This window comes from Paenibacillus eucommiae (assembly GCF_017874215.1).
GTDB lineage: Bacteria > Bacillota > Bacilli > Paenibacillales > NBRC-103111 > Paenibacillus_AI > Paenibacillus_AI eucommiae.
Genome location: NZ_JAGGLB010000023.1, coordinates 1 through 180,051, shown reverse-complemented (window position 1 = coordinate 180,051; position 180,051 = coordinate 1). Strand labels below are relative to the sequence as shown.

145 protein-coding genes, 9 tRNA genes, 1 other RNA gene and 2 pseudogenes are annotated in these 180,051 nt (G+C 46.5%); 130 read left to right on the top strand and 27 right to left on the bottom strand.

The annotated features are described in order from the left end of the window. Positions 1 to 175: 175 nt before the first annotated feature. The 8 genes from J2Z66_RS28020 (at position 176) to J2Z66_RS27985 (ending at position 1,007) form a co-directional block, all read left to right on the top strand. Positions 176 to 267, top strand: a tRNA-Ser gene (locus J2Z66_RS28020). A gap of 28 nt (positions 268 to 295) precedes the next feature. Next, positions 296 to 372, top strand: a tRNA-Met gene (locus tag J2Z66_RS28015). 25 nt (positions 373 to 397) lie between these two features. Next, positions 398 to 470: transfer RNA gene (locus tag J2Z66_RS28010), tRNA-Val, on the top strand. Between the two features lie 45 nt (positions 471 to 515). After that, positions 516 to 591 (top strand) — tRNA-Thr (locus tag J2Z66_RS28005). 18 nt (positions 592 to 609) lie between these two features. Next, a tRNA-Asp gene (locus tag J2Z66_RS28000) sits at positions 610 to 686 on the top strand. A 38-nt stretch (positions 687 to 724) separates the two neighbouring features. Further along, positions 725 to 797: transfer RNA gene (locus tag J2Z66_RS27995), tRNA-Phe, on the top strand. Between the two features lie 43 nt (positions 798 to 840). Continuing rightward, positions 841 to 925 (top strand) — tRNA-Tyr (locus tag J2Z66_RS27990). A gap of 9 nt (positions 926 to 934) precedes the next feature. After that, a tRNA-Lys gene (locus J2Z66_RS27985) sits at positions 935 to 1,007 on the top strand. Between the two features lie 99 nt (positions 1,008 to 1,106). Here the strand turns inward: J2Z66_RS27985 and J2Z66_RS27980 are convergent. Beyond that, entirely contained in the window at positions 1,107 to 1,427 is a 321-nt protein-coding gene (locus tag J2Z66_RS27980; RefSeq protein WP_209976040.1) for an MTH1187 family thiamine-binding protein, read from the bottom strand. A 326-nt stretch (positions 1,428 to 1,753) separates the two neighbouring features. Here J2Z66_RS27980 and J2Z66_RS27975 point away from each other — a divergent pair, with 326 nt between their 5' ends. From J2Z66_RS27975 to lgt, 11 genes are all read left to right on the top strand, one after another. Beyond that, positions 1,754 to 2,725: a sugar-binding transcriptional regulator gene (locus J2Z66_RS27975; protein ID WP_209976039.1), complete on the top strand. Its 972-nt coding sequence runs from the start codon at positions 1,754 to 1,756 to the stop codon at positions 2,723 to 2,725. 58 nt (positions 2,726 to 2,783) lie between these two features. Continuing rightward, positions 2,784 to 3,722 carry a sugar ABC transporter substrate-binding protein gene (locus tag J2Z66_RS27970; protein WP_209976038.1) on the top strand — a complete coding sequence of 313 codons (939 nt, stop codon included), beginning with the start codon at positions 2,784 to 2,786 and terminating at the stop codon, positions 3,720 to 3,722. Between the two features lie 69 nt (positions 3,723 to 3,791). After that, positions 3,792 to 5,315, top strand: coding sequence for a sugar ABC transporter ATP-binding protein (locus J2Z66_RS27965; RefSeq protein WP_209976037.1), 1,524 nt, complete (start codon positions 3,792 to 3,794; stop codon positions 5,313 to 5,315). After that, complete coding sequence (locus tag J2Z66_RS27960; protein WP_312894806.1) at positions 5,296 to 6,273, top strand: ABC transporter permease; 978 nt, start codon at positions 5,296 to 5,298, stop codon at positions 6,271 to 6,273. The genes J2Z66_RS27965 and J2Z66_RS27960 overlap by 20 nt, the downstream gene beginning before the upstream one ends. Beyond that, positions 6,270 to 7,082 carry a tryptophan synthase subunit alpha gene (gene trpA, locus J2Z66_RS27955; protein WP_209976036.1) on the top strand — a complete coding sequence of 271 codons (813 nt, stop codon included), beginning with the start codon at positions 6,270 to 6,272 and terminating at the stop codon, positions 7,080 to 7,082. Before J2Z66_RS27960 ends, trpA begins: the two co-directional genes overlap by 4 nt. A gap of 6 nt (positions 7,083 to 7,088) precedes the next feature. Further along, positions 7,089 to 8,603 (top strand): xylulokinase, encoded by a 1,515-nt coding sequence (locus tag J2Z66_RS27950; RefSeq protein WP_209976035.1) that lies wholly within the window; start codon positions 7,089 to 7,091, stop codon positions 8,601 to 8,603. A gap of 1,453 nt (positions 8,604 to 10,056) precedes the next feature. Further along, positions 10,057 to 11,007: an MraY family glycosyltransferase gene (locus J2Z66_RS27945; protein WP_312894805.1), complete on the top strand. Its 951-nt coding sequence runs from the start codon at positions 10,057 to 10,059 to the stop codon at positions 11,005 to 11,007. Between the two features lie 92 nt (positions 11,008 to 11,099). Continuing rightward, positions 11,100 to 12,215, top strand: coding sequence for a PucR family transcriptional regulator (locus J2Z66_RS27940; protein WP_209976034.1), 1,116 nt, complete (start codon positions 11,100 to 11,102; stop codon positions 12,213 to 12,215). A gap of 88 nt (positions 12,216 to 12,303) precedes the next feature. Beyond that, positions 12,304 to 13,428, top strand: coding sequence for an ABC transporter ATP-binding protein (locus J2Z66_RS27935; protein WP_209976033.1), 1,125 nt, complete (start codon positions 12,304 to 12,306; stop codon positions 13,426 to 13,428). A 653-nt stretch (positions 13,429 to 14,081) separates the two neighbouring features. Then, on the top strand, positions 14,082 to 15,023 hold the full coding sequence (hprK, locus tag J2Z66_RS27930; RefSeq protein ID WP_209976032.1) for an HPr(Ser) kinase/phosphatase: 942 nt from the start codon (positions 14,082 to 14,084) through the stop codon (positions 15,021 to 15,023). Positions 15,024 to 15,049: 26 nt separating this feature from the next. Beyond that, positions 15,050 to 15,952, top strand: a complete 903-nt coding sequence (gene lgt, locus J2Z66_RS27925) for a prolipoprotein diacylglyceryl transferase (RefSeq protein ID WP_209976031.1) — start codon at positions 15,050 to 15,052, stop codon at positions 15,950 to 15,952. 481 nt (positions 15,953 to 16,433) lie between these two features. Here the strand turns inward: lgt and pstA are convergent, their stop codons facing one another. From pstA to J2Z66_RS27905, 4 genes are all read right to left on the bottom strand, one after another. Next, complete coding sequence (pstA, locus tag J2Z66_RS27920) at positions 16,434 to 17,315, bottom strand: phosphate ABC transporter permease PstA (RefSeq protein WP_209976030.1); 882 nt, start codon at positions 17,313 to 17,315, stop codon at positions 16,434 to 16,436. Next, entirely contained in the window at positions 17,312 to 18,229 is a 918-nt protein-coding gene (gene pstC / locus J2Z66_RS27915; protein WP_209976048.1) for a phosphate ABC transporter permease subunit PstC, read from the bottom strand. The genes pstA and pstC overlap by 4 nt, the downstream gene beginning before the upstream one ends. 119 nt (positions 18,230 to 18,348) lie before the next feature. Continuing rightward, positions 18,349 to 19,203 carry a phosphate ABC transporter substrate-binding protein gene (locus J2Z66_RS27910; protein WP_209976029.1) on the bottom strand — a complete coding sequence of 285 codons (855 nt, stop codon included), beginning with the start codon at positions 19,201 to 19,203 and terminating at the stop codon, positions 18,349 to 18,351. Between the two features lie 24 nt (positions 19,204 to 19,227). Further along, positions 19,228 to 20,631, bottom strand: a complete 1,404-nt coding sequence (locus J2Z66_RS27905; RefSeq protein WP_209976028.1) for a stalk domain-containing protein — start codon at positions 20,629 to 20,631, stop codon at positions 19,228 to 19,230. A gap of 430 nt (positions 20,632 to 21,061) precedes the next feature. Here J2Z66_RS27905 and J2Z66_RS27900 point away from each other — a divergent pair, with 430 nt between their 5' ends. The 19 genes from J2Z66_RS27900 (at position 21,062) to J2Z66_RS27810 (ending at position 40,671) form a co-directional block, all read left to right on the top strand. Beyond that, positions 21,062 to 21,547: an acyltransferase gene (locus J2Z66_RS27900; protein WP_209976027.1), complete on the top strand. Its 486-nt coding sequence runs from the start codon at positions 21,062 to 21,064 to the stop codon at positions 21,545 to 21,547. Positions 21,548 to 21,815: 268 nt separating this feature from the next. Continuing rightward, complete coding sequence (locus J2Z66_RS27895; RefSeq protein WP_209976026.1) at positions 21,816 to 22,547, top strand: ZIP family metal transporter; 732 nt, start codon at positions 21,816 to 21,818, stop codon at positions 22,545 to 22,547. Between the two features lie 1,007 nt (positions 22,548 to 23,554). Further along, positions 23,555 to 24,796 (top strand): ATP phosphoribosyltransferase regulatory subunit, encoded by a 1,242-nt coding sequence (locus J2Z66_RS27890; protein WP_209976025.1) that lies wholly within the window; start codon positions 23,555 to 23,557, stop codon positions 24,794 to 24,796. A gap of 24 nt (positions 24,797 to 24,820) precedes the next feature. Beyond that, positions 24,821 to 25,459 carry an ATP phosphoribosyltransferase gene (gene hisG / locus J2Z66_RS27885; protein ID WP_209976024.1) on the top strand — a complete coding sequence of 213 codons (639 nt, stop codon included), beginning with the start codon at positions 24,821 to 24,823 and terminating at the stop codon, positions 25,457 to 25,459. A gap of 20 nt (positions 25,460 to 25,479) precedes the next feature. Next, positions 25,480 to 26,769 carry a histidinol dehydrogenase gene (gene hisD / locus J2Z66_RS27880; protein WP_209976023.1) on the top strand — a complete coding sequence of 430 codons (1,290 nt, stop codon included), beginning with the start codon at positions 25,480 to 25,482 and terminating at the stop codon, positions 26,767 to 26,769. After that, the gene (gene hisB, locus J2Z66_RS27875) at positions 26,762 to 27,373 is read left to right on the top strand and encodes an imidazoleglycerol-phosphate dehydratase HisB (RefSeq protein WP_209976022.1); all 612 of its coding nucleotides are present in this window, start codon (positions 26,762 to 26,764) and stop codon (positions 27,371 to 27,373) included. Before hisD ends, hisB begins: the two co-directional genes overlap by 8 nt. A 3-nt stretch (positions 27,374 to 27,376) precedes the next feature. After that, positions 27,377 to 27,994, top strand: coding sequence for an imidazole glycerol phosphate synthase subunit HisH (gene hisH / locus J2Z66_RS27870; RefSeq protein ID WP_209976021.1), 618 nt, complete (start codon positions 27,377 to 27,379; stop codon positions 27,992 to 27,994). 58 nt (positions 27,995 to 28,052) lie between these two features. Further along, on the top strand, positions 28,053 to 28,811 hold the full coding sequence (gene hisF, locus J2Z66_RS27865; RefSeq protein WP_209976020.1) for an imidazole glycerol phosphate synthase subunit HisF: 759 nt from the start codon (positions 28,053 to 28,055) through the stop codon (positions 28,809 to 28,811). Further along, on the top strand, positions 28,808 to 29,476 hold the full coding sequence (gene hisIE, locus J2Z66_RS27860) for a bifunctional phosphoribosyl-AMP cyclohydrolase/phosphoribosyl-ATP diphosphatase HisIE (protein WP_209976019.1): 669 nt from the start codon (positions 28,808 to 28,810) through the stop codon (positions 29,474 to 29,476). The genes hisF and hisIE overlap by 4 nt, the downstream gene beginning before the upstream one ends. A gap of 23 nt (positions 29,477 to 29,499) precedes the next feature. Beyond that, the gene (gene hisJ / locus J2Z66_RS27855) at positions 29,500 to 30,306 is read left to right on the top strand and encodes a histidinol-phosphatase HisJ (protein ID WP_209976018.1); all 807 of its coding nucleotides are present in this window, start codon (positions 29,500 to 29,502) and stop codon (positions 30,304 to 30,306) included. Positions 30,307 to 30,405: 99 nt separating this feature from the next. Continuing rightward, positions 30,406 to 31,356: a ribose-phosphate diphosphokinase gene (locus tag J2Z66_RS27850; protein ID WP_209976017.1), complete on the top strand. Its 951-nt coding sequence runs from the start codon at positions 30,406 to 30,408 to the stop codon at positions 31,354 to 31,356. 102 nt (positions 31,357 to 31,458) lie between these two features. Continuing rightward, positions 31,459 to 33,198 carry a tetratricopeptide repeat protein gene (locus tag J2Z66_RS27845; RefSeq protein WP_209976016.1) on the top strand — a complete coding sequence of 580 codons (1,740 nt, stop codon included), beginning with the start codon at positions 31,459 to 31,461 and terminating at the stop codon, positions 33,196 to 33,198. A gap of 69 nt (positions 33,199 to 33,267) precedes the next feature. Further along, the gene (trxB, locus tag J2Z66_RS27840; RefSeq protein ID WP_209976015.1) at positions 33,268 to 34,215 is read left to right on the top strand and encodes a thioredoxin-disulfide reductase; all 948 of its coding nucleotides are present in this window, start codon (positions 33,268 to 33,270) and stop codon (positions 34,213 to 34,215) included. A gap of 208 nt (positions 34,216 to 34,423) precedes the next feature. Next, positions 34,424 to 35,374, top strand: a complete 951-nt coding sequence (locus J2Z66_RS27835) for an ROK family glucokinase (RefSeq protein WP_209976014.1) — start codon at positions 34,424 to 34,426, stop codon at positions 35,372 to 35,374. A gap of 73 nt (positions 35,375 to 35,447) precedes the next feature. Next, positions 35,448 to 36,335: an RNase adapter RapZ gene (gene rapZ / locus J2Z66_RS27830; protein ID WP_209976013.1), complete on the top strand. Its 888-nt coding sequence runs from the start codon at positions 35,448 to 35,450 to the stop codon at positions 36,333 to 36,335. A 15-nt stretch (positions 36,336 to 36,350) separates the two neighbouring features. Then, the gene (gene mgfK / locus J2Z66_RS27825; protein ID WP_209976012.1) at positions 36,351 to 37,334 is read left to right on the top strand and encodes a gluconeogenesis morphogenetic factor MgfK; all 984 of its coding nucleotides are present in this window, start codon (positions 36,351 to 36,353) and stop codon (positions 37,332 to 37,334) included. A gap of 5 nt (positions 37,335 to 37,339) precedes the next feature. After that, on the top strand, positions 37,340 to 38,269 hold the full coding sequence (gene whiA / locus J2Z66_RS27820; RefSeq protein ID WP_209976011.1) for a DNA-binding protein WhiA: 930 nt from the start codon (positions 37,340 to 37,342) through the stop codon (positions 38,267 to 38,269). Between the two features lie 148 nt (positions 38,270 to 38,417). Next, positions 38,418 to 38,687, top strand: coding sequence for an HPr family phosphocarrier protein (locus J2Z66_RS27815; RefSeq protein WP_209976010.1), 270 nt, complete (start codon positions 38,418 to 38,420; stop codon positions 38,685 to 38,687). A 226-nt stretch (positions 38,688 to 38,913) separates the two neighbouring features. Then, entirely contained in the window at positions 38,914 to 40,671 is a 1,758-nt protein-coding gene (locus tag J2Z66_RS27810) for a copper amine oxidase N-terminal domain-containing protein (RefSeq protein ID WP_209976009.1), read from the top strand. Between the two features lie 49 nt (positions 40,672 to 40,720). On the opposite strand, the gene clpP is transcribed toward J2Z66_RS27810, so the two are convergent. Both clpP and J2Z66_RS27800 read right to left on the bottom strand, forming a co-directional pair. Further along, positions 40,721 to 41,302 (bottom strand): ATP-dependent Clp endopeptidase proteolytic subunit ClpP, encoded by a 582-nt coding sequence (clpP, locus tag J2Z66_RS27805; protein ID WP_209976008.1) that lies wholly within the window; start codon positions 41,300 to 41,302, stop codon positions 40,721 to 40,723. Positions 41,303 to 41,432: 130 nt separating this feature from the next. Continuing rightward, positions 41,433 to 41,507 (bottom strand) — tRNA-Arg (locus J2Z66_RS27800). Positions 41,508 to 41,603: 96 nt separating this feature from the next. Between J2Z66_RS27800 and J2Z66_RS27795 the strand changes: the two genes are divergently transcribed. The 14 genes from J2Z66_RS27795 to J2Z66_RS27730 all read left to right on the top strand — a co-directional run bounded on the left by J2Z66_RS27795 (position 41,604) and on the right by J2Z66_RS27730 (position 56,659). Continuing rightward, entirely contained in the window at positions 41,604 to 41,774 is a 171-nt protein-coding gene (locus J2Z66_RS27795) for a hypothetical protein (RefSeq protein ID WP_209976007.1), read from the top strand. 1,117 nt (positions 41,775 to 42,891) lie between these two features. After that, positions 42,892 to 43,941 (top strand): sugar-binding transcriptional regulator, encoded by a 1,050-nt coding sequence (locus tag J2Z66_RS27790; RefSeq protein WP_209976006.1) that lies wholly within the window; start codon positions 42,892 to 42,894, stop codon positions 43,939 to 43,941. Between the two features lie 36 nt (positions 43,942 to 43,977). Beyond that, positions 43,978 to 44,982 (top strand): type I glyceraldehyde-3-phosphate dehydrogenase, encoded by a 1,005-nt coding sequence (gene gap / locus J2Z66_RS27785; protein WP_209976005.1) that lies wholly within the window; start codon positions 43,978 to 43,980, stop codon positions 44,980 to 44,982. Between the two features lie 107 nt (positions 44,983 to 45,089). Beyond that, the gene (locus tag J2Z66_RS27780; RefSeq protein WP_209976004.1) at positions 45,090 to 46,271 is read left to right on the top strand and encodes a phosphoglycerate kinase; all 1,182 of its coding nucleotides are present in this window, start codon (positions 45,090 to 45,092) and stop codon (positions 46,269 to 46,271) included. Positions 46,272 to 46,293: 22 nt separating this feature from the next. Next, the gene (gene tpiA / locus J2Z66_RS27775; protein ID WP_209976003.1) at positions 46,294 to 47,046 is read left to right on the top strand and encodes a triose-phosphate isomerase; all 753 of its coding nucleotides are present in this window, start codon (positions 46,294 to 46,296) and stop codon (positions 47,044 to 47,046) included. A gap of 1 nt (position 47,047) precedes the next feature. After that, a complete protein-coding gene (gpmI, locus tag J2Z66_RS27770) occupies positions 47,048 to 48,598 on the top strand; it encodes a 2,3-bisphosphoglycerate-independent phosphoglycerate mutase (RefSeq protein WP_209976002.1) in 1,551 nt (516 codons plus the stop codon). Between the two features lie 111 nt (positions 48,599 to 48,709). Further along, on the top strand, positions 48,710 to 50,002 hold the full coding sequence (gene eno / locus J2Z66_RS27765; protein WP_209976001.1) for a phosphopyruvate hydratase: 1,293 nt from the start codon (positions 48,710 to 48,712) through the stop codon (positions 50,000 to 50,002). A gap of 37 nt (positions 50,003 to 50,039) precedes the next feature. Continuing rightward, positions 50,040 to 50,747: a M50 family metallopeptidase gene (locus J2Z66_RS27760; protein ID WP_209976000.1), complete on the top strand. Its 708-nt coding sequence runs from the start codon at positions 50,040 to 50,042 to the stop codon at positions 50,745 to 50,747. Between the two features lie 308 nt (positions 50,748 to 51,055). Continuing rightward, positions 51,056 to 51,292: a preprotein translocase subunit SecG gene (secG, locus tag J2Z66_RS27755; RefSeq protein ID WP_209975999.1), complete on the top strand. Its 237-nt coding sequence runs from the start codon at positions 51,056 to 51,058 to the stop codon at positions 51,290 to 51,292. Between the two features lie 299 nt (positions 51,293 to 51,591). After that, complete coding sequence (rnr, locus tag J2Z66_RS27750; protein WP_209975998.1) at positions 51,592 to 54,138, top strand: ribonuclease R; 2,547 nt, start codon at positions 51,592 to 51,594, stop codon at positions 54,136 to 54,138. A gap of 516 nt (positions 54,139 to 54,654) precedes the next feature. After that, positions 54,655 to 55,137: an SsrA-binding protein SmpB gene (gene smpB / locus J2Z66_RS27745; protein WP_209975997.1), complete on the top strand. Its 483-nt coding sequence runs from the start codon at positions 54,655 to 54,657 to the stop codon at positions 55,135 to 55,137. Positions 55,138 to 55,383: 246 nt separating this feature from the next. Then, positions 55,384 to 55,749: a transfer-messenger RNA gene (ssrA, locus tag J2Z66_RS27740) on the top strand. A 266-nt stretch (positions 55,750 to 56,015) separates the two neighbouring features. Next, positions 56,016 to 56,195, top strand: a complete 180-nt coding sequence (locus J2Z66_RS27735; protein ID WP_209975996.1) for a hypothetical protein — start codon at positions 56,016 to 56,018, stop codon at positions 56,193 to 56,195. Between the two features lie 152 nt (positions 56,196 to 56,347). After that, entirely contained in the window at positions 56,348 to 56,659 is a 312-nt protein-coding gene (locus J2Z66_RS27730; protein WP_245375883.1) for a radical SAM protein, read from the top strand. A gap of 147 nt (positions 56,660 to 56,806) precedes the next feature. Here J2Z66_RS27730 and J2Z66_RS27725 read toward each other — a convergent pair whose 3' ends face one another. Further along, positions 56,807 to 57,181: a PH domain-containing protein gene (locus J2Z66_RS27725; RefSeq protein WP_209975995.1), complete on the bottom strand. Its 375-nt coding sequence runs from the start codon at positions 57,179 to 57,181 to the stop codon at positions 56,807 to 56,809. Between the two features lie 250 nt (positions 57,182 to 57,431). Between J2Z66_RS27725 and J2Z66_RS27720 the strand changes: the two genes are divergently transcribed. Beyond that, on the top strand, positions 57,432 to 57,854 hold the full coding sequence (locus tag J2Z66_RS27720; RefSeq protein ID WP_209975994.1) for a helix-turn-helix domain-containing protein: 423 nt from the start codon (positions 57,432 to 57,434) through the stop codon (positions 57,852 to 57,854). Positions 57,855 to 58,140: 286 nt separating this feature from the next. Here J2Z66_RS27720 and J2Z66_RS27715 read toward each other — a convergent pair whose 3' ends face one another. Together J2Z66_RS27715 and J2Z66_RS27710 are read right to left on the bottom strand one after the other, a co-directional pair. Further along, the gene (locus J2Z66_RS27715; RefSeq protein ID WP_209976047.1) at positions 58,141 to 58,611 is read right to left on the bottom strand and encodes a DinB family protein; all 471 of its coding nucleotides are present in this window, start codon (positions 58,609 to 58,611) and stop codon (positions 58,141 to 58,143) included. A gap of 22 nt (positions 58,612 to 58,633) precedes the next feature. Further along, a complete protein-coding gene (locus tag J2Z66_RS27710; protein ID WP_209975993.1) occupies positions 58,634 to 59,101 on the bottom strand; it encodes an ion transporter in 468 nt (155 codons plus the stop codon). Between the two features lie 622 nt (positions 59,102 to 59,723). Between J2Z66_RS27710 and J2Z66_RS27705 the strand changes: the two genes are divergently transcribed. The 3 genes from J2Z66_RS27705 (at position 59,724) to J2Z66_RS27695 (ending at position 61,607) form a co-directional block, all read left to right on the top strand. Further along, positions 59,724 to 60,728, top strand: coding sequence for a DUF3231 family protein (locus J2Z66_RS27705; RefSeq protein WP_209975992.1), 1,005 nt, complete (start codon positions 59,724 to 59,726; stop codon positions 60,726 to 60,728). Positions 60,729 to 60,745: 17 nt separating this feature from the next. Beyond that, positions 60,746 to 61,192 (top strand): hypothetical protein, encoded by a 447-nt coding sequence (locus J2Z66_RS27700; RefSeq protein WP_209975991.1) that lies wholly within the window; start codon positions 60,746 to 60,748, stop codon positions 61,190 to 61,192. Between the two features lie 127 nt (positions 61,193 to 61,319). Further along, positions 61,320 to 61,607 (top strand): helix-turn-helix domain-containing protein, encoded by a 288-nt coding sequence (locus tag J2Z66_RS27695; RefSeq protein WP_209975990.1) that lies wholly within the window; start codon positions 61,320 to 61,322, stop codon positions 61,605 to 61,607. Here the strand turns inward: J2Z66_RS27695 and J2Z66_RS27690 are convergent. Both J2Z66_RS27690 and J2Z66_RS27685 read right to left on the bottom strand, forming a co-directional pair. Further along, positions 61,596 to 62,792, bottom strand: coding sequence for an MFS transporter (locus J2Z66_RS27690; protein WP_209975989.1), 1,197 nt, complete (start codon positions 62,790 to 62,792; stop codon positions 61,596 to 61,598). The two genes, J2Z66_RS27695 and J2Z66_RS27690, sit on opposite strands and share 12 nt — an antisense overlap. A gap of 71 nt (positions 62,793 to 62,863) precedes the next feature. After that, a complete protein-coding gene (locus tag J2Z66_RS27685; protein ID WP_209975988.1) occupies positions 62,864 to 63,145 on the bottom strand; it encodes an ArsR/SmtB family transcription factor in 282 nt (93 codons plus the stop codon). Between the two features lie 276 nt (positions 63,146 to 63,421). On the opposite strand from J2Z66_RS27685, the gene J2Z66_RS27680 reads away from it, so the two are divergent. The 12 genes and pseudogenes from J2Z66_RS27680 (at position 63,422) to J2Z66_RS27625 (ending at position 76,679) form a co-directional block, all read left to right on the top strand. Then, a complete protein-coding gene (locus J2Z66_RS27680; RefSeq protein ID WP_209975987.1) occupies positions 63,422 to 65,371 on the top strand; it encodes an AraC family transcriptional regulator in 1,950 nt (649 codons plus the stop codon). A 61-nt stretch (positions 65,372 to 65,432) separates the two neighbouring features. Further along, complete coding sequence (locus tag J2Z66_RS27675; RefSeq protein WP_209975986.1) at positions 65,433 to 66,488, top strand: NAD(P)/FAD-dependent oxidoreductase; 1,056 nt, start codon at positions 65,433 to 65,435, stop codon at positions 66,486 to 66,488. 211 nt (positions 66,489 to 66,699) lie between these two features. Further along, a complete protein-coding gene (locus J2Z66_RS27670) occupies positions 66,700 to 68,178 on the top strand; it encodes a serine hydrolase domain-containing protein (RefSeq protein WP_209975985.1) in 1,479 nt (492 codons plus the stop codon). Positions 68,179 to 68,193: 15 nt separating this feature from the next. After that, positions 68,194 to 68,346: pseudogene (locus tag J2Z66_RS27665) on the top strand (glycerate kinase); the annotation flags it as partial. 188 nt (positions 68,347 to 68,534) lie between these two features. Beyond that, entirely contained in the window at positions 68,535 to 70,229 is a 1,695-nt protein-coding gene (locus J2Z66_RS27660) for an SWIM zinc finger family protein (RefSeq protein ID WP_209975983.1), read from the top strand. Between the two features lie 237 nt (positions 70,230 to 70,466). Then, on the top strand, positions 70,467 to 70,988 hold the full coding sequence (locus tag J2Z66_RS27655; protein WP_209975982.1) for a hypothetical protein: 522 nt from the start codon (positions 70,467 to 70,469) through the stop codon (positions 70,986 to 70,988). A gap of 158 nt (positions 70,989 to 71,146) precedes the next feature. Continuing rightward, positions 71,147 to 71,881, top strand: coding sequence for a PspA/IM30 family protein (locus J2Z66_RS27650; protein WP_209975981.1), 735 nt, complete (start codon positions 71,147 to 71,149; stop codon positions 71,879 to 71,881). 43 nt (positions 71,882 to 71,924) lie between these two features. Beyond that, complete coding sequence (locus J2Z66_RS27645; RefSeq protein ID WP_209975980.1) at positions 71,925 to 72,956, top strand: TFIIB-type zinc ribbon-containing protein; 1,032 nt, start codon at positions 71,925 to 71,927, stop codon at positions 72,954 to 72,956. After that, complete coding sequence (locus tag J2Z66_RS27640) at positions 72,953 to 73,747, top strand: TPM domain-containing protein (RefSeq protein WP_209975979.1); 795 nt, start codon at positions 72,953 to 72,955, stop codon at positions 73,745 to 73,747. The genes J2Z66_RS27645 and J2Z66_RS27640 overlap by 4 nt, the downstream gene beginning before the upstream one ends. A gap of 19 nt (positions 73,748 to 73,766) precedes the next feature. Beyond that, positions 73,767 to 74,768, top strand: a complete 1,002-nt coding sequence (locus J2Z66_RS27635) for an SPFH domain-containing protein (RefSeq protein ID WP_209975978.1) — start codon at positions 73,767 to 73,769, stop codon at positions 74,766 to 74,768. A gap of 193 nt (positions 74,769 to 74,961) precedes the next feature. Further along, positions 74,962 to 75,450, top strand: coding sequence for an RNA polymerase sigma factor (locus J2Z66_RS27630; protein WP_209975977.1), 489 nt, complete (start codon positions 74,962 to 74,964; stop codon positions 75,448 to 75,450). Next, a complete protein-coding gene (locus J2Z66_RS27625; protein ID WP_209975976.1) occupies positions 75,447 to 76,679 on the top strand; it encodes a hypothetical protein in 1,233 nt (410 codons plus the stop codon). The genes J2Z66_RS27630 and J2Z66_RS27625 overlap by 4 nt, the downstream gene beginning before the upstream one ends. A gap of 130 nt (positions 76,680 to 76,809) precedes the next feature. Here J2Z66_RS27625 and J2Z66_RS27620 read toward each other — a convergent pair whose 3' ends face one another. Then, the gene (locus J2Z66_RS27620) at positions 76,810 to 77,454 is read right to left on the bottom strand and encodes an SGNH/GDSL hydrolase family protein (protein WP_209975975.1); all 645 of its coding nucleotides are present in this window, start codon (positions 77,452 to 77,454) and stop codon (positions 76,810 to 76,812) included. A gap of 650 nt (positions 77,455 to 78,104) precedes the next feature. On the opposite strand from J2Z66_RS27620, the gene J2Z66_RS27615 reads away from it, so the two are divergent. The 16 genes from J2Z66_RS27615 to J2Z66_RS27540 all read left to right on the top strand — a co-directional run bounded on the left by J2Z66_RS27615 (position 78,105) and on the right by J2Z66_RS27540 (position 101,386). Further along, a complete protein-coding gene (locus tag J2Z66_RS27615) occupies positions 78,105 to 79,859 on the top strand; it encodes a sensor histidine kinase (RefSeq protein WP_209975974.1) in 1,755 nt (584 codons plus the stop codon). A gap of 1 nt (position 79,860) precedes the next feature. Continuing rightward, positions 79,861 to 81,249 (top strand): response regulator transcription factor, encoded by a 1,389-nt coding sequence (locus tag J2Z66_RS27610; RefSeq protein WP_209975973.1) that lies wholly within the window; start codon positions 79,861 to 79,863, stop codon positions 81,247 to 81,249. Between the two features lie 62 nt (positions 81,250 to 81,311). After that, a complete protein-coding gene (locus tag J2Z66_RS27605; protein ID WP_209975972.1) occupies positions 81,312 to 83,000 on the top strand; it encodes an extracellular solute-binding protein in 1,689 nt (562 codons plus the stop codon). Positions 83,001 to 83,087: 87 nt separating this feature from the next. Beyond that, on the top strand, positions 83,088 to 84,125 hold the full coding sequence (locus tag J2Z66_RS27600; RefSeq protein WP_245375892.1) for a phosphotriesterase family protein: 1,038 nt from the start codon (positions 83,088 to 83,090) through the stop codon (positions 84,123 to 84,125). Between the two features lie 64 nt (positions 84,126 to 84,189). Continuing rightward, positions 84,190 to 84,975 (top strand): amidohydrolase family protein, encoded by a 786-nt coding sequence (locus J2Z66_RS27595; protein WP_209975970.1) that lies wholly within the window; start codon positions 84,190 to 84,192, stop codon positions 84,973 to 84,975. Continuing rightward, positions 84,972 to 85,793, top strand: a complete 822-nt coding sequence (locus J2Z66_RS27590) for an amidohydrolase family protein (RefSeq protein WP_209975969.1) — start codon at positions 84,972 to 84,974, stop codon at positions 85,791 to 85,793. Before J2Z66_RS27595 ends, J2Z66_RS27590 begins: the two co-directional genes overlap by 4 nt. A gap of 29 nt (positions 85,794 to 85,822) precedes the next feature. Beyond that, positions 85,823 to 87,307: a hypothetical protein gene (locus J2Z66_RS27585; protein WP_209975968.1), complete on the top strand. Its 1,485-nt coding sequence runs from the start codon at positions 85,823 to 85,825 to the stop codon at positions 87,305 to 87,307. A gap of 54 nt (positions 87,308 to 87,361) precedes the next feature. Next, positions 87,362 to 88,567 carry a M24 family metallopeptidase gene (locus J2Z66_RS27580; RefSeq protein ID WP_209975967.1) on the top strand — a complete coding sequence of 402 codons (1,206 nt, stop codon included), beginning with the start codon at positions 87,362 to 87,364 and terminating at the stop codon, positions 88,565 to 88,567. Between the two features lies 1 nt (position 88,568). After that, on the top strand, positions 88,569 to 88,961 hold the full coding sequence (locus J2Z66_RS27575) for a sensory rhodopsin transducer (RefSeq protein ID WP_209975966.1): 393 nt from the start codon (positions 88,569 to 88,571) through the stop codon (positions 88,959 to 88,961). Then, positions 88,958 to 89,857, top strand: a complete 900-nt coding sequence (locus J2Z66_RS27570; protein ID WP_209975965.1) for an ABC transporter permease — start codon at positions 88,958 to 88,960, stop codon at positions 89,855 to 89,857. The genes J2Z66_RS27575 and J2Z66_RS27570 overlap by 4 nt, the downstream gene beginning before the upstream one ends. 17 nt (positions 89,858 to 89,874) lie before the next feature. Further along, positions 89,875 to 90,759, top strand: a complete 885-nt coding sequence (locus J2Z66_RS27565; protein WP_209975964.1) for a carbohydrate ABC transporter permease — start codon at positions 89,875 to 89,877, stop codon at positions 90,757 to 90,759. A gap of 58 nt (positions 90,760 to 90,817) precedes the next feature. Next, complete coding sequence (locus J2Z66_RS27560) at positions 90,818 to 92,878, top strand: hypothetical protein (protein WP_209975963.1); 2,061 nt, start codon at positions 90,818 to 90,820, stop codon at positions 92,876 to 92,878. Between the two features lie 100 nt (positions 92,879 to 92,978). Next, positions 92,979 to 98,318 (top strand): DUF4838 domain-containing protein, encoded by a 5,340-nt coding sequence (locus J2Z66_RS27555; protein ID WP_209975962.1) that lies wholly within the window; start codon positions 92,979 to 92,981, stop codon positions 98,316 to 98,318. 394 nt (positions 98,319 to 98,712) lie between these two features. Then, positions 98,713 to 99,558: a beta-keto acid cleavage family enzyme gene (locus J2Z66_RS27550; RefSeq protein ID WP_209975961.1), complete on the top strand. Its 846-nt coding sequence runs from the start codon at positions 98,713 to 98,715 to the stop codon at positions 99,556 to 99,558. Then, positions 99,555 to 100,499 carry a 3-hydroxyacyl-CoA dehydrogenase family protein gene (locus J2Z66_RS27545; RefSeq protein ID WP_209975960.1) on the top strand — a complete coding sequence of 315 codons (945 nt, stop codon included), beginning with the start codon at positions 99,555 to 99,557 and terminating at the stop codon, positions 100,497 to 100,499. The genes J2Z66_RS27550 and J2Z66_RS27545 overlap by 4 nt, the downstream gene beginning before the upstream one ends. Positions 100,500 to 100,522: 23 nt before the next feature. Beyond that, positions 100,523 to 101,386, top strand: a complete 864-nt coding sequence (locus J2Z66_RS27540) for a 3-hydroxybutyryl-CoA dehydrogenase (protein ID WP_209976046.1) — start codon at positions 100,523 to 100,525, stop codon at positions 101,384 to 101,386. 20 nt (positions 101,387 to 101,406) lie between these two features. On the opposite strand, the pseudogene J2Z66_RS42995 reads toward J2Z66_RS27540, so the two are convergent. Then, a pseudogene (locus J2Z66_RS42995) lies at positions 101,407 to 101,553 on the bottom strand (hypothetical protein); the annotation flags it as partial. Between the two features lie 205 nt (positions 101,554 to 101,758). On the opposite strand from J2Z66_RS42995, the gene J2Z66_RS27530 reads away from it, so the two are divergent. After that, on the top strand, positions 101,759 to 102,397 hold the full coding sequence (locus tag J2Z66_RS27530; protein WP_209975959.1) for an HD domain-containing protein: 639 nt from the start codon (positions 101,759 to 101,761) through the stop codon (positions 102,395 to 102,397). A gap of 26 nt (positions 102,398 to 102,423) precedes the next feature. After that, complete coding sequence (locus J2Z66_RS27525) at positions 102,424 to 103,314, top strand: LysR family transcriptional regulator (RefSeq protein ID WP_209975958.1); 891 nt, start codon at positions 102,424 to 102,426, stop codon at positions 103,312 to 103,314. A gap of 691 nt (positions 103,315 to 104,005) precedes the next feature. Here J2Z66_RS27525 and J2Z66_RS27520 read toward each other — a convergent pair. Then, a complete protein-coding gene (locus J2Z66_RS27520; protein ID WP_209975957.1) occupies positions 104,006 to 105,148 on the bottom strand; it encodes a Fic family protein in 1,143 nt (380 codons plus the stop codon). Positions 105,149 to 105,399: 251 nt separating this feature from the next. Here J2Z66_RS27520 and J2Z66_RS27515 point away from each other — a divergent pair, with 251 nt between their 5' ends. The 4 genes from J2Z66_RS27515 to J2Z66_RS27500 all read left to right on the top strand — a co-directional run bounded on the left by J2Z66_RS27515 (position 105,400) and on the right by J2Z66_RS27500 (position 107,313). After that, positions 105,400 to 105,840 carry a GNAT family N-acetyltransferase gene (locus tag J2Z66_RS27515; RefSeq protein WP_209975956.1) on the top strand — a complete coding sequence of 147 codons (441 nt, stop codon included), beginning with the start codon at positions 105,400 to 105,402 and terminating at the stop codon, positions 105,838 to 105,840. 37 nt (positions 105,841 to 105,877) lie between these two features. Beyond that, on the top strand, positions 105,878 to 106,720 hold the full coding sequence (locus J2Z66_RS27510) for a nucleotidyltransferase domain-containing protein (RefSeq protein WP_209975955.1): 843 nt from the start codon (positions 105,878 to 105,880) through the stop codon (positions 106,718 to 106,720). Further along, positions 106,713 to 107,054, top strand: coding sequence for a low molecular weight protein tyrosine phosphatase family protein (locus J2Z66_RS27505; RefSeq protein WP_312894802.1), 342 nt, complete (start codon positions 106,713 to 106,715; stop codon positions 107,052 to 107,054). The genes J2Z66_RS27510 and J2Z66_RS27505 overlap by 8 nt, the downstream gene beginning before the upstream one ends. 82 nt (positions 107,055 to 107,136) lie before the next feature. Then, positions 107,137 to 107,313: a hypothetical protein gene (locus J2Z66_RS27500; RefSeq protein WP_209976051.1), complete on the top strand. Its 177-nt coding sequence runs from the start codon at positions 107,137 to 107,139 to the stop codon at positions 107,311 to 107,313. Between the two features lie 158 nt (positions 107,314 to 107,471). On the opposite strand, the gene J2Z66_RS27495 is transcribed toward J2Z66_RS27500, so the two are convergent. Next, positions 107,472 to 107,789, bottom strand: a complete 318-nt coding sequence (locus J2Z66_RS27495; protein ID WP_209975953.1) for an MGMT family protein — start codon at positions 107,787 to 107,789, stop codon at positions 107,472 to 107,474. A gap of 223 nt (positions 107,790 to 108,012) precedes the next feature. Between J2Z66_RS27495 and J2Z66_RS27490 the strand changes: the two genes are divergently transcribed. From J2Z66_RS27490 to J2Z66_RS27455, 8 genes are all read left to right on the top strand, one after another. Next, positions 108,013 to 108,387 carry a GNAT family N-acetyltransferase gene (locus tag J2Z66_RS27490; protein ID WP_209975952.1) on the top strand — a complete coding sequence of 125 codons (375 nt, stop codon included), beginning with the start codon at positions 108,013 to 108,015 and terminating at the stop codon, positions 108,385 to 108,387. Between the two features lie 356 nt (positions 108,388 to 108,743). Continuing rightward, the gene (locus J2Z66_RS27485; protein WP_209975951.1) at positions 108,744 to 109,178 is read left to right on the top strand and encodes a helical membrane plugin domain-containing protein; all 435 of its coding nucleotides are present in this window, start codon (positions 108,744 to 108,746) and stop codon (positions 109,176 to 109,178) included. A 39-nt stretch (positions 109,179 to 109,217) separates the two neighbouring features. Next, the gene (locus tag J2Z66_RS27480) at positions 109,218 to 110,396 is read left to right on the top strand and encodes an NAD(P)/FAD-dependent oxidoreductase (protein WP_209975950.1); all 1,179 of its coding nucleotides are present in this window, start codon (positions 109,218 to 109,220) and stop codon (positions 110,394 to 110,396) included. 291 nt (positions 110,397 to 110,687) lie between these two features. Then, complete coding sequence (locus tag J2Z66_RS44150) at positions 110,688 to 110,975, top strand: heterocycloanthracin/sonorensin family bacteriocin (RefSeq protein WP_376774487.1); 288 nt, start codon at positions 110,688 to 110,690, stop codon at positions 110,973 to 110,975. Positions 110,976 to 111,178: 203 nt separating this feature from the next. Further along, on the top strand, positions 111,179 to 111,322 hold the full coding sequence (locus J2Z66_RS27470) for a hypothetical protein (RefSeq protein ID WP_209975948.1): 144 nt from the start codon (positions 111,179 to 111,181) through the stop codon (positions 111,320 to 111,322). Between the two features lie 303 nt (positions 111,323 to 111,625). Beyond that, entirely contained in the window at positions 111,626 to 113,698 is a 2,073-nt protein-coding gene (locus J2Z66_RS27465) for a putative thiazole-containing bacteriocin maturation protein (protein WP_209975947.1), read from the top strand. Beyond that, positions 113,695 to 115,668: a TOMM precursor leader peptide-binding protein gene (locus J2Z66_RS27460; RefSeq protein ID WP_209975946.1), complete on the top strand. Its 1,974-nt coding sequence runs from the start codon at positions 113,695 to 113,697 to the stop codon at positions 115,666 to 115,668. Before J2Z66_RS27465 ends, J2Z66_RS27460 begins: the two co-directional genes overlap by 4 nt. Positions 115,669 to 115,735: 67 nt before the next feature. Next, the gene (locus J2Z66_RS27455; RefSeq protein WP_209975945.1) at positions 115,736 to 117,358 is read left to right on the top strand and encodes a SagB family peptide dehydrogenase; all 1,623 of its coding nucleotides are present in this window, start codon (positions 115,736 to 115,738) and stop codon (positions 117,356 to 117,358) included. Positions 117,359 to 117,428: 70 nt separating this feature from the next. Here J2Z66_RS27455 and J2Z66_RS27450 read toward each other — a convergent pair whose 3' ends face one another. After that, positions 117,429 to 118,271, bottom strand: a complete 843-nt coding sequence (locus J2Z66_RS27450; RefSeq protein ID WP_209975944.1) for a helix-turn-helix transcriptional regulator — start codon at positions 118,269 to 118,271, stop codon at positions 117,429 to 117,431. A 137-nt stretch (positions 118,272 to 118,408) separates the two neighbouring features. On the opposite strand from J2Z66_RS27450, the gene J2Z66_RS27445 reads away from it, so the two are divergent. The 10 genes from J2Z66_RS27445 to J2Z66_RS27400 all read left to right on the top strand — a co-directional run bounded on the left by J2Z66_RS27445 (position 118,409) and on the right by J2Z66_RS27400 (position 130,739). Beyond that, positions 118,409 to 119,260, top strand: a complete 852-nt coding sequence (locus J2Z66_RS27445; protein ID WP_209975943.1) for a phytanoyl-CoA dioxygenase family protein — start codon at positions 118,409 to 118,411, stop codon at positions 119,258 to 119,260. A gap of 273 nt (positions 119,261 to 119,533) precedes the next feature. Beyond that, on the top strand, positions 119,534 to 119,905 hold the full coding sequence (locus J2Z66_RS27440) for a hypothetical protein (protein ID WP_209975942.1): 372 nt from the start codon (positions 119,534 to 119,536) through the stop codon (positions 119,903 to 119,905). A gap of 88 nt (positions 119,906 to 119,993) precedes the next feature. Beyond that, positions 119,994 to 121,790 (top strand): sensor histidine kinase, encoded by a 1,797-nt coding sequence (locus J2Z66_RS27435; RefSeq protein WP_245375881.1) that lies wholly within the window; start codon positions 119,994 to 119,996, stop codon positions 121,788 to 121,790. Further along, positions 121,787 to 123,382: a response regulator gene (locus J2Z66_RS27430; RefSeq protein ID WP_209975941.1), complete on the top strand. Its 1,596-nt coding sequence runs from the start codon at positions 121,787 to 121,789 to the stop codon at positions 123,380 to 123,382. Before J2Z66_RS27435 ends, J2Z66_RS27430 begins: the two co-directional genes overlap by 4 nt. Before the next feature lie 151 nt (positions 123,383 to 123,533). Then, positions 123,534 to 124,874 (top strand): ABC transporter substrate-binding protein, encoded by a 1,341-nt coding sequence (locus J2Z66_RS27425; protein WP_209975940.1) that lies wholly within the window; start codon positions 123,534 to 123,536, stop codon positions 124,872 to 124,874. Between the two features lie 101 nt (positions 124,875 to 124,975). Continuing rightward, positions 124,976 to 125,857 (top strand): carbohydrate ABC transporter permease, encoded by an 882-nt coding sequence (locus J2Z66_RS27420; protein WP_209975939.1) that lies wholly within the window; start codon positions 124,976 to 124,978, stop codon positions 125,855 to 125,857. Positions 125,858 to 126,052: 195 nt separating this feature from the next. Continuing rightward, a complete protein-coding gene (locus J2Z66_RS27415; protein WP_209975938.1) occupies positions 126,053 to 126,712 on the top strand; it encodes a carbohydrate ABC transporter permease in 660 nt (219 codons plus the stop codon). Between the two features lie 44 nt (positions 126,713 to 126,756). Beyond that, on the top strand, positions 126,757 to 128,745 hold the full coding sequence (locus tag J2Z66_RS27410) for an alpha-amylase family protein (protein ID WP_209975937.1): 1,989 nt from the start codon (positions 126,757 to 126,759) through the stop codon (positions 128,743 to 128,745). 5 nt (positions 128,746 to 128,750) lie between these two features. Beyond that, entirely contained in the window at positions 128,751 to 129,761 is a 1,011-nt protein-coding gene (locus J2Z66_RS27405; RefSeq protein WP_209975936.1) for an asparaginase, read from the top strand. Positions 129,762 to 129,917: 156 nt separating this feature from the next. Continuing rightward, positions 129,918 to 130,739: a copper homeostasis protein CutC gene (locus J2Z66_RS27400; protein WP_209975935.1), complete on the top strand. Its 822-nt coding sequence runs from the start codon at positions 129,918 to 129,920 to the stop codon at positions 130,737 to 130,739. A gap of 203 nt (positions 130,740 to 130,942) precedes the next feature. On the opposite strand, the gene J2Z66_RS27395 is transcribed toward J2Z66_RS27400, so the two are convergent. Continuing rightward, complete coding sequence (locus tag J2Z66_RS27395; protein ID WP_209975934.1) at positions 130,943 to 131,176, bottom strand: hypothetical protein; 234 nt, start codon at positions 131,174 to 131,176, stop codon at positions 130,943 to 130,945. 166 nt (positions 131,177 to 131,342) lie between these two features. Continuing rightward, positions 131,343 to 132,959: a catalase gene (locus J2Z66_RS27390; protein WP_245375880.1), complete on the bottom strand. Its 1,617-nt coding sequence runs from the start codon at positions 132,957 to 132,959 to the stop codon at positions 131,343 to 131,345. 220 nt (positions 132,960 to 133,179) lie between these two features. Between J2Z66_RS27390 and J2Z66_RS27385 the strand changes: the two genes are divergently transcribed. After that, a complete protein-coding gene (locus J2Z66_RS27385; protein ID WP_209975932.1) occupies positions 133,180 to 134,190 on the top strand; it encodes a zinc-dependent alcohol dehydrogenase family protein in 1,011 nt (336 codons plus the stop codon). A 1,580-nt stretch (positions 134,191 to 135,770) separates the two neighbouring features. Continuing rightward, positions 135,771 to 136,343 carry a beta-class carbonic anhydrase gene (locus tag J2Z66_RS27380; protein WP_209976044.1) on the top strand — a complete coding sequence of 191 codons (573 nt, stop codon included), beginning with the start codon at positions 135,771 to 135,773 and terminating at the stop codon, positions 136,341 to 136,343. Positions 136,344 to 136,642: 299 nt separating this feature from the next. On the opposite strand, the gene J2Z66_RS27375 is transcribed toward J2Z66_RS27380, so the two are convergent. From J2Z66_RS27375 to J2Z66_RS27365, 3 genes are all read right to left on the bottom strand, one after another. Next, positions 136,643 to 137,422 (bottom strand): Cof-type HAD-IIB family hydrolase, encoded by a 780-nt coding sequence (locus J2Z66_RS27375; protein ID WP_209975931.1) that lies wholly within the window; start codon positions 137,420 to 137,422, stop codon positions 136,643 to 136,645. Then, complete coding sequence (locus tag J2Z66_RS27370; protein WP_209975930.1) at positions 137,419 to 138,108, bottom strand: HAD family hydrolase; 690 nt, start codon at positions 138,106 to 138,108, stop codon at positions 137,419 to 137,421. Before J2Z66_RS27370 ends, J2Z66_RS27375 begins: the two co-directional genes overlap by 4 nt. Before the next feature lie 91 nt (positions 138,109 to 138,199). Then, entirely contained in the window at positions 138,200 to 138,727 is a 528-nt protein-coding gene (locus tag J2Z66_RS27365; protein ID WP_209976043.1) for a DUF6141 family protein, read from the bottom strand. Positions 138,728 to 138,986: 259 nt separating this feature from the next. Between J2Z66_RS27365 and J2Z66_RS27360 the strand changes: the two genes are divergently transcribed. Further along, positions 138,987 to 140,132: a PdaC/SigV domain-containing protein gene (locus tag J2Z66_RS27360; RefSeq protein ID WP_209975929.1), complete on the top strand. Its 1,146-nt coding sequence runs from the start codon at positions 138,987 to 138,989 to the stop codon at positions 140,130 to 140,132. Positions 140,133 to 140,364: 232 nt separating this feature from the next. Continuing rightward, positions 140,365 to 140,850 carry an HPP family protein gene (locus J2Z66_RS27355; RefSeq protein WP_209975928.1) on the top strand — a complete coding sequence of 162 codons (486 nt, stop codon included), beginning with the start codon at positions 140,365 to 140,367 and terminating at the stop codon, positions 140,848 to 140,850. A gap of 379 nt (positions 140,851 to 141,229) precedes the next feature. Here J2Z66_RS27355 and J2Z66_RS27350 read toward each other — a convergent pair whose 3' ends face one another. Continuing rightward, positions 141,230 to 142,888, bottom strand: coding sequence for a sialidase family protein (locus J2Z66_RS27350; protein ID WP_209975927.1), 1,659 nt, complete (start codon positions 142,886 to 142,888; stop codon positions 141,230 to 141,232). A 485-nt stretch (positions 142,889 to 143,373) separates the two neighbouring features. On the opposite strand from J2Z66_RS27350, the gene J2Z66_RS27345 reads away from it, so the two are divergent. The 8 genes from J2Z66_RS27345 (at position 143,374) to J2Z66_RS27310 (ending at position 160,404) form a co-directional block, all read left to right on the top strand. Next, on the top strand, positions 143,374 to 145,743 hold the full coding sequence (locus tag J2Z66_RS27345) for a helix-turn-helix domain-containing protein (RefSeq protein ID WP_209975926.1): 2,370 nt from the start codon (positions 143,374 to 143,376) through the stop codon (positions 145,741 to 145,743). A gap of 103 nt (positions 145,744 to 145,846) precedes the next feature. Continuing rightward, the gene (locus tag J2Z66_RS27340) at positions 145,847 to 147,421 is read left to right on the top strand and encodes an extracellular solute-binding protein (RefSeq protein WP_209975925.1); all 1,575 of its coding nucleotides are present in this window, start codon (positions 145,847 to 145,849) and stop codon (positions 147,419 to 147,421) included. 7 nt (positions 147,422 to 147,428) lie between these two features. After that, on the top strand, positions 147,429 to 148,346 hold the full coding sequence (locus J2Z66_RS27335; RefSeq protein ID WP_245375879.1) for an ABC transporter permease: 918 nt from the start codon (positions 147,429 to 147,431) through the stop codon (positions 148,344 to 148,346). Between the two features lie 10 nt (positions 148,347 to 148,356). Then, positions 148,357 to 149,238: a carbohydrate ABC transporter permease gene (locus J2Z66_RS27330; protein WP_209975924.1), complete on the top strand. Its 882-nt coding sequence runs from the start codon at positions 148,357 to 148,359 to the stop codon at positions 149,236 to 149,238. Positions 149,239 to 149,285: 47 nt separating this feature from the next. Further along, positions 149,286 to 155,072 carry a DUF4838 domain-containing protein gene (locus J2Z66_RS27325; protein WP_209975923.1) on the top strand — a complete coding sequence of 1,929 codons (5,787 nt, stop codon included), beginning with the start codon at positions 149,286 to 149,288 and terminating at the stop codon, positions 155,070 to 155,072. A 1,427-nt stretch (positions 155,073 to 156,499) separates the two neighbouring features. Beyond that, the gene (locus J2Z66_RS27320; protein WP_209975922.1) at positions 156,500 to 157,387 is read left to right on the top strand and encodes a helix-turn-helix transcriptional regulator; all 888 of its coding nucleotides are present in this window, start codon (positions 156,500 to 156,502) and stop codon (positions 157,385 to 157,387) included. Positions 157,388 to 157,507: 120 nt separating this feature from the next. Next, the gene (locus J2Z66_RS27315) at positions 157,508 to 158,080 is read left to right on the top strand and encodes a TetR/AcrR family transcriptional regulator (RefSeq protein WP_209975921.1); all 573 of its coding nucleotides are present in this window, start codon (positions 157,508 to 157,510) and stop codon (positions 158,078 to 158,080) included. An 89-nt stretch (positions 158,081 to 158,169) separates the two neighbouring features. Next, the gene (locus tag J2Z66_RS27310) at positions 158,170 to 160,404 is read left to right on the top strand and encodes a YhgE/Pip domain-containing protein (protein ID WP_209975920.1); all 2,235 of its coding nucleotides are present in this window, start codon (positions 158,170 to 158,172) and stop codon (positions 160,402 to 160,404) included. Between the two features lie 120 nt (positions 160,405 to 160,524). Here J2Z66_RS27310 and J2Z66_RS27305 read toward each other — a convergent pair whose 3' ends face one another. Then, positions 160,525 to 161,976 (bottom strand): esterase-like activity of phytase family protein, encoded by a 1,452-nt coding sequence (locus J2Z66_RS27305; protein WP_209975919.1) that lies wholly within the window; start codon positions 161,974 to 161,976, stop codon positions 160,525 to 160,527. 188 nt (positions 161,977 to 162,164) lie between these two features. Between J2Z66_RS27305 and J2Z66_RS27300 the strand changes: the two genes are divergently transcribed. Then, the gene (locus tag J2Z66_RS27300; protein ID WP_209975918.1) at positions 162,165 to 162,518 is read left to right on the top strand and encodes a TFIIB-type zinc ribbon-containing protein; all 354 of its coding nucleotides are present in this window, start codon (positions 162,165 to 162,167) and stop codon (positions 162,516 to 162,518) included. A 403-nt stretch (positions 162,519 to 162,921) separates the two neighbouring features. Here the strand turns inward: J2Z66_RS27300 and J2Z66_RS27295 are convergent, their stop codons facing one another. Next, the gene (locus J2Z66_RS27295; RefSeq protein ID WP_209975917.1) at positions 162,922 to 163,533 is read right to left on the bottom strand and encodes a hypothetical protein; all 612 of its coding nucleotides are present in this window, start codon (positions 163,531 to 163,533) and stop codon (positions 162,922 to 162,924) included. A gap of 221 nt (positions 163,534 to 163,754) precedes the next feature. Then, a complete protein-coding gene (locus J2Z66_RS27290) occupies positions 163,755 to 164,561 on the bottom strand; it encodes a hypothetical protein (protein WP_209975916.1) in 807 nt (268 codons plus the stop codon). Between the two features lie 396 nt (positions 164,562 to 164,957). Between J2Z66_RS27290 and J2Z66_RS27285 the strand changes: the two genes are divergently transcribed. Continuing rightward, entirely contained in the window at positions 164,958 to 165,824 is an 867-nt protein-coding gene (locus tag J2Z66_RS27285) for a sugar phosphate isomerase/epimerase family protein (protein WP_209975915.1), read from the top strand. Positions 165,825 to 167,000: 1,176 nt separating this feature from the next. On the opposite strand, the gene J2Z66_RS27280 is transcribed toward J2Z66_RS27285, so the two are convergent. Further along, the gene (locus J2Z66_RS27280; protein ID WP_209975914.1) at positions 167,001 to 173,120 is read right to left on the bottom strand and encodes a DUF4838 domain-containing protein; all 6,120 of its coding nucleotides are present in this window, start codon (positions 173,118 to 173,120) and stop codon (positions 167,001 to 167,003) included. A 294-nt stretch (positions 173,121 to 173,414) separates the two neighbouring features. Between J2Z66_RS27280 and J2Z66_RS27275 the strand changes: the two genes are divergently transcribed. The 8 genes from J2Z66_RS27275 (at position 173,415) to J2Z66_RS27240 (ending at position 179,729) form a co-directional block, all read left to right on the top strand. Further along, a complete protein-coding gene (locus J2Z66_RS27275) occupies positions 173,415 to 173,678 on the top strand; it encodes an AbrB/MazE/SpoVT family DNA-binding domain-containing protein (RefSeq protein ID WP_209976041.1) in 264 nt (87 codons plus the stop codon). Then, positions 173,675 to 173,995, top strand: a complete 321-nt coding sequence (locus J2Z66_RS27270; protein WP_209975913.1) for a type II toxin-antitoxin system PemK/MazF family toxin — start codon at positions 173,675 to 173,677, stop codon at positions 173,993 to 173,995. Before J2Z66_RS27275 ends, J2Z66_RS27270 begins: the two co-directional genes overlap by 4 nt. A 403-nt stretch (positions 173,996 to 174,398) precedes the next feature. Further along, entirely contained in the window at positions 174,399 to 175,202 is an 804-nt protein-coding gene (locus tag J2Z66_RS27265; protein WP_209975912.1) for a M55 family metallopeptidase, read from the top strand. A 21-nt stretch (positions 175,203 to 175,223) separates the two neighbouring features. Next, positions 175,224 to 176,534, top strand: a complete 1,311-nt coding sequence (locus J2Z66_RS27260) for a neutral/alkaline non-lysosomal ceramidase N-terminal domain-containing protein (protein WP_209975911.1) — start codon at positions 175,224 to 175,226, stop codon at positions 176,532 to 176,534. Next, positions 176,531 to 177,388, top strand: a complete 858-nt coding sequence (locus tag J2Z66_RS27255; protein WP_209975910.1) for an amidohydrolase family protein — start codon at positions 176,531 to 176,533, stop codon at positions 177,386 to 177,388. The genes J2Z66_RS27260 and J2Z66_RS27255 overlap by 4 nt, the downstream gene beginning before the upstream one ends. A 19-nt stretch (positions 177,389 to 177,407) precedes the next feature. Next, a complete protein-coding gene (locus tag J2Z66_RS27250) occupies positions 177,408 to 177,566 on the top strand; it encodes a hypothetical protein (protein WP_209975909.1) in 159 nt (52 codons plus the stop codon). Then, positions 177,538 to 178,584 (top strand): aliphatic amidase, encoded by a 1,047-nt coding sequence (locus J2Z66_RS27245; protein ID WP_209975908.1) that lies wholly within the window; start codon positions 177,538 to 177,540, stop codon positions 178,582 to 178,584. The genes J2Z66_RS27250 and J2Z66_RS27245 overlap by 29 nt, the downstream gene beginning before the upstream one ends. Before the next feature lie 32 nt (positions 178,585 to 178,616). Next, positions 178,617 to 179,729: an AAA family ATPase gene (locus J2Z66_RS27240; protein WP_245375877.1), complete on the top strand. Its 1,113-nt coding sequence runs from the start codon at positions 178,617 to 178,619 to the stop codon at positions 179,727 to 179,729. Positions 179,730 to 180,051 lie beyond the last annotated feature (322 nt).

Here is a 180,051-nt window from a genome sequence, read left to right as displayed (position 1 = left end):
ATAGGTTCGAGGTGGAAGTGCAGCAATGCATGCAGCTGACGAATACTAATCGGTCGAGGGCTTAACCACACATGTAAGACCAAGGCTGCCATGTAGATGGTATGCCGGGTTTCCATCGCAATCGTTCGTTTCGCTGCTAGTTTTCAGGGAATAACATTTCCTGTATGTATAGCTTGGAGAGATACCCAAGTGGCTATAAGGGGACCCTCTGCTAAGGGGTTAGACTGCGTAAGTGGTGCGAGGGTTCGAATCCCTCTCTCTCCGCCAGTTTTACTACAGTAAGATATAAAAAGATGGCGGCGTAGCTCAGCTGGCTAGAGCGTACGGTTCATACCCGTGAGGTCGGGGGTTCGAGCCCCTTCGCCGCTACCATTCTTCTTAACAACAAAGTCCAGACGGAGGCTTAGCTCAGCTGGGAGAGCATCTGCCTTACAAGCAGAGGGTCGGCGGTTCGATCCCGTCAGCCTCCATACTCGTCAGACATGTCGAGGAAGAATGCCAAAGTATTTGAATGTGCCGTTGTAGCTCAATTGGTAGAGCAACTGACTTGTAATCAGTAGGTTGGGGGTTCAAGTCCTCTCGACGGCACCATTTTTTTCATTTTAATATGGAGCTGTGGTGTAGTGGCCTAACATGCCTGCCTGTCACGCAGGAGACCGCGGGTTCGAATCCCGTCAGCTCCGCCATTATTTTTTTTTGTTTTTTAGGGTAATCTAATCAATAAGGCTCGGTAGCTCAGTCGGTAGAGCAGAGGACTGAAAATCCTCGTGTCGGCGGTTCGATTCCGTCCCGAGCCATATATACTGCAGAAGGTTTTTCATTTGCAGTGTATGCATACCTGGAGGATTAGTGAAGTGGCTAAACACGGCAGACTGTAAATCTGCTCTCTCTGAGTTCGGTGGTTCGAATCCATCATCCTCCACCATTTTATCCTGAGTCATTAGCTCAGTTGGTAGAGCACCTGACTTTTAATCAGGGTGTCGTAGGTTCGAATCCTACATGACTCACTTTTTTTATATGAATGAAATCATGGAACTAATCCATATTAAAAAAGACCCTAACTAGGGTCTTTTTTTGTTGTGAAAATACACTACAGCACTACAGCATTACATTAGCACGTCTGGCTGAGTAAGCTTTTCGGTTACTGACCTCATTTTTTGCACGATGGATCCTTCCTTATCCCTTCTGTCATCAATTTTGATGGACGTGGAGACACGTTCTGCGCCTTGGAGGAAAGGTACTTCGTGGAGAACGCGAATGACCTCCAGCAAGCGCTCAAGCGGTCCTTCAATGATGGTGCTCATGGAGGTCATTTCAAATTGAATGCCACTCTGAAGCTCCAGGGCTCTATGGATGTCGGCAACATAGCTGCTAAGGCTTGTAGAGCCTGTTCCAATGGGTACAATTGTTATTTCGGCTAAGGCCATTGTGAATTTCACCTCGTTACGAAAATTCTTGAAAGCCCGATAACTTAACTTTTATGTGCTTTACCTTCTATACCTGTCCTTTTCATTGTAGCTGAGCTGCACAATAACGTCAAAACGCATTTTTAGTTGATACTTGGGGGAATAAATTCTCTTGAGAAAGATGGCCTTATATTGCCAGCTGTGGCCTTCTGGAATGGGTTGCGTGATACGTAATTATTGGCAATCAGGAATGAGTTATTATGGATTGCAAAATGACATGGAATGTTATATACTCAATTTGAACATAATTTCCGAAAAGAACATATGTTCAAAAGGGAGTTGAATTTATGGCAGATATTACTCAAGAAAAAATGCGTCTTTTGGTGAAAGTGGGCACTCTATACTATGTGGATGGCCTGAATCAACAAGAAATCGCGGAAAGGCTAGGCATCTCACGCCCGCAAATCAGCCGGATGCTAGCTTATGCTAAGGCGGAAGGCATTGTGCAGATTACAATCAAGAATCCGTTCTCGGAAGAACAGACGTATGAACGGGCTATTGCTGAGACTTTCGGCATCCATGATGTCATCGTTGTCCATGTGCCAGGAGCTGATCAGCAGCTGATTGATTTGCAATTAGCCAGAGCAGGTGCGGCATTGCTGGAGAATGTGTTCAAGGATCGGGATATCGTAGGAGTTATGGCAGGGCAAACGATAGCTTCGATCGGAAATGAGATTAATTATTTTACTCGCAAAAATATGCAGTTCGTTCCGTTGGTTGGTGGTTGGGGATCTGCAGGCGCCTATTGGCATGCTAATTCGAACACAAGAGTGCTGGCAGAGAAGCTCAAGTCAAAGTACTGGCTATTAAATGCTCCTGCTATTGTGGCATCAAGCCAGGCGAGGGATATTCTTGTCGAGGAGAATGAAATTCAAACTGTACTGAAGCTGGCTAGACAAGCTAATGTAGCTTTAGTCGGGATCGGACAAGTATCAGAGCAAGCTACGATTGTAAGATCGGGGTATTTTGATAAGAAGGATATTGATGAAGTGCTTTCGTTAGGGGCTGTTGCTAATATTTGTACTTCCTTCATCAATGAGCGTGGAGAGAGCATCCCTTATCATGCTGATTCCAGAATGATCGGATTAAATGCGGACGAGCTTCGCAAAGCACCTAATGTTATTGCTATTGCCAGTGGTGAAGAGAAAGTTGCTGCCATAACGGCTGCACTAAGAGGTCAATGGGTAGATGTATTAGTTATCGATATGAAGACTGCAAAGAGTGTCCTTGAATGGCATCGTTTGCATCCGGTCCAATAATTTTTGGATCGGAGAGCAACCCAGAAAAATTGCAAACACAACTAAGGGAGGCATAACAATGAAAAAGGGTTTAATCGTTTTGGTAGCGTTTTTATTAGTAGTAAGCTTGGCGGCATGTGGGAAGAGTGAATCGGGCGGTTCCGGCAAATCGGAAAAAACGGTCGCGATCATGACTCCATTTCTCTCCTCGGTAACGACGAATGAAATGGTGGAAGCATTGAAGAAGCAAGCTGCTGATAAAGGCTGGAAGTCCAATGTTGTCGATACAAAAGGTGACGTAGGTCAGCTCGCAAGCCGTATGGAAGATGTAATCTCAACAAAAGCTGATGCTATTATTATTGTGAGCACGGATCCAAACCAAGTAAAATCTCAAATTCAAAAAGCAGCTGAAAAGAAGATTCCTGTATTTGGTTGCGATTCCGGTTATATCGAGGGTATGACGATGAACGCTACTAGCGACAATAAAGCCATGTCCAAGTTGGTAACTGATTATTTATTTGAATCCCTTGGTAAAAAAGGGAACATAGTGGCATTGACCTACCGCGCACACCCAGGTGTTCTGGCTAGAACGCTTCAATTTGATGAAATGCTTAAAGAAAATACCGGCATTAAATTGACTACAGAACAGCAAGTACAAGTTCCAGGGCCTATTGAAAATTCCAGAAAACAAATGGAAAGCCTGTTGTTAGCCAATAAAGCCGAAGGCTCTATCAATGCCGTATGGGCGGGCTGGGATGAGCCGGCTATCGGTGCTGCTCAAGCTATCGAAGCTGCTGGCAGGAAGAACATTGTCGTTATTGGTATTGACGGTAACAGTCAAGCCGTAGAAATGATTGCCAAGGGTTCGCCATTAATCGCCACGGTTAAACAAAACTTTGTGGGAATGGCAGAAATCGTAGCTAAGCAAATCGATCTTGTGTTTCAAGGTAGTGCTGTAGAAGGCACAGAACTGTATGCACCTGCTTCATTAATTACTAAAGAAAATGCCGGTAAATAGGCATATAACTATGGAAGGCGGCTGAGAAGCCGCTTTCTCCCCACTAGTACAGAATAAGGGGTGACATTCATGTCCTTACTGAAGGTTAAAGAGGTAGATAAAAAATTCGGCTCTCATTACGCTCTTTCCAAGATCTCACTCGATATACAGCCTGGAGAAGTTCATGCATTGGTAGGAGAAAATGGGGCAGGCAAGTCTACACTGATCAAAATTTTGACCGGTGTTTATCCTCTGGATGGCGGAGAAATAGATTGGAAAGGCAAACGGGTGACGATTACCGATCCTAACTCGGCAAGAAGGCTTGGGATTAACGTTGTGCATCAGGATCGGCATCTTATTCCTTCTTTTTCAGGATATGAGAATTTGTATCTGGGCCTCGATTATCCCAAAAATCGTGTGGGTTTCGGTGTAGATTGGAAATCTTTAAAGCAGCGAACGGAACAATTAAAAGAAAGTCTGGGCATAGATCTGGATTTGAAAAAAACGGCAACAGAGATGTCACCGCCAGAAAGAACCACATTAGAGATTTTGCGGGCTATGATGCTGGATTGTCAGCTGTTGATCCTGGATGAGCCAACGGCTTCACTAACCGACCAAGAGTCGGAGATGCTGTTTCAGCTTATTCATAAGCTGACCGCCAATGGTACAGCTATTCTGTATGTTTCACACCGGATGGATGAAATTTTCCGTCTTTCAGACCGAATTACGGTATTCCGTAATGGCCAGCTGGCTGGTACTTTGCAAAAAGCGGGTACGGATAAAGAAGCTTTGATCCGATTAATGACGAATGCTGAAGTAAAGAAGTCGACCTTTCAGAAAAGGTTCGTGGACGATACGGTTCCTTCCGTACTTACAGTAAGCCATGCGGCTACTATGGATGGAAAAGTTAAAGATGTGAGCCTAACTGTAAGACAAGGAGAAATTGTCGGGCTATTCGGCTTGGCAGGCTCTGGACGAACTGAGCTTTTGGAAGCCATTTATGGCTCCAGGCCTTTGAAACGCGGTGAGGTTAACATAGAAAATAACCGCTTGCGGGCTTTTACACCTAGGGATGCATTAAATCGAAGAGTCGTGCTGATCCCTGAGGATCGAAGAGGGGATGCGCTCATTATGGGCATGACGATCCGTGAAAATATGACATTACCTGTACTGCACCAATATTCCAATGGAATTAAGGTTACGGAATCAAAGGAAAAAACAGAAGTGAAGAGCTGGATGGACTTCATGAAGGTGAAAGCGACTGGTTCTGAGCAATCCGTTCAGGAATTGAGCGGTGGAAACCAACAAAAGGTCGTTTTTGCCAAAGCGCTGCTTTCGAAGCCTGTTCTTTTTTTATGCGATGAACCGACACAAGCTGTCGATGTGATGACCAGAGATGAGATTCACCGTTTGCTAAGAGAACAGACCAATCAGGAAAGTGCCGTTCTATTTGTATCATCTGATTTACAGGAAGTACTGGACATTGCGGACCGGATTTACGTACAGCATGATGGTGTAACTTTGGCCGAGCTTGTAAATGACGGTATTACGCCGGAAGAAATTTTAAACATCTGTTATCAGCAGGGGAAGGACAGTGAAGTCACTCATGGATAAAAGCATATCAAATCCCGCAGCGCAGCTAACACGTATACTCAGATCGTATGGAACTGTAATGGCGGGTTTGTTGATCATCATATGTTTCAGCCTGCTTAGCACCGATTCCTTCGCGACGCTGGGCAACTTTATTAATATTAGCAGACAAATCTCCTTTCTAGTTATTATCGCATTAGGTGCAACTTTAGTTATGGCTATTGGCGAATTTGATCTTTCTATTGGCGCGATTGCCAGTTTCGGAGGTGTTCTTGCCGCTAAGCTTGCCGTTTCCGGTGTGCCGATTGGCTTAGTGTTTGCTATTACCTTAATTATTGCTTTGGTTATTGGTTTTATAAATGGCTGGATTGTAACACGTTTTCGTGTATTATCCTTTATTACAACAATGGCTATGGGTACGGTACTGGGTGGAATCACGTTCTGGTTAACGGGTGGAGCTACGGTATTTGAGAATATTCCCGATTCCTTCCGTTATTTAGGCCAGACTGAATGGGCGAGCATACCGGTATTATCGTTTATTATGATTCTTTTAACCATTTTGTTCTGGTATATCATGTCGCAAACCGCTTATGGCCGCAGGCTGTATGCGATTGGAGGCAACGAATCAGCTTCCAGAATCGCAGGCGTAAATGTGGTATGGAATAAAAATACGGCATTTGCTTTATGTGCTATGCTTGCTGCTTTAACAGGAATTTTGATGGCTTCAAGGCTCGGCTCGGCTCAGCCAACAAGTGGTAATGGTTTATTTTTGCCTGCTTATGCAGCAGCTTTCTTGGGGATGACTTCGTTCAAGGAAGGCGTGCCTAACATATGGGGGACCTTTGTTGGAGCCGCTATTATCGGAATTTTGGCTAATGGCTTGACCATTCTGGAAGTGCCTACTTTTATGCAGGATGTAATTACAGGGCTGATCGTGATCGCTGCTGTGATTCTGCAAAGACTAGGGCGTGGATCCAGGTGACAAAAGCATTTTACAGCAAGAAAAACCAAGATGCCTGGAATTCTGCCTATAAGAAAAATGAAGCTTTATTGATCGGTTATTTAATTGCTGAGGATCCGACGGCATCCAAGTCACTAGAGATGTTAAAAGAATCCGTTGTTGCCGGGATAGATATTATTGAAATGGGGATTCCCAGCGGGAATCCGTATATGGACGGGGCAATTATTAAGCGCGGGCATCAACGGGTCACGAGTAATGAGCACTATTCGGAAGAAAGCTTGATTGCGTATTGGACCCTGGTGCGTCAGCAAATTGAAATTCCAATATGGGCCATGGGATACAAAGCGGATCTGGTTGATACGGGGCTCTGTATGAGGCTGGCTCAGCTTGGATTGATTGATGGCTTAGTACTTCCAGATTGTTCACTCGCTGAATCGGATGAGATCGATGTTTCTATGCGTGAGTATGGCGTAGATGTGGTACGCTTCGCTTCTACGGGTATGACGGATGATGAGCTGATGGAGATGTCCAAGGAAGCAAAAATTGTATACGCTCAGTCTTACAGTGGTGCCACTGGTAATCCGCTCGCACAATTAGGCGATTTATCGGAATTGTATCACCGCATCCGGAAATACACCTCAGCACTGACGATATCGGGGTTTGGCTTAAGAACACCTGAAAAAGTGCGGCTGGCTATCGAAAGCGGGTTTGAGGGTGCTGTTGTAGGCTCTGTGCTTGTGGCGAGATGCGAAAATGGGGAACAGGATTATCTCTATCGTTTAATTGCGGATATGAAGATACAAACGGATCTTGGGATCGGAAAGGAGTAACGGGTTATGCCTTATATTGCTTCTTTTGATATCGGAACTACGAACGCCAAAGGTGTATTAGTTACTCATGAGGCTAAGTCGATTCTGGAAAAAAGTGTGCCTATTACCACTATACAAACGGAACATACAGCAGAACAAAATCCGGATCAATGGCTGGATGCTGTACTCAAGATTACGAAAGAGTGGCTGTCAGTTGGTATCCGTGCTAAAGATATTGCAGCCATAACATTTAGTGGTCAAATGCAGGACTGCATCCCTGTTACGGCAGAGGGGGAGCCTGTGAGACCTGCTATTTTGTACTCGGATGCCAGGGCCGGGAAACAGGCTGAGCGGATTAAAGACGAGCTGGGAACTGCTCTGATTCGCGAAAAGACCGGGAACCATATGGACGGGACACTCACATTTCCCAAAATCATCTGGCTTCAAGAGCAAGAACCAGTGACTTATGAACAAACGGCATCTTTCCTGATTAGTGCTAAGGACTATGTCATCGGAAAGCTGACAGGCCGTCTGGTGACAGATCCAACCTCAGCAGCAACTACCGGAGTGATGAATTTAGAAAAAAGAACCTGGCAGACAGATTGGCTGGAGCGTTATGGAATAGCTGCAGATAAAATGCCGGAAATATGCCCTGCGGATGAGGTAGTTGGCCAAGTAACCGAGCAAGCAGCTAAAAAGACGGGCTTCGCACCAGGAACCCCTGTGTTATGCGGGATTGGAGATGCCGGTGCAGCTACAATTGGGGCTGGCGTTTCTCAGCAAGGAGAAATGTATGCCTACATTGGAACAACAGGCTGGATCGCAATTCCCACGAAAGAAGTAACATATGCCGGAGAGGGTGTCTTCCATCTGACTCATCCAGAGCCGGGAATGCATATCGCGATTGCCCCGCTTATGAATGCTGGAAATGCTTATAAGTGGGCAATGTCCGTATTCGGAACGAATACCAAGATGAGTGACAAGTTTGCCTTTCAGGAAATGGAAGAGCAGATGCAGGCCAGCGATCGGCGAACAAGCAACCTGCTATTCCTGCCGTACTTAAACGGTGAAAGATGTCCTGTGCAAAATCCGGATGCGACTGCATGTTTCATCGGCATCAAAGCAACAACAAAGCGAGAAGAAATGTGCATAGCTGTGTTGGAAGGCGTTGCGATGGGTATGAAACAGGTTATGGAGCTGATTTCCGATGCCTCCGATTACAAACGAATTACGCTTATCGGCGGGGGCAGTAAAAGCAAAGTGTGGAACCAAATCATCGCCGACATGCTTGGCTTAGAGGTGCTTGTTCCTGAAGAATCACAATATTTGCCTTCAATGGGTGCCGCGGCCTTGGGCTTTATTAATCTTGGATGGGATTCAGACTATCAGGCATTCTCTCAGAGGCTGACTGCAGCTCAAACATTTGAACGCTATATTCCCGATCCAGCAATGTCTGAACATTATGAGCACAAATATCGCAGATACATCAAGCTGTATCCTGCTCTTGAGCCTCTTTTCGAAACTTCGCTTGATAGTGAATAAAATGGAATTTGGAATTTGGAGCTTGAAGCTTGGAGCAAAGTAGTGCTTCACTTCAAATTGAATTGAAATAAAGTGAATCTGAAATTAAATGTGAAATCACATTGCTTTAAAGCGATAAATCGGCATAGTGGTACAGCGTTGATGTGCTCTGAAAATGGTCAGTTGAGAGTCTCAGAATTTTCATCTGTTCACTATCCCTAAGACTCAGAAAGAAACAAAAGTTATGTAACTCATGTCCATGTCCATGAAACCAACATCAACATCAACATCAACATCAACATGAACATGAACATCAATATGAACATGTAATGAATAGGAAATCAAAAGACGCCGCAAGGCGTTTTTTGATTATTTAGGTAAATATGACTTTTGCCTGTTGTGGATAAGTTGTGTGTAAAGTTGGGGATAAGTATTCTGGTTTGAATCATCCGCAGGATGACTTTGTTCTGTTGTTTACTGGATAGTGAGGGTTTTTGGTGGGAATCTGGAGCGATCTTTTGCTGAGGTTTGTTTGAGAAATCTACTTAAGGGAACCTATCTATACAGTGGCTGGAGCCATAGAGTTTCCGTTTGCAACGCACCCAAATTACAAACATGCAGCTCAAAGGATGTCGAAAGGCATTATTCTTAACAGATACGAAAGTTGAAGTGATTACAATACTAAAGGCAATTCCGAAACAGCTCTAAAGCAGCTCCGAAGTAGCTGTTCTCCGCCTCGACCTCCGCTTCCGTCTGCCCATCCCATCTGTTTTCCTCTCCGCCTCCCCCAAAATGGAACGAAGATGAGCGTTTGCTTGCTTTAACGATGTTTTTCATCGTTAAAGCAGTGTTTGCAGGTCAATCCGTCACTTTAATGATGATTTTCATCGCTAAAAGAGGACGAATGGCCTTCCTGGGCGGTAAAAAGGGGTTTTAACGATGTTTTTCATTGTTAAAGTAAGATGTGCAGAGGACCTGGTGCTTTTAACGATAAAAAACATCGCTAAGTAGCAGATCCATTCCAGTCTCCCGATCCAGCGTTTGTCCACTGGGAAATCTCCTCCAACCAAGAGAAAAAAACTTGCTAGATATCCGTTTGAGCTTGGTGTTCGTGCAATTGTAGCTGGAGCGGGAAAGGAAGAGGAAGAGGAAAAGGGAAAGGGAAAGGGAATGGGCGGACGTGGGCGTGGGCAGCATGAGCAAAGGTGGAAAAGCGATAGCATCCGCATTTAAAGATTTGTTCCAACCTCCAAGCTATTCCATTCCAAGGGAACGAATCTTTAACAGCGGCTGGAGCCCAAAGCCATTCCCTCCCGAAACGCTCTCAACTTTCGAACACGCTCATCAAAGGACGCCGCAAAGCATTTTTCTTATGTATGAGGATTTTCAGGAAGGGTTAACCTATGCATGTATACTTTCGTGGGAGAAGGACTAAACAAGGTCTCCCCAAGATAGTGAAAAGGGGGAAGCCCAGATGATGCAGTATTTATTTCCACTCATAGTCAGCTTCATGATAGTGATCCTCATTGTGCCCATTGTGAAAAATTTTGCGTCGCAGATCGGTTTTGTAGATCAGCCCTCGCAGCGGAAAATCCATGCGGCTCCTATTCCTTTAATGGGCGGTGTAGCTATCTACATCGGGTGTGTAGTCTCGATACTCATTTTTAACCAGTTGTCGCCCCTATCGCTTGCCGTTATTACTGGTGGAACGATTCTTCTTGCCGTTGGACTGCTGGACGATTGGTTTAAGACTAAGGGGATTGAGTTTCCCGTATGGCCAAGATTAATTACTTATATTTTTGTCTCGGCGGTTCCTTTGTTTTATGGGCTGGAGATTGTGGGAATTAGCAATATACAAACTCAAGGTATGCTTTTTTTTCCTGCCTGGCTTGTCTGGGTGTCTACGATGGCATGGGTGTTTGGTATTACGAATATGATTAATTTTATGGACGGTGTAGACGGGCTTGCGTCAGGTATCGTTACGATTTCCTCGTCTACTTTGCTGGTGACTGCGATCTGGAAGCATGAAGCGGGCTCGGCTATGATGGCAGCCATTTTGGTGGGGGCATGTCTGGCGTTTCTGACGTTTAATTTTCATCCGGCTAAAATATTTATGGGTGATGCGGGTGCTATATTTATCGGGTATACGCTGGCTGTTATCGCTATCGATGGGGCTTTTAAAAGTGCTACCTTTGTTTCTATACTGGTTCCTTTTCTGGCTATCGCTGTGCCCATTCTGGATACAGTTATTGTGTTCTCACGCCGCTTTATAGAGAAGAAAGGGCTTCATCGGGCTGATAAGCTTCATACGCATCATAGCTTGATGAAATGGGGGCTGTCGCAGACTCAAACCGTGTCTTTTTTATATCTCATAGGAGCCCTGTTTTCTTTAATATCGATTATCGTGGTCATTACTGCAAGCTGAAAGCTCCATTCACATCCCCTCCCATACATATGCTACAATAGAGAAATAGACAACTGTTAATTCAATCAACTTGGAGTTGGGAGTTAGGCCAAATGGATTGGGAACGAATGAAAGAGCGGCTTGAAGGGGTGCTCAGAGCACCTATGCAGATCGAATTGATTCCAGAACAGGAATGGAACAAGTTAGTACTTGCACAGCAAACGCAGGAAGAAAGCACAGGGAAAAGTGTAGTTCGTCATCTTGATATTTTGTTTTTTTTGGCCAGAGAGAATGGGGAAATTCGGGTTTTGCAGGCTCCAGAGCTGCTGCTTACCCCGGCGGAACGCCTGTTGGTAGAGCTTATGGTAGAGTCCAAGCATTCTGAGGAACGCAAGCAATGGGTCTCTTATTTGACCGAAGACGAGCGAAAGGCGAACATTCTCCGGGAATGGCTCTTGCAGCAAATTGATCAAGCACACAGCAGCGTCGAGCTGCCGGATTCTATAGTTTCGCAATCTTCTTTATATACGACTAAAATTCCGCTGCTGCTTTATTGTGATTACTCACAAAATCAGCGGGTTTCCTATGGTGAATTGAAAAAGCTGCTGGAATCTTTTTTTGAAGCGGAGATCATCCTTGTTCCCCTTATGGAGAGAGAGTGGCTGATTCTTGGCTCGGAGGGTTTGTTAACCAGCGGAAGTGAAGAGCGGGAAGGCGATGTGGAGGAGAGTGCAGAGCAGGTACTGGATGCAATTGGCTCCGGGCTTTACGAAATGCTGGCGAATGAATGGGTCGGTGAGTGCCATTTGGCTATTCATTATCCGATCAAGCCTGCCAAGTCACTGCTGTCTACTATTCTTCAGCTGCGTGAGACCATTATGCTTGGCAGGACGTTTCATGTGGGCAGTTTTATCCATCTGCCATGGAACCTTCATCTGGAGAAATTGCTGCATTTGGTAGAGGAAGAGGAGAAAAATAAATTTCTGGAGCAGGTTCTCCGCGGTACTGACCATGTGCTGGATTCGGAAACTCTGATGACGCTTGAGCAGTTTTTTGCCCTGGATTGCAACGTTAGCGAAACAGCCAAAAAGCTCTATATTCATAGGAATACACTACTCTACAGACTGGACAAGTTTAAGAATGAGACGGGCCTTGACGTGCGGACCTTTAATCATGCTGTACTAGTTAGGCTTGCTTTACTATTGTACAAAGTAACGAAAAGGAAGTGATTTTTTTGTGAACATTGTGCATAGTCAGTAAAGCATAGGTAGGGTAAGATGAGTATAGATTAAGAACATTAAGCAGGGGGAATGAACCATGGCTGGCGTACGTTTAAATCACATTGTGAAGAAATACTCAGGTAATGATGAAGCAACAGTGAAGGATTTCCATCTGGATATTGCAGATAAGGAGTTTCTGGTACTGGTTGGAGCATCCGGTTGCGGTAAATCCACAACACTTCGGATGATCGCAGGACTGGAGGAAATTTCTGAAGGAGAATTGTATATCGGGGATCGTCTGGTGAACGATGTAGCACCTAAGGATCGCGATATTGCGATGGTTTTCCAATCCTACGCTTTGTATCCACATATGAACGTGTACCAGAATATGGCATTCGGCTTAAAACTTCGTAAATTTAAAAAAGCAGATATAGAAGCTCGTGTACGTGATGCTGCTAAAATTCTTGATATTGAGCATTTGCTGGACCGTAAACCAAAAGCACTTTCTGGTGGACAGCGTCAACGTGTTGCCTTGGGCCGTGCGATTGTTCGTGAGCCGCAAGTATTCTTAATGGATGAGCCGCTTTCCAACTTGGATGCTAAGCTTCGTGTACAGATGCGCGCAGAGATCAGCAAGCTGCACAAGCGTCTTGAAACTACAATCATCTATGTAACGCATGACCAGATTGAAGCTATGACGATGGGAAGCCGTATCGTTGTTATGGATAAAGGGATTATTCAACAAGCGGATACTCCGGAAGAAATCTACAACAACCCTGTAAATATGTTCGTAGCTGGCTTTATCGGATCTCCTTCGATGAACTTTATCACTGGAACTTTTGCTCAAGAGGGCAATTCGGTGTACTTTAAAACTGTTGGGGTTAGTGTTGAGCTTCCTCCAGGCAAATCACAAATTCTTCGTGAGAAAAACTACCTGGGCAAAGAAGTTATTCTAGGCATTCGTCCTGAGGATATCCACGATGAGCCTGTATTCCTGGATGCTTCTCCGAACACTGCTGTTAATGCACACATCGAGGTTTCTGAAAACCTTGGTCATGAAATGTATTTATACATCAATGGTGTGGGTCCAACTACGTTGATCGCACGTGTTGACGGACGTTCCGGGCTTAAAGAAGGTACTAACGTGAAGCTTGCACTCGATATGAATAAAGCTCACTTCTTCGATAAAGAAACAAGTCTTTCGATTTTTGCTAATCACTAATTTTTTCATAAAGAAGGGCCAGTCGGTACAAATCGGCTGGCCTTCTTTGTTAGTATAGAAGCGTATAAGTGCTTAAACAGTGATAAAGTATAAAAGAGGGGATACCTTTTTGTTAAAGTAAGGATGAGGAGAGGGCCTTATGCTTTTAACGATCAAAATCATCGTTAAAAGCATAAGGTCCTTCTCAGCTGCGCGTTCTTCTTCCCCAGCGCCTGCGCCCGCTAGGAAATCTCTACTAACCAAAAGAAAAAGCCTTGCTGGCTGTCCGTTTGAGCTTGGTGTTCGTGTGATTCGTGCGATTGTAGCTAAAGAAAGGGAATGGAATGACTGTGGGAGGAAGAGCGGTAGCGTCCGCCTTTAAAGATTTGTTCCTACCTCTTCACCGATACCACTTAAGGGAACAAATCTTTAACAGCGGCTGGAGCCCACAGCCATTCCCTTCGCAACGCACCCAAGTCACGAACAAGCACCTCAAAGGACGCCACAAGGCGATTTTCTTAAGAGGACTCAAGTATTTTCAAATAAGTTATTGTATAATGACTAATATAGCACTGTAAGAATGATGAAGGCATATGGGCCCAATAGTGAAAGTTGATTTCAAATAAGGTTTCCATTACGATGAGATTATTGGAATGACAAAGGGGATAAACTGGATGGCGAAAAAAGTAAAGGTTTCCGAATTGGTGAAGCAATTTCACATGGAAGTCATCACAGGCGTGGCCGGACTGAGCCGTCCGATTACGGTTGCCGATCTATATCGCCCGGGTTTGGAGATGGCAGGCTATTTCAACTACCATCCACAGGAACGGGTTCAAATGCTTGGAAAGACGGAAATATCTTTTCTGGAGATGCTGACTGATGATGTACGTCAAAACCGTGCTGAGCAGCTGTGTTCGCCGGAGGAGACCCCTTGTATTATTGTGACCAGAGGGTTGGAAATGCCGGAGGAAATCATCAGCGAAGCTACCAAGCGGGAATTGCCGATTCTGAGAAGTCAAGTGGCGACAACGATTCTGGCTAGCCGTATAACAGGATTTCTGGAAAGCAAGCTGGCACCCACTACAACTATTCATGGGGTGCTTGTAGACGTATATGGAATAGGTATGCTAATTACTGGGTCGAGCGGAATCGGCAAGAGTGAGACCGCACTGGAGCTCGTTAAAAGGGGGCATCGCCTGATTGCCGACGATGCTGTTGAAATTCGTCAAACGGCGGACAACGTACTAACAGGCAATGCACCGGAGCTGATACGCCACTTGCTGGAAATCCGCGGCGTAGGGATTATCAATGTAATGACGCTGTTTGGCGCTGGGGCTGTACGCAATGTGAAGAAGATCTCTGTGATTGCCAAGCTTGAGAGCTGGCAGCAGGACAAACAGTACGACCGTCTCGGTCTTGATGAGGAGACGACCCGCATTATCGATACCGACATCCCGATGGTTACGATCCCGGTTAAACCCGGCAGAAACCTGGCTGTTATCGTCGAGGTTGCGGCAATGAATTACCGGTTGAAACGAATGGGCTATAACGCAGCCTTGCAATTTACTCATAAGCTAACAGAAACGTTGTCGGAAGAGTATGAGGATTTTGATTGATTTGATTAGGGAGGCAAGGATTAAGGATGATCAATCCGATTGCGCTTGATTTGGGGTTCATTACAGTAACCTGGTACGGGATTATTCTTGGAACAGCGGCGCTAGTCGGACTGCTGCTGGCCATTCAGGAAGGCAAACGCTTCGGCATGAAGCCGGATTTTTTCATGGATTTAACGCTGATTGGCGTGCCTTCAGCAATTGTGGGAGCGCGTATTTATTACGTCGCTTTTCAATGGGATGATTATAAAAATAACCTGGCGGAAATTTTTATGATTTGGCATGGAGGCATTGCAATTTATGGTGCATTGATAGGTGCGCTTATCGGGGGCTTCTTTTACATCCGGGCGAAGGGATACAGCTTCTGGAGAATCGTAGACATCTGTGCACCAGGTCTAATAGTTGGTCAGCTCATTGGCCGTTGGGGCAATTTCATGAATCAAGAGGCGCATGGCGGGCCTGTATCAGAGTCTTTTCTACGCAGCACGCTGCATCTTCCTGATTTCATTGTTAACCAAATGAATATCAATGGAGTTTTTTATCACCCAACCTTCCTGTATGAATCTCTGTGGAACCTGGTAGGTCTGCTGGTTTTATTATTGCTTCGCCGCAGAGCGTTTCTTAGAGCGGGAGAATTATTTTTTAGCTATTTCATCTGGTATTCGATCGGCAGGTTTTTTATCGAAGGCTTACGTACGGACAGCTTGGATTTCGTAGGTCCGTCATGGCTGGCTTCTTTGATGAACGGCTTGTGGGCTCCTATGAAGCTTGTGTTTGAAGCGGGTGATATGACTTATGGGGGCAATGTCCGGGTATCACAGCTGTTGTCGATTTTGATTATTATTGTTGCAGTAATCTTCATTACAGTAAGGCGGATGAAAGGGTATGCGGGTGAGCGTTACTCAGATCCTATCACATCCACAAAGTCATAATACAGTCCAAAACTAATAAACAATTTTAAACATTAGTAACAAACGTAACCGGAGTAGCCAGCTTATCAAGTTTTATGGATAGGTTGGTTATTTTTTATGGCATTGCTTTATAATAGTAATGCGTTGTAGTATTAATGTGATGTAGTATTCTCGCGTTGCAGTGTTGGTTTCTTGGAATGAGAGGTTATGTGAAGTCTTGGATTTTTCATATGTGCACTATCCCTTTGCCTCAGGAGGGGGAAAAACCCTTGGGGCTGTCCGTTTGAGCTTGGTGTTCGTGCGATTGTAGCTAAAGAGAGGGAGTGGCTGTGGGAGGAAGACCGATAGCGTCCGCCTTTAAGGATTGGTTCCAACCTCTACATCCATTCTATTCAAGGGAAGAAATCTTTAACAGCGGCTGGAGCCCACAGCCATTCCCTCCGCAACGCACCTAAGTCACGAACACGCACATCAAAGGACGCCGCAAGGCGTTTATTTATTCTCACTTTTTTAATTTGCGTTCTTTCAGCCAGAGAGGGAAGCGGAAAAGCAGGTTGATAATAAGTACAAAAAGCACCAGTACCGCCGCAGATTTATCAGCGATTTCCCGAGCATCGGGCACTATTGCTTCAGATTGTACATACCAAAGATGAACGGCCAATGTCGCTCCGGGGTCGAACAGGTTGAAATTTAGTAACTCACCTGATGTACTTAGACCCGCGGTTAGAATGATGACTGCTGATTCCCCGAAAGCACGACCCGACACAAGGCAGACTCCCGTTACGATACCGTGCAGAGCTGCTGGCAGAACCGCAGTGCGGATGCACTGAAATTTGGAGGCACCCAGGGCGAAGGAGGCTTCGCGTATTTCACGCGGCACGGCACGAACTGCTTCCTCGGTCACCCTCGTCAAAACTGGAAGATTGAGCAGAGCCAAGCTGATGGAGCCTCCAAGAATAGTGAGACCGATGTGAAAAAATTCGACGAAAATGGCCAAGCCCAGAAGCCCGAAAATAATTGAAGGCACGGAGGCCAATCCTTCTACACAAATTCTTAATCCTTCTGTAAATTTATTTGCTGGAGCATATTCGGCCATATAAATCCCAGCGCCAATGCCGATTGGCAGCGAAAATATTAGGGAAAGGACAAGCACATACAGAGAATTAAACAGTACGGGGCCAATTCCTCCCCCAGCCTCCATTTCATCAGGCAATTTGGTGAGGAAATCCAGGTTGATTTTGAAAATTCCGTTTTTCAAGATGGTGAAAAGCAGCCAAACGATGACAAGCATCAGCAGCATGGAAAGCAGCCAAAATCCAAAAGTGGCAAGACGGTCAATTCTGCTGGACAATTTACTGTGCCTGGTACCAAAGGTCCCGTTCATGAGTGCTTCTCCTTTTTAAGCCGTATAATCCTGATTGAAATAATCAATAGGAGAGAAATGATCAGCAATAAAAATGCCATCATATAGAGCGCATAGTTCCATGTGGATTCGAACTCAACATTGGAAACCTGCATGACAATATTGCTGGTTAACACAGCAGTAGGAGCAATTAAGCTTTTGACCAGCTGGGGTGTATTGCCGATTACCATGACCACGGCCATAGTTTCTCCGATTGCCCGTGCCATGCCGAGAATGATGGCGGACATAATGCCGCGTCCAGCTGAGGGCAGCACGACAAGTCTAATCATTTGAAAACGTGTCGATCCTAAGGCGTAAGCCGCTTCACGAAAGCTTTCTGGCACTGCCACAATCGCATCATCGCTGATTCTGCTTACAGTTGGCAAAATCATCAGTGTCAGTACTAAGGATGCTGCCAGCAAGCCGTCTCCCAGGTTTTCTCCGGAATATTGCCTGATGATCGGGATTAATACAGTTAATCCTATATATCCATATACAACGGAAGGAATACCGACCAGCATGTCAAGAACAGGACGAATGATACGCTTCAAGCTTTGCGGAGCAATCTCGGCAATAAATATGGCGATGCCAACGGATGCAGGGACAGCGAACAGCAAGGTCAAGCCTGTCAGCAGCAGGGTGTTGATGATTAAGGAGGCAGCACCGAACTGGTCTTCTTCTGGAGTCCAATTGAAGGATAGGAAAAACTCCAATGGAGAAATATGTTGAAAGGTCATTAAACCAGTCTGGCCGACTAAGAATATGACCAAACCCAGAACAAAGCAAAGCGTTAAAATGCAAACTAAAAAATAATATTTAAAAATGAAATTGGTGATTCTGATCCGGCTCTGGCGATTAAACGAAAATCGCTTCCCTGGGTGTACGCTCGGCTGCATGGACTGCGTACGTTTCTCCAAAGCTCCCTTGTCCAAAGTGTTGACCTCCATAAAGCAGCCAGCCCCGCAATTCGTAGGGAGGCTGGCTGTATTGTTAAGATAAGTACAGTGTATAAATATTATTTATCCATAGCTGAGATTGGAATGAACTTCATTTTTTTCAGAGAGCTGTCTTGAAACTGTTTGCTTTGAACATATTCAATAAACGCTTTTGTAGCACCTGTAGGCTGTCCTTTGGTCATATAATAGCCGTAAGACCAGACTTTGTAAGAACCGTTGATAACGTTGTCTGTTGTAGGCTCAACATTGTTAATTTTGACTGCTTTTAAATCGCTGCTGACATAAACCAAATCAATGTACCCGATGGCATTAGGAGTGCTAGAAACATTGGTTTTCATATCCCCGCTGGAACCTACTTCTTTGTAATTGCTCTCTTTTTTGACCGTTTCTACGCCATCCATGGCTTTCATTTGAAAGTTAACACGAGTACCTGATCCAAAAGACCGGTTAATTACAACGATATCCGCGTCAGCTCCGCCAACTTCTTTCCAATTCGTAATTTTACCTGTAAAAATACCTTTGATTTGTGCTGTAGTCAGATTATCGACCTTCACATTTTTGTTCACGACAGCGGCAAAAGGGATTACAGCCACCTTATTGGCTACCTGCCCATCGAACTTTTTGAAACCCGGTACATCGACGCTCGCGTCCCAGTCACATGCGCCGATATCCGCGATTCCTTTTTTTACAGCTTGAGGGCCTGTGACGGAGCCTTTACCGGAAGCGGCGATAGAAACGCCGGGGTGCAGCTTTTTAAATTCCTTAGTTGCTTGCAGAGTGAGCGGGAGTAGGGCTGTGGAGCCATTAATGGTGATTTTGCCTTTTAAGGTGGACTTCGCTTCGGTTGCCGCAGCTCCGCCAAATAACAATACGGCTGATAAGGCTAGGACTGAAAACTTATTTAACAATTTCATGAGTAGTTAGTCTCCTTTTGGCTTCTATTTAGTTAGCTCGGCCATGCTGTCATTGTGAATGAAGACGACTTTCCCGTCTGCAATGCCGACTATTTTAGTGCCATCTCCTGATACGATAATTTCAGAAATGTCTTCTTTAGTTTTGAAAATAGGAGTTTTTGTACCAGTAGTACTAACGATAGATACAACGGTATCATCACTTGAATCTTTTCCTGACACTACGATTTGGCCGGAATTCGTCAACGCACTGAAGTCTACATCCAAATCGGAAACCAAGTTTGTGGCTGCAAGGTCAGCTCCGATCATTTTTAAAGAGCCGCTCTGATTTAAACCTTCGGTCTCGAAGCTTACATAAATCGCCTGGCCGCTGCTCAATATATTCACATACAGCTTGTTGTCACTGCCAGCAGCCAATTTTTTTGGCTTGGCATCTTTAACTGTGGTGTCAAACTCAAATAGTTGTGTACCCGCGCCGGAAAAATCAATGGATAGTGATTCTTCTGTGCTGTTGCTGTCGTTTTTAGCTGCACCCGTTACATTTACAATGTAAAGCAGCTTTTTTTCATCAGAGGACACGCGCAGCTCGGATTTGTAATTCACTTTATCTTCCAAAAGCTTGATGATTTCTTTGGTTTGGATATTCAGATAGGCGATTTTGTCTTGATTATCCCCTTGAATGAAATAAATTTTCTTGCTGTCTGCGGACCAGACTAAGTCGGTTTTCAAGGATGTATCTTTGCTGGGCTTATAAGCAGCGCCGTTTTCCAAATTCATTAATACTAGCTCGGCTTTGTCGTTTGTATAAGCTCCATAAACACCATCTGGAGATACGATTAGCCCTGCAGCGTTGGGATCGTTGGAGAGAAGCTCGCTTTTTAAAGTCTTCGGATTAATTTTATAAAGATTATTTTCGCTGTCTTCCTTAACAGCTATGATGCTGTCTTCGCCGACCCAACGAGGGTTGCTGAAAGTACCGCTGAGCAGCTGCAATGTGTTGATCGTTTTTACTCCCGAATCGTCGGTAATTACGCTGCCTCCGATTGCTTCGATCGTTTTCTCGAGCTCAACAAAGACGGAGCCATCTACATTCTGGGGAACGCTCGAATAAGTAAATTCCTTGGTATTTACTGTGTATGTGGGGGAGTCCGCCCATAGTTCTACACGATTATCTGCCGTCAGTTCGATGGTGCGGGTAGCATCTGAATATTGGACTGAAGCCCCCATGACTGCCGCCAGATCGCGGACGGAATAAAGCGTTGCATTGTGGTTATGTACAGTTCTAACGTTAAAAGGCTTGCCTTCTTTGCTCAGGGTTGTTACAGTGATCGGCTCTTTCGCTGCCTCTGTACCTGCTGCGCCAGCCGCGCCAATAGAAATCGCAGATGCCACACTTAAAACTAGAAAGCTGTTCAATAATTTACTTTTCATGGTTCACCCGTCCTGATCTTTGTTTTAATGTGAAACGGACAATCATCACTGCTGCTTTGTATCCCTCCCCAAAACCAAACAATTGCTGTCTTACTCACATAATCCCATACTTTTGTTAACGGAATAGCCGCTTTATGTTAAGGAAATATTTAATATTTCAAGCTTTATAGCCGCTTTGATTTGTGCGTGATAAACAGGATGTACAGTCCAGGAAGAGTCGGAAATTCATTGACGCTCCAAGTGTTACATGCTAAAATAATCATAAGTTCTTTAATTTGGTAGCATGGTATCGCACTAAAGTGAATGAGTGTTAAATGAATGTAAATGAATATTAACTATTAATGGATCAGTTTGGATCAGTTCCAAGAATGGATCAATTACAATATAAGGGGCCAAATATGAACAGGACGATTCGAATGGATTATAAGGGATGAGAAGAACGGATAAATATCCTGTTGAAGGATCGAATGCACTATGGCAGATTTATCACACTGTTAGCAGGTGGAAGGGTTTTCGGAACTTTATTTGGATTCAAATTAGCCGCTATTCACCTTCGCTGCGCTTCAAAAATTGGATATACCGCCGAATGCTCGGCATGAAGGTTGGGGACAATACCGCATTTGCGCTGATGGTGATGGTAGATGTGTTTTTTCCGGAAAAAATTCACATCGGAAGCAATACGATTATCGGATACAATACGACCATTCTGGCACATGAGTATTTGATCCAAGAGTATCGCTTAGGCGAGGTTCATATAGGCTCTCATGTCATGATTGGGGCGAATACGACGATTTTGCCAGGGGTAACAATTGGTGATTATGCCATTATTGGCGCTGGTTCTGTGGTTCATAAGGATGTAGCGGCCCATAGCTTCGTAGCGGGGAATCCTCTTCAGGTGATCAGGGAAGGAAAGTAAAACCGGACGTCTAAACAGGACACCAAAGCAGGAGACCTAGGCAGGAGACATAAGCAGGAGATCTAGGCAGGAGACATGAGCAGGAGATCTAGGCAGGAGACCTAAGCAAGAGATCTAAACAGGAGATCTAAACAGCATATCTAAGCAGCCATATCTAACCAGGAATTTTGGTTGACAAGGAATAATCTTTGCGGGACAAGGCATAGTTATTATAGAATGGACAAACGTACCGTATAGAGACTTGCTGATATTCAGAGGGGTAATCAAGATGGAGACAGCTATAATTGGAAGCTTTATTTCTGCGATGGCAACTATGCTGGGAGCGATTCCTCTACTGTTCGTAAAGCGTCTTTCCGAAAAATGGAAGGATATTCTAATTGCGTTTACGGCGGGAATCATGGTTTCCGCTTCAACCTTCGGGCTAATGCCCCAGGCTATAAAAGAATCCGGCATTATGGCGCTGACGATCGGCTTTATTATTGGAATTGCTGTCCTGGATCTGATAGAAAAGAACATTTCACATATTGATGTTGAGAATGACTCTGGAATCAGCTCCTTTGATGCTAAGTCCTTGCTTGTCATTATCGCATTGTTTATTCACAATATTCCTGAAGGCCTGAGTACGGGGTTTAGCTATGCCAGCCAAAATGATGCCTTAGGGCCAATGGTAGCAATTGCCATCGGTGCCCAGAACATGCCGGAGGGTTTAATATTAGCGGTTTTTCTTTTAAACTCAAGAGTCAGTAAGCTGAAAATGTTTCTTATCGTTGCCCTTACCGGCCTGGTGGAAGTAGTATCGGCTATCATTGGATTTTTTGCCGCGAGCTACATAGAAGCATTAATTGGATACGGGCTTGCCTTTGCCTCAGGTGCGATGATATTTATCGTGTATAAAGAATTGATTCCGGAAAGTCATGCGCATGGACACGAGAGGCCTTCTACGTATTCTTTTATTTTCGGGATGCTTATCATGGTTTATATCAGTTATATTTTTGGATAATAAGCGCATGGTTTCCTCAGGGAACGGTGTGCTTTATTTGTGGTTTTTTTAGAAAGTATAGGTCTTTGGGGGATGCCTGGAGTAAAAGCGACTATCGTGTAGTGCAGCTTTGCAGTGATAAAGTAACCGGAATTTCCATTTAATCTCCAAGGGATCAGAAAGGAAGCATAGATTTTCCCTATCGCCACTATCCCCTTCCCTCAGAATGCAACCTCCGTTGGCATCTGCTGGATTCTGCTGGATTTGTTAGCAGTCCGTTTGAGTGTGGCAGGTTCGGTAATTTGAAGCTGGGAGTGAAGGGATGTTGTCTCCTGAATGGAACGTGTGCTGCACTTAACGATGAAAATCATCGTTAAAGTTAGTGTTTCCAGGTCGATCGGTCACGTTAATGATGTTTTTCATCGTTAAAACAGGCCTGATGGGCTTTCTGGGTGGATAAAAGGGATTTTAACGATGTTTTTCATCGTTAAAGAAGGATGTGGAGAGAAGCTGGTGCTTTTAGTGATGAAAAACATCGTTAAGTAGGAGATCCTCTCTGTTGTGCGCGCTGATGGGGCCGTTCTTCAGTCCCAGCGGCTTGGCCCGCGGGGAAATCCCCTCCAATCAAGAGAAAGACCCTTGTTGGCAGTCCGTTTGAGCTTGGTGTTCGTGTAATTCGTGTGATTGTAGCAAAAGAGAGGGAAGGGCTGTGAGTGGAAGAGCGATAGCGTCCGCCTTTAAAGATTTGTTCCTACCTCCTCATTTATACCATTCAAGGGAACAAATTTTTAACAGCGGCTGGAGCCCACAGCCCTTCCCTCCCGTAACGCACCTACGTCACGAACTCGTACTTCAAAGGACTCCGCAAGGTGTTTTTCTTGTGTGAGAGACAGGAATTCGCTAGAAATTCGTTGACGCTCCATAGGTTACATGTTAAAATTACCGTACATTCTTTATTTTGGTAGTATGGTATCGCGCTAAAGCGAATGGAAAATAACTTGAAGAATATAGGTTCGGAGTGATACGTTTTGTCAAAACCTAAAGTTTTTGAAAAGCCGATTGGTGTTAAGGATTATTTGCCGGAGGCTGTTGCGAAGCTGCGCAATATTGAGCATAGTGTGCTCACATGTATGGAACGCTGGGGATATAACCAAATCATTACGCCTACCTTGGAGTTTTATGATACGGTAGGGGCCGCCAGCTCCACAGAAGATAAGAAGTTGTTTAAACTATTGGATCGTAAAGGGACGACGCTTGTATTGCGTTCAGAAATGACGGCGCCGATTGCCCGTGTCGTGTCTTCGCTGCTCAAGGAGCATAAATTTCCGCTGCGCTTATCTTATCATTCGAATGTTTTCCGTGCGATTGAAGAAGAAGCAGGACGTGATGCCGAGTTTTTCCAGACAGGTGTTGAACTGGTTGGTGACGGTTCGTCAGAAGCGGATGCTGAGGTTATAGCGTTAGCTATCGCTTCGCTGCAGGCAGCTGGTGTTAACAAGTTTAAGATTGCGCTCGGTCATGTCGGTTTCTTGAATGGATTGTTTCGCGAGACGCTTGGCGGTAATGTGGAAGCACAGAAGCTGCTCAAGGATTGTCTGTTGAACCGTGATTATGTCGGGTATAGAGATGCCATCCAGTCTTTGGAGCTCCCGCCGCATGTCCAGAAGGAGCTGTTAGGCTTCCTGCGGTTGCGCGGAGGGGAAGAAATTTGCGAGCAAGCCCGCATGGTAACTCAGGATCCAATTGCTCAGGAAGCTATCCGCCATATGTGCGAAGTGTGGAATGTGCTGAAGGCGTATGGGGTTAGCGAGCAGGTAGTCATCGATTTGACGATGATCGGCGATTTTTCCTATTATACGGGGATGACATTTGAAGGCTTTTCATCCGATTTAGGATTTCCTGTTTGCAGCGGTGGCAGGTACGACAATTTGCTGGGACAGTTTGGCCGACCGGCTCCAGCTACAGGCTTTGCGTTAAAGACGACCCGCATCCTGGAGGTTATTAGCCAAGAAGCGATAGAAGCTGCACTTCCCACGTTAATCGTATATACTGCGGAGTGCAGACAGGAAGCTTTACAGAAGGCCCAGGGGCTACGCTCCGAGGATGGCATCCAGGTAGTGACGTGCCTGTCAGGGCTCGATGCTGGCTTGTTAAATGGCCTGAAGCGCCTGCCAAACGGGCAGGTTCAGGTGGAAGGCAATCTGTACAGCGATGTGCTTGCGTTTGGACTTGCTTTGCCGGCGCTGGACGCTGTTCTTGACCGGGAGTAGAAAGCAAGTATAGGAGGCAGGACAATGGACGATATATTAAAAGTAGCGATGCCCAAGGGGCGAATTTATAAACAGGCTGCAAAGCTGTTCCGCGACGCCGGGCTGCCGATTTCGGAGGATTTCGAGGACTCGCGCAGGCTGATTATTCCGGTTCCGGCTGCACGGATGGAGTTTATTCTGGCAAAGCCGGTGGATGTTCCGACTTATGTGGAGTACGGCGTGGCCGATATAGGCGTTGTGGGCAAGGATGTGCTGCTTGAGGATCACCGCAATGTCTACGAGCTGCTGGACCTCGGGATTGCCCGCTGCCGGATGTCGGTAATTGGGCTGCCTGATTGGAAGCCGGTGCTCAATCCGCGGGTTGCGACGAAGTATCCGAATGTGGCTTCGCAATATTTTCGCGAGCAGGGTCAGCAGGTGGAGGTCATTAAGCTGAATGGCTCCATTGAGCTTGCGCCGCTGATCGGCCTCGCCGACCGGATTGTAGATATGGTGGAGACAGGGCAAACCTTGTATGAGAACGGGCTTGTGGAGCAGGAGGAAATTTTCCAGATTACCAGCCGTTTAATCGCTAACAGGGTAAGCTATCGGATGAAGAATGAAGCGATCCAGCATTTATGCGATCAGCTGCAGAAGGTTATACCTGAGCTTAAATTTGTATGATTTGGGAAGGAAGATGAGAGATGCGGATTATACCTGCCGGCGAATTTGCATTAAACCGCGAGGTCGAATACGGCTCAGCCGAGCAAAATGAAAGCACACGCCGCATCATCGAAGCTGTGCGGCAGGAGGGCGACGCTGCGCTGCGCCGCTTCGCGCAGCAGTTCGACCGTGTAAGCGTCGGTGAGCTGCGCGTCACCGACGAGGAAGTGCAGGCGGCGTACGCGCAGGTGGACGCCGCTTTTGTGGCGGCGCTGCGTGCAGCCGCCGTGAACATCCGTGCGTTCCATGAGCGGCAGAAACGCACGTCCTGGATGGACCTGCAGGCCGACGGCAGCCTGCTGGGACAAGTCATCCGGCCGCTGAAGCGGGTCGGCTTGTACGTGCCCGGAGGGAAGGCGGCATACCCTTCCTCCGTATTGATGAACGCCATCCCTGCGCAGGTGGCGGGCGTGCCGGAGATCGTCATGGTGACGCCTCCGGCTACCAATGGGCAGGATGGCATCAACCCGCACATCCTGGTTGCGGCCGCAGAGGCGGGCGTGCGGGAGATCTACCGCGTCGGCGGCGCGCAGGCTGTAGCAGCGCTCGCCTACGGCACAGAGTCGATCCCGCCGGTCGATAAGATCGTGGGGCCGGGCAACATCTATGTGGCGCTGGCGAAGCGCAGCGTGTTCGGCGTCGTCGATATCGACAGCATCGCCGGCCCAAGCGAGATCGCCGTCATCGCTGACGAGACGGCTGATGCGGCCTATGCGGCCGCAGACCTGCTCTCGCAAGCGGAGCATGACGAGATGGCATCGGCCATCCTGATTACACCGTCGAGGAAGCTCGCCGAGCAGGTGCAGGCCGAGGTGGAGCGTCAGCTGGCGCTGCTGCCGCGCAAGGACATAGCCGCTCAATCGATTCGCGATTATGGAGCGATCCTGCTGGTCGATAGCTTGGATGAAGCGATCAGCGTGGTGAACCGGCTGGCTCCAGAGCATCTGGAGCTGCTGGTTGCGGAGCCATTTACTTACCTGCCGCGCATAGAAAATGCGGGAGCGATATTCCTGGGGCCATACAGCTCCGAGCCGGTTGGCGATTATTTCGCCGGTCCGAACCATGTGCTGCCAACGAACGGCACCGCCCGCTTTTCATCTCCGCTGAGCGTGGACGATTTTATCAAAAAATCCAGTGTAATTCACTATAGCAAGGAAGCCCTGCTGGCAAACGGACAGCAAATTATGACGTTAGCCCGCAATGAAGGCTTGGAAGGACATGCCAGAGCAATTCAAGTTCGTTTAGAGAAAGAAGGAAATAATCATGGCTGATCAGCAGATTGAACGTTCAGAACGTATAGCAAGTATCTCCCGCAAAACGAATGAAACCGACATTCAGCTCACCTTCCAGGTGGATGGACTGGGGATTTCCAAGTTAGAGACCGATGTTCCCTTTTTGAACCATATGCTCGACTTGTTTACCAAGCACGGTCATTTTGATTTGACAGTTGCCGCTAATGGGGATATTGATATTGATGATCATCATACGGTAGAGGATATCGGAATTTGTCTGGGTCATACGCTCCGTGAGGCTTTGGGTGATAAAAGAGGAATCAAACGCTATGCTAGCGTGTTCGTGCCCATGGATGAAGCGTTAGCGCAAGTTATCATTGATATTAGCAACCGTCCGCATTTCGAATATCGCGCTGAATACCCTTCGGCTACAGTAGGCAGCTTTACTACGGAGCTGGTTCATGAGTTTCTGTGGAAGTTTGCACTTGAAGCACGTATTACGCTGCATGTCATTGTTCACTACGGACAGAACACGCATCATATGATTGAAGCAATTTTCAAAGCATTGGGCCGGGCTCTGGACGAAGCGACTTCCATCGATCCCCGTGTACTGGGGGTACCTTCTACGAAGGGGGTGCTGTAACTTATGATAGCTATTATCGATTATGGAATGGGCAATCTGCACAGCGTTAGCAAAGCGGTTGAACGGCTTGGTTACGAAGCGCTGGTCACCTCTGATCCCGAGGAGATTATGGCTGCGGATGGAGCGATTCTTCCAGGTGTCGGCGCTTTCGGAGATGCTATGGAGCATCTGCGCGAAGCGAACCTGCATGATGTAGTGATCAGCTATGCGCAATCAGGCAAGCCGCTGCTTGGCATTTGTTTAGGGATGCAGCTGCTGTTCACTACAAGTGAAGAGCACGGCAGCCATGAGGGCTTAAACTTGCTGCCAGGCAAAGTGGTGCGCTTCCGTGGAGATTACAAAGTTCCTCATATGGGATGGAACCGGCTGAATTTCGTGCGCAGCAGCCCGCTGCTTAGCGGACTTGAGGAAGGGTACGTTTACTTCGTTCACTCTTATCATGTGCTGCCGGAGAGCGAAGCGGACCTGATCGCTGTTACCGACTATAATCAGCCTGTAACGGCTGTTGTTGGCAGAAACAATATTTATGGTATGCAGTTCCACCCGGAGAAAAGTGGTGCGGTCGGCATGCAGCTGTTGAACAACTTTCTTGATTTATGCAGTAATGTGGTCCATAACTAGATGGTTCAAAACTAGAGGATAACTAAAGAATAACTAAAGCACGTGGGGAGGAACGCTTATGTTAGCCAAAAGAATCATTCCCTGCCTGGATGTGAAGGACGGACGGGTAGTAAAGGGTGTGAATTTCGTTAACCTCCGCGATGCGGGAGATCCGGTTGAGCTGGCTGCAATCTATGATCGTGAGGGCGCAGACGAGCTCGTGTTTCTCGATATTTCGGCTTCTTACGAAGGCAGAGCTACGATGGTTGAGGTTGTTCGTAAAACGGCTGGTGAAATTACGATTCCATTTACTGTTGGCGGAGGCATTGCCAGTGTGGATGACATGAAGCGTCTGCTGCGCGCAGGTGCTGATAAGATCGGCATCAATACAGCGGCGGTGACCAATCCTCAGCTTGTCTCTGATGGGGCAAGACGCTTTGGCTCGCAGTGTATTGTAGTTGCCGTAGATGCGAAGTTCAATGAGCAGTGGGGCGAGTGGGAAGTATTCACACACGGAGGCCGTAAAGCAACTGGCATCAAAGCGCTGGAATGGGTAAAGCGTATCGAGGAGCTTGGAGCCGGCGAAATTTTGTTGACGAGCATGGATGCTGACGGTACGAAGGATGGCTTCGACCTTAAGCTAACAAGGGCAGTCTCCGAGACGGTAGCCATTCCTGTCATTGCCTCCGGCGGAGCGGGAAATATAGATCATTTCTATGATGTATTTACAGAGGGCAAAGCGGATGCGGGACTCGCGGCGACGATTTTTCATTATAAAGAATTGACGATTCAACAAGTTAAAGATGATCTTAGGGGTAAGGGAGTGGAAATTCGTTGACACAGCTATCATGGGAACAAATTGCGGATTCGATAGTTTTCGACGAGCAGGGGCTTGTTCCTGCTATCGTACAGGATGCATTAAGCAAAGACGTGCTAATGCTGGCTTATATGAATCGTGAGTCTATACAACGTACCGTACAGAGCGGACAAACGTGGTTTTGGAGCCGCTCGCGTCAAGAGTTCTGGAACAAAGGGGCTACTTCGGGACATACACAGCAAGTGAAAGCACTGCGTTATGATTGCGACGCGGATACATTGCTAGTTCTGGTTGAACAGCAGGGCGCAGCTTGTCATACAGGCACATACACCTGCTTCACCAATTCAGTGCAGCTGGAATCGGAGCAGCAGTCAAGTGATGCACCGGCTGCAGGAGACAGATTTGCCATTCTTTCCTCCCTGGAATCCGTTATTGCTTCAAGGTATGCAGAGCGGCCGGAGGGTGCTTATACAACCTATTTATTCGAGAAGGGCGTCGACAAGATCCTTAAGAAGGTCGGCGAGGAAACTGCGGAAGTCATTATAGCGGCAAAAAATAAAGATCATGACGAGCTTCGCTATGAAGTGAGTGACCTTATTTTTCACCTGATGGTCCTGCTGCGTGATTCCAAGCTTCCACTTGATGATGTGCTGATGGAGCTTGAGCGCAGGCATCTGAAAAAATAGAGGACCGGAGGATTGATCCAGCAATGCTGATTGATTATCATACCCATCATGTGCGCTGCGGTCACGCTTCGGGCGAGCTGGAAGAGTACGTCAGACGTGGCATAGAGCTCGGGCTTGCGCAATTGGGGCTGTCCGACCATATGCCGCTTCTGCATGTGGATCCGGCCACCTATTTGCCCGGCATGGCGATGTCCAAGGAAGAGCTGCCCCGCTATGTGGAGGAATGTATTCTGCTGAAGGAAAAGTATAAGGAGCAGATCGACATCCGCATCGGTCTTGAAGGAGACTATATAGAAGGCTATGAAACGGAAATCGAGAGCATAATACAGGCTTACCCTTGGGATTATGTGATTGGCTCGGTGCATTTCCTGGGCGAATGGGATATCTCCGACCACCGGCAGCTGGCAGGCTGGGAGAGGCGCGATATCTATGAGGTTTACGAGCAATATTACGATGCCGTCTCCAAAGCCGCGCGCACGGGCTTTTACGACTTCATCGGCCATATCGATGTGATTAAGCGCTTTGGCTACAAGCCGGATCGCGATCCATGGAAGCTGGAGAAGGCGGCGCTAGACACGGTAAAGGAGCAGGGGCTGGCCATTGAGCTGAACGCGTCAGGCCTGCGAATGCCATGTGAGGAAATGTTTCCCAGCAGGAGACTGCTGGAATATTGCTATGCGCAGGGGATTCCGCTGACCATCGGTTCCGATTGCCACCAGCCTGAGCGGCTGGCTCAATATCTGGATTTGGCCGCAGAGCAGTTAAAAGAAATAGGATTTAACGAAATAGCCACATTTTCAGCCAGAAAGCGTACTCTTGTTGCTTTTTAAATTTACTGTCTATCATGTATAATGATAAAGGGAACAAGAAGCTAGACTTTCCTTGATATTTATTTTTTTATTAACGAACCTTCGGAGGTAACCGTAACCATGTATAGCGACAATCTAAAAATCTTTTCCGGATCTTCGAATCCGAAGCTCGCGGAACGCATTTGCAACGAGCTTGGCTTACCGCTAGGACAGATCAAATTATCCAGATTCAAGAGCGGAGAAATTTACTGCTTGTATGAGGAAAGCGTCCGTAATTGCGATGTGTTTCTGGTTCAGACCTTGTCCCATCCAATCAATGAGCATTTAATGGAGCTGCTAGTTATGATGGATGCGGCCAAACGGGCTTCTGCCAAAACGATCAATCTTGTCCTCCCTTACTATGGTTACTCCCGTCAAGAACGCAAAGCGGCTCCACGTGAACCGATTTCAGCCAAGCTGGTAGCCGATTTATTCAGCGCTGCAGGCGCCGATCGTGTTGTTACGATTGATCTGCATGCTCCGGCGATTCAAGGCTTCTTCGATATTCCAGTGGATCATCTAACTGCGCTTGATGTCATCACCGATTATGTTCGCAAGAAAAATCTGGTGGATCCCATTATCGTATCTCCTGATGCGGGACGTGCTACTACAGCTGAGAAAATGGCCAATATTCTCGATGCTCCTTTTGCCATGATGATCAAGAAACGGCCGGCACATAATGAGTCGGTTATTACGCATGTCATTGGTGAGGTTGCTGGCCGGACTCCAATTATTATTGAAGATTTGATCGATACAGGAACGACAATCGTCAATGTTGTGGAAGGCTTGAAGGAAAGAGGCGCCAATGATGTTTATATTTGTGCCACCCATCCAGTTTTCTCTGGTCCTGCCCTACAGCGCTTGGATCATCCTAACATCAAAGAGGTCATTATTACGGACTCGATCGCGATTCCAGAGAACCATTCCGAGAAGTTCCACGTGCTAACCATTGCGCCACTTCTTTCCAATTCCATTCGGATTATTGTTGAGGGCGGTTCGATTTCTTCCTTATTTAAATACGGCGGCGTATAGACTCCTAGTAATTAACTTGGATAAGTTTGGATAAAGGTTTTTGGCTTCCCCGCTAACTGTGGTATAATTTGAAGTAATTCAAGATACCGGAGGTGCCTAGCTATGGAAAAGAAAAAGCGTGTGTCCAAAGCGCTGAAGCCTAAAGTCATATCGATTCACATGGATGCCGCATTCTTTTTCGAGAGAGCGGTTCAATCATTGGATCGGTTTCATTATGATAAGGCGCTTAAGTATTTTCGCCGAGCAGTTGAATACGAGCCGGAAAACCCGGTGAATCACTGCAACCTGGCTGGCGTTCTTTCCGAGATGGGGAACTACGAAGAATCTAACCGCATTTTGCAGCAGATTATCGATAAGGTCGATCCTGCTATGACCGAGTGCTATTTTTATATGGCTAATAACTATGCCAACATGGAAAGCTTCGAACAGGCGGAGGCATCAATTGTCCGGTATTTGGAGGACGATGCGATGGGCCAATTTCTGGAAGAGTCGGAAGAGATGATGGAGCTTTTAAGCTATGAGCTGGACCGGCCGACACCGTTAACTACGATCAAGAGCCGTCAGGGCTTGTTCGAACACGATAAAGCAAGAGCGCTTCTGGAAGAAGGCAAGTTCTCGGAGGCGGTGCGACAGCTTGAGAAGCTGATCAAGAAGCATCCTGATTTTCTAGCGGCACGCAACAATTTGGCGCTTGCTTATTATTATATGGGTCAATTTGGCAAAGCAATGGAAACGATCCATGAGGTGCTTGAGATCGATGCGGGCAACCTTCATGCTCTTTGTAACCTGGCTATTTTTCATCAGCATTTCGGCAACAAAGCTCAGCTGGCTGAGCTGGCATCGCTGCTGCGCAAGACGTCACCCTATCAGCAGGACCATGTGTTCAAGCTGGCTACCACAATGGGAATTCTTGGCGAGCATGAGAAGGCCTATCATCTGTTCAAACGTCTGTTGAAGACGGGAGAAGGGGATCTTGATCCTTGTCTTTATCACTATACGGCTGTTGCTGCCTGCAATATAGGGAGATATATCGAAGCCCAGCGTTACTGGCGGCAGGTTGAGAAGCTGGATCCTGGGACGGAGATACCTAAATTCTATCTCGACCAAATTCAGCAAATGCAGGATGACGGTAAGAGAGTTGTTGTTAGCTACCATTATCATTTACCCTTTGAGGAGCAGTTTCGCGTGCTGGAGAAGTTCGAGCAGGGCATTCCTGATCAGCTTAAGAAAGATCCTCTAGTGCGGTCTTCATTCTTCTGGGCATTGCGCCATGGAGATATGGATACGAAGCTGCAGGTCATTCAGGCTTTTGGTCTGATTGCCGACAGTGAAGTGAAGGACGCTCTCAAAGAATTTATTATAGAGCCTGGTGAAGATGATTATTTGAAAAAGGTAGCCATTTTTGTACTGCGAAGCATAGGTGTCAAAGATGCGCTTCCCGCCTATCTGGATAACAAGCCGATCGAGATCCAGGCATCGCCGTTTACACCGAACCTGCCGGTATGGGAAACCAAATGGCAGGAAGTGCTGGAAATCGCACTGCGGGGGATGTACAAACGGTATGATATGATCCAGCAGCATGACCTGGAGATCCTATGGGTTGAATATTTGACCCGTATGTATCCGAGCATACCGAGAATTACGAAGTCGGAAGGCTGGGCGGCTGCGCTCGAATATTTGATCGCCAAGATGCACCGCCGCGCTATATCTTATAACGAGGTATCGGCCAGATATGGGGTTACCGTTTCAACCGTAAGCAAGAATGTCAAGCTGATTGATGAGGCATGTGGGCTTAAGGAAAAGATGGAAGCCATCTTTCCTAAGTTTTTAAATATAGATTAACGAGGGAAAGCTACACCAATAAGGAGTCTGCCGTACAGACTTCGCAGAGCGAATAGGAGGAAAAGCTATATGTATAAATCAGTTGTAATAGGAACAGGACCCTCAGGCTTGACGGCTGCTATTTATTTGGCCAGAGCTAACCTTAAACCGCTAGTTATTGAAGGCCCGGAGCCGGGCGGACAGCTTACCACAACTACAGAAGTTGAGAATTTCCCTGGATTTCCGGAAGGTATTATGGGTCCGGAATTGATGGATAATATGCGCAAGCAAGCTGAGCGGTTCGGTGCTGAGTTCAAGACCGGCTGGGTGAATTCAGCAGAGCTTGGCAAGAGCCCGTTTAAGCTTAACGTAGAAGGGCTGGGTGTGATCGAGGCAGAAACCTTGATTATTTCCACCGGAGCGTCTGCTAAATTGCTAGGTATCAAGAACGAGAAGGAAAGCATGGGCAGAGGTGTCAGTACCTGTGCAACCTGTGACGGCTTTTTCTTCCGCGGCAAAAAGATTATTGTTGTGGGCGGCGGAGACTCCGCCATGGAAGAAGCTAACTTCCTTACCCGCTTTGCTTCCGAAGTACGACTGGTGCATCGCCGCGGGGAGCTGAGAGCTTCCAAAATCATGCAGGACCGTGCACGCGCCAACGAAAAAATTAAATGGTCTCTCAATAATACACCGATCGAAGTTATTTCTGGCGACAAAGGCGTAACAGGCCTGAAAGTCATCAACAACGAAACCGGTGAAGAAGAAGTGCTGGAAACGGATGGCATATTCGTAGCTATTGGCCATACGCCAAATACGGGCTTCCTGGCCGGACAGATTACAACGGATGAGCTTGGCTATATTCTTGTAACGCCAGGCACTACAGAAACGAATATCCCGGGCGTATTCGCTTGCGGAGACGTACAGGATCAGAAATACCGTCAGGCTATTACGGCTGCAGGCAGTGGTTGTGCGGCTGCCCTGGACTCTGAAAAGTTCCTTGAAGGCCATATGGTCCATGACTGGAGTCAATCGCTATAAAATTTCGTGAATACTTGTGAATCATTGCAAGCCGCCGATGGTAAAACTTGGGCAGCGGGCAGTTGAAAACGTGGAAGGGGAGTCCTTTCCACGTTTTTTCAAAAATTCAGAACAGACGGAACAATCTTGACCAACCTAGCGGGTTGACTTATAGTTGGAACAGGAGCTTAGGCCCCAAATATTACGATCATTCGTTGAGGTGACTCGCATGGCAAATCAGATTTATATTGGTGTTGATTTAGGCGGTACTAACATTAAAGTTGGTATCTGTGATGAAAATGGCCAGCTTCTGCATACTTATGAAGGTCCTACCAAGGTAGAGGATGGGGCAGAGGCTGTTCTGGGACGAATAGCTGATTATGTGAGGAAAATAGTTGACGATTCGGATTTTACTTGGGATCAGGTTGCCGGTATTGGTGCGGGTCTGGCCGGTTTCTTGGACATTCCGGAGGGAATCGTTAAGTTCTCACCGAATTTAGGCTGGAACAACGTTCAGGCGAAGAAAATATTAGAAGAGAAATTGGGCAAAACTGTAAAGATAGACAACGATGCTAATGTGGCTGCTCTTGGAGAAGCCTGGAGCGGAGCAGGTGCAGGAATTAAGAATGTAGTCTGCTATACGCTCGGTACAGGCGTTGGCGGGGGTATTATCATCGATTCGCATATTTATCAAGGCTCAGGCGGTATGGCTGGCGAGCTTGGCCATATGTCGATAGTGCCTGATATCGAAGCTATCAATTGCGGCTGCGGCCAAGTCGGGTGCCTGGAGACGGTGTCATCGGCGACGGGTATTGTGCGGATGGCTAACGATGCTGTTGAACGCAGTGAGCACACATCACTGGCTCTGCTCGAAAAAATAGCAGCCAAGGACGTATTTGATGCCGCTAAGCAGGGAGACGACGTAGCTTTGCGTATCGTTCACCGCGCAGCCCATTATATAGGGAAATCTATGGCCAGCATAGCCGTTGTCCTTAATCCGCAGCGCTTCATTATTGGTGGAGGCGTCTCCAAAGCTGGGGAAATATTGTTTACGCCTATCCGCGAAACCTTTCTTAAATTCACGCCGGAGCAGGCTCGTGAAGGTGTGGATATCGTTCCTGCCACATTAGGCAACGACGCAGGTGTTGTGGGTGCCGCGGGGTTGAATCTAAATCATTAAGTAATGGAGTGCGTAACAGGCAGCTTTTCACCGAAAGAGCCGGTTAACGTTCTTCACAAGGAAGGTGCAGCCTATGGAAGATACCCATGCATTAGCAAAACTGGTCATCATTACAGGAATGTCGGGAGCGGGAAAAACGATTGCCGTTCAAAGCCTCGAAGATATCGGATTTTTCTGCGTAGATAATCTTCCCCCTGTGCTGATCCCGAAATTTGCCGAATTGATTGAACAGTCGAAGGGGAAGATCGGCAAGGTCGCGCTGGTAATCGATTTGCGCGGACGTGAATTTTTCACGGCGCTTCAGGAATCACTTCGTTCTATTCAAGAGAACTACACGTTAACCTATGAAATCCTCTTTCTTGATTCTACAGATGCAACACTCGTACAGCGTTATAAAGAGAGCCGAAGGAGACATCCTCTTGCTCCCCAAAGCCCGCCTTTGGAGGGTATTGGGCTAGAACGCAAGCTGTTGGAGGAGCTCAAGGGACTGGCTACACAGGTGATTGATACCAGTGTGCTGAAACCTGCACAGCTCAAAGAAAGAATTATTTCCAGATTTACTAATCTGGAGACGAATCGTATATCTATTAATGTAGTTTCCTTTGGCTTTAAGTATGGAATTCCGATTGATGCGGACTTGATTTTTGACGTCAGGTTTTTGCCGAATCCCCATTATGTAGAGCAGCTGCGGCCTCAAACAGGCCAGGACCCTGACGTCTACGATTATGTGATGAAATGGTCGGAAACCCAGGAGTTCTTGATCAAGCTGCTCGATATGCTGCACTTCCTGATGCCGCAATACAAGAAGGAAGGCAAAAGCCAGGTGGTCGTCGGCATTGGTTGTACAGGAGGAAAGCACAGGTCTGTGGCTATTGCTGAATATCTGGGCAGGGTCATAGACAATAGTGAAACCGAGATAGTCAGAATAAGTCATAGAGATGCGGATCGTGACCGCCTATAAGAGGGTGAAGGTTGAATGAAAAAAGACGATCCTCGGGGTATTCCACGAATCGTAGTCATTGGCGGGGGAACGGGTCTTTCTGTAATGCTCAGGGGACTAAAGGAGAAGCCGGTCGATATTACGGCAATTGTAACTGTTGCGGATGATGGCGGCAGCTCCGGGATACTTCGTTCTGAAATGCACATGCCTCCGCCAGGAGATATTCGCAACGTGCTGACAGCGCTCGCTGATGTAGAGCCTTTGCTCTCACAGATTCTGGAATATCGTTTCCAGACAGGTACAGGACTTGCCGGTCACAGTCTGGGAAACTTAATTTTGGCGGCCCTTACTGATATTACCGGTGACTTTGTCACTGGCGTTCAGGAAATGAATCGTGTATTTGCTGTACGGGGAAGAGTTCTCCCGGCTTCCAGAGAAGCGATCAGCTTGAGAGCGGTTATGGAAGACGGAACAACTATTGAGGGAGAATCCAAAATCCCGAAGGCATTAGGAAAAATCAAACGGCTTTATATTGAGCCTAAGGATGTAGCCCCTCTGGAGGAAGCTCTTCAGGCGATTCGTGAAGCAGATGCTATCCTATGCGGGCCTGGAAGCTTGTATACGAGCGTGCTGCCGAACTTGCTTGTTCCCCAAATTGTTGAGGAAATTCTTCGCTCTGACGCAGTCAGGATGTTCATTTGCAACGTTATGACTCAACCAGGCGAAACGGATGGTTATTCGGTTAGTGACCATTTGGATGCGATTCATGATCATGTCGGGCATCATCTGTTTGATTATGTTATTGTTAATAATGGTGAGATTCCTCCCCAGGTGCAGGCCAAATATGCGGAGCAGGGAGCTAAGGCCGTTCATCTGGACCTAGAGGAAGTGGCGAAGAAGGGGTACCGCGTCATTGCGGACCGTCTGGTTCTATTTCGGACCTATCTCAGGCATGATGCGGAAAAGCTTAGCGATCATATTTATCAGCTCGTTGAAAGCTGGATGTTAAGGAAGAGGTGAGACCTTTGTCCTTTGCGGCACAAACCAAGAAAGAACTAACACTTGTAGAAGCGGATGCATGCTGCGAGAAAGCGGAGCTATCCGCCTTGATCCGGATGAACGGGTCGGTTCAGCTTTCGAATCAGCGGGTCATTCTGGATATTTCTACTGAGAATGCCGCTATCGCAAGGAGAATCTACGTCCTTCTCAAAAAGATGTTTCGTTTGCATACCGAGCTGTTGGTAAGAAAGAAAATGCGTCTGAAGAAAAATAATGTGTACATTGTTCGTGTCCCCCAGCAGGTGCAAGAGCTGCTGTCAGAGCTCCGTATCGTCTCGGAGGGCTTTGTATTCGCACCAGGCATTGAGAAGGATATTATCCGCAATAACTGCTGCAAACGGGCTTACTTACGCGGCGCCTTCTTAGCTGGAGGCTCTGTGAATAATCCTGAGGGATCCTCTTACCATCTGGAGATAGCTTCTATCTATGAGGAGCACTGCAAGTCGCTTTGCCGCCTGGCAAACCGCTTCGAGCTGAATGCACGTTGTATTGAGCGCAAGAAGGGCTTTGTGTTCTATATGAAGGAAGGCGAGAAAATTATCGAATTCCTTAATATTATTGGAGCGCATCAGGCATTATTGCGTTTTGAGGATGTCAGGATCATGAAGGATATGCGCAATTCCGTAAACCGGATTGTGAATTGTGAGACTGCCAACTTGAATAAGACGATAGGTGCAGCCGTCAGGCAGATCGATAATATCCGCCTTTTGCAAAGAGAGGTCGGTCTGGAGAATCTTCCTGAGAAGCTGAGGGAGGTCGCCACGATCCGTCTTCAGCACCCGGATATGAATCTTAAAGAGGTTGGAGATATGCTAAAGGGCAGCGTAAGCAAATCAGGCGTGAACCACCGCCTTCGAAAAATCGACGAATTAGCCGATAAGCTGCGAAATTCTTAGCTCAATCCCATGAAATCGTTAAAAAATGAAGTTTTTCGTATTTGTTCTAGTGTACTTGGTGGAAAAATGGTATAATGGTCTATAAACATGAGCAGCACCGTTTACGAAAGTAATTCATATAAAGTTTAAAGTAGGGGGAATTGGTTCCATGTCCAGACGGCCAGTCGTTGTGAAATTGAAAACCGGCCTTCATGCCAGACCTGCGGCATTGTTCGTTCAAGAGGCGAATAAGTTTTCATCGGAAATCTTCGTAGAGAAGGATGAAAAGAAGGTAAATGCGAAGAGCATAATGGGAATCATGAGTCTTGCAATAAGCACAGGGACTGAAGTCTTCATTAGTGCGGAAGGTTCGGATGCCGAACAGGCTGTAAACGCTCTAGTCACTTTGGTAAGCAAGGAAGAATTGGAGAACCAATAATTCGTCGAAGGCTTCCTCCGAAGGAAGCTTTTTCACGCTTAGGAGCGAATATCCAAACAAAGTATGGCAAATTTGTTACATCGAGAAATCGAATGAAACCTTTTCCTATACAATGGTGTCTAAGTAGACATGACCATTTATGGAAAGGGGTATTTGCCGTTCCGCCAGGAGGAGACTCCTGACGACATACTTTCTGTAGAAAATTCGCATACATGAGGAGTTAAACATGAAATCGCAAAAGAAACAAATCGCACTTTTTACGGCACTGCTGGTTTTACTGGCAAGTTTCTTAGCCGGTCCCCCCGCTCAGGCCATCTCTACAAGCACTTCCACTATCGTGCTTTATGTAGATCAGAAGGGTGCATTCATTGATGACAAGCAAATTCAATTGGAAGTGCCGGCCACAATTATTAAAGATAAGATGTTCGTTCCCGCCAAATTTCTGGGAGATGCGCTGGGCTTCGAAGTGAATTGGAATGATGCTTCACGCAACATTGAAATGAAACCGCCGGGCTATAATATTGTACTTAATTCGGATAAGAAGAAGGCGACCATTAACGGCATTGACACTCCTTTTGATTCCGTTGCGGCTATAGTGAAGGGCAAGCTGCTGGTCAAGCTGACGTGGGTAGCTGATTATATGGGTGCTGAGTATACTTATGACGATAAGCTTAGAAGCGTAAATATTGTTTATACAGCAAACCCGGAAAGCATTTATGTTGAGCAGGATGGTAACTCCAACCCCGTTGCCAGATTTACCACAGCTAAGCCAACGTACCGGATCGGTGAGCCGATTAACTATGTAGATTTGAGCTATGATCCTGATGCTGAGGGCGTGCACTATGAATGGTTTGGCAAGCAGGAGGCGTTCTTTGCGGCTGGCAAATATCCGGTTTCGCTTCAGGTGACGGACTTCCATGGTCATAAAAGCCAGTTGTTTGCTTCGTATGTAACTGTTGTGGATGTGCCATATTTGACGGAGGCCGAATACCCTTTCTACACGAAGCCCGTGGGAGGCTCGATCCGGACAACCAATTGGGGTCTGCCGTGGTCAAGATTTGATGAGCTGCCGCGGCTGCCCAAGGCTGTGACTCCAGGTACGGACAGAAAGCTGCTGCTTAGCAACAGTCCGGAGGAATTCACGCAAGCAGGCGTGCTGTACCAGGATCAAGTTAGCGGTAAAGCCAGGCTGTATGCTAATCACATTAATGGCTCTAATCAAAAGATGACGATGGCCATTCTAGTTGTCAACAGTTCGAATGAGCCGATTACGCTTCGTACAACAAGCAAAGGGACTGTAACATCCTCGGTGTATACGAACATTATTGGAAATAATGCTGCAATCGATTTATTGCTCCAGGATAGCTACGACGAGGAGCTTATTGTTCCGCCTAACCGGACGTTAGTGTATGCGCAGCTGCCAAATTTCTATCCGGGAGAGGCTGCAAATTTATTTTATGACATTGAAACCGATGGCGCATTGAAATTTGCTTTTGTCGCTGCCCCGGAGATTTCCCTGGATACGTTGTTAGACTTGCCTCAGCTTGCTAACACAGGGGATACGAGAGGGACCTTTCCAGTAACAGAGCTGGATTGGAAAATCGATGCTTCATCCTTTTCCAAAGCCTCTATCGTGACTATTGGCGACAACAAGACGGATCCCTATACAAAGGGCAACGATGCCACGACCATGCAAATAACGGAAAACAAAGGCAATCAGGGTGTAATCTACAAAATTCATGCGGATAAACCGCGTAAGATGGCCATTATGGTTCTGGCCCGCGGCGGCGTATTCAGCGGATCATTTAAAATTAATGGTAAGTTCGTGAAGGCGCCAGCTTCCGGAGTGATGACATCATTTGATGGCATGCAGATACTGGCCCGGACAACTGGGAAAGAGGAAGCTCTGGAAATAGAATTTACCCCACCGGGAGGCTCGGTGTTTCCAATCGACCTGGTCTTCTACCCGCTGGATGATAAATAAGCATAAAAAAAGGAACAGGCTGATTAGCCTGTTCCTTTTTTTGCGTGTTTTATACCTTTTCAATAACTTTATCGATCAGCCCATAAGCTTGAGCTTCTGCAGCACTCATAAAGTAATCGCGGTCGGTATCCTTCTCGAGGCGCTCTATCGGTTGTCCGCTGCGCTCGGCAAGGATTTTGTTGAGGTTGTCGCGCATTTTGAGAATTCGCTTAGCCCGGATAGCAATATCCGAAGCTTGCCCTTCAGCGCCTCCGAGAGGCTGATGAATCATAACTTCGCTGTTAGGCAGCGCATAACGCTTGCCGATTGCTCCAGCTGTCAGGAGGAAGGCTCCCATGGATGCCGCCATACCGACACAAATCGTCGACACATCAGGCTTGATGAATTGCATGGTATCATAGATGGCCATTCCCGCAGTAATGGAGCCTCCGGGACTGTTGATGTAAATGCTGATATCCTTATCAGGATCTTGAGCCGCCAAGAAAAGAAGCTGAGCGATGATGGAATTGGCTACGACATCGTTCACTCCAGTTCCAAGGAAAATGATGCGATCTTTCAGAAGACGCGAGTAAATATCGTAACCTCTCTCGCCTCTTGCGTCTTGCTCTACGACCATAGGAATAAAGCTCATTCGAATTGCCTCCTTCTAGTGGGTTCTACAAACATGATACAGAAAAATCAAACAAAGGTCAAGAAAGGTCAAACCGTTATAATAAAAAAATCAGTTTTTCAACTGATGGCTGCTTGTCATGATGTTTAAATGGCGCGCCCGCAAGGAATCGAACCTTGATCTCAGGCTTCGGAGGCCTACGTCATATCCATTGGACCACGGGCGCATACAAAATGATTTCACGACTAAATGACAAGCAAGGGTAATTATACGGTAGACGCAGGAAAAAATCAAGGAGAAAGATGAGAAAGGTGAGAAAGATGTGAAAGACATGAAAGATGAGAAAGACGGGAAAGAAAAGAAAGACGAGAAAGACGGGAAAGAAAAGAAAGACGAGAAAGACGAGAAAGACAAGAAAGACAAGAACATGAGGGGCAGGAACGATAAGAATGATGGGAGAACGCGTTATTACAATAAAGTAATAACGCGTTAATGATTTAATCAGATCAAGAAAATTGAATTGTATGATAGTTTCGTATTTTTTATATGTGCACTATCCCTTAGGCTCAGAAGGTGGAATCCAGGTTTAGAAAGGATCAGAATGGACAAATGGATCAGTAAGTACTAGAAGAGGGTGGAGAAAGCCGGAGTGAGAATGGGAAGGATGCGCAAGGGGGGCGAGAAAGTGTTCAGAGAGCCAAGGAGCGTCACAAGAGCCAGGGCAAACTTCTAATGTAGTCAAATAAGACCGGCCAAATGGCGCGATTCTCCGCATACATTCCGCCGCTTCGGATTGGGGATGGGACCTACCTTTTAGTCGCTCGCGAGTGTGAGTTTCACTTAAAGCACTTAACGATGTTTTTTCATCGTTAAAGTAAGTTTTCTAAGTCAATCAGTCACGTTAGTGATGATTTTTCATCGTTAAAAGAGGACGGATGGCCTCTCTGGGTGGTGAAACGGGATTTTAACGATGTTTTTCATCGTTAAAGCAAGGATGTGGAGACGGCCCCGTGCTTTTAGCGATGAAAAACATCGTTAAAGCAGCAGATTCTTTCAATTTATCATCCCCCGCTTTGTCCGCTAAGAAATCTCAAGAAAAAAACTTGTTTGCTGTCCTTGAGCTTGATGTTTGAACGTGGTGCTCGGGCGCGATTGTAGCTGGAATAGGGAAGGAGCAGGGAAGGGCTGTGGGTGGAAGAGCGGTAGCATCAGCATTTAATGAGTTGTTCCAACCCCCACATCCATTCCATTAAAGGGAGCAAATTTTATTTTTACAGCGGCTGGAGCCAGCAGCAAGTCCCTTTGGAACGAATCAACGTAATGGGCTCCAGTAACGAATCCAGTAACGAACTCCGTAATGGGCTTAAGTAACGAGCTCCCATAACGAACTCCAGTAAAGAACTCCGCAACGAACTCCGTAACGAACAAGCTTTTCAAAGGGCGCCAAATGGCCCATTTCTTAAAGGTTTGTAAAGGGTGGTTGAAACATTCGGTGAAATTGAGTATACTAAAGGAGCAGGAAATATTTTTTTTGGCCTAGGTGGGACTTAAAATGCATGGCCGGGACGTAAATCGTCCATGATTAGAATCAGGGGAGTAGGCAACACGCTATGAGAGAAATCCTCAATATTCAGAAACAGCTATTGCCCGATTTATTGGACATAATGAAGAAAAGATACTCCATTTTGCGGCATATTCAGGTGACTGGGGTTGTAGGACGAAGGACACTGGCCAGCTCTTTGAATATGACGGAACGGATTCTGCGTGCTGAGGTAGAGTACCTCAAGGAGCAGGGACTGCTGGAGATTGAAACATCGGGTATGAAGATAAGTGAATCCGGCCGCAAGCTGCTAGAGGATATGGAGCCTTTGGTGAAGGAAGCGTTTGGGCTTACGGATTTGGAAGAGCAGATTCGCAGCTTTTTTGGCGTTAGTCAAGTCGTTATTGTTCCCGGGGATTCGGACACCTCCGCATTTACCAGAAAGGAACTGGGGCGTGCTGGAGCAGCGGTTCTGCGGAAATATGCGGCGAATGAGGATGTTATTGCTGTAACGGGCGGTTCCACTATGGCTGAAGTTGCCAACCACCTTACTACGTCAGCCTCCATGAAAAAAAATCTATTCTTGCCTGCCCGCGGCGGCCTTGGCGAAAGCGTAGAGCTGCAGGCGAACACGATTGCCTCGACGATGGCCAAGAAAACGGGCGGCAAATACCGGTTGCTTCATGTGCCCGACCATATGGGAGAAGAAGCTTACCAGTCTCTGATTCAGGATCCGCAAATCAAAGAGATTGTGGACACGGTGCGGAAAAGCCGAATCGTCGTTCATGGAATCGGAGATGCTATGGTGATGGCACGCAGGCGTAAAGCAAGCGCAGAGGCGACGCAGAATTTACAGGAAGTAGGCGCGCTCGCGGAGGCGTTCGGTTACTATTTTGACAGGCAGGGTAATGTAGTTCATAGGATGCCTACCGTTGGCCTAAGGCTGGAAGATCTTCAGCAGGCCGAGGTTGTTATCGGCGTAGGCGGTGGCAAGAGCAAGGGAGAAGCGATCGCTTCGGTACTTTTGTACGGTCAAGAAGATGTGCTGGTTACTGACGAAGCTGCTGCTCATGAAATTATTAAACGTAGTCATCATGACGTGTCTATCAGGCCGTCTTGAAATAAATGTAGAACTATATTTTAGGAGGAATTTAATATGGTAAAAGTTGGGATTAATGGTTTCGGACGTATCGGTCGTAATGTGTTCCGCGCTGCTCTAAACAATGAGGAAGTACAAATTGTCGCGGTTAATGATTTAACAGACGTTAAAACGCTGGCTCACTTGCTGAAATATGACACAACTCATGGTAAAATTAATGCAACGGTTGAAGCTGGCGAAGGCGAGCTGATCGTAAACGGTAAGCCGATTAAAGTATTTGCTGAGCGTGATCCTGGGAACCTTCCTTGGGGAGAATATGGTGTTGAAATCGTAGTAGAATCCACGGGAATTTTCACATCCAAAGAAAAAGCTTCCCTGCATTTAAAGGGCGGAGCCAAAAAGGTTATTATCTCAGCACCTGCTACTGACGAAGATATTACGATCGTGCTTGGTGTTAATGAAGATAAATATGATGCTTCCCAGCACACTATTATTTCGAATGCATCTTGTACTACGAACTGTCTGGCTCCTTTCGCTAAGGTTATCAATGATAACTTTGGTATCGTCAAAGGGATGATGACTACTATTCACTCCTACACAAACGATCAATCCGTGCTTGATCTGCCGCATAAAGACCTGCGCCGCGCACGTGCTGCTGCAGAGAACATCATTCCTTCCACAACTGGAGCTGCCAAGGCAGTATCGCTGGTGCTTCCTGAGCTTAAGGGTAAACTGAATGGTATGGCTATGCGTGTTCCTACACCGAATGTTTCGGTAACGGATCTTGTTGTAGAGCTGAGCCAAAATGTAACAGTCGACGACATCAACGGAGCGCTGAAGGCTGCTGCTGAAGGCCCGCTGAAAGGCATCTTGAACTACTCGGCTGAGCCGCTTGTGTCCAGTGATTACAACGGTGACCCTGCTTCTTCCACAATCGACGCTTTATCCACTATGGTGGTTGGCGATAATATGGTTAAAATTGTTTCCTGGTACGACAACGAGTGGGGCTACTCCAGCCGTGTTGTTGATCTTGCCGCTTTCATCGCTGCTAAAGGCCTATAATTGCATTTTTCACAGAATTGTACTACAACAGAGGAGAAGAGATTCTCCTCTTTCGGTATGATTGTGAGAGAAATGTTGAATTCCAAGCAAATCAGGAGGCTAGTGAAATGAGTAAAAAGAGTGTTCGGGATGTAGAAGTAGCAGGTAAAAAAGTTTTCGTTCGCGTTGATTTCAATGTGCCTCTGGAGAACGGACAAATTACAGACGATACGCGCATTAAAGAAACGCTGCCTACCATTAAATATTTGGTGGACAAAGGGGCTAGGGTTATTTTGGCCAGCCATTTGGGACGTCCCAAAGGCCAGGTGGCCGAGGAGCTGCGGCTGACGCCGGTGGCGGCAAGATTGTCTGAGCTGCTTGGCAAGCCGGTAGCTAAAGCGGACGAAGCGATTGGTGAAGCTGTACAAGCTAAGGCTGCTGAGCTAAAAGACGGCGACGTGCTGCTGCTGGAAAATGTCCGCTTTTATGCAGGCGAGGAAAAGAACGATCCTGAGCTGGCCAGAGCCTGGGCAGAGCTGGCGGATCTTTATGTTAATGATGCCTTCGGCGCGGCGCATCGTGCGCATGCTTCAACGGAAGGGATTGCCCACCATTTGCCGGCTGTATCCGGTCTGCTTATGGAAAGGGAGCTGGAGGTTCTCGGTAAAGCGCTAAGCCATCCGGAACGTCCGTTCACAGCAATTATCGGGGGAGCCAAAGTAAAGGACAAAATTGACGTCATTGATAACCTGCTGAATCTTGCGGATACCGTAATTATTGGCGGTGGACTGGCCTATACATTCCTCAAAGCACAAGGACATGAGATCGGCAAATCACTTGTAGATAACGACAAGCTTGAGCTTGCGTTCAGCTTTATAAATAAAGCAAAAGAAAAAGGTGTTAACTTCCTGCTGCCTGTTGATATTGTAATCGCTGATGCTTTCAGCGCCGATGCAAATACGCAAGTTGTGGGCGTCGATGCAATTCCGGCCGATTGGGAAGGTCTTGACATTGGACCAGAAACCCGCAAAATTTATGCGGAAGCCATTGCTGCATCGAAGCTGGTCGTATGGAACGGGCCTATGGGTGTTTTTGAGATCGAGCCTTTTTCACATGGTACACAGGAGATAGCCCAGGCTTGCGCTGCAACATCAGGGTATACAGTAATTGGCGGCGGGGATTCTGCTGCTGCTGCGGAGAAATTTCATCTTGCGGATAAAATGGATCATATCTCAACAGGCGGCGGAGCCTCCTTGGAGTTCATGGAAGGCAAGGCTTTACCGGGCGTCGTAGCATTAAACGATAAATAATGGATAGAGGAGTGAGTCACGGATGAGAAAACCGATTATTGCAGGCAACTGGAAAATGTTCAAAACCGTCTCTGAAGCAGTCAGCTTCGTCAATGAAGTCAAGGGACAAGTAGAAATTCAAGAGGTGGAAAGCGTCATTTGCGCACCTTATACCAACCTTCCGGCACTTGTGGAAGCTGCCAAGGGAACATCGCTTCATATCGGGGCGCAAAATTTACACTTTGAAGACAATGGAGCATTCACAGGTGAAATCAGCGGCGTTATGCTGAAGGAGCTAGGTGTGGAGTATGTCATTATTGGACATTCGGAGCGCAGAGCTTATTTTGCTGAAACAGACGAAATTGTCAATAAAAAAGTGGCTGCTGCCTTCAAACATGGCTTAACACCAATCGTTTGTGTGGGCGAGAAGCTGGAGGAAAGAGAAGCCGGGCAAACGAAGGAAGTATGCAAGGTGCAAACCGAAGCTGCTTTCCAAAACATCAGTGCTGAGCAGGCTGCAAAAGTCGTTATTGCCTACGAGCCTATCTGGGCTATTGGAACCGGTAAATCCTCAACAGCTGAAGATGCTCAAGATGTCATCGGCTATATCCGTCAGCTGGTTAGCGGACTTTACGGGACTGAGACTGCTGAAGCGGTGCGCATTCAATACGGTGGCAGCGTTAAGCCAGCTAATATTGCAGAATACATGGCTCAAACGGATATCGACGGAGCGCTTGTAGGGGGAGCCAGCCTGGAGCCTTCTTCCTACATTCAGCTTGTGGAAGGGGCGAAGTAGGATGTCCAGACCGAAACCGGTAGCATTGATTATTCTTGACGGCTTCGGGCTTCGCTCGGAGGTGCAAGGGAATGCGGTAGCCTTTGCTAACAAGCCAAACTATGATCGTTATTGGTCGACTTTTCCCCATACGACGTTAACGGCTTGCGGAGAAGCGGTCGGACTGCCCGAAGGACAGATGGGAAATTCCGAGGTCGGGCATTTAAATATTGGTGCGGGCCGTATTGTATATCAGGATTTGACGCGTATTTCGAAGTCGATTCGTGACGGGGATTTCTATGATAATGAAACACTGATTGGCGCCGTAAGGCATGCCAAGACAAACGGCAAAAAGCTGCATTTATACGGGCTGCTCTCAGATGGCGGAGTTCACAGCCATATTGACCATTTGTTTGCGCTGCTTGATCTGGCGAAGAAGGAAGAGCTGGAGGATGTCTACATCCATGCCTTCCTGGACGGTCGTGACGTAGCGCCAGATTCCGCGAGAGGCTATGTGGAACGTCTGATAAAGAAAATTTCTGAGGTTGGCGTGGGTCAAATAGCAACGATTCAAGGCCGTTATTATGCGATGGACCGTGATAAGCGTTGGGAGCGTACGGAGAAATCCTACCGCGCGATGGTGTATGGCGATGGCCCGCATTATACAGATCCGCTGAGAGCTGTCGTTGAATCTTACGAGAAATCTGTTTTTGATGAGTTTGTGATGCCGACGGTTATTGTAGATGCCTTCGATAAACCGGTAGGCTTGGTAGAGAGCGAAGATGCAGTAGTTTTCTTTAACTTTCGTCCGGATCGGGCGATCCAGCTTTCCCAAGTGTTTACGAATGAAGATTTCCGCGGGTTTGACCGCGGAGCTCATCCGCCGAAAAATTTGTACTACGTGTGCCTGACACTGTTCAGCGAAACGGTCGGGGGCTACGTTGCTTACAAGTCGCGAAATCTTGACAATACGCTTGGTGAAGTGCTGGTGCAGAACGATCTGAGGCAGCTGCGTGCAGCTGAGACGGAGAAATATCCGCATGTCACGTTCTTTTTCAACGGTGGACGCGATGAGCCGTTCCCTGGGGAGACGCGTATTCTTATTCCTTCACCAAAAGTGGCAACCTACGACCTCAAGCCAGAGATGAGTGCCTATGAGCTTGCCGATGCGGTAGTTCAGGAGATCGAAGCTGAGCGTCAGGACGTGATCATTATGAACTTCGCCAATCCGGATATGGTAGGGCATTCCGGGCTGCTGGAGCCTACCGTGAAAGCAATCGAAGCTACGGATGTTTGTCTGGGCCGGGTGGTTGAAGCGATTCTTGCCAAAGGTGGAGTGGCTTGCATTACGGCTGACCACGGCAATGCAGACGTTGTGACGAATCCCGATGGCAGCCGGAACACGGCACATACTACCAATCCCGTTCCTTTCATTGTTACAGCCAATCATGTTACACTAAGAGATGGCGGTATTTTGGCTGACATTGCTCCAACTATGCTGGATCTGCTTGAGCTTGGAGTTCCTGCGGAAATTACTGGAACAACCATTATAAAGAGATTGCAGGCAAATTAACTATTGTTAGTACTTACAAACTTAACAAACAGCTAAAAAGTTATTATAAGCATGCATTTAACACGCATCTTAGTAAAAAATTTCGAATAATAATGAAGGGGTGTATATGCAATGAGTACAATTTCTGATGTTTACGCACGCGAGGTTCTGGATTCCCGGGGGAATCCGACGGTTGAGGTAGAGGTTTATTTAGAATCAGGAGCGATGGGTCGTGCTATCGTGCCTTCTGGAGCCTCCACAGGCGCTTATGAGGCCGTAGAACTTCGTGATGGAGATAAGAGTCGTTATTTAGGTAAAGGCGTCCTGAAGGCCGTTGAGAACGTCAACGAAATCATTGCTCCTGAGATCATCGGTCTGGATGCACTGGATCAAGTCGGCATCGACCAAAAAATGATCGAGCTGGACGGAACTCCAAACAAAGCCAAGCTGGGCGCTAATGCAATTCTGGCTGTATCCATGGCAGTTGCACGTGCTGCAGCTGATGCTCTGGATGTACCTTTGTATGTATACTTAGGCGGATTCAACGCCAAAACGCTTCCTGTGCCGATGATGAACATCGTAAACGGCGGCGCGCATGCGGACAATAACGTGGATGTTCAAGAATTCATGGTACTGCCAGTTGGTGCTCCTAACTTCAAAGAAGCGCTGCGCATCGGTACTGAGATTTTCCATAGCTTGAAAGCTGTACTTAAAGAACAAGGCCTTAACACAGCGGTAGGCGATGAGGGCGGATTCGCTCCAAACCTTAGCTCCAACGAAGAAGCAATCAAAACGATCATTGTTGCCATTGAACGTGCAGGCTACAAGCCGGGCGAAGATGTATTCCTTGGTATGGACGTCGCTTCTACGGAATTCTACAAAGACGGTAAATACCATCTGGAAGGCGAAGGCAAATCATACACTTCTGCTGAATTCGTGGATTTACTTGCTGAGTGGGCCGATAAATATCCGATTATCACCATTGAAGATGGCTGCTCCGAAGACGACTGGGATGGCTGGAAGCTGCTGACCGAGAAGCTTGGCGGCAAGGTTCAACTGGTAGGAGACGATCTGTTCGTAACGAACACAGAGCGTTTGTCCACGGGTATCGAGCAAGGCATCGGCAACTCCATCTTGGTAAAAGTGAATCAAATCGGAACGTTGACTGAAACCTTTGATGCTATTGAAATGGCTAAACGCGCAGGCTACACAGCTGTTATCTCCCATCGTTCCGGCGAGAGCGAAGACAGCACGATTGCTGACATCGCCGTAGCTACCAATGCAGGACAAATCAAGACAGGTGCACCTTCCCGTACGGACCGCGTTGCGAAATACAACCAATTGCTTCGTATTGAAGATGAACTGTCCAGTGTTTCCAAGTATGCGGGCAAGTCAGCATTTTATAATCTTAAATCATTTAAATAATCTTTAATTAATCTTTCTTCGAGAGGGGGGATGAGGTTTGGGCAATTGGGTGAAAACTATCTTGTTTTTGATAGGCTCCGCTTTGCTGACACACCTGGTCCCCTCTTCTTTTTTTCGCAATTTGGATACGATGGTCCATGAATTCGGCCATGCCATCATTACTTTGGCGCTCTCTGGAAATGTAATGTTTATTGAGCTCTACGCCGATCATAGCGGAGTTACTTATTCCACTATTACGAAGTCATGGTCCATTTTTCCGATTGCGCTTTCCGGGTATATGACCGCCTCGCTGTTCACCTGGTACTTGTTTGCCGCGTATGCCAAAGGTCGGCAGCGGCAGGGACTGATAGTAATCACACTGCTGGCAATAGTATCCTTGGTGCTATTCGTAAGGAATTCGTATGGTGTGACCTTTTTAGGCGGATTTATTGCTTTGAACGTAATTGTGATGCTGCTTACCAAGGCCCAGTGGATCCGAAATTTTTATTATTTGCTGCTTGCCTTTCTTTGTTTGGAGGAGTCCGTTTTTGGCCCGTTTTCTTTGATGGTCTATGCCTGGTCTGATCCTAACAAAGCGGGTGACGCTTCAATTCTCAGCAATTACACGGGATTGCCCGCGATACTGTGGGCTGGTTTGTTCACTCTATTTGCCCTTTGGTGTGCCAAGCAAGCGGTCCAAGCCTTTCTTGGCCGGCATAAAAGCAAGAGGGCCTACAGGGCCCCGGTTCCTTCTTATCGGGAGTGATTGGGAAGCATGCATGAAACTAAAGTGGATTGTTCACATAATTTCTGACAGGGCTAGTTTGCTTGAGTGGGGCTATATTGGGGACAATGTTGAGGCCATGTTTTCAGGAGTGTGTAATTAATTTGCATATGAAATGCAGCGTAATGCAGTGATGGTGCAGATCAGATGTAAACGAAAAACATGGGAATGCAGGCTGAATGCCAGCTGAATACAAGCTGGATACAGGCTCATCCTTGTAAATTTAAGCGTTGTATGGTAAAATACTCATGCTGATTCATTCGGCAAGTACAGGCAATTGGGGTGCTCACATGGAAATAGCGACGAAGATTTTATTAATTATAGCTTCTATTGGAATGATTGCTGTTGTTCTTCTTCAAAAAGGTAAAAGCGCAGGGTTGTCGGGGGCGATTTCCGGTGGTGCTGAGCATCTGTTCGGTAAACAGAAGGCTCGTGGATTGGACCTATTCTTATCAAGGCTTACGATGGGACTTGCAACGGCGTTTTTCATTCTCTCGATTGTTGCAGCTTACGTAGTTAAACAGTAGCACATAAAACTATGACAGCAGGGAAATCCTATTCCTGCTGTTTTTATTTTTATTTAGTTATAACTGTGTGTAGAATTTGGCGATAATGATTAATAAGATATATGGATTGAAGCGAATGGACGGGTTGGTATGGGCATGTGTGGAGCGCCTGTATAGCTGGCCTCGCATTCTTTTGACCTGAGTCATCAGATTTACCTGTGCGTATATCAAGGCGCCTATCCGTAATGAGTGAGGAAACAAACAAACCGGGGAAAGCCCGGAAAACAAACACGAGAAACAAACAAGAAGGTGGAAAAATTATGGTAACTAAATCTGAGGTTTTATCTTTTATCAGGGATACCGCTTATAAGCCGATGACTTATCAGGAGCTGGAAAAGCATTTTGCAATTGAAGGTGCCTCTGAATTTAAAGCATTTCTAAAAATATTAAATGAGCTTGAGCAGGAAGGGCATGTTCTTAGAACACGCAATGATCGCTATGGAGTTCCGGAGAGAATGAATTTGATCCGCGGTAAACTGCAGGCGCATGCCAAGGGCTTTGGTTTTCTGATTCCTGAGGATCGGGAGCATCCGGACGTTTACGTCCATGCTAACGACATGAACACAGCAATGAACAACGATATTGTTCTGGTTCGTATCACTGTTAAAAGTCAGGCTGGAGGCAGGCTTGAAGGGGAAATTGTGCGTGTAGTGACGCGTGCGAATACGAAGCTGGTGGGTCTTTTTCAGAATCAGGACAGCTATGGCTTTGTAGTGCCTGATGACAAGCGTATTGGCAGAGATATTTTTATCCCTAAGGAAGCTTTTCATGGTGCTGCGGATGGGCAGAAAGTAGTTGTGAATATTGTCCATTATCCGGAGGGCCGCGCTGCTGCAGAGGGTGAAGTTGTCGAGATTCTCGGTCACAAGGACGACCCAGGTGTGGATATTCTTGCTATTATCCGTAAATTCCAGCTTCCCGAAGCTTTTCAAGATGAAGTGGTTGCTGAAGCAGAAGCTGCGCCCGATGCGATAACGGAGGAAGAAATAAAAGGCCGCAAGGATTTACGCAATAAGCGAATCGTTACGATCGATGGTGAGGATGCCAAGGATCTGGATGATGCCGTGAACGTGGAAAGGCTGCCTAATGGGAACTATTTGCTGGGCGTGCATATTGCGGACGTGGGCTACTATGTAAAGGAAGATTCGGCACTAGACCGGGAAGCATATCATCGCGGCTGCTCCGTGTATTTGGTGGACCGTGTGATTCCCATGCTGCCGCATCGTTTGTCCAATGGCATATGCTCCCTTCACCCAAAAGTGGACAGGCTGACTTTATCCTGTGAGATGGAGCTTGATGCGCAGGCAAATGTGGTTCGGCATGATATTTTTACAAGTGTGATTCGTACAAGTGAACGCATGACATACACGAATGTGCGTAAGCTGGTGTCTGATGAAGAGCTGGAGCCGGATCCAGAGCTTTTTGAACGGTATGATTATTTACTTGAAGATTTTCGTACTATGAAGGAACTTGCGCTGCTGCTGCGTGGAAGACGGATGAAGCGTGGGGCTATTGATTTTGATTTTGATGAGTCTAAAATTTTGGTGGATCCTGACGGGAAGCCGACTGAGATTATTAAAAGAGAGCGTTCCATCGCGGAAATGATGATTGAGGAGTTTATGCTTGCTGCCAATGAGACGGTTGCTGAGCATTTTCACTTCCTTAAGGTGCCTTTCCTGTACCGGATCCATGAAGATCCTGATCCAGAAAAGCTGATTCATTTCATGGAATTTATTACGAATTTTGGCTATGTGGTGCGCGGCAAGGGTAACACTGTACATCCACGGGCTTTGCAAACTTTGCTTGAAGAGATCAAAGGCAAGCCGGAGGAGCCAGTTATTAGTAAGGTGATGCTGCGTTCTATGAAGCAGGCGCGTTATGATGCTTTGAGCTTGGGTCACTTTGGGCTTTCAGCGGAGTTTTATTCCCACTTCACTTCTCCAATTCGCCGGTATCCCGATCTTATTATTCATAGGGTAATCCGTGAAATTATTGAGAATGGCATTATGTCCGATAAGCGCCATGACTACCTGGCTTCGAGGATGGATGATATTGCCCGTCAATCGTCTGAACGTGAGCGTGTCGCTGTTGAAGCGGAGCGGGAGACAGACGCACTTAAGAAGGCAGAGTTTATGCTCGATAAAATCGGGGAGGAATTCGAAGGCATTATCTCCGGTGTGACCAATTTCGGTATTTTCGTCGAGCTCGACAATTCCGTTGAGGGCCTGATCCGTCTTAGCGATTTGACAGACGATTATTATCATTATCATGAGATGCAACATGCTCTCATTGGCGAGCGCACCTCCAAGGTTTTCCGGATCGGCGATGAAGCCAAGGTGCGCGTAGCGCGAGTGAATGTAGCTGAACGTACGATCGACTTCGATATGGTCGGAATGAAATCGCGCAGCCATAAGGTCAGCTTCGTCGGCGGTGGCCGTTCTTCTGGAGCAGGCGGCCGTGCTGGCGGTAAGCCGTCCGGCGTTGGTTTTGCCGGGGCCGGAGGCAAGAAGAAGCCTGGCAAAGGGGCGATGGTTGCGCCGAAGGCCAAGGCTCAAGGCGGCAAAAAGAAGAGCCGCCGGGGTGCTATTTCGCTGGGAAGCGCAGCTCCAGCGGCTGGTTCAGGCACCGCAGGCGCGAAGCGCGGCAGCGGTGGTGGCGGAGCGCCCGCACCTGCGGCAGCGGGCGGGCTGGATTGGGCGAGCAGCGTGAACGCGCTCGCTAAGGGTGGCCGCCGCCGCGGGCAGGGCGGTGGTGTTGGCGCCGGCGGAGCCGGGGCTGGGGCTGCGCCGAAGAAGCGGCGGAAGTAGGCGGCGCTGCCGCCGTTAGTGCGGTGGGCGCTGGCCCGCCCGCTGGGGCGGGGGCGACGCCGCTGGGCGGCCGGACGCGAGGAGGCAAGCCACGCGTGAGCGGAGGGTGGTGACACCGCCGTTTGCGTGGTGTTGCGGCTAGGCTACACACGTTCTGTAGCTCTATTCCCTTCGGGCGCTATCTAAAGTGGTGCTCAGAAAGGTTGAACAATCGAACTGTACTTGCTGGCTTTGATGCGTTGCATTGATTTGCATTTCAGGCGTGCCAGTGGCTGTTGGCTGGCATGGAGACGGCAGTTTGGTGTCTCGTTGGTCTTTATGTAGTGCTGTCTCTTGCTGCTGTTAGTTTGCTATATCTCACCTTTTTGCCGCTATCTTTTCTCCTATCTTAGAAACTTCAAATAAACTCCAGACAGTGACTATGGGTAAATTGTGAGCGAACAAAGGGAGCTGCCTTGATTTCTTGCCTTGAAGTTGGTACAATAACTTCACTTAGGCGGGAAGGGGTGTTCTCACGTGGCAACCAAGAAAGCAGATGGTAAAGTGCTGGCCCAGAACAAGAAAGCCTCGCATGATTACTTTATCGAAGATACATTCGAATGCGGTCTAGTGCTAACTGGCACGGAGATCAAGTCCTTGCGGTCGGGTAAAGCGAACCTATCCGATAGCTTTTCGACGATTCGGAATGGAGAGGCTTTTGTACACAATATGCATATTAGTCCATTTGAGCAAGGCAACCGCAGTAATCCTACCGATCCTACTCGGGCACGCAAGCTGCTGCTCAAAAAGGTCGAGATCAGGAAGCTGCTCGGTCTTGCTAAGCAAGAAGGTTATACCTTGGTTCCACTCAAGGTGTACATCAAGAATGGATATGCGAAGCTGTTAATAGGTGTGGGTAGAGGGAAGAAGCAATTCGATAAGCGAGAAACCGCAGCTAAAAAGGATGCACAGCGCGATATCCAGCGTGCTCTCCGTGAGAAGCAAAAGGTCGCTCGGTAAGAATTGGACAGCTTTAGAAGGTGCAAGCTGGCTGAGTATGGATTAGCTGAAAAGCATATGGTATGGAAAACCTGAGCTTCCAGTAATGAATGTGTTCTATATGCAGTGATTTGTGTTATACTTAATTAGTAGCAACAGTAACAAGTGGCAATCTTGACGATCTATTCGGCTCGAGTAGTAGTCCGTTACACTCAACTTCGTAAATAGTAAGTTTACGAAGCTTTACTTTCTATCGGAAAGTATCCTGGGGGCGTTTATGGATTCGACGGGGATAGTTTGGGCATGGGTTGCGGGTAGTGGGGACGCGTCCGCTTTATCAACGCTAAAGCCTATTAAATGGCAAAACACAAAACAACTACGCTTTAGCAGCCTAAGAAACTGTTGGCGTGCTCCTACCTAGCATCGCCCATGTGACTGGGATAGGGGCTCAACTATAGTGGGATACGCCGTTTGGTCTCCGCCTGGGGTCGAACGGAGGAAGACAATCAGGCTGACCCAACGAGTAGTCGGTTACAGGACGACTCTCGGGTGACATCAAAACTGTAACTACACCCGTAGATGTCTGTGTTGCGATATTTTCGGACAGGGGTTCGACTCCCCTCGCCTCCATTAGTATCATTAAAAAGAGCACCTTATAAGGTGCTCTTTTTGCGTTCTAATTCATCAAAGAAGAATACACATCTCAAGGTAAGTAGTTGATACATGCTTTCTTTTAAAACGAATGCACCAGAATGTTGACGCAAGTTTTTATATATGTGAATAGTGCTTTTTAATACATTGTGTGTAATTTTAGACCTTGACAGAGAACAGGGGATTAACGTAATTTTAAAGATAATTTCAAGGAATGGCTAGTTAGGTCAGAGGAGGATGAAATTGAAGTGGCAGCTAATTGGTGGTTGGCTCTCATTATTATGGTTGTGCTAAACGGAATTTTGGTTTGGAATTTTTTAGTAGGGCTTGAACCCATAAGCCGCAGGGCCAAAAAGTGGTTTTTTATTGTTGTGAATGTTATTGGGCTCGTTCTGGCTGTCTCTCAATTTTTCTGGATGGATTTCTAGACTTTAGAATTTCTGATCCACGATTCGCCTCATAAATAACAGAAGGGCCTCAGCATTGAGCTGAGACCCTAAAAAGGACTTTCCGTAATGGTATTTACAGGTACCTGCTTGAAAAGCTGCAAAGTTCGAAAAACCAAGATTATCTTGACTTATTGGCAATTACTGACCTGCTCATTGATGGGCCTTTCCAGAAAGAGCGTTTGAATACAAGCCGTCCTTGGGTGGGTTCGTCCAATCAGCGCTATCATTTTCTAACAGAGCGGTATCTTCATCTTAAAGAACGATTAACAGATATACCAAATAGGTTAGAGGTACGTCTTACCCCTGATGGTAGAGTTATGGTTAACGGCTTAGCAGAAGTTGGGGACTTGGAGGATCTATTTGGAGGGCTGCTTGGAGGTATTTCGCTTGTTTGTAACCTGATGGCTATCACAGAACTACCATTTGGAAGCCCGACTGGCTAAAAAGAATGTGATGCAAGAATCCATGGATAAGGCAAATTAGAAATAGCTGACTAGTTGTGGAAAAGTCAACAGAGCCATCAGCCAGTAATCTGGTTGGCGGCTCTCTAATTTATGATAATAACGTAGTTATTAAACAGGTCATTTGGTTCACAGTACACTTTCCGAAATGAAACGGCATATCTCGGAAACATTGGCGTTGCCTACGAACTCAAACTTCACTTTGCCTAATCCTGAAAACCATAATTCCAGTTCGCTGTCCAGATCTAGTGTGCCGGCAGTCTCCACCGAATAGGCTTGAATCTTGGAATAGGGCAAAGAAGTGAAATCCTTCTTTTTCCCGGTAATCCCCTGTACATTAATCGCAATAATTCGCTTATCCGTGAATACCACCCCGTCCCTGATGCTCTGGTAGGTTTCTAGGATTTTTTCTCCTGTAATTAATAATTGGTTAATATGCGTGGAAAAAGCATTATTATCGACTAAGCGAAGCTTGATGAAGGATGCATTCTTGAAATCGATCACGTTTACACTCCTTTACGGTGGGATGGCTGATTATATCATAAAATTTGGAAGTTGTATATGATGGCGCAGCCAATCTTTTCATTGCGTGAATCGTGGGTTGGAAATATAATAATTTTTAATAGTTTAATAGGGGAAATATGGAAGTGGTTAATGGGGTTTGAGATTTATGTATACGACCGGGCCCGTTCGTCCGTCCGCTGAGTTTCAAGAGCATTTATAGGGACTGGATTTGATAATCAGGGAGGGAAGAATGACAATGGTGGGAGGAAGCGCTTACATAACGATCTATATGGTAAGGCATGCTGAATCACCTTTTGTTTTTGGACAAGAACGAGCACGCGGTCTTTCGGCAAAAGGTCTTCTTGATGCCAGGCGAGTGGCAGAGAGGGCCAACCTCAGCACAGAATGGTTCATTCAGCTGTTCAAGCGTGAAACCGGTTTGACGCCAAAGCAATATGCCGGAGTCATTCGTTTCCAGCGGGCGGTAGACCATCTTCGCTGCAAGCCTGAGGGTGACGGTCAGGAGACGGAATTGACTTGCGGGTACTATGACCAATCGCATTTTATTCGGGATTTTCGCTTGCGTACCGGCATGACCCCTACGGAAATGCTGCGTCGCGACGATATTGTATTTAATCACGTTCCCGTTAAAACAGATCAGTCTCCCATCTAAACATTTCATGAATCTATTGTTAGTCCATGGACAAATTTGGCGCGTTTTAGGCCGCTTTCGGCGGCTTCGATCGTGCTCCATCGATAGCATAGTTTTGCGGTATCCGTTTGGCCAAGGAAGGGAAATGAAAGCCGTAACCTAGAGTTGACATTTTGTCATACCATATCGTTTGTCATTTTGAAGAACGCGAGCGTCCATTCGATGACAATACAAATAGTCACTGAGTACCGGCGGTCATGCCAGTGCCCTGCGACTGTTTGGTGCGTATTGAATCAAGCAACTTAGTTCATTGGGTTTCCTCGTCGGCAGAGGGACCGTAGAAGCCCGGCACAGGAATATCGAGAAGCCGCAAGTACACTCCGAGCTGGGCCCGGTGGTGGATCATGTGGCTTAATCCGAAGGTGCGGAACGCAATTGCCCGCGGCTGGCGGAGGATGATGTGGTCACCGTGGCGCAGCGTCCATTCCTCTCCGAGCGTTTTCTCATCACATTCGGTGATCAGCTTTTCCAGCTTGTCGACGTTTGCGTCGAACTCTTCAAGAACGCGTCTTTCCAAAGCGTCCCGCCGCTGCGGCTCGGTAGAAAGATCGAACTCAGGGTACTGAAAAATCGCGATTTGCCAGTTCAGCAGGTTGATCAGGTGCGTTGCCAGCCCGCCAACCGTCATTGATTTCTCGTGCGGCTTCCATGCCATATGCTCCTCGGGCAAGCGTTCCAGAATGGGCCATCTATCCCTTGATCGTCGTAGAAAAAGTATGAATTTCTTGTAGCCGCGCCTGCTAAAGAGATTCTTTTTCCAGCATCTCCATTTCTTTCACTGCTTTCGAAGCTTTTTTGCCAATTTTGTACGATTTGGCTGCCTTGACGCTTTTGGTGGCTTTAAACAATTTTATGGATTTGAGTGATTTTAATGTTTTCAAGGATTTCAATCCTTTTAGAGCTTTAACCCCGGTTAATGAACCAATTCCGACAACTGCCTCCATAAACTGTGTGATGGAAAACGATGTCCCCACAGCTAATATACTTAACCATTGTTCCTTGAAAAACGTTCGGATATCTTTGGCCGCAAAGAACAGCACAACTAACTCAATAATGAAAAACCATAGGATATAGTGTGCCACGGCTTCGAACGGCGCTTTGATTTCTTTGGAAACAGAAGTGAAGCCTAGAATGGTGACAAGGACGAGATATAAAGAGAGTATAAAAGATACAATCAGATACCACTTTTTATAATAACTGCGTTCCATCGCTGTTCCTCCCGTATAAAATCAGAATTAGTGTAGCATGTCCAGGGGAGATTAACCAGTATACTTGTGGCAGATAGGGTCCAGAAGTGCGGAAAGCATTCTATGATTTTTGAAGTTGAAGAAAACAGAGGAAATTGAGCTTTGTGCCGCGAGAGGATGGATGGATGTGAATAGATCGTGGACGCGGATCTCCGGGATTTCTTTGGGACGGTCCACCACGAACCGTTGATCGATAGGATTGCGGGAAAACTGCACGATCCGTTTGAACGAGCGGACGGAGGAAGGCTCAAGCCGACCTCCTTCGACTCTACACGGAAGTACGGGACACTGGAAACCGGAAAGGCCAAACAAAAGGAGAGTGGGAACCGGTGCGTTCGTATGAAGAGCAGAGACAGCAGAAAATCTCACAAGAGAGCTTGCGGTAAAAAGAAACGGTGAAGCCGTCAGGGTATGCCGGAGCGCCGAGTTCTTCGTCGGCACAAGTCACCCCTCCCGCTCGCGATGACTAGTACGACCCTACTCGATCAAAAGATCATAATAATGGAATGCATAATGTATGTATAACGTTCGAGTTATACATACTATATAAGTGATAAAAACATTAAAAAATGGAGGATATATAGTGGAAAACACAGCTGAAATTAGATTAACCTCTACAGAAACGTCTCACCTTTGGAGCGGTTACTTGTTTGAATCTTTAGTACACCATATGTGTATTTGTTTTGTTAATCACATTCAAGATGATGATATAAAAGAGTTTTATGAAATTTGCCTTACAATATCCAAAGATCATGTCAATGGAATCACGTCAATTTTAAAACAAGAAAACTTCCCGATCCCACGTGGTATTACTTCTGAGGATATAAATCCCAATGTGCCACGATTATTTTCGGATGTATACATGTTAAACTACGTTAAAAATATGGCGAAGTTTGCTTTAACAATAATTGTAATTGCTTATGGAGAATCCAGTCGAGACGATGTTAGGAAGTTATTAAAAAAACATCTAGATGACTTGGAAATGGTTGATCAAAAGGCAACAGAATTACTACTTGCTAAAGGTATTTATTCTTATCCACCGTTCATACCAGTACCTAAACAAGTGGATTTTGTAAAAAAACAAAATTTTCTAACTGGATTCTTTGGTAACAAAAGACCTTTATCAGCTATTGAAATTAGGCAGCTTTTTCATACTGCGCTACAAAATGCGCTCGGAAAAGCAATGTTAATGGGATTTAGTCAAGTTGCAAAATCTAAAGATATTCGTAATTATTTTGAAAAAGGCAAGGAAATTTCCAACAAGTTTTACAAAGAGGTTACTGATGTTTTAAATGATGAAGACATTTCTATTCCTTCTACATTTGATGGGGAAGTATTTGATACAACCGAGCCTCCTTTTTCGGATCGATTAATGTTACTTCATGTACTGATATTAGGTTCTTATGGAATTGGCAATTATGGAATGGGGTTAGGAACCATTCATAGACGAGATTTGGCAGCCCTGTTTGCTCGCATGATGGCTGAATCAAGTTTATATTCGGAAGACGGAGCAAATATTATGATTGAAAATGGTTGGTTAGAACAACCTCCTCTGGCGCCAAACAGAGAAGCTCTGGCAAATATTTAGGGAGGACATGACATGGAATGGAAAAACTTTTATGGAGCATCGCCCTTCCTGGATTTGGCCAAATACTCAATGGGAAGTATTTCAAAGGGATTTTGTTTATTGCGGTGGAACTTTTAATCAATGTGCAATCAAACTTTAACCAAGTGATTCTTTTAAGTTTTAACGGAGATATTCAAACGGCAGTTCATCGTGCAAATTACCAGTGGTTAATGTTTTATCCTTGTCTTTACTTCTTTGCTATGTGGGATGCCTATAAAGATGCGGGAGGAGAAAAATCACCGTATTCATTTCTCCCTTTTGTCTGTACAGCTTATTTTGTGACAGTTGGATTAATCTACTCATCAAGTTTTAAACTTTACGGCATTTTATTGGGTCCTATTTGGTTACCTATTTTATTTGTACCAATAGGTATAGGGGTTGGTTTGCTAACCAAGTATGTCGTCCTTAAGTTAAAAAGTTGTTGACATAGGACAGACGGTTTGAGATTGAACTTATAATTTCAGACCATAATCCCCCAAATAAATTGGGGGAATTGTTCGCATTAAAATTTTTTTATTATGAGCTTTACGGTATCATCATAACTGGATTGGGATGCTGGAGCCTGACTATTCCGGAACAAATATTCGTTATATCGAGCAGAATTACAGTCTTGGCGAGCTATCTCTTGACAAGCCAAAGCTGACATTGATCTATATGGCAGAGCAGCTCGGTTTATCGCCTTATATGATTTCCAAACATATACATATAGATTTACAGGATTTCATAAATAGAAAAAGAATCGACCATGTGATTAAGTTGTTAGCCGAACCAGCGTATTCCGTAAGCCAAATAGCAGTGATACTGGGTTTTTCTTTAAACTTGTTAGGTTTACGCGCTTGACTTAGCTAAGCTGCTTTTCACTTCTTCTCTGTGAGAGCGCATGTGGGATATGCCGAAGAAGGTGGCGGCTGTCGTGGCAGCAAGGATAACGCCAGTTGCTCCGATCCAACTGATGGAGGTAAGCGATGCTTGCTGAACAACGATACCGCCAAGTCCGGCACCGGCTGCCATACCCAGTTGAAGCACAGAGCTGTTCAGACTAAGCATAATGCCGGAAGCCTCCGGAGCCAGTGTCATTAAATGATATTGCTGAGTAGGGCCGGATGACCAAGCTGTGAATGCCCAAAACATAAGTAGTGGGAACACGAGGAAAGGCGTGTGCCCTGCTAGTGAAAGCAGTACAAGTGCAATCGTATGGAACAGCATCCCGCCAACTAACGTACGAGGTGCTCCCCATTTATCGGTGCTGTAGCCCCCGAACTTCGAGCCGAACAAGCTGGCGATACCAAAGGCGAAGAGAGCGATGCTCACACCCTGCTCGCTTAACTTGGTTACAGTCAGCAGGTATGGTGAAATATAGGTGTAGACGATGGAGTAACCGCCGATCCACATGAAGGTAACTGCTAACGCGATCACAATTTTTGGCTGCTTGAATAGAGCGAGCTGCTTGCTAATGGGTACAGGCTCCTCACCATCTGATCGGGGAATAGTCATTAAAATGATGAATATAGCGAATAGACCAAGAAGGCCAATCCCCCCGAAAATTAGCTTCCAGTCATAAGCAGAAGCTGCAAGCCTGCCGAGAGGCACGCCAATGATCAAGGAAGTACTAAAGCCCATAACGAGCGTTGCAATCGCACTTCCTTGTTTGCCTGGAGCAGCAAGCTTTGCAGCCACTGTCAATGCGGTAACGACGAATACGCCAGTGCTAAGTGCTAGAACGACCCGTGACACTAATAAAAACGCAAAGCCTGGCAAGGCGACGGCAATCAAATTGCCTACCGCAAAAACACCAAGTGCATAGAGCAGCAGCTGTCGTCTCTCCATACGTGCCGTGACAGCCATGAGGATCGGGGTACCGAATGCATAAGCCAGCGAAAACACGGTAATCAATTGACCCGCGGCTGATAACGAGACGCCTACGTCTGCAGCCACCTTATCTAAAATGCCCGCAATAATAAACTCGGACGTCCCAACTAAAAAGCTGATTATTGCCAGCATATAAATTTTCCAAACGTTCGACATACCAGTAAAGCTCCTCTCTCAAATCCGATGTTTTTATATTTCTAAATATATAGAAATAAAGGTGAAAAAAATTACTCCAACAAATAAGGCGCGTACTTTTGCGCCATTTCGCGGTTTACACTGTAGTAGATATACGTGCCGTCCTTGCGGAGATTAAGCAATCCGCACTCCGTCAATTGCTTCAAGTGGTGAGAAAGCGTTGAACCAGCCACGGATTCCAGCTTAGCTCCAATATCGGAGCAGCACAAATTTTTCTCCTCCGTAAGAAGAAGAGCAATTTTGATTCGAGTGGGCTCCCCTAGCGCTTTGTATACTTTAACAGCTTGATTTACGTCCGCAATCTCTTCTAGCATAGTAAATTCACCTTTTTCCAATCACGTTATTTCTATATGTGTAGAAATAAGATATCATGTCTGTTTTAAAAAGTAAATAGGTAGGATTCGGAATATTTATATTTCAGATACTTGAAGTTGGTCATCGTTACATTGAGGAAGTAAGGAGGTCGTTGACATAATTGCAAACGAGAATGATTATCATATATAATGTTGGTGGAGCCGATTAGATAACTCGTCTGTTTTGCCAAATAATCGATAGACGTTGCTACCAATAGTAAAGGTTGCGTGAGTCCAATGAATCAGAATGACCATTTGCGATTATGGAAAACTGCCTCCATCCGAGTGTTAGATATACGTTATACCCTGATGAATAAAGGGGAAGAGCTTCGTTCCTACCGCTTGCCGGCAAGCAGTTTTCTCTATTCGGTTCGAGGCAAAGCGCGTGTAATATTGGACGGCAAGATGCATGAACTGGAGCGTTATCATGTGTTACATAGCGGAAGAGGCGGATGTATCGACATCAACCGTGTAGGGGATGAGTTCGAATATTATTTAATTCTCTATAAAGCGAAGATGTCTTTGCCCATTCGTCATACCCTGTTGGAGTTGATGGAAACGAGCAATCCATTTCAAATGCAGTACGTTTTTGCACCATCCTATCCTATCAACTTGCTGGACAAGGTTCAAAAGATGTGCCAGGAATGGAATAAACAGGGGGAACTTGAACACTTCCATGTCAAAGGATTGTTTTATCAATTCGTATACGAGCTTTTGCGACAACAACAGGATTGGGAAATTCGTCACTACAAGCCCGACCTGGTGGACCAAGCCGTTTACTACATAGAGGAGAATTATAACTACCCTATTACATTGCATTCAGTTGCAGAAAAGTTCAATTACAGCATTTCTTATTTGGGTAAGCAGTTTAAGCGAAAGACCGGAAAGAGCCTGATCGACTACGTAATTCAAATAAGAATTCAAAAAGCGCAGAGCATGCTGTTAACGATAGATGCAACGCTGCAAGAGATTGCGGTAAGGGTAGGGTATGAAGATGTATCCTATTTCGTTCGTCTCTTCAAAAAATATAACGGCACCACCCCCAGCCAGTTCAAAATTCAGTATCAGAACAAAAGGCAGGTAGCAGATTATCCTATGATGAGGAGCAAATACTCTAATGATTGGGAATGGTTTTGGTGCTATATTGATAATGAATTTCATTATCATAATAAGAAAGAAGGAGACTTATCGATGGTTAAAGTAACAAAGCCCTCTATGCTAGCGACTCTATGCTTGTGTTTTGCTTTATTGCTTAGCGCTTGTTCAGGAGGGGCGGCAACGACGAATACGGGGGCGACAGAGCAGAGCGGGGCAAGTCAAGTGGTGGCAACGAATCCAATTAGCAACGCTTCCGAGACAAGAATATTTGTGGACGATTTGGGTAGCGAGGTTGAAGTTCCTGCGAATCCTAAACGAGTTGTTGTTGCGACATGGCACTACCCGGGTCACTTTCTGAGTTTAGGGATTACGCCGATTGGCGTTTTTGAGAATGCGAAGGAAAGCAAGTTTATAGGGGATCAAGTTAAGGATGCTGAATTACTGACACAAGAAAGCATTGAGCAAACTTTGGCGCTCAATCCGGATCTCATTGTTACGGATTCGACTAATCCGAATATTGACAAGCTGAAAGAAATTGCACCTACCGTTGTTTTCGATTTAACGAAGCGCACCAATCGCCTTGAAACACTTATCGACATCGGAAAGATTGTAGGCAAGGTTGACGAAGCGAATAAGCAAGTCGAGAATTGGGAGAAACGGCTTGCTAGCACAAAGAAAAGATTTGAAGAATTCGATTCCTCTCAAACCGTGAGTGTCATTGGTGATTACACAAAGGAATTGTATATTTACGGACCGAATTTCGGCCGTGGAACGGAAGTGTTGTATACGTCGCTCGGTTTGAAATACCCGAAAATATTAGAAGATCAGTTGAGTAAAACCGATGTGAGATACGTACAGCTTTCTGAGGAGCTGTTGCCCGATTATCTAGGAGATTACGTATTTATCTCGGGCCCAACAGAGGAAAGAAAGACGATTTTGGACGATCCGCTATATGCAACGTTACCTATCGTTAAGAATAAACGTGTTTATTATATTCATGAACCCTCGTTTTATTTCAGCGATCCAATTTCATTAAATGGGCAACTTGACTTTTTTGAGCGCATTTTGTTAGATGGCGCGAAGGAATAGTGCCTCCAAACCGAAGACATAGCGCCATGCATGGCTATTTTGATCAGGAGGAGGATTCGAGATGCATACGGAATTGTATGATGTAACGATTATCGGTGGTGGCCCGGCGGGACTTTTTTCTGCTTTCTATAGCGGTTTAAGAGGAATGAAGACCAAAATCATCGAGTTTCAGCCTTATTTGGGCGGAAAGGTCAACGTATATCCGGAGAAAATGATTTGGGATGTCGGGGGGCTGATGCCGATTCCCGGGGCTGCGTTGATTGAGCAGATGGTTCAACAAGGGGTGACGTTTGATCCAGATGTCGTATTGGGGGAAAAGGTCACATCGATCAATAAAAATGATGACGGTTTATTTGTCATTCGAACGGCAATGAGTCAAGCCCATTTTTCGAAAACAGTGATTTTAGCGATTGGCGGTGGTATTATAAAGCCGATTAAATTGGAACTGGAAGGTGCGGAGCGATTTGAAGTTGGCAATTTGCATTATGTCGTCAAATCTCTCGAACGTTTTAAGGAAAGAAACGTATTGATTTCCGGCGGTGGGAACTCCGCTGTTGACTGGGCCAACGAATTGGAGCCGATTGCGAAAAAAGTATACTTAACGTACCGGAAAGACATGCTGAAGGGACATGAAGCAGATGTCGCCCGTCTATTCGACAGTTCCGTTGACTGCCTGCTTAATACAACGATTGACAAACTGATTGCCGGGGAGAATCATGATAGCATCGAGAAGGTTGAGTTGGTCAATAACGAAGACGGCACTCGAATTGTGCTTAATGTGGATGATGTGATCATTAACCACGGTTATGAACGGGATAAAGAGCTGACATCAAAAAATAATCTAAATATTAAAATGAAGGACGAGTACTTTATTGACGGCAACCCGATGAGTGAAACATCGGTTCCCGGCCTGTTTGCAGCGGGGGATATTTTACATCATGAAGGAAAGCTTCACTTAATCGCAGGAGCGTTCCAGGACGCGGCCAATGCAGTCAACAAAGCCAAGCAATATATCGAGCCGGGGGCGGAGGAGACAGGAAGAGTTTCTTCTCATAATGAAATATTTAAAGAGAGAAATCAAAAACTGGTTAAACATTTGTATGAACAGCGAACCTAATGGTTGGAATCCATACTTAAGCTCTATCTGTGACCTTCGAGTTCGCTGGAAATTATGGACTAATTAGATGATCAGATCGTTGACTAACATCATCTGGTTGTCTCTTTATGATTTGCTGTTGAAGTGTTTCTCTGCGATCATTATTTTCTTGAAAGCGTTTCAGCCCAGTAGTACAATCATAATAATCCAATTTTGAAAGGAGCCTTATTCGATGACAAATTTGTTTACACCTGTGTCCTTCCCTGAAAACGCTGGCATTCCTTCCTCGGCGGTTCTTCGGTTTCTGGAGAGGATCGACCGGGAGCAGACATGTATGCATGGTTTTCTAGTGTTGCGGGGCGGGCAGATGGCCGCGGAAGGGTACTGGGCGCCGTTCACAGCGGATCGGAAGCACCGTATGTACTCTGTCAGTAAAAGCGTCGTCTCTCTTGCCGTTGGATTACTGATCGATGAAGGGAAGCTGCATTTGGAAGACCGGGCGACAACCTTTTTCAAGGACAAGCTTCCTGAACAGATTCATCCGTACCTTGCACAGACGACGATTCGAGACCTTCTCATGATGTCCACACCTCACAGCTCGAACTCGTATACGCGATATGACCCGGATTGGGCGGCAACCTTTTTCCAGAAGGAACCTTCCCATCCGCCGGGAACGATCTTTGCTTACGACACGGCGGCGACGGTCGTCCTCAACACGGTTGTGGAGCGGATCAGCGGAGTCCCGTTCCTTGAGTATATGCGTCCGCGACTGCTGGACCCCATTGGTTTCTCCCAAGATGCATGGTGCATTCAGACGCCGGAGGGCACGTCTTGGGGCGGGTCGGGGGTTATCTGCACCCTGCGGGATATGGCAAAGCTGGCGAATGTTTGTTTGAACGGCGGACGCTGGGATGGACAGCAGCTGATTTCCGAGACGTATATCCGGGAAGCGACGTCGAAACAAATCGACAACTCGATTAACGACAATAGAGGCTATGGATACCAGATCTGGATGGAGAGGGACGGCGGCTTCTCCTTCCGCGGGATGGGCTCGCAGTTTGCCTTCTGTTATCCGGAGAAAGATTTCATCTTCGCCTGCATTGCGGACACGCAGGGGGGTGGACCGACCGGTACCGGTATTGTCGATGCATTTCATGAGGAGCTGTATCCTTATATCGCGAATGCATCTTTACCGGAAGATCCGGAGACGAGCCGCCGGCTTCAGGAGAAGATTCGCCATCTCCGAGTATTGCCGCAGCGGGGAGCAGTAGACTCTTCCTATGCAAAGGAAATCAGCGGAAAATGGTACCGGATGAATGATAATCAGATGGGAATTTCGCGGATGCGGCTGGTATTCGAAGGGGACGAGGGCATCTGGGAATATGTGAATGCAACGGGGGAGCACAGGCTCCGGTTCGGCATTGGCAAGCTGGCAGAAGAGGCGTTCCCGGAGACGCATTATTTCGGGGAGCGGATCGGCACCCCGGTTGGGAGAGGGTACCAATGCCTGACTTCTGCGGCTTGGGTGGAAGAGCATAAACTGAATTTGCTCGTCTATATCACGGATGACTATTTCGGCACGATGAAGGCGACGTTTACCTTCAAGGGCGGTGATATTTCTGTATTTATGACGAAGGTGGCGGAATTTTTCCTGGACGAGTATGAGGGGTTTGCGGGCGGAACCGCCGAGATAACGGAAACGATTGTCTAAACAGGACTTGATCCGCGCATTATGGATACGGACATTGTCGTCATGAGCGATGTTACGAATCCCCTCTGTGGTGAAAGAGGAGCAGCTGTCGTCTACGGACCTCAGAAAGGTGCCGATTTCGAGATGATCGAACGTCTAGATCGGGGTATGGCTCACTTCGCGGACTGAATATAATAGACGCGGTGGTAAACCCGGTGCATCTTTAGACTGTTGAGAATGAAATGTCTCAGCAGTCTTTTTTTTAATTCCATTATTTCATTTTATGCCCATTTTAGGATTATTACAGGGTTGCGGCTATGGTATAATTGTTTAACATTCACGATCTCAAAATATCAACTGAATGGATGTGATGAGAGTTGAATTTAAACAATCTAAGAAAATATGTGGATCCAGTTATTCTGGACAGAGGACGGGATTATCTAAAGGGCGGCCACGTGCTTTCTATAGAGGAGATAGAAGATTTGGTGTACCGTGCTGAGGTGGAAGGAAGCGAGATTTATGAGGTACACATAGAGCTTGATGAAGAGGGCGAAGTTACATCATCCGAATGTGATTGTCCCTTTGATTTTGGACCTGTCTGCAAGCATCAAGTTGCCGTCCTGCTCAAGCTTCGGGATCATACAGCAGCGCTATCAGAATCTGAAACGAATGAACTGGACACGAATCCGAAAAAAAGCTTGAAGCAGCTGCTGGAAGTTGAGAGTAAAGAGAGCTTAGTTGCCTTACTGCTTTCACTCGCGGCTGATTCCGATGCTGTGGAACATCGAATCAAGCTTTTTACATCGAAAGTCGGTGGGGCCAAAGAGCTGGGAGCATGCAGAAGGCTGATTCGCTCGTACATCAATACTTATGCTGACCATCATGGTTTTGTTAGTTGGAGAAATGTTGACCAGGCAGTCCTAGGAGCAGAAATGGTAGCCAAAAAAGCCATAGAAACAGCAGAGAACGCAGAATGGGTTCGAGCTGTCGAGATTAACTTTTGTGTATTGGAGGAAATGGTAGATTTTCTTCAGGAAACAGATGACTCTAGTGGGACTGTTGGGAGTATCATTAAAGAAAGTCTGGCGCGTGTGGAAGAGATCACCTTGGAAATGGATCAAATATCTCAAATGGACAGGGAAAAGTTGTTCCAACTTCTTCTGCATGAATTGCGACAATCCCGTTATGTCGGATGGCCAGACTGGCAGCTAACCATGCTCGCTAGTGCCTCACACTTGGCGGTAACAGCTGATTTGCGCAAAGAATGGGAGCAGCATGTTTCCCGGATGGTCTCCGAACAAGCAGTAGGAGGTAGCATCAGTGGAGCATACTTTGCTGATCAGATAGCCGCGATGAGGTATGGATTGATTCTAATCCATGAAGATGAGGTGCGGGCCAGTGATTTTCTGAACAGTCATTTGCATATTTCTGGTTTCCGGGAAAAGGCTATTTCAGATGCGTTTCATAACGTTCGTTTTGAAGAGGTTATTCGTCTTTCTGAAGAAGGAGAAGCTCAGGATCGAGCTAAAGGCTTAGCAGGTCTGGTTAAACAATGGAAGAAGCATCGCTACGAAGCGTATTGTCGTTCTGGACAATTGGCATTGCAGCGCAAGCTGGGTGTAGAGCTTGTGCTGGACGGGGAGTACTCGTATTACAACCTGCTAAAGGACACCTATCCGAATAGCGAGTGGCGACCTGTTTATCTGGACATGCTGCAGAAGCTGGAGAAAGATATATGGCCTCGGAGTATACACACACGAATCCTTGTGGAGGAGCAGGAATATTCGCGGCTCTTGGCATATGTCAAGAAGCAGCCTTCGAGAATCGAAGAATTCTACTCCTATTTGAATCGGGATTTTCCTATGGATGTAAAAGAACTGTTCAATATCCATATTGAAACGGAGGCTGACAGATCCACATCAAGGAAACATTATGAAAATGTTTGCAGAATTATCTTGCTTCTTCAACAAGCCGGAGGTAAAGAGGAAGCGTTCCTAATCACTCAGCAGCTACTTGCTAAATATCCTAGAAGGCCGGCTTTTCGGGATGAGTTAATGAAGCTGAAGCATTGAAGCAGCTGATTATCCTGATTTCTAGGTACCGAGTCCTCACTTGCAGCATTTTATGGCGAGATTAGAGGTTGTTGCTTGGGACAGCTCTTTAACTTTGTTATTGAGTAAGGGTAAGGGTTAAGATGACCGCGCTAACGGACATGAGGAGCGTTATTTGTAAGTTGTAGGGTCATTTTTGAATCGTAATGGACATGTGGTACACACTTAAATAGAAATAAAGGGAGATGACAAGTTCCGATGAGCGAATTTAGCGATAGCTTTCATTTAAAGACTTCTAATCAGAATGATGTAATTAGGCTTCTGCAAAGCGCAAAAGTTAAAGGATATATGTACGAGGAAAAGAATGGATGGGTAACGTTCGTTGTTGCTGAGCGCAGCGGAAATATTGAAGATGCTCTGCGTGAAAGTAACCCTGGTGTCCTTATTCATTACATTTATATGGAAGACCATATGTGGGAGTTGAAAATTTTTAACAATGATGAGCTTGTGTTTGATTATGTAGCGGAATGGACGGATGAGCTAGTTATTGAAAAGAATATTTTCGATCTGGATATGCTTGGAGAGCTTATTAGGCAGCAGGGCAATTCAGTTGAGGATTTGGAGCTGCTATTTGACTTGAAGGATGGGAATCTTAACTATGAGGAACCACCTGCCTATGTAATTGCTCAAAAGTTGGGGCTGACATACTTCGAATGGGTTTCTGCGGATAGTATGGAAGATGATGATCTGGAAGACGGCATAATTATGGTGAATAATTAGGAGCGTAGATCTGTGTGTTACTGGCGTAAACATGGATTGCCATGAAGGAACGCATAGATAATACCCTTGAGAAATGTTCAGGAAATGAAACCTTTTCCCCAAAATGATTGTATTGTATTATATGATGGAACATATTCTTTTTAAGGGGGGAGCTCGTTATGGGAGTATTGTCAAGGTTTAGGGATATTATGGCTAGTAACGTTAACGCCCTATTGGATAGAGCTGAGGATCCGGCTAAAACAATTGATGCATATATGCGGAACGTGAACAGTGATCTGGGCAAGGTTAAAGCAGAGACGGCTGCGGTGTTGGCGGACGAAAGCAGAGCGAAGCGGGTACTGGATGAATGCAAAGCTGAGATCGAGAAGCTGCAGCGATATGCCGAGAAGGCAGTGGAGGCCGGTAATGAGGAAGATGCCAGAATGTTTCTGGATAAAAAGGCAGCGGCGGCGGATAAAAAAAGCCAATTGCAAGCCGCTTATGAAACAGCCTCTTCAAACGCTGCAAATATGAAACAAATGCAGGATAAGCTTGTATCAGATATTAGCCAGTTGGAAGCACGGCGTGTCAATCTGAAAGCGAAAATGGCGGCTGTTAAAACACAGCAAAACCTGAACGCCAAAAGCTCTTCTGTAGGCTTCGATGATTCTGTTTTCGATAACATGGAAGAGAAGGCTAATATGGCTTATAATGAAGCAATGGCGATTGCCGAGCTTAGAGCAGAAAAGAAAGACGATCTGGATGAGCTGTTCGCGGAGTTTGAGAAGAGTACAAATTCGGGCGAGAGTGAGAACGGTAGCGTGAATACGAAATCGAATTCAAATACGAATACGAACATGAGCACAGAAGATGAATTGGCGGCAATAAAAGAACAATTAAAAAAGAAAAAATGAAAAATTAAAAATGAAAAAATGACGGTTTCATTGGGGTGAGCAGATGCCGGTTATAGAATACAAGTGTCCGGGCTGCGGCAGCGGCATGGTGTTTGACAGTGAAACAGGTATGTTATCCTGTCACAGCTGCGGAAGAAAAGACAGTATTGAGGACAATCCTGATCCTCTGACGAAACAAATTTTTGTTGAATCTGAAGCGAAGGAGTATCATTGCCAAAGCTGCGGAGCCGTCATTATGACTGAAGAGGAGACGACCGCAACGGTCTGCAGCTTTTGTGGCTCAGCCGTCGTTCTTGGTGATCGGTTGACCGGGAAGCTGGCTCCGGCGACGGTTATTCCTTTTTCCATTAGCAAGGAAGAGGCGATGAAGGCCTTTAAGAAGTGGTGCAGGAAGGGCCGTCTAACGCCTAGCGGGTTCATGACTGCGGACCGGGTCAAGGGAATAACCGGGATGTATGTGCCCTTCTGGCTATATGAGCTGCATAATGGAATTGAGGTTCAAGGCCTTGGCACGAAGGTGAGAACCTATAGAGAAGGCGACTATATATGCACGGAAACGCAGCATTTCGATGTATACCGGAAGCTCCAGGTGAATTATACGAGGGTGCCGATTGATGCTGCAGAGAAAATGAATGATGAGCTGATGGATAAATTGGAGCCTTTTCCTTATGATCAGCTGCAAAGCTTCAAAACGCCTTATCTGGCGGGCTACATTGCGGAGAAGTACAGTTACAGTGATGAGGAGCTGCTGCCGCGGGCCAAAGATAAAATTAGTAAGTTTATTGAATCGTATATTCAATCTACAGTGGCTGGGTATGCGACTGTGAATTTTGCCCATAAGCAAATTGATACCCGATTCGTACATGCCGATTATGCCCTGCTTCCAGTATGGGTCGTACACTATGATTACAATAAACTGGAGCATACATTTGCTATGAATGGCCAGACGGGCAAGGTGGTTGGCAAGCCTCCGATTAGCAAGGCGAAAGTGGCGGTGTGGTTTGCAAGTCTTTCCGGCGTCTCGTTCCTCTCGCTTAAGCTGGTCTCTTGGATGATGGGAGGCGGTTTTTGGTGAAAAAGAAGCAGGCGATCCTGGCAGTTTTATTTTGCTGTGTTGTTGTGTTGGCAGCTTGTATGCAGATAACCTCGGGCGCCGCGGCAGCCACAGAAGTAAAGCGGTTGATTTACGATGAAGCGGGTCTGCTCACTAAGGACGAGTACAATGAGTTGAACAAAATGGCTAATCAATACGGAGCCGAAAGAGAAACGGATATCATCATTTTTACATCCAAGAATGCCGAAAATAAGGAAGTTATGAAAATGACGCAAGACTTCTACGATGAGCGTGCTCCTGGATATGACAAACCTTATGGCAATGCAGTCATTTTGACGATGGATATGAAAAATAGAGAGTTGTATCTCGCCGGTTTTTATAAAGCGAAGGAATATCTGGATGACAGCAGGCTAGACAAGATACGTGATAAGATCAGCTCGGATTTAACGAACGGCGATTACCGGCTTGCATTTGAAACTTATATTCTGACAGCGCATAAATATATGGGATTCCGCCCAGGAGTGAACCCCGATAATATATTGTTTAATGGCTGGTTTCAATTGGTGGTTTCACTAGCTATCGGGGGTGTTATCGTGGGGACCATGGCTTACAATTCCGGTGGCCGTGTTACGATACATCGGCAGACCTACGAGGATAACAGCACTTCAGGTATTCTGCAGCATCGGGACCAGTTTCTGCGAACTACTGTCACGAGAAGGAAAATCGAAAAGAACAATGGCGGCGGATCGGGCGGAGGCGGAGGCACTACCGGAGGCGGTCATTCGCATAGCGGCAGCAAAGGATCATTCTAAGTGAAGGGATGGATGGAGCATGGTATTTTTTAAAAATCAATTTGCGAATGTTGTGGAATGGGAAGAATTCAGGGATGATATGATTTTTTGGAAGTGGAACAACCGGGAGATTAAAAAAGGGAGCAAATTAATTATCCGCTCCGGTCAAGACGCGATCTTTGTAAATAACGGCAAGATTGAAGGGGTTTTCGAGGATGAAGGGGATTATAGCATTGATTCTGAAATCATCCCTTTTTTATCCACACTGAAAGGCTTTAAGTTTGGCTTTAACAGCGGTATGCGGGTGGAAGTTTTATTCGTCAATACCAAGGAGTTTACGGTCAAGTGGGGAACGCAAAATCCGGTTCTGATCCCTACTCCTCTGCTGCCAGGCGGCATGCCTATTCGCGCTAACGGCACGTTTAATTTCAAAGTAAATGATTACGTGACGCTCATTGACAAGATTGCCGGGATGAAAGACAGTTATCTGGTTGAGGATGTTAAAATCCGGATTACGTCCATATTGGATCAGTTGTTAATGAAGTGGATCAGCAGAGAAGGGAAGGACATGTTTAACCTGCAGGCGAATGCTTTTGATATTGCCAAGGGGATTCGTGAAGACCTGGATATGCAGGTGCTCGGCAACGGGATGACGATTACAGGCTTTAACGTGATGAGCTTCAACTACCCGCAAGAAATTCAAAATATGATTACGAAGACGGCTTCCCATGAAATGATTGGCAATCTGTCCAAGTATCAGCAGGTTTCTATGACGGACGGAATTGCCTCGGGCAATGTAAAAGGCGGCGGCGCGGCTTCCGACATGGCAGGCATGATGATGGGAATGAACATGGCGAATGAAATGATGAAAAATATGAACCAGAACCAAAAGCCCGCGGCTGAAGGCCAAGCTACACCTGCTGCATCTGCCGCTTCGTCTTCTCCTGAAGGCGGCAAAAAGCCTAACTTCTGCCCGAACTGCGGCGCGAAAAATGAAGGGGCTAATTTCTGTCCGCAATGCGGCCAGAAACTGAACGTGTGACGAGGATATCATTATTGGCCGTCACCGGGATTGGAGACACGAAGGTTAAACCTATCGCCTATTTGCAGGCAGTAGGTTTTTTTTTGTTCCTTGGAACAGACGATTTTAAATCGGAACCCAACACTTTTTCTTTCTCAAACGTTATACATACGTAAGGTAAAGGGGATTGAAAAGATGTTAGCAGGGATTGGAGATGTACATGATGATCGAAGATATGTACAACTTGCACAAAGCGGAGTTGGAACGTTTCGCCCGATCCATTGCGGGGAACGAGAAGGAAGCAGAGGATTTGCTTCAGGAGACGTTCCTGCGGGCGATTCATCACTGGAACATGCTACAGACGCTGACGAACCATAGTCGCCGCGCTTGGCTGTTCAAAGTCATGAGGAACCTTCTTTATGACCTTAGGAGAAGAGATCGGTTTGTAACTTCGATTCCTGAAGGACTTGATGCCGTGAACGAAGTTGATTTTGTGTCAGGCTTGGAAATGGAAAGGTTACTGCAGAATCTTCCGCCAAAGCTCCACGATATCGTTCACAAGCGATTCATCCTCGGTATGAATAGTAAACAGATCGCCGACATTCTAGGTATCCCTCATGCCACTGTAAGATATCGATTGCATACGGCCTTGAAACTGCTGAAGAAGGTATACAATAATAATTGGGAGGATTGGAATACATGAGTACAATTTTTCAAAACATCAACGTGTTGGACATTACTACTGCATCCGAGGGAGCCTTTGACGATGTGAGCAAGCTGGAAAACGTCAATTTCCTTCTTTATAGTAAAGCTACTTCCAGCTTACTTGCAAAGGTGACGCAACAAAATGTTAATGTCCGGGCAGAATTGCCCGAAAGCTGTGCATTGATCCATGCCAATGGCCGGTACGAGATTACTTCGTTAAATAACGACATACCTTTGTTCATCATGGTAAATGGAACGATTGTCATTCGACATGATGTCACTGCAGAAGCTCTGGAGAAAAATATCGCTGGTATCCTCATCAACGGCAGTATTTTTTGCCCGGATCAGATGAAGGGGATCGTTCAACAGAAGGTTGTTTCTCTAAATGGACGACTTGTATCTTACATGGATGGTGCGGAACTGGTAAATGAAAATATCCGAATAGACAAGACCTACCTCCAAGCACTTAAGGCAGGCTCTAGAATTTCTTTTACAGGAAAAGTCTTTATGCTTGATGAAGTTGATACTAACTTGCTTAACGAAAAGCTGGACACTATCGAGTTCATGGACAAACTCGTGATTCGTGAGGAACTGCTATCCGCAATCTCTGGCAAAATCGTTAATGCTCATAAAGCAAGCATCATGGCCGTGTCCAAAGACACCTATTATGTCGAGGACAATCTAATGCTGAATGAAGGTGTGCTAAGTAGGATCCAAAAGAAGCGTATTCATGCCACGGGAGTAATTCTGATTGAGAGTGATATCAAGCCCGCGATGTTCGCCGAATGGGTCGATAACCTCCATTCTGATAAGTTGATTGTATGCAGGGATGAAATGAAGCAAGAAGTGCTAAGTAAGACTGCTGATCCCTCTGTAGTGGTAAGTGGTTATACCGGAAAACTGAAGGTTGTGGAGGGCGATTATAAGCTAACCGCTGCTGAGCTTAAGTACACGAAAGAGGAGCTTGTCTTTGTCGTTCATGGGGAACTGGACATTGCATCCGATATCGATCCCCAACAACTTTTTGATTCAATAACTGGTATCTTTAATTACGGTATCATTAACGGAAGCGGCGAGCAATACGGAGTCATTCAAAGCAAGCTACTCATTAATGAAGGAGCTGTTAGTGACCGGGACCATATAGAAGAATATAAAAATGATCCGTCCGCTTCAGAAGACCATGTCGGTGACAGGTATATAAGCAATGCAAATTATTTGAAATTATAGGGCATTCCAGTGCAACAATCAGTTGTTGATCCCTGTCTATCAGCCAACCCAAAGAAAAGGACACTTTAAGCGGTGTCCTTTTCTTTGGGTTGACGAACCTTGGAGGTTCAATCCGGTCAGGGGAGTGAAACTAATTGCGAGGAATAAGATATGGCGCCAAACCAGCTGCAATAACTCGATGTCCCCGATCATTGGGATGGATGGGCAGAAAGCCGCTCAATGCATCTTCAATCTTTCCTTTGCGATATCCATAGATGAGATCCGCTTGTTTTCCTTCAAACCAAGTATGAGCGGGAGCGATATTTGCACCGTAACATTGGGCGATTTCTATCGTCAGGCGGTTTAATCCGTCTATCCCTTCAACCGAAAGGGGGCTATTCGGAAATGGATTGTATTGCGTGCAGCAAATAATTCGGGCATGGCTTCCTTTTTTTATTTGAGCTAGAATGCCACGTAAATTTCGCTTATAATTGGCTGCAAATTGTTTTGCAGGCAATGGTTGTTGGTTTCTAAGTGAAAGCAGTGCCGCATTCGCTAAATCTATGCCTCCGATCCATATAGAAACAACCGCAGCATGCCTAATCACGGATGCTCCCCGCCATATGACAGCATCTAATAGATCACAGCTGCTCCAACCAGGACGAGCCAAAACATATCCAGTCACTCTACGGGAGCATGAATTTAAAGCGGATACGGTTAATTGGGGATACGCATTTGCCCAAGAAGAGGCATTTTCCCCAAATGTAATGGAATCCCCAAGAGCAGTATAGATCATAGGAATATCACCAACCCAACGATCGAATTTTTGCTTGCTTGTATATGCTCAACTGTCTCTTAGAGATATAATATGGCGATCATGTACAGGTTGTGTGGACATTAACAACTGATGATTTTATTGATCTGTATGGAGCGTGTCGTGTGGCTTGTCTTCTCATTTATTTTAGACGCCTTAACATTTAAGCTTTTTTGGCTATGCCTGGTGTGCCCCCATTAATGTTTCAATAATTTTTTTCTGTTTCATCTACAAAACGACTATCTATACTATTATGCCAACTTGCTGCCATCAGCTTATTTTGGGATCTATCCGTACAATTGTACTTATCTCAGAAAAAGCAATCTGGTACATAAGACTCCAACTTTCATCCATATACCATCCATATACCATCCATATACCATCCATATGCCAACTAAACACCATCTAAACACCATCTAAACACCATCTACTCACCTTCTATATACTTCCCCATTGATAACCCGGACAAAAGAAGAAGGCGAGAAAAAAAGCGCCATGACGGCGCGAGGCCACTGAAGAACATATCTGAAATCAAACAGGGTTTTTATGGTAGAGAACTGATTTTGGCAATCGCCAATCTCAACAATTGTCTATATACTTAGATTAGCTTAAACATCGGGGAGTTGATGGAATTGTGGACAAGACTTAAACTTAACAACACACCTATTTTCACCAAAGTTATCATTATTTTTTTGATTATCGTTATGCCTTTGTTTACATTGAGCCTGGTGCTAAATGAACTGGGCAAGCGGGAGGTGAAGAGCCAGATATCTCATTCCATCTCAACAACCATTCATTATTATTTTGTCAATCTGGAGAAGGAGATCGAACGGGTCATCCGGGCGCAGAAGACTTTTGTTAATGATGAAGACCTGTTGAAGCTGAGCAGTGTAAATTCGATTCTGTCTGCTTACCAGCGGACCAAAGCAATTAATGATTTGACTGGTAAGCTCATTGCCCTCAAAGATTCCAGCAGCTACATTAAGAATATCACGATTTATATCGAATCGTTGGGGGGCGTGGTGACCACTTCTCACTTGATGGATCAACCAGGCATTAAGGAAGAGATGGAAGCGATATCACTCGCTACCTATTCGAAAGGTATTCCCATAACGCCATGGAATGATCGTTTGTATCTTAATTTAACCTATCCTACGTTTTTGTTGAACAAGGATAACGACAGGAAGTCGCCTGTTTTTATTCAAAATATTGAATTATCTGAAGAGGCTTTGGTGAGCGCGTTGACGTCCTTCCCTCAAGAGGGAGGAGCCTTGCTTTTTAATGCGAATTGGAGCCTTTCCAATCATCGTTATACGGAAGCACTTGAACCGGTGAGGAAGTTTGTAGAACATCGCAAAGGACCATCATTTTCTATGGAGCAAGTGAAGGTCGGCAAAGAGAATTATATGGTGGTAATTGATTCTTCCGCTTTTCTAGATGCGACGCTGGTGTTTTATTTCCCCGAGAATCTGATTGTTGGCCAGCTCAAGACGTACGGCACCTGGTTTTGGCTGCTTGTGGGCAGTTCTTTGATTATCGTCATCCTGTTCGCGTATGGCATCTATCTGTTGATTCAACGACCGCTGCAAATGCTTGTACGCCGGTTCAGAAATGTGGAGGAGGGTAACTTCAATGCCGTCCAGATGCCATTGCGCGCGGATGAGTTCGGCTACCTGTTCACTCGCTTCGATCATACCATCAAGCGGCTGCGAACGTTGATCGATGAGCTTTATGTACAGAAGATCAGGCTGCAGCAATCCGAGCTGAAGCAGCTTCAGATGCAGATTGCACCACATTTTCTGTACAATAGCTTCTATATGTTACATCGGCTTATTAAGCATGACGACAATCGTACTGCTGAACTGGTATCGAAAAACTTGGGTGATTATTTTCAATTTATTACCCGTAACAGGCTGGAAGAAGTCGCGCTTAAAGATGAGGTGAACCATGTCCGTTCCTATGTAGTGATTCAAAATATCCGCTTTTCGAATCGAATTGAGGTTACTTTTGCTGATTTACCCCGGGGTTGCGAAGATATTAAAATCCCGCGTTTAATTTTGCAGCCGTTAGTTGAGAACGCATATGAGCATGGACTTGGCGAAACGGTTGCAGGCGGGCAATTGCAAATCGGATTTGAACATGAACCTGGCAAATTGTATTTTATTGTGAAGGATAACGGGGCCGGCATGGCGGAGCCGGAGCTTCAGATGTTGTCCCGCCAGCTGGATGGCCTGGAAGAGGGGGAGACGACAGGACTCGTTAACATCCAGCGCCGATTGAAGCTTAGATATGCTGACCGTGGCGGGCTTGAAGTGCTGAATGGCGAAGAGAAGGGTCTAATAGTCCGTATTTGCATCCCTACCGATTACAATCACGAAGGAGACTAACATGTATCGCGTACTTATTGTTGATGATGAGCCGTTTATTGTAAATAATATCTTTCAGCTGCTTGCTGAAGAGTCACAGTTGGAGCTGGAAACCTACCGTGCATACAATGTTTATGAAGCGCTTGATTGCCTGGCCCATAATCGAATCGATATTGTCATCTCGGATATCCGTATGCCGGGTATGAGTGGCATTGAACTGCATGAGCGGATTATACACAGCTGGCCGATGTGCAAAGTCATCTTTCTCACAGGCTTTAATGAATTCGACTATGCCCGCAAGGCGATTCGCATGGGAGGCGTGGTTGATTATGTGCTCAAAAATGAAGATGACCATGTATTGCTCGCCGCAGTAGAAAAAGCCTTTGTCGAATTGGGTAAGCTCGAGCAGCAGGTGAATCAGGATATACAAGCAAGAACGAAGCTGCACCTGGCTATGCCGGCGTTTCAAAAGAGCACCTTGCTGGAACTGATATCGGAACCGGTGGCCCCTGTTAAAGAACGTGCACGAAAGCTGGCCGAATCCGATATTCCAATTTTGCCGGACAAGCCTGTTTTCCTTGTTGTCGGGAGTATGGATGGTTGGGATGAGGGAATGAACGAAGCCGGGAGAATGCTGCTTCTCTATGCCTGCCAGAATATTGCCTCGGAGTATTTAAAGCCAACTTGCATTCAACTATCCTTTACCCTGGAAGCTTATAAGCTTGTTTGGTTTATTCAGCCTGGAGGGCTGCTGGATGGGGAGACGCGAGATGCCCAGCAGGAGCAGCGTGCCTGGCAGCATCTGAAGACAAGAGTGTATTCGATTATGGAAACCGTCCAGCAAACCTGTATGAAGCTATTAAAGCATCCCGTATCCTTCGTAATCGCGAGAGAGCCCTATGGCTGGGAGCAAATTGGAACCCGGATGAAATTACTATCGGACTTGCTTGACCAGTATACCGGCAATGGACAGGAAATGCTGATCCAGGATTCAGACAAGCCATCATCTTCCTACGAGCTGGCCGACGGGGAATACACGGAACGTCTCATCCCGTTTATTCATCACTATGTGACCACTCATCTGGATGGTGATTTGAGCTTAACCACGCTGGCCACTCTGGTCCATCATAGCCCAACCTATCTGTCCCGATTGTACAGGCGGACGACTGGAACGATGTTATCGGACTATATTACAAATGAACGGATGAAGAAGGCGAAGGAACTGCTTTCAGAAACCGGCATGAAGATTCAAGAGATCGCCATAACGGCAGGCTATGAGGCTGCATCCCAGTTCAACCGTTCGTTCAAGCGCATCTTCCAGATTACCCCGCAAGAGTACCGGGAGCGTTCGGTGATCGAGAGAGAACTGAAGAGGGCAACAAACGCAAAGAAAGACAAGGATCGTCGATAGTATGCGAGAAGGCGATATTTTATAATTGGGGATGTAAGTAAATATGAATAGGGGGCTGAGATATGAAAGGCAAGGCGGCAAAATCGTTACTGCTATCCATGCTGGTCTGTGTGCTCGTGTTAACTGCAGCATGCAGCAGTCAAGGCAATGGGAAAAATACGAACGAAGGTGTGACCCCTTCGGACAATGGAGCCAACGGGAATGAAAAGGTGGAAGAAGCCGCTAACTATGATCCACTTGGCAAAATCGATCCACCCATTGAAGTGACCGCAATTCGGGCTGTAAATTCCAATTTGAAATTTGAAAATGGAGAAACTATCGAAGACAATGCCTGGACAAAGCTGTATGAAAATGAGTTTGGCATTAAAATAAAATATTTGTGGATTGCTGATCCATCCCAATATGAACAAAAGTTCAATATCGCGATGGCATCAAGTAAACTGGCTGACATCATGCCAGTCAATGGCATTCAATTCAATCAGTTGGTTGAAGCAGACCAACTGGAAGATTTGACCGGAGCATTGGAAAATTACGGAACACCGAAAATGAAAGAGCTGCTCATGAAAGACGGCGGGCTCGGCATCGAGTCGGCGACTTTTGACGGAAAGCTGCTAGGGTTGCCCGTTAATCCAGGCTCATTCGACACTGCACCGCTCTTGTGGATACGCACGGACTGGCTGGAAAAAGTAGGCTTGCCTGAACCGAAAACGATGGACGATGTGTTCAAAATCGCGGAAGCGTTTGTGACACAAGATCCGGATGGCAACAATAAAAAGGATACACATGGGCTGGGAGCGGCCAAAGATTTCTATGGTCTGGAGCCAGGACTTGAAGGGTTCTTCAATGGCTACCATGCCTATCCAAAAAGCTGGGTGGAAGATGAATCCGGACAGCTCGTATACGGTAGCATTCGACCCGAGATGAAGCAGGCGCTTGCCAAGCTGCAAGAAATGTATGCCAATGGCCATATTGACCGTGAGTTCGGCGTGAAGGATAAAGAGAAATTTATTCAAACCGTAAATTCCGGAAAATTAGGCATGTTCTATGGTGCCGATTGGTCACCGTTGTTGTTTCTCGATGGTAAGGAACTGGATGAGAAGATGGATTGGAAACCATTTCACTTGCCTTCGATAGATAATGCCCCGGCTCGTCCGCAAACGGAGTACAATATAGACCAATATTATGTAGTACGCAAAGGTATGAAGCACCCCGAAGCGGCGGTCAAGCTGCTTAATGCTGCAAGCCATGACTGGGATCGGAACAAATATCCGCTTACGGATATGAACCGCAATGGAGATGCAGAGAAGTGGCAGTATGCTTTGCTGCAAGCCGCCAACCCGATACAGAATGTAGAGACCTATGAATATGTAACCAAAGCGTTGGAAAAACAGGATGAATCGTTGCTCAACTTAACAAGCAACCCCGGACAGGCAAGCTTCTATAAGGGCATTAATGATTTCAACAATGGGGATAAAAGTGGCTGGGGCTTTAAGCGATTCTTTGATGCGATCTCAGTTTTATATGACTATCATACGAAGGATCAATTCAAGATGACCTCATTTATTTCCGGACCGACACCGACAATGGTGGAGAAAGAAGCAACCTTGTTAAAGATGGAGTTGGAAGTATTTACAAAGATCGTCATGGGGGAATCCTCCATCGATGCTTTTGATGAGTTTGTCGTCAATTGGAAAAACCTTGGCGGAGATAAGATTACCGCGGAAGTCGCGAAATGGAAAGCCAGCAAGTAAGGAGATAAAATTTCTTTCAAGGGGCAGGCATTATTGAAGGTCTGCTTCCTTGAGAAGTCAGTTAGGGGATGAATCAGGTTGTCAATTATGACAGTAACGGGAAAAGTCAGCAAGGATACCCTCGGCTGGGTTCTGCCCCATGAACATGCTTTTATTGATTTAAGAAAATTAGTGCCTGCTCCGATCGGCATTGCACAGCAGAAGCTGGCCGGGGAACAAGTCAATATTCGTAATCTCGGCAAGCTGATGCGCAATCCGTATGCGGTGTTGGATAATGCGGTCATTGATGAAGAAGATGTAGTCAGGGATGAGTTATTAAAGTTTAAAAGAGCAGGCGGGAAGACATTCGTTGACCTTACTTTACGTGATATCGGGAGAGATCCGGTTTTATTGGCAGGATTGGCAAGGGAGCTGGAGCTGAACATTATCGCTGGCTGTGGATACTATGTACGCGGTTCCCATCCTCCAGATATGGATGCCTATACAGTCGAGAGCATAGCGGAAGAGCTGCTGCATGAAATTCATTATGGAATAGACGGAACAACGATTAAAGCAGGGGTAATCGGAGAAATCGGGACAAGTGAAATCATTGATCCGAATGAAAGAAAGGCGCTGGTTGCGGCTGCGATTGTGCAGAAGGAGACTGGGCTGGGCTTGCATGTGCATACGGACTTGTACAGTACGAATGGCTATGAAATTGTCGATCTTCTTACCGAAAATGGTGCTGCGGCTGAAAAAATATGCATTAACCACATCGATGTTGATATTCGGATGGCGTATATTAAAGATTTGCTGAACCTTGGCGTATATGTGGAGTTCGATAATTTTGGCAAGGAATTTTATGCGGATAAACGGGACCGCAGTGTGCTGCGCGGTATGTTTGCCCGGGATATCGACCGGGTCAGGGCGATCAAGCAACTGATCGACTGGGGCTTCCTGCAGCAAATCCTGGTTTCGACCGATGTCTGCCTGAAAACCTGTTTGCACCGCTATGGCGGCTGGGGATTTGACCATATGATCACCAATATTATACCGATGATGGAAGATGTGGGCATAACGCCCGAACAAATCGAAACACTGATGTGCCATAACCCGGCGACATTTATGGATGATGGCAAACAATGAGGGATGATGGAAGGCCGTCGATTAACACTGGCTTGTTAATCGGCAATCTGGATGGGGGTGTTGTATGAAACTGATCGATTGCAGCTGTTCGGTTGGTCTGAAAACGGTGAACTATGAAGTGGTGAACCATGAGCACTTCCTGGTGCAGGAGAAGGTGAAGCAGGCCAGCAATGCAGAGGCATTGCTGGAAGAGTTGGACTTCTGCGGCATTGCGGCTGCGGTGGTCGCCCACCAGGCGATGGCGGATGTTGATCCGGATTACGGCAACAAGGCGGTGCTTGTTGAAACCGCCAAAGCGCCAGGTCGCCTGTTGCCGTCATGGACGATTCTTCCGCCCATTACGGAAGGGCATTATGCGCCAGAGCAGCTGTTCCCTGCTATGAAGGCAAGCGGCGTACGGCTGCTTAGGGCTTATCCGCAGCGCAACCGCTATTTTCTAAGTGGGTTGGTGATGGGGGATTTGCTGCAGGCGATTTCGGATGCGAGGATTCCCCTATTTCTGTCGCCCAGTCAGGGCTGGGAAGACATTTATGCCTTGCTGCAGGAGTTCCCGGATTTAACCGTTATTTTATATAACTATGGGCTTTGGAGCCATGCGAGGTTCACGTTTCCTTTGTTGCGCAATTATCCGAATTTCTATATCGAAACAGGCGATATGCAGACAGCCGGGGAGATCAGGGAAATATGCAATCGCTTCGGGCACGAACGCTTGCTGTTTGGCTCGGATTTTCCCAGCAATGCCATCGGCGGTCCATTGGCGGCGCTGCTGGGCTCCGGCATTGGCAAGGAACAGCTGGAGGGCATTGCACACGGAAATCTGGAACGCTTGCTGGAGGAGGTGCGACTATGAGCTTGCAGGGTATGAAAAACCGCTCGAAGCTGGCGAGGGAGTTTGTGGAGCAAGGCAGGCTGTCCAGCATCCCGATTATCGACATGCATACGCATATGGGCGCCTTTTATGGTACGTATTTGCCGGAAGCGGGCCTGGAGACGATGCTGGACACGATGGACCGCGAACATATCGCGTGGATTATTTCCGCGCCGCATAGCGCACTGTTCGACCCGGTAGGCGGCAATACCGAGATTGTGGCTGCAATGGCGCAGCATCCGCAGCGTATCCGAGGTTATTATACCGTTAACCCGCATTATCTGGATGGGCTGGAGGAGGATTTGGCGGCGTTCGACCGCACCTACGGCTATGTAGGGTTCAAGCTGCTGCCGGACTATCACAAGTATCCCCTCACAGGGGATTGCTACCGCCGCATCTATGAATTTGCCAATGAACGGGGGCTGCTGCTTCTTTCCCATACATGGGGGCATAGCCTGTATAACCCGCCGCAAATGATCGCAGAACTGGCACATACATATCCGAATGTTCAGTTTTTACTTGGGCATTCGGCACCAGGGGAAACGGATTACGCGATCGCGCTTGCCAAGCGCCAGCCCAATGTGTATCTGGAGCTATGCGATACTGGGCGGCTTAACGGTATGGTCGGCAAGATGGTGCGGGAGGCTGGGTCGGAGAAAGTTATCTTCGGCACCGATTTTCCCTGGTACGATCCCCATTATATGCTGGGCAGTGTGCTATTCTCCGGCATTGCGGACGATGAGATGCGCAATATTCTTCATAACAATGCGGTGCGGCTCGTGGGCCGCATCAACAAATAGAACGGGACATAAGAGAGGAATGGCAAGGAATGACTGACATTATTGAATCATTTGAAACGGCAAAAGGAAATGTGTTTGGGGACTTACTGACGAACAAGGAAGCGGCGATGCCGCTGAAGGTCGGCTTGATGACGTTAGGATTTTTTGAATACTGGCGCATGTTCCCGGAATCCTTGAAGGCGAATGTAACGGCAGATATGGAAGTTGTTTATGAACAGCTGCAGGCAGCCATGCCGCAAGAAGAGGTCATCTGGCCCGGCATCATTGACACGCTGGATGCCGCTGAGGCGGCAGGCCGCCAGCTGGCAGAGGAACGCGTGGACCTGATCGTCTATGTCGCGGGGACGTATTGCCCGGACTATATGGCAATCCAGGCATTGGAGCATGTGCGCCATGTGCCTGTAGTTTTGTTCAACACTCAGCATACGAATAAAATCGACCTGCATACGAACTATGAGAATGTACTGCGCAATTCGGCCTTAATCGCCAACCTGCAATTAGCAGCCACCTTCCGCAAGATGGGCTGGTACCGCGACCTGAAGGTAGTCGTCGGATCGATCCGCGATGAAGCCGCTTATGGCGAGATGTCGGCGTATATTCGGGCCTACAAAGCTTTTACCCAGCTGAAAAAGACGAATATCGGCGTCGTTGGCCATGTGTTCCGTGGCATGTACGATTTCGAGTATGACAAGACGATGATCAAGGGGACTCTGGGGCCGAACATTATTGCGATCCAGGTCGGCCATCTGCTGGAGCAGTTCAACAATGCCTCGGAGGAAGATAGCCAGGCGGTTGCTGAAGCGACGAAAACGAGGTTCAATATCGTAGGCTTGGATGAAGCAGATATTGCCAAATCATCGCGCTTCTATGTAGCACTGCGCAACACGCTGCAGCGGTTCCGGCTCGACGCCTTGACCTTACTGGGCCAGCATTATGTTGAACAAAAGACGGGCACGACCTCCTATTTGGCCAATACGATGATGCACGAGGAAGGCAAGTATGTGGTGAACACCGAAGGCGACGTCCACGGCCTGATCATGATGGTGTTGATGCATATGCTTAATGGGAAGGTGCCGGCCTATGCCGAATGGGGTGAGTTTGACGAAGAGCTGAATGCCTTGCTGATGGTCCACCATGGCTTTGCGGACACGGCTTATGCCACAGACCGCAGCACGGTCAAGGTGAACCGGTCGCCTGAGCAATGGGGGCTGCAGGGGGCAGGGTTTGGCTTTGAGTACACCTTGAAGCCGGGGACGGTCACGATCAGCCACTTGATTATTGATGAAGAGGGCTACAAGATGCTGATTGTCAAAGGCGAAGCGTTGCATATCCCGCACAACATTCCGTGCGAAGAAATAACAGCGGTCATCCAGTTTGTTCCGCCGATCAAGCAGTTTTTGGCTGCGCTGATCAAGGAGGGCTTTGCCCACCATTGCATTATTGCCTATGGAGATTTAACGCAAGAACTGGCTTATGTCGCAGATTTCATGGGCATCCGCAAAGTGATGTACTAAAACGGGATGTGCGAAGCCATATGCCGAGCCACTATGAAGGAGGATTCAGATAGAATGATAAAAATTCCACGGGAAGAATACACGCTGCGGACTGAGAAGCTGCGGGCGCTGATGCGTGAGCAAGGCTTGCAGGCTTGCCTCGTTTACGGGGATGAGTACAGGAAAGAAAATTTGCGCTACATCGGCAACTATTGGCCGTTGTTTGAGCGTGGAGCGGCGATTGTGCCTCTGGAGGGAGAGCCGTTCATCATCGCTGCGCCTGAGGGCGAGATGTTTTGCCGCGAAATGAGCGCCTGGCCGGATGTACGCCTGCTGCCGGAATTCAACTGTGTAACGGTGCCTGATCAGATCGAATATCCGTATGCGAATTACACAAGCCTGGCTGCTATTTGCAAGGAGCTGCAAGCAGGCACAGCTTTGCGAACGCTGGGCATCGTCGGCCTGGATGCGATCCCTGTACCCTTAATGCAGGCGATTGAACGGGCCTTTAGTGGAGTCGCAATCGTGGATGCTGCAGGCTTGCTGTTCAAGCTGCGGATGTCCAAATCGGTACATGAAGTGGCTTGCCTGCAAGAGGCGGCGCGCATCGCTGATGCGGGCTACCGGCTTATGATTGAGCAGGTGCGGCCAGGCATGACGGAGCTGGAGCTGGCAGCTTTGGCCCAGGGAGAATGTACCAAGCAAGGAGCGGAGAGCATCCCGTTCTGCCTGTTGACCAGCGGGGAACGGGTCAACACGATTATCGGGCGGGCATCGCGGAAGGTCATAGAGGACGGGGATATGATTATGGCGGCGATCGCGGTCCAGGTGGAGGGCTATGTCACCACGCTGAACTTCCCGTTTGTCGCCGGAACTATCAGTGAAGAGCAGAAGGCCTTCATCGACATCCTTGTTGAAGCCGAGGATATTGCCCTGTCGAAGATCAAGGCTGGGGAGAAGCAAGGCGAAGTGGTCCGGGCTGTCAAAGGCTACTTCCGGGAGCAAGGGGTTACGCAATACGACCTGTACCCGCCCATGCATGGCTGCGGCTTGGCTGAGGCGGAATCTCCCTATCCGGACGAGCATTCGGAGGCGCTATTCGAAGCCGGCATGACCGTCAATACGGATGTCAGCCTGTTCGGGCACCCGCATGGCTCCAATCGGATCGAGGAAAGCTTGCTTGTGACGACGGATGGCTATGAATCGATGTCACCGCTCGTCAGGCATCTGAGCAAAACCTGGAAGGAAAAACGGATTATTTCGACTGAAATAGGAGGCTAAGATGAGTAAACAAGGGGCCAAACAGGGCGCAAAAAACTGGTATATTGTTGACGGCTACTTGCCTTATGCGGGAAAAGTGGAAGGCGAGCCCTTCGAAGGGCATGAAGCGGTGATGATCCTGAACTGCCACGATGAAGTGGCCGAAGTATTCATGGATATCTATTATGAGGACCGCGAGCCGGATGAGCAGATTCCGATTGTTGTAGCGGGAAAACGGGTGAAATGCCTGCGAATGGATCGCCCGGACGATATTGGCGGCATCCGGCTGGATCGGCAGCTCCAGTATTCATTGCGCTTCAGAAGCAATATTGAGGTCGTCATTCAGTACGGGCGCATGGATATTGCCCAGCCCAATCTGGCTTATATCGGCATGATGGGATATGCGGGAATATGAATATCCTGAAGCTGAAACGGCAGTTTCCTCTCCATTTGATGCTGGTTCCAGGCATTATTGTATTACTTATTTATTGCTACTATCCTATGGTAGGATCTGTGATCGCCTTTCAAAAGTTTATTCCGGTCAAGGGGTTGTTCGGATCGGATTGGATCGGGCTCGGCAATTTCCGTTATGTATTGCAGATGCCCGATATTTGGCAGGTGCTTTATAACACGGTTTATATTGCAACGATGAAAATTATACTGGGCCTGCTCGTGCCAATTGTGATAGCCATCCTGTTAAATGAACTGAAGATCATGTTTATCAAGCGTGGCGTTCAGACGCTGGTTTACTTGCCTCACTTTATGTCCTGGGTCATTCTGGGAGGCATATTGGTCGATATTTTATCTCCCTCCGAGGGAATTGTGAACCAACTGCTGCAGGCAACTGGATTGGACACTATTTTTTTCCTGGGAAGCAACAAGTGGTTTCCTTCTGTCCTGATCATATCGGATGTCTGGAAGGAATTCGGCTTTAGCACCATTGTCTTTCTCGCGGCTATAACCGGGATTAATCCCGCGCTGTATGAAGCGGCTATTGTCGATGGAGCAAACCATATCAGGCAAGTGTGGCATATCACGCTTCCTGGCATGGTGCCGATTATTGTCCTTATGGCAACCCTGAGCCTTGGTAATGTGCTGAACGCAGGGTTTGATCAAGTATTTAATTTGTATAGCCCTAGTGTATACCAAAGCGGTGATATCCTTGATACGCTGATCTACCGGATCGGATTGCTTGATGCACAGTTCGGAGTTGCCACGGCAATCGGATTGTTCAAGTCGGTGGTATCCTTTGGCCTGATTGTACTGTCTTATTTTCTTGCCTACCGGTTAATGAATTATCGTATTTTTTGATGAAAGGATGGGTTGATATGCTGCACCAAGTTTCTTTCGGTAGAAAAGTGTTTGTTGCAGGAAACTATCTCTTCCTCATCTCGCTTTCGCTGCTATGCCTGCTTCCTTTAATACAGGTGTTGGCGATTTCGTTCAGCTCCAGCTCAGCAGCATCTGCAGGACAGATCAATTTGCTTCCGGTCGATTTCACGTTGTCTTCTTACGCGTATATTTTGCAAAAAAAGGAGTTCATCGCTTCTTTTCTAATTACGCTCCAGCGATTTGGGCTTGGCTTTGTCATTAGTATGGGCTTGGCCATCTTGTCCGCCTATCCATTGTCCAAGGAGCAGCATGATTTGAAGGGCCGCAGCTTTTACGCCTGGTTTTTTGTGTTTACGATGTTGTTCAGTGGCGGGCTGATTCCAACGTATATGGTTGTGAGCAAGACCGGGTTGATCGACACGATTTGGGCGCTGGTCATTCCGGGGGCAGTGTCCGTGTTCAATGTGATTTTGTTGCTTAACTTTTTTCGGGGCTTGCCCAAAGAAGTGGAAGAATCGGCATTTATGGATGGTGCAGGGCATTGGACAGTATTGTGCCGTATGATTCTGCCGATGTCTCTGCCAGTGCTGGCAACTGTTGCGTTGTTTACAATGGTCTTTCATTGGAATTCATGGTTTGACGGTTTGATTTACATGAATTTCCCGCAAAACTATCCGCTATCCACTTATTTGCAATTGATGGTCATTAACAGCAATCCGATGAAGACAGATCCCAACAATTTAACCGGGATTATGGAGATTTCCGAGCGAACGACCCGTTCCGCCCAGATTTTTCTCGGCGCGCTGCCAATCTTGATTGTGTACCCATTTCTGCAACGGTTTTTTGTGAAGGGAATTGTACTTGGCAGCGTGAAGGGATGAGACGAATGAACGGGATAAAAGGGATAAAAGGGATACAAGGGATAAGAGGGATGAGAGGGTGAGTAAAATGAGTCGTGAGGCTAGCCGTGCAGGTACAGTAAACTATGAACGCTGGGTTTGGATCGAATTAATCGGCTTCGACAACCAGCAACCGGATTATGCCGTTCAGGCCTATCTGGATAGTGCGGGATTTATTCCGGACAGCGTCTCCCTGTTGTTCTACACGCCTGATTTTGTCCATGGGCACTCGGGGATGGAGGCGGAGTGGGGGCTGCCGATGGAGATGTGCTCCTACGGAGCGCGCCCGTATAACAAAGAGCGGGGAAGACAGCAATGGACCAATCTTGAATTACGGAATCTGGTGCGTGAACTGCAGAAGCATGGTATTGAAGTATACTGTGCGTTCTTTGATATTTTTCAGTTCGATGGTGAGAATGGCAGCGAGGAATTGAGCAAAAGCACATGGTGCGCTGCCCATCCCGAGCTGTACGAGATGCGCAAGACGGGGGAGCCATTCCCGGGCATTAATCCGCTGCGTCGCATGAAGGATGGCAGCTATTATGAAGATCAGTTTGTACCCGAGTTAATACAGGTGCTGGAAGACTACGGGTTCGACGGGTATCATGGCGCAGACGGATATACAAGCCCAAGGCTGAGCCTGGCAGAAACCGACTATTCCGATGATATGGTAGGGCAGTTTATACAATGGAGCGGCTTGGAGCTGCCTGATAATATGCAGGTTGCTTGCGATGGCGAACAGGGTGAAATGGAGCTGCGTGCGGACTGGATCTGGAGCAACAAGCGGATGGAATGGATCGAATTCCATGGCAGCAGATGGGCGCAGCTCTGGCACAAAATCATGGATGGGATACGCAAGGCCGGGAAAAAAGCGTATGTGAACACGGCCTGGACGAGAGAACCATTCGAAGCGTTGTATCGATATGGCGTCGATTACAAGCTGCTGGCTGATACAGGGATTGACGGCTTTATCGTTGAGACAGTGGGCGCCTCACTCTCGGCCGGTGCCGGGGAAACCGAATATGAACCGGGGACCGAGTTTATGGCGATGCTGCTGATGATCAAGGCCTATGTACCGGATACGAAGCTGATTTGCCTGAATGCGCTGGCGGATACGCATGAGCAGTGGGATGCAATCAGTCATGCGCCAACCGTGCTGGAGCGGGATATTCATACTTTAACGAATATGTACCTCATTGCAAATGATGGAGTGAAGCGCTGCGCAGCAGGGTTCATGGCTTGTCTTGGAGATGGAATTAGCGGTGAAGGCTGGAAGTGGATTACTACACGCTGGAATTTGGGGTTCGAAGCGCAGCCGTATCGAATTGCCGGAGCAGCACTGGTCTGGTCAGATGCGATGCTGCAGCCTTCCATGCGGGAATACGCGACGGACCGGACATGGCCTGTCCACAAGTATGCGAATGAGCTTTTATCACGGGGAGCACCGGTACATGCGGCAATCGGAATCAAGGAGGTCCCTTCCTTTACGGGTACGATTCTCGTCACGAATCTGCATGTGCTGCCTGATGATGAAATGCAAACCGTGCTCGCTTATCAGGGTGGAGCCGCAGTTTTCTTGGGAAGGATGACAGAACGGGTTGCAGTAGCGTTGGAGCAATTGGGCATTCATAGTGGGCATGATGAACACAAGTTATTTTGCCTGATCCGTCCTGCTGGCAGCCAAGCCGATGACATTCGCTATCTGGAAGATCAACTTTCAGAGGGGAACGAGTGGCAACAAGGGCAAGAACCAATTAGTGATGCGATTACTTGGGTGAAGAGCCTGCACTTTCGTCCGGTGGCAGAGCCGTTAATAAACCGTGTGGTTGAGGAAATCATCGCAGTTACCCATGCGCCAAAACTGTTGAAAAACGAAGCCTATATTCGTGTTGCTGCACTTGAAGTCGCTCCACAGCGTTACCGTCTCATACTGACGAATGTGCACATCAATTACAAATCCGCACATGTAGATATGGGCAGGCCTATTCAGCGGATCGAAGTGCTGACTGAATTTCCCGGTGTCCCCGTTAAACCGCGTGGATCTGAATTTAGTTTATATGTTCCGGGGCGCGGGGCAGTTATTGTAGAAGTTAGCTTGTAATACAGCTGGACAATGGGAGGAGGTGATTGATGCAACATGGCGGTTGCCAGGAAGCATTTGGCTGAGGTTTTGGAGAAATTACAATGAAGGAGCGGGTACTATGAAGATGATGAACATGATGAAAATGATGAATATCAGAACCGACAGAATCAAGTGGAATCGTTTAGTGTCAATGGCGATCATTGCTTGTATGCTGCTTATGCTGTTGCCGCCTGTACAGGCGGGCGCAGCAGGTGCGGGGACGCAAACTGCACAGGGCACATCGGACATTACAGAGCATTGGGCGCGAGATGTTATGCAAAAATGGATTGAAAGCGGTTTATTACAAGGGTACGATGATCAGAGCTATCGGCCGGACAGTTCGGTCACTCGTGCCCAATTTGCCGCATTCATCAACCGGGTATTTAACTTTCCTGGCACTTCAGGCAGTAGTAGTCCATTCTCGGATGTGCCAGCCGATGCCTGGTATGTGCAAGATGTTGCCAAACTGCATGCCTTCGAAATTATCAATGGTACCGGCAGTGGCAAGTTCTCGCCTGATACATCTATTTCCCGTCAGGACGCTGCGGTTATTGTTGCGCGCGCCTTTCAAGTAGGATCCGGCGCGGGAGCTGATGCAACGTTTGCGGATAGCCAGGATATTGCGGGTTATGCGGCGGCTGGAGTAGCAGCTTTGCAGGCCAAGGGATATCTGCAGGGGAGCGGAAACAATCGGTTTAATCCGCATAATAACACGACCCGTGCTGAAGTTGTGCAGATGATCCAGAATGTGATGGGCACGCTGGTGAACCAGCCTGGCAATTATGATGCAGATGTTGCCGGGAACCTGGTCGTCAACAGCACTGGGGTGAAATTAAGCAATCTGACGATCGCAGGCGATCTGTATATTACGCAAGGCGTAAATGACGGGGAAGTGCTGCTTGAAGGTGTCACTGTATTAGGTTCAACCTATATACTTGGTGGCGGCGACCCGGGAATTACGCTGCTGCATTCGACGTTGACCGGACCGACAAGGGTTGGCAAATGGAATAAGCATATTAAGCTTGCTGTCGGCGAAGGAACAGTTATTCAGGATTTGCAGATGGATTCCAGCGGCATAATTGAACTGGCAGCATCTGCAAAAGTGGTAACGCTTTCCTTTAATGCTCCTGCTTCTGTAATTGGCAAGGGCAAGATTGAAAAGGCGGTCTTTCATGTAAATGGCGCGGAGCTGGAGAATTGGCCTGTCCAAGTGCAGTTTGCAGCCGGTATAACGGCTACAATTGGCAATAAGCTGGTCGCCAAGGATACGCGGCAAGAGCAGCCAAAAGTTCCAGCGACAGGTACTGGTACTGGCAATGAAAGTGGAAACGGAAACGAAAACGGCAGCACGCCTACTCCTACGCCTACTCCTACGCCTACTCCTACGCCTACTCCTACTTCTAGCCCGAACCCAGGCACACCACCAGCAATAGTAAGCTCAGGTGCTGCCAATGCGGATATCTTTATCGGCGCGGAAGCGGATGAAATGCTGCTTTATGCAGCACGGGAGCTGCAGGACACAATCAAGCTGGTCAGCGGAGCTGAGCTGCCGATCTTCAAACGGGATTTGTCGGCAGCGGTCAGTGTCTTGTTTGCCAATGAAGAACTGTCATTGGCCAAAAGCGGGCACTACCCGCTCGAAGTGCACATTGTCAATAATCAGGCCAGTCCGGCCACAATTGCGCTGGTACAAACCGGCAGTAACGCCATTCCTGTCAATCTGCCTACGGAAGTGACAGTGGGCGGATATGAACGGAAAATTGTCCGTGGTTCTTTTCAAATTACAGATGCATTGCTTGATGGCAGTTATGTAATCGCGGTGCAGGCAAGCGCTGGTGGCGTTGCACTCCATACGCCTGAACTGGCTGTGCAATATACATCGAACCTGTTGGTCAATCCTGGGTTCGAGCAAACGAGCGGTACACTGCCGCAAGGCTGGTCTTCACCTGCTGCTGCAAGAGATGCTGCGGCAGCGAAATCCGGCAGTCATTCGATGCGGATCGATCTGGAGGGCAATTCGTATATGTTTGCCAGAAGTGAGCAGGAGCTGCATTTGGCGCCAGGCAAGCAATACAAGCTAAGCGCTTGGGTGAAGTCTGCAGGCGCCGGAACAATGAATGTGGAAATCCACGAGCGGCAGGCCAGTGGTGGCAGCAACCCTGTAACTGCCCGGGCAGAAAGTGCTTTAACATCGGAATGGAAACTGGTAGAACTGGACTATGCGCCTGATGCTGCTGCCCAGTACAATTTCAATAATGTCTATTTCTTTATGTCAGGTACGGACTCGATGTGGGTGGATGACATAAGGCTGATTGAAGTGGATGCCGAGCAAGGACCGGCTCCGGAGATTACAACGATCAGCTCCGGCAATTCCAGCGGCAAAGTGGAGATTGTGCTTGCTACCCCAGAGACTGAAACACAGCTCGCCAGCCTGTACACTGACGATCTCAGCTTTCTGGCCGGTTCCGACGGCTACGCCATTCGCGCCGTAGGCAGCCGCATTTACATCATTGGTGATGAATCGCGCGGCGTATTGAACGGCGTGTATGATTTCCTGGAAGAGAATGCAGATATCCTGTGGACCCGATCCATCTCGATCGGTACGCTCTATGACCCGCAGTCGACAATCCTCGCCGGGAAGGTTAATTATGCAGAGAAATCACCGTTTTTGCTGCGCGGCTGGCACACGACCGGTTCGGGCAAGTACGGGGAGTTCCATTCTGATCTGGATACCGAAAAGATGCTTGCTCGCAACAAACTGAATATTAAATTGGCGGAAATGGGCAATGTGCAGTATTGGAACAGGCATAACAGCGTAGGCATTACTCCGTTCTTACTGGGCCATAATCTTGACTCTTGGCTGCCGAACGATAAATATTTCGCCACGCATCCTGAATACTATAACGAGATTAATGGGGAATATGTACCCGTTACAGTGGATCAGTCACAGATTAACTTCTATCATCCGGATGTGCCGGGAGTGGTAGCAAGTGAAATCAGGGCGTTGCTCGCCGTTCAGCCGCTGGAATACGTGGGGGTAGGCATTATGGATAACCAGGTGTTCAGCCAAGGTGAACTTAGCAGCCTGCCATTCACTACACCTGCAGGGCTTGTAGTCCAGCCGGAAGATCCGGCTTATAAATCAACGGTTTTCTTCACCTTCCTGAATAAAGTAGCGGCTGAGCTGAAGCTGACGCATCCGGATGTGAAAATTACGACGTTCGCTTATTTCTTCACAGATACGCCTCCTAAGGTAGAACTGGAGGACAATATTGTCATCGTGATGGCGCCTGCTGCGGAGGATGTGCGCGCCCCGTTCAACACGACGGACCAAAGCAATTCCAATTATGGCTATAAGCTGAAGCTGGAAGCCTGGGCAGCCAAAACGTCAAATATTGTGATGTACAATTATTATGGCTGTTGTGCTACCCACGTGTATGAGCGTCCAATTGCAGACAAAGTGCAGGCGGATATGCAGTATTATCGCGATCTTGGCATTACTGGAGTCATGCCTGAAGGACAGGTTGACAACGGGGATATATGGGGCATCAACGCCTTGCAATACTGGCTCATCCACCAATTATACTGGGACCCGGATGCCGATCTGGATGCTTTGAAAGACAAGTTCTTGACCAAGGCCTACGGGGCAGCCGCTGAGGCGATGGGCACTTATTATGATCTTATTGAGCAAGGCTACAATTATGATCAGCAGCCTGTGAGTGTGTATTCCCGGGAAAGCCAGTATATCGGGCGCTATGTCATTGAGGCGGGTATCGCGGATGCTGCCCAGGCGGCACTGGATACGGCGTGGAATCTGGCGGATGCGGCGGCCAAGCAGCGTATTGCGCCGATTAAAACGACGTTTGAAACAATGGTATTTACAGTGGGGCAATTGCCTAACTTGTCAGCCACAGCCATCAAGACAGCTTTCAACAAAACAGACATTATGAACGCAACCGATTTCAGCGCAGGCCCTTGGGCTGAAGCGGTACCAATGAGCGATTTTCGCGAAATGGGTACGAAACTCCCGGTACCGGTAGAAACGAATGTGTACCTGCTTTGGGATGATGAAAACCTGTACGTCGGTTATGAAAACATGGACGATGATCTGGCAAGTATGGTAGTCAGTGAAAGTGCTCCTGGCGAATGGTGGAGCAGCGGAGCGGACGACTCGGTTGAAACCTATGTCACAGGAGACCGGGCTGGCACTTATTATGGCTTCTTCTCCAATCCGCAAGCAGTGAAATTCGAGTACAAATCGTTCCAGGATTCAACTTATAATGGAGAGTGGTATGCTGGGGCACATGTTGGCACTGATCGCTGGAATGCGATTCAAGTCATTCCTTTCGCCAGTATTGGCGTGAATCCAGCGGATACGAGTACACTCTATGGCTTCTTTTTCCGAAATTTCCATGGCAAAGAAAGATTTTTCACATGGGGTGGAGGCATGGTCTGGAACCCGGGCGATTTCTACCCCATCCATCTGGAGCAGTCAGGCAATCAGGCTAATCTGGTTGATAACCCCAGTTTTGAGCGTGGCAATGAAGGAAGTTTTGCAGCAGGATGGCTATCTTCCTCAACTGTCTGGGACGGAGGGGACAAATACGCAGGGACGCATTCTTTAAGATTGGATTTGAATGGGGCGCCCTACGTATATACCCGCGCCGACCAGGATCTGGAGCTTCAGCCTGGCAAGCGTTACAAGCTGAGTGCGCGGGTGAAAGGAGCCTCGACAGGATCAGTAAGCATGTCGCTTTATGGTGTTGGCACGGGTGGCGCAACGACTATGACCGCCAACGCGGATTTAACGGCCAATCATCAATGGCAAACGGTAGAATTGGAATATGAGCCTCCTACCAACGCGCCATACGATCACTACTGGGTATACATTTTCATGTCCGGCACCGATAAGTTATGGATCGATGACGTGAGTTTAGTAGAATTAACAGCCCCTGAAGCTGGCAATCTGCTGTACAATCCCGGGTTTGAGATTGCTACGCCGAGCAGCTTTCCGGACCGCTGGTTTGCACCGACTGGTGTATGGGATCATACAGTAGCGCACAGCGGCGGGCGTTCTCTGAAGCTTGAGCTGCAAGGGGGGGAATACACGCTGGCGAGGTCATTGCAGGATTTCCAGCTTGAGCCTGGCAAGCGGTATAAGCTGAGCGCCTGGGTCAAAGGGCTCTCGCCCGGGACGGCTAATGTGTCCATCTATGAGATGTTGGCGGGCGGTGGCAACAACCCGGTAACTGCGAATGCGGACGTTGCACTGAACGGTGAGTGGCAGCTGCTGGAACTGGAATATGCGCCAGACTTAAATGCAGTGTATGAGCATAACTGGATCTACTTGTTCATGTCCGGCACGGATACCATATGGGTAGATGATGTGTCGCTTGTCGAGTTGCCGGATGCTGAATAGTACACTGGCAAGACTATTTTAATTTAACAAAAATATAACCTCGTGGCTGCAGACTGCAGTTGCGAGGTTTTTTTTGTGGTGAGGACGGTGGCCAGAGCGGCTGCTTCGGTTTTCTAAATCAGGAGATGTTCATAGCGAAACACGTTATATTATAGTCATTAGAGTTTGTGGATAAAACCATAAAACAACCGAACGATTTGACACTGACGAACACGCTCCTCAAAGGACACTGTCAAGTTTTCTCATATGTGAATCGTATTCGTATATTAGAATAATTAATTGACACCCATAGTTCCTTCACTTACAATACTACTAAATACAATACGACTAAATCCTGAAAGCTTATGAATAGAAAATTATGAGAATTATGGGAAGTATGAGGTGAATCTATCATATGGAAAAGGTAATGATAACGGTTGCAACAACAGGTGCGTTCCCCACAAAGGGACAAAATCCGAATATACCCTTAACCCCCCAGGAGATTGCAGACGACGTTTATGAATGTTGGAAAGCTGGAGCCTCCATTGCACATGTGCATGTGCGGGATGATGAAGGGAAAGGCACGATGAATTTGGAGAAATTCAAAGAGACGGTGCAGCTGATTCGCAGCCGGTGTGATATTGTTCTGAATCTGACAACCTCAGGTGATCTGAATGCTACGAATGATGATAGAATAGCTCATTTGATCGAATTAAAGCCAGAGATGGCAACCTTTGATGCAGGAACTATGAATTGGATGCATGACACGTTGTTCATAAACCATCCTCATTTTCTGGAGAAGCTGGGGAGAATTACAATGGAGCATGCAATTAAGCCTGAGATAGAAATTATGGATGCCGGAATGGTCTATAACTCCTTTCATTATGTCAACAAGGGAGTTCTGAATACGCCGGGGCATTACCAATTTGTCATGGGAGTACCTGGTGGAATAGGAGCTACGATTGAAAATCTTGTTTTTCTAAAAGGCTTGATCCCGCAAGATGCCACATGGTCTGCTTTTGGCGTAGGGAGACATCATCTTCCCATCCTGTTTGCAACGATCGCAATGGGCGGCCATGTCCGGGTAGGTATGGAGGACAATGTCTTTTATACAAAGAACAGGCTGGCTAAATCAAATGCTGAATTTGTAGAGCGGGCGGCAAGACTCATCAGAGAAGCAGGTAAAGAAGTCGCTTCACCGGATGAGGCTAGGCAGATTTTGAAGTTACATAACCATGGAGAAAGAAGCATGTTGTCGTGATACAGAAAATAGCCGTTTTAGGCGCCGGGACGCTTGGACATGGGATTGCGGGAACTTTTGCGATGTATGGTTACGATGTTAATTTATATGACAGGGACCAGAACAGACTAGCTTCTGCTGTAGATGAAATTAAGGATGAACTAGAATTATTGGCGGAAGAAAATGTGATTGGATATGGGGAAGTAGCTCCAGCAATCGCACGAATTCACTTGTCGGCAGATTTGAAAGGGACAGTTGAAGATCGTGATTATATCATTGAAGCAGTTCCTGAGATTCTAGAGCTTAAACAACAGCTGTTTCAGCAGCTGGACTCGTATTGTCTTCCACACGCCATTTTCGCAAGCAATACGTCCAGTTTGAAGCTCACGGATCTCATGCAGCTGGTTAGTGATGAGCGCAAAAAGCGGATGATCATAAATCACTGGTTTAATCCGGGACATCTAATGCCCATTGTAGAGCTATCTTACTTCGGAAATATGCCTGAGCCTGTTTATCTGGAAGTTGAGGCATTATACAAGTCTATAGACAAGCAGACCGTGAAAGTACAAAGAGATGTTCCGGGGCTCATCGCCAATCGGATTCAACAAGCGATTGCCCGCGAGGTTTTTTCCATTATCGAATTAGGGATCGCATCCCCGGAAGATGTAGACAGAGCATTGAAGTTCGGTCCGGCTTTCAGATATGCTACAACAGGGCAGCTCGAAATCGCTGATTTAGGGGGGCTGGATCTTTGGTGCACGGTAGGAGACAACCTGCTGCAAGACATGGATCATTCACGCTCTTCCAATCAATTATTGAGAAAAAAAGTGGAAGAAGGAAAGCTGGGCGTCAAATCCGGGGAAGGTTTTTATACCTACGAAAAGGACGATATACAAGCATCGAAGAGAAGGTTAGCCCGAAAATTAATTCAACAGCTCAAAGCCTCCAAAAATTACATATGACTAGAAATGAGGACGTTTAATTGATGGACATCCAGAGGCTGATGATCATTGGGGGAGGGCAGATGGGCAGCGGAATTGCCCAGGTTGTCGCTGCTGCAGGGATGAATGTCATTTTAAATGACATCGATCCTGCATACTCACTTAAAGGGTTAGGTACTATTCGCAATAATCTAATCCGGGATGTGGAAAAGAAGCGCAAATCTCAAGCAGAAATGGATGCCATTTTAGCCCGAATCTCTCTATCCAGTGACTTGGAAGATGGACGGAACGTGGATATGGTGATTGAAGCGATTGTGGAAAACATGCAAATAAAATCTGAGCTTTTCAAAAAGCTGGACCTGATCTGCCCGCAGCATGCCATACTTGCCAGCAATACGTCATCACTTGCGATTACAGAGATTGCATCTTTTACGAAGCGCCCGGATCAAGTTATTGGCATGCATTTTATGAATCCGGTCCCTGTTATGAAGCTGATTGAAGTCATCCGTGGGTTGCGTACTTCTCATGAGACGTACCTGCTCGTTGAGAATTTAGCCAAGCGCATGGACAAAGTGCCGATAGAAGTGAATGATTTTCCGGGATTTGTATCGAATCGGATTTTATTGACGATGATTAATGAAGCGGTTTTTTGCCTTTATGAGGGAGTTGCTGCACGGGAATCGATCGATGAAGTAATGAAGCTAGGGATGAACCATCCGATGGGGCCTTTGGCGTTAGCTGATTTTATCGGATTGGATACCTGTCTGGCGATCATGGAGGTGCTTCATGAAGGCCTAGGGGATTCGAAGTATCGTCCCTGTCCGCTGCTTCGCAAGTATGTCGCTGCCGGCTGGCTGGGCAAAAAGTCTGGACGGGGTTTTTACGATTATAAGAAAAGGGAGCAGTAAGCTCCCTCAGCCGTTTTACCTCAAAATAGTTCTTCAGTCTTGTTCAAGCTCTGTAAAGCTATATTATAAGAATCGATCCCAACCAAAGCAGCCCCTTGCTGGAGTATATAGCGGGCTGCTTTTTCTGTTAAGGGCGGGCAATGAAAGTAAGCTTCAGTATTCCAATGGCGATCCCAACCTTAAATCTCTCTCAATGACATGGCTGAGATCTTTATAAGATCAATGTTACATTATCTATCATAACTATAGATGGTTTTAATGATATATCATGTTCTTTATCTATCATTATTATAGAAACGATAACATTGACTAATTGTTTTGGGCTCAAATATACTTTAAAAGTATTGAAATACAAAAGTGGAGGTTAGTTGTATGTTGAAATCCGTTTCAGATATAATAATTCCTGACAGCAAATTAGCTGTTGGCGCAGCTGAGCTGCTTCGTGAGCATGGCGATACACTACTATGGAATCATTCCCACCGTGTATTTCTTTTTGGCGCCCTTCAAGGTAAGAATGCTCGGGTGAAATTTGATGCAGAGCTGCTTTATATTAGCGCACTGTTCCACGATTTGGGGCTCACCAAGAAATATAGCAGTCCAGATAAGCGTTTTGAAGTGGACGGGGCCAATGCAGCCCGCAGCTATCTTCAACAGCATGGGGTGCCGGATGAGTCTATTCGACTAGTATGGGACGCCATCGCCCTGCACACAACGATCGGAGTTGCACCATATAAAGAGCCTGAAGTTGCGTTAATATACTCGGGAGTCGGCTATGATGTTATGGGTGAAAACTTTGAAAGCATTTCGGAAGAGACGCGTGAGCAGGTAGTCGCTGCTTATCCGCGGGACAATTTCAAGAATAAGATATTGCCCGCTTTTCTCGAAGGCTTTAAGCATAAACCGGAAACCACATTCGGAAATATTAAATCGGATGTTTGTGAGCTTTTGCTTCCAGGCTTTAAACGAACCAGTTTTTGTGATTGTGTATTGCACTCGCCATGGAAGGATTAGTAACATAACACAGCGCGGAGGTCGAAATGGAAATAAGACAGTTGGAATATTTTATGGCAATTTGCCAGGAGCTCCATTTCACTCGCGCTTCCGTGAATTTAGGGGTAACACAACCTACTTTAAGCCATCAAATCAAAGCTTTAGAAGATGAAATAGGCATTCTGCTATTTGATCGAATAGGGAAAAAAACAATGTTAACAGAAGCCGGCTTGATTTTATTAAAGCATTGCCGAAATGTCTTTAACAGTCTGGAAAGTGCCCGGGAAGAGATTGCGGAGCTGCAAGAAATTAAACAAGGCAGTCTTTCAATAGGAGCTCTAACAGGAGAACTAAATCAGCTGGTTTCCAAATTACTTGTAGATTTTCACCAAAGATATCCCCAAATTAAGCTGAAAGTAGTAGGCTCGGATGATCTTATAGAACGTGTCATTCAGAATGAAATTGATTTTGGCTTAACGATTCTCCCGGTTCATGATGAAAGAATAACGACAGTGCCCCTATACGAGGAAAATCTTTATTTGACCGTTTCAAGCAATCATCCTTTGGCGAATCGCGAAAAGATCGATTTAGAAGAAATAACCGGACTGCCGTTTATCGTATTTCCAAAAAACCATAAATGCCGCCAACAAATCGAAATCGCTTTTCAATTACTAGGCATCAGCCTGAAACCAATCATAGAAACGGATGCACCTGAAACCATCATTAGTCTGATAGAAGCTCAAGCGGGAGTATCGATCCTGTCTAAAACGCTTATAAATATATGGAATAATGATAATATCAAAATTATAAAAATTGAAAATCCGTCTATTCGCAGGCAAATTGGTTTGATCTATCACAAGGAGAAATATATGGGATTTGCTGCGCGGGAGTTCATAAATGTATTAAAAACAACGGTCACAGAAACCCATAAGGATTAACATAGCTGAGCGTGGGAAGGGATGCCGGAGGAAGCTGCGATAGTAAGCTGTGATAGTATGCAGCCTGGCTCCCCCTAATGGAGCATGTGCTTTACTTAACGATGTTTTTCATCGTTAAAGCAAGTGTTTCCAGTCAATCAGCCGCGTTAGTGATGATTTTCATCGTTAAAAGAGGCCGGATGAGCCCATTGGGTGGATAAAAGAGATTTTAACGATGTTTTTCATCGTTAAAGTAAGGATGCGGAGACGAACTGCTACTTTAGCGATGAAAAACATCGTTAAAGTAGCAGGGGTGACGAGGGCAGATGCGCGGCGGGGGGTTCTTCATCCCCAGCGCCTTTGCCGCTAGGAAATCACCTCCTACCAAGAGAAAATCTCTTGCAGGCTGTTCATCATTCAAGGGAACAAATCTTTACCAGTGGCTGGCCGTTCATTTTGCGGATGAAGATTTATTAGGAACTCTGTTTTGGCTTGTAGACAACCATACATCGGGCTTCGTTACCGGGTTCATAGCCCCGATGATGGTGGATTTATGGTCTATTCTGTTGTTTAGTTAAAGCAAACATATTGATTCTTCAGCTTGCAAGCCAGCATTTTGCTGCAGGAACCGAAGCACGACTCCATAAAGTAAAAGCATCGATGATTGTTTCGGTGCTTTTACTTTTCTTGTGAGTCTTAATTCATTCGCTGATTACTCCGTAATAGAAACAATATATTCTCCTCGGCCGTCCCCTGACTTGATAACGCCTAAATCTTTTAGCCTTGAAATATTTTTGGCAATACTTGAGGGGGAAGCGTCTAGAGTGTTATCAAACAATTGTCTATGAAATATTTCTCCGTCATCCATTTGGTTAATTAATTCGAACATTGTTTTTGCATGTCCTTTACCCAGTAGTTCACGAATATGCTTGATTCTATCGTAACGCTGAAGTTCTTTGAGTACCTTAGTAAGCGATGCGTTGACGCATTCGAGGTAAAAAACAATGAATGGTTTCAGGTTACCTTGAGTTGCAGACATAAGAGTATCATAATAATCCTCGATTCTTTTATCGAAGAATTCCTCTACACTAAATGCATCCTTAATGGTAGCAAGATCGTTGTGTATTAATCCTACCAATGTAGAAAAAGCCCGGGCTGTTCTTCCGTTACCATCAGGAAAAGGATGAATGTAACCTATTAAATGATGAGTGATCCCAGAAATGATTAGAGGATGGACTTTTTTTTCAAAATTTGCATTTGTCGTCTCATAGGGGCTCGTATATCCGGTTACACTTGTGTAGAGCCAGGAAAAATAGGCCTGCATAAGACGCGGAACTTCATTAGATCCTGGAGGTTGGTAACTGACATGCCCATCACCATCTAGAAGAGCTACCGGGATATTTCTATATCCCTCAGGATAGCTGGTCAAGTTGTTCATTAAAGTTTGTTGTATTTTTTTTAGAATAGGCTCATCCATGTCTGAAAAATCTTTGTTTGAATTTAAACTATAAATAAATTCATAAGTTTCAAAGACGTTTTTAACTTCTATTTGTGCTTTTTGTTTAATAGTTAGGGAGTTTCTTTTGTAGTTCTGATAAAGTTGTTCTACCTCTTTGAATTCCAATTTGTTTTGTTCAATTTTAGTTGTGAAATGCGCGGTTTTAACCAGAGAGTTACGTAAAATTGTGGGCTTTAGGGGATGGCTTTTTAAACCAAGTCTGGCCAAGGCTCCTATATTCCTCTCAGCTTCAAGAATCAGTTGTTGTATTTCATAATCAAAGGGATTTATATTCGGATGAAAGACTAATCGATCTTCGATAGTATCGAAGTGCTCATAAGCAAACATATAAGTCATAAATTACACCACCTTTTACACTTGAAAAACCAATGATATCAATAATTTTTTTCTAACTCAAGTATATCCAAGTACACTTAGTATGTACACCTTTTCTTACTATTAAACTAGCCCCAATGTTACTAGTGGTGTTGGTTGCTAGCGGAAGAGTTGATTTGTCGGCAGGTTAATTATTTTGTAGGAAAGTATTTCCTTATGTTATAGAATATTACTAAGGTAGGTATCGCATATAATGGAGGGAATGCACAAGAATGACTCTTATATGGAGAAAGGCAGCGGAACCGGACCTTGAAGTGCTGGCTGCCATGAATAAGCAGCTGATTGACGATGAAGGCAGCCGGAATCCGATGAATCTCGATCAATTGCGGGAAAGAATGAGAGACTGGATGACTACCGACTGGGAGATTGATCTTCTCTGTAATTCGTCTGGTATTGTTGGTTATGTGCTGTATCAGTTCCGCCCTGCTTCCAATAGCGCAACCCGGAACGAGGCATATCTGCGGCAATATTTTATAAAAAGAGATTATCGCAATCAAGGGTATGGCAAAGAGGGCATCGAGCTGCTATTAACGGAGCGGTTGGAAGGAATAGAGACGATCACCATAGAAGTTCTAGAGACCAATCCGAATGGTATGAGATTTTGGCGGAAGGCTGGATTTCTGCCCTATTCCACAACGATGAAAAGGATATAACAAATAAGCAATGGTTTATTAATCTAGGGGGTGCAGGATGGAATTACTGCCGGATAAAGTAAGTATAACTATGCGTAAATTATGTAATCTTTTAGAAAGTAGCCTGCAAGGTAGACTCAAAGCGGTTTATGTGTATGGCTCTACAGCGCTGGGTGATTATATAGAGGGCTCGAGCGATATTGATTTTATAGCTGTTGTTGAGCAGCCCTTAAGCCCGGTACATATCCAAGCGATAATAGAGGCACATGAAGAGGTTGAGCGGATCTTGCCTGGAACGGATATTATGGGAGCCTATCTAGGTCAGGAGGACCTTGGAAAAGCTTTCAACGAGATCCCATTCGTTTTGACCTATTTTAATAAGCAAGTGCATGAGGATGGAACCGGAACTGATATCAATCCAGTTACATGGTGGGTGCTGAAGCATCACGGTATTCGTGCCTATGGACTGAATATTTCCTTTTCGTATGAAATATCGAAGGAAACATTGATTGATTACGTAATGGCAAATATGAATTCATATTGGAAAAATTGGGTTGAGCGGTTGGAGAGGCGATTGCGTGAGCCCGACTTATCTGAGCAAACGATAAAAGCAGCGGAGCTGGATTATGCTGTCGAATGGTGTGTCCTCGGCATGCTGCGGCAGCTTTACACAATAAAGGAACATGGAGTGACCAGCAAAACAGGTGCCGGTACATACGGAATGAATCTTTTGTCCGATCGGTGGCACGGGCTAATCCGTGAAGCTATAGCAATCAAGCGCTGTCAAGTGGAGCGGGTTTACGATTCGCAAGTGAAGCGATTAAATGATTTAGTTGAGCTTCTTAGTTATATACATACGGAAAGCAACCGATGTTTTCTAAAAAATGAGGAGAGTGAATGACGTTAAGTTATTGTTCGTATGCAGCCGTAATAAATGGCGGAGCTTGACAGCCGAGAAGATATTCCATGGTGTAAACGGCTATGATGTCAGATCAGCTGGTACAGAGGATCATGCACGAATCAAAGTGACGGGAGGCCATATTGGCTGGGCTAACCTTATATTTGTTATGGAGAGAAAACATAGTAGGCGGCTGCAGGAGAAGTTTGGACCGGAGCTTATAGGTAAGCGAGTGATCTGTCTCGATATTCCTGATGATTATATGTTTATGGATGAGGAACTTATTGAAACATTAAAATCAAGAGTTGCAGAATATATTGAGCTGCCAGAGGAATAAAAAAGAACATTTTTTGAGCATAATAAGAACTTCATATGGACCAAGCAAATCCAAGCTAATTCGGCCAAGGAGGATACCTAATATGTCAAACAAAGAAAAGAATAAACAAAACAGGAGCGATAATAACAACCAAAGCACATCAGGAGTGCGCGGTGGCGAATTCAAAAATGGCAGACTGAGTCAAATTAAAAATAACAACCCTGGGGATGAGGATGTCCCAAATGAATACATTAATAAAAAGGAAGACGATTTGCCCTGATATAGAGTGATTTCACTGACAGCCATGCTCAAAAAGGGAAGCACAATGAAGCACAATATGCCCAGATGTTTTTTCTGTGGGCAATTGTGCTTTTTTGGTGGGAAAAAGTGATTATCCACTTTGTTGAATGGACTTGTTGTGCGTGTGTACGTGACAAACTATGGCTCACAGGACACCTCGTGACGATAGATCGATAGATCTACCCTACCGTCTGCGCTCAGCTCGATGCCTTCGTTTTCAAGCAGTAATTTTTGAAGAAAGCTCGATTCCTCATCCTGGATCGCTATTTCGCCTTTGGCGTTAACGACTCTGTGCCAGGGAAGCTGATGCTTTTGACTCATCGAATGCAGAATGCGAACGACCTGTCTGGCTCCGCGAGGACTTCCGGCTGATGCCGCGATTTGACCATAGGTCATAACTTTACCTTCGGGAATGGCTCGAATGATTTCAATCGTAAGCCGGCTGAATGGCTGCATAATTTCTCCTTTGGCAGTATCAGGCTGTTGCCCAAACTCTTACCTAAGCTTATTAATTGGTTCACTATTCGAATATAACCGATGGCGCCCAGGGATTACAACTATATAGTACAGTAGTAGTTTGCTTCATAGTTTCCTGAATGGGGTAATGAAGACTAGCGTAGTGGATGAAATCTTTCAACTATCTTCATCTATCATCTATCTTCAGGAGGTGCAGGAAACCATGAATGAAGAAAAAGAAACAGTAGTTCAAAAAGCAAAAGTCGATCTTGAAGCGCGAAAGCGTGGAAATAGTTTTGTACTCATTGGAACAAGTGGTACAGTGGGAGAAATAACTTACCAATTTGTAGATGTGGACACCTGGATTATTGATAGTACGTATATTGATCCCGAGCATCGGGGGCAGAATTTAGGCAGGCAGTTGCTCGATTTTGTAGTTGAAGAGGCAAGGGAGAAAGGCAGGAAAATTATTCCCTCGTGTTCTTACGTGCTTGAGCAGTTCAAGCGATATCCTGAGTATGCAGACGTATGGGAGCAAAGTGGAGCCAATTATTCGGACCCTTACAGTTCGAAGACGATGGATTCACCTGGACATTGAATAAACAAAAGAGTACCTGTGCGCATCATGACAGGTGCTCTTTTTTGCGCTGCTGGAAGACTTGACTTATTGGGGTGATATAGCCTAAAGTGATCTATAAAATCTTTCATGTCGATAAAAATAATCGTTTGCTAAAAATAGCATAAATGAATGCGAAATTTTAGATAAAGGTATAGAATAGGGGTAGGAAGTAACGGTGGTACCCGCAGCAGTTTTGTAATTGATTATAGTCGATATGTGAAATTTTTCACTTACTATGGTTGTGCGAAAAATCTATGAATTTTATCAAACAACGATTCAAATATAGTGTTCGCTGCGAACCAGACTAACCATACGCATTAAGGGGGAACGAAGAAATGTCGGAAACAGCTGTAAAAAATGTTGAAGAAGTTAAAGCAGTAGAAACTGCTGCAAAGCCAGATGTTCTGGATCAATTATTGAAGCCGGAAGTGCAAGAAGCCTTGACTCTGTTGGTGGATCAATTGCCCAAGCTATCGGAAATGATGACTCTGCTTACGAAGACTTATGACTTGGCGCAAAAGGTGTCGAATGACCGCGTTCTTATTCAAGACATGGTAGGCGGCCTGAAAGAAGTAGTTAAACCGCTTGAAGAGAAAGTGAAAGGATATGCCTCCGCGGCTATTGAAGCGAATGACCGTGCTGAGCATAGCGATTCAACTATTGGCCTGTTCGGCATGGTGAGATTGCTGAAGGATCCGGAACTGCAGAAGATGCTTCGTTTCGGCCAAGCTTATCTGGATATTCTAGGCGAAAGAAAAAAGCAGGACTAGCTTAAATAAATTGCCAGGTTAAAAAAACGGAGGATGAACATGAAAAAGCAAATTTTAATTATAGGTGCAGGCTACGGCGGCTTACTAAGCGCTCTTTCCGCACGTGCTAATATGTCGGTAGAGGAAGCTTCCATTACCGTTATTAATCGGGTAGGCTCCCACCAGATTATTACTGAGCTGCATCGTCTTGCTGCTGGTAACGTTTCCGAGCAAGCAGTTGCACTTCCGCTGGAGAAGCTTTTCAAAGGCAAAGATATTAATGTTAAAGTTGGCAACGTACAAACTATCGACGTGGAAGGCCGTAAGGTTACTGTCGAAAATGGTACTTCATACAGCTACGATGCATTGGTATTGGCTCTTGGCAGCGAAACCAACTACTTTGGTATCCCAGGACTTCAAGAGAACAGCTTGACCCTGAAATCCGTAACAGACGCAAAACGTGTCTTTGCACATGTAAAAGAGCGTATCAGTACCTATGCAAAAACAAAAAATAAAGCAGACGCAACTTTCGTTATTGGTGGAGGCGGTCTTACAGGCGTTGAGCTTGTTGGCGAACTTGCTGATGAGTTGCCTGGAATCTGCAAGACTAATGGCGTTGATTTCGCAGACGTATCTCTATATTTGGTTGAAGCAATGCCTAACATTCTGCCAATTTTCTCCGCAGATTTGATCCAACGTGCTACTACGAGCCTTGAGCAGCGCGGTGTGCAGTTCCTTACAGGCTTAGCGATCACTGAAGTGAACGGTTCGACTGTAAGCCTGAAGGATGGTAGAACGATTGATACGAATACGCTAGTTTGGACTGGCGGAGTACAAGGAAGTTCACTTGTTGCTAATTGCGGAGTCGAAGTAAACCGCGGCCGCGCAACCGTTAATGAATTCCTGCAATCCGTTTCTCATCCAGATGTATATCTTGCTGGTGATTGCGCTGTTGTATTTGCTCCAGATGGCCGTCCTTATCCACCAACCGCACAACTGGCTTGGCAAATGGGTGAGCTTGTTGGAGAGAACATCGCAGCTTCCTTTAAGGGTACCAAAATGGGCGGGTTCCATCCAGTATTCTCAGGAACATTGGCGAGCCTGGGCCGAAAAGACGGCATCGGTGCAATCGGCGGATCTGGTATTGAACTGAAGGGTACACCAGCTTCATTAATGAAAAAAGCGAGTAACGCCCGTTATCTGTCTCACATCAACGGACTGTTCTCATTAGCTTACTAATATTTATTTAAAGGACCATCCCGGTCAGCACGACTTCCGGGGTGGTTCTTTTTTTTACATAAAATATCTCCTTGTAGTCACTATCCCTTTGCCTCAGGCCATCTCAAATGGGGTGGTCTTCTTTTCTGTCTTCATAACTTGCGGATTGCGATAGTACGAAGAGTAAAAATATAGGTATTTAAGATCAGTAACAAGTGCGGAGCTAAATACATATGTTGTGATTATGAAATTACTCTGAACTCAGAAAATTACGAATTCACAAGGCCAGCAAAATTATTAAATTATTTTCAAATGGAGGTTAAATTAATGAATGAATTTAAAAATGATCTGCAGAGTTTGAATGTTTCCGGATTTAGCACGAGCGAGGTGACTCCTTGGGATGCTCAAGCCCAGCAACCTGCGCGTCTTTGTTTCAATTGTTTCTTAAATTGTTTTAATTGCATCAATTGTTTTAATTGCTTTCACAACTGCCATAACTGCCAAAATTGCCACAACTGTCATAATTGTCACAATTGCCAGAACTGTCACAACTGTCAGAATTGCCATAATTGTCAAAACTGTCATCACGGTGGGCATTGAGGAGATTGCAAGTGGAACTCATGGCTGCCTGATAAGAAGAGAAGGCCCCCTTTATCTTGAAGGGGGCTTTTTTCCGTAACGCGCCCAAGTCACGATGTGGCGGGATGAGAGTTAGTAGCAGTCTGCCCTCCGCCGAGCGTGCTCCACTTAACGATGATTTTCATCGTTAAAACAAGGATGTGGAGAGGAACTGATGTTTAACGATGAAATTCATCGTTAAAGTAGCAGGTCCTTCTCAGCTGCGCGTTCTTCAGCCCCAGCGGCTTGGACCGGGGGAAATCTCCTCGAATCAAGAGAAAAAAACCTTGCTGGCTGTCCGTTTGAGCGTGTTGTTAGTGCGATTTTAGCTGAGAAGAGGGAATGGCTGTGGGCGGAAGAGCGGAAGCGTCCGCCTTTAAAGATTTGTTCCTACCTCCTCATCCATTCCATTCAAGGGAACAAATCTTTAACAGCGGCTGGAGCCCACAGCCATTCCCTCCGCAACGCTCCCTAGCTTCGAACACGCACCTCAAAGGACTTCGCAAGGTGTTTTTTTTAAATTTGACATGAGGGACAAATCGCTATACATAAGATTACATGTGAACGGTTTGGAAGATGCAGCGAAAAAATGGAGTGAAGCGTTAGAGCACAGCTTACGGAGGAGGAATAGAATGACAAATTTGAATCCTTCAATGCGCCTGAAAGTGAATCGGGATACGTTTTTTCTCCCTGATCCAAACGGAAGCGTTTATTTTCGAAACCATGTAAGCTCGTTTCGCATGGAAGGCCGCGGGATCGATCAGTGGATTGAGAAGTTGATTCCAATATTCAATGGAGAGCACAGGCTAGAGGATTTGACTGATGGATTGCCGGCTCCACACCGCAACCAGATATATGAAATCGCGGAAACGTTGTATCAAAATGGCTTTGTTCGAGATGTGAGTCAAGACAAACCGCATCAATTGCCGGAAGCAATCCTCCAGAAGTATGCTTCTCAAGTAGAATTTTTGGATAGCTTTGGCGATTCGGGTGCTTACCGGTTTCAGTCCTATCGTCAGGCAAACGTGCTGGCAATCGGCTCTGGCCCCTTTTTGTTATCGGTCGTTTCTGCGCTGCTCGATTCTGGGTTACCCAAGTTTCACGTGATGGTTTCGGATCGGGAGCCGACTGATCGGCAGCGTTTGGCAGATTTGGTGGCACATGCCCGTAAATTGGATCCGGAGGTGGTAGTAGAGGAGGTTGGCCGGCAGCCCCAGGGGGGAAGTTTTTGGCAGGAGGCTGTGAGGCCATTTGATTCTATTTTATATGTATCACAGGAGGGCGATGTTGAGGAGCTTCAAATGCTTCATGCCATTTGCAGAGAAGAGAAGAAGACTTTCCTTCCAGCGGTATGCTTGCAGCAGGTGGGCATGGCGGGTCCGCTGGTACATCCAGATTCTGAGGCTTGTTGGGATTCGGCATGGAGCCGTATACACCAATCTGCGCTTGGTAAAGATCCGCAGCTGCACAACTTTTCTTCTACAGCGGGAGCGATGTTATCCAATGTGATCGTGTTTGAATTATTAAAAATGGTTGCAGGTTTGACCGCTTCGGAGAAACCGCAATTTTTTCTGCTGAATCTGGAAACCTTGGAAGGGAACTGGCATTCGTTCATGCCCCATCCTCTTGTGAATGGACGTGCAGCAGCAGATTGGATTCAAGATTTCGATCAGCAGTCCGAATGGGGGGCCAGTGAAGATGAGAACGGGTTGCTTCCCTATTTCAACAGTTTGACATCGGAGGTATCTGGGATTTTTCATATTTGGGAGGAGGGCGACTTACTGCAGCTTCCGCTTTCTCAGTGCCGCGTTCAGGCAGCCGATCCGCTGTCGGAAGGGCCGGCTGGGGTGCTGACGGATATGATCTGTGCAAATATGACACATGAGGAGGCGCGGAGGGAAGCAGGGCTGACGGGGATAGAAGCGTATGTGTCGCGAATGTCCGGTCTGCTAGCTGCAAAGCTTTCCAGCGATCAGGAGGCAGAGGGCTGTAGAATAGGACAGCGGGATTTTAAGGATTTTATAGGTGTAGGAGCAGGAGCAACGGTTGCAGAAGGTATTGGCCGAGGGCTGCAAAAGTGTTTGGCCGAGGAGCTAAGCAAGCAGCATGAGGGTCAGAAGCCTTCTGTCTTTCGGGTGCAGCTGTCTGAGATAGAAGATCAACACTGCCGGTTTTATTTGCAGGCATTGACGACAATGAAGGGAGTGCCGATAATCGGTTTGGGGAAGAAAGTAGCTGGATTCCCAGTGATTTGGGTCGGAACAAACGATCGTTGGTATGGAAGCGTAGGGCTGAATGTAACTATGGCGCTGCAAAAGGCTTTGCAGCAGGCTCTGCTTGAGGTGCAAAACCAATCGGCTTTCCTCACCTCACAGGCATTGGTAGTTTCATCGGTGCATCTGGAAGAGAGGGTACCAGAAAGAGTGTCAGAAAGAGTATCGGAAAGGGTGCCAGAACGAGTACCAGAACGAGTGCCGGAAAGAGAACCAGATAGGGTGCCAGAAAAATTGTCAGCAAAGCTGCTAAGCATCGAGATTCCAACTTGTGATGTGACGGCACAAGCTGAGGTTTTGCAATCCGCCTTGCAGGTTTTAAAAAGGAACCGCCAGCGGCTTATAGTGATGGATCTGGCACAGGAACCGTTTTTGAAGGAGGGGTTGGCTGGGGTGTTCGGGGTATTGCTGAAAAAGGAGGGAACGTGGTGAGCCCTACCGTTGTGATTGTGGGAGAAGGGGTGCTGACGGACTGCGTGGGCAGAGAACTAGCCACCGGGTTCGAGGTCGTACGTCAGCTCGATTTCGAGGGAGGCGTATCCGAATCGGCTTCATTGGCTCTGGTGCTGCATGATGCCTGGCATCCTTATATGCATCAAAAAGCAGAAGAGGTGCTGCCGCCAGCCGGCATTCCATGGCTGCGCGGCTTCGTTTCATTTGGCGAAGGCGTGATCGGCCCTTTGGTTCGCCCGGGCATACAGGGGTGCTCCCGGTGTGCAGATACGCGGCGCCTTATGGCGGGGAGAGAGCGCAGGGAGATACTTAAGCTGCAGCAGAGGCTTGCGGCTCAAGGGGGAGTGCCACAAGATGCCTGGGCGTCGCGCACTGGGCTTTTGCAGGTGGCTCACCTGCTCGTGGCTGAAGCCCGGAGGGTGCTGCAAGGCAGGTCGGGTCACTCGGAAGGAAGGGTGTTTCTAATCAACATGGGGACGTTAGAAAGCAAGCTCCACCTTTTTCTCCCTGATCCGTTGTGTCCAGTTTGCAGCCGAATGCCCGACGATTCATCATCAGCCGCCGCCATTGGTCTGCAGCCAAGTCCGAAGATCAGCGTAAACAGCTACCGCAGCCGCTCTATAGAGGAGCTGAATAAAGTTTTGGCCCATGACTATCTGGATTACCGGACCGGTTTTTTAAATGGAAAAATGCTTAACCTTCAGGCACCGTTTGCCGATGTGAGTGTGAATCTGCCAATGCTCGCGGAGGACGTGGGAACGGCGGGCAGGAGTAATTCTTATGCTGTCAGTGAGCTGACCGCCATTCTTGAGGGCTTGGAGCGGTCCTGCGGTCTGGCACCTCGGGGTAAACGAACGGTAGTTTATGATTCCTTCCGCAATTTGGCAGATCAAGCGCTCGATCCCGTCAAAATAGGGGTGCACACGAAGGAACAGTATGCCCGGCCGGGATATCCTTATAAACCGTTTGATCCTGACCAGCCACTCGATTGGGTTTGGGGCTACTCTTTTTTGCAAGAGCGCCCGATTCTGGTTCCGGAGCAGCTTGCTTATTACAGCGTGGGCTGTGGGAAGGGGTATGTAGCTGAAACGTCTAATGGATGTGCGTTAGGTGGAAGTTTGGAGGAGTCTATTTTTTATGGCATTTTGGAAGTGGTGGAGCGTGATGCATTCCTGATGACTTGGTATGCGCAGCTAACTATTCCTCGCTTTGACCCTTATTCGGCTAATGATCAAGAATTGAATCTGATGATTGACCGTTTGCAAGCTGTTGCGGGGTATGATGTGTATTTCTATAACTCTACGATGGAGAACGGGATTCCAAGCGTTTGGGCGATGGCGATTAACAGGAAGCAGACGGGAGCGAATCTTATCTGCGCGGCTGGAGCTCATCCGGACCCGGTACGGGCGGTGAAGGGTGCGGTTCACGAACTGGCTGGCCTAGTGCTGACACTTGACGAGAAATTGGATGCGAACCGGGAGGCGTATGTTCGAATGTTCCACGATTCGTCGCTACTGCGGCAGATGGAGGATCATTCACTGCTGTACAGTTTGCCGGAGGCGCAGGAGCGGCTGCAATTTTTGCTGGATGGAAATGACCGGTTGCTGACGTTTGACGAGGAATTCAAGCGGAAGGCGGGGCAGCAGACTGGACAGCCCGGACAGCCTGGGAAGGCTGACTTGACGGATGATCTGAAGGACATTCTTCAGATGTTTCGCCGATTGGACCTCGATGTGATCGTGGTGGATCAGACATCGCCGGAAACGATTCGAAATGGACTACACTGTGTAAAAGTGCTCATTCCAGGAATGCTGCCAATGACATTTGGGCATCATTTTACCCGTGTTACAGGACTGGAGAGAGTGCTGAGGGTACCGATGGAGCTTGGATATGTGAAGCAGCCGCTGACGATAGAACAGCTTAATCCACATCCGCATCCCTTTCCATAAGGTTAACTGATTCCGAATACCAGAATCTGGAGTGTTTGCAGTTTCGTTCATTTGAGGGGGGAGAAGAATGAGTATGGAGGCCTTTCTCCACAATTTGCATTATGACACCGATAAAACCAAGCCGCCAGACACGGTGGTGGATTGGGAGGACAGACCGCTTGCATATAAGCTCTACCGCGGCCTGCCTGTCGTTCCGCTCTCTCCAGAGGTGGTGCTAACGCTTGAAGGTGTGGAAGCACCCGCGAAGCCCAACCTCCGTGGAGTTGGCGATTTTCTTTGGTATGTTTTCGGGCTCACTCAATTGTGTCAATCAGTTTCTGCGTTTAATTCCACGGAACAAACGATGGGGATGATGCAGTCCAATCGGCGATTTGTTCCCTCGGGGGGAGCCTTATACCCAAATGAATTATATGTGTATTTGAAGGTGGAGGATTTGCCAGCGGGTATGTACCATTATGATGTGGCCCATCACCGTTTGGTTTTGCTGCGCGAAGGCAATTATGATTCTTATTTAACCTGCGCTATTGGAAATCGTTGTGATGTGTCCTCCTGCTTTGGTACTGTTTTTGTTTCAACTATGTTTTGGAAAAACTTCTTTAAATACAATAACTTTGCTTATCGGCTGCAAGGGCTGGACGCCGGTGCGCTGATTGGACAGCTGCTGGAAGTTGCGAAGCGATTTGGCTTCACAACAGGTGTGTGTTTCCAGTTTCTTGATCAGGCTGTTAACCATCTGCTCGGGATATCCGAGCAAGAGGAAAGTGTATATGCGGTGATCCCGTTATCGGTGGAGTCCAGGATCTCTTGGTTTGGCAACAGTGATGGCAGTGATAACAGAGTTAGGATGGTCTCAGCCACTGAATTATGCAGGGAATTGGCATTGATCAAGCATTCTCATTATGTCCGTTCCCGCAGGGTCAAGGAATTTCCAATGCTAATCAAGATGAACGAAGCATCCCGGCTTGATTTCCTGCCGCCGATAACAGAAATCGGGAAGGGGCTTGCAAACTGGGATGAGCGAGAGGAAGCAGAGAAGCAAGAGAAGCAAGAGGGCCAAGTAGTGAAGCTACCTCAAGTGAGTCGGCTGTCATATGATCTGGCGTTGGTCAGCCGAAAGCGGTTTTCGCCGGACAAAGACTTTCTTTTGGCCAAGGTGAGTCAAGTGCAGCTGGCCATCCTGCTACAAGAGGCGACGGCTTCCTTTTTGTACCGAAATGATTTGGATGGACCCACTGGAAAGCCCGAACCCCGCGTTGCGCTGTACGGCTGTCTGTATAACGTTGAAGGCATACCGGATGGCGCGTACTTTTATGATAGTGAAGCTCATGCATTACGGCGATTACGTCATGGAGATCAGCGGCTCTCGCTGCATCAGGCAATGTCTTCGGACAATATAAATATATTTCAAGTCCCGCTTTGTCTTCATGTGGCAGGGGATCGGAATCAACGTAGAGAAGCCCTTGGCTACAGAGGATACCGCATTCAACAAATGGAAGCCGGGATGCTTGTGCAGCGCTTACTGTTGGCAGCATCCGCTATCGGGATGGGAGGGCATCCGCTCCTCGGATTTAATGCTCAATTATGCGATGATATTTACAGCATGACTTCGCAGGGAATAACCAGCCTGATCCAAATACCCGTCGGTCCTTATCGTCACTGTCCCCGCTTGGAGGGAGGGTTGCATGGCTAGTTGGTCAGCTACAGAGAATGCATGTACTGAGAGACAATCTGGTAATCAGGTACAGATCTTACTTTCAATCTTACTTCCGCGAGCGTAAATGAGACGGGCTGATGCCATAATAAGTGGAAAATTGTTTGGAAAAATAGTGGATCGAGTCGTAACCAAGCATGTCTGCTATCGAAGTAATCGACTGTTTGCTTTCCTGCAGCAGCACGATTGCTTTTTTCATTTTCATCTTAAGTACGTATTGCTTCGGTGTCATGCCGGTTTCCTGCTTAAACAGCTTATAGAAATGTGATTTCTCGAGGTTGCATTTAGCACACCATTGCTCGTAGCTTAGTTGAATTTCGGGATTGCTCTCCATTTCCGCGATTATTTTTAATATCCTGTAATCGCTGGGGATCGTATCTGTGAAGCTGTTGAACCATCTTAGTATGAATGCGTGCATCAAGCTGCCAGTAAGTTGTTTAGCATAGTGTGTCGATTCGAAGGCTTCAGTAATTTGTGTAAAAAGCTCTATCAGATACGGATAAGGACTGAGTGAGCATTGAGTAGGCAGAGACTCCAGCTCCGGACAGGCTTCGATTCGGGTCATCAGCGTGAAATCAGGCAGGTCCGGAAAAAAGGCAAAACGGGGAAGCAGCACCTCAGGTTCAGTCCAGAAATCGCAATAGGCATTATACGATTCCATCCGAGAGCCGGGGTTATGATGGAAGGAATGAACTTGCCCCGGACGGATGAACAGAAGAGTTCCTCTCTCAACAGCATACCGGGTCTCATCAACTAACATATGCCCCCTGCCTTCGGTAAATAAATGGAAAGCATAGGTGTAGCCGATACGTGTTCCTTCTCCCAACTCGCCTTTGTAGGTCCAGGGAAGCGCCGATCGAACCAACGGTCTAATTTCTGCCAGCGGCTTCATAAAGAACCTCCTTTTTCATTGTGATTTGTTTCATTAGCGGAATTTTGTATAAATGAAAGGAATATCGTTTAAATACGAATTATTCTCTTAATGATACAATAAATCCATTGAAATGATAACTACATGGAGGTAATGATATGGATGCAATGTGGGACTTTAGAGGAATTCTCACCAAAGAGCAGAGGGTGCATTATGATACCTATGGTTATCTGGTTTTGACCGATTTATTGTCGGAAGAGGATATGCAAGCGCCGCGGCAGGCGATGCAGGAGAAAGTCTCCATGATTGCTGACGAGCTTTATAGCGATAAAATGATTACAGACAAACTGGAGCATCTTCCATTTGAATCGCGGCTGACGGAACTGTTTAAGGGCATGACAGATCAGGATTTTCTTAAATATGGCCGAAGCTGGAGGGATCGCATACCGGGGTATTTTCACCTCATGAGCAACCCCAAAATATTGGATGCTGTAGAATCACTGATCGGTGGAGAAATTTTCAGCAATCCGGTGTACAATGTACGTCCGAAAGTGCCTGGCGTGGCCGCTGGGGCAGTGCCCTGGCATCAGGATAAATCGTATTGGCCGGACGCTAATGCTAATCCTGTCATTACGGTGTGGATCTCCTTTGTTGATGCGACGCTGGAAAATGGCTGCCTGCATATTAAGCCCGGAACCCATAGGAATAAGCTGTTAAAGTGGCATGAGGAGTCACAAACTGGGACGGGATATACGGCGCTGCGCGATAGCCAGCTTGGCAAGGCGGAAACGATCGCTCTTCCCGTAAAGGCGGGGACGGCCATCTTGTTTAACGATCGTTTGCTCCACATGTCGACGCCTAATCTTTCGGACGGAATACGCTGGAGTGTCGATTTGAGGTATCAGCCAACCGATCAGGACCCGATGGTTAATCATGGCGCTGGATTTTTGGCCCGCAGCAGCATGTATCCTGAGAAGGTAGCGACACTTGAAGACTGGTTAAACGGGTAAAAATAAGAGGGAATGAACATGCGGGAGCCCGCTTGTCTGCTTCCCTCTTATTTTGTATGAACTTACTGGAAAGTATAAGTTTACTTTCAGAAAAGAAGCACAGATTTCACTTTGTCACTATCCCTTTCTCTCAGGAGAGCAAACCTCTGCTGACTTAACGATGTTTTTCATCGCTAAAGTAAGTGTTCCAGGTCAAGCCGTCACGTTAATGATGAAAATCATCGTTAAAAGAGGACGGATGGCCTCTTTGGGGGTTTAAAAAGGACTTTAACGATGATTTTCATCGTTAAAGTAAGGATGTGGAGCGGGCCAAGGCTTTTAACGATGAAAAACATCGTTAAAATAGCAGCTCCTCTCGGTTGTGCACGCTGGCAGGGCCGTTCTTCAATCCCAGCGGCTTGGCCCGCGGGTAAATCCCCTCCAATCCAGAGAAAAACCCTTGCTGGTAGTCCGTTTGAGCTTGGTGCTCGTGTGATTCGGGCGATTACGATTATAGCTGAGAAGGGAATGGGTGTGGGTGGAAGAGCGGTAGCGTCCGCCTTTAAAGATTGGTTCCTACCTCCTCATCCATCCCATTCAGGGAACAAATCTTTAACAGCGGCTGGAGCCCACATCCATTCCCTCCGTAATGCACCAACGCCATGAACACGCTCATCAAAGGACGCCGCAAGGCGTCTTCCTCATTTTTTTAAATTTCAATAATGTTGTACACTAAGGGGGAGGTGAAGCAAGCATGTTGAAGAAAATCAAGGTTAATGTTCTGGACTATTACTATTCTTTGTCCATTAATAAGAAAATTACACTGGCGTTTATGTTCGCATTATCCCTGCTGATCATTTTGCTGGCCATCTTCACCTATCGGATATCATCGTCGATTTTGATTGGCAAGGCTGTTGAAAACACAGCGCAAAATTTAAGATTGGTTACGGAAAAATTAGAAATTATTTTCGAGAATGCAGAAAATTATTCCCAGATTGCCATAACGAACAACACGATTCAGCAAATTGTCAGCGAGCCGCCCACTGATAATCCGCTAGAAAATTATAATAAGTACTTCGCAGTACAGGAAGCTCTGCGTAATATTGCGGATTCGAAGACGTTTGTCGATGCCTTGATCCTGTATGACCACAACAAGCAGATATATGACTCCGGAAGTCTCGGAAGTATTACGAATATAAGCGAGCTATATTTTAATAAATTTGCCAACTCATTTTATGGGCTTGTTTGGGAGGATACGGAAGCAAGTAACTATTTGAAAGTTAATGAGGGGCGCAATGTGATCTCTTTATTTCAGAAATTCAATTCAGCGAGAACAGGGGTCCCCCTTGGTCTGCTCCAGCTATCGATCGATGAAAAATATATAGCTGATCAATATGCGGATATTGATATAGGTGCCAGCGGAAACCTGTTTATTGTCAATAAAAATGGCAGGGTTGCTTCGGATCCCCGTAAGGACAAGCTGTATACTTCCATAAGCAAGGATATCTATTTTCCTTGGGTGCAGAGCCATGAAGGCGGAAAAGTTTTTCATATGGATGGGAAGGATGTACTCGTTGTATCGCGAAGCTATCCGCGGTTTGACTGGGTGATCATCGGCATGGTCCCGATTTATGAAATTACGAAAGATAATCAGATTCTGACCAGAAGGTTTTTTGGGATTGGTGCTATTTTTGTGCTGGCGGCGGTGATTCTTACTATTTTGATTGCCAAATCGATCACGAAGCCTTTAAATACAATTAAACGGACCGTAAAGGACGTACAGGAAGGAAACCTCGATGTCCGGCTCGATATTAAATCGCGGGATGAAATCGGGGCCTTGGCCAAAGAGTTCAACAAGATGGTTGGCAACACCAAGATGCTTATGGAAAATATCATTGAGGAACAAAAGAAGAAGAAGGAATACGAGCTCGCGGTTATGCAGTCGCAAATCAATCCGCACTTTTTATATAACACGCTCGAAAGTATTTGCGGCTTGGCTGATCTGAAAAGAAATGAGGATGTAGTGAAGGTTGTGAATCAGCTGGCGCTGTTCTATCGCGGAGTGCTCAGCAAAGGAAGTCCTGTTATATCCATAGAAGATGAAATTCTTATAACGCAAACGTATTTAGGCATTTTGAAGATTCGTTACGGAGATCAGATTGCCTACACCTTCGATTTCGATCCAAATGTTTATAAGTACAAATCCATCAAGCTGCTGCTGCAGCCGCTCGTGGAAAATTCCATTTATCACGGGCTAAAGAATAAGCGGGGAAAAGGTCATATCTGCGTCAAAGGAAGGATTGAGGGCGGGCATGTCGTTCTTTATGTCATTGATAACGGGGTCGGTATGAAGCAGGAACAGGTGGATAACCTATTCAACATCGGGGAAGCTGACTATAAGAAGAAAAGCTTTGGGCTGAAAATAACAGATGAGCGGATCAAGCTTTATTTTGGAGCGGCATACGGCCTGCACATTCAAAGTGAGTATGGAGCAGGTACGACGGTTAAGATAACATTGCCAACTTTAGAAACGGGCGGTGATGCAGAATGATCAAGGTGCTAATTGTCGATGATGAGTATTTGGTCAGGGAAAGATTGAAGCAGTGCGTGGAATGGAGCGAGCTTGGCTATGAAATAGCCGGGGAAGCTGCCAATGGTGAAGATGCCCTTATGATGCTGGAGCATATTCCGGCACAGCTGGCGATTGTAGATATCAATATGCCGATCATTGACGGTCTGGAATTCGCCCAAACGGTCCAGAGCAAGCATCCCGGGGTAAAAATCATCATCCTGACAGGCTACAGCAGCTTTGAATATGCGAAAACAGCCCTGCAAGCCGGGGTTTCTGATTATTTGCTGAAGCCGATCAATATGGACGAGCTGAAGCAAGTGTTGGCTAAGCTGCATCAGCGTATTGAGGCGGAGGCACAGCAACAGCATCTGAATGTACATCTGCAGCAAAGCTTGGTGGAAAGCGATAGTATTTTGAGAAGAAAATTTATTCAATCGCATTTGGATGGAACAGCCTCCAGGTTAGAACAGGATAAATTTCAAATGTACTGCCCTCATTTACGGGAGGGTGCGTTGTTTGTGATTGCCGTTAGTATCGATAAAACGAAGGCTGATGACAAATTCATCTGGAAGCGGTTTGCTGTGTCCAATATTTTTAATGAGATTTTCGTTACGGGTGAAGTTAAGCATTTCGAAATTACCTATGACGATGAAAATAGAATTATTTTAATTCTCTCTATCAAAGAAATAGACCGTGCTGAGGTAGAGCTTGGTTATTTGTTGAAAACATGTCTGGACGCGGCTCGTGCCGTCAGCAAGCACTTGAAGTTTACGGTGACAGCCGGAGTCGGATCTGTGGTTCAGAGCTTCACGGATGCAGCAGCTTCTTATAAAGAATCGATTATAGCTTGTAAATATAAAACCATTTATGGCGGCGATAAGATTATCCGCTATACGGCGCTGCCAGACAAGAAGCTGTCCGCAGGATTCGCCTACAACCGTGAGGATATGATCATACAATTGCGGCTGGGTAATGCTGAAGCGGTGGAAATGGAGCTGCACAAACGATTTGCTGCGATCGTGGAGCATAAGGAGTCCATTGATAAGCTTTATTTGACCCTGTATGAGCTTATAGTTACTTTAAATATTTTTGCTGCAGAAAATAAAATCGATTTGAACCGTGCCATCAGCGAATCCTTCAATCCGGCCCAGATTGTGGACGAGCTGGAAACCATGGAGGCGATTGAGCTTTGGGTCCAGGAGATTTACCGTACCGTATTGTTTCAGGCAAGCAGCTTGAAGCAGTCGACCCCGGCTAAGCTGGTGGAAAAGGCGAAGCAGTATATCGATAGTCATTATGCCGATGCCGAGCTGGATTTAAGCGAAATTGCCGGGAGCATCTTCGTTAATCCAAGCTATTTGAGCCGTATTTTCAAGCATGAGTCGGGCTATTCTGTTGTCGAATATTTAACGAAATGCAGGATGGGGAAAGCTAAGAATTTAATGGAGCAAGGCTGCGTGAACTTGTATTTTATCGCAGAATCAGTGGGTTATAAGGACACGAATTATTTCAGCAAATGTTTTAAAAAGCAATACAGCATATCTCCTTCTCAATTTATGGCATCTGAATAAAGGTATAGGGCATACATGTTAAAAATTTTCCCCCTGCAGTAAAGAATTTGCATGTCATGTGGCGCTCCCCGTCCTTATAATAAGGGTATGTCGGGCCGACAATCAACGTACAACCATTGTATCCGCATTCAAAAAGGGGAGGCAACTCATCGTGACCAAGAAAACACTGTCATTCATTCTCGTTACTATCCTTGTCATGGCAACTATATTGGCAGGCTGTGGAAGCTCTAAAGATAATAAAGACAACAACGCTACTCCTGGGCCCACACAAACCGCGGGCAGCAAGGATGAGAAGGTAACTATAAGAATTATGACCAGAACCGCAGGTACAAGCCCGACAGTAGCTGCCTATCAAGGCTTGTTGAAAAATTTTATGGATGAAAATCCGAATATTACAGTCGTAGATGAATCGTTGAACGATGAAGCTGCTTTTAATAATAAATTCAAAACAGGCTTGGCTACTGGAAATCTGCCGGAGATTTGGATGAACTATGGCGGGGAATCGTTTAAGGAATATGCCAAAAATGTGGCCTTGGATTTGCAGCCGTTCCTGGATGCAGATAAGAAATGGTCCGGAGACTTTCTGCCCCTGCTGGGTACATGGCAGTACAAGGATGTGCCGGGTACATTTGGTGTCCCAACTGAATTTTACAGTGTAGCTGTTTATTATAATAAGGAAATGTTCAAAAAAGCTGGCGTAGAAGCACCGAAAACAATAGAGGAAATTCCCGCACTGGCTGAAAAGTTCAAGGCCATCAATGCAGTGCCAATGGCTATGGGAGAGAAGGAAAACTTCCGCGGAGGTCACTTGATCACGAACCTGGCTCTGAAGAAATACGGCTTCCAGAAAACTCAGGATCTGATGAGCGGTACTGCGAAATGGAATGATCCGGATATGGTTTCTTTGCTGCAGACGATGAAGGATTGGCAGGATGCCGGAGTTTTCGGCAAAAACATTGTCACTATGGACGGAAATACAGCAACAACGATGTTTTTTGAAGAAAAAAGCGCCATGCTCTTTGAAGGTGTGTGGGCACTGTCACAAATGGCGGCTTCGCCGATAGCTGACAAGATTGGTGTCATCACATTCCCGGGCTACAAAGACAAGCCTGAGCTCAAAGACAACTGGTTTGGCGGAGCAGGCGGATATTCGGTATCCAAAGCGGCTACCGGCGCGAAGCAAGAGGCAACGATCAAATTGGTTAAATATTTGACCTCGGTTGAGGCGTTCCAGAAATATCTGAAGGAAACTGGCGGCGGCGTTTACCCGGTTAAAATGGATGTAGATACGACTGCTGTAGATCCTATTACGATTCAATACATGGAAGCTCTTGATACGGCTTCTGATTTCAAAGGCGAAATCTCCGAGTACAGCCCAATTACGCAGCTGTTGGATAAAGCCCGCAATGAAATTCAAGGTATGTTTGCCGGCAACAGTGCGCAAAAAACCGGGGATGCAATCCAAAACTTTGTGGATTCCAACTCCAAGTAAGCCGAACGTAAGCCTGCATCAAACCGCCCTTCTTCAGGCGGTTTGATGTAAAGTTTATGTCTCGCATTCGGATTATTCGCTTTCTAGATGGAGGGAGTTATGTGGTGAACAGAAGACCCTATCTTATTGCAGCGGCATTTTTGCTGCCTGCATTTTTGTTGTACTCACTTGTTTACGTCATTCCTATGTTCCAAACGGCTTACATGTCTTTTTTCAGCTGGAATGGCATTCAGAGTGTGCCCTTAAAGTTTGTAGGCTGGCAAAATTATGTGGAGATGTTTCATAAGCCGGAATTTTACCGCTCCTTAAAAAATATTGGGGTATTTATTCTGTCCTCCTTTGTTCTTATTCTGCCGATCGCTTTTACATTTGCCCTTATTATTACAAGCAAGCTGAAAGGGAAACGGTTCTTCAAGGTGGCTTTTTTCATGCCTTCCATTCTTCCGCTTACAGCTGTCGGTTTAATGTGGCAGTTTCTGTTAAAAGGAGATGGCGGACTTGTCAATGTGGTCATTTCGGCTTTAGGCATGAGCTCGCTAACGAGAGATTGGCTTGGAGAACCCGCGATAGCGATCTATGTGGTTGTCATCGTAAATGCGTGGATCTACTGCGGACTGAACATGATTATATTCGCCAGCGGACTTGTAGCCATTCCGGAAGATCTTTATGAGGCAGCAGCTTTGGATGGAGCGACTGGCTTCAGAAGATTGCTGCATATTACGATACCGCTGATGCAGGAAACGATCAAAATCTTCTCTATTCTGGCTGTAACGCAGTCATTAAGGGTGTTCGGACAAATTTTTGTCATGACCAATGGCGGTCCAAATGGGGCGACCGATGTTCCAACAACACTGCTGTACTACGAATCGTTTAAATATAATAATTTCGGTGTGGGAAACAGTATAGGAACCTTTATTATCATTGCCGCGTTAGTTTCAACCGTCCTATTAAATCAGTTGATGAATTCCCGCAGCACAAGATAATCAAGAACGGCAGGTGATACAAGAAAAATGACAAGCCTAAAAAAGTTGTGTATCTATAGTTTTGCGGCGATTTGTTCGGTGATATTGATTTATCCCCTGGTTTTTTCATTGCTTTCATCGTTTAAAGACAACACGGGTATTTACAGTGATAAAATATTTGCCTTGCCAGACGTATGGCTCTGGAGCAACTTTAAGATGGCATTTACTGAAGCGCATATTCATAGCGCCGTACTAAACTCGTTCCTATATGCGATAGTAGGTACATTTATTACGCTGGTATTAGGTACTATGGCCTCGTATGTATTATCGAGATTTAATTTGAAAATGAATGGTTTTGTATATATTTATTTTATTCTTGGTTTAATGATCCCGGTATTTTCCCTGGTTATCCCGATTTCACGCATGATTGGCAGCATTAGCGGGTTTAATAACTACCTGGTTATGATGGTTCTATACGGCACCTTTGAGCTGCCTTTGACGATATTCCTGATTACCGGATTTATGAAAGGCATTCATAAGGAAATCGACGAATCCGCTGTTATGGATGGCTGCGGTCCCTTCCGTTTTTTATTTCAAATATTGACTCCATTAGCTATGCCCGCGATTTCCACGGCAGGAATTTTGGCGTTTTTTAGCATTTATAATGATCTGTTATGGAATGTAATTCTGATTACGGAGCGGGATATGTACAATATTTCGATGGCTTTGATGTCATTTGTAGGGGAACGGGGATCTGCCCAGATGGGACCTACCTTTGCCAGTATTTCGCTAACTATCATTCCAACCGTAATCGTGTATTTGCTGTTCCAGGAAAAAGTAGAAGGCGGCCTCAGCTCAGGAGCTGTCAAAGCTTAATGGTTTGAAAACGAATGGTTTGAAGATGAAGGGAGAAAATGAAGATGCGGTTTAGACAAGTACATTTGGACTTTCATACATCAGAGATGATTAAGGATATAGGAAAACAATTTTCCAAGCAGCAGTTTCAAGACATGCTGAAGAAGGGGCACGTAGATTCGATCACAGTGTTCGCCAAGTGCCATCACGGCTGGGCTTATTTCCCTTCGGAAACGAATGAGATGCATCCCCACCTTAATTTTGATTTACTTGGAGCGCAGATTGAAGCTGCTCATGAGATTGGTGTGAAAACACCGGTCTATCTTTCAGTAGGCTTTGACGAAAAGCTGGCGCGAGTTCATCCAGACTGGCTGATGCGGGATGAGAACGACCAAACCAACTGGGTAAAAGGCTTTATGACGGCCGGCTGGCATCAATTTTGCCTGAACTCTCCTTATTTGGACTTGATGGTTAGTCAGGTTGAAGAAGCGGTGCGCAAATATGATGGAGATGGCATTTTTCTGGACATCGTAGGGGTCCGTACCTGTTATTGCCATACATGTGTGGCTGATCTGAGAGCAGAAGGCAAGGATCCCCGCAGCAAAAGCGATGTTGTCGCTCAGGGCGAGCGTATTTATGCAAACTATACGAGACGGATCCGGGAAGCGGTTCATGCGATTAAACCGGGGATGGCGATTTTTCATAATGCAGGACATATTTCGCAGGGGCGTCGTGATTTGGCGGCGATGAACTCACATCTGGAGCTGGAGTCTTTACCTACAGGCGGATGGGGCTACGATCATTTCCCGCTTTCGGCCCGTTATGCCCAGCTGCTCGGCATGGATTTCCTTGGAATGACCGGGAAGTTCCATACGTTCTGGGGGGAATTCGGCGGATATAAGCATCCCAACGCTCTGCGTTATGAAACGGCTCTAAGCTTGGCGAATGGAGCCCGCTGCTCGATCGGAGATCAGCTGCATCCGGAAGGATTTATGGATTCGGGAACGTATGAGCTGATTGGCGCAGCTTATGCGGAAGTGGAGCAGAAAGAGGCGTGGATTACGGACACGGTTAATGTTGCGGATGTTGCTCTTCTGACAGCTGAAGCAGCCGGCGTAGGGAATATGGACAGTGCGATGTATACCGGGCGGGCGGATGCAGGCGCGGTGCGGATGCTGCTGGAAGGCAAATTTTTGTTTGACGTTGTGGATTTGGAAACCAATTTCAATTCTTATAAAGTGATCGTTTTGCCAGACCAAATCGTGATTTCTGACAGGCTGAAGGCTAAGCTTGATGAGTTCTTTCAGCATGGCGGTAAAGTGCTGGCAACGGGGAAATCTGGCTTGAATCCTGAAGAGAACGAGTTTGTGATCGACTTGGGTGTAACGCATATGATGGAAAATCCGTACCAGCCGGATTACTTCAGGCCTGCATTTCCACTGCCTAATCTGGGCGACTCCTCTTTTATTTTTTATGCGAAAGGGCAGAAGATTGCCTTGAATGGCGGAACAGAGCTGGGCCGGCGCGAAGATCCTTATTTCAACCGGGATGTATTCACATTCTGTTCGCATCAGCACACACCAAGCAGTATGAATGATGGTGGTCCTGGGATGGTGGAGAGCGAGAAGGGTATTTACATCGCCTGGAATGTGTTTGAGGATTACGCGGTAAAAGGAAGCTTGGTGTTGAGAGAAACTGTGGTGTACGCTCTGAACCGTCTGTTATCCGCAAAAACATTAACCACGAGCCTGCCCGCACAAGGGATTGTCACTCTGCAGGAGCAGAGGGCGGAAGGCAGAATCATTAATCACCTTTTATATGCTTCGCCCGTGAAGCGGGGAGATGATGTTGAGATTATCGAGGACATATTGCCTTTGTACGATATTTCAGTCTCTATACTTATGGAGAAGCGGCAGGCGAAACAGGTTTATTTGGCCCCACAGATGACACCAATTGTTTTTAAACAAGACGGTCAGAAAATTGAATATGTGGTCCCTAAGCTGGAATGCCATCAGATGGTCGTTATTGATTTCGAGGAGTCGAATGGGGTGTAAGGAATATGGCGGAAGCGGAAGTATTAGTCGAAGAATACCGCGGTGGTTCGCTGGAGAATGTCCACGAGGGGCATATATGTGGGGTCATGCCAAACGGAGAAGTGAAATATGCGGTTGGTAATCCGCTGCATCGAACATTTTTACGCTCATCGGCCAAGCCGATTCAAGCCATTCCGGCCATTGTGCACGGTGTGGATGAACGGTATTTGCTCGATGAGCCCGAAGTGGCCATGATGGCAGCATCGCATAGAGCTGAGCCTATCCACGTAGCGGCATTGGAGTCGATGATGCTGAAAACGGGTGTGCGCGAGGAGCAGTTAGTCTGCCATCCGACATATCCGCTGAGCGCATCTGCCAGACATGAACTGATCGCCCGTGCAGGACAGGAACGGCGAATTTACCATAATTGCTCGGGTAAGCATCTGGGTGTGCTGGCGCTATGCCGGAAAATGGGATACAGCACGGAAGATTATTGGCATCAAGAACACCCGGTACAGCAGGAAATATTGCGTACGATGGCGATGATGGCCGATATGCGGCAGGATGAAATCACAGTCGGAACGGATGGCTGTGGCTTCCCGGTTGCAGCTATTCCGCTGCAAAATCTGGCGGCTGCTTATTTGAAGCTGGCCTGTCCGGATTTAATTGCCGATCCAGCTGTTCGTACGGCTGTCGAGAAGATTTCGGGTGTGATGCACCGCAACAACCGGATGATATCCGGAACGGGTTTGATTTGCCCGGAGCTGCTTGCGGATAATAACATAGTGGCCAAGGGCGGCGCGAAAGGTGTGTACTGCTTCGGGCTTCGTGAGGAACGGCTTGGCTTTGCACTGAAGGTGATGGATGGCTCGGAGGATGAATGGCCGCTTATTGTTGCTTCTATTCTGGAGCAGATCGGCTATCGCCGGAAAGAAACGATTGACCGGCTGTACACGTTGTACCCGGTTGATATTAGGAATGATAATAACAAGCTGGTTGGGCGCAACGAGACCGTATTTGAACTGAAGACGGTTTAGTCCTGTGCGGATAGTAAGGCACCGAGAAGCAAAGCAGGAGAAGCAATCACCGAGAAGCAAGCATCGGGAAGCAATCACCGGGCAGCAAAGCAAACAGCAAAGCAAACAGCAAAGCAAACAGCAAAGCAAACCATACTTAAGGGGAGGCGGCAGCGTATGAGCCTAGAAGTAAGTCTGGAAGTGATTGCAACTACGTTGACGGATGCACTGGCTGCAGCAGAGGGTGGCGCAGACCGCATCGAGCTTGTGACCGGGCTGGCAGAAGGCGGATTGACCCCAAGCTATGGGCTTATTGCGCAGGTCGCCTGCTCGACGACGATTCCTGTGCAGGTCATGGTTCGTCCGCACAGCCAATCATTCTGCTACAACGCAGCGGATGTAAAGACGATGCTCAGCGATATCCGTGCCATCAAGGGAATTCAAAACATTTGGAATGCTCAAGGGAATTTATGCAGCAGTCAGAGCGGGCATGGGAACGCGAGCGAAAATATAAGCGACACCGATATTTACGCAATGGACAATGTGTCCCTTTCGCGTATCGGTATCGTGCTGGGCTGTTTGACACGCGACCACAAGATTGACACGGATGTGCTGCAAACGCTGCTGGAGGAGGCTGGGGAGATGGATATCACGTTTCACCGTGCCTTCGACGAGGTAGCTGATCAGGAAAAGGCTTATGAAACGCTGACGCGTTACCCTGCCATCCGCAGGGTGCTTACGTCTGGCGGCAAGCCTTCGGCGCTTGATGCCTTTCCTCAGCTGCGCCGTCTGGTGGAACTGAGCCAAGGCTCACACGTGGCCATACTGGCTGGCAGCGGATTGACGCTTGAAGCGCTGCCGGCGTTATTCCGGGAAACTGGCGTCCGTGAAATCCATTTTGGCAGCGCAGTCCATGGACCTCGCGGTATCATGGATGCCGTTGATAGCGGTAAAGTCTGTGCAATTAAGAAAGCCTTGGTTGCAAACCTGGATAGGTAGAGGCTGTTCAACTATCATTCAATCGATACCCAAAGGGCAGCTAGTAGGGGACAGGGTGATGACCCCGCTTTGCAAAATCGAAAAAAAAAGCTGGCTCCCGTGTTCAACGGGGTGTCAGCTTTTGATTTAGATGGGTTATGCTTTTGAGGAGTGTGGGCTTGACCAGTGAGATAATAAGAGTTTGTGCGTGTTACATGTTAAGGTTAAGATTCCCTGACCAAAGTATAAATAAGATCGTCTATTCCAATTGGGTTAAAAGCTTTGATTTTAAATTTGTGTTCAGTTAAGTAGTTTATGATCTCAGCCGCTTGGCCATTTATACCGGTTTGAAGCAAGGCAATGCATTCCGACGGGACATAACCAGCGTGAGAGCTGGATACATATTGATAATCACCACTGTCAAAACGCAAAATGACTACACCATAGTGCTTAGACATACTTTCCACCTCCTGCTGCATGTATTCGCATAAACGATTTGATGTGTATTTGAAGTGTTCTATCAAGGAATCTACTAAGTTGATTTATGCTCTCTCTAAAAACATAAAGACACTGAGTTATTAAGTCAGTGTCCTCCAAAACGATAGTTTGGTTGAGTTATTCAAGTTAATAAGGTTTGGCTGGGTGGCCTGACCGTTCCGCCTCCTGGACGGCTTCGCTAGTTTGCGTCGATCCCAGGGGTCCACCGAATTCAGTATCAGCAGTGTTCACGTTACCTGACTGTATTCCGTCTATTAGCCCCAAGCCCTCAGCAACCCTCTTGCCGTAGTCCGGATCACATTTAGTGAACAATTGTGTCATTTTTTGTTGAATGTGGGGGCTGCAGGTTTGAAGCGTATTTACAAGATTGAGAATCAGATCGTCTCGCTCCCAGTCCTCGAACTCCCGATATCGCTCCCCGGCATACTTGAAATCATTCGTACGCTCAATGGTTTGCCTCACCAGATTGCCCTCTATAAGAGGCGTGTGCTCTTTGCCCGGCTTCTTGGCTTCCTTTAAGCCGCCTAACGAGGACGGTTCGTAGTTGATGTGAGGGTTTTGTCCAGGGGCTCCGTCCACCCGGTAAGTCATTTGGCCATCGCGCTGGTTCGTGGCTGCATACTTTTTCGGCGCGTTGATAGGCAGCTGTAAATAATTCGGTCCTACCCGGTACCTCTGAGTATCAGAATAAGAAAGCGTGCGTCCCTGCAGCATTTTGTCGTCTGAGAAGTCAAGCCCGTCGACCAGAACTCCAGTTCCGAAGGCTGCCTGCTCTACCTCTGCGAAGTAATTTTCCGGGTTGCGGTTCAGGACCATACGGCCTACAGGCAGGAAAGGAAATTTGTCCGGTGGCCACAGCTTCGTGTCATCAAGGGGATCGAAGTCGAGCTCCGGATGTTCATCATCACTCATGATTTGCACACAAAGCTCCCATTCAGGGAATTTTCCCGATTCGATAGCCTGATACAAATCTTGAGTCGCATGATTAAAGTTTTTCCCTTGGATATCCTCTGCTTCCTTTTGGGTCAAGTTTTTGATTCCTTGCTTGGGCTCCCAATGATACTTGATAAGCACGGCTTCCCCTTGCGCATTTACCCATTTGTAAGTATTGACGCCCGAGCCCTGCATTTGCCGGAAGTTGGCTGGAATTCCCCAAGGCGAGAACAAGAAGGTGATCATCATTAACGCTTCTGGTGTGTGCATAATAAAATCAAAAATACGCTCGCCATCTTGAATGTTCGTAACCGGATCAGGCTTGAAAGCGTGGATAAGATCAGGAAACTTGATGGCATCCCGGATAAAAAATACTTTCAAATTGTTGCCAACAAGATCCCAATTTCCGTCCTCAGTATAAAATTTAACGGCAAAGCCGCGTGGATCTCTAAGTGTTTCCGGAGAATGGCTGCCGTGAATAACTGATGAAAAACGCACAAAGACCGGGGTCTGCTTGCCCTTCTCCTGAAACAAACGGGCACGGGTGTATTTCCCGATTGGCTCATCGCCGACCGTTCCGTAGGTCTCGAAATATCCGTGAGCGCCTGCCCCACGCGCATGAACTACACGTTCAGGAATGCGTTCGCGATCAAAATGGGTAATCTTTTCAATAAATTCGTAGTTCTCGAGGGTAGCAGGGCCACGGCTGCCTACCGTACGCATGCTTTGATTGTTGCCAATGGGGTGCCCCTGACGATTTGTCAGTATCATTTCTTCCTCACTCTGGGAAGTGATGTCATTCTCATTCATTTTCCATATCATCCTTTATATGTATGTGTGTGTTCGTCAGTTGTATATTTCCACAATATTCATTTAAGTATTCTTTTCTTTCCCGTTTATTGGATTTATTTCAGGAACCGCTGGTATGATAAGATAAGGGGAACTCGCATAAGCATTGCGTGGAGTGCGTCCAAGTTGGCGGGCAGTCTGATTAAATAATATGCAATTGGGATGAGGAGGAAGAATAGCTATGAAAGCATTGGTTATCGAAGGGCCTAATCAGGCAGTCATCAAAGAGGTGCCTTATCCAAAGCCGGGACCTGGTGAAATTACCGTTAAGGTTGAACATATAGGAATCTGCGGGACGGATATTCATATTTTTAGAGGGGAGTATGTTTCTCCATTTCCGATTATTCCGGGACATGAGTTTTCGGGGACGGTTTTTGAAATTGGTGAAGGGGTTACAGCCTGGGAGATCGGAGAGCGGGTCAGCGCAGAGCCTAATATTAGCTGTAATGCGTGCCGGTTTTGTCTCACACAAAGACCAAATATGTGCGAAAATTGGAATGCTGTTGGCGTGACACTGAATGGTGCGATGGCAGAATTTGTTGTGGTTCCGGCCCGCTTGGCTGTTAAATTGCCTGATAGCATGGATTTTGAAACGGCAGCTTTTATAGAGCCAATGGCTTGTGTCGTCCATGGTTTAAATCGTCTGCAAATTAAAATTGGCGATCGGGTTCTTTTGTTTGGGGCAGGCGCAATGGGTCAGCAATTAATCCAGTCGATTGCCCGTTCAGGAGCTTCGGAATTAGTGGTTGTTGATATTTCAAAGGCTAAGCTTGATGTGGCTATGAAGTATGGGGCGACCAAGGCGGTAGAAAGTAGAAATTTGGACGCGGAGCTTGGTGACTGTAAGGGCTCGAATGGATTTGATATCGTCATTGATGCGACGGGAATACCTAAGATCATTGAGCAGGCTTTGGATTACATGGGGCAAACCGCTAAATATTTGCAGTTCGGTGTGACAGCTATGCATGATCAGATTCAGATTGAACCCTTCAAGCTATTTAAAAATGATTGGACAATCATGGGTTCCATGGCTACTAATAACACCTTTTTGCCAGCCTTTCAGTGGTTAAATGAAAAAAGAGTCGAAGTGAAACCATTGATTTCTAAAACCATATCCTTGGAAGAAGCGGTTGATTTCTTTGTTCAGCCCAGAGATCCTGAGGATTTGAAGGTGCAGATTAAAATCCAATAATGTTCGAAAAGCAATGGAGCCGCAGCTAGAGTGGCTCTTTTATTTATGGAAGCCTGAAGTACATATTTTCAATTGGCATATTGCTGGTTTGCAATGGTAAAGTAGTAAATCGGTAATGCAGGAAAGTTATAAACCGGCAAAACAGTAAAGGACCAGTCTGTCAAAATAGCGAAAGATAGGCAGCTCATAATTCGTACGTTAAGGAGTCCTAACATTTTGAAGATTTCTGCTTTGCCAGCTGTGCTCATTGATAACCTTGCTCCCTTCAATCCTGTTCCGAAAAGAAAAAGGAACCGCCGATGATGAGCGGACCCTCTATGGGGACTTGATTATTCCATTAATTTATATATCCGTTCCTAGTTTTTGAGGTCTTTTTTGGTGCTCTGCAAAGGACATCTGTACAAAAACCATTATTTTGTGTGCATGCTACCCGCTGTTGCCTTCAAAAAAGCGATAAGGCGCCACACAGACAGAAAGGCCCTATTTTACCACTTCCCCCTAATCTTCGACCAAGAAAAAGAAAATGGATTATAGGGCCATTTCTAGGTACTTTTCCAGTGTTCCTTTAGTCTATAATTTGGAAATGTCGCTTGGCATTCTGCCTGTGCTTTGAATGGTACGAATCTGAGAAGTTGTTATCCGGAATCCAACCAGAATAAACGACGAGGTTACATTGTTAAAGTTAAAAGCTCGTAAGTCTGAAATGTTCTGGCTACCACGGAAAATTCGAAAATTCCCTGTAAAGTTACGGCCTGAAAACAGAACTAACGTAACTTGACTAGGAATTATAACATTTCTTAGCCGAAAACTGGAGATGATGTTGTTAAAACCGAATAATCCCAGATTTGAAACGGCCACGCCTCGTCTAAATGTTAGACTTCTTCTAGTAAAGTTAAAACCCGAGAAAAAAGTAACTCTAACATTTCGATTAAATATTAATCCCATCCCTTTCACTCTCCTAAACATAAGATAGTAACAGTGTATGAATTGGTTAATATATTGGCTTGGACTTATGCTATTAATCTGGAACTCTCCCGGATATCGTATCCTGCCCAATCGCAACGCGGCTTCCAGTCCATGAGATCAAATTTTCGAGCCTTCTAGCGTATGTAGCAGAACAGGAGCGTAAAAGAACCGCCAGCGTCAATCAGAGGGCATTGAGGTTGCTAAGGGAATTGGGGTTAAATTTGGTCGTCCAAAGATAGAAATCGACGGAGCTTTTGTTAAAACCTACGAAGAATGGAAAGAAGTCTTTTGTTTTAAGTCCCCGATGAAGTCAACACGGTTGGTAGAGGTGGTAGTTTTACTTCATACCAAATCTCACAGTCAGGGCATTCAACTTGATCAATGGATAAGAAAATCAACGTTGAAGCCGTAAAGGACTTTATTGAATTTTTTATTAATGATAAAATGCACAAAGGACGAATTTTAATGGCCAGACGAAAAAGCTAAACTAAGCAACAAGAACAATTTCAAAATCGGCTCTATAGTCACCTGCTGCATGAGTTACCTTTACGGCATATCCTGTGACTTGAACAAGTAGCCAAGATAATGTTTAAATGGGAAAGGAATGGTTAGCAATGTTCTTAGATGAAATGATCGATTACAACAAAAGGTTCGTCAAAAATAAGGAATATGTACAATATCAAACGTCAAAGCTTCCCGACAAGAAGCTGGTGGTTGTATCCTGCATGGATACCAGACTAACGGAATTGCTGCCAAAGGCCATGAATTTACGAAATGGGGATGCCAAAATCCTTAAAACAGCCGGTGCGGTTGTTTCCCACCCGTTCGGCAGCATTATGCGAAGCATCATTGTTGCCATTTATGATCTCAACGCCCACGAAGTTTGCGTTGTAGGTCACCACGACTGCGGAATGACCCATGTAAACGCATCTGAAACAACCAGAAAGATGATCGAGCGAGGTATTTCTGAACAAACGATCTCCACCTTGAATTATTCCGGCATTAAAATAAAGGATTGGCTGCGCGGGTTTGATTCTGTTTCGGAAAGCGTTCGCCAGAGTGTTGAAGTGATCCGAAACCATCCGTTAATCCCTAAAGACATTCCAGTTCACGGCTTGGTAATTAATCCCGAAACCGGTGCATTAGACATCATTGAAAATGGCAATAGCTACAAGTCTCAACCATAACCTCTTCTTTATTGGAAATACTGTGCGCCAGCTAGGACATCCCCTCAATCCAAGAGAAAAACCCTTGCCGGCTGTTCGTTTGAGCTTGGTGTTCGTGTGATTTGTGCGATTGTAGCTAAAGAGAGGGAATGGCTGTGGGTGGAAGAGCGGTAGCGTCTGCCTTTAAAGATTTGTTCCTACCTCCTCATCAACTTCATTCAAGGGAACAAATCTTTAACAGCGGCTGGAACCCACAGCGATTTCCTCCGCAACGCACCGAAGCTATGAACTCGCACATCAAAGGACGCCGCAAGGCGTCTTTATTGCTCAAGCAAGCCTGCATAAAGCAGTCCATTGCGGATACCGCCTTTATCAACATCAGTCGTAATATAATCAGCGTAGGGCTTTAATTGCTCGTGAGAATTCCCCATGGCGATGCCAAGTCCAGCCAGCATAAGCATTTCTTTATCGTTCAGACCGTCTCCGAAGGCGACTGCCTCGGCGGGGGACAAATTCAGATGCTGCAGCATAGCCTCAAGGCCTTGCGCTTTGGAGCCGGTAAGCGGTAAAACATCCATAGCCGCGCGATGCCAGCGAATCAAACGGAGGTCTGGAAAAACCTCGTTGTACAAGTGCTCGTCCTCTTCCTGACAATGGAGAAAAGCCTGGTAAATATCCGCACTCTTCCAATAATCGGGGTCATACCCGGGGAGGTCCACTTTCAAGGAGGAGACGGCTTCCATGACATAGGGATGAGCGTCTGAATTGGAGAAGAACGCGTCGCCTCCCTGAAACACGAGGGAGTGATTATGCTTCGCCGCATGGTCCACCAAAGCTTCTAGGCTTGTCCTAGAAATAATCCTTTTAAATAAAGGCTGTCCACGATATACCACATAAGCGCCATTCAGGCTGACGAAGGAATCGATGTCTAGCAATTCGGCAAGCGGCTTGAAAAAATAAGGAGCACGGCCTGTGGCGATGACGACCTCCACACCGCGGCTTTTCAGCTCAGCGATAGCCTCGATTGTGTCTGCGGGTACTTCTTTATCTTCGTTGACCAAGGTACCATCAATATCGAAAAATGCAATTTTATAGCTCATGCTGTAGTCTCCTGCTCATAATTCTTTGGTCCATCTACATTCAATTGTTGGATAAGAGCTTCTAGCGGCAGATCGCCCATCGATTGGATACGCATATCGTAGTTCTCAAAAGCGAGCTTCTCTGTTACGGGGTTGGGAACGATAACGCAGTAAAGACCAGCGGCTTTGGCTGCTTTCGAGCCGTTAACTGAATCCTCGAAGGCAAGCGCTTCGAAGGGTTCAATTCCCAGCGCCTCCACAGCCTGCACGTACAATTCGGGATCTGGCTTGACATGGGCCACATCATCGCTGCTTTTGATGACTTCGAAGTATTCATTCAGACCAAGCACCGCGAGAAAGTTGTCAATCCACAGTCTATTGGAGCTTGAAGCCAAACCAATCCGCAAGCCCAGGCGCCTGGCTGCTTCCAGATAGTCGCGTACACCTTCTCGTGCTTCCACTGAAAGCATTTTTGTCTTATGGAGTTCTAGGACTGAGGTTTCTATGACTCGTGTAGTTTCCGCATTTCCTGTTAATGCCTCCAAGTGCAGCTGCAGCTCGCTGCCATGTGTGCCGATGCAGCGGCTGAAAACGTCGAGTGGAAATTCAATATTATAGGAGGAGAGCACCTCGTAATAGCTGTCAAACCAAGTCGTTTCGGTATCTATAATCAGTCCGTCAAAGTCAAAAACTACTGCTTTTATCATAGAATCACCTTTCTCTTGATGTCTTTGAACATTGTATGTAATTGTTCTATAAGATCTTCTTTTTGTCAATGAGCGATTCTATTAATACGTTTCAAAATGTAGGCGGCTGTGATTTGTTTAAAGCATCCATTGCCTTTTTTAATTCTTCTGGTTTTTGAGTACCAATCACCACAGTTTTATTTCTTAATTTCAACTCCAGTCCTTGGTTCCCATTCATAGTATAAGCCGTTTCTCCTTTAAAATTTACACGAATCCCCCAACCACCAAAACGTTCAAATCCACTGTAAATGATAGGTTCATAGTGTGTTATTTCCTTATACAAAAACTGCCTATAACGAGTGTGAAAAGGCATGAATCGAATATAAAGACCATCATCTCGAACTTCTATGATCAGTTTCATCCATATAAGCATAATTATCGGGAAAGCAATCCCAAAAATAAGCCAAAGAGCAACCAAAACCGCATCTGGAGCAGGGTTACTCCCTAGTGGAATCCCGAAAATAATTTGTTGGATAAAGCCATACCACATAAAAACAGTAACCAGTAAGGCCAATAGCCACAACAAAAGTTGTCGTGGTCTTTGAATTTCTCTATATATAACTTTATTTTGATTTATTATTGCTACCACTCCTTATCATCAAATGTTTTGACACACACTATTCCTTTATTATATCATTTCTTACTATGCGGAATTCCACTGTTTATCGTTCTTTTCTAAAAATCAAACTTTTATTGCTTCTTCATCGTCTAAGTGGGGTAAGTACATAATAAACCTATTCAACTGTGTGCAGTCCTTTATTTATTGTAACCAATTAAGCGGACACCCAAGAGCATATGTATTCTGTACTTAACTATTCCAATCGGAGGGATTATGAGATATGAAAATAAAACTTAAAACACTGCAAGCTGCGGGACCGTTGGTAAAGCAGATTCAATTTGGCAAAAAAGGTTTGCTGGCGCTTACGGTAGCCTTATCCATCAGCATGGCCCCGGCAGCTATTGGATTGCCTATAGGACAGGCTCATGCCGAAAGTGCGGCTAAACTGAACGTTATTAAACAGCCTTTTGTAATAAATGGAACGAACGTTGTTCTTCCTGCTGCAAATGTGGAAGGCAGTATATATATTGGGCTTCGCGCCCTCAATGACCAGCTTGGTCTGAAGACTGGATGGGATCCTGAGACGCGCACCGTTACAGTGGAAGGCCGGGGACGGACAATGGAGCTTTCGTTAAATAACGAATATTTGAATGAATATGTGCTTAATGGGCAGCTGATTTATGGCATGGAGGCGATTGAGCAGGAAGGCTCGACTTACTTACCCCTGCGCTTTTTGTTAGAGCGTATGGGCTATGGCATTTCTTATGATGCAAAATCGCACACCGTCGGTATTCAAACGATTAAAGAGAATGATCTCGCGATTACTACTTCCGCTATTGAGGAAGAAGACGACTATATGTCACTGCTTGTCCACTATCCAAAGTTGACTGGTTTTGCGAACGAGGAAGTTCAACAGCAAATCAATACTTTTTTGAAGAAGGAAGCAGAAACCCATGCGCAGGCTGGCAGATCTGATTTGGAGCAAGCTGTAAAAGGTAATGAGGAGATAGAAGCGGAAAATCCAGATTATTCCATGCCTCCAGTGATCTACGACGGAACCTATACAGTAACTTATAATGAAAACAACAAATTAAGCCTATATGTGGATTATTATATGTACACTGGCGGAGCCCATGGGATGACGGCTAGAGTTCCTTACACATTTGATCTTGGTACGGGTGAGCTAATTACCTTGAAAGAGGCCGCACAGGGGAACGCAAACTACGTATCCATCATCAACAAAGCTATTAACAGCCAAATTGCAGCAGCAGACCTGCCTCTTTTAGAGCCTTTCGAGTCAATCGAACCGGACCGTGAATTCTATCTGAAGCACAACGGGATTACCATCTACTTCAGTCAGTACGAATATACACCTTATGCAGCAGGAATGCCTGAATTTGAAATTCCTTTTGAGGCTTTTAAATAAAGAGGAATTATGAAGTTGCAAAATTACAAAGTAATAGAGTTATAGATAAGGGAGCTTAGCCACCTTGATGTGGTTAGAGTTCCTTTTTTTTCGTCCGGATTTGTTCAAATTTGTTCCCGGTATGTCATTTTGCTTAAAAGATTGACGATATAAAGAAAGCGATATAGAATAAAAATTGCGGAAATAATGGCGATAAGTTTACTCTGATTTCGAAAGAAGGCTAAAAGGCTCAATGAAAGTGAAAACTGTAGCGATTTGTCTGTACGTTATGCTAATATATTGGATCTCCTTGCAGTTCCCGACTTTAGATACATTATTTTACCCTACACTTGGCGCGTTTTGCTTCCTGTTCATATCACGCTCTTTTCTTTTTTCGGAATTGGGCAAAATTATTTTTGGGGCCTTTGTCTCAGCCGTACTGGGGACGGTGTTGTTTTATATTTACCCTAGTGCAATCTCATTATTTATAAACGTACTCATAACGATATGGTTAATTAATAAGTTCAAATGGAATGCCCCGCCTATTGTAGCTGTTTCATTGATTCCGTTCTTTTCCCACTCCTCCCATGCCTGGGCGATTCCGCTAGCCGTCTGCGGCTCCTTGCTTGGATTGCTGCTGATTCTGTTCATGGCTCAGATTGTTGAAAAGAAGCTAGAACTTCTAACTACACGCCAAAAAGCAAAAGCTCTCGGCCGCGAATCTGTGATGGATCAATAAATGTACATAAAATAGAAATGTCTGGACTATTTCCCAGCGGTCAAATATAAGATAGATGAAAAAACACCTCGATTGAGGTGTTTTTTTTCAGCCCGTCTATCCCGAAATGAGCGTGTGTTTCACTTAACGATGTTTTTGATCGTTAAAGTAAGTTTTCCAAGTCAACCCGCCACGTTAATGATGTTTTTCTTCGTTAAAAGAGGATGGATGGCCCATCTGGGCGGAAAAAAGGGATTTTAACGATGTTTTTCATTGTTAAATCAAGGTTGAGGAGACGACACCGCGCTTTTAGTGATGAAAAACATCGTTAAAAATAGCAGTTCTTCATCCCAGCCCCTGCGCTTGCGAGGAATCTCATCCCCCCCCCGATACGAACCACTCATTTGCTTGCAATCGATTGGATGAGTAATTCACCTGCTGCTGGTATGTTCAGCCGCACATAAGAGATTCCACGCCCTTGCTCCAGCTGGGGCAGCACCCCGATACTTTGGCCATTAAGGGACAGATTCGCATGCTCTTGGCTGCAATCCCACCTTAATGTGATCTCTTCCCAACAGTCAAGCTCCATACGTAGTGACGTCTTAAGAGGATAGTACGGCCCTTCATTCAAATATTGAACGTGAAAAGAGCCATCGCCTTCGATTTTAATTCTGAACATGCCACCTTGGAGGTTGTTTGGCTTCATGAAGGACTCGGATACGGCGATATAAGCCCCTTCGAATGAGGCGTCGATTTGCAGCCGCATAGACAGCTCACCTTGCTCCATACGTGGGAAATTGCGTGTCAGGCCAATTGGATTATTGTCTGTAGCATTGTCAGCAGTGTCCGAATTTCTTGCGATCCGCACGGCCTTGTTGTCGTTCTTGTCATGCTTCAATTGAACGCCACAGCTTGTAACAGATGCCGTTTGTAATCCTTCATCCCAGCGCTCGATTTGCTCCTGTTGGGCGACCCACTCCGGATTGACCTTGACAAGCTTGAATTTAATCGTTCCCATCCAATCGCCCAAGTGTACGGATAAGTAACCAACGAGCACAGTGCCATCCCCGAGTGCTTGCATCCATGGATAACATACCGAATGGTTCTCATCCTGCTCCTCTGTTAAATGTGCAATTTCACGGTAACCGCTCCAGCTTCCGTCCACCTCGCGAATAGCAGCGACAAGAGACTGGCGGGAATAACTGACCCCATCACTAATAGGCTCGCATTTGCTATGATTCCAGCACATCATAATACGCCCATTATCCAGTTGCACAAGGCCTGCCGGTGCATTGGAAGCAAAGAACGGAGTGGGACCTGGGACTGTCCAGGTTTCACCTTCATCTGAAGAATAGGATTCATACAGTCTGCCCGTTTGTGTACGAATCACCATCCACACTCGTCCATCCCGCAGTTCTATCACTACCGGCTCTACCGAACCTGACTCAAGGGCAGATCCGCCGTTGTCGACGACCAGCTCGGCATGTGCATTGCGCCACGTATAGCCTTGGTCATCGGACAGGATGGCTTCACTTACGAAACACCCAGTCTCACGGCGTGACAAATAAGAAAACGGCATAACCATCCTGCCACTGGATAGCTGGATTACTGCATTCAGAGAGCCGGTGTAGGAATGGCCGTAATCGATCGTTTCCGGCCCATGCCATGTCTGTCCATTATCTCTGGAATACATATGCAGCATTTGTATAAGACGATCACGGTAGGGGATAAGGGCATCCCAGTTCAGCAACATGAAGGCATACACATGGATCGTACCCTCCTGATCAAGGATTGGAGCGCAATCCAGGTCCAGCATTTTGACTGTTCCTGGCTGCGGGGCGAACGTTATGGCCAATTCGCGTTCACTCCATGTCTGTCCATAATCGCAGGAACGGCGAATATACAAGTACTGGGGTATCGTCGTATCGTTCCACTGTTCAGGCTTTTTGCCTTCTACAATGAAGGATATTAGTGTCTGATCAGGCAAGGTAATGAACGTACCCAGCTTTCCCTCGAAGGAAATTTCTTTAGGTGGCATAGCCTTCTCTATCATATTCATATTCATCTTCCCCTTCAGTTGGTCTATAGCAATTTTCGGAAAGCCCTTCGCTTGCAGCGGCTGGACCACTGGACCCCGAGTGCTCCGCGAGTGTTTTCGCAAGTGCTCCGCGAGTTTTTTCGCGAATGCTCCGCAGCACTTATTGAATATTATAAGCTGCTACGCGGCGGTACGAAATGCTAGATCCTTTACATTCATAGCTACGATTATGACATTTCCTTTCTCGCCACTCGTTCCTTGCTCTGTACCGGCGCATATGAATGAACATGCAGCTTTTGAAGCTATGCCTATTGCCCATATGGCCTAATATATCAATGGTGCAACTATGCTTGATTCTGTGCAGCATGCAGTGGATTTCCTGCTTCAAGGCAATTGACGTAAGGAATTCAAGCCAGTATTATGGTATTACCAATTAAGTAAATATTACATAATAAAGGTAATTTAACAATCAGAAGCAGCCTAAAAATCAGAGGGGGTAAAAAAACATGTTTCGTAAACGCTTTCTTTCCAGGGCTAGGCAGCGTGTTATGCTCATCCGGCTAATTGCCTTTTTTCTCATAATTTCGTTGTTGCCGCTGTTTATTATTAGCTCGATATTTGATAATCAGATTCGGTCAACGATGCAGCAGGAGCTGCTCGCTGCCAATGCCAAATACGTCCAGCAGACTGTCAATGCGATGGAAAGCGTAACGATGCAGATCAGCAGTTTTTTCCGTCAGCTATCGTTGGATAAAGTTGTCAGAGAGTTTGAGCGTTTCCCGCGCGGGACCTACTTTGAATCGCTGACAGGGGAATATCGCGAGGAGGATCTGCCTGGCATGTACAGCTACTTGAAAAGCAAGGAGCAGACCATGCTGGCTATTCGAAAGCTGAAGGATTCCAATGAATTCATTGACTCCGTCTATATGCTCGACCGTGCCAAAAATTTGGTCCTAACGTCCGAAAACCTGGAATACAGACCTGAAAGATTCTATGATGCAGGCTGGGAAAAGGACATCCAAAGCCTGCCGTTCTATCCGACCGTGACAGAGCCACGCATGGCGATCGGGCGTGATTATAAGAAGCGAAAGGTCATACCGATGGTCTATGCTTCCCCGGAAACGGGCAATTATATCGCGGTGAACCTGGATGTCGCGGCACTGGCCAGTGCCTTAACGAGCAAAATGGACGGCAACAACGGTAGTACCGGCAATACATTGTTCGTGCTGTCAACAAGCGGCCAACTGCTGCTGCATGATGGCGATTCACAGACAGAAATGACGGACACAACAATTTCTACCTTGCTGCCACACATGGAACAGATGGGCAAGGTATACTCCGAACAGCTTGTTATTAATGATAGGGCCAGTTTGCTGACGGCATACACTTCTGATCATCTGGGCTGGCGATTTGTAACAATCTCTTCGCTTGAGCAGCTATATGCTGGTATGTCCAAGGCGAGGATGATGATTATTGTGAGCTGCACCATTCTTGTCGCAGCCATTGGCCTGCTTATTTATGCAGCTACTAGGCAAATTTATAACCCTGTTCGCCATCTGCTGGAGTTCATTCACAAAAATTCCGGGCCTAACCATGAGCATGTGAACGCCCAGTCAAGTGAAGTTCGTGTTATTCAGGATAGCTTTAAAGTCGTTATAGAGGATCGGGCCAGCTTGCAGCTCAGGCTGCTCGAAAGCTTACCCGCGAACCAGGAGAAGTTTGTATATACATTGCTCCATAGCCATACGCTGCGCGCGGATGAGATCAAAGAACGGTTGGCATACCTGAATTTAAATTTAGAGATGGAAGGGATTTTCGTCTGGCTCGTCTCCATGCAAGGTGATTCGTATACGGATGTTGAGAAAGAGCGCCTGGATAAGCTTTGCTTGATCGATGAGATTAGGCAATGTTTGCCCGCTGACCATAACAGCATCGTGCTGGAGATCGTCGAAAGCCAGATCGTCGTTCTGATGAATGGTGATGCAGATGAACTGCAAGACAATTATCAATTGGCGGAATGCGTCATCAGGCAAGCGGAAGAGCGGTTGAAACTATATTGCTCCATTGGTATCGGCGAGCATTGCCAGCACCTCTCACAGCTTCCTGCAAGCTTCAACCAGGCAAAAGAAGCGCTTCGTTATCGCATTATGGCAGGCTCCTGCGAGGTTGTGTATACCGACGATGTACGGATGAGCGGCACGCCACTGTTTAATTATCCGAAGGAAAAAGAAGAGGCATTTATTTATGCGCTTATTAACGGCGAAAGCCAGAAGGCACGGGGCATTCTCGCGCAAATGATGCGGGATTTTCAGGAACAGGAAGGTAAAGTTCACTACCACCAGATCAAGCATGCGCTCATTCAATTGTTGAGCCGTATTATGGCAATCGCCAATGACATTCGGATAGATCTCAATATGCTGCTGATGGAAAACAATAATTTGTTTCACTTGCTGCAGCAAAAAAACAATTGGAAAGAAATTACATGCTGGTTTGAGGAATTGGTTGCGAAGCTGTCCGATTATATGGGGCATGCTGTCCGCGACAAAAAAAATCGTCATATTGAGCAAGTGCTTGCTATGCTCGGCCAGGAATGCGGGGAGAAGATCACACTGGGCTACGTAGCGGAGCAGCTTGGGTTGAACCCGTCGTATTTGAGCCGTATTTTTAAGGATGAGCAAGGCATCACTTTTTTGGAGCATTTGACCTCTGTACGCATACAACGCAGCAAGCAACTGCTTGAACAAACAAATTTAAAAATTAAAGATATCGGGGAGCAAGTCGGTTATCTGCAAACGAACTATTATATTAAGCTGTTCAAGGAATTTACAGGCACCACACCGGGTGAATATCGAAAAAACCTTACAGTTTCTCGGTAAAGTCATAATATTACCTATGAATGTCAAAGATGAATCATTTAAATCATGCGGTGTCGTAACCTATAATTTGGCTATGTTCTTAACAAACAAAGGGAGGTTGCGTATGAAAAAGAAATGGTTCCAGTTATTGCTGAGCATCACTTTAGTACTTTCTTTATTGGCAGCGTGTTCATCCAATACACCGGCTGAGCCGTCAGCAAGCGATTCCGGCAGCACTGCCGGTACAGATGGAGAGGCACCAAAAGATTATGGGAAAGTATATTTGTACCCCAACTATGGGCATCTAGGAAATGCAGTCAATATGAGCACCAAAGAGACATTGGATGAAATACGCCAATACATTAAAGAGCAGACGGGCGTAGAAGTCATTGAGATCGTGCCGCCGAAAGGGTCGGAGGCAGACCGGTTGAATTTACTGCTGGCTGGCAATGAACCGTTGGATATTTATATCGGAACAATGGATCTGCATCAAGCCAGTGGTGGCGCTTTCCCTTTGAACAAGCTGCTTGATAATCATGGTCAAGCAATCAGGGCATTGTGGCCAGACAATTGGTCGAGGGCTTCCTGGGAGGCACTCCAAACGTCGGATGGCGAACTGTGGGCATTGCCGATCTCGCCCCCGATGGCTGGCGAGGCGTTAACCATTCGCAAAGATTGGCTCGATGAGGTGGGATTGCCAGTGCCGACAAATCTGGAGGAATTTGAAGCTGTTTTAAAAGCATTCAAAGAAAAAGACCCGGTCGGCAATGGCGAAACCATTCCGCTTATTACGTCCTTTGCCGAAATGAACCGGACATTGGCTGGCTTGTTCATGGATAACGGCTATGGCAACTGGATCGATGCCGAAGGTAAAGTACGGCCGACGGTGCAAAATCCGGATTATGAAACGTTCGTCAAAAAAATGGCAGATTGGTTTAAGAAAGGATATATTTACCGCGAATCATTCTCCTCAGATGGAACACGTGTGATCGAGCTTGTCAGAGCCAACCGGGTTGGCAGCGCAGCAACATGGCATTCACGCACATTTGCCCAGACAATGGCCATTCGCGGCACGTTAGATCAAGATGCTGAGTATGTAGTGGCTGATCTGCAAGGGCCTAAAGGTTATGGACGGATGGTAGGCGGCGTTGGAAAAGCAGGCACGATGATTAACAAAAACGCCAAAAACCCTGAAGGTGCGATTCGCTATATTAATTGGCTGCAATCCGATGTGGACAATTATTTGACCGGATACTACGGCTTGCAGGGAAAGCATTGGGAATGGGTTGACAAGGAACAAGGAACACTCCGCCGCTTGAATACCGACTATGCCGGTGAGTTTATGACGGCCTTCTCCTTTGCCATGACGGTCCAATTCCGCGAAGATGATCCGAACAGTAACGACCCATGGATCAGGCCATTTTTTGCTAAGTATCTGGTAGAGAAAGAGAAAGTGAAGTATGAAGGAACCTCAGAGGTAAGCTACTTGTTTGAAACAGCCAGAATTGCTGAGGAAGTTCCGTCATTGAGTGATGTTGACAGAATGATTGAACAGGAGATTACAAAGTTCATCATGGGTGCCCGGCCATTGTCCGAGTATGCCCAATTTTTGAAAGAGCTTGAGGATGCAGGGATCAATAAATGGATTGATGCATATACGAAGGAATATGAGCGCGTGAAGGACAGGGAAGCGGGATGATCAACATTTGAAAACTTCAATATGGGTTCGAATGAGAAGGGAAAAACTGTATTTATTATTAGTACTTCCTGGCTTGTTGTATTTTCTGATTTTTCAGTATGGCCCTATGTATGGTGTTATTATAGCCTTCAAAGATATTTCACCTTTCCAGGGACTAAGCGGCATTTTGTCAGCGGATTGGGTAGGGCTCAAGCATTTCCGTAATTTTATAGATTCCTACTACTTCTGGAATATTATCGGCAACACGCTCATTATTAGCTCTTACAAGCTGTTTTTTGGCTTCCCTGCACCGATTATTTTAGCGCTGTTATTAAATGAAGTTCGGCTGAAGGTTTTAAAAAAAACGGTCCAAACCATTTCCTATATGCCGCATTTTATTTCGATGGTCGTGCTGGCAGGCCTCGTCACTATGATGCTGACAGCGGATGGCGGATTTATCAACAGCGCTTTACAGCGCCTGGGTTTTGAGCCGATTATGTTTTTGGGGGATCATCGCTATTTCAGGTCCGTCCTTGTCATCTCCGGGATATGGAAGGAAATCGGCTGGAGCAGCATTATTTATATTGCAGCGATCGCAGGGGTGGACCAGCAGCTCTACGAAGCTGCCAAAGTCGACGGTGCAGGGCGGATCAGGCAGATGTGGAACATCACGCTTCCGAGCATTAGCTTTATTATGGTTATTCTGTTTATACTGAACATCGGTCATATTCTGGATGCCGGCTTCGAGCAAATATTCTTGCTTTATTCGCCGTCCGTGTATGAAGTTGCAGATATTATCGATACGTATGTGTACCGCAAAGGGCTGCTTGATTTGCAATATTCATTCGCGTCAGCAGTGGGGCTGTTCAAAGCCGTTATTGCGCTTATATTGGTCGCCGGGGCGAACTACGTAGCGAAGAAGCTAGGACATGAAGGAATATGGTAGGTGAGATGGAATGAGAGAATCCGCCAGCGGCAAGCTATTTAACATTTTTAATTACACCTTTTTGTCAGTGATGACGTTAACATTTATCGTTCCTTTCCTTATCTTGCTTTCTACCTCGCTTGTTAGTGAACAGGAGCTGATCCGGCGGGGAAGCTTCATTCTGATTCCCGAGAAAATCGATGTGACCGCGTACAAGACGTTGCTGAGCCAAGGATCCGCGTTGTACAAAAGCTATTGGATTTCCATATTGCGTACAACGGTTGGCACTTCGCTCAATCTGATTTTTACGGCAACAATGGCCTATGGGATATCGAGAACAACGTTGCCAGGGCGCAACATCATCATCACGCTTGTATTTATATCGATGCTGTTCAGCGGCGGCCTGGTGCCCACGTATTTGCTGATGAAGTTTTTGCATCTGACCAATACGTTCTGGGTCATGATTCTTCCATCGTTGATTAGCGCCTGGTATTTATTAATTATGAAGAGCTTTTTCTCACAAATACCGGAAAGCCTAGAAGAGTCTGCCGTTCTGGATGGCGCCTCACCGCTGAGGGTACTGGTCAGTATTATTGTACCCATAAGCATGCCTATGCTTGTAACGATCGGTTTGTTCTATGGGGTTACGCACTGGAATGCCTGGTTTGATGCCACCATATACATTACGAACCCGGACCTTATGCCAGTACAAGTGTTCTTGAGGCGCATTGTTTTGACGATGACCAATCAGGATCTGGATAGCGCTATTTTGCTGAATATGAACGAGAGGGCGACGCCTCAGGCGTTACGAGGGGCAATGATTATGATTACTACTGTCCCGATCATGTGTGTATACCCGTTTTTGCAGAAGCATTTCATCAAAGGCGTGCTGGTTGGGTCTGTAAAAGGTTAATGCGTTAGCGGTAGGATTTTATATCTGAGAAAAGAGGTGGTGGTTTCATGAAGGGAAGTAAGCTGGGGTCAACGGCCTTCAGGGTCTTACTAAGTATTTGTGTTATTCTTTCCACACTAGGCCTTACTTCTGGCCAAGCGGCAACAGCGTATTCGGCAGCAGCTTCAGTGCAAACAGCTCCAGTGCAGACAGAGAAGCTGACAGGCACGGATATTCAGGGACACTGGGCACAAGCCCAGTTAACAAAGTGGCTGGAGGCTGGCTTGCTACAGGGCTATACGAATGGACAGGTGGCACCTGATCTTCAAATTGCCAGAGGAGAGATGGTTGCATTAATTAATCGTTCCTTTGGCTTCACGGCACAGAAAGACATTCAATTCACGGATCTAACTGCAGCAGATTGGCAGTATGAGGATGTGTCTATCGCGGTAAATGAAGGCTATCTCCAAGGTTATGAAGATGGAACCGCACGTGTGCAGGGTAAGATCAGCAGACAGGAAGCGGCTGTTATGTTAGGTGCCATTCTAGCGCCGTATTTGAACAAGCTTTCAGCTGCAGAAGCTCCGGCCTTCATGGATGATGCCGAGATTGCAGACTGGAGCCATCAGGCAGTACAGCTCATTGCCGGGTTCAAAATCATGATTGGATACAAAGATGGCAGCTTCAGGCCACTCACCGCAATGACACGGGCAGAAGCCGTTACACTCCTTGACAGAGCCTTGACTTTCGTTCATGCACAGGATGCAGTCGAACGTAGCTTTGGAGAACCCGGTGTATACGGTCTGGAGGAGGATCAGACGGAAACTATACATGGAGATGTGGTCATATCCTCTAAGGCAGTGACTTTGCGCAACATGATCATTAAAGGGCAGTTAACGTTAACGGACGGCATCGGCGAAGGCGATGTACGGCTTGACCGGGTAAAGGTAGAGGGCCAAACGACTATTAACGGTGGAGGAACTCATAGCGTTTATATCCGTGATTCTCAGCTGGGCAATGTAATAATTGACAAAAAACTTAGCCCTGTCCGAGTAGTGCTTGAAGGAAATACAACGATTGGAGCTGTTAGTATACATTCCGCAGCGACCTTGGAGCATGCAGCTGTTGTTTCAGGAGGAGGGGTTCACAGTGTTCAGGTCTCAGCAAGCCTACCTGCTGGCAGCAAGGTAATCCTTAATGGACAATTTGATCGCGTTGAAGTTGAGGCTTCCGATGCCAGAATTGAGCTGCTTCATGGAGTGATTAACAAGCTGGTTATTAAGTCACAAGCAAGCGGAACGACCCTTGTAACTGAACAGGATACGACGATTATCTGGCTAGTTGTGGAAGCGATCCTCCATGTTCTAGGGACTGGCACGATAGAAAAGGCAACGCTGAGCGAAGGCGCCAAAGGCTCGACATTTGAAAGCCAGCCATTATCACTGGAAGGCGCAGCTACCATATCATCTGGATCGCCTCCGTCGACCGGAGCGCCTGCTACGAATCCCCCGGAGCAAAGTGATAATGCCAAAATCGTATCTCATACAGCTGTTAATGGTGCCATTACCGTCTTTTTTGACAAATTGCCAGCCGATGAGCCACAGCAGAGTGATTTCATTATCAAGCAGCAAATCGCTGGTGAATTAGAGCTAACGATTGCCCCGAACAAAGTGATCTGGCATGCTTCCAATAATAAAGCGGTGTTAAAGATTGCATCCATTGTGCTCAAGCCGGAGGAACAGCAAGTCACATATCGCATCTCCTACAAAGGTCAGACAGCCGTTGATGTTGCTCCCTTGGTTGTACCAGCGGGCTTGCTGCTTGTGGAGCAAGGGCAGGCACATGCTGTAATAGTTGTTGCAGCAGCAACTGGAGCAACGGTGGAGGCAGCTGAATTGCTTGCTGCATATGTGGAGAGATCGACCACTGCTGAACTGCCGATTATACCTCAAACGGAACTGGATGCCAATGAGCAGTTGTACAGCGATCTCGCAAAAATATACATCGGCACCAGCCATCCTGGAGATGAATTGTATTTGGAGAGCCAACTCGCAGCAATGAAAGAAGATTCGTTTATTATCGATTCGAAAGCAGGCGCTATAACAATTGTTGGCACTACAGTACAGGGCATGGAGTACGGCGTATATGAATTTCTTGAGCGTTATGTCGGCGTGCGCTGGTTGATGCCTGGAGAAGATGGTGAGGATGTCCCGCAGCATCCAGATTTATTCGTGCCCATTCAGGAAGTTCAGGAAGAGCCTGTGTACTTGTCGCGGGTCATGTGGCCATTACAGTATTACAACCAAGTAGGGAGTAATCCGACACAGCATGAATGGGGCGTACGCAATCGGCTGCGCGTGCAGAATATAGGCTATGAGCATAATGTTTGGCGATTTTTCCCGACATCACAAGCTTATTTAAACATGCATCCCGACTATTTCTCCCAAAAAAATGGCGTGCCTTACATTCCGGTCGTGAATTGGGGCTGGCAGCCATGCTATAGCAATCCTGAGACCGCTCAAGTCGCAGCTGCCTGGATTATCAATTATTTTAACGCCAATCCTAATGAACCTTCCATGTCTCTTGCGGTCAATGACAATGGTACTTTTTGTGAAGAAAATCCAGCCCATGGCAACTATACGAGCCAAAAAAATTCGTTAGGGCTGACAGATATGTCGGACATCTACTACACATGGGTGAATGATGTCGTTGAAAGAGTGCTCGCAGCAGAGAACGGGAAATTCAAGGACAAATGGTTTGGCATACTTGCCTACCAGGAAGTGTATGATCCGCCTTCTTTTCAGCTTCATGAACGGGTTGTTCCTTATTTGACCAAAGACAGAATGACTTGGAACGACTCTGGTGTGTTGGCTAAAGATGTTGCAATTATGCAAGCCTGGGAACAGAAAGCGGCAAATATTGGTCTCTATGATTACACCTACGGTACACCATATACAGTGCCACGCGTATACTTCAACATCCTCGCTGATATATTCAAGTATGGGGAACAGCATCAAGCCAACGCCTATTTCACGGAAATGGCTCCTAACTGGGGTGAAGGGCCAAAGGCTTGGCTTATGACGAAGCTGTTATGGAATCCTGATCAGGATATTGATGTATTGCTGGATGATTGGTACACACGCGCAGTTGGTGCAGAGGCAGCACCTTACCTTCAGGCGTACTATGAGCATTGGAATGATTTTTGGGAAAATAGGATCAAAGAGACAAGTTGGTTTAACGGTAGAAAAAATACGACGTATTTGAACTTTTCCTCTGCAAGCTATCTATCCATCGTCGGAGAAGAAGAAATCAGGCAGAGCCGGTTATGGCTGGAGACAGCGCTCGACAAAGCGGTGACAGCTAAGGAAAAGTCAAGGGCGGCGCTGCTGTTGCGCGCATTCGAATACTATGAAGCGTCAGCAATCAGCTATCCGAAGTCAGTGGCGCCTTTGCAGACGGCTGCTGATGCGCTCATACTGCTGGAGCAAGCTGTGAATTTCGAAGAGAAAATGACGTATGCTAAAAAAAGACAGACATTGGTTGAACAATTCAAAAATGATCCGATACTCGTGCATACCCCATTGTTTGAAATGAACCGCACAGGAATGCTTTGGTCTGGAATAAATGCAGAAGCGTTCTGGGCGCTCGTTGCTTATTTGAAGGATCATGAACCGTCATCAGGACCTGTACATCAAAAGGCAGTGGAGTTGGCGGCACAAGGGGAAACACCAATGATTCGCAATTATGCCCAATTGCTATTGAAAGCAGTAGTTGATGGACCGAATAATCTTAATTCATCGTTTGAGGAAGCAACTGAAAACGATAATGGAAAAGTGACGGCCAAATATTGGGATGCGAATATTGTTAATTATGGGAAGTTCGACAAGAAAACCGGTCTTGCTGCCTCAGGGGACTCAAGTGTGGTAGTGAAGGATTTTTATTTTGGTGATATCAATCAAACCATGCCTGGCCAATCAGGCCTTGCTATTGCCCGCCTCAAATATTTTGTCAGCAATGATATTGCTTCTGTCGGAGACATCTGGCTGGAATTGAACCTTCTGGATGAGCAGGGCCACAAGCTGGCGACCTTTAAGAGTGACCAACAGCCTTTCTATACCTCGATGGGCAGGTGGCAAACGATTCAAATTATGGATGTCGTGCCAAGCAAGGTGAACGGCATACCAGTGAAAGGTATTCGTATGTCTGCTACGGTGAACGGCTTTTTCGAGGGAGGTACCTTGTATCTGGATGATTTCGAGTTCTATCAAGCAGATGATCCTGGCGAGGTTCCGCTGCTCACTGCAGTAGAAGCAGAGAATGGTACGCTGCGTATTGTGTTTAATGAGGAGCCGGCACAAGTGCCGCAAATTGAAGATTTCAGCGTAGAGCAACTCGATGGCACAGGCGTCATTACTCCGACGTATATAGAATGGGATGCTGCAACTCGAACAGCTTCGCTAGCAATACCGTCTATTGCACAGCTCGCATGGGAGCAAAGTGTGGAGTACGAAATCACTTACAAGGAAGACTTCATTCGTTCGACGCCTTTGGTGATTGGACGCTTGCCAGGGTATACCTCAGTGCTGGCCAACTCATCCTTTGAGGATTGGACAGCCGGGAAGCCAGATGGCTGGCGCCTTTGGGGAGAAGGATTCACACGTGCAGATACAATCAAACGGAGCGGACAGGCGAGTCTGACTGTGAATGGATTAAGTGCTGCGCAGATTCAAGCAGGCGGCGGGGGGCCGTTTCAAGGAATCGTTCTGGAGCCTGGACAATATGTCGGTGCCTTCCATTACCGGACTGCTGCTCAAACAGAGGGGACAATCGGCTTCTCGTTAGTATTTAAAAATGCACAAGGTACCAATATCGGTTCCGTTCCTGTTCCTGTGCAGCAAGGAGCTACGTCTGGCGGAAAATGGGTGACTTTCTCAACCGAGTTTGAAGTAATGTCCCATTATAATGGTGTGCCAATGGCAAGCGCAGAACTGCTGATTCATATTAAAAACTTTAAAACAGGTGAGCGGCTCTACCTGGACGATATCGAGCTGATCCGGAAGGATGATGTTCCAGTACCAGTACCGGTATCAGCGGAAGCAGCAAATGGCGAGCTGCTTGTCGTCTTTAATACGGCGCCGGAGCAAACACCGGCCATAGCTGATTTTGCAATAAGCAATACACATAACGGTCAGACAGTCATTCCGGCTGGGGTGAACTGGGATGCTGCGACTTTAACAGCAACCGTAACGATTCCCAGCATTGCCCCCCTTCCATGGGAGCAATATGCTGCATATGAAATCGGATATGGCAGTGCACCTGTGTTGCAGACGAATCTGATAACGGTTGGACGCTTGGCGGGATACACGTCAGTACTGGCCAATTCATCCTTTGAGCATTGGACGAACGGCAAAGCAGATGGTTGGAGTTATTGGGGAGAGGGCTTCACACGCTCGGATTCGCTCAAGCGAAGCGGGCTATCGAGCATGACAATCAATGGATTGTCTGCGGCGCAGATTCAAGCAGGTGGCGGGGGACCGTTCCAAAGAATTGTGCTGGAACCTGGTCACTATGTGGGGGTACTCCATTACCTGACATCTGCCCAAACAGAGGGGACAGTAAGTTACTATATAGTATTCAAAAATGCACAGGGCACAAATATCGGCTCTGTCCCTGCACCGGTGCAGCAAGGATCAGCATCTGGGGGGCAATGGGTAACCTATTCGACTGAATTTGAAGTGATGTCCCATTACAACGGTGTGCCGATGGCGAGTGCAGAGCTGCTAATTCATATTAGAAATTTCAAAGTAGGAGAACGGCTCTACCTGGATGATATTGAGCTAATTCGCCAGGATTAATATCAAGATGAATCCGATAAGCTAAACAGAGATAAGCTACACGCAATGGTACGATTTTAAGGGCCCCGCGCGAAAGAAAACCGCGGGCTCTTTTTTTGTAACTTATTTATTTAGAAAGTTTAAGTTTTGGGAAGGCAGTCCTTTTGAGCGTTAGCAGCAGCCCGCCCTCCGTTCGCTCCCTGTTCGCTCTCCGCCAAAATGAGCGTGTATTCCACTTAGCGATGTTTTTCATCGCTAAAGTGAGTGTTCAAGGTCAATACGTCACGTTAATGATGATTTTCATCGTTAAAAGAGGGAGGATGGCATCTCAGGATGGTTAAAAGGGATTTTAACGATGTACTTCATCGTTAAAGTAAGGATATGGAGAGAAGCCAGTGCTTTTAACGATGAAAAACATCGTTAAAGCAGCAGCTCCTTCTCAGTTGCGCGTGCTCTTCATCCCCAGCGGCTGGAGTTAACATCCCTTCCCTCCGCAATGCTCCCACGTCACGAACACGCTCATCAAAGGACGCCGCAAGACGTTTTCTTATGATGGTGCAGCACAGCTTTATGGCGGTAAAGTGATATAATATTAAAATAGCTGAGAATCATGGAATCTGAATCTGTAAGGAAGTCCTTAATGAAGTCCAAATGTGTTCATTGTAGTCACTATCCCTCTCGGTCAGGAAAGAGACGCTTGCTGGCTGTCCGTTTGAGCTTGGTGTTCATGCATTGTAGCTGAGAGAGGGAAGGGTTGTGGATGGAAGAGCAGTAGTGTCCGCCTTTAAAGATTTGTTCCACCTCTGCATCCATCCATTCAAGGGAACAAATCTTTAACAGCGGCTGGAGCCCACAGCCCCAATGTTGTCAGGTTAAGCAACTTCTCAGGCGATACGCCGAGCAACCCGAGCAACGGCACGCGGAGAGCGGACGGATTTCTAACGGACAATTTTGCACCTTAGACGCGTTTTTTTCATCCGTCGCCCATCCTAACGGACATTAGCGACTCTTAACCCGCTCAACAAGGGGAAATTACGCTCCGTTAGGGCTGTTAGAGGCGCTAATGTCCGTTAGAATTCCAGCTGGGCTTTTGTGGTGCGCCAAGGAGCGCTGGTGTCCGTTACAGTTACTGGCTTCCCATTCGCGTCCGCTGCCCCTCGTTAACCTGACAACATTGGCCCACAGCCTCCCCTCCCGCAACGCTCCCAAGTTTCGATCACGCATCCTAAAGGACACCGCAAGGGACTGTTGACAAAAGCCGATTTTGCGAAAAATGACTTTTATATACCCAGTGTTTATGCGGGTTCTCAAATGTCAATTTCGTCAAAAAGATATTTTGTCAACAGTCCCGCAACGCATTTTTCTCAATAATGAGCAAAAAAAATCAAACCCAGCCTCTATCCAGGTGCTATTCTTAAATCAGGACCTTGTACAAGGAGAATTTACAAATGAAGGATAAGGAACACGGCAGCTTAGTGAAGAGGGCCATCGACTACATCGAGAACAATATCAAGCAGAAGGTCGGGCTTCAAGACATTGCGAAGCATGTGATCATTTCTAAATTCCATTTTCACCGTATGTTTAGCGTTGCTGTCGGAACGTCCATTGCCGATTATATCCGCAAAAGGAGGTTGACCAGAGCCGCACTAGAGCTGGTGCAAACCAATAAACGCATTCTTGATATTGCCATCGACTATCATTTTCAATCGCAAGAGGCATTTACGAGAGCTTTTAAAAAGATGTTTCATCTGACGCCTGGCCAGTATAGAGACTATTCCAAGCTAACAAAAATGGGAGGAAATCAAATGCAAAGCAAATCAGTTCCTTATGGATGGACGATTACCGGAGATAGCCCTAATGAATACGAAACAGCTGTTGACAACCAAGAGGTCCATCAAGGGCGTGCATCCGGATATTTAGGTTCAAAAGGCGAAAAGGGCGGGGGCTTTGCCACACTTATGCAAATGTTTGATGCTAGTGCATACAGAGGCCAGAGATTGAAGCTGACCGCGTTCGTGAAATCCAATCAAGTTGAGGGTTGGGCGGGACTGTGGATGAGGATTGACGGCAATGAAGGAGAAATGCTGAAGTTTGATAATATGCAAAACAGAGCGATTACCGGAACGAACAATTGGAATCAATATTTTGTTGTATTAGATATACCTGTTAAGAGTCACGCGATTGCCTTCGGTGTGCTGCTGGCAGGGAAGGGCAAGGTTTGGGTAGATAATTTTCGTTTCGAGGTTGTGGACGATAAGGTGCCTACAACGGATCAGCAAGCTGATGAAGGACTGCCTGCCCAACCTGTTAACCTTAACTTTGAAGAAAAGCAGTAAATATTTTTTGTAGACCCCGCTCAAAGCTATTGCAAAATAAAAAAGGCCATGGTAAAATAAGTCCAGCTCATAAATGACTAAATGAACATTTTGGTCAGTTGGTATTTCGGAGGTGGTAAAATGGCCGTTGACCGCCGTAAGCTTATTGTTGAAGCGGCATCGAAGTCGTTTGCATTATTTGGCTATAAAGCAACAACGATGGACCAGGTAGCAAAGATCGCTAACGTTGGCAAAGGGACGATTTATACTTTTTTTGCGAATAAGGAGCAATTATTTCAGGAAATAATGAATAATCTCATTCATGAAATGAAAATGGTTGCTGAAGAAGTTGTAGATCCGAACCTGCGGTTTTTCGATAATCTGAATAGAGTGCTGGATAAGCTGCTGGATTTTCGTGAAGAGCATGAATTGGCGATTAAGCTCTCTCAAGAGGTCAGGGAAATCAATACGCAAATGGCGCTTGAGGGAGTTCAACAAATTGAGAAGGCTGTAGTCGGTTATATTCAACAACAAGTGAAGAAGGCCGTGGACAAAGGCGAGATTAAGCCGTGTAATCCGGAAATCACTGCATTTGTGATGATGAAGCTATTCATAGCATTAACCTCGGACTGGAAAAAAACACATGAACCGCTAGAAAAAAGTCAAGTCGCTGAGATGCTGCAGTTTTATTTACAGGAAGGATTGGCTCCGTAATAAGACGGATGCCTTTTTTTACACAATAAAATGACTAAATGACCGAAGTGGTCAATTGGACAAAAAGAGACAAAGTGGGAGTGGAAATAATGAATAAATTTCTAAAGCAATTTGGCAGTGAGCTGTCATCGATCGGTCGAAACCGCAAAATACTCATCTCGGTTATTGCCGTGTTGTTGGTACCTGTTCTTTACACCGCGATGTTTCTTGGAGCGTTCTGGGATCCTTATGACCGGCTGCAGGATTTACCAGTAGCTATTGTGAACGCGGATAAGGGTACCGAATTTAATGGAACGGAGCTGCACATTGGCGATGATTTTGTGGAGAAGCTCAAAGATAACCCGCAGTTTGATTGGGCATTTGTCACGAAAGAAGAGGCAGCTGCCGGGATGGAAAACAATACGTACTATATGACTATTGAAATACCGGATGATTTCTCGGAGAAAACGACGACACTTACTTCTGATCATCCTACTGCGGCGCATTTCACCTTTCTTCCGAATGAAAGCTTCAACTTTCTGGCTTCCCAGATCGGAAACACCGCAGTTGAGAAGATGAATGCTTCTTTGAATAAGGAAATAACTGAAGTATATGCCCGGACAGTATTTGAGCAGGTGGAGCAGATGGTCGATGGTATCGGAAAAGCTAGCGATGGTGCCGGCAAATTGGCGGATGGCACGACCAAAGCTAAGGAAGGCGCCATTCAGATCGAGCAAAACTTAAGCAAGCTAGTAAACGGCACCTTGACGTTAAAGGATGGAGTTTCCAAGCTGCAGGCGGGTGGTGAGCGGCTGAATCAAGGAGGAGCTGCGTTAAGCGGCGGAGCAGGTAAATTAGCCGATGGACTCACCCGGCTCTACGAAGCTCAGCAGCAGCTTGGTGCTGGTAGCGAGGCACTTGGCACTGGTGCTGATTCTCTACGCACAGGTTCAGCAAGCTTAAGCGGCGGGCTGTCCCAGCTTGCTCAAGGAAGCGGAACGCTTGTGAGCAGCCTGGAGCAGGCCGAGCAAGCGTCCAAGCAATTGGCCGCGGGACTTGATCAATCCGGGGCTGGTTCAGCCCAGCTGGAGGAAAGCGCCGCGCAGCTGGCGAAGGGGCTTGAGAAGCTTGCTGAGCAAAAGCCGGAGCTTGCGCAGAATGCGGAATTCCAAAGCCTGATGGCAGGGAGCAAGCAGTTGGCTGGAGGGCTAACCGGGGCTAGAACAGCTCAGGAGAAATTGGGCAATGGTGCCGACCAGCTAAATGAAGGTCTGGTTCAGTTGAAGACAGGGCTGTCAACATTCGATAGTAAATTGAAAGAAGCATCTGCTGGCGGGCAAAAGCTTGCAGCTGGCGGACAGCAGCTAGCTGATGGAGCTAGTAAATGGAACGAAGGCTTAAACCATTTTGCGAGCAAGCTGGAGGAAGCTAAAAAAGGAAGTGTAGAGCTAGCTGCCGGAGCGAAGGAGCTGACAGGAGGCGCCTCTGAATTAAATCAAGGCTTGATCCAGCTTAAGACGAGTGTAAATCCGTTCGTCGATGGATCTGTCCAGTTAAAAGATGGAGCCCAGCAAATGACTTCAGGACTGCTTCAGCTGGACGATGGCACGCATGAGCTGGCTGGCAAGCTGAGCGAAGCGACGGCCAAGACGTCTGAGCTTCACGCTTCTGACTCGATGTACGACATGTTTGCGAATCCGGTGCAACCGGAGGTTCAGAAGGTGAACGAAGTGCCTAACTACGGTACGGGGTTTGCTCCTTATTTCTTATCACTTGGCTTGTACGTCGGGGCCCTGGTTCTGACGATCGTGTACTCCGTACGCGAGCCTGCTGTTCGCCCGACAAGCGGTCTGAACTGGTTCTGGAGCAAAGCATTGACACTTGCAGCAGCCGGAATCATTCAAGCTTTAATCGCTGATGTGGCCCTTTTATGGATATTAGATTTAGAAGTTAAAAGCATCCCGCTGTTCATGCTGTTCTCTATCATTACAAGTATCACGTTCATGATGCTGATCCAGTTTCTCGTTACGACACTGCAAAATCCTGGACGGTTCATCGCTATCGTTATCCTGATTTTTCAATTGACCAGCTCGGCAGGCACATTCCCATTGGAGCTGATCCCGAATTGGCTGCAGAAAGTAACCCCTTGGCTTCCTATGACGTATTCGGTTGCGGGATTGAAAGATGTGATTTCCAGTGGTGATTACACTTCCATGTGGAAACATGCAGCTATTCTAGGTCTATTCACGATCATATTTGCGGCAATCACGCTGGTCTACTTTGTCAGGCTGCACAGCAAGAGCAAGCCGCAGCAGCTTGAGCTTGAGGTATCCGCGGCGCAATAAGCGTAATCAGCAAAGTGAAAAAAGCAATGAACCAAAAACCAACCCGGCTGATTGAAGTCATCAGATAGGGTTGGTTTTTTTGTTTTAGATCTGTTTGAAGTTACGGTGCCCATGCACGCCTTATTTCAAGGTATAAGGAAGTTCAAAAGTCCACAATTCAGTACCGTTTGCTTCCAGCTTACTATCTACACCAAAATCGTTGTCGTTGACAATGGCAAGCTTGTTGCCATTAACAAGCGCTAAGCCTTCGATTTTCTCATAAGGGTAGCCGAATGCCTGAGCATCGAGAATGGTGCGCTTAGAAGGGGGCATAATACCTGCAGCCCTCAGATCCGCTATCGTCATTTGCTCGAGTGTTTTTCCAGCTGCTTTGGTGTCGTACTTACCAAGAATATTCGTTGCATCGGATAGGTCGATAGCGAAAATCCGTTTCAGTTGTGCTTTGTCACCAGCTTCTTTATCGCGCTCGTCAATCAGCAGGGTGTTCTCGTTAACTGCAACCATTTCAGAAATAACAATGTCCGCTTGTTTCAAATCTTTATACTGGTTTACGTCCTCTGCTACATACGCATATTCGGCAACTGCTTTCAGCGTTGCAAGATCGAACTTCAGAATACGCAGTTGGCGGGAGTTATCCATGGATTTATCCGGATTCCGCAGCGCGCTTTGCATAGCCATATACATATACTTGCCATCAGGCGTAATGGCCAGTGCTTCAGCACCACGATTCTGGCGACGGTCCAGATAAACAGCTGGTATCGTCTCCTTCAGTGGAACTAGAGGGGATTCAAGCATAGCCGCCATCCCTTGAGGAACGATACGCTCGATCAAGGTGCCATCCATTTTCACATGAACGATGCTGGGGCCGTATTCTTCAGAAATCCAGAATGTTTTGTCGTTAGGGTTGTAGGCCAAGCCTTCTATATCGAGACCGTAAGGATCGTATTGGAGTAGTTTTTCGGCTGTACCATCATAGGGCACTTCATCACGAGAAGCGACATTCGGCAGGCCTGTGATATTGGCTGTACCGGATACAGGATCTATACCATTCACTTTCAACGGGAATTGGTCTAAAATCTTGATTTCACCAGCGGTAATTTCAATTTTATATATGGAAGGTGTATAGCCTGGAAGTGGGAACGTGCGGCGCTTCTCTCCATTAACGGTTGGCTCTCCATTCGGGCCGCGGTCAGCTGTAGTGTAGAACACATTATCCGGATCTCCCGGCAAGTGCGTTAGAGAGGAGCCGATACCCATTTTGAGCCCTTCAGCCAAATCAGGTGCTTTTAAGAGATACTTGCCAGTCAGCTTAGGCTTATCCGTCAAAGCAACGCTGCTGCGTAACTCATCCCAATCCACATATTTGCCTGTGGCTTCACTAAAAGCACGAAGTGGCAAGTAGAGACTACCATCCGAATTTATGGCCGGAGCCTGCAGAGTTACAGCCTGTCCATTGTTCGAGTATTTAACCTCGTCTGCTGTTGTACCATTCTTAACAGTTGCGGACACGATGCTGGTGCCAGCCGTAAGCGTAAGAGCAGCGATAGTAGTGATTAGCCATTTTTTCTTCATCAATTTAGTAGTCCCCTTCTACATACAAGTTATGTCACTAAAGGAAGTATATCGAAGATTTATTTTCGCTAAATTAGCGGCAAGTGAAGATTTTGTAAATTCAACGATTCTTAACAAATAGAAACCTCAAAGAAGCAGAGACGTAGTACTAATTATTACTTTATGAGAATTTGTGAGGAGGAGCTCCAATGAAATGTCCCATTTGTGATGATGTGAGAATGAGAGAAGTGGAGAAGAACGGAGTGCACATTGATGTTTGCCCCGATTGCAAAGGCGTTTGGCTGGACCGGGGAGAGCTGGATAAATTAATGACAGATGTGCGTGAAGTGCGCCAAGAGTATAATGAATGGCATCAGAAAGACAGAGACGACTATAGGGAAGAATATAGGGACAGGGACAGGGACAGGGATGGGAAATATCCGGATAAAAATCAAACGTACCCCACGAATCCCACATCTTCAGGGCATCGCGACTATGATTACAAAAACCATAAACCTAAAAAGAAAAATTCAGTTCTTGATGTACTGAGTGATTTATTTTAAATAGTAGAAATACAAAGAAAAAAGGAGCTCATCCACAGAAAATGGAGAGCTCTTTATCTTTCACTTAACGATGATTTTCATCGTTAAAGTAGCAGATTTCCTTCTCAGATAATTCATCCGCAGCGCTTCGTCCGCTAGGAGGCTCCTCCAACCAAGAGAAAAACCTTGCTGGCAGTCCGTTTGAGCTTCGTGTTCGTGCGATTCGTGCGATTATAGCAGAAAGAGGGAAGGGCTGTGGGTGGAAGAGCGGTAGCGTCCGCATTTAAAGATTTGTTCCAACCTTTTATATTCCATTCAGGGAACAAATCTTTAACAGCGGCTGGAGTCCACAGTCCTTCCCTCCCTCCATGCACTATCGTCACGAAGACGCTCCTCAAAGGACGCCGCAAGGGACTTTCCTCAATTACTTTTCTGCTTTGGCTGGCGTTTTGAATTTGGCTCTGATATCCGCGTAGCCCTCCATCATTTCAGAACCACTATTTTCGTTGTTAAAGGCCATAGCCAATTTTCCTTCGATAATCATGATCATCAATTCTTTGCCCTCATCCGCTTGAATGAGTATGACCTCTGCCTTCTCGCCATCGGTATCATAGTTAACAGATTCCATAACAAGCGGATTTACGTAGGTGCTGTCTCCTTGATCCGCTGGTCCGCCGCCCAACGCTGCCGCCATTTCAAAAACCGGCTGAATCTCGGGAACGACATGATCTTTAACAAATTTATCTTTGGCTTCTTTATCCTCGCCATTCAGGAAGACATTGACGTATTCCAGCGCTAATTCCTCATTTTTGCTCAGCTTTGATTTACCCTTGGCGTTATTGTCTTTAGACTGTTCTGGCTTTTCAGTTTCTTTAACTTCAGGGGAAGGTGAGGTCGAAGCGGAGGGAGATTCGGTAACATTTGTTTCCGGGGAGGCTGACGGAGTAGTGGTGGCACCTGTTTCCTTAGTTGATGGGGTACTGCACCCTGCAATAATCACGATGAGAGCTATCCAAAGAAATAATGATTTTTTCATATTGTAACACTCCTATTCTTTTTGACCAGTAGATTGTGGTAATGCAATTCTTTGCATATTTTACCGATTACTAGTTTATCAGAGGCGGGTACATATTACTATAGTAAAAAGGTCGCTGATAGTAGATATAGTGCTCGAAAAGGCCTATTTTTGCATAAAAATGCTCCTTATGAAACCTACACTACACTCTTTATAATGATAGTTTTTTTCAAAACCGGATTTCACTTTGGTAGCTGCGCTCTTGCGGCTATGATTATATCGCCGATTTTTAATTCCAGTGTATGGATTTTTTGCTTATATCCGTTGACTTGACGTGAATGGGTTACGAGACTTGTCAGGGAATTTAACGAGCTTGTTGCATTGCTTTTTTTGATAGCTTGGTTAAAGTTTTTCCATTCGGTGGATATATTTTTTTTGGGAACAGTGATCTTGCTTCGTTCGGCTTTGATTTGTACATGGATTGGATCGGTCTCAGCCAGCATTCCGCGAAGGCGTTTGATCGTTTTGGCGGTGCTGTCTTTGGCTGATTTTAACGCACTCTCTTTTGCTTTTATATCCTGCCTGGCTAGTTGAACCGCGATTTTTATACTAGTTGCCTGGGCTTGCAGGAAGGTATTCAGATTTTTGTTTTTTAGAGACTTGGCGGTCTTAATTTGTTGATTAATAGAGGTGCTGAGGGCAAATAAGGGCTTGTAGCGTTCACGTGTCTGATTGACCTGGATCTCGAGCTTGCTCAGCTTCTCCGCATCAATTAGTTTGATTTGTTTGCGCAGCAGGATGATGGCCTCTTCGTTCTTGTAATGAATGGCCTTAATTTTATCATCCCAACTCCGATCCTGCGTCTGCAAGGTGATAAGCTCGCTATACAGTGTGTTAATTTTACTAGCCGTCGCGCTGTTTGCGGCGGCTGTCGTTTTGTCGAGGGCTGTTTTGACCGCTGCCGTAAATTCGATTGCAGCAGCCGTTGGCACGAAAGCAGTCACCATGAGCGTAAGCGAAAAAAGCAATACCACTATCCTTTTATCCATCTTCATCATGTTCCTCCTCCAAGCTTGTAGTCGGAATCTGCACAGCAAAAAAGCACCTGCAAGAAAGGCATTATTCGCCTATTCTTACGGGTGCTTCCATCGTAAGTGGTACAGATTCGATTATTTTTGTCTACTATACCCCACATCTTTGGAGGTGTCAATAGTTGTAAAGTGTGAACCAAAGCAAACGAGTTAATTATTGATGATATTTTAAAAATGTTGTTAAATAATGGTTGAATCTATTTTTGAGGGCTAGAAACCCTTGGATAAATATGTATTGAACGTATAGTCCATGTACTTAGCTATAATATTCATTCCTTCACTAATCGTAATGTGGTATCTTGAGGTTGTTATTTACGAAAATTAGCGGCCTTATGAGGTCTGGAGGTATTTATTATGAAGTTGGGACTAAGTTCTTACAGTTTATATCAGGCGATAGCAGATGGAAGATTGACCATTGTAGATGCTGTGAAATGGGTTGCCGAGCATGGTGGAGAACATATTGAAATCGTGCCAGCAGGATATGATTTAATTGAAACCCCAGAATTGATTGGGCAGATCCGGGATGCTGCCGAACAGGCGGGCATAGAGCTTTCCGGATACTTAATCGGAGCGAATTTCCTGCAGGATGGAGCGGAGGCTCAGCAGCAGGAGATTGATCGGGTCAAGCTGCATGTGGATATCGCGTCAAAGCTGGGTGTACGTAATATGCGTTTTGACGTTGCGTATGCGGCAATTGATGAAGACCGCTCACTGAGCCGCTTTGAGTCGGATTTACCTGTGTTGACGGCAGGATGCCGTGCAGTGGCTGATTATGCCGCACAGTTCGGCATTATGACCAGTGTTGAGAATCACGGCTACTATATTCAGGCGAGCGAACGGGTAAACCGTCTGGTAAAAGTGGTGGACCGCGAGAATTTCCGCACGACTCTTGATGTAGGCAACTTCTGGTGTGCCGATGAAGATCCTCTGCTTGGCGTTAAGCGTAATGTAGAAATTGCTTCGTTCGTTCACTTTAAGGACTTCTACCGCCGTCTTTCCAGCAAGCAGCCAGGTGAAGGCTGGTTCCCAAGTGCAGGCGGCTATTGGCTGCGCGGCGCAATCTGCGGTTACGGCGACCTTGATCTTGCGGCGACGGTTCGCGTGCTGAAGGAAGCTGGATATGATGGTCATTTGTCAATTGAGTTTGAAGGACAAGAAGACTGCTTGCTTGCTTCCCGTATTAACCTGGCGAATGTGCGCCGGCTGTGGGAAGAAGCGTAAATACCGGCTAAGTTCAAAAGACACCTTGCGGCGTCCTTTGATGGTACTTGTTCGAGATTTGGGCGCGTGGGGAGGGAAGGGCTGTGGGTTCAGGGCAGCTCTTCCCTCTTTCAGCTATAAAGGTCAGAACAAGCCCTTCCCAACAGACAGCCAGCGGGCGTCTGTTTCCTGACCGAAAGGGATAGTGATCACAAAGGAAATTTGTAATTTTTACAATTAACACAATCCAAACATTTTAACCCTATACTCCTTTATCAAGAAGGACCCGTCTTTCCTCCACCTTTAACAAAAAAACTACCCGTAAATAGTAAAATACCAACAAGAGCAGCTGTACCTTCAACACTGCGAAAATCCCCATCTCGAAAAAGCCGAATTAGAAACGAACCTCCCATAATGATCATTGATGACATGCCTATGGAAAATAAGACTCTTTTCAAAAGGGCCACCATCTTTTCTTAACAAGTTTATTTGCATTGATGCCAGTACAGCTATTTTGACCTGCGTCCCGCATTTTGTCCACCTCCCACAAGTAAACGTCCTCCAGACAATCGGAGTTGTTCGTTAGTCGAAAATATTAATTCCATAAGTAAGTAATTAATTTCATTCAGAATCAAATTTTCCAATATACTTCATACCCAAAGCAGAACCAATTTCTAAACCGTCTATTTTTAAATTTTCATTTACAACCAAATCAAGAATAGCATTAACTGTAGCGGAGCTAGTAAAAATAATTCCGACGTATCAGCATTGGACGGAAAAACAGCTTTTAAGATTATAGGAGCTACTAATGGAAGGGATATTCAATGGTCTTGGAATAAAAACCAAATTGTTCCCTGTGGAACTTACGATCTCTACGCGGTAGTTAAAATTAAATATGCCGATGACTTGAATTACGACGCGAACCAACAATCAATACGCTTATATCTGGCCAGCAGATAATTCATCAAACGTGTTTGCGGTGTATGTAGATAAAATTTATTTTGTAAAACAGTAAGCAGAGAAAGAGAATCAATTGAGTTATCCTGCCCGTTAGCTTTGATATATGCGTGCCAAGTTCCAGTCTGAAATGCTTGTGAAAGATAGGGTTATAGAATGATTCCAACCGCATTGTTCCAATGAAAACGGCAGACACCCGCCTGAATGGTAGGATGTCTGCCGTTTCCTGTTGACTTATAGTTAGATCAGTTCTGATTTTTGCAGCAGTTTTTGAATGATCACGGCGACCTCAGCCCTTGTCATAGATGCTTTGGGGGCTAGGATGCTGCTGCTTCTGCCGGATACGATACCTGCTTCGATACATTCGGCGATACTGATCTTCGCCCATTGGGCAACGGTGTCAGCATCTTGATAGGGCTTGAGCTTCTCCTCCGGTGTCTTAGACTCGAGCTTCGCTTTCAAGTTGGTGATCGACATCGCTCTGGCAATTACAGTCATTGCTTGTTCGCGAGTGATGCGGTCATTTGGCCGGAAAGTTCCGTCTTCGAGTCCATTCATCAAGCCGTAAGAGACAGCTGCACGAACGACGCTTGCATACCAATCCGTCGATTTCACATCGGAGAATGCCGATGTACTATTGTCCGGCTTGATTCCCAAACCGCGAACAACGATTGCGGCAAATTCGGCCCGCGTAATCTCTCGGTTGGGATCGAACAGCTGATCGCCGATTCCGTTAATGATCATGCGCGAACCGACGTCTTGAATGGCTGCTTCTGCCCAATGATTCGGCGTATCGCGGAATACAATCGAATTTTTGATCAGTGCGTACGTGCTGTTGGTCAAACTGCTTACTTTCGCATAGTATTTACCGTCAATGCGCACGATTGTGGTCGGAACATGACGCGCTGCTCCGTCTGCTTCAACAACGATAGCCGTCGTGACGTTGTCGGGGTCAACATTATCCGGAATGACGATCATACGCTCCACATACCTATTGAAGTTCGTAACTTCATACGTCGTATCCCCATAACTGTATTTGACGGTAAAATTGATCGGCGGAACGACGATTTCGAATAGTCCTTGGTTCGCTGCACTTTCAATCAGTCGGGTCATGTCGGCTGTTGAAGCGGCGATTTCTATCTGAATCCAGATGTCTTTCAGGGAAACCGATTGGCCTAACTGAGCTGCTATCGCATCCATGCCGATTTGCTGCGCAGACAACGTATACGTTCCGCGCTCGGTTTGGATCTCTATAGTCGCTTGTTTGTTCTCCAGATGCTTAATCGATTTACCATTGAGTTTAACAATCACCGCACCGGCATTAGCTTGTACCGGAATCGTTACTTTTATCTGTTGATCTTCCGAAGCAAGCTTGCTTTCCAGTTTGTCCTGATCGACAACTACCGTGATAACGGTTTGACCATTCTGGTTCGCGGTCGTTGCCGTTCCCAATCTTTCCGATTTGCCGTTAACGCTGATCTCTATCTCGTTGTTAGACGTTTCCGGTTTCGTCTGTTCCGTCGTTGTAGTATTTCCTGAGCCGGATACGGCATTGATCGTCACTTTCGCGATGCTGCTGACGGCCGTTGCGGTCGTATTGCCCGTTGCGCTGTCATCCGTATTCGTTAAGATCACATAGTAGTACTTGACTCCAGAGCTTGCTGTCGGTACTTGATATGATGCTTGAATCGCTCCATCAATGGCTGTGCCGCCATCTGTGCTATTAGACGAGTTGCTGTACCACTGATAGCTTAGCGTTCCTTGACTAACACTGGCGTTTACCGTCAACGTAACGCTGGCTCCATTGTTTACCGTTCGATCTTGCGGCTGTGTCGTGATTGCAGGCGTTTCAGCATGCGTCAAGATCGGAGGGGTATCTTGCTGCAAATAAATCGTATGGAACTGATCGGCGCGCCAAGGCTGGCTTCCCGCCCAACCGATAAACACCGAATGACCGTGATAATTCCGGAAGAAATGACCCAGCAAGTTTTTTGTTTCATTAGGGTTGACGCCGATCATGTCGAAAGGAATGGCTTGCACCACGTTCCAGCGATCTTGATCAATTGCGGCATTGCTCTCGATGCCCAGCTTCGATTGAAACGCCGGACTCGACTGAGGCTCCAAATGATAGATCAAATTCTTGGCGAGCGGATTCGTCATATAGCCATAATAAGCGCTTGCGTTATCTTTCGCGATGAAGGTTTCGACTGAATCGTCTCCCCCGCTCTTCCACCAGCCGTTGACAATTTCATTGCTGATCTTCACTTTATCTGTCATGATTTCGCTATCTATATTCTCATAACCGACATATAAGTAATCCTCGTCCCACAGCAAATACACATGGGTGTCAACCGGAGGAGGCGTACGCTGACTCATCACAAGGAAATCAGAAAATGGTTCGGCATCCGTCCAAGGACCGGAAGCGAAATCGAGCGAGTTTAAGATGTCCTGCTTGCTTGCCGAAGTTTTAACCGCCATTGCGCTGTATTCCTTATAGCTGATCTGTTCCAAGAAGGAATTCAACTCTTTAGCTACGTCGGCAACCCCGGGATTGTTATTTAAATACTGAAGCAAAGCGTCGATCATCTTGAATTGAATGCCATCCCACTTCGCCGCGTCTAAATAATCCGACATTTCCAAGATGGGATCGCCTCTGAACGACTCGCGTAGCTCTATGCGTTTCTTTGCATACGCATAGCTGTTCTTGATGAACGCTAGATCGTGCCAAGCTTCATCTTCATCGGCCGGCACTGCAGCCGAAGTTCTCGGAAAGGAAAGCGCCGTTGCTTCATAGTATTCGAACGACAGCATCATCAGCTCCGCTCGAACCTTTTGCTTTCCTGCAGTTGCCTTATCGACTGCCTGTTCCATCAATGCGCGCGCCGTTGTTAGTTCTTCCTCCGTTACGTCTCCAAGATAACGATAGTCGTGAAAAGGTAGGAAATTTGTCCTGACATCCTGATTCGCCCAATCCAAATACCAATCTGTCTCGAAAATGCGTTGGGTCCAGAAATTTTCCCAGATGGCGTAGTATTCAGCCATATAAGGAGCAGCATCCTCGCCCACGGCTCTCACGAACCATTCGTGCATCAACTCGTCTACATCTTGATTTGGATCCCATTGCAGCTTGGCCATAACCCAAGGTTTCGGACCTTCTCCTCCGAAGTTAGGGAACAGCTCCCCGACATGTCCGATGACTTTGTTATTGCTCGCGTATTGATACACATCTGCCATCGTATGCATATAGATTCGAGGCACATGATATAAGGAGCCGTAAATATAATCGTAAAATCCGATATTGGATGCGACCGCCGTCCAAGCTTCGGTTAAGGCATGATCCGCCGCCTTCGCATCGTCATCTCCCCATATCATGCGATCAACCGTAATATACGGAACGACATTCTCATGCAAGGTGAACCCTGTCGGAGGATCAATAACGTTCAAATAGGCGAGCAGCCCGAAATATTTATCCGAAAACTTCCCGTTATCGTATTCCGTAACGCCTTCCGCCACTTTGTTGACCCAAGCGTAGTAAATATTGGACATATCGACTCGGCCCATTGAGTTAGTCTTATTTGGATAATTTGGATGATTCGGATTTGCCTCGCAATAGTTAATGCTGTCGTTCGTCCCGAGCGAATAGGAGATCGCTTTCGGATTATTCTCGAAGTATTGTACGATGCGGTCCACCGCTGCTGATGCAGTGGCATCGTTGAAACAAGGCTGCCATTCATAAGGATGCGTTGGCAGTACTCCGCCTGGATAATATTCTGGATGGTCGCTGAATACGTTAGGATCAAACAACGTACTTAAGTTATGATGGAAGCTCAAGCTGTCATGCATGCCATTGCGTCGAGCCCATTCGGCATAAATATGCAGGCCATATGATTCGTCCGTGCCGAAGAAATGACGCGCGATAACCGCCGGCTCGTCTTGAATAAGTCCCACTGGCACAGTAATCGTGCGTTGCTGGACTACATCATCGCCATCAGGACCCGGCAGGAGCCAGACAGCGCCCGCAAACTGTTCCAAGAAGCGATAGACGCCGAATTCCGTTCCCCACTCCATAGGCCCGATAATCGTAATTGATGAGTTTTGCGTATCGATGATAAAACCATCATCCTTCATCGGATCAAGCAGATCCCGATGACGAGCCTCCATGCTGTAGCCTACATTGATGCGAGCGACTCCGTTCGGGTCTGTCAACGCCCAATCGCGGGACATCACGGGCAGTTTGGCACCTGTCGATCGTTCGATATAATTTTGCAAGGTAAGCGCTGCCTTAACTATTTGCTGATCTGCTTGTTCGGGATAAACAATGACGGCATGGACCGTGCCGTTATCCACAATCGTTACGGACTCCGTTTCGTTTTCTTCATATTTTACGGCGATAATCCGGTCTACGTACAAATTTTCGATGAAAGCGCCTTCCGTATTGAAATACAAATATTGCGCCTCTGCTTGTGGATCGGCATCATAAATCCAAGGTACTTCGACGTAATGATACTCGCCGTCGGACAGAGGCGCTCGGCTGATCGGCGTTCCGATTGACTCAGAAGGATAGATGCCGACTTGGAATGCCTTTGTGCCAGACGTTAATCCCGTCTCGGTGCGAACATTGGCATACAGCTTCCATTTCCCCGCGGAAGGCAATGCCAGTGCGGGCAGCCTAATCGCCTGGATGTTCGTATTTCCGGACAGCTTAACTGCACTTTGATTCCATGTGTTCGCGTCACTGACGACTTCAGCCGGATCTGCCAGTTGGAATTGATCCTCCTCCATGTTTACCCAATCGTTCTCGGGCACGCCGTTAAGAAAATCCGGTTTTTCTACAGGCACTTCAGGCTCAAATTTGACAGCGATAATCTGATCTACATACAGGTTGTTAATTGTAGCGCCTTGAGTAGAGAACCAAATCGATTGGAACTCCTCATTTGAATTATATTCATATATCCATGGGAATTGGATGTAATGATACTCCTCATCCGTAGAGGCCGTAAGATTCATTTGTCTCGACTGTGGATTCGACGAAGATATTCCGTAGTTTAATAACGGATCTCCAATTTGCGACGTTCCGCGTTCAATCCGTACATTGGCATAAATTTTCCACTGGCCTTCAGTAGGCAGCGCTGATCTCGGCACCTGTATGACCCGATCTTCAATATTACCGGCTATTCGTACAGACTTTTGATTCGCGGCCTCCTGATCAACGATAATTTCTGCTGGACTATCAATAACAAATTGATCCTCTTCTATTTTCAGCCAATTACTTTTCGGCACACCGGCCAAAAAATCCGGAAGCTGTTCTTCTGGTGTATGTTTGACTGCAATTATATGATCCACATACAAGTTTTCAATTGAAGTGCCGTCCGTAGAAAACCACACGTATTGATAGGCTAGATTCGGATCAAATTCATATAGCCATGGGAATTCAACATAATGATATTCCTCATCCTCATAGGATGAAAATTTCATCGATGCCTTATACACATCGGGAGGATATATTATCCCATAGTTAAATGCATTGCCTGCGTTTGCTGATCCACGATCAATCCGCATATGCGCATAAATTTTCCACTGGCCTTCCTTAGGGAGGTTAGCTCTATGTAGCTGTATCGCCCAATCTATTTTATTTCCGGCTAGTTGCGCAGCCTTCTGATTCGTTGCCTTCGTGTCATCGACAATTATCGCTGGATCATAGAGAATTAATTCATCCTCTTCGAACTTCACCCAGTCGCTCTCAGGCACGTCAACCAGGAAATCCGGAAGCTCTTCCGGTTCTTCAGACGCTTTTTTGACCAAAATTATTTGATCCACATATAAATTGGCTGCTAAACTCGCCAAGAAATAATATTGAACGTTCTTATTTGGATCAAATTCATAGATCCACGGGAATTTCACATAATGGTATTCCCCGTCTGAATAGGTAGAAAGACTTGAATTATTTATTTCTGAATGTACCTGACCATTTAGATCAATTGAAACATGACCAGTGGTAAATGCATCGCCATCCGTTGCCATGCCTGGATCTATGCGCACATTGGCGTAGATCTCCCACTGGCCTTCTTGAGGGAGGCTAGCTCTATGCAGCTGTATCGCCCAATCAACTTTATTGCCGGCTAGTTGCGCAGCCTTCTGATTCGTTGCCTTCGTGTCATCGACGATTACTGCAGGATCATAAAGAATGAATTCGTCCTCTTCAAACTTTACCCAATCGTTCTCAGGCACGCCAACCAGAAAATCGGGAATATCTGTAGACGCTCCAGAACTTTCAGCCTCGGGGGCTGCAAAAGCAAGGTTTTGAAACATGGATAGTACGAGAATAAAACAACATATGAATGAAATCGGCTTTTTCAACAAATCGTTCATCTCCTGTCTATCAGATTTATCGGAGCTTAAATTCATGAAAACGCTATCAATTTTGTTGTCATTTTAATAATGATAATTATAGCGTTATCCAAATAATCTCATCCCCTCCAGTTTTTATATTTTTTAATGATACAGTGTATATACTAACATGAAAATAAAATATAAATCAATATATATCTTATTTTTTATATTATATATAATAATTTTTATCGTGCAAATATTGAAGCACGGAGAGCCATGCAGTATAGGTAGCCATCGGAATAAGGGTAATCAGGCTAAAAGGGCATATACAGGCCACGCTTTTGCGGCAACAGCAGTGCTATTCGTATTCCGAATCAATTCCTGAAGCGTCTAAACCTGGAAGAGGGTGCGGAAATGGAGATCATGATGACGCCAGAAAACGATATTGTGCTTAGAATCGCAGAGAAACCCTTAGAGTCGAATGAGGAATTACGTGCCCATATGAAAATGGTTCTCTCAAAAATCAAGCCAGAGTCACCTCGACATGAAGAAATCAACCTCGGTATTGAAGGAGACGAAATCATTTGACGATCTTAGCTCGCGGCGACCTGGTTTGGCTGGACTTCGACCCCCAGGCTGGCCGCCGTCCCGCTATCATACTGTCTGAAGCAGATTTTAATGATCTGACGGGTTTTGCGTTTGTGTGTCCGATTACTAACCAAGCTAAGGGCTACGCCTTTGAAATACCGCTGCCAGAGGGACTTCCATTTACTGGCGTGGTCCTAACGGACCAGTTGAAAAGTTTGGAGGTGGAAAAGCGAAAAATCAAAGTTGTTGGAAGCGTTCCCATCGATTCCGATTTTATGAAAGGAATTCTTCGTAATACGCGATCCATCTTAGCATGAGAGAAAAACGCCTTGAGCTCTGTCCTTTGAAGTGGGTGTTCGTGGTTCAGCAGCTTATGAGTAATCACAATGTAGAGATAATTCTCAAGCAATATGAGGATACAATCAAGCAGGCACAAAAAGAGCCCTTACGATGTAAGGGTTCTTTTGCAGGTTGTTAAACCCTGCTAATCGGAGCCAGTAAGGAGGAAATCATCATTATTTTTGCAATCTGCAAATAAGTATATGTAATAGGCATGTAAGGTAAAAAAGTGACTTCTTCTGTTTCGGTTTTGACGTGTTTTTTTCTGGTAATCTTTTAAGATAGAACTATCGTGTGCTCTCTCCCTTACGCCTGACGAATGCTGAAGGAGAATGGATGCGAATAAGATGCTTGAGATGATTTTCAGGAGGCATAAACAAAGTGAAAATTTATTTGATGACTGATATGGAAGGCGTATGCGGGGTTGCCAGTCATGACATATGGGTTACTCCGGAGGGCAGGTATTATGAAGCAGGCAAAGAACTGCTGACGCGGGAGATTAATGCCGCTGTTGAGGGATTTTTTGCTGCGGGGGCCGATGAAATCGTCGTAATTGACGGGCACGGTTACGGCGGGATCAACCAGCTGCTGCTGGACAATCGCGTCAGCTACGTAAGAGGAGCGCTGCCGGGTCCGTACCCTTTTATGCTGGACGAGACTTATGATGCGATTGCCTGGGTGGGGCAGCATGCCAAGGCCGGGGCTGAATATGCACATCTTGCCCATACCGGCTGGTTCAATGTGCTCGATTATCAAATCAATGGCACTTCGGTAGGAGAGTTTGGGCAATTTGCGATGTTAGGCGCCTTTCTGGGTGTAAGATCGATTTTTGGAGCCGGGGATGAAGCTTTTGTGAAGGAAGCATCCGCCCTTGTGCCGGGCATTGAAACCGTCAGTGTGAAAAAAGGCTTGATGCCGGGCAGCGGCGATGAATATGATTGTGAGGGATATCGGGAACGGAACAATGGAGCGATACATATACATCCTGAGAAAGCCAGACTCCTGATCCGGGAGGGTGCAGAGAAAGCACTGCGGAGATTTATTCAAAGCCCTGAGCAGTTCACTCTTCTTGATGTCAAGGCTCCCTTTACGAAGGAAGTCCGTTACCGCAGCGATGGGAGAACACCAGCACATACGAAGATTTGTGAGCATCCCGACGATATTATTACATTATTAAATATGTAGGATGGAAAGTAGGGTCAAGCGATGAAGCTGTTATTAGGTACGGCAAAGGTAGATATCACCCCGGAAAACCCGATCCCGCTGGCTGGCTATAGCAGCCGCAAGGGTCCATATGAAGGAGTCCGCACTCCTATTTATGCGAGAATTGCTCTTTTTGAACAGTGGGAAGGGGAGGAAAAGAAGCAAAGGCTGCTCGTGGTGTCAGCGGACTTGTTGTGGTGGGGACCAGAGCAGATGCCGCGTATTCGCAGCAAATTGGCAGCAGAGTGGGGACTAAGGGCGGAGCATGTCATTCTGAGTGCGTCCCATAGTCATTCCGGACCGCAAACCTCCCATCGCTTTCCGCAGACTGGGCTTTGTGACGACGCTTACTTGAAAGGGCTTGAGCATAAGCTGCTCACTGGCGTGAGAACAGCAGCATCTAATGTTGAGCCAGTGACAGTTGAACGGGGGAACGGTGAATGCCAAATCGGCATTCACCGCCGGAAAATGGTTGACGGGCAAATCGTGATGCTGCCTAACCCGGAGGGACCTAACGACCAGGAAGTGACGGTTATTCGTTTCAAGGATGCCAGCAGCGGCACGAAAGCACTCTTCGTTCACTTTACATGTCATCCGACTGTGACCCCCGACAACTATTTATCAGCTGAATATTGCGGAGCAGCGATGAGGAGTGTGGAGTCGGCGTTAGGAGATGAGGCTCCGGCATTATTCCTGCAGGGCTGCACAGGCGATGTTCGCCCTGCTCTAATCAATGACGAGGGAAGATTTTTCGGCGGAAGCGTGAAAGAAGTGAATGAGCGGGCCGATTTGCTGGCTGAGGCTGTTTTTGAAGTGCTGAACAGGCCGCTGGAGCAGCTTGAGCCCTGTGCATTAGCCGGAGAAAGAATATTGCTGCCGCTGGATTTAGCGCACTTGCCTACCCGGGAGGAGCTGGAAAGCTTGCAAAGAACGGGCGAGGAAGGTACAAGGAAATGGGCTCAGCAGATGCTTGAGCAGCCGGAGCTTGTCACGGCTTCGATTCCGCTCGACATCGTCCGGCTGGATATAGCTGAGGGGCTATCCCTTTTGGCGATGAACGGTGAAATGGTTATGGAGTATGGTCTGTTTACCAAGGAGCAATCCGGAGGAGCTGTTCTTCCGTTAGGTTACAGCAATGGGATGGTTGGCTACGTTTCCACTGCCCAGCAGCTTGTTGAGGGTGGATATGAAGCCACGGGTTCTTATTATTATTTTGGCAAGTCTTCTTATTTCGCTCCATCTACGGAATCCAAAATTAAGGACAGTATAAACCTGTTGGTACAGGGAGAGAAGAGAGGCGCTACTCACAAATGATTATTGATTCCCACAATCACCCCAACTACCTCAACATGACTTGCGAGAAAATTCTCGAAAATATGAAAGCCTGCAATATTGACCGGACCTGGCTGCTCACACTGGAGACTCCCGAATTTGAATATTCACCGGAGTATCACCGCCTGACCTGGGGCAACGAGTCCGGTCCGATTCCCTTCACCAATTGCCTGGCCTGTGTAGAGAAGCACCCGGATAAATTCGTGCTGGGGTATGCCCCCGATCCACGTAAGCCGTATGCGATCAAGAAGCTGGAAGCAGCAATCGAGTCCTATGGAGTACGTGTATATGGTGAGGTTATGCTGCGGATGATGTACGATAATCCGGATGCTGTAAGCATGTTCCGTTATTGCGGAACAAGAGGGCTGCCAGTTATCGTCGAGGTCAATTATGGTATCGGCGAAGGAGGTCCATATGCAACTCCAGGCTACTGGTATGGAGGTGGCATTGATGCTTTCGAACGGGCGATCAAGCAATGCGGGGATACGGTGTTCCTGGGACATGGTCCTGGCTTCTGGGCACATATTTCCGGCGATGAGCTTTATAAGGAGCAGTCGTATCCGAAGGGTCCTGTCCTTCCAGGAGGCAAAGTAACGGAGCTGATGCGTAATTATGAGAACCTGTACTGCGACTTGTCCGCAGGCTCGGGCTTAAATGCTTTGAAGCGGGATGCGGCATTCAGTAAAGAGTTTATTTTGGAATTCCAGGATCGTATTCTGTATGGCAGAGATGACTGGGATAATAATTTGCAAGGCTTTCTTAACTCCCTGGAGCTTCCGGCAGATGTGCTGGATAAAGTGTACGCAGGCAATTCACTGAGGCTTGTACCTCTTTGATCTTTGATCTTTGATGTTGATGTTTAATGTTGATGCTGCCATGCTGCTGTTTGCCAAGCCTCTAAATGATGTATACAACCGGGTCAGTCGTACGAAAGATGAGATCGATAGTGTCCAAAAAATACAGTTTGAAGAAGGAGCGAACTATTATGAGACATGGCGATATTTCAAGCAGTAACGACACGGTAGGGGTAGCGGTGGTCAACTACAAAATGCCCCGTTTGCACACAAGGGAAGAGGTTCTCGATAATTGCCACCGGATTAAGGATATGGTAGTCGGCATGAAGAAGGGTCTTCCAGGGATGAATTTGGTCATTTTCCCGGAATACAGCACGATGGGCATTATGTATGATGAGCAGGAAATGTATGATACGGCTGCTGCTATTCCCGGAGAGGAAACGGCGATTTTCTCGGCAGCCTGCATCGAAGCGAATACATGGGGTGTATTTTCCATTACCGGGGAACGGCATGCCGAGCATCCTAATAAAGCGCCTTACAACACGCTCATTCTAATCAACAATAAAGGCCAAATTGTACAAAAATACCGCAAGTGTATTCCCTGGTGTCCAATCGAAGGCTGGTATCCAGGAGATACCACTTATGTTTCGGAAGGTCCCAAGGGCTTGATGATCAGCCTGATTGTGTGTGATGACGGAAATTATCCGGAAATTTGGCGGGATTGTGCGATGAAAGGCGCTGAATTGATCGTCAGATGCCAGGGATACATGTACCCTTCCAAAGAGCAGCAGATTATTATGGCCAAAGCTATGGCTTGGGCTAATAATTCCTATGTTGCCGTAGCCAATGCTACCGGCTTTGATGGCGTTTATTCTTATTTTGGCCATTCCGCCATTATCGGGTTTGATGGCAGGACGCTTGGGGAATGTGCAGAAGAAGACTATGGCATTCAATATGCGGAGCTCTCCGTCTCCCAGATTCGGGATGCCAGAAAGAACGGGCAATCGCAGAATCATCTGTTTAAGCTGCTGCACCGCGGCTACACTGGCTTAATCAACTCGGGAGAAGGAGACAGGGGCATCGCAGAATGTCCATTTGATTTCTACCGGACCTGGGTGCTGGATGCTGAGAAGGCGCGCGAGAATGTCGAGAAAATTACCCGCAGCACGGTAGGTACCGCAGAATGTGAGATCGAAGGCATCCCCCATGAGGGCAAAGAGATGGAGAGCGGCAAATAAGCACTAAATAATCCGGCTGGCGGGGGATGCACATGCCTTTTATCAACGACAAGCTGCGGGCTGTCCAGGACAATCATCGCGAGCGGGATGAAAGAGAGCGCAGGACGGCCGCCGCTTCGCGGTACAAATTTGACGTTCAAGATGTGATGGAGAAGCTGAGGGCTAGTATCTACGGACAAGAACGGGCGCTTGAAGCTATGGAGCATATGCTGATGGTAGTGAAGGCCGAGATTTCCGATCCGGAAAAGCCGCTCTACATAGGTTTATTCCTGGGGCCTACAGGTGTCGGGAAAACTGAAATCGTGAAAGTTCTGGCAGAGGCTATCTACGGAGACCGCAACCATTTCTGCCGGGTGGATATGAATACCTTATCACTGGAGCATTATGCAGCCGCTTTGACAGGCGCTCCTCCGGGCTATGTAGGGAGCAAGGAGGGCGCATCCGTGCTGGATAAAGAAAAGATCGAAGGCACCTACAGCCGCCCGGGTATTATTTTGTTCGATGAAATTGAAAAAGCCAGCCATCAGGTGATTCAGGCGCTGCTCAATGTTTTTGATAACGGGCTGATGAGGATGTCTTCGGGAAGCGATGTCATTGATTTCAAGAATACGATGATTTTTATGACAAGCAACCTGGGGGCGCGGGAAATATTCCAGTTTACGGATCGGCGTTTTTCCTACTTATTTCAAAGATTGACTCATTACATGCAGCCGAAAAATTGGGGAAATAGCAACATGGAGCCCCTGCTCGAAAAGCTGATGAAGAAAAAGCTGGAACGCACCTTTCCTCCGGAATATTTGAATCGTATGGATGATATGATCATTTTCGAGTGGCTGCGCAAGACTACTATGAACCGGATGATCGACAAGCTAATGCAGCAAATGTTGGTCAGGCTGGGCAAGCATCATTGTCAATTGCTTTTGCAGGAGTCGGCGGTCAGCTTTCTGATGGAGGAAGGCTATGATAAGCGTTACGGCGGGCGGGCGATGAAACGGGCACTGAGAAAATATGTGGAGGTTCCTCTGGCGGATAGGCTGATTCGCAGACCGGACAAGGAGCATGCTGTTACTTACAAGGTGGAAAGAAGGGGCGGTGAGTCCCGGCTTTCTTTTGTAGAAGTTTCAAATAATGATGATTTAAGTTGAATTAAGTAGAATTAAGTTGATCTAAACCGATCTAAATCGAGGTAATCAGGCTCATGTTCCGTTATGGAGCAAGGGCCTATTTTACGTTGTGGGAAGGTGTGGGAAAAGCACATATTTATATGTTGAAGTTAACTTGATTATCATATATAATTTCATTGTATTATATATAATGATAGTCGAGAAGACAATACATTTTATTTATTCCAGGAGGTTATTTCATGAGACTGATTAAACGGGCTGTGCACCTGGATTTTCATACGCTGCCCAATATTCCGGACTTTGGCGCCAACTTTGATGCCAAGCAATTTGCCCGCACGCTGAA

Bases quoted from the DNA above. Each gene is read 5' to 3' on its own strand.
- J2Z66_RS27980 (WP_209976040.1), bottom strand. From the start codon at position 1,427: ATGGCCTTAGCCGAAATAACAATTGTACCCATTGGAACAGGCTCTACA.
- J2Z66_RS27975 (WP_209976039.1), top strand. From the start codon at position 1,754: ATGGCAGATATTACTCAAGAAAAAATGCGTCTTTTGGTGAAAGTGGGC.
- J2Z66_RS27970 (WP_209976038.1), top strand. From the start codon at position 2,784: ATGAAAAAGGGTTTAATCGTTTTGGTAGCGTTTTTATTAGTAGTAAGC.
- J2Z66_RS27965 (WP_209976037.1), top strand. From the start codon at position 3,792: ATGTCCTTACTGAAGGTTAAAGAGGTAGATAAAAAATTCGGCTCTCAT.
- J2Z66_RS27950 (WP_209976035.1), top strand. From the start codon at position 7,089: ATGCCTTATATTGCTTCTTTTGATATCGGAACTACGAACGCCAAAGGT.
- J2Z66_RS27945 (WP_312894805.1), top strand. From the start codon at position 10,057: ATGATGCAGTATTTATTTCCACTCATAGTCAGCTTCATGATAGTGATC.
- J2Z66_RS27940 (WP_209976034.1), top strand. From the start codon at position 11,100: ATGGATTGGGAACGAATGAAAGAGCGGCTTGAAGGGGTGCTCAGAGCA.
- J2Z66_RS27935 (WP_209976033.1), top strand. From the start codon at position 12,304: ATGGCTGGCGTACGTTTAAATCACATTGTGAAGAAATACTCAGGTAAT.
- hprK (WP_209976032.1), top strand. From the start codon at position 14,082: ATGGCGAAAAAAGTAAAGGTTTCCGAATTGGTGAAGCAATTTCACATG.
- lgt (WP_209976031.1), top strand. From the start codon at position 15,050: ATGATCAATCCGATTGCGCTTGATTTGGGGTTCATTACAGTAACCTGG.
- pstA (WP_209976030.1), bottom strand. From the start codon at position 17,315: ATGAACGGGACCTTTGGTACCAGGCACAGTAAATTGTCCAGCAGAATT.
- pstC (WP_209976048.1), bottom strand. From the start codon at position 18,229: ATGCAGCCGAGCGTACACCCAGGGAAGCGATTTTCGTTTAATCGCCAG.
- J2Z66_RS27910 (WP_209976029.1), bottom strand. From the start codon at position 19,203: ATGAAATTGTTAAATAAGTTTTCAGTCCTAGCCTTATCAGCCGTATTG.
- J2Z66_RS27905 (WP_209976028.1), bottom strand. From the start codon at position 20,631: ATGAAAAGTAAATTATTGAACAGCTTTCTAGTTTTAAGTGTGGCATCT.
- J2Z66_RS27900 (WP_209976027.1), top strand. From the start codon at position 21,062: ATGAGAAGAACGGATAAATATCCTGTTGAAGGATCGAATGCACTATGG.
- J2Z66_RS27895 (WP_209976026.1), top strand. From the start codon at position 21,816: ATGGAGACAGCTATAATTGGAAGCTTTATTTCTGCGATGGCAACTATG.
- hisG (WP_209976024.1), top strand. From the start codon at position 24,821: ATGGACGATATATTAAAAGTAGCGATGCCCAAGGGGCGAATTTATAAA.
- hisD (WP_209976023.1), top strand. From the start codon at position 25,480: ATGCGGATTATACCTGCCGGCGAATTTGCATTAAACCGCGAGGTCGAA.
- hisB (WP_209976022.1), top strand. From the start codon at position 26,762: ATGGCTGATCAGCAGATTGAACGTTCAGAACGTATAGCAAGTATCTCC.
- hisH (WP_209976021.1), top strand. From the start codon at position 27,377: ATGATAGCTATTATCGATTATGGAATGGGCAATCTGCACAGCGTTAGC.
- hisF (WP_209976020.1), top strand. From the start codon at position 28,053: ATGTTAGCCAAAAGAATCATTCCCTGCCTGGATGTGAAGGACGGACGG.
- hisJ (WP_209976018.1), top strand. From the start codon at position 29,500: ATGCTGATTGATTATCATACCCATCATGTGCGCTGCGGTCACGCTTCG.
- J2Z66_RS27850 (WP_209976017.1), top strand. From the start codon at position 30,406: ATGTATAGCGACAATCTAAAAATCTTTTCCGGATCTTCGAATCCGAAG.
- J2Z66_RS27845 (WP_209976016.1), top strand. From the start codon at position 31,459: ATGGAAAAGAAAAAGCGTGTGTCCAAAGCGCTGAAGCCTAAAGTCATA.
- trxB (WP_209976015.1), top strand. From the start codon at position 33,268: ATGTATAAATCAGTTGTAATAGGAACAGGACCCTCAGGCTTGACGGCT.
- J2Z66_RS27835 (WP_209976014.1), top strand. From the start codon at position 34,424: ATGGCAAATCAGATTTATATTGGTGTTGATTTAGGCGGTACTAACATT.
- rapZ (WP_209976013.1), top strand. From the start codon at position 35,448: ATGGAAGATACCCATGCATTAGCAAAACTGGTCATCATTACAGGAATG.
- mgfK (WP_209976012.1), top strand. From the start codon at position 36,351: ATGAAAAAAGACGATCCTCGGGGTATTCCACGAATCGTAGTCATTGGC.
- J2Z66_RS27815 (WP_209976010.1), top strand. From the start codon at position 38,418: ATGTCCAGACGGCCAGTCGTTGTGAAATTGAAAACCGGCCTTCATGCC.
- J2Z66_RS27810 (WP_209976009.1), top strand. From the start codon at position 38,914: ATGAAATCGCAAAAGAAACAAATCGCACTTTTTACGGCACTGCTGGTT.
- clpP (WP_209976008.1), bottom strand. From the start codon at position 41,302: ATGAGCTTTATTCCTATGGTCGTAGAGCAAGACGCAAGAGGCGAGAGA.
- J2Z66_RS27790 (WP_209976006.1), top strand. From the start codon at position 42,892: ATGAGAGAAATCCTCAATATTCAGAAACAGCTATTGCCCGATTTATTG.
- gap (WP_209976005.1), top strand. From the start codon at position 43,978: ATGGTAAAAGTTGGGATTAATGGTTTCGGACGTATCGGTCGTAATGTG.
- J2Z66_RS27780 (WP_209976004.1), top strand. From the start codon at position 45,090: ATGAGTAAAAAGAGTGTTCGGGATGTAGAAGTAGCAGGTAAAAAAGTT.
- tpiA (WP_209976003.1), top strand. From the start codon at position 46,294: ATGAGAAAACCGATTATTGCAGGCAACTGGAAAATGTTCAAAACCGTC.
- gpmI (WP_209976002.1), top strand. From the start codon at position 47,048: ATGTCCAGACCGAAACCGGTAGCATTGATTATTCTTGACGGCTTCGGG.
- eno (WP_209976001.1), top strand. From the start codon at position 48,710: ATGAGTACAATTTCTGATGTTTACGCACGCGAGGTTCTGGATTCCCGG.
- secG (WP_209975999.1), top strand. From the start codon at position 51,056: ATGGAAATAGCGACGAAGATTTTATTAATTATAGCTTCTATTGGAATG.
- rnr (WP_209975998.1), top strand. From the start codon at position 51,592: ATGGTAACTAAATCTGAGGTTTTATCTTTTATCAGGGATACCGCTTAT.
- J2Z66_RS27720 (WP_209975994.1), top strand. From the start codon at position 57,432: ATGACAATGGTGGGAGGAAGCGCTTACATAACGATCTATATGGTAAGG.
- J2Z66_RS27710 (WP_209975993.1), bottom strand. From the start codon at position 59,101: ATGGAACGCAGTTATTATAAAAAGTGGTATCTGATTGTATCTTTTATA.
- J2Z66_RS27700 (WP_209975991.1), top strand. From the start codon at position 60,746: ATGGAAAAACTTTTATGGAGCATCGCCCTTCCTGGATTTGGCCAAATA.
- J2Z66_RS27695 (WP_209975990.1), top strand. From the start codon at position 61,320: ATGCTGGAGCCTGACTATTCCGGAACAAATATTCGTTATATCGAGCAG.
- J2Z66_RS27690 (WP_209975989.1), bottom strand. From the start codon at position 62,792: ATGTCGAACGTTTGGAAAATTTATATGCTGGCAATAATCAGCTTTTTA.
- J2Z66_RS27685 (WP_209975988.1), bottom strand. From the start codon at position 63,145: ATGCTAGAAGAGATTGCGGACGTAAATCAAGCTGTTAAAGTATACAAA.
- J2Z66_RS27680 (WP_209975987.1), top strand. From the start codon at position 63,422: ATGAATCAGAATGACCATTTGCGATTATGGAAAACTGCCTCCATCCGA.
- J2Z66_RS27675 (WP_209975986.1), top strand. From the start codon at position 65,433: ATGCATACGGAATTGTATGATGTAACGATTATCGGTGGTGGCCCGGCG.
- J2Z66_RS27670 (WP_209975985.1), top strand. From the start codon at position 66,700: ATGACAAATTTGTTTACACCTGTGTCCTTCCCTGAAAACGCTGGCATT.
- J2Z66_RS27655 (WP_209975982.1), top strand. From the start codon at position 70,467: ATGAGCGAATTTAGCGATAGCTTTCATTTAAAGACTTCTAATCAGAAT.
- J2Z66_RS27650 (WP_209975981.1), top strand. From the start codon at position 71,147: ATGGGAGTATTGTCAAGGTTTAGGGATATTATGGCTAGTAACGTTAAC.
- J2Z66_RS27645 (WP_209975980.1), top strand. From the start codon at position 71,925: ATGCCGGTTATAGAATACAAGTGTCCGGGCTGCGGCAGCGGCATGGTG.
- J2Z66_RS27635 (WP_209975978.1), top strand. From the start codon at position 73,767: ATGGTATTTTTTAAAAATCAATTTGCGAATGTTGTGGAATGGGAAGAA.
- J2Z66_RS27630 (WP_209975977.1), top strand. From the start codon at position 74,962: ATGTACATGATGATCGAAGATATGTACAACTTGCACAAAGCGGAGTTG.
- J2Z66_RS27625 (WP_209975976.1), top strand. From the start codon at position 75,447: ATGAGTACAATTTTTCAAAACATCAACGTGTTGGACATTACTACTGCA.
- J2Z66_RS27620 (WP_209975975.1), bottom strand. From the start codon at position 77,454: ATGATCTATACTGCTCTTGGGGATTCCATTACATTTGGGGAAAATGCC.
- J2Z66_RS27610 (WP_209975973.1), top strand. From the start codon at position 79,861: ATGTATCGCGTACTTATTGTTGATGATGAGCCGTTTATTGTAAATAAT.
- J2Z66_RS27605 (WP_209975972.1), top strand. From the start codon at position 81,312: ATGAAAGGCAAGGCGGCAAAATCGTTACTGCTATCCATGCTGGTCTGT.
- J2Z66_RS27600 (WP_245375892.1), top strand. From the start codon at position 83,088: ATGACAGTAACGGGAAAAGTCAGCAAGGATACCCTCGGCTGGGTTCTG.
- J2Z66_RS27595 (WP_209975970.1), top strand. From the start codon at position 84,190: ATGAAACTGATCGATTGCAGCTGTTCGGTTGGTCTGAAAACGGTGAAC.
- J2Z66_RS27590 (WP_209975969.1), top strand. From the start codon at position 84,972: ATGAGCTTGCAGGGTATGAAAAACCGCTCGAAGCTGGCGAGGGAGTTT.
- J2Z66_RS27585 (WP_209975968.1), top strand. From the start codon at position 85,823: ATGACTGACATTATTGAATCATTTGAAACGGCAAAAGGAAATGTGTTT.
- J2Z66_RS27580 (WP_209975967.1), top strand. From the start codon at position 87,362: ATGATAAAAATTCCACGGGAAGAATACACGCTGCGGACTGAGAAGCTG.
- J2Z66_RS27575 (WP_209975966.1), top strand. From the start codon at position 88,569: ATGAGTAAACAAGGGGCCAAACAGGGCGCAAAAAACTGGTATATTGTT.
- J2Z66_RS27570 (WP_209975965.1), top strand. From the start codon at position 88,958: ATGAATATCCTGAAGCTGAAACGGCAGTTTCCTCTCCATTTGATGCTG.
- J2Z66_RS27565 (WP_209975964.1), top strand. From the start codon at position 89,875: ATGCTGCACCAAGTTTCTTTCGGTAGAAAAGTGTTTGTTGCAGGAAAC.
- J2Z66_RS27555 (WP_209975962.1), top strand. From the start codon at position 92,979: ATGAAGATGATGAACATGATGAAAATGATGAATATCAGAACCGACAGA.
- J2Z66_RS27550 (WP_209975961.1), top strand. From the start codon at position 98,713: ATGGAAAAGGTAATGATAACGGTTGCAACAACAGGTGCGTTCCCCACA.
- J2Z66_RS27540 (WP_209976046.1), top strand. From the start codon at position 100,523: ATGGACATCCAGAGGCTGATGATCATTGGGGGAGGGCAGATGGGCAGC.
- J2Z66_RS27530 (WP_209975959.1), top strand. From the start codon at position 101,759: ATGTTGAAATCCGTTTCAGATATAATAATTCCTGACAGCAAATTAGCT.
- J2Z66_RS27525 (WP_209975958.1), top strand. From the start codon at position 102,424: ATGGAAATAAGACAGTTGGAATATTTTATGGCAATTTGCCAGGAGCTC.
- J2Z66_RS27520 (WP_209975957.1), bottom strand. From the start codon at position 105,148: ATGACTTATATGTTTGCTTATGAGCACTTCGATACTATCGAAGATCGA.
- J2Z66_RS27515 (WP_209975956.1), top strand. From the start codon at position 105,400: ATGACTCTTATATGGAGAAAGGCAGCGGAACCGGACCTTGAAGTGCTG.
- J2Z66_RS27510 (WP_209975955.1), top strand. From the start codon at position 105,878: ATGGAATTACTGCCGGATAAAGTAAGTATAACTATGCGTAAATTATGT.
- J2Z66_RS27500 (WP_209976051.1), top strand. From the start codon at position 107,137: ATGTCAAACAAAGAAAAGAATAAACAAAACAGGAGCGATAATAACAAC.
- J2Z66_RS27495 (WP_209975953.1), bottom strand. From the start codon at position 107,789: ATGCAGCCATTCAGCCGGCTTACGATTGAAATCATTCGAGCCATTCCC.
- J2Z66_RS27490 (WP_209975952.1), top strand. From the start codon at position 108,013: ATGAATGAAGAAAAAGAAACAGTAGTTCAAAAAGCAAAAGTCGATCTT.
- J2Z66_RS27485 (WP_209975951.1), top strand. From the start codon at position 108,744: ATGTCGGAAACAGCTGTAAAAAATGTTGAAGAAGTTAAAGCAGTAGAA.
- J2Z66_RS27480 (WP_209975950.1), top strand. From the start codon at position 109,218: ATGAAAAAGCAAATTTTAATTATAGGTGCAGGCTACGGCGGCTTACTA.
- J2Z66_RS44150 (WP_376774487.1), top strand. From the start codon at position 110,688: ATGGAGGTTAAATTAATGAATGAATTTAAAAATGATCTGCAGAGTTTG.
- J2Z66_RS27470 (WP_209975948.1), top strand. From the start codon at position 111,179: ATGAAATTCATCGTTAAAGTAGCAGGTCCTTCTCAGCTGCGCGTTCTT.
- J2Z66_RS27465 (WP_209975947.1), top strand. From the start codon at position 111,626: ATGACAAATTTGAATCCTTCAATGCGCCTGAAAGTGAATCGGGATACG.
- J2Z66_RS27455 (WP_209975945.1), top strand. From the start codon at position 115,736: ATGAGTATGGAGGCCTTTCTCCACAATTTGCATTATGACACCGATAAA.
- J2Z66_RS27450 (WP_209975944.1), bottom strand. From the start codon at position 118,271: ATGAAGCCGCTGGCAGAAATTAGACCGTTGGTTCGATCGGCGCTTCCC.
- J2Z66_RS27445 (WP_209975943.1), top strand. From the start codon at position 118,409: ATGGATGCAATGTGGGACTTTAGAGGAATTCTCACCAAAGAGCAGAGG.
- J2Z66_RS27440 (WP_209975942.1), top strand. From the start codon at position 119,534: ATGATTTTCATCGTTAAAGTAAGGATGTGGAGCGGGCCAAGGCTTTTA.
- J2Z66_RS27435 (WP_245375881.1), top strand. From the start codon at position 119,994: ATGTTGAAGAAAATCAAGGTTAATGTTCTGGACTATTACTATTCTTTG.
- J2Z66_RS27430 (WP_209975941.1), top strand. From the start codon at position 121,787: ATGATCAAGGTGCTAATTGTCGATGATGAGTATTTGGTCAGGGAAAGA.
- J2Z66_RS27415 (WP_209975938.1), top strand. From the start codon at position 126,053: ATGGCATTTACTGAAGCGCATATTCATAGCGCCGTACTAAACTCGTTC.
- J2Z66_RS27410 (WP_209975937.1), top strand. From the start codon at position 126,757: ATGCGGTTTAGACAAGTACATTTGGACTTTCATACATCAGAGATGATT.
- J2Z66_RS27405 (WP_209975936.1), top strand. From the start codon at position 128,751: ATGGCGGAAGCGGAAGTATTAGTCGAAGAATACCGCGGTGGTTCGCTG.
- J2Z66_RS27400 (WP_209975935.1), top strand. From the start codon at position 129,918: ATGAGCCTAGAAGTAAGTCTGGAAGTGATTGCAACTACGTTGACGGAT.
- J2Z66_RS27395 (WP_209975934.1), bottom strand. From the start codon at position 131,176: ATGTCTAAGCACTATGGTGTAGTCATTTTGCGTTTTGACAGTGGTGAT.
- J2Z66_RS27390 (WP_245375880.1), bottom strand. From the start codon at position 132,959: ATGAATGAGAATGACATCACTTCCCAGAGTGAGGAAGAAATGATACTG.
- J2Z66_RS27385 (WP_209975932.1), top strand. From the start codon at position 133,180: ATGAAAGCATTGGTTATCGAAGGGCCTAATCAGGCAGTCATCAAAGAG.
- J2Z66_RS27380 (WP_209976044.1), top strand. From the start codon at position 135,771: ATGTTCTTAGATGAAATGATCGATTACAACAAAAGGTTCGTCAAAAAT.
- J2Z66_RS27375 (WP_209975931.1), bottom strand. From the start codon at position 137,422: ATGAGCTATAAAATTGCATTTTTCGATATTGATGGTACCTTGGTCAAC.
- J2Z66_RS27370 (WP_209975930.1), bottom strand. From the start codon at position 138,108: ATGATAAAAGCAGTAGTTTTTGACTTTGACGGACTGATTATAGATACC.
- J2Z66_RS27360 (WP_209975929.1), top strand. From the start codon at position 138,987: ATGAAAATAAAACTTAAAACACTGCAAGCTGCGGGACCGTTGGTAAAG.
- J2Z66_RS27355 (WP_209975928.1), top strand. From the start codon at position 140,365: ATGAAAGTGAAAACTGTAGCGATTTGTCTGTACGTTATGCTAATATAT.
- J2Z66_RS27350 (WP_209975927.1), bottom strand. From the start codon at position 142,888: ATGAATATGATAGAGAAGGCTATGCCACCTAAAGAAATTTCCTTCGAG.
- J2Z66_RS27345 (WP_209975926.1), top strand. From the start codon at position 143,374: ATGTTTCGTAAACGCTTTCTTTCCAGGGCTAGGCAGCGTGTTATGCTC.
- J2Z66_RS27340 (WP_209975925.1), top strand. From the start codon at position 145,847: ATGAAAAAGAAATGGTTCCAGTTATTGCTGAGCATCACTTTAGTACTT.
- J2Z66_RS27330 (WP_209975924.1), top strand. From the start codon at position 148,357: ATGAGAGAATCCGCCAGCGGCAAGCTATTTAACATTTTTAATTACACC.
- J2Z66_RS27325 (WP_209975923.1), top strand. From the start codon at position 149,286: ATGAAGGGAAGTAAGCTGGGGTCAACGGCCTTCAGGGTCTTACTAAGT.
- J2Z66_RS27320 (WP_209975922.1), top strand. From the start codon at position 156,500: ATGAAGGATAAGGAACACGGCAGCTTAGTGAAGAGGGCCATCGACTAC.
- J2Z66_RS27315 (WP_209975921.1), top strand. From the start codon at position 157,508: ATGGCCGTTGACCGCCGTAAGCTTATTGTTGAAGCGGCATCGAAGTCG.
- J2Z66_RS27310 (WP_209975920.1), top strand. From the start codon at position 158,170: ATGAATAAATTTCTAAAGCAATTTGGCAGTGAGCTGTCATCGATCGGT.
- J2Z66_RS27305 (WP_209975919.1), bottom strand. From the start codon at position 161,976: ATGAAGAAAAAATGGCTAATCACTACTATCGCTGCTCTTACGCTTACG.
- J2Z66_RS27300 (WP_209975918.1), top strand. From the start codon at position 162,165: ATGAAATGTCCCATTTGTGATGATGTGAGAATGAGAGAAGTGGAGAAG.
- J2Z66_RS27295 (WP_209975917.1), bottom strand. From the start codon at position 163,533: ATGAAAAAATCATTATTTCTTTGGATAGCTCTCATCGTGATTATTGCA.
- J2Z66_RS27290 (WP_209975916.1), bottom strand. From the start codon at position 164,561: ATGGATAAAAGGATAGTGGTATTGCTTTTTTCGCTTACGCTCATGGTG.
- J2Z66_RS27285 (WP_209975915.1), top strand. From the start codon at position 164,958: ATGAAGTTGGGACTAAGTTCTTACAGTTTATATCAGGCGATAGCAGAT.
- J2Z66_RS27260 (WP_209975911.1), top strand. From the start codon at position 175,224: ATGAAGCTGTTATTAGGTACGGCAAAGGTAGATATCACCCCGGAAAAC.
- J2Z66_RS27255 (WP_209975910.1), top strand. From the start codon at position 176,531: ATGATTATTGATTCCCACAATCACCCCAACTACCTCAACATGACTTGC.
- J2Z66_RS27250 (WP_209975909.1), top strand. From the start codon at position 177,408: ATGTTTAATGTTGATGCTGCCATGCTGCTGTTTGCCAAGCCTCTAAAT.
- J2Z66_RS27245 (WP_209975908.1), top strand. From the start codon at position 177,538: ATGAGACATGGCGATATTTCAAGCAGTAACGACACGGTAGGGGTAGCG.
- J2Z66_RS27240 (WP_245375877.1), top strand. From the start codon at position 178,617: ATGCCTTTTATCAACGACAAGCTGCGGGCTGTCCAGGACAATCATCGC.